The 223,622-nt window shown below is 68.9% G+C and carries 211 protein-coding genes, 6 tRNA genes and 2 pseudogenes (1 of these 219 running past the window's edge); 66 read left to right on the top strand and 153 right to left on the bottom strand.

Annotated features, from left to right (window positions below; translation table 11 throughout):
* The 10 genes from ACFVV5_RS04205 to ACFVV5_RS04160 form a co-directional block, all read right to left on the bottom strand.
* On the bottom strand, positions 1–376 hold the 5' portion of the coding sequence (locus tag ACFVV5_RS04205; protein ID WP_387239421.1) for an HdeD family acid-resistance protein. 248 nt of this gene lie to the left of the window's left edge; only the first 376 of its 624 coding nucleotides appear in the window; it begins with the start codon at positions 374–376; the stop codon falls past the left edge of the window.
* 130 nt (positions 377–506) lie between these two features.
* A complete protein-coding gene (locus tag ACFVV5_RS04200; protein WP_387239418.1) occupies positions 507–893 on the bottom strand; it encodes a VOC family protein in 387 nt (128 codons plus the stop codon).
* A gap of 100 nt (positions 894–993) precedes the next feature.
* Entirely contained in the window at positions 994–1,572 is a 579-nt protein-coding gene (locus ACFVV5_RS04195; protein ID WP_387239415.1) for a GNAT family N-acetyltransferase, read from the bottom strand.
* 789 nt (positions 1,573–2,361) lie between these two features.
* Entirely contained in the window at positions 2,362–3,327 is a 966-nt protein-coding gene (locus ACFVV5_RS04190; protein WP_387239412.1) for a hypothetical protein, read from the bottom strand.
* Positions 3,324–3,674 carry a GntR family transcriptional regulator gene (locus ACFVV5_RS04185; protein WP_387239410.1) on the bottom strand — a complete coding sequence of 117 codons (351 nt, stop codon included), beginning with the start codon at positions 3,672–3,674 and terminating at the stop codon, positions 3,324–3,326. Before ACFVV5_RS04185 ends, ACFVV5_RS04190 begins: the two co-directional genes overlap by 4 nt.
* Positions 3,675–4,030: 356 nt before the next feature.
* Positions 4,031–4,342: a putative quinol monooxygenase gene (locus ACFVV5_RS04180; RefSeq protein WP_387239406.1), complete on the bottom strand. Its 312-nt coding sequence runs from the start codon at positions 4,340–4,342 to the stop codon at positions 4,031–4,033.
* A 1,070-nt stretch (positions 4,343–5,412) separates the two neighbouring features.
* Positions 5,413–6,057, bottom strand: coding sequence for a dihydrofolate reductase family protein (locus tag ACFVV5_RS04175; RefSeq protein WP_387240105.1), 645 nt, complete (start codon positions 6,055–6,057; stop codon positions 5,413–5,415).
* Positions 6,058–6,092: 35 nt separating this feature from the next.
* Positions 6,093–6,650: a GNAT family N-acetyltransferase gene (locus ACFVV5_RS04170; RefSeq protein ID WP_387239404.1), complete on the bottom strand. Its 558-nt coding sequence runs from the start codon at positions 6,648–6,650 to the stop codon at positions 6,093–6,095.
* Positions 6,651–6,729: 79 nt separating this feature from the next.
* The gene (locus ACFVV5_RS04165; protein WP_387239402.1) at positions 6,730–7,497 is read right to left on the bottom strand and encodes an ABC transporter permease; all 768 of its coding nucleotides are present in this window, start codon (positions 7,495–7,497) and stop codon (positions 6,730–6,732) included.
* On the bottom strand, positions 7,494–8,246 hold the full coding sequence (locus tag ACFVV5_RS04160) for an ABC transporter ATP-binding protein (protein ID WP_387239399.1): 753 nt from the start codon (positions 8,244–8,246) through the stop codon (positions 7,494–7,496). Before ACFVV5_RS04160 ends, ACFVV5_RS04165 begins: the two co-directional genes overlap by 4 nt.
* 277 nt (positions 8,247–8,523) lie before the next feature.
* Here ACFVV5_RS04160 and ACFVV5_RS04155 point away from each other — a divergent pair, with 277 nt between their 5' ends.
* Complete coding sequence (locus tag ACFVV5_RS04155; protein WP_387239396.1) at positions 8,524–8,646, top strand: hypothetical protein; 123 nt, start codon at positions 8,524–8,526, stop codon at positions 8,644–8,646.
* 176 nt (positions 8,647–8,822) lie between these two features.
* Positions 8,823–9,488, top strand: a complete 666-nt coding sequence (locus tag ACFVV5_RS04150) for an SDR family oxidoreductase (RefSeq protein ID WP_387239393.1) — start codon at positions 8,823–8,825, stop codon at positions 9,486–9,488.
* On the opposite strand, the gene ACFVV5_RS04145 is transcribed toward ACFVV5_RS04150, so the two are convergent.
* On the bottom strand, positions 9,482–10,468 hold the full coding sequence (locus tag ACFVV5_RS04145) for a squalene cyclase (protein ID WP_387239390.1): 987 nt from the start codon (positions 10,466–10,468) through the stop codon (positions 9,482–9,484). The genes ACFVV5_RS04150 and ACFVV5_RS04145 overlap by 7 nt on opposite strands.
* 83 nt (positions 10,469–10,551) lie before the next feature.
* Between ACFVV5_RS04145 and ACFVV5_RS04140 the strand changes: the two genes are divergently transcribed.
* Complete coding sequence (locus ACFVV5_RS04140) at positions 10,552–11,430, top strand: alpha/beta fold hydrolase (RefSeq protein WP_387239387.1); 879 nt, start codon at positions 10,552–10,554, stop codon at positions 11,428–11,430.
* A gap of 23 nt (positions 11,431–11,453) precedes the next feature.
* Here the strand turns inward: ACFVV5_RS04140 and ACFVV5_RS04135 are convergent, their stop codons facing one another.
* The 4 genes from ACFVV5_RS04135 to ACFVV5_RS04120 all read right to left on the bottom strand — a co-directional run bounded on the left by ACFVV5_RS04135 (position 11,454) and on the right by ACFVV5_RS04120 (position 14,371).
* Positions 11,454–12,653, bottom strand: coding sequence for an RNA polymerase sigma factor (locus ACFVV5_RS04135; RefSeq protein ID WP_387240102.1), 1,200 nt, complete (start codon positions 12,651–12,653; stop codon positions 11,454–11,456).
* A 35-nt stretch (positions 12,654–12,688) separates the two neighbouring features.
* Positions 12,689–13,108: a YciI family protein gene (locus ACFVV5_RS04130; protein ID WP_387239385.1), complete on the bottom strand. Its 420-nt coding sequence runs from the start codon at positions 13,106–13,108 to the stop codon at positions 12,689–12,691.
* A gap of 111 nt (positions 13,109–13,219) precedes the next feature.
* The gene (locus tag ACFVV5_RS04125) at positions 13,220–13,774 is read right to left on the bottom strand and encodes an isochorismatase family protein (protein WP_387239382.1); all 555 of its coding nucleotides are present in this window, start codon (positions 13,772–13,774) and stop codon (positions 13,220–13,222) included.
* A gap of 84 nt (positions 13,775–13,858) precedes the next feature.
* Complete coding sequence (locus ACFVV5_RS04120) at positions 13,859–14,371, bottom strand: universal stress protein (RefSeq protein ID WP_387239379.1); 513 nt, start codon at positions 14,369–14,371, stop codon at positions 13,859–13,861.
* A gap of 175 nt (positions 14,372–14,546) precedes the next feature.
* Between ACFVV5_RS04120 and ACFVV5_RS04115 the strand changes: the two genes are divergently transcribed.
* Positions 14,547–15,284, top strand: coding sequence for a M23 family metallopeptidase (locus ACFVV5_RS04115; RefSeq protein ID WP_387239377.1), 738 nt, complete (start codon positions 14,547–14,549; stop codon positions 15,282–15,284).
* Here the strand turns inward: ACFVV5_RS04115 and ACFVV5_RS04110 are convergent, their stop codons facing one another.
* The 6 genes from ACFVV5_RS04110 to ACFVV5_RS04085 form a co-directional block, all read right to left on the bottom strand.
* Positions 15,285–15,704, bottom strand: a complete 420-nt coding sequence (locus ACFVV5_RS04110; protein ID WP_387239374.1) for a VOC family protein — start codon at positions 15,702–15,704, stop codon at positions 15,285–15,287.
* A 72-nt stretch (positions 15,705–15,776) separates the two neighbouring features.
* A complete protein-coding gene (locus tag ACFVV5_RS04105) occupies positions 15,777–16,844 on the bottom strand; it encodes a zinc-ribbon domain-containing protein (RefSeq protein ID WP_387239371.1) in 1,068 nt (355 codons plus the stop codon).
* Positions 16,845–16,947: 103 nt separating this feature from the next.
* Positions 16,948–18,117, bottom strand: coding sequence for a flavin-containing monooxygenase (locus ACFVV5_RS04100; RefSeq protein ID WP_387239368.1), 1,170 nt, complete (start codon positions 18,115–18,117; stop codon positions 16,948–16,950).
* Positions 18,118–18,207: 90 nt separating this feature from the next.
* Complete coding sequence (locus ACFVV5_RS04095; protein WP_387239365.1) at positions 18,208–19,869, bottom strand: LuxR C-terminal-related transcriptional regulator; 1,662 nt, start codon at positions 19,867–19,869, stop codon at positions 18,208–18,210.
* A 46-nt stretch (positions 19,870–19,915) separates the two neighbouring features.
* Positions 19,916–20,671 (bottom strand): DUF4386 domain-containing protein, encoded by a 756-nt coding sequence (locus tag ACFVV5_RS04090; RefSeq protein WP_387239362.1) that lies wholly within the window; start codon positions 20,669–20,671, stop codon positions 19,916–19,918.
* Positions 20,672–20,685: 14 nt separating this feature from the next.
* Positions 20,686–21,108, bottom strand: coding sequence for a DUF805 domain-containing protein (locus tag ACFVV5_RS04085; RefSeq protein WP_387239360.1), 423 nt, complete (start codon positions 21,106–21,108; stop codon positions 20,686–20,688).
* 124 nt (positions 21,109–21,232) lie between these two features.
* Between ACFVV5_RS04085 and ACFVV5_RS04080 the strand changes: the two genes are divergently transcribed.
* Complete coding sequence (locus tag ACFVV5_RS04080; RefSeq protein ID WP_387240099.1) at positions 21,233–21,970, top strand: TetR/AcrR family transcriptional regulator C-terminal domain-containing protein; 738 nt, start codon at positions 21,233–21,235, stop codon at positions 21,968–21,970.
* On the opposite strand, the gene ACFVV5_RS04075 is transcribed toward ACFVV5_RS04080, so the two are convergent.
* The 5 genes from ACFVV5_RS04075 to ACFVV5_RS04055 all read right to left on the bottom strand — a co-directional run bounded on the left by ACFVV5_RS04075 (position 21,930) and on the right by ACFVV5_RS04055 (position 25,178).
* Positions 21,930–22,002: transfer RNA gene (locus tag ACFVV5_RS04075), tRNA-Val, on the bottom strand. The genes ACFVV5_RS04080 and ACFVV5_RS04075 overlap by 41 nt on opposite strands.
* 26 nt (positions 22,003–22,028) lie before the next feature.
* The gene (locus ACFVV5_RS04070; RefSeq protein WP_387239357.1) at positions 22,029–22,700 is read right to left on the bottom strand and encodes a hypothetical protein; all 672 of its coding nucleotides are present in this window, start codon (positions 22,698–22,700) and stop codon (positions 22,029–22,031) included.
* Complete coding sequence (locus ACFVV5_RS04065) at positions 22,658–23,605, bottom strand: hypothetical protein (protein ID WP_387239354.1); 948 nt, start codon at positions 23,603–23,605, stop codon at positions 22,658–22,660. The genes ACFVV5_RS04070 and ACFVV5_RS04065 overlap by 43 nt, the downstream gene beginning before the upstream one ends.
* Positions 23,602–24,633 (bottom strand): hypothetical protein, encoded by a 1,032-nt coding sequence (locus tag ACFVV5_RS04060; RefSeq protein ID WP_387239351.1) that lies wholly within the window; start codon positions 24,631–24,633, stop codon positions 23,602–23,604. Before ACFVV5_RS04060 ends, ACFVV5_RS04065 begins: the two co-directional genes overlap by 4 nt.
* Before the next feature lie 71 nt (positions 24,634–24,704).
* Positions 24,705–25,178, bottom strand: coding sequence for a peroxiredoxin (locus ACFVV5_RS04055; protein WP_387239348.1), 474 nt, complete (start codon positions 25,176–25,178; stop codon positions 24,705–24,707).
* A 206-nt stretch (positions 25,179–25,384) separates the two neighbouring features.
* On the opposite strand from ACFVV5_RS04055, the gene aceE reads away from it, so the two are divergent.
* From aceE to ACFVV5_RS04025, 6 genes are all read left to right on the top strand, one after another.
* Positions 25,385–28,111 (top strand): pyruvate dehydrogenase (acetyl-transferring), homodimeric type, encoded by a 2,727-nt coding sequence (gene aceE / locus ACFVV5_RS04050; RefSeq protein ID WP_387239345.1) that lies wholly within the window; start codon positions 25,385–25,387, stop codon positions 28,109–28,111.
* 53 nt (positions 28,112–28,164) lie between these two features.
* Complete coding sequence (locus ACFVV5_RS04045; RefSeq protein ID WP_387239342.1) at positions 28,165–29,364, top strand: PucR family transcriptional regulator; 1,200 nt, start codon at positions 28,165–28,167, stop codon at positions 29,362–29,364.
* Positions 29,365–29,475: 111 nt separating this feature from the next.
* Entirely contained in the window at positions 29,476–30,396 is a 921-nt protein-coding gene (locus ACFVV5_RS04040; RefSeq protein ID WP_387239339.1) for an ACP S-malonyltransferase, read from the top strand.
* 12 nt (positions 30,397–30,408) lie between these two features.
* Positions 30,409–31,413 (top strand): beta-ketoacyl-ACP synthase III, encoded by a 1,005-nt coding sequence (locus ACFVV5_RS04035; protein WP_387239336.1) that lies wholly within the window; start codon positions 30,409–30,411, stop codon positions 31,411–31,413.
* 43 nt (positions 31,414–31,456) lie between these two features.
* Positions 31,457–31,705 (top strand): acyl carrier protein, encoded by a 249-nt coding sequence (locus tag ACFVV5_RS04030; protein ID WP_271178624.1) that lies wholly within the window; start codon positions 31,457–31,459, stop codon positions 31,703–31,705.
* Positions 31,706–31,822: 117 nt separating this feature from the next.
* Positions 31,823–33,058: a beta-ketoacyl-[acyl-carrier-protein] synthase family protein gene (locus tag ACFVV5_RS04025; protein WP_387239333.1), complete on the top strand. Its 1,236-nt coding sequence runs from the start codon at positions 31,823–31,825 to the stop codon at positions 33,056–33,058.
* A 157-nt stretch (positions 33,059–33,215) separates the two neighbouring features.
* On the opposite strand, the gene ACFVV5_RS04020 is transcribed toward ACFVV5_RS04025, so the two are convergent.
* Positions 33,216–33,719, bottom strand: coding sequence for a DUF3145 domain-containing protein (locus ACFVV5_RS04020; RefSeq protein ID WP_387239330.1), 504 nt, complete (start codon positions 33,717–33,719; stop codon positions 33,216–33,218).
* A 202-nt stretch (positions 33,720–33,921) separates the two neighbouring features.
* Here ACFVV5_RS04020 and ACFVV5_RS04015 point away from each other — a divergent pair, with 202 nt between their 5' ends.
* Entirely contained in the window at positions 33,922–34,482 is a 561-nt protein-coding gene (locus ACFVV5_RS04015; RefSeq protein WP_387239327.1) for a PadR family transcriptional regulator, read from the top strand.
* Positions 34,483–34,492: 10 nt separating this feature from the next.
* On the opposite strand, the gene ACFVV5_RS04010 is transcribed toward ACFVV5_RS04015, so the two are convergent.
* Positions 34,493–35,341, bottom strand: a complete 849-nt coding sequence (locus ACFVV5_RS04010) for a DUF1684 domain-containing protein (protein ID WP_387239324.1) — start codon at positions 35,339–35,341, stop codon at positions 34,493–34,495.
* A 74-nt stretch (positions 35,342–35,415) separates the two neighbouring features.
* Positions 35,416–37,098, bottom strand: a complete 1,683-nt coding sequence (locus tag ACFVV5_RS04005) for a bifunctional 3'-5' exonuclease/DNA polymerase (protein ID WP_387239321.1) — start codon at positions 37,096–37,098, stop codon at positions 35,416–35,418.
* A 111-nt stretch (positions 37,099–37,209) separates the two neighbouring features.
* On the opposite strand from ACFVV5_RS04005, the gene ACFVV5_RS04000 reads away from it, so the two are divergent.
* Positions 37,210–37,563 (top strand): hypothetical protein, encoded by a 354-nt coding sequence (locus ACFVV5_RS04000; RefSeq protein WP_387239318.1) that lies wholly within the window; start codon positions 37,210–37,212, stop codon positions 37,561–37,563.
* Between the two features lie 5 nt (positions 37,564–37,568).
* On the opposite strand, the gene ACFVV5_RS03995 is transcribed toward ACFVV5_RS04000, so the two are convergent.
* The gene (locus ACFVV5_RS03995) at positions 37,569–38,027 is read right to left on the bottom strand and encodes an NUDIX domain-containing protein (RefSeq protein ID WP_387239315.1); all 459 of its coding nucleotides are present in this window, start codon (positions 38,025–38,027) and stop codon (positions 37,569–37,571) included.
* 122 nt (positions 38,028–38,149) lie between these two features.
* Between ACFVV5_RS03995 and ACFVV5_RS03990 the strand changes: the two genes are divergently transcribed.
* Positions 38,150–38,632, top strand: coding sequence for an NUDIX domain-containing protein (locus ACFVV5_RS03990; protein WP_387239312.1), 483 nt, complete (start codon positions 38,150–38,152; stop codon positions 38,630–38,632).
* Here ACFVV5_RS03990 and ACFVV5_RS03985 read toward each other — a convergent pair.
* Together ACFVV5_RS03985 and ACFVV5_RS03980 are read right to left on the bottom strand one after the other, a co-directional pair.
* Positions 38,629–39,030, bottom strand: a complete 402-nt coding sequence (locus tag ACFVV5_RS03985; protein ID WP_387239309.1) for a hypothetical protein — start codon at positions 39,028–39,030, stop codon at positions 38,629–38,631. The genes ACFVV5_RS03990 and ACFVV5_RS03985 overlap by 4 nt on opposite strands.
* A gap of 25 nt (positions 39,031–39,055) precedes the next feature.
* Positions 39,056–39,862 carry a class I SAM-dependent methyltransferase gene (locus tag ACFVV5_RS03980; protein WP_387239306.1) on the bottom strand — a complete coding sequence of 269 codons (807 nt, stop codon included), beginning with the start codon at positions 39,860–39,862 and terminating at the stop codon, positions 39,056–39,058.
* Between the two features lie 264 nt (positions 39,863–40,126).
* On the opposite strand from ACFVV5_RS03980, the gene ACFVV5_RS03975 reads away from it, so the two are divergent.
* Positions 40,127–41,338, top strand: coding sequence for a toxic anion resistance protein (locus tag ACFVV5_RS03975; protein ID WP_387239303.1), 1,212 nt, complete (start codon positions 40,127–40,129; stop codon positions 41,336–41,338).
* 12 nt (positions 41,339–41,350) lie between these two features.
* Here ACFVV5_RS03975 and ACFVV5_RS03970 read toward each other — a convergent pair whose 3' ends face one another.
* Positions 41,351–42,193 (bottom strand): hypothetical protein, encoded by an 843-nt coding sequence (locus ACFVV5_RS03970; protein WP_387239300.1) that lies wholly within the window; start codon positions 42,191–42,193, stop codon positions 41,351–41,353.
* A 254-nt stretch (positions 42,194–42,447) separates the two neighbouring features.
* Here ACFVV5_RS03970 and ACFVV5_RS03965 point away from each other — a divergent pair, with 254 nt between their 5' ends.
* The 4 genes from ACFVV5_RS03965 (at position 42,448) to ACFVV5_RS03950 (ending at position 45,595) form a co-directional block, all read left to right on the top strand.
* Positions 42,448–42,657, top strand: a complete 210-nt coding sequence (locus ACFVV5_RS03965) for a hypothetical protein (RefSeq protein ID WP_387239297.1) — start codon at positions 42,448–42,450, stop codon at positions 42,655–42,657.
* 97 nt (positions 42,658–42,754) lie between these two features.
* On the top strand, positions 42,755–44,026 hold the full coding sequence (locus ACFVV5_RS03960; protein WP_387239294.1) for a hypothetical protein: 1,272 nt from the start codon (positions 42,755–42,757) through the stop codon (positions 44,024–44,026).
* Between the two features lie 124 nt (positions 44,027–44,150).
* A complete protein-coding gene (locus ACFVV5_RS03955; protein ID WP_387240096.1) occupies positions 44,151–44,765 on the top strand; it encodes a dihydrofolate reductase family protein in 615 nt (204 codons plus the stop codon).
* Positions 44,766–45,046: 281 nt separating this feature from the next.
* Positions 45,047–45,595 carry a M20/M25/M40 family metallo-hydrolase gene (locus tag ACFVV5_RS03950; RefSeq protein WP_387239291.1) on the top strand — a complete coding sequence of 183 codons (549 nt, stop codon included), beginning with the start codon at positions 45,047–45,049 and terminating at the stop codon, positions 45,593–45,595.
* 64 nt (positions 45,596–45,659) lie between these two features.
* Here ACFVV5_RS03950 and ACFVV5_RS03945 read toward each other — a convergent pair whose 3' ends face one another.
* Complete coding sequence (locus ACFVV5_RS03945; protein WP_387239288.1) at positions 45,660–46,187, bottom strand: hypothetical protein; 528 nt, start codon at positions 46,185–46,187, stop codon at positions 45,660–45,662.
* 163 nt (positions 46,188–46,350) lie between these two features.
* The gene (locus ACFVV5_RS03940; RefSeq protein ID WP_387239285.1) at positions 46,351–47,121 is read right to left on the bottom strand and encodes an SDR family NAD(P)-dependent oxidoreductase; all 771 of its coding nucleotides are present in this window, start codon (positions 47,119–47,121) and stop codon (positions 46,351–46,353) included.
* 61 nt (positions 47,122–47,182) lie between these two features.
* On the opposite strand from ACFVV5_RS03940, the gene ACFVV5_RS03935 reads away from it, so the two are divergent.
* Together ACFVV5_RS03935 and ACFVV5_RS03930 are read left to right on the top strand one after the other, a co-directional pair.
* Positions 47,183–47,926, top strand: coding sequence for an SDR family oxidoreductase (locus tag ACFVV5_RS03935; RefSeq protein ID WP_387239282.1), 744 nt, complete (start codon positions 47,183–47,185; stop codon positions 47,924–47,926).
* Positions 47,923–48,603, top strand: a complete 681-nt coding sequence (locus ACFVV5_RS03930; protein ID WP_387239279.1) for a FadR/GntR family transcriptional regulator — start codon at positions 47,923–47,925, stop codon at positions 48,601–48,603. The genes ACFVV5_RS03935 and ACFVV5_RS03930 overlap by 4 nt, the downstream gene beginning before the upstream one ends.
* Positions 48,604–48,687: 84 nt before the next feature.
* Here ACFVV5_RS03930 and ACFVV5_RS03925 read toward each other — a convergent pair.
* From ACFVV5_RS03925 to ACFVV5_RS03915, 3 genes are all read right to left on the bottom strand, one after another.
* A tRNA-Ile gene (locus tag ACFVV5_RS03925) sits at positions 48,688–48,761 on the bottom strand.
* Positions 48,762–48,773: 12 nt separating this feature from the next.
* A complete protein-coding gene (locus ACFVV5_RS03920) occupies positions 48,774–50,036 on the bottom strand; it encodes a glycosyltransferase (RefSeq protein ID WP_387239276.1) in 1,263 nt (420 codons plus the stop codon).
* Positions 50,037–50,127: 91 nt separating this feature from the next.
* Positions 50,128–51,108 (bottom strand): DMT family transporter, encoded by a 981-nt coding sequence (locus ACFVV5_RS03915; protein WP_387239273.1) that lies wholly within the window; start codon positions 51,106–51,108, stop codon positions 50,128–50,130.
* A 40-nt stretch (positions 51,109–51,148) separates the two neighbouring features.
* Between ACFVV5_RS03915 and def the strand changes: the two genes are divergently transcribed.
* Positions 51,149–51,715: a peptide deformylase gene (gene def / locus ACFVV5_RS03910; RefSeq protein ID WP_387239270.1), complete on the top strand. Its 567-nt coding sequence runs from the start codon at positions 51,149–51,151 to the stop codon at positions 51,713–51,715.
* Between the two features lie 36 nt (positions 51,716–51,751).
* Here the strand turns inward: def and ACFVV5_RS03905 are convergent, their stop codons facing one another.
* From ACFVV5_RS03905 to dusB, 16 genes are all read right to left on the bottom strand, one after another.
* Positions 51,752–52,663, bottom strand: a complete 912-nt coding sequence (locus ACFVV5_RS03905) for a sensor histidine kinase (RefSeq protein ID WP_387239267.1) — start codon at positions 52,661–52,663, stop codon at positions 51,752–51,754.
* Positions 52,664–52,762: 99 nt separating this feature from the next.
* Complete coding sequence (locus ACFVV5_RS03900) at positions 52,763–53,071, bottom strand: SHOCT domain-containing protein (RefSeq protein WP_387239264.1); 309 nt, start codon at positions 53,069–53,071, stop codon at positions 52,763–52,765.
* 170 nt (positions 53,072–53,241) lie between these two features.
* Entirely contained in the window at positions 53,242–53,904 is a 663-nt protein-coding gene (locus tag ACFVV5_RS03895; RefSeq protein ID WP_387239261.1) for a response regulator, read from the bottom strand.
* A complete protein-coding gene (locus ACFVV5_RS03890) occupies positions 53,901–55,145 on the bottom strand; it encodes a sensor histidine kinase (RefSeq protein ID WP_387239258.1) in 1,245 nt (414 codons plus the stop codon). Before ACFVV5_RS03890 ends, ACFVV5_RS03895 begins: the two co-directional genes overlap by 4 nt.
* Before the next feature lie 126 nt (positions 55,146–55,271).
* Positions 55,272–55,490 (bottom strand): hypothetical protein, encoded by a 219-nt coding sequence (locus ACFVV5_RS03885; RefSeq protein WP_387239256.1) that lies wholly within the window; start codon positions 55,488–55,490, stop codon positions 55,272–55,274.
* A gap of 141 nt (positions 55,491–55,631) precedes the next feature.
* Positions 55,632–55,704: transfer RNA gene (locus ACFVV5_RS03880), tRNA-Asn, on the bottom strand.
* A gap of 82 nt (positions 55,705–55,786) precedes the next feature.
* A complete protein-coding gene (locus ACFVV5_RS03875; protein ID WP_387239252.1) occupies positions 55,787–56,791 on the bottom strand; it encodes a D-isomer specific 2-hydroxyacid dehydrogenase family protein in 1,005 nt (334 codons plus the stop codon).
* 30 nt (positions 56,792–56,821) lie between these two features.
* Positions 56,822–57,673 (bottom strand): ATP-binding cassette domain-containing protein, encoded by an 852-nt coding sequence (locus tag ACFVV5_RS03870; RefSeq protein ID WP_387239249.1) that lies wholly within the window; start codon positions 57,671–57,673, stop codon positions 56,822–56,824.
* 9 nt (positions 57,674–57,682) lie between these two features.
* A complete protein-coding gene (locus tag ACFVV5_RS03865; RefSeq protein ID WP_387239246.1) occupies positions 57,683–59,374 on the bottom strand; it encodes a dipeptide ABC transporter ATP-binding protein in 1,692 nt (563 codons plus the stop codon).
* Positions 59,371–60,465 carry an ABC transporter permease gene (locus ACFVV5_RS03860; RefSeq protein WP_387239243.1) on the bottom strand — a complete coding sequence of 365 codons (1,095 nt, stop codon included), beginning with the start codon at positions 60,463–60,465 and terminating at the stop codon, positions 59,371–59,373. The genes ACFVV5_RS03865 and ACFVV5_RS03860 overlap by 4 nt, the downstream gene beginning before the upstream one ends.
* Position 60,466: 1 nt before the next feature.
* Positions 60,467–61,564, bottom strand: coding sequence for an ABC transporter permease (locus ACFVV5_RS03855; RefSeq protein WP_387239240.1), 1,098 nt, complete (start codon positions 61,562–61,564; stop codon positions 60,467–60,469).
* A 94-nt stretch (positions 61,565–61,658) separates the two neighbouring features.
* Complete coding sequence (locus tag ACFVV5_RS03850) at positions 61,659–63,293, bottom strand: ABC transporter substrate-binding protein (protein WP_387239237.1); 1,635 nt, start codon at positions 63,291–63,293, stop codon at positions 61,659–61,661.
* Between the two features lie 200 nt (positions 63,294–63,493).
* Positions 63,494–65,338, bottom strand: coding sequence for a DNA primase (gene dnaG / locus ACFVV5_RS03845; protein WP_387239234.1), 1,845 nt, complete (start codon positions 65,336–65,338; stop codon positions 63,494–63,496).
* A gap of 38 nt (positions 65,339–65,376) precedes the next feature.
* Positions 65,377–66,837: a DUF4282 domain-containing protein gene (locus tag ACFVV5_RS03840; protein WP_387239231.1), complete on the bottom strand. Its 1,461-nt coding sequence runs from the start codon at positions 66,835–66,837 to the stop codon at positions 65,377–65,379.
* A gap of 70 nt (positions 66,838–66,907) precedes the next feature.
* Entirely contained in the window at positions 66,908–68,158 is a 1,251-nt protein-coding gene (locus tag ACFVV5_RS03835; RefSeq protein ID WP_387239229.1) for a deoxyguanosinetriphosphate triphosphohydrolase, read from the bottom strand.
* Positions 68,148–69,338: a tRNA dihydrouridine synthase DusB gene (gene dusB, locus ACFVV5_RS03830; RefSeq protein WP_387239226.1), complete on the bottom strand. Its 1,191-nt coding sequence runs from the start codon at positions 69,336–69,338 to the stop codon at positions 68,148–68,150. The genes ACFVV5_RS03835 and dusB overlap by 11 nt, the downstream gene beginning before the upstream one ends.
* A gap of 33 nt (positions 69,339–69,371) precedes the next feature.
* Between dusB and ACFVV5_RS03825 the strand changes: the two genes are divergently transcribed.
* Positions 69,372–69,902: an aminoacyl-tRNA deacylase gene (locus ACFVV5_RS03825; RefSeq protein WP_387239223.1), complete on the top strand. Its 531-nt coding sequence runs from the start codon at positions 69,372–69,374 to the stop codon at positions 69,900–69,902.
* 239 nt (positions 69,903–70,141) lie between these two features.
* Here the strand turns inward: ACFVV5_RS03825 and ACFVV5_RS03820 are convergent, their stop codons facing one another.
* From ACFVV5_RS03820 to recO, 4 genes are read right to left on the bottom strand one after another with little or no spacing between them, the layout of a single operon-like run.
* Positions 70,142–70,303: a hypothetical protein gene (locus ACFVV5_RS03820; RefSeq protein ID WP_387239221.1), complete on the bottom strand. Its 162-nt coding sequence runs from the start codon at positions 70,301–70,303 to the stop codon at positions 70,142–70,144.
* On the bottom strand, positions 70,300–70,971 hold the full coding sequence (locus ACFVV5_RS03815; protein WP_387239218.1) for a DsbA family protein: 672 nt from the start codon (positions 70,969–70,971) through the stop codon (positions 70,300–70,302). Before ACFVV5_RS03815 ends, ACFVV5_RS03820 begins: the two co-directional genes overlap by 4 nt.
* A 21-nt stretch (positions 70,972–70,992) precedes the next feature.
* Positions 70,993–71,802: an isoprenyl transferase gene (locus ACFVV5_RS03810; protein ID WP_387239215.1), complete on the bottom strand. Its 810-nt coding sequence runs from the start codon at positions 71,800–71,802 to the stop codon at positions 70,993–70,995.
* The gene (gene recO, locus ACFVV5_RS03805; protein WP_387239212.1) at positions 71,799–72,539 is read right to left on the bottom strand and encodes a DNA repair protein RecO; all 741 of its coding nucleotides are present in this window, start codon (positions 72,537–72,539) and stop codon (positions 71,799–71,801) included. Before recO ends, ACFVV5_RS03810 begins: the two co-directional genes overlap by 4 nt.
* Positions 72,540–72,599: 60 nt before the next feature.
* Here recO and ACFVV5_RS03800 point away from each other — a divergent pair, with 60 nt between their 5' ends.
* From ACFVV5_RS03800 to ACFVV5_RS03790, 3 genes and pseudogenes are all read left to right on the top strand, one after another.
* The gene (locus tag ACFVV5_RS03800; protein ID WP_387239209.1) at positions 72,600–73,340 is read left to right on the top strand and encodes a trimeric intracellular cation channel family protein; all 741 of its coding nucleotides are present in this window, start codon (positions 72,600–72,602) and stop codon (positions 73,338–73,340) included.
* A gap of 13 nt (positions 73,341–73,353) precedes the next feature.
* Positions 73,354–74,331, top strand: a pseudogene (locus tag ACFVV5_RS03795) (sigma-70 family RNA polymerase sigma factor); the annotation flags it as partial.
* 129 nt (positions 74,332–74,460) lie between these two features.
* On the top strand, positions 74,461–74,874 hold the full coding sequence (locus ACFVV5_RS03790) for an SgcJ/EcaC family oxidoreductase (protein WP_387239206.1): 414 nt from the start codon (positions 74,461–74,463) through the stop codon (positions 74,872–74,874).
* 70 nt (positions 74,875–74,944) lie between these two features.
* On the opposite strand, the gene leuA is transcribed toward ACFVV5_RS03790, so the two are convergent.
* The 16 genes from leuA to hrcA form a co-directional block, all read right to left on the bottom strand.
* The gene (leuA, locus tag ACFVV5_RS03785; RefSeq protein WP_387239203.1) at positions 74,945–76,720 is read right to left on the bottom strand and encodes a 2-isopropylmalate synthase; all 1,776 of its coding nucleotides are present in this window, start codon (positions 76,718–76,720) and stop codon (positions 74,945–74,947) included.
* A gap of 157 nt (positions 76,721–76,877) precedes the next feature.
* A complete protein-coding gene (locus ACFVV5_RS03780) occupies positions 76,878–79,415 on the bottom strand; it encodes a phosphatidylglycerol lysyltransferase domain-containing protein (protein ID WP_387239200.1) in 2,538 nt (845 codons plus the stop codon).
* Positions 79,412–80,761, bottom strand: coding sequence for an alpha/beta hydrolase (locus ACFVV5_RS03775; RefSeq protein WP_387239197.1), 1,350 nt, complete (start codon positions 80,759–80,761; stop codon positions 79,412–79,414). The genes ACFVV5_RS03780 and ACFVV5_RS03775 overlap by 4 nt, the downstream gene beginning before the upstream one ends.
* Before the next feature lie 76 nt (positions 80,762–80,837).
* Positions 80,838–82,277 (bottom strand): FtsX-like permease family protein, encoded by a 1,440-nt coding sequence (locus ACFVV5_RS03770; RefSeq protein WP_387239194.1) that lies wholly within the window; start codon positions 82,275–82,277, stop codon positions 80,838–80,840.
* Positions 82,274–83,044: an ABC transporter ATP-binding protein gene (locus ACFVV5_RS03765; protein WP_387240093.1), complete on the bottom strand. Its 771-nt coding sequence runs from the start codon at positions 83,042–83,044 to the stop codon at positions 82,274–82,276. Before ACFVV5_RS03765 ends, ACFVV5_RS03770 begins: the two co-directional genes overlap by 4 nt.
* A gap of 114 nt (positions 83,045–83,158) precedes the next feature.
* Positions 83,159–83,848 (bottom strand): response regulator, encoded by a 690-nt coding sequence (locus ACFVV5_RS03760; RefSeq protein WP_387239191.1) that lies wholly within the window; start codon positions 83,846–83,848, stop codon positions 83,159–83,161.
* Positions 83,845–85,737, bottom strand: coding sequence for a sensor histidine kinase (locus ACFVV5_RS03755; protein ID WP_387239188.1), 1,893 nt, complete (start codon positions 85,735–85,737; stop codon positions 83,845–83,847). The genes ACFVV5_RS03760 and ACFVV5_RS03755 overlap by 4 nt, the downstream gene beginning before the upstream one ends.
* Before the next feature lie 85 nt (positions 85,738–85,822).
* Positions 85,823–86,722, bottom strand: coding sequence for a GTPase Era (gene era / locus ACFVV5_RS03750; protein WP_387239185.1), 900 nt, complete (start codon positions 86,720–86,722; stop codon positions 85,823–85,825).
* A complete protein-coding gene (locus ACFVV5_RS03745; RefSeq protein ID WP_387239182.1) occupies positions 86,719–88,017 on the bottom strand; it encodes a hemolysin family protein in 1,299 nt (432 codons plus the stop codon). The genes era and ACFVV5_RS03745 overlap by 4 nt, the downstream gene beginning before the upstream one ends.
* 8 nt (positions 88,018–88,025) lie before the next feature.
* Positions 88,026–88,487: an rRNA maturation RNase YbeY gene (gene ybeY / locus ACFVV5_RS03740; RefSeq protein WP_387239179.1), complete on the bottom strand. Its 462-nt coding sequence runs from the start codon at positions 88,485–88,487 to the stop codon at positions 88,026–88,028.
* A 12-nt stretch (positions 88,488–88,499) separates the two neighbouring features.
* Positions 88,500–89,585: a PhoH family protein gene (locus tag ACFVV5_RS03735; protein ID WP_387239176.1), complete on the bottom strand. Its 1,086-nt coding sequence runs from the start codon at positions 89,583–89,585 to the stop codon at positions 88,500–88,502.
* A complete protein-coding gene (locus tag ACFVV5_RS03730; protein WP_387239173.1) occupies positions 89,575–89,928 on the bottom strand; it encodes a histidine triad nucleotide-binding protein in 354 nt (117 codons plus the stop codon). The genes ACFVV5_RS03735 and ACFVV5_RS03730 overlap by 11 nt, the downstream gene beginning before the upstream one ends.
* Before the next feature lie 278 nt (positions 89,929–90,206).
* Positions 90,207–91,439, bottom strand: a complete 1,233-nt coding sequence (locus ACFVV5_RS03725; RefSeq protein WP_387239170.1) for a DUF222 domain-containing protein — start codon at positions 91,437–91,439, stop codon at positions 90,207–90,209.
* Between the two features lie 140 nt (positions 91,440–91,579).
* A complete protein-coding gene (locus ACFVV5_RS03720; RefSeq protein ID WP_387239167.1) occupies positions 91,580–92,308 on the bottom strand; it encodes a 16S rRNA (uracil(1498)-N(3))-methyltransferase in 729 nt (242 codons plus the stop codon).
* A 7-nt stretch (positions 92,309–92,315) separates the two neighbouring features.
* Positions 92,316–93,425, bottom strand: coding sequence for a molecular chaperone DnaJ (dnaJ, locus tag ACFVV5_RS03715; protein WP_387239164.1), 1,110 nt, complete (start codon positions 93,423–93,425; stop codon positions 92,316–92,318).
* A 27-nt stretch (positions 93,426–93,452) separates the two neighbouring features.
* Entirely contained in the window at positions 93,453–94,472 is a 1,020-nt protein-coding gene (gene hrcA, locus ACFVV5_RS03710; RefSeq protein ID WP_387239161.1) for a heat-inducible transcriptional repressor HrcA, read from the bottom strand.
* 209 nt (positions 94,473–94,681) lie between these two features.
* Here hrcA and ACFVV5_RS03705 point away from each other — a divergent pair, with 209 nt between their 5' ends.
* Positions 94,682–95,140 (top strand): DUF4870 domain-containing protein, encoded by a 459-nt coding sequence (locus ACFVV5_RS03705; protein WP_387239158.1) that lies wholly within the window; start codon positions 94,682–94,684, stop codon positions 95,138–95,140.
* Between the two features lie 162 nt (positions 95,141–95,302).
* Entirely contained in the window at positions 95,303–95,686 is a 384-nt protein-coding gene (locus ACFVV5_RS03700; RefSeq protein ID WP_387239154.1) for a DUF4870 domain-containing protein, read from the top strand.
* A gap of 33 nt (positions 95,687–95,719) precedes the next feature.
* Here the strand turns inward: ACFVV5_RS03700 and hemW are convergent, their stop codons facing one another.
* Entirely contained in the window at positions 95,720–96,949 is a 1,230-nt protein-coding gene (gene hemW, locus ACFVV5_RS03695) for a radical SAM family heme chaperone HemW (RefSeq protein ID WP_387239151.1), read from the bottom strand.
* Between the two features lies 1 nt (position 96,950).
* Positions 96,951–97,598 carry a DUF1990 family protein gene (locus ACFVV5_RS03690; protein ID WP_387239148.1) on the bottom strand — a complete coding sequence of 216 codons (648 nt, stop codon included), beginning with the start codon at positions 97,596–97,598 and terminating at the stop codon, positions 96,951–96,953.
* Positions 97,599–97,725: 127 nt separating this feature from the next.
* Here ACFVV5_RS03690 and ACFVV5_RS03685 point away from each other — a divergent pair, with 127 nt between their 5' ends.
* Positions 97,726–98,859, top strand: a complete 1,134-nt coding sequence (locus ACFVV5_RS03685) for a hypothetical protein (protein ID WP_387239145.1) — start codon at positions 97,726–97,728, stop codon at positions 98,857–98,859.
* A 19-nt stretch (positions 98,860–98,878) separates the two neighbouring features.
* Here ACFVV5_RS03685 and lepA read toward each other — a convergent pair whose 3' ends face one another.
* Entirely contained in the window at positions 98,879–100,732 is a 1,854-nt protein-coding gene (gene lepA, locus ACFVV5_RS03680; protein ID WP_387239142.1) for a translation elongation factor 4, read from the bottom strand.
* A 36-nt stretch (positions 100,733–100,768) separates the two neighbouring features.
* Positions 100,769–102,007 (bottom strand): amidohydrolase, encoded by a 1,239-nt coding sequence (locus tag ACFVV5_RS03675; protein ID WP_387239139.1) that lies wholly within the window; start codon positions 102,005–102,007, stop codon positions 100,769–100,771.
* 128 nt (positions 102,008–102,135) lie between these two features.
* Between ACFVV5_RS03675 and ACFVV5_RS03670 the strand changes: the two genes are divergently transcribed.
* Positions 102,136–103,023: an NAD-dependent epimerase/dehydratase family protein gene (locus tag ACFVV5_RS03670; protein ID WP_387239136.1), complete on the top strand. Its 888-nt coding sequence runs from the start codon at positions 102,136–102,138 to the stop codon at positions 103,021–103,023.
* 148 nt (positions 103,024–103,171) lie between these two features.
* A complete protein-coding gene (rpsT, locus tag ACFVV5_RS03665) occupies positions 103,172–103,432 on the top strand; it encodes a 30S ribosomal protein S20 (RefSeq protein WP_387239133.1) in 261 nt (86 codons plus the stop codon).
* Between the two features lie 195 nt (positions 103,433–103,627).
* Here rpsT and holA read toward each other — a convergent pair whose 3' ends face one another.
* The 5 genes and pseudogenes from holA to pabB all read right to left on the bottom strand — a co-directional run bounded on the left by holA (position 103,628) and on the right by pabB (position 112,146).
* The gene (gene holA, locus ACFVV5_RS03660; RefSeq protein WP_387239130.1) at positions 103,628–104,665 is read right to left on the bottom strand and encodes a DNA polymerase III subunit delta; all 1,038 of its coding nucleotides are present in this window, start codon (positions 104,663–104,665) and stop codon (positions 103,628–103,630) included.
* Between the two features lie 470 nt (positions 104,666–105,135).
* Positions 105,136–106,644 (bottom strand): annotated as a pseudogene (locus ACFVV5_RS03655) (ComEC/Rec2 family competence protein); the annotation flags it as partial.
* 506 nt (positions 106,645–107,150) lie between these two features.
* Complete coding sequence (locus ACFVV5_RS03650) at positions 107,151–107,906, bottom strand: helix-hairpin-helix domain-containing protein (protein ID WP_387239127.1); 756 nt, start codon at positions 107,904–107,906, stop codon at positions 107,151–107,153.
* 127 nt (positions 107,907–108,033) lie between these two features.
* Positions 108,034–110,622, bottom strand: a complete 2,589-nt coding sequence (leuS, locus tag ACFVV5_RS03645) for a leucine--tRNA ligase (protein ID WP_387239124.1) — start codon at positions 110,620–110,622, stop codon at positions 108,034–108,036.
* Positions 110,623–110,706: 84 nt separating this feature from the next.
* Positions 110,707–112,146 (bottom strand): aminodeoxychorismate synthase component I, encoded by a 1,440-nt coding sequence (gene pabB / locus ACFVV5_RS03640; RefSeq protein WP_387239121.1) that lies wholly within the window; start codon positions 112,144–112,146, stop codon positions 110,707–110,709.
* Positions 112,147–112,164: 18 nt separating this feature from the next.
* Between pabB and ACFVV5_RS03635 the strand changes: the two genes are divergently transcribed.
* Complete coding sequence (locus tag ACFVV5_RS03635) at positions 112,165–112,962, top strand: aminotransferase class IV (RefSeq protein WP_387239118.1); 798 nt, start codon at positions 112,165–112,167, stop codon at positions 112,960–112,962.
* A 37-nt stretch (positions 112,963–112,999) separates the two neighbouring features.
* Here the strand turns inward: ACFVV5_RS03635 and cydC are convergent, their stop codons facing one another.
* The 4 genes from cydC to ACFVV5_RS03615 are packed head-to-tail and all read right to left on the bottom strand — an operon-like array spanning position 113,000 to position 118,777.
* Positions 113,000–114,691, bottom strand: coding sequence for a thiol reductant ABC exporter subunit CydC (gene cydC, locus ACFVV5_RS03630; protein ID WP_387239115.1), 1,692 nt, complete (start codon positions 114,689–114,691; stop codon positions 113,000–113,002).
* Positions 114,681–116,330, bottom strand: coding sequence for a thiol reductant ABC exporter subunit CydD (gene cydD, locus ACFVV5_RS03625; RefSeq protein WP_387239112.1), 1,650 nt, complete (start codon positions 116,328–116,330; stop codon positions 114,681–114,683). Before cydD ends, cydC begins: the two co-directional genes overlap by 11 nt.
* A gap of 2 nt (positions 116,331–116,332) precedes the next feature.
* Positions 116,333–117,355: a cytochrome d ubiquinol oxidase subunit II gene (cydB, locus tag ACFVV5_RS03620; RefSeq protein ID WP_387239109.1), complete on the bottom strand. Its 1,023-nt coding sequence runs from the start codon at positions 117,353–117,355 to the stop codon at positions 116,333–116,335.
* 9 nt (positions 117,356–117,364) lie between these two features.
* Entirely contained in the window at positions 117,365–118,777 is a 1,413-nt protein-coding gene (locus ACFVV5_RS03615) for a cytochrome ubiquinol oxidase subunit I (protein WP_387239106.1), read from the bottom strand.
* Positions 118,778–118,873: 96 nt separating this feature from the next.
* On the opposite strand from ACFVV5_RS03615, the gene ACFVV5_RS03610 reads away from it, so the two are divergent.
* The 4 genes from ACFVV5_RS03610 (at position 118,874) to ACFVV5_RS03595 (ending at position 121,551) form a co-directional block, all read left to right on the top strand.
* Positions 118,874–119,242, top strand: a complete 369-nt coding sequence (locus ACFVV5_RS03610; RefSeq protein ID WP_387239103.1) for a BlaI/MecI/CopY family transcriptional regulator — start codon at positions 118,874–118,876, stop codon at positions 119,240–119,242.
* Between the two features lie 6 nt (positions 119,243–119,248).
* Complete coding sequence (locus ACFVV5_RS03605; protein WP_387239101.1) at positions 119,249–120,193, top strand: M56 family metallopeptidase; 945 nt, start codon at positions 119,249–119,251, stop codon at positions 120,191–120,193.
* A gap of 93 nt (positions 120,194–120,286) precedes the next feature.
* Complete coding sequence (locus ACFVV5_RS03600; RefSeq protein ID WP_387239098.1) at positions 120,287–120,880, top strand: TetR family transcriptional regulator; 594 nt, start codon at positions 120,287–120,289, stop codon at positions 120,878–120,880.
* Positions 120,877–121,551 (top strand): DedA family protein, encoded by a 675-nt coding sequence (locus ACFVV5_RS03595; protein WP_387239095.1) that lies wholly within the window; start codon positions 120,877–120,879, stop codon positions 121,549–121,551. Before ACFVV5_RS03600 ends, ACFVV5_RS03595 begins: the two co-directional genes overlap by 4 nt.
* A 6-nt stretch (positions 121,552–121,557) precedes the next feature.
* Here ACFVV5_RS03595 and ACFVV5_RS03590 read toward each other — a convergent pair whose 3' ends face one another.
* The 4 genes from ACFVV5_RS03590 to ACFVV5_RS03575 are packed head-to-tail and all read right to left on the bottom strand — an operon-like array spanning position 121,558 to position 124,845.
* Entirely contained in the window at positions 121,558–122,484 is a 927-nt protein-coding gene (locus tag ACFVV5_RS03590) for an ABC transporter substrate-binding protein (protein WP_387239092.1), read from the bottom strand.
* 50 nt (positions 122,485–122,534) lie between these two features.
* Positions 122,535–123,281, bottom strand: coding sequence for an ABC transporter permease (locus tag ACFVV5_RS03585; protein WP_387239089.1), 747 nt, complete (start codon positions 123,279–123,281; stop codon positions 122,535–122,537).
* Entirely contained in the window at positions 123,278–123,967 is a 690-nt protein-coding gene (locus ACFVV5_RS03580) for an ABC transporter permease (protein ID WP_387239086.1), read from the bottom strand. Before ACFVV5_RS03580 ends, ACFVV5_RS03585 begins: the two co-directional genes overlap by 4 nt.
* Entirely contained in the window at positions 123,964–124,845 is an 882-nt protein-coding gene (locus ACFVV5_RS03575; protein WP_387239083.1) for an ABC transporter ATP-binding protein, read from the bottom strand. The genes ACFVV5_RS03580 and ACFVV5_RS03575 overlap by 4 nt, the downstream gene beginning before the upstream one ends.
* A 192-nt stretch (positions 124,846–125,037) precedes the next feature.
* Here ACFVV5_RS03575 and ACFVV5_RS03570 point away from each other — a divergent pair, with 192 nt between their 5' ends.
* Positions 125,038–125,523: a VOC family protein gene (locus tag ACFVV5_RS03570; RefSeq protein WP_387239080.1), complete on the top strand. Its 486-nt coding sequence runs from the start codon at positions 125,038–125,040 to the stop codon at positions 125,521–125,523.
* A gap of 14 nt (positions 125,524–125,537) precedes the next feature.
* Here ACFVV5_RS03570 and ACFVV5_RS03565 read toward each other — a convergent pair whose 3' ends face one another.
* Positions 125,538–126,197 carry a TetR family transcriptional regulator gene (locus ACFVV5_RS03565; RefSeq protein WP_387239077.1) on the bottom strand — a complete coding sequence of 220 codons (660 nt, stop codon included), beginning with the start codon at positions 126,195–126,197 and terminating at the stop codon, positions 125,538–125,540.
* 207 nt (positions 126,198–126,404) lie between these two features.
* Here ACFVV5_RS03565 and ACFVV5_RS03560 point away from each other — a divergent pair, with 207 nt between their 5' ends.
* From ACFVV5_RS03560 to ACFVV5_RS03550, 3 genes are all read left to right on the top strand, one after another.
* Positions 126,405–127,478, top strand: a complete 1,074-nt coding sequence (locus tag ACFVV5_RS03560; protein WP_387239074.1) for an App1 family protein — start codon at positions 126,405–126,407, stop codon at positions 127,476–127,478.
* 106 nt (positions 127,479–127,584) lie between these two features.
* Positions 127,585–128,703: a winged helix DNA-binding domain-containing protein gene (locus ACFVV5_RS03555; RefSeq protein WP_387239071.1), complete on the top strand. Its 1,119-nt coding sequence runs from the start codon at positions 127,585–127,587 to the stop codon at positions 128,701–128,703.
* A gap of 52 nt (positions 128,704–128,755) precedes the next feature.
* Positions 128,756–129,799: an aromatic acid exporter family protein gene (locus ACFVV5_RS03550; protein WP_387240090.1), complete on the top strand. Its 1,044-nt coding sequence runs from the start codon at positions 128,756–128,758 to the stop codon at positions 129,797–129,799.
* A 77-nt stretch (positions 129,800–129,876) separates the two neighbouring features.
* Here ACFVV5_RS03550 and ACFVV5_RS03545 read toward each other — a convergent pair whose 3' ends face one another.
* From ACFVV5_RS03545 to ACFVV5_RS03515, 7 genes are all read right to left on the bottom strand, one after another.
* Complete coding sequence (locus ACFVV5_RS03545) at positions 129,877–130,431, bottom strand: YceI family protein (RefSeq protein ID WP_387239068.1); 555 nt, start codon at positions 130,429–130,431, stop codon at positions 129,877–129,879.
* Between the two features lie 131 nt (positions 130,432–130,562).
* Positions 130,563–131,753 carry a glycoside hydrolase family 3 N-terminal domain-containing protein gene (locus tag ACFVV5_RS03540; protein WP_387239065.1) on the bottom strand — a complete coding sequence of 397 codons (1,191 nt, stop codon included), beginning with the start codon at positions 131,751–131,753 and terminating at the stop codon, positions 130,563–130,565.
* 83 nt (positions 131,754–131,836) lie between these two features.
* The gene (locus ACFVV5_RS03535; RefSeq protein ID WP_387240087.1) at positions 131,837–132,820 is read right to left on the bottom strand and encodes a carbohydrate ABC transporter permease; all 984 of its coding nucleotides are present in this window, start codon (positions 132,818–132,820) and stop codon (positions 131,837–131,839) included.
* Positions 132,821–132,849: 29 nt separating this feature from the next.
* Positions 132,850–133,734: a carbohydrate ABC transporter permease gene (locus ACFVV5_RS03530; protein ID WP_387239062.1), complete on the bottom strand. Its 885-nt coding sequence runs from the start codon at positions 133,732–133,734 to the stop codon at positions 132,850–132,852.
* A gap of 174 nt (positions 133,735–133,908) precedes the next feature.
* Positions 133,909–135,288, bottom strand: a complete 1,380-nt coding sequence (locus ACFVV5_RS03525; protein WP_387239059.1) for an extracellular solute-binding protein — start codon at positions 135,286–135,288, stop codon at positions 133,909–133,911.
* A 76-nt stretch (positions 135,289–135,364) separates the two neighbouring features.
* Positions 135,365–137,020 carry an alpha-amylase family glycosyl hydrolase gene (locus tag ACFVV5_RS03520; protein ID WP_387240084.1) on the bottom strand — a complete coding sequence of 552 codons (1,656 nt, stop codon included), beginning with the start codon at positions 137,018–137,020 and terminating at the stop codon, positions 135,365–135,367.
* 303 nt (positions 137,021–137,323) lie between these two features.
* Positions 137,324–138,334, bottom strand: coding sequence for a LacI family DNA-binding transcriptional regulator (locus tag ACFVV5_RS03515; RefSeq protein WP_387239056.1), 1,011 nt, complete (start codon positions 138,332–138,334; stop codon positions 137,324–137,326).
* A 75-nt stretch (positions 138,335–138,409) separates the two neighbouring features.
* Here ACFVV5_RS03515 and ACFVV5_RS03510 point away from each other — a divergent pair, with 75 nt between their 5' ends.
* The gene (locus ACFVV5_RS03510; RefSeq protein WP_387239053.1) at positions 138,410–139,243 is read left to right on the top strand and encodes a UbiA family prenyltransferase; all 834 of its coding nucleotides are present in this window, start codon (positions 138,410–138,412) and stop codon (positions 139,241–139,243) included.
* Here the strand turns inward: ACFVV5_RS03510 and ACFVV5_RS03505 are convergent.
* The gene (locus tag ACFVV5_RS03505) at positions 139,225–140,613 is read right to left on the bottom strand and encodes an MFS transporter (protein ID WP_387239050.1); all 1,389 of its coding nucleotides are present in this window, start codon (positions 140,611–140,613) and stop codon (positions 139,225–139,227) included. The two genes, ACFVV5_RS03510 and ACFVV5_RS03505, sit on opposite strands and share 19 nt — an antisense overlap.
* An 81-nt stretch (positions 140,614–140,694) precedes the next feature.
* Between ACFVV5_RS03505 and ACFVV5_RS03500 the strand changes: the two genes are divergently transcribed.
* Entirely contained in the window at positions 140,695–141,330 is a 636-nt protein-coding gene (locus tag ACFVV5_RS03500; RefSeq protein WP_387239047.1) for a hypothetical protein, read from the top strand.
* 5 nt (positions 141,331–141,335) lie between these two features.
* Positions 141,336–141,533 (top strand): DUF6186 family protein, encoded by a 198-nt coding sequence (locus tag ACFVV5_RS03495; RefSeq protein ID WP_387239044.1) that lies wholly within the window; start codon positions 141,336–141,338, stop codon positions 141,531–141,533.
* 31 nt (positions 141,534–141,564) lie between these two features.
* On the opposite strand, the gene ACFVV5_RS03490 is transcribed toward ACFVV5_RS03495, so the two are convergent.
* From ACFVV5_RS03490 to rplU, 12 genes are all read right to left on the bottom strand, one after another.
* Positions 141,565–142,878: an LCP family protein gene (locus ACFVV5_RS03490; protein WP_387239041.1), complete on the bottom strand. Its 1,314-nt coding sequence runs from the start codon at positions 142,876–142,878 to the stop codon at positions 141,565–141,567.
* A 138-nt stretch (positions 142,879–143,016) separates the two neighbouring features.
* Positions 143,017–144,120 (bottom strand): LCP family protein, encoded by a 1,104-nt coding sequence (locus ACFVV5_RS03485; protein WP_387239038.1) that lies wholly within the window; start codon positions 144,118–144,120, stop codon positions 143,017–143,019.
* A 217-nt stretch (positions 144,121–144,337) separates the two neighbouring features.
* Positions 144,338–144,410 (bottom strand) — tRNA-Ala (locus tag ACFVV5_RS03480).
* 99 nt (positions 144,411–144,509) lie between these two features.
* Entirely contained in the window at positions 144,510–144,884 is a 375-nt protein-coding gene (gene rsfS / locus ACFVV5_RS03475; protein WP_387239035.1) for a ribosome silencing factor, read from the bottom strand.
* Between the two features lie 52 nt (positions 144,885–144,936).
* Positions 144,937–146,430, bottom strand: coding sequence for a hypothetical protein (locus ACFVV5_RS03470; RefSeq protein ID WP_387239032.1), 1,494 nt, complete (start codon positions 146,428–146,430; stop codon positions 144,937–144,939).
* Complete coding sequence (gene nadD / locus ACFVV5_RS03465) at positions 146,427–147,029, bottom strand: nicotinate-nucleotide adenylyltransferase (RefSeq protein ID WP_387239029.1); 603 nt, start codon at positions 147,027–147,029, stop codon at positions 146,427–146,429. The genes ACFVV5_RS03470 and nadD overlap by 4 nt, the downstream gene beginning before the upstream one ends.
* A gap of 12 nt (positions 147,030–147,041) precedes the next feature.
* Positions 147,042–147,278, bottom strand: a complete 237-nt coding sequence (locus ACFVV5_RS03460) for a hypothetical protein (RefSeq protein WP_387239026.1) — start codon at positions 147,276–147,278, stop codon at positions 147,042–147,044.
* 52 nt (positions 147,279–147,330) lie between these two features.
* Positions 147,331–148,599: a glutamate-5-semialdehyde dehydrogenase gene (locus tag ACFVV5_RS03455; RefSeq protein ID WP_387239023.1), complete on the bottom strand. Its 1,269-nt coding sequence runs from the start codon at positions 148,597–148,599 to the stop codon at positions 147,331–147,333.
* A gap of 9 nt (positions 148,600–148,608) precedes the next feature.
* Complete coding sequence (gene proB / locus ACFVV5_RS03450) at positions 148,609–149,409, bottom strand: glutamate 5-kinase (protein ID WP_387239020.1); 801 nt, start codon at positions 149,407–149,409, stop codon at positions 148,609–148,611.
* On the bottom strand, positions 149,406–150,968 hold the full coding sequence (gene obgE, locus ACFVV5_RS03445) for a GTPase ObgE (protein ID WP_387239017.1): 1,563 nt from the start codon (positions 150,966–150,968) through the stop codon (positions 149,406–149,408). The genes proB and obgE overlap by 4 nt, the downstream gene beginning before the upstream one ends.
* A 118-nt stretch (positions 150,969–151,086) precedes the next feature.
* Positions 151,087–151,344, bottom strand: coding sequence for a 50S ribosomal protein L27 (rpmA, locus tag ACFVV5_RS03440; RefSeq protein WP_387239014.1), 258 nt, complete (start codon positions 151,342–151,344; stop codon positions 151,087–151,089).
* A 31-nt stretch (positions 151,345–151,375) separates the two neighbouring features.
* Entirely contained in the window at positions 151,376–151,684 is a 309-nt protein-coding gene (rplU, locus tag ACFVV5_RS03435) for a 50S ribosomal protein L21 (protein ID WP_271178520.1), read from the bottom strand.
* A gap of 279 nt (positions 151,685–151,963) precedes the next feature.
* On the opposite strand from rplU, the gene ACFVV5_RS03430 reads away from it, so the two are divergent.
* Positions 151,964–152,239, top strand: a complete 276-nt coding sequence (locus ACFVV5_RS03430) for a DUF4031 domain-containing protein (RefSeq protein ID WP_387239010.1) — start codon at positions 151,964–151,966, stop codon at positions 152,237–152,239.
* Positions 152,240–152,287: 48 nt separating this feature from the next.
* On the opposite strand, the gene ACFVV5_RS03425 is transcribed toward ACFVV5_RS03430, so the two are convergent.
* On the bottom strand, positions 152,288–154,948 hold the full coding sequence (locus ACFVV5_RS03425; RefSeq protein ID WP_387239008.1) for an Rne/Rng family ribonuclease: 2,661 nt from the start codon (positions 154,946–154,948) through the stop codon (positions 152,288–152,290).
* A gap of 312 nt (positions 154,949–155,260) precedes the next feature.
* Here ACFVV5_RS03425 and ACFVV5_RS03420 point away from each other — a divergent pair, with 312 nt between their 5' ends.
* Positions 155,261–155,866 (top strand): vitamin K epoxide reductase family protein, encoded by a 606-nt coding sequence (locus ACFVV5_RS03420; protein ID WP_387239005.1) that lies wholly within the window; start codon positions 155,261–155,263, stop codon positions 155,864–155,866.
* Between the two features lie 61 nt (positions 155,867–155,927).
* Here the strand turns inward: ACFVV5_RS03420 and ndk are convergent, their stop codons facing one another.
* The 5 genes from ndk to ACFVV5_RS03395 form a co-directional block, all read right to left on the bottom strand.
* Positions 155,928–156,347, bottom strand: a complete 420-nt coding sequence (ndk, locus tag ACFVV5_RS03415; RefSeq protein WP_387239002.1) for a nucleoside-diphosphate kinase — start codon at positions 156,345–156,347, stop codon at positions 155,928–155,930.
* Entirely contained in the window at positions 156,344–156,811 is a 468-nt protein-coding gene (locus ACFVV5_RS03410) for a DUF4233 domain-containing protein (RefSeq protein ID WP_387238999.1), read from the bottom strand. Before ACFVV5_RS03410 ends, ndk begins: the two co-directional genes overlap by 4 nt.
* On the bottom strand, positions 156,808–158,172 hold the full coding sequence (locus tag ACFVV5_RS03405; protein WP_387238996.1) for a bifunctional folylpolyglutamate synthase/dihydrofolate synthase: 1,365 nt from the start codon (positions 158,170–158,172) through the stop codon (positions 156,808–156,810). The genes ACFVV5_RS03410 and ACFVV5_RS03405 overlap by 4 nt, the downstream gene beginning before the upstream one ends.
* Positions 158,169–161,513, bottom strand: a complete 3,345-nt coding sequence (gene ileS, locus ACFVV5_RS03400) for an isoleucine--tRNA ligase (RefSeq protein ID WP_387238993.1) — start codon at positions 161,511–161,513, stop codon at positions 158,169–158,171. The genes ACFVV5_RS03405 and ileS overlap by 4 nt, the downstream gene beginning before the upstream one ends.
* A gap of 220 nt (positions 161,514–161,733) precedes the next feature.
* Positions 161,734–162,378, bottom strand: coding sequence for a TetR/AcrR family transcriptional regulator (locus tag ACFVV5_RS03395; RefSeq protein ID WP_387238990.1), 645 nt, complete (start codon positions 162,376–162,378; stop codon positions 161,734–161,736).
* A 79-nt stretch (positions 162,379–162,457) separates the two neighbouring features.
* On the opposite strand from ACFVV5_RS03395, the gene ACFVV5_RS03390 reads away from it, so the two are divergent.
* The 5 genes from ACFVV5_RS03390 to ACFVV5_RS03370 all read left to right on the top strand — a co-directional run bounded on the left by ACFVV5_RS03390 (position 162,458) and on the right by ACFVV5_RS03370 (position 167,793).
* Entirely contained in the window at positions 162,458–163,792 is a 1,335-nt protein-coding gene (locus tag ACFVV5_RS03390; RefSeq protein ID WP_387238987.1) for an MFS transporter, read from the top strand.
* Between the two features lie 79 nt (positions 163,793–163,871).
* Positions 163,872–166,508 (top strand): valine--tRNA ligase, encoded by a 2,637-nt coding sequence (gene valS, locus ACFVV5_RS03385; protein ID WP_387238984.1) that lies wholly within the window; start codon positions 163,872–163,874, stop codon positions 166,506–166,508.
* Positions 166,505–166,951 (top strand): GNAT family N-acetyltransferase, encoded by a 447-nt coding sequence (locus ACFVV5_RS03380; RefSeq protein WP_387238981.1) that lies wholly within the window; start codon positions 166,505–166,507, stop codon positions 166,949–166,951. Before valS ends, ACFVV5_RS03380 begins: the two co-directional genes overlap by 4 nt.
* A gap of 114 nt (positions 166,952–167,065) precedes the next feature.
* Positions 167,066–167,524 (top strand): GNAT family N-acetyltransferase, encoded by a 459-nt coding sequence (locus ACFVV5_RS03375; protein ID WP_387238978.1) that lies wholly within the window; start codon positions 167,066–167,068, stop codon positions 167,522–167,524.
* A complete protein-coding gene (locus ACFVV5_RS03370; RefSeq protein WP_387238974.1) occupies positions 167,524–167,793 on the top strand; it encodes a hypothetical protein in 270 nt (89 codons plus the stop codon). The genes ACFVV5_RS03375 and ACFVV5_RS03370 overlap by 1 nt, the downstream gene beginning before the upstream one ends.
* 15 nt (positions 167,794–167,808) lie before the next feature.
* On the opposite strand, the gene ACFVV5_RS03365 is transcribed toward ACFVV5_RS03370, so the two are convergent.
* The 4 genes from ACFVV5_RS03365 to ACFVV5_RS03350 all read right to left on the bottom strand — a co-directional run bounded on the left by ACFVV5_RS03365 (position 167,809) and on the right by ACFVV5_RS03350 (position 170,833).
* Positions 167,809–168,003, bottom strand: a complete 195-nt coding sequence (locus ACFVV5_RS03365) for a hypothetical protein (protein WP_387238971.1) — start codon at positions 168,001–168,003, stop codon at positions 167,809–167,811.
* On the bottom strand, positions 168,000–169,289 hold the full coding sequence (locus ACFVV5_RS03360) for an MFS transporter (RefSeq protein WP_387238968.1): 1,290 nt from the start codon (positions 169,287–169,289) through the stop codon (positions 168,000–168,002). Before ACFVV5_RS03360 ends, ACFVV5_RS03365 begins: the two co-directional genes overlap by 4 nt.
* Complete coding sequence (locus tag ACFVV5_RS03355; protein WP_387238965.1) at positions 169,286–169,933, bottom strand: helix-turn-helix domain-containing protein; 648 nt, start codon at positions 169,931–169,933, stop codon at positions 169,286–169,288. The genes ACFVV5_RS03360 and ACFVV5_RS03355 overlap by 4 nt, the downstream gene beginning before the upstream one ends.
* Positions 169,934–170,026: 93 nt before the next feature.
* Complete coding sequence (locus tag ACFVV5_RS03350; RefSeq protein WP_387238962.1) at positions 170,027–170,833, bottom strand: methyltransferase domain-containing protein; 807 nt, start codon at positions 170,831–170,833, stop codon at positions 170,027–170,029.
* 94 nt (positions 170,834–170,927) lie between these two features.
* On the opposite strand from ACFVV5_RS03350, the gene ACFVV5_RS03345 reads away from it, so the two are divergent.
* Complete coding sequence (locus ACFVV5_RS03345; protein ID WP_387238959.1) at positions 170,928–172,967, top strand: M3 family metallopeptidase; 2,040 nt, start codon at positions 170,928–170,930, stop codon at positions 172,965–172,967.
* 64 nt (positions 172,968–173,031) lie between these two features.
* Positions 173,032–174,342 (top strand): ion channel protein, encoded by a 1,311-nt coding sequence (locus ACFVV5_RS03340; protein ID WP_387238956.1) that lies wholly within the window; start codon positions 173,032–173,034, stop codon positions 174,340–174,342.
* A gap of 38 nt (positions 174,343–174,380) precedes the next feature.
* Here the strand turns inward: ACFVV5_RS03340 and clpX are convergent, their stop codons facing one another.
* The 7 genes from clpX to ACFVV5_RS03305 all read right to left on the bottom strand — a co-directional run bounded on the left by clpX (position 174,381) and on the right by ACFVV5_RS03305 (position 180,037).
* A complete protein-coding gene (gene clpX / locus ACFVV5_RS03335; RefSeq protein WP_387238953.1) occupies positions 174,381–175,655 on the bottom strand; it encodes an ATP-dependent Clp protease ATP-binding subunit ClpX in 1,275 nt (424 codons plus the stop codon).
* A 113-nt stretch (positions 175,656–175,768) separates the two neighbouring features.
* A complete protein-coding gene (locus ACFVV5_RS03330; RefSeq protein WP_387238950.1) occupies positions 175,769–176,515 on the bottom strand; it encodes an AAA family ATPase in 747 nt (248 codons plus the stop codon).
* A 10-nt stretch (positions 176,516–176,525) separates the two neighbouring features.
* Positions 176,526–177,194 (bottom strand): ATP-dependent Clp protease proteolytic subunit, encoded by a 669-nt coding sequence (locus tag ACFVV5_RS03325; protein ID WP_387238947.1) that lies wholly within the window; start codon positions 177,192–177,194, stop codon positions 176,526–176,528.
* A gap of 25 nt (positions 177,195–177,219) precedes the next feature.
* Positions 177,220–177,816: an ATP-dependent Clp protease proteolytic subunit gene (locus ACFVV5_RS03320; RefSeq protein ID WP_387238944.1), complete on the bottom strand. Its 597-nt coding sequence runs from the start codon at positions 177,814–177,816 to the stop codon at positions 177,220–177,222.
* Positions 177,817–177,925: 109 nt separating this feature from the next.
* Entirely contained in the window at positions 177,926–178,408 is a 483-nt protein-coding gene (locus tag ACFVV5_RS03315; protein WP_387238941.1) for a tetratricopeptide repeat protein, read from the bottom strand.
* A gap of 82 nt (positions 178,409–178,490) precedes the next feature.
* Positions 178,491–179,906, bottom strand: coding sequence for a trigger factor (tig, locus tag ACFVV5_RS03310; RefSeq protein ID WP_387238938.1), 1,416 nt, complete (start codon positions 179,904–179,906; stop codon positions 178,491–178,493).
* A gap of 53 nt (positions 179,907–179,959) precedes the next feature.
* Positions 179,960–180,037 (bottom strand) — tRNA-Pro (locus tag ACFVV5_RS03305).
* A gap of 170 nt (positions 180,038–180,207) precedes the next feature.
* Here ACFVV5_RS03305 and ACFVV5_RS03300 point away from each other — a divergent pair.
* Positions 180,208–180,278, top strand: a tRNA-Gly gene (locus tag ACFVV5_RS03300).
* A 26-nt stretch (positions 180,279–180,304) separates the two neighbouring features.
* Here ACFVV5_RS03300 and ACFVV5_RS03295 read toward each other — a convergent pair.
* From ACFVV5_RS03295 to ACFVV5_RS03285, 3 genes are all read right to left on the bottom strand, one after another.
* Positions 180,305–181,174, bottom strand: a complete 870-nt coding sequence (locus ACFVV5_RS03295) for an NmrA/HSCARG family protein (RefSeq protein ID WP_387238935.1) — start codon at positions 181,172–181,174, stop codon at positions 180,305–180,307.
* A 24-nt stretch (positions 181,175–181,198) separates the two neighbouring features.
* Positions 181,199–183,349 carry a hypothetical protein gene (locus ACFVV5_RS03290; protein WP_387238932.1) on the bottom strand — a complete coding sequence of 717 codons (2,151 nt, stop codon included), beginning with the start codon at positions 183,347–183,349 and terminating at the stop codon, positions 181,199–181,201.
* A 707-nt stretch (positions 183,350–184,056) separates the two neighbouring features.
* Positions 184,057–184,368, bottom strand: a complete 312-nt coding sequence (locus ACFVV5_RS03285) for a hypothetical protein (protein ID WP_387238929.1) — start codon at positions 184,366–184,368, stop codon at positions 184,057–184,059.
* An 80-nt stretch (positions 184,369–184,448) separates the two neighbouring features.
* Between ACFVV5_RS03285 and ACFVV5_RS03280 the strand changes: the two genes are divergently transcribed.
* Positions 184,449–185,147, top strand: a complete 699-nt coding sequence (locus ACFVV5_RS03280) for a hypothetical protein (RefSeq protein ID WP_387238927.1) — start codon at positions 184,449–184,451, stop codon at positions 185,145–185,147.
* A gap of 51 nt (positions 185,148–185,198) precedes the next feature.
* On the opposite strand, the gene ACFVV5_RS03275 is transcribed toward ACFVV5_RS03280, so the two are convergent.
* The 7 genes from ACFVV5_RS03275 to ACFVV5_RS03245 all read right to left on the bottom strand — a co-directional run bounded on the left by ACFVV5_RS03275 (position 185,199) and on the right by ACFVV5_RS03245 (position 196,308).
* A complete protein-coding gene (locus ACFVV5_RS03275) occupies positions 185,199–187,910 on the bottom strand; it encodes a GH25 family lysozyme (RefSeq protein WP_387238924.1) in 2,712 nt (903 codons plus the stop codon).
* 250 nt (positions 187,911–188,160) lie between these two features.
* The gene (locus ACFVV5_RS03270) at positions 188,161–189,105 is read right to left on the bottom strand and encodes a helix-turn-helix transcriptional regulator (RefSeq protein WP_387238921.1); all 945 of its coding nucleotides are present in this window, start codon (positions 189,103–189,105) and stop codon (positions 188,161–188,163) included.
* A gap of 5 nt (positions 189,106–189,110) precedes the next feature.
* Positions 189,111–189,878 (bottom strand): helix-turn-helix transcriptional regulator, encoded by a 768-nt coding sequence (locus ACFVV5_RS03265; RefSeq protein WP_387238918.1) that lies wholly within the window; start codon positions 189,876–189,878, stop codon positions 189,111–189,113.
* A gap of 104 nt (positions 189,879–189,982) precedes the next feature.
* A complete protein-coding gene (locus ACFVV5_RS03260) occupies positions 189,983–192,544 on the bottom strand; it encodes an FG-GAP-like repeat-containing protein (protein WP_387238915.1) in 2,562 nt (853 codons plus the stop codon).
* 118 nt (positions 192,545–192,662) lie between these two features.
* Positions 192,663–193,325 (bottom strand): response regulator, encoded by a 663-nt coding sequence (locus ACFVV5_RS03255; protein WP_387238912.1) that lies wholly within the window; start codon positions 193,323–193,325, stop codon positions 192,663–192,665.
* Positions 193,326–193,349: 24 nt separating this feature from the next.
* A complete protein-coding gene (locus ACFVV5_RS03250; protein ID WP_387238909.1) occupies positions 193,350–194,738 on the bottom strand; it encodes a sensor histidine kinase in 1,389 nt (462 codons plus the stop codon).
* Complete coding sequence (locus ACFVV5_RS03245; protein WP_387238906.1) at positions 194,728–196,308, bottom strand: multicopper oxidase family protein; 1,581 nt, start codon at positions 196,306–196,308, stop codon at positions 194,728–194,730. Before ACFVV5_RS03245 ends, ACFVV5_RS03250 begins: the two co-directional genes overlap by 11 nt.
* A 154-nt stretch (positions 196,309–196,462) precedes the next feature.
* On the opposite strand from ACFVV5_RS03245, the gene ACFVV5_RS03240 reads away from it, so the two are divergent.
* Positions 196,463–196,945: a Dps family protein gene (locus tag ACFVV5_RS03240; RefSeq protein WP_387238903.1), complete on the top strand. Its 483-nt coding sequence runs from the start codon at positions 196,463–196,465 to the stop codon at positions 196,943–196,945.
* A 72-nt stretch (positions 196,946–197,017) separates the two neighbouring features.
* On the opposite strand, the gene ACFVV5_RS03235 is transcribed toward ACFVV5_RS03240, so the two are convergent.
* From ACFVV5_RS03235 to ACFVV5_RS03215, 5 genes are read right to left on the bottom strand one after another with little or no spacing between them, the layout of a single operon-like run.
* On the bottom strand, positions 197,018–198,472 hold the full coding sequence (locus ACFVV5_RS03235) for an amidohydrolase (protein ID WP_387238900.1): 1,455 nt from the start codon (positions 198,470–198,472) through the stop codon (positions 197,018–197,020).
* A complete protein-coding gene (locus tag ACFVV5_RS03230) occupies positions 198,469–199,107 on the bottom strand; it encodes an FMN-binding negative transcriptional regulator (protein WP_387238897.1) in 639 nt (212 codons plus the stop codon). Before ACFVV5_RS03230 ends, ACFVV5_RS03235 begins: the two co-directional genes overlap by 4 nt.
* 46 nt (positions 199,108–199,153) lie before the next feature.
* Positions 199,154–201,247, bottom strand: a complete 2,094-nt coding sequence (locus tag ACFVV5_RS03225; RefSeq protein ID WP_387238894.1) for an acyltransferase family protein — start codon at positions 201,245–201,247, stop codon at positions 199,154–199,156.
* 16 nt (positions 201,248–201,263) lie between these two features.
* Positions 201,264–202,238, bottom strand: coding sequence for an Fpg/Nei family DNA glycosylase (locus ACFVV5_RS03220; protein ID WP_387238892.1), 975 nt, complete (start codon positions 202,236–202,238; stop codon positions 201,264–201,266).
* On the bottom strand, positions 202,238–202,726 hold the full coding sequence (locus ACFVV5_RS03215; RefSeq protein WP_387238889.1) for a ribose-5-phosphate isomerase: 489 nt from the start codon (positions 202,724–202,726) through the stop codon (positions 202,238–202,240). The genes ACFVV5_RS03220 and ACFVV5_RS03215 overlap by 1 nt, the downstream gene beginning before the upstream one ends.
* 72 nt (positions 202,727–202,798) lie before the next feature.
* Here ACFVV5_RS03215 and pepN point away from each other — a divergent pair, with 72 nt between their 5' ends.
* The 7 genes from pepN to ACFVV5_RS03180 all read left to right on the top strand — a co-directional run bounded on the left by pepN (position 202,799) and on the right by ACFVV5_RS03180 (position 210,920).
* Positions 202,799–205,342 carry an aminopeptidase N gene (gene pepN / locus ACFVV5_RS03210; protein WP_387238887.1) on the top strand — a complete coding sequence of 848 codons (2,544 nt, stop codon included), beginning with the start codon at positions 202,799–202,801 and terminating at the stop codon, positions 205,340–205,342.
* A 111-nt stretch (positions 205,343–205,453) separates the two neighbouring features.
* Positions 205,454–206,365 (top strand): ATP-binding cassette domain-containing protein, encoded by a 912-nt coding sequence (locus ACFVV5_RS03205; protein ID WP_387238884.1) that lies wholly within the window; start codon positions 205,454–205,456, stop codon positions 206,363–206,365.
* Positions 206,362–207,192: an ABC transporter permease subunit gene (locus tag ACFVV5_RS03200; protein WP_387238881.1), complete on the top strand. Its 831-nt coding sequence runs from the start codon at positions 206,362–206,364 to the stop codon at positions 207,190–207,192. Before ACFVV5_RS03205 ends, ACFVV5_RS03200 begins: the two co-directional genes overlap by 4 nt.
* A 10-nt stretch (positions 207,193–207,202) precedes the next feature.
* Positions 207,203–208,510, top strand: a complete 1,308-nt coding sequence (locus ACFVV5_RS03195; RefSeq protein ID WP_387238878.1) for a sensor histidine kinase — start codon at positions 207,203–207,205, stop codon at positions 208,508–208,510.
* Entirely contained in the window at positions 208,507–209,184 is a 678-nt protein-coding gene (locus ACFVV5_RS03190; protein ID WP_387238875.1) for a response regulator, read from the top strand. The genes ACFVV5_RS03195 and ACFVV5_RS03190 overlap by 4 nt, the downstream gene beginning before the upstream one ends.
* 67 nt (positions 209,185–209,251) lie before the next feature.
* On the top strand, positions 209,252–210,454 hold the full coding sequence (locus tag ACFVV5_RS03185) for a mechanosensitive ion channel family protein (RefSeq protein ID WP_387238872.1): 1,203 nt from the start codon (positions 209,252–209,254) through the stop codon (positions 210,452–210,454).
* 58 nt (positions 210,455–210,512) lie between these two features.
* Positions 210,513–210,920, top strand: a complete 408-nt coding sequence (locus ACFVV5_RS03180; protein ID WP_387240081.1) for a globin — start codon at positions 210,513–210,515, stop codon at positions 210,918–210,920.
* Positions 210,921–210,941: 21 nt separating this feature from the next.
* On the opposite strand, the gene ACFVV5_RS03175 is transcribed toward ACFVV5_RS03180, so the two are convergent.
* Entirely contained in the window at positions 210,942–211,556 is a 615-nt protein-coding gene (locus ACFVV5_RS03175; protein WP_387238869.1) for a hypothetical protein, read from the bottom strand.
* 147 nt (positions 211,557–211,703) lie between these two features.
* Entirely contained in the window at positions 211,704–212,114 is a 411-nt protein-coding gene (locus ACFVV5_RS03170) for a VOC family protein (protein WP_387238866.1), read from the bottom strand.
* A gap of 56 nt (positions 212,115–212,170) precedes the next feature.
* Between ACFVV5_RS03170 and ACFVV5_RS03165 the strand changes: the two genes are divergently transcribed.
* Entirely contained in the window at positions 212,171–213,826 is a 1,656-nt protein-coding gene (locus ACFVV5_RS03165) for an FAD-binding dehydrogenase (protein WP_387238863.1), read from the top strand.
* 463 nt (positions 213,827–214,289) lie between these two features.
* On the opposite strand, the gene ACFVV5_RS03160 is transcribed toward ACFVV5_RS03165, so the two are convergent.
* Positions 214,290–214,976 (bottom strand): hypothetical protein, encoded by a 687-nt coding sequence (locus ACFVV5_RS03160; RefSeq protein WP_387238860.1) that lies wholly within the window; start codon positions 214,974–214,976, stop codon positions 214,290–214,292.
* Between the two features lie 41 nt (positions 214,977–215,017).
* Here ACFVV5_RS03160 and ACFVV5_RS03155 point away from each other — a divergent pair, with 41 nt between their 5' ends.
* Positions 215,018–215,908: an acyl-CoA thioesterase gene (locus ACFVV5_RS03155; RefSeq protein ID WP_387238857.1), complete on the top strand. Its 891-nt coding sequence runs from the start codon at positions 215,018–215,020 to the stop codon at positions 215,906–215,908.
* 93 nt (positions 215,909–216,001) lie between these two features.
* On the opposite strand, the gene ACFVV5_RS03150 is transcribed toward ACFVV5_RS03155, so the two are convergent.
* Positions 216,002–216,712 (bottom strand): anti-sigma factor family protein, encoded by a 711-nt coding sequence (locus tag ACFVV5_RS03150; RefSeq protein WP_387238854.1) that lies wholly within the window; start codon positions 216,710–216,712, stop codon positions 216,002–216,004.
* The gene (locus ACFVV5_RS03145; RefSeq protein WP_387238851.1) at positions 216,709–217,218 is read right to left on the bottom strand and encodes a sigma-70 family RNA polymerase sigma factor; all 510 of its coding nucleotides are present in this window, start codon (positions 217,216–217,218) and stop codon (positions 216,709–216,711) included. Before ACFVV5_RS03145 ends, ACFVV5_RS03150 begins: the two co-directional genes overlap by 4 nt.
* A 130-nt stretch (positions 217,219–217,348) precedes the next feature.
* Here ACFVV5_RS03145 and ACFVV5_RS03140 point away from each other — a divergent pair, with 130 nt between their 5' ends.
* Complete coding sequence (locus ACFVV5_RS03140; protein ID WP_387238848.1) at positions 217,349–217,771, top strand: ubiquinol-cytochrome c reductase iron-sulfur subunit; 423 nt, start codon at positions 217,349–217,351, stop codon at positions 217,769–217,771.
* 59 nt (positions 217,772–217,830) lie between these two features.
* On the opposite strand, the gene ACFVV5_RS03135 is transcribed toward ACFVV5_RS03140, so the two are convergent.
* The 4 genes from ACFVV5_RS03135 to ACFVV5_RS03120 all read right to left on the bottom strand — a co-directional run bounded on the left by ACFVV5_RS03135 (position 217,831) and on the right by ACFVV5_RS03120 (position 221,357).
* Positions 217,831–218,307, bottom strand: coding sequence for an acyl-CoA thioesterase (locus tag ACFVV5_RS03135; protein ID WP_387238845.1), 477 nt, complete (start codon positions 218,305–218,307; stop codon positions 217,831–217,833).
* A gap of 67 nt (positions 218,308–218,374) precedes the next feature.
* Complete coding sequence (gene ettA, locus ACFVV5_RS03130; RefSeq protein WP_387238842.1) at positions 218,375–220,057, bottom strand: energy-dependent translational throttle protein EttA; 1,683 nt, start codon at positions 220,055–220,057, stop codon at positions 218,375–218,377.
* 174 nt (positions 220,058–220,231) lie between these two features.
* The gene (locus ACFVV5_RS03125) at positions 220,232–220,732 is read right to left on the bottom strand and encodes a DUF6993 domain-containing protein (protein WP_387238838.1); all 501 of its coding nucleotides are present in this window, start codon (positions 220,730–220,732) and stop codon (positions 220,232–220,234) included.
* Positions 220,733–220,829: 97 nt separating this feature from the next.
* Positions 220,830–221,357, bottom strand: coding sequence for a single-stranded DNA-binding protein (locus ACFVV5_RS03120; protein WP_387238835.1), 528 nt, complete (start codon positions 221,355–221,357; stop codon positions 220,830–220,832).
* Between ACFVV5_RS03120 and ACFVV5_RS03115 the strand changes: the two genes are divergently transcribed.
* Positions 221,256–222,755 (top strand): recombinase family protein, encoded by a 1,500-nt coding sequence (locus ACFVV5_RS03115; protein ID WP_387238832.1) that lies wholly within the window; start codon positions 221,256–221,258, stop codon positions 222,753–222,755. The genes ACFVV5_RS03120 and ACFVV5_RS03115 overlap by 102 nt on opposite strands.
* Positions 222,756–223,622 lie beyond the last annotated feature (867 nt).

Raw genomic sequence — 223,622 nt, 5'->3', positions numbered from 1 at the left:
TTCCGACGAACGCGATGGCGATGATCACCAGCGTCACGGCGGCGGCGGACACATTCTTGAGAGCGACGATGCCGGCGATGACCAGCAGCACGCCGAGGATGATGTTGAGCGTGCGCATCCCGCCGTTGATGCCTCTGCCGAAGATGCCGAGAGCCACGCGCATCACTCCGGCGATGATGAAGTAGACGCCGAGGAAGACGGCGGCGACGGCGAGCGTCTTCTCGGGCCAGAAGAGCAGGACGACGCCGAGCACGAGGGCGGCGACCCCGCTGATGCCGAGAGCGATGCGCACGCCGTTGATGGCGGACCGGTCAAGGTTCTCGGCGTCGAGCGAGAACTCGTGGAACACTGAATCGACGGGACCCGGAGCTGTCATGGTGCGTCCTTCCTCTGCCGGCCGCCCGCGTGGTGGCCTGGTGCCAAGCTAATGGCGCGCCTGCGGGGAAGCGCTGTAGCCGTCGGCGTTTCCTGGGAGTCAGATGTGAGAGGTTCCGCGTCGGGCGAGCCTACTCTTCGACGACCTCGAAGCGGTTGCCGTCGGGGTCGTTGGCAGCGAACATCGGCGGCACGCCCGGCCACCGCATGAATTCGCCGACCGTCACGTCGTTTGCTGTGAGCGCGGCATAGGTGGCTTCGGCATCCGGGCTCGAGAACCGGATGCCCGTCTCGACGCCGACAAGCGCGCTGTCGGGAGTTGCGACCAACGAGATCGAGACGTCGGCGCCGGGAGGAGCCAGCATGATCCAGCGTGAACCGAGCTGCGGGACCGGCGCGTCGACGCGCACCTCGAAGCCGAGGATGTCTCGGTAGAACGCGAGTGCTCTGTGCTGATCGCTGACGGGGATGCCGACCGTGCTGATTCCGCGGATTCCGGCGTTCGTCTGTTCGGCCATGACGACCTCCTTGTCGGTGCAGCCAGTGTGCCACGGGGGGAACGGGGATCGCTATGGGGACGTCGGATCCCGAGGCAGGCATCGACGTCGGGCGCCGGCGTCAGCGGGCCAGGGGGAGTCGCATCACCGGCCGGGTCGGATAGGTGCGGGCGATCTCGGCGAATCCTGCCGCCACGTACATGGTCATCGTTCCGGTGAAGAGAGCGCTGCCGCTCACGGTGTCGGTCGTCAGACCGGCCACATCGACCGGATGCCCTTCGACAGCGCTCGCGCCGTGGTCCCGGGCGAAATCGACGGCCGCCAGGAGAAGGGCAGAGCCGACTCCCGATCGCCGGTGCCGACCATCGATCGCGAAGCAGGTCACCCACCAGGCGTCAGGATCGTCGTACAGCACCCGGGCCAATGCGCGGTTGCTGGTGACGCCGGGGAACCGGGAGCGCGGGCCGACCCGGGTCCATCCCACCGGCACACCGTCGACGGAGGCGATCAACCCGGGTGGCGTCGCAGCTTCGGCGACTTCCCGTCGTAGCGTGCTGCGATTGTCTGTGCCTGCCGGGCCGTCCGGTTGAGTGAGGAATCGTCGACACCAGCACCACGACGGATCGTCGCCGCGGATTCCGAAAACACGGACGATGTCTTCCCAGCGGTCTGCGGTCGCCGGGAGGATCGTTACCGCCATGGTGTGCGCCTCTCATCCGTGAAAAGCCTCCGGAGCCTGTTCTCTGGAACGAGTGAAACTCACGTAGACGGTACCGTCGGCAGTGATTTTACGGCCTGATTCGATGCGCTGATAATGCACATTATGTCAAGTAGTAACATAGCCATACGCAAATTCTGCAGATAGCCGAAAATCGTGTATCCCCCACTCGCATCACTGAATACTCAATCTGATCGACGATCGCGATCGGTCTTCCACTGGAATCGATCAGCTGACAGCGGTGCCCTACATTCGGCAGCGGCTCGTTCGTGCGCTGGTAGTCGGACAGGAGAGAGGTCGTTGTCGTCTTCGTGCCGGCCAGAATCGCAGCGTTCAGCTGGTCTCGCAGGGGGCCAGGAAGGGCGAACTCTGTGACCGGGAGAATCGCCGCTCGGTCGATGAATTTTGACACGTTGCAGTTCCCTTGTTTCCCTCGATGGCCTACGCCAGACGAGAACTGCGTGATCCAGCGATCGACAGGCTTTGGGCGGGAGTGGGGCTCTTGGCCACTCCCCCGCAACTCGCGGTCACCGCGGGTCGGCCAGGGTCAGCCAGGCACGAACGACGAAGCGCCCTGCAGCAGGCCGAACTGGTTCAGCTCCCGCCGCCGGGTCAGTTCGTCGAGCTCGTCGTCCGACTCGACTTCGACGTGCACCTCTACCAGCAGCCTCGGGACCCCGCGGCACCGCTCCTCCATTTGTTAGTTCGCCCACGCTGCCGCCGTGTTCAGGTCAGGCTCCAATCGCCGCTGCGGTGCGTCGCGGGCTTTCCTCATGCAGCGTTCCGCCGCTGCAGGGCTCGGAGCACGCTCACTGCTTGTTCAGCGTCCGGGGTGGTCACCGCGACTTCCGCTCCGCCGCGCAGGGTGACGACGATTGCTGGGCCGCCACGGAGGACGAGGGCTTTTCCGCGTGGGCCCACCCGGTAGCCCCAGCCGCCCCAGCGCAACGGTTCGAGATTGGTCGCGCGTGCCGATGTTGCCTGTGCCAGGCGAACCGAGACGAGTCGGATCCCGACGGTCGCAGACAGCGCCCGAAGTCCTCGCAGGTCCACGGTTACCCGGATCCGAGCGCCGGCGTAGAACATTACAGCGAGGAGCGACGTTACGATCGCGACGCTTAGATTGGACGCCTCAACGCCGGCCAAGATCAGTGGCAGGTACCCGAATATGATCGCGGCCAGAACGCAGATCACGGTAGCCCAGGCAAAGATCGGCACGACCTGCGTCCGCGACCAAGCAAGGGTCTCGCTGGGCTTCACCTCGAGTTCGTCTGGCTCCTCGGCCTCTTCGGCCGGCAAGTTTGTCGGCGCGAGCGCGAAGGGGACCAATCCGTAGAACAGGGCGGCAATCGCCAGCAGCCCGGCGGCACCGATTTCTTGGTCAGGGTTGCGTACGACGGTGGCGCTGATCAGCCACACGGCGGCGGTTATGGCCGCGACTGATCCCGAGATCAAGAACACCCGACGGTGGCGTTCGTAGCTGCGAGGGCTTAGCGCAGCATGCCAGGCGAACGCCGCGGCAGCACCAGAAATCACGACTGCGGTCCCAGCAAAGAAGAAGGTTGGCAGGCGCGAAACCACTTCGTCCCCAGACCACTGCGCGGGCAGCTCGGCGGGCAACGTGGGCCACCACGCAAGCAACGACGACACAATCGCGATCACGGGCAGAGTAACCAATACCGCGGCAACACTCATTCGCACGAAGCCGATCCGAGTAACCGGCGCGTCGCCAATCATGACATTTCCTCCAGATATCTGACCAGCTGTGGGCGCGACACTCCTCGAGTGGCTGCACCCCGAACGAGCGCGTCGATAGCGTCGACGACCTCTTTCGGGAGCCCATCCGGCGGCGGTAAAACACGAGCGCCCCGTCCCTGACGAAGCTCGATGACACCGGCAGCGCGCAAGATCGAATATGCCCGAAGCGCTGTATGAACGTTGACCCCGAGTCCAGCTGCCAACTCCCTTGCCGCTGGCAACCTCTCCCCGATCGAGAGAGCGCCCTCCCGAATGTTCTGCTGAATGGCGGCGGCAATCTGCTCCGCCAACCCGATCGATGACGCCTGATCGAGCCTAATTAACATATTTCCATTGTACTAGAACAACTAGAGAGGTTGCGGGACTTCTTCAGCCGCCGCAAGGCGGCCAGCGTGAAAGAGCTACTCAGCGATGGTGTACGCGTGTTCCGCACCGGAGGATCCGCCGAGAACGCGGGAAGCCTGGCAACGAACATGTCGGTCGGGTACAGGGTAGACGAGGAGTGGCTTACCCTGCGTCTCTAGAGCAACTTGCCGTTCGACGGTCAACCAGTTGACACCGCGTAGCGCGACGGGCTCCGCGGCGTCGGAGTTGCAATACATCCGAAAGGGGTAACCCCGTTATCCAGTCACACAGAGCTATCAGCACTTTCCGCTATTGGGTTGCTCTTGTACAGCCAGGCTCAGTCGTGTTTGTCGTGCTTGACGGCGAGCAGGTCGATGGTGCTCAGCTCAGGGTCCTTCGCCAGCAGGTTCGGACCCACCTCGCCGAGAGCCTTGGGAATGGCGCCGTTCAGGTGTGCTTGCCGCGCATCTTCTTTCGCGAAAGTGTCGAAGATGCCGAAATGCGTTTCGTCGATCTGGAAGGCATACCAGGTGCGGGTTCCCGGCTCGAGCTCGACCAGGGCTTTGCCGCCGATCAGGAACTCCTTCAGTTCCCCCGCTTTGTCGGGCTTCGCTTCGAGCAGCGCCAGTACACCGAGCTTCAGTTCCATGTGATTCTCCCTAGCGGGTCGGGACGCCCCGTCATCCGAATTCCGGAGGCGTCAGGGTGGACGGTACCCCTTGGCCGGCGGGTCTGTCATTCCTCGCTCGCCCCTGCGCTCGAGTGGACCACTCCCGCGTTCGCGATCGAACGCGTCGCTGGAGCGTGCTGGGCTCCCGCTCTCCGCGCAGAATACGCCGCTCACGAATACGCACTCTCACCACTAACAGACGTCCACCCGGACGTTGGGTGCGAATGTCGACCAGAACGACTCCCCTGTTGTAGCTGATGATTGACCAGACGCGTCGGGCGTACCAGCGCTTCGCATTGAGATGCAGCGCGTGGATCGCGGTAGACCGTATTGTGTGCTCGTGCGAGCCTGACTCTCGCGGTGTCTTGGAGGGCGGACTTGTGAGGAAGACGATTGGTCGCGCGGCGCAACCAACGCGTGCCGTAGTTCTCGTTGCAGCTCTTGGGCTCCTTGCGGGGTGTGCGACGACCGCATCAGCTCGTGATGGAGCGCCGGCTACGCCGACGCCGACGTCGCCGTCGATCCCGGCCGCCGTCACCGTCCCGATGCCGGATCTCGGACCATCTCCAGCGCCGGCACCACAGACCGCGGCCCAGACGGAGCAGCTGCGCATCGCGCGGACGGACCAGGACTGGAAAGAGGTGGTACGTCAATACCGCCTACGGTTACCCGAATGGCGCGCAGAAGCGCGACAAGCCAACGAGTGTGGGTGCGGAGGCGACCGATGAGAAGGAAGCGGTCGGGGCCTACATCTGCAACGTCGAGCACCCCTAGCGACCGTATTCTCCCCCCACCCCGCAGCAGCTGGGTTGGCTCTACGACTATCTGACGAAGTTCCTCGCCCCGTGCTACGCGGCCAACGGGATCGAAAACGATCCGGCTCCGTCGCGCGCCGAGTTCATCGCCGAGTGGCCGCACCAGAACTGGTTCCCGAGCGACGGTGGCCTCATGGATGGGCCGAAGGCGGCGGCGATCACCACAGCCTGCCCACCCACGAAATGACCGCTCCTCGCATCATGGCTCGGGCCGGCGGATACCTACAGCGGAGCTCAGCGCGCGAACGTGACGTGGATGACACCGCTCTCGGCCACCTCGGACGTGACGGTGTACCCGAGGTCGAGCGATCGCAGATCATCCCAGAGCCGCTCGCCGCGGCCGAGGACGATCGGGGTGATCGCCACATGCAGGCGATCGACGAGGCCGGCGCGCAGGAAGTCACGCGCGACACGCGCTCCCCCGCCGACCCGGATGTCGCCGCCGCTAGAAAGCTCCTGGGCGCGAGCGAGCGCCTCCTCCGGCGTGGCGACGAGGAACTCGAAGCGCGTGCCGTTGGCGAAGTCGATGGCCGGGCGCTCCCGGTGCGTCAGCACGAGCACGGTGCCCCGGAAAGGCGGCTCCTCGCCCCACCACCCGCGCCAGTCCGGGTCGTCGGGAAAGGCGTGAAGCCCGAACATCCCTGCGCCCATGATCTCGGCGCCGACCTTCTCGAAGTACGCCGTGGCGTATTTGTCGTCGACGCCGGTCGTCCCCTCCCCCGTCGTCTCGTGCAGGACGCGCTCGCGGAACGTCCTGGTGCCGACGTAGGCCTCCACGAGTCGTCCCCAGTCGTCGCCCATCGGATTCTCGGGTGTCTGGTCGGTCGTCGCGACGACGCCATCCAGTGAGAGGTTGAGGTCGATGCGTACCGCCATGATGTCCCTTCCACGAAGCCGGAATGCCCAGCGTACGATCAAAACGATTCGACGGTCCAGCCGATCGGCGACCACGCACCGAACCACTGCTCGGCGCCGTACTGCTCGAACCGCCCCACCTCGGTGAACCCCAGCTTTTCGGCGACGCGCACCGACTGGTCGTTGGCGGTCTGAGTGCTGAGCACCACGGACTCTCCGGGAAGCGCATCCGCGAACCAGCGGAGGGCGGCTGCGCACGCCTCGGTGGCGTACCCGCGTCCCCACGCCTGCGGCAGAAACAGATAGCCGAGCTCAGTTTCCCCGGCATCCGGATGCACGAGACCCGGATGCTCCGCGTCGCGCCGATCGAGCGTGACGATGCCGATCATCGTGCCGTCGAGCTCGACGACGAAAAAACCGGGCCGCCGCCCAGGCACCTCGGGCACCGTGCGCTCGAGTTCGACCCGCGGACGCGGGCCTCCGATGTGGGCGCCGACCTCGGGCGAGCTGAACAGGTCGATGACGGCTGCGCGGTCACGCGCCTCGGACCCACGGAGCACGAGGCGCTCGGTCCTGAGCGGGCCCGGTGGCCAGGAGACGGGTTCCAGTTCTGCCATGCGCTCATGCTAACGACGAGTCGAGCCGCCACCCCCGACCGGTCCCGGGATTGTCGCAGCCGCCCGCCGACGACGTTCTTCACCGATCGAGCTGGAGTCGCCCCCACGCAAAGACGGTCAGGGTCGTGGCCGCGGCGGGCAGAAGGAGACCGATGACGGTCGCGATTCCGTTCGTCGCGGTGGGCTGAAGCGCCCACAGCGCGGGAGCTGCGGGCGGATACCACGGGCCCGACCCCGCGAAGACCAGGACCTGGGCGCTGATCACGAGCCCGATGGTCACGGCAATGCCTCCGAGAAGCCCTCGGGTGAGCGAGGAGATCCAGGCGGCGGGGATCGCCATACACGCGGTCAGGACGATCAGGAGCGGGAGCCTGCCGACGACACCGATGTCCGAGGCGGTCGGCGCGCCGAGACCGGCGACCAGGCCGGCCGCGACGAGGACGGCCGTCACGGCCGCCGCGGCGAGGATCGACCACAGGAGGTAGACGAGCAGTTTCGACGCGGCGATGGCCGGACGCGACACGGGGAGGGCGAAGAGGCCGGAGACGGTGCCTTCGCTGAATTCCCGGCCGAAACTCCAGCTGAGCAGAATTCCGCAGGCGCCGGCGCTCCCGGCCGCGGTGACCTGCAGGGCTGCGCTGAGATAACCGGGCCACCCTCCCTCGGCGACCAGCGGGCCGAGTTTTGCCGCGAAGTCGGGTGAGCCCGAGGCGGCTGCGAAGGTGGTGGACAGGCAGATCGCGGCGACGCCGGCGACCAGAAGGATGGCGGTGACGATCGGCACGCGTGCCGTGAGCAGCTTGCGACCTTCCACCCAGACGGCTGCCCGGAGTCCGTGCATCCTCATCGTTCCGGTCCGTGATTCTCTGCTCGCGTCTCGTCGTCATGAAGCACGAGGGCGAAGAAGGCCTTCTCGAGTTCTGCCGTGCCCGGGTCGAGGTGTCCGATCAGACGGCCCGCGTTCATCACCGTGATCCGGTCGGCCACACGAGCGACTTCGTCCAGGTGATGGCTCGAGATCAGGACGGCCGCGCCGTCTTCCGCACGCTTGCGGAGCGCATCCCTCAGCAGGATGGTGCCGGCCGGGTCCAGCGCGTTCGTCGGCTCGTCGAGCACGACGAAGCCGGGCCGGTGCTGGAGCGCGGCCGCCACGCCGAGCCGTTGGCGGTTGCCCGAGGAGAGGACGCGCGCCCGCCGGTCGGCGTACTCACCGAGTCCGAACTCCGCGATCGCGGTGTCCACCATCGCTCGGCGCCGCCCGGGTGCGACGTCGTGCAGTGCCGCATTCATCAACAGATTCCCGGTGACGGTGAACTCGGGATACGTCAGGGGGGTCTCCACCAGCTGACCGACGCGCGACCACAGGCGTGCTCCCGCTGTCCGGATGTCCTCCCCTCCGATGCTCACGGTTCCCGAGTCCGGCCGCAGCATCCCGAGCAGCAGTTTCAGGAGTGTCGACTTTCCGGCACCGTTCAATCCGACGAGGGCGTGCACCTCAGCGCGAGCCACGACGAGTGAAAGGGTCCGTACTCCGACGGCTCCCCCGTAGGTACGACTCACCGATCGCAGCACCATCCCCTCAGCCACGCTGTTCATCCGGGGTCCCTGGCGAGGGCGAGCGAACGGTGAGAGGACGTCGGTGAGCGTCGGCGACCGGTCGCCGGCGCTGTTCCGTATGGCATGGCGACGCTCGCAATCGATCGATCAGAGCGGCCGGACAGACCGCCCGCCGACCAGACTTCCCGGCGCACCACCTCAAACGATAGACCTGTTGCGCGCGCTGCCCTCCCCCACCCCCGCCTACGGCCGCCGCCCGCGAAAGCAAGCAAGATTGACAGAATGCGCTCGCCCCCGAGCAGCCATACTGACGGTGATGAGCGAATCCGACGAAAGCGCAGCACCGCCGGCATTGCGGGTCGACGAGCTGTCGGTCAGCTATGGGCAGCGGACCGCGGTCGATGGCATCGGCCTGACGGGAAGTGAGATCCGTGACTGATCCGATCGTCGCCCGTCCGCCGGTGGGCTTGGCCCTGCGGTCACTGCTCCGAGCCGACGCCATCGTCCTTCTCCGAAGCAGGGTCGCCTTCAGGCATCCTCGGCGACACGCATCCGCTGGTTCCGCTGGGACACCCGGTAGCGGCGCCGCGATTCGGTGGCCGATAGCCTGTGGGCATGCCCCTCGCCTTGATCACCGGCACCGCCCGGGAGAACAGCATCGCCGCCGGAATCGTGAAAAGGCTGGTCGCCGACGGCTGGACGGTCGCGACCAGCGACCTCGACCACGCCGACTTCCCCGCCGACCTGTCTGACCCGTCCGCTCCGGCGACCCTCATCCGATCCGTCGGCTCCGCGCACGGCCCGATCTCGGCGCTCATCCTGAGCCACGCCTACGACGTCGAGTCCGGGATCCTCGACACGAGCGTCGAGAGCTTCGATCGGCACATCGCCGTGAACACGCGTGCGAGCCTGCTGCTCATCCGCGAGTTCGCCCGGCAGGTCCCGGCGGACGGCGGGGCGATCGTCGCGCTCACCAGCGACCACACCACCGGCAACCTGCCGTACGGCGCCTCCAAGGGCGCGCTCGACCGGATCGTCATCTCGGCCGCGCGTGAGCTGGCGCCGCTCGGGATCTCGTCGAACGCCCTCAACCCCGGGCCGATCGACACCGGGTGGATGAACGACGACGTCCGTGCCACCATTACGGCCGACCAGCCCGCGGGACGACTCGGCACACCGCAGGACGTCGCCGAGTACGTCGCCCACCTCGTCTCCCCCGCCGGCCGCTGGGTCAGCGGGCAGCTCCTCCATGCCGACGGCGGATACTCCGCCGTCTACTGACCGACCGGGTCGCGCGCATCCCACCATTCGAGCACGCGCGTTCCGTAGAACGTGAGCCACCGGGACGGCTCCCCTGCCGGCACGTCGATCTCGAACCACACGCGGCCGGGATGGCGACGCTCCTGAATCCACGTGCCGTCCGGGCGACGCGCGGCCCGGATCACCTCGATCGCCTCTTCGAGCCGCGGATCGGGAACGGCGCCGTCGAGCCGTGCGGCGTCGCGGAAGTAGTCGACCGCTTTGAGCGCGCTGTAGAACCAGCGGAACGGGTAGGCGAAGTGCGTCGCCCACGGGGCGACGAGCTCCCCGGTCGACAGAGTGCGCAGCAGCCGTCGCTCGAGCAGGTACTCCTCCCCTCCTCGACGCGCCGCGCGGAGGGCTTCGCTTCCGCCGGTCGCTGCCTCGTAAGAGGCCAGGCCCTTCAGGGAGTTGAGCGTGGAGTGGAACGATGAGCGGGTCGAGCCCTCGACCCACTCGCAGTTCCAGCCGCCGTCGGCCAGCCGGTGATCGACGAACCACTGGGCGAGCTCCGAGACATCGGCGCCGAGCCAGACCCCGTTGGCGAGCGTGTACCCGTTGATGCAGCAGTCGACCTCGCCGCCCCAGTAGGGCAGGTCGTCGTACTCCCAGCGGCTGTTCGCGGCGAGGAGGTCGGCCGTGCCGGAGAGTGCGCCGGGGTCGAGTCCCCACTCGCGGAGCGAGTTGAGCATCCACGTCGTCGCTGTGTAGGGCTGCCCAGCACCCTCGGCCGCCTCCGGGCCGTGGAAGTCGAAGTCTTTCGGGAAGTACGCACCGCCCGCCCACTGCCCGTCGGGATCCTGGAGCGCGAGCAGGCGCGCTCCGAAACCCTCGGTCGCGATCCGGGCCCTGGTCGCCTCCCACACCTCCGGCGGCGCGCCTGCGAGGTCGCGCTCGACCTGCCAGCGCAGCGCCGGATCGGCGTCGAGCATCCAGTCGAGGAGGGCGGGGTCGATGGCCATCGACGGCAGGCTACCACCGGACGACGACATGATCATCCTTTGCGGATGACGACCCCGCGTCGACCGGGGAACACACTGTGGGTGTGAGGCAGGAAAAGCGACTTCCGAGGCGCCCGGCCTCGGAACTGGCCGAACGGTGGACCACGATCGACGGCGTCGACGTCTTCTATCGCGAGTCCCCAGAGCCTCCGGATGCCCCGGCCATGATGCATCTGCACGGCTTCGGCCTGTCGGGGCGCTATCTGCTCCCGACCGATTCGCTGCTTCGGAACGAATTCCACACCCTCGTGCCCGACCTGCCCGGCTTCGGGCGGAGCGGAAAGCCGTCCGAGCCTCTCGACGTGCCCGACCTCGCGCACGCCGCGGCGCGGTTCCTCGACGACCGCGGGATCGACACGGTCACACTGGTCGGCAACTCGATGGGCTGTCCGGTCATCTGCGAGTTCGCGTACCACTATCCCGAGCGGCTCGACCGTGCGGTGCTGGTCTCTCCCGCCGGCGGAGTGAACAACCAGCCGTTGCGGCGGGCGATCGCACAGCTCACCCGCGACGGTCGCCGAGAGCCGCCGAAGCTGATGAGAGTGGCGACCCCGGACTACCTGCGCTTCGGCGTTCCCAGCACGGTCAAGATGTTCCGCGCGCTCACCCGGTACCCGTCGCTCGAACGCCTGCTCGCGTTGCAGATTCCCACCCTGGTGGTCATCGGCGACCGCGATCCGCTGATGCCGGGCCCGGCACGGGTGAAGGAGATCGCCTCGCGCACCGACAACCACGTCCTGGTGGTGATGATCGAGGGGGCGGCGCACGCGATCAACTTCAGCCATCCCGGCGAGCTCGCCCACATCATCCGGTTGTTCATGGCGGATCAGCCGATCTTCGACGACCCCGATTCGCCCGGCCATTCGCGCTTGTTCGAGGTGCACCGGGGAGCCCTCCACCCGCGCCCGAAGACCGGGACGTGACGGGAGGATCGCGGTCTGAGGGGCTAGTACTGGGCGGCCTTCGCCTCCAGGATGCCGCGCTCGGCGGCATTGCCGCACAAGGCCGCGGCACGCAGATACTCCTCGCGCGCCTCGCTCCGGCGACCGAGGCGAGCCAGCAGCTCTGCCCGCACGGCCGGTAGCAGGTGCGTCTCGGTGAGCCCGTCGCGCTCCCTGATCTCATCCACCATCTGCAATCCGGATGCCGGGCCCGAGGCCATGGCGACGGCCACGGCGCGGTTGAGGTCGACGACCGGTGACGGGGCGATCTGCCCGAGCGCCTCGTACAGCAGGACGATGCGGTCCCAGTCGGTCTCCCCCACCGACGGCGCCAGCGCGTGACATTCGGCGATCGAGGCCTGAAGCCCGTACGGGCCGAGACCGCGCCCGGCGGCGACCTCCCGTGCGAGCGCTGCGCGGCCGCGCCTGATCGCCGACCGGTCCCATCGGCGGCGGTCCTGTTCCTCCAGCAGTACGGGCCTGCCGTGTTCGTCGAGTCGTGCCGGGAACCGGGCGGCGGTCAGCTCCAGCAGTGCGAGCAGGCCGAACACCTCCGGCTCGGGGGCGAGTCGCGTGAGCACCCGTGCCAGTCGTCGAGCCTCCTGCGCGAGGTCGGACCGGATCCACTCCTCCCCGCCGGACGCCGACGACCCCTCCGTGAAGATCAGGTAGACGACGCTCAGCACCGAACCCAGGCGCTCGGCGCGCTCACGCGGCTCGGGAACGGCGAACGGCACCTGTGCGGCGGCGAGGGTCTTCTTGGCACGCGTGATCCTGGCCTGCACCGTCGAGACCGGCACGAGGAACGCCTTGGCGATCTCGTCACTGGTCAGGCCGCCCACGACCCGGAGCGTCAGCGCGATCCGCGCCTCCTTCGACAGCACCGGATGGCAGGCGGTGAACATCAGCGTCAGGACGTCGTCGTCGATGGCATCGGGATCGAAGAGGACATCCGCGCCCGGCGTCGACTCGTCGAGATCTCGCGCGAGCAGCGCGTAGCGTTCGTCCCGGCCCGACCGCCGCCGGAACGCGTCGATCGCTCGGCGCCTCCCGACCGCCAGCAACCAGGTGGTCGGATTGTCCGGAACGCCGCCGGTCTCCCACCCGACCAGCGCCTCCGCGAGGGCTTCCTGAGCCACATCCTCCGCCAGCGCGAAGTCCCGGGTGTAGCGGGCGAGCGCGCCGACGATGCGGGCGGACTCCATCCGCCACACCGCCTCGACGGCGCGTCTCGCTTCGCTCACAGCTGGCCGGTCTCCTGGCGCCAGGCGCGCTCCTTCTGGATCCACACGTTGTCCTGGGGGAATTCGTCGATGGTCGGCACCCGACGGATCTCGACTTTCGAACCGTCGGAGTACGGCATGCGCTTGGCCCACTCGACGGCCTCCTCCTGCGACGCGACGTCGAGGATGTAGTAGCCGTTGAACAGCTCCTTGGTCTCGCCGTAGGGGCCGTCCGTCACGACGGGAGCCTCGGCGGTGAAGTCGACCACCACTCCCTCGTTCGCGGGCGAGAGTCCCTCGGCGGCCAGCAGGACACCGGCGCGGATGAGTTCGTCGTTGAATCTGCCCATCGCGTCGAGGATGTCTCCGAACGAGAGGTTCTCGAACTTCGCGAACGCCTCGTCGGTCGATCGCATGATCAGCATGTACTTGGCCATGATGTGCTCCTTGGTCTGGAGGGTGCCCTTCGACCCTCTCACTCCAAGGTCGTGCGAGGGAATCGCCGATCGACATCCCGGCAGAATTTCTTCGGAGGGCGCCAGAGGATCTCAGTCGCCGAACGTCAGCTCCGTCGTCGTGGTGACCGCCGCGGTGCGGCCGGGCGCCGCGTGGTTCTGCCAGTAGAGGTTGGTGTGGGCGATGACCTTGTCTGGCGGCGGAGCGCCCCACGGGCTCAGGTCTTCCGTCGTATGGGCGTCGCCGATCAGCGTCACGTCGTAGCCGCGCACGAACGCACCGTGGATCGTCGACCGGATGCACTCATCCGTCTGCGCGCCGGCCACGATCAGCCGCCCGACGGCCGCGTCGGCCAGGGCGGCCTCGAGGTCGGTGTCCTCGAACGCGTCCGCGTAGCGCTTGTGGACCAGCGGCTCGGCGTCGCGCCGGGTCAGTTCCGGCACGTACTGCCAGGCGTCGCTCCCCTTTTCGAGCTCTTCGTCGGAGTGCTGCACCCAGACGATCGGCACGTCGTGTTCGCGCGCGCTCTCGACCAACGTGGCAACATTGGCGACGACGGCATCGCGTTCGTAGGCCTCGGCGACGACGCCGTTCTGGACGTCGAGCACCAGCAATGCGGTGTTGGGCCGGTCGGGCAGGGTGGTCATCGGGCTCTCCTCTCTGAGCAGCTTTCCGGCGACCGCGACGTTACTCCCACCCTCGCCGAGTGTCATCCTCCAGCCACGCCCGGGTCACGCGAGTGATGCGCTCCCCCGCTGCTCGTGTCCGACCGGCACGACGACCACCGGCCGCGTCAGCGTTCTGCTCAGGTGGACGGCCACCGCGCCGGACAGCCAGGCCTCGATGGCGTGAGCGGGGCCGGCGCCGTGCGTGCCGACGACCACGATCCGTGCATCCACTTCCTCCGCGGCTCGGGCCAGCGCCTGACTCGGATCACCGGCCAGGATGCGCAACGACCACCCGTGTTCCAGCTGGGCCGCGCCGTCGAGCGCCGTCGTGATCGCGCTCGCCAGCTCGAGAGACACCCGGTCGTCGGCGGCGTCGAGATCGGCGGGATGAAGCGATTCGTGGATGCGCCGATCACCGCTCTCCCACTCGGTGAGGTAGCTGTCGATGCCGACGTACGCGCAGAGCAGAGGTCTCCGCAGCTCACCCGCGAGCGCTGCGGCTTCGATCACCACCGTCGCCGACTGGCCGGGATACACCCCCACCAGTACCGGCCCGGACCACCGTGACTCCGTCATGCCTCATTGTGGGGCTCGCACTCGGTTGTGGACAAGAGTGCGCACGACGGTGAGTGGTCCCCGGATGGGCGCACACAGCATTCGCGCAAACTCGATATTTTAGAATGGAACGAGGTCGAGGCGCTGATGTCTCCCTCACTCCCCCACACCCCTCCCCCACTGACCCTGGAGAACGATGCCCTTTCGCCGCGCCTCTCGTGCAGGAGCCGTCCGGCTGCGCCGAGCGTCGAACGGCGGCAGCGACATGGGGCGCGATCGCTTCAGCGGCCTGGGCCGGCGACTGCTCGTCGGTCTCGCTGTGGGCGGTCTGCTCGCCGGCGCAGCCGGAGCGCCTGCTCAGGCCAGCGTCGTGTTCACTGCCGCTGCCGGCGAGTCGAGTGCTGCGCCCGTCACGCGACAGTCCCTCGAGGTCGACACGGCTGTGGAGACGCCGAACGTCGCGAGGGACACCGCAACGGTGCGTCACGTGCCGCTCCCGCCGCCACCGCCGCGCGTGGTCTGGCCGGTCGGCGCGGGCGCCGCGGTCTCCGACGGCTTCGGCGCCCGGGTGGCGCCCACCGCGGGAGCTTCATCGAATCACCAGGGCGTCGACTTCGATCCGGGATTAGGAACACCCGTGCACTCGGCGGCCGCCGGCGTCGTCCGCGAGACGGTGACCACGGATTCCGGTGGCTGTGGCGTGAACATCACGATCGACCACAGGCAGAACGGCGCTCCGTTCTCCACGGTCTACTGCCACCTCGCTGTCGGCTCGGTCGTCGTCGCGCCCGGGCAGCGGGTCGCCGCCGGACAGCAGATCGCTTCCGTCGGCGACACCGGGGTCTCGACCGGCGCGCACCTGCACTTCGAGGTGCACCCCGGCGGCGGTGCGGCAGTCGACCCGCTCGCGTGGCTGCACGCTCACGCGACCTGATCAGGCTGCAGGCGTGCCCGAGATGTTGACCAGCCAGGCGATTCCGAAGCGGTCGACCGTCATGCCGAAGCTGTCGCCCCATGGTGCCTTTGCGAGCGGCTCGACCACCGTGCCGCCGTCGATGAGCTTCTGCCAGTAGCCGGTGAGCTCGGCCTCGTCGTCGCCGCTGAGTGAGATGGACAGCTGGGATCCCTCCTTGAGGTCCATCTTCTTCGGCACGTCGGCGGCCATGATCACGAAGCCGCTGGGGGTGGTCAGCTGCGAGTGCATTATCTGATCGCTCTCGGACGGGTCGTCGCTGACGTTGAATTCCGCGAACGTGTTGCTCTCGAGTGAGCCACCGAACACGGACTGATAGAAGGCCATCGCCTCCCGAGCGGAACCGCGGAAATTCAGGTAAGGGTTGAGCCGTGAAACCATGATGTACTCCTCCTCGTGAGCGGATGTGGTTTCACACTACTCACGGCCACCGACGCTGCACGAGTGCAGTTTTCAGCGGCGATACGCGCCGACGATCAGCTCTCCGCGGATGTCTCCGAGACGGTCGACGATGCGCTCCACGAGAGCCGCCGACACTCCGGCCGCCGTCACGTCGAACGGCCCGATCGGCTGCAGCTTCCCGCACCGGACGCGCACCACTTCCCAGCCTGCTGCACGGAGCAGGCGATCCTTCTTGCGGTCGGTCCCCTCGCGTCGTCCGACGTGTTCGAGGCCGTCACGGCCGGTGGTGTCGTACTCGATCGCGACGCGCAGCTCCGGGACGATGATGTCGGGCCAGACCTCCAGGTGGGAGAAGAGCGGCCGCGCCACGCGGACGGCGTTCATGCCCAGTTCCACGTCGAGGGCCTCGGCCAGCCGGCGCCGGAGCTCCGGCTCCGCCGCCGAGGCCGCAGCGGGCGCCCACCGGCTGACGAACGCCTCGCCGACCGGCACGGCATCCGCCCCGGCGCTCGCGTGCCGGCACACCGGACAGCGTCGACCACTCAGGATGCGCTCGACCGTCGCCTCGTACGACGGATGTCCCCGATCGCACTGCCAGGAATGACGTGTCGTCGTGCCGGTCTCGTTCGAGACCGCGGCGCGGGAGCGCGGGGCCGCCATCGTCACCAGTTCTTCCCGTGTCAGCCGGGCCGTGTCGAGCCGCCGACACAGATAGCAGCGGTCGTCGCCGGGCTCGCTCTCGATGCGTCGCGGGTCGCGAGGGTGCCCGCAGACGTAGCTGCCGGCATCCGGTTGCGGAAGGCTCACGCGGCGGCCGGTGGCGAGCACGGCGCAGTCGGGGCACCAGGTCGACCGGCGCCGCGAGCCGCCGGGGCGGGATCGCTGCTCGGCCGGGGTGGCCACGAACCGATGCCCGGCGTCGCACTCCCACACCAGGTACACCTCGGCGGCCGGAGGGACCTGGCTGAGCACCAGCCCGTGGTTGAGGTCGGGATGGTACTGCCGGATGAGCACCGGGTACCGCTCCCATTCGCTGCGGTACTGCCCGACGGCGTACGGTACGTCGACACCTTTCGACCAGCTCCGGCGCGCCCACCACTGCTCGACGCTCTCGGCCACGCTTCCACTCCTGTCAGGGCGGGCCGCCCGCTGCGCCCGCGCCAGCCAGGTTAGGCGCGACCACCGTCATCCGGAAGCCGCGCGGCGCCCGAGCACCTCACCGTCAGCGGGCGGCGCCGAGCGGCCGGGCCTCACGACCGGTCTCGGCGGTCTCGGTCTCAGCGGGCGCAGCGGGCTCCAAGCTTGTCGGCGTCCCGGCGATCAGCGCGGCGATGCGTGCGGCATCCCGTCCCACCCCGTGCACCATCGCCGAGGACATCGACGTCAGGAAGTGCAGGCCGACGAAGTACAGCCCGGGCACGGAGGCGACGATGCCGAGCTCGTGGGCCGGCTCGCCGCGGTCGTCGAGCACGGGCATCCGGAGCCACTCGAAGCCCGGTGCGAACCCGGTGCACCAGATGACGTCGGCGACTTCGAGGGTCGCCCCGTCGACGACGGGCATTCCGTTCTCGACACCGGTGACCCGGCCTGCGCGGTGCACCCCGAGACGTGCCAGGTCGCGGGACTTCACCCGGATCAGCGGCACGCCGGCGGCCATGATCCGCGGTCGCGCCTTGCGTCCCATCGGGGTGCCGACCGACATCACGTGGTTGAAGACGATCCCGTTGAGGATGTGCACGACGATGTGGCGGCTGACGAAGCTCGTGAAGGACCCGGGGATGTCTCCGGTGCTCGGGCCGGCGACGATGACGGGATGGGTCGCGGCGAGCTCGTTCGCGATCTCGGCTCCCGAATTGCCCGCTCCGACGAGCAGCACCGGTCCGGGCGCGAGCTGGCCGGGATTGCGGTACTCCCCCGCGTGCAGCTGCCGGATGCTCTGGCTCAGGCCGGCGGCGAAGGCGGGGCGACGCGGCACCTGGTAGTTGGACATCGCGACCACGACCCGGCGAGCCCGGAAGGTCTCGTCGCCGCAGCGCGCGACGAAGCGGAAGCCGCCGCTGTCGCTCTCGGCGACGCTCAGCTCGTCCACCCGCCTGCCGCTCAGCACCGGGAGGTCGAAGCGCGCCGCATAGGCGGCGAGGTAGTCGGCCATCGCGTCCTTGGTCGGCCAGGCGCCCTTGTTACCGGGGAAGGGCAGACCGTCGAGCCCGTCGTAGCGGGCAGGAGTGAAGAGCCGGAGGCTGTCCCAGCGGTTGCGCCAGGCGTCGCCGATGTGCGGAGCCGCGTCGAGGACCAGGTGCTCGACGCCCCGTTTGCGCAGGTGATACGAGACGGAGAGGCCGGCCTGGCCGCCGCCGATGACGAGGGTGTCGATGCTCTGTTCGGTGTTCATGGTCGAACGCTACGGCGGCGGCGCCGAGCGCGCTTCGGCAGAATGCGCCGTGGGGCGGGCATCCGGAGTGGGTATTCCCACCCAGTCGGATCAGCGGCGGATGAGGTCGTGCTCGTAGGCGTACGCCGTCGCGGCGGCGCGAGAGGGGACGCCCAGCTTCGCGAGCAGGTTGCCGATGTGCCGGTCGACCGTGCGCGGGCTGAGGCCGAGGTCGGTCGCGATCTCCTTGTTGGTGCGTCCGGTGGCCGCGAGGCGGAGCACCTGCAGTTCGCGGGTGCTCAGGGCGCCGCCGGTCGGGCCGTGGTCGGCGTCGCCCCCGCTGAGGGCGACTTCGCTCGACCGGAGGGCCGCCAGGTCGGTCGCCGCTCCGAGCTCGGTGAAGACCGCGCTCGCTGCATCCCGTTGCTGCCGGGCGCCCTCGCTGTCGCCGAGCGACGCGAAGGCCTCGGCGAGTAGTGCCCGCACCCGCGCGGCGGCATAGGGAGCGCCCAGCTCCAGCCACGCTTCGAGGGCGTCGGTCAGCCGCGGCACGGCGCTCGCCGCCTCCCCCGAGCCGAGGAGCACGCGTCCCGCCGCATCCTGGGCGAGCGCGTCGAGCACGGGGGTCCCGTACGCCGCGGCGATCCGGGAGAGCTCGGCCGCCGCATCCTCCGCCTCCGCCGTCGCGCCCGCGGCGAGCAGGATCTCGACGGCCGCCGGCAGGAACCGCATGCGCCCGAGGTCGCTGCCCGACGTTCCGGATGCCCGGCGGATCGCCCCGGCCGCCCGCGCGACGTCGCCCTGGGCCAACCGCAGCAGCGCGAGGCCGGGCTGCGGGTCCACGCCGCGCCGGCTCGTGTGCTCGTAGAGGTCTTCCGCCTTCTGCAGCTCGCCCCGGAGCCGGCGGATCTCCGCCTCCTCGTACGTCGCTGCCGCCCGCTCGCGTTCGTCGGCCTTCATCCCGGCCGCCACGAGTTGCGCCTCGTCGAGGGCCGCCGCCCAGGCCCCGCCGAATCGGAGCAGCTCGGCGCGGTGCACCCGGCAGGTCCCGTTGAAGATGCCCAGCTGCGCCTGCGAGGCGCACCACGAGTCGAGCACGTCGGACCATTCGCGTGCCCGGTCGACGGCGAAGACCCGCTGACAGCATCCGATGACCGAGCAGTAGACGAGCCCCCGGCCGAGTTCCGTGACGGTGCCGGTGGTGGCGACGAGCATGGCTTCGTCGAGCAGGCGCATCCCTCCGGCGACGTCGCCCTGTTCGATGCGCGCGCGCCCGCCGAGCTGTCGCGCCAGTGCCGAGAGGTCGGCCTCCCCGAACCGGTCGCCGCAGGCTGCGGCCTCCTGGGCGAGCTCGTAGGCGGCCTCGGTGTGGTGGACGCGGAGCTCCTGGTGGATGCGCGGGACCAGGAGGTAGCCGCGCTCGGCGCAGTCGCCGAGGTGGTCGACGAGGACGGCGGAGCGTGCGAGCCACCCTCCCGCGCGTCCCTGCTCGCCGAGCGACGACATCCGGAAGCCCAGCCAGAAGGCACAACCGGCGGCACCCTTCTCGTCACCGGCGGCCAGGCACTGGTCGTAGCCGCGCTCAAGGATGGCGAAGGCCTCGTCGTCCCGCGCCGTGAGCGACGCCGACTTCCCGTAGAGCTCGAGGTCGGCGAGGTCGAGCGGGCGTTCGCGATCCGCGGCGGAGAGCAGCACGAAGGCGTCGTCCCACCGTCGATCGGCGAACGCAGTGCGTGCGTTCGCCAGAGCGTCGAGCGCCGCAATGGACGGCATAGCTGCGATTATCCCCTCCCCGTCCTGACGGCGGAAGGGACCGGTGTCAGAGTGCCGCCTGGGGCACGCGACCAGCGGCGGCCCTGGCCGCGGCCTTGGCCTCGGCTGCAGCCTCCGCCTCGCGGAGGATCGGAGACGGCCGGAAGCCCTTGACGATGAGGTACACGCCGAGCGACGCCTCCCAGGCGAACTCGAGGGCTGTCGCGAGTCCCGACCAGACGGAGACCTGGTCGTACACACCGAACAGCACCGCGATCCCGGAGAGGAAGATGATCGGGCCGCCCACGAGGCCGAGGAGGGCCATCCAGCGCGGGACCAGCCGGGAGCTGAACATCAGGTAGCCCAGCAGCACGCCGGTGCTGGCGGCGAGCAGTCCGGGACCGAGCAGGAAGGTCCAGGCGTGGAGTGCGATCAGCGCGTCTCCCGCTCCGAGGAACGAGGCGGCATCCGCCCCGTCGCCAGCGGCGAAGTCCTGTCGGAGGCTGACCACCGAGAGCAGGCTCAGGATGCCGACGGCGATGAGCGTGGATTCGACGATCCGCGACGCGACGTAACCGAGGGCGACCGCCTCGTTCTGGCGTCGGAGGATCGGGAACAGCACGACGGCGGTGCCGATGTTGGCGATGGCGACCCCGATCTCCAGGAACGCGCCGAGGGCGATCTGCGTGTCGGCGCCGGAGCCGGTGATGTAGTCCGGGTCGTTCAGGAGCGGCCCGTAGAGGAGCGCCCCGGGGATGGAGAGGACGATGGTGATGATGAACAGCACTCCGGCGATGAGCGCCGTCTTTCTGGTTGAGGTCATGTCGGATCCTCTGATCAGCGTTGCGTGGCCGGCGGTGCCGGAGGTGCCGGCGGAGCCGGAGGTGCCGGATGCTGCTGCGCGTACAGCTTGGTCGGCTGCGCGCAGAGCACGGCGAGGACGACGAGCCCGGCGATCGGGACGAGGAGCCAGAACACGTGGCCCCAGCCGAAGCCGGCGTCGCGGAGGCGCCGGACGATCAGTGCGAGCGTGGGCACGAGGATGACGATCCCCCAGATCGCGCCGAGCGTGTTGCCGATCGACGGACCGACGATCACTCCGCCGTCCGGCAGTCGGATGGTCAGCGCGGGGATCGCGTTGAGGGCTCCGCTGACGAGCGCGGTGAACAGGATCCACCACCAGAACTCCGGCCGGCCCGCTCGGCCCGGGAAGTCGGCATACCGCCGGAATCCGTTGTCGATCGCTTGAAAGAAGGTCATGGCGGAACGCTCCCGAATCGTGGGTGTACGGCGTACACTCGATACGGCAACGGTAGGTGTATAACGTACACTTGTCAACACCTGAGCACGGAAGTGCGCCGGGTCGAACAGGGAGGCCGCCACGATGACGCCGCAACACGAGGCGCCCCGCCGGGTTCGCCTCAACAAGGGCCTGGTGCTCCGCACGGCCGTCTCCCTCGCCGATCAGGCCGGGATCGAGGGCCTCACCATGCGCACGCTCTCGCACGAGTTGGGCGTGGTGCCGATGGCGCTCTACAAGCACGTGGCCAACAAGGAAGAACTGCTCGACGGCATGGTCGACATCATCTTCAGCGAGGTGGAGATGCCCACCGGCGGCCCCGACTGGAGGTCGGCCATGCGGCGGCGTGCCGTCTCCATGCGCGAAGCCCTCGCCCGGCATCGCTGGGCCGTCGGCCAGATGGAGTCCCGGATGCGACCCGGCCCGGCCAATCTGCGTCACCACAACGCCGTCATGGGGTGCCTCCGCCAGGCGGGGTTCTCGTTCCGGACGGCGATCCACACGTACACCGCGCTCGACAGCTACACGTACGGCTACGCCCTGCAGGAGAGGACGCTCCCCTTCGACACCCCGGAGGAGTCCGGGACGGTGGCGCAGCAGACCCTGGACCGGCAACCGTCGGCCGAAGTCGCCGCCGCCGAGTATCCGTTCCTCATCGAGGTCGTCACCGAGCTCGCCACGACGGGCTACGACCACGCCGCCGAGTTCGCGATCGGGCTCGACCTGCTGCTCGACGGCATCGAACGACTGCGGCCCGAATGGATCACACCGGACGCTGCAGTGGGCCCTACCGGGATCGAACCGATGACATCCACGGTGTAAACGTGGCGCTCTACCAGCTGAGCTAAAGGCCCCTCACCGCTGAAGCGGCCCATCCAGTTTAGCGGGCCGCCACGGAGGTGAGGTCGACGTTCCAGGTGGCGAGTTCGCCGGCGGCGAGCTGCCACACGTACTCGTTCTTCAGCTTGGCGCCGTCGCGGGCGAACGGACCGGCCCGGAACGGGTAGAACGCGATGGTCGGAAGCGTGCCGTCGGGCGCCGTCAGGATGGCGTTGTTGAAGTCGCCGTTCATGCGGCGCAGCTCGCGGACCACGGAGTCCTGGTACCCCACGATGTCGAGGGCGCCGACCGCGGTCGCGTGCTCGGTGAGCTGGAGCGCGATGTGCAGCTGCCGGTCGCCGCTCTGATCCTCGTAGCTGATCAGACGGTGGTTCTCGACGGCTTCGAGCAGTGCGGGGTCTGCGTAGATCACGTCGCGCAGAGCATCCGGAGCCACCACTGCGCCGTTATAGTCGACCGACAGATCCGAGCGCCCGTAGTGGAACAGCAACGGCAGGTCGAGGAACTGCTGATCGATGACCGCGCCGTGACCGAGCTCCTTCAGCACCGGCGTCAGCTCACGGAGGCGCATCACGTGACCGCGGTCGTGGATGTTGTACCGGATGCGCGGATTGATGTTCTGCTTGCGCACGATCGTCACCACCAGTTCGCCCGCGTCGTTGGTCTCGATCAGGTAGTCGTAGGGATTGAACTGGAACACCATCGGGAGCACGCCGTACTCCCCTGCCTGGTGATGCGCCGCGCCAGGCGCGGGTCCGCCGCGATCGCCCGCCGGAGCGCGACCGTGTAGTCCGTCTCGATGGCGATGTTGATCTCGAGGTCGCTCGCGCCGTAGGAGCCGAACGCGCTGTGGGCGTAGCGCAGGATGTGGCTGCGCATGTTCTCGCTGATGCCCTCGCCGCCGAACGCCGCGACGATGTCGTACTGCGACCAGTCGAGGCGGTCGTCTTCGAAGAGCGACTTCAGGAACGGCGGGTAGCTCAGGATGATGTACGTGAAGCCGGTGCCGAACTCGGTCATCGTCGCGATGATCTTGTTGCGGTCGGGGCCGATGGACTTCATCATCGTCACTTCGGTGAGCGAGGTGCTCACGTTCATCCCGGTCGCCCACGCGCCCAGCGAGAACGCGTTGAGCACGAAGGGCTGCTTGCGCAGGCTGTTCGCGGTGCGCGCGAACCCGACCTGCAGGAGCTGACGGGTCGCCAGCCGCTCGTCCTTGCCGCGCACCCAGCTGGTGGGCGTTCCGGAGCTGCCCGACGACTCGTCCACGACGACCCCGTGGCGCGGCAGCACTCCCCCGATGCTGCGCTGCGGGATGCTCCATTTCTTGATGTACGAGTCCTTGTCCATCTCCGGGATCGCGGCGAACGCAGCGGCGAGTCGTCCGCGGAACCGGAGGCGGCCCGGGATGCCGCGCTCGGCGAGGAACTCCCGGTAGGCGGGCACCCGTCGCGCCGCCAGCTCGAAGGTGCGCCAGGCGCGCCAGCGGCCGAGCAGCCAGCGGAAGGGCTCGATGCCCGGCCCGAGGAGCACTTTGTGCGTGTGGACGCTGTGCGTGAACAGGCGCACGAAGCCGTCTTGCGCCCAGACGAAGGCGAAGATCAGTGAGCGCTTCATCGTGCCGCTCCGATCAGCATCGCGGCGGCGGGTCGCCGATGGGCAACGGGCGGCCGCTTGCTGTGGCCGAAGCGGAACAGCATCCACGCCATCCGGCCCCGCCCCTCGTTCGCCCCCACCGTGTCGACGAAGGCGCGGTGGGACCCGGGGTTGGTGATCACCGTGCCGAACGGGTGAAGATACACACCCCGCGCGGTCAATGCCAGCCAGAGCCGCAGGAAGGTGCGGCCGGCCTCGATGTAGTCGGCCGGCGAGTCGAACGGGCCCTCGAGCCAGCCGAGCTGACGAACGCCGCGCATCGTGTTCAGGTACACCGACCGGATGCCCGAGCCGATCACCGGCGTCTGCCAGAGTCCGCGGTGCCCCATTGCGAACCGGAGGACGCCGCCCGGCATCAGCATGGCCTCAGCGCTGAGGCCGTCGCCCCGCTCCCGCGCCTCGTCGCGGCTGAACCGCAGCCACGTCATGATCTCGTCGTAGACGGCGTCGTTCCGGAGGTCGGAGAAGAGGGTGGACTGGTTGATCCGCACGAGGTCGCGCACCGTAGCGGGGTCGGCGGTGGTGCGGAAGGCGTGGCCGGCGGAGTCGGCGACGTGCGCGGCCTCGGTGAGCGCAGCATCCGGAACCATCGTCGCGTCGTACGGACGCCGTGAGGTCCGGCGCTCGAGGAAGAGCCGGTGCCGTGCTCGATCGGCGTCGGTGGCCGGATGCTCGCTCAGCGTCACTGTGCCGAGCGAGTGCAGCCGGTCGGCGCTCGCGAAGTCCATCTCACGGTGGTCGAGTTGCTCGGAGACGGCGAAGCCGTTGCCGGCCGCGACGGTGCGGAGGCCCTCGAGGAAGACGCCGGCGCAGACATGGCCGAACGGGATGCCGAACGATTCGGCCGGCAGGCCCAGGTCGAGGTCGTAGTAGAGCTCAGCGGTCCGATCGTCGATCGGCCGCAGCTTGATCGGCTGCGAATTGTGGGGCGAGGGGTAGTGGCGGGCATCTTCGACGATGCGGGCCCAGTCGTCCGAATGGTGAACCATGGGCGTCACGCTAGCGAGCCGGGAGGACCGCCCGCCTCCGTGGCACCACGGTTTCCCGGAGGGCGCCTGGTTCAGCCGACGTGGGCGGGCAGCAGCTCCAGGGCGGCACGGTATGCGTCGAGCGAGCGGGCCTCGCCGGGCGCGGTGATGAACGAGGCCCGGATGATGCCGGACTCGTCGATCACGAAGGTGGCGCGGTTCGCGAAGCCCTTCTCCTGCAGGAACACGCCGTACTCCTTGGCCACCTGGCCGTGCGGCCAGAAGTCGGCGAGCAGGGTGAAGTCGTACTGCTCCTGCTCGGCCCAGGCGCGCAAGGTGTACTTGGAGTCGACGGAGATGCCGATGAGCTCCACCGAGTGGTCCCTGAACAGCGAGAGGTTGTCGCGCAACGCGCAGAGCTCGCCGGTGCAGGTGCCGGAGAAGGCGAGGGGGAAGAAGACGAGGGCGACGGCGCGCTTTCCGCGGTAGTCGCTGAGACGCACGGTCTCGCCGAACTGGCTGAGGAGTTCGAAATCGGGTGCCTGGGTGTCGTTCTCCAGAGCCATGGTGTGTTCCTTTCAGCGCCGGGATGCTCGATCCTGGATCGGCGCACGAGGACACAGCTTAGACCTGCATCCGGAGATGGCCAAGAGAGCGGTCAACGACGCCCTCGGAGTGAGGCTAGGCTTGCAGATGGTGCCTTCGCGGTTGTCGTGACCCGACAGTGAAAAGCGCCGAACACGATCTATCCGACACAAGAAAGAGGTCGAGGGTGACTGTAAACGACCAGGACCCGTACTCGATGAATCACATCGATTCGGACCCGGAGGAGACCGCCGAATGGCAGGAATCCCTCGACGCACTGGTTGCGGCCCATGGACACGAGCGAGCTCGTGAGATCATGCTGAGCCTGCTGAAGCGCTCCAAAGAACTGCACCTCGGTGTGCCGATGGTTCCGACCACCGACTACATCAACACCATCTCCCCCGAGAACGAGCCGGAGTTCCCCGGCGACGAGGAGATCGAGCGCCGTTACCGCGCCTGGATCCGCTGGAACGCGGCCGTGCTCGTGCACCGTGCGCAGCGTCCCGGCATCGCCGTCGGCGGCCACATCTCGACCTATGCGTCGAGCGCCGCACTGTACGAGGTCGGCTTCAACCACTTCTTCCGCGGCCAGGACCACCCGGGCGGCGGAGACCAGATCTTCATCCAGGGTCACGCCTCCCCCGGCACCTACGCCCGTGCGTTCCTCGAGGGCCGGCTGAGCGCCGACCAGCTCGACGGCTTCCGCCAGGAGAAGTCGCACGCCGGCGGCGGGCTCTCCAGCTACCCGCACCCGCGGCTGATGCCCGAGTTCTGGCAGTTCCCGACGGTGTCGATGGGGCTCGGCCCCATCAACGCGATCTATCAGGCGCAGCTCAACAAGTACCTCACCAACCGCGGGATCAAAGACGCGAGCGACCAGCACGTCTGGGCGTTCCTCGGCGACGGCGAGATGGACGAGGTCGAGAGCCGCGGTCAGCTGCAGGTCGCGGCCAACGAGAACCTCGACAACCTCACCTTCGTCATCAACGCCAACCTCCAGCGGCTCGACGGCCCGGTGCGCGGCAACGGCAAGATCATCCAGGAGCTCGAGAGCTACTTCCGCGGCGCCGGCTGGAACGTCATCAAGGTGGTCTGGGGCCGCGAGTGGGACGAGCTGCTCGCCCGCGACACCGACGGCGCCCTCGTCAACCTGATGAACCAGACGCCGGATGGCGACTACCAGACGTACAAGACCGAGAGCGGCGCCTACGTGCGCGAGAACTTCTTCGGTCGCGACCCGCGCACCCTCGAGATGGTCTCGGGCTACACGGACGACCAGATCTGGAACCTCAAGCGCGGCGGCCACGACTACCGCAAGGTCTACGCGGCCTTCAAGGCGGCCGTCGAGCACACGGGCCAGCCCACCGTCATCATCGCCAAGACCATCAAGGGCTACGGCCTGGGTCCGAGCTTCGAGGGCCGCAACGCGACCCACCAGATGAAGAAGATGACGCTGGACAACCTCAAGACGTTCCGCGACGCCATGCGCATCCCGGTGTCCGACGCCCAGCTCGAAGAGAACCCGTACCTGCCGCCGTACTACAACCCCGGCGCCGACGACGAGGCGATCCAGTACCTGCACGAGCGCCGCCGTGCGCTCGGCGGCTACGTCCCCGAGCGTCGCACCAAGTACACGCAGCTCAACCTGCCGGACGACTCGGCCTACGCGATCGCGAAGAAGGGCTCCGGCACGCAGGAGATCGCCACCACGATGGCGTTCGTTCGGCTGCTCAAAGACCTGCTGCGCTCCAAGGACTTCGGTCACCGCATCGTGCCGATCATCCCCGACGAGGCGCGCACCTTCGGAATGGACGCGTTCTTCCCGAACGCCAAGATCTACAACCCGAACGGCCAGCACTACACGTCGGTCGACCGCGAGCTGCTCCTGGCCTACAAGGAGAGCCCGCAGGGACAGATCATCCACGTCGGCATCAACGAGGCGGGCGCGCTGGCCGCGTTCACCAACGTCGGAACGTCGTACGCCACCCAGGGCGAGCCCCTCATCCCGGTGTACGTCTTCTACTCGATGTTCGGCTTCCAGCGCACCGGCGACGCCATCTGGGCCGCCGGCGACCAGATGGCCCGTGGCTTCATGATCGGCGCGACGGCCGGCCGCACCACCCTCACGGGTGAAGGCCTGCAGCACGCCGACGGCCACTCGCTCGTCCTCTCGTCGACGAACCCCGCCGTCGTGTCCTACGACCCGGCCTACGGCTACGAGATCGGGCACATCGTTCGTCACGGACTCGACCGGATGTACGGCGACTCGCACCCCGACCCCAACGTCATCTACTACCTGACGGTCTACAACGAGCCGATCGTCCAGCCGGCGGAGCCGGAAGACGTCGACGTCGACGGGATCGTGCGCGGCATCCACCGCCTGCGCCCGTCCGACGTGGCCGGTCCCAAGGCCCAGCTGCTCGCATCCGGCGTCTCGGTGCCGTGGGCGCTCGAAGCCCAGCACCTGCTCGCCCAGGACTGGGGCGTGTCGGCCGATGTCTGGTCGGTCACCTCGTGGTCGGAGCTGCGCCGCGACGGCCTGGCGGCGGAGGAGCACAACTTCCTCTACCCACAGCAGGACCGTCAGGTCCCGTACGTCACGCGCAAGCTGCAGGATGCCGACGGCCCGTTCGTCGCGGTCACCGACTACATGCACGCGGTCCCCGACCAGATCCGCCAGTTCGTCCCCGGAGAGTTCGCGACGCTCGGCGCCGACGGATTCGGCTTCTCCGACACGCGTGCCGCCGCGCGGCGCTTCTTCAAGATCGACGGTCCGTCGCTCGTCGTCCGCACCCTCGAGCTGCTCGCGGCTCGCGGTCAGGTCGACCCGAGCGCTCCCGGCCGCGCGATCGAGAAGTACCTGCTGCACGACGTGAACGCGGGCACCACCGGCAGCGCCGGCGGCGAGAGCTGACGCGCGAACGCACCACCGTGCCGAAGACGCCCGTGCCGAAGAAGCCTGCGGATATGACGAAGGGCGAGACCCTCGTCTGGCTCCGCAAGATCTCGGGCGAACTCGCCACGGCGACGCTCAAGCGGCTGGAGGACACCCTGCCGTGGTACCGCGACATGCCCCCGGGGCGGCGGTCTGCGGTGGGACTGGTCGCGCAGGCGGGCATCTCGTCGTTCATCTCGTGGTTCGACGACCCGCGTTCGACGCCCTGGATCGCCGCCGATGTGTTCGGGGCTGCTCCCCGTGAGCTGCTCCGTTCGGTGAGTCTGCAGCAGACGCTCCAGCTCATCAAGGTGACGGTGGAGGTCGTCGAGGAGCGCGTCAAGAACGGCAGCGAGCCGTTGCGTGAGGCGATCCTGCTCTACTCGCGGGAGATCGCGTTCGGCGCGGCCGACGTATACGCCCGCGCTGCCGAGGCCCGCGGGCTGTGGGATGCCCGGCTGGAGGCCCTCGTGGTCGACAGCATCCTCACCGGCGAGTACGACGACGAGCTGCCCAGTCGCATCGCCGCCCTCGGCTGGCACGGTCACGGCGAGGTCAGCGTGCTGGTCGGCACCGCGCCGAAGATGCTCGACGTCGACCAGCTGCGCCGCACGGCGCGGCACATGTCGGCGGATGTGCTGATCGGTGTGCAGGGCAGCCGCCTGGTGCTCGTGATCGGCCGCGCCTGGCCCAGCAACGCGACGCCGGAGGAGCAGTTCGGCGAGACGGTCGGCGCCTCCCCCACGGTCAGCTTCCTCGAACTCGCCGCGCAGCTCGAGCCCGGCTTCGGCCCGGGTCATCTGGTGCTCGGCCACGAGGTCCCGAGCCTGGTGGATGCGTCGAAGAGCGCGAAGGCGGCCCTCGCCGGCTTCGCGGTCGCCAAGGCGTGGCGCAACTGCCCGCGCCCGGTGCACGCCGACGACCTGCTCCCCGAGCGGGCGCTCGCGGGCGACGGCCTCGCCCGCGCCACGCTCATCAACCGCATCTACCGGCCGCTGCAGGCGCACTCCACCGAGCTCCTGACGACACTCTGGTGCTACCTCGACAACGGTCGCTCGCTCGAGGCCACGGCACGGGAACTGTTCGTGCATCCGAACACCGTGCGCTACCGTCTCAAGCGTGTCTCCGAGGTGATCGGCTGGGACGCCACCGGCGCCCGCGAGGCCCTGATCCTTCAGGCGGCGTTGATCGTCGGCTCGATCAACGAGCCGGACGCCCCCCGGCGCGGCTGACGCGACGGACGCGGCCGTCGCCACTCGTTAGTAGATACTCACAAAGCATTCCGGAATACTTCGTATCCGATCGACACATCCGCTCGGCGGAGGATTGGCAGACTAGAACTCGTGATTGTCATCGTGTGCCCGGGTCAGGGCTCCCAGACCCCCGGCTTCCTCGACCCCTGGCTCACCGAATCGACGTTCCGCGACCAGCTCGCCGGCATCTCGGATGCTGTAGGCATCGACCTGGTCGCCCACGGCACGGTCAGCGACGCCGACATCATCAAGGACACGGCCGTCGCCCAGCCCCTCATCGTCTCCGCCGGCCTGCTCACGCTGTCGGCGCTGTTCGCCGACGGCCGTCGTGACCGCATCGGCGGCATCGCGGGCCACTCGGTGGGCGAGCTGACCGCTGCGGCCGGCGCCGGCATCCTGAGCGAGACCGACGCTGTCGCCTTCGTGCGCGAGCGCGGCGCTGCGATGGCCCGTGCGGCCGCCGAGACGCCGACCGGCATGAGCGCCGTGATCGGCGCAGACGAGGGCGAGCTGCTCGCGAAGCTCGAGGAGTACGGCCTCTCCCCCGCCAACTACAACGGCGGCGGGCAGATCGTGGTCGCCGGTTCCCTGGGGGCGCTCGCGAAGCTCAGCGAGAACCCGCCGACGCGTGCACGCGTGATCCCACTGCAGGTCGCCGGCGCCTTCCACACCCGCTACATGCAGCCCGCGGTGGCGCACCTGCGCGAATTCGCGTCGACCCTCACCGCCTCCGACCCCACGCTGCCGATCTGGACCAACAAGGACGGCTCGCGCGTCACCAGCGGCCCGGCCTACGTCGACCTGCTGGTCGGACAGGTCTCGTCGCCCGTGCGCTGGGACCTCACGATGGAGTCGTTCCAGGCCGCGGGCGTGACCGGCATCATCGAGGTCGCTCCGGCCGGCGCCCTCGTCGGCCTCGCCAAACGCGGGCTCAAAGGCGTTCCCGCTGTCGCCATCAAGACGCCGGACGACCTGCCCGCCGCCTTCGACCTCATCGACCAGTCCGCCTAGAAGGAGACGCCGTTGACCCACCCCACCCTGCAGCAGGCCCACGGACCACAGTACACGCGCATCCTCTCCATCGGCGCCGCCCGCGGCGACCTGATCGTCCCGAACGACGACCTCGTCGGCCCGATCAACTCGTCGGACGAGTGGATCCGCCAGCGAACCGGCATCATCACGCGCACCCGAGCGAGCCACGACGTGCTCGCCGTCGACCTCGCGACCGAGGCCTCCATCGAGGCCATCGCCAAGTCGGGCGTCGACCCGAAGCTCATCGACGCGGTGATCGTCGCGACCATCAGCAACGGCCGGCAGACCCCGTCGCTGGCCGCCGTGCTCGCCGACCGCGTGGGCGCGAACCCGGCTGCCGCGTACGACATGAACGCGGCCTGCGCCGGCTACACCTACGCGATCGCCCAGGCGGATGCCCTCATCCGCACCGGGGTCGCCCACTTCGCGCTCGTCGTCGGCGCCGAGAAGCTGTCCGACGTCGTCGACCCCACCGACCGCAGCATCTCGTTCCTCCTCGGCGACGGGGCGGGCGCGGTGGTCATCGGGCCGAGCGAGTACCCCGGGATCTCCAAGACCATCTGGGGTTCCGACGGCTCCAAAGCCGACGCGGTCGGCATGAACGGCACCCTCACCGAGTACCGCGACGGCGAGGCCGAGTGGCCGACGCTCCGCCAGGAGGGCCAGACGGTCTTCCGCTGGGCGGTCTGGGAGATGGCGAAGGTCGCCAAACAGGCCCTGGATGCGGCAGGCGTGACGAGCGACCAGCTCGCCGCGTTCATCCCTCACCAGGCCAACATGCGCATCGTCGACGAGTTCGCGAAGCAGCTCAAGCTCCCGGACACGGTCGCGATCGCACGTGACATCGAGACGACCGGCAACACCTCGGCGGCCTCGATCCCGCTGGCGACGCATCGCCTGCTGGAAGAGAATCCCGAGCTCAGCGGTGGCCTCGCCCTCCAGATCGGCTTCGGCGCCGGACTGGTGTTCGGCGCGCAGGTCGTCGTGCTGCCCTAAACTAAACAACGGTCAAACGACACCCCCTCAAGGAGAAAACACCATGGCATTGTCCACCGAAGAAGTTCTTGCCGGCCTGGCCGAGCTCATCAACGACGAGACCGGCATCGCGACCGACACGGTTGAGCTGGACAAGTCGTTCACCGACGACCTCGACATCGACTCCATCTCGATGATGACCATCGTGGTCAACGCCGAGGACAAGTTCGACGTGAAGATCCCCGACGAAGAGGTCAAGAACCTCAAGACCGTCGGCGACGCCGTCGAGTTCATCGTCAAGGCACAGGCGTAGTACCGCAAGACGAATCTTCACTCGCGGATGGCCGGCCCGGCCCGCCGGGCCGGCACTCCCCGCGATCGGATGCGCCCGAGGCGCAGCCACGTTCCTCACTAACGGAGAGTTGTCGTTATGACCAAGAAAATCGTCGTCACCGGCGTGGGCGCAGCGTCCCCGCTCGGTGGCACCGCCGCAGACACCTGGAAGGCGCTGCTCGCCGGCGAATCCGGCGCGTCGACCATCGACAAGGACTGGGTCACCGAGCTCGAGCTTCCGGTGACGTTCGCCGCCCAGGCCCGGGTGGACGCGGCCTCGGTGTTGCAGCGTCACGAGGTGAAGCGCCTCGACCCCTCCAGCCAGTTCGCACTGATCGCCGGTCGTGAGGCCTATGCTGACGCCGGCTCCCCCGAGGTCGAGCCCGAGCGGCTCGCCGTCGACTGGGCCACCGGCATCGGCGGCGTCTGGACCCTCATCGACGCCTGGGACACGCTGCGCGAGCGCGGTCCCCGTCGCGTCATGCCGATGACCGTCCCGATGCTCATGCCGAACGGCCCGGGCGCCGCCATCGGCATGGACCTGCACGCCCGTGCGGGCATCCGGACCGTGGTGTCCGCGTGCGCGTCGAGCACGGAGTCGATCGCCAACGCGTACGACCACCTGCAGCAGGGCCTCGCCGACGTCGTGATCGCCGGAGGCTCCGAGGCGGCCATCCACCCGCTGCCCATCGCCTCCTTCGCCGCCATGCAGGCGCTGTCCAAGCGCAACGACTCGCCGGCCACGGCATCCCGTCCCTACGACGTGAGCCGCGACGGCTTCGTGCTCGGCGAGGGCGCTGCCGCGCTCGTGCTCGAGACCGAGGAGCACGCCAAGGCCCGCGGCGCGAAGATCTACGCCGAGCTCGTGGGCGGCTCGGTCACGAGCGACGCGTACCACATCACCGCTCCCGACCCCGAGGGCTCGGCCGCCGCGCGAGCGATGAAGGCCGCCGTCGAGGGCTCGGGCGCCTCGCTGTCCGACATCAGCCACATCAACGCCCACGCCACGAGCACTCCGGTCGGCGACATCGCCGAGTACAACGCGCTCCGCCGGGTCTTCGGCGACGCTCTGGACGGCATCCCGGTGTCCGCCACCAAGGCGTCGACCGGTCACCTTCTCGGTGGCGCCGGAGCCATCGAGGCGTTCTTCACGGTGATGGCCCTGCACGAGCGCACCGCCCCGCCGACCATCAACATCACGGAGATGGACCCGGAGATCCCGCTCGACGTCGTCCGGGAGCCGCGACCGCTCGGCGACGGCGAGCTGCTGGCGATCAGCAATTCGTTCGGGTTCGGCGGCCACAACGCCGTCGTCGCGTTCCGCAGCGTCTAGCACGCGTCGGCGCTCAGCGCGCCAGCGCCTCAGCGCACGAGAAGAGACCCCGACCGGGAAGCCACCGGTCGGGGTCTTTTCGTTTCACCGTGTGCGGGCGGCAGCGCGTGATGCCTGGGCCGGCCCGCCACGGGAGTCTGTTGTCCAGCGGGCGGTGTCAGCCGACCTTGTGGAGCCAGACGACGGAGGTCTCGTCGCTGGCGTGCCGGAACGGCTCGAGCTCGTCGTCCCATGCCTGGCCGAGTGCGAGTCGCAGTTCGCGGTGCATCTCCATCGCGCTGCCGCCGGCGATCTCCATCGCGTACCGCACGCGGTCTTCGGGGATGACCATGTTGCCGGCCGTGTCGGTCTGCGCGAAGAAGATCCCGAGGTCGGGGGTGTGCATCCAGCGGCCGCCGTCGGTGCCGAGACCGGCGTCTTCGGTCACCTCGAAGCGCAGATGCTCCCAGCCGCGCAGGGCGGAGGCGATCGCCGCACCGGTCCCCTGGGGTCCGTCCCAGTAGAACTCCGTGCGCTGGGCGCCCTTGAGGACGGGTTGCGCCTCCCAGGTGAAGTTCACGGCGCGACCCATCGCACGACCAGCCGCCCACTCGATGTGGGGGCAGAGCGCGCCAGGTGAGGAGTGTACGTAAAGCACTCCCCGAGCTGCGTGTGCCGCCATGGTTTCCTCCGTTCGATTCGGTACGTCTTCCCCAACGACCAATCGACGGATGCCCGGCTGTGCGTTAGCACCGGCACGTATTCAGTTTGAGCAACCTTGCGGCTGATGCTCTGAATTATGCCGTACAACCAGCCGAAGTTACAAGATTGTGATTCGGCGGTTCGCTGTCGCGCCCCTCCCCTGAGGTAATACCATACTGAGTATGTCCGTTCAGAACGGTTTTCTCGCCCTCCTCACGCTCGGCCCCGCGTACGGTTCGCAGTTGCAGGGCGACTTCCTCGCCCGTGCGGTGCACCGCCGGCAGCTGAACGCGGGCCAGGTCTACTCGACGCTCGACCGCATGGTCGACCAGGGTCTCGTGGAGCCGGCCGGCACCACGGAGGACGGCCTCCCCCTCTACGCACTCACAGCCGACGGCCGCGTGCTGGCCGAGACCTGGCTCAGCTCTGGTCCTCAGGACGCCCGGCCGGATTGGGACGAGATGCAGGACCAGGTGCTCGTAGCGGCCTCACTGGCCGAGGCGGACCCCTCGGCCGTGCTCGACGGCTACCGGCAGGCGTTCACCGAGAAGATCCGCGAGCTCGCGCACGACGCGGACTGCACGGCCGAGCTGGTCGCCAACCGTGCGGCGGAGCTGGGTGCGAAGGCCGCGATCGCCTGGATCGACGAGGTGACGGCGACGCTCGCCGCGCATCCGGATGCTCTGGTGCAGCATCGTTCTGCGGACCGGCCGCGCCGCGGACGACGCCCGGCCGTTCAGTGATGCCCGCCGGTCAGTGAAGCAGCTGGCCGGCCTTGTCGAGCACGTTCTTCTCGCCGGCCTCGATCGGGACACCGAAGCGGTTCTGTGCGGGCGGCAGCGGGCAGTTGAAGTTGTAGCTGAACGCGCACGGCGGCAGCACGGCGAGGTTGAAGTCGAGCGTGACCGTCCCATCCGGGTTGGGTGCGACGAACAGGAACCGGCCGACCGAGTAGGTGGAGACGCCGCTGGTGCTGTCGGAGAAGACCAGCTGAAGGGCGCGCCCCGCCTTGAAGGCGGCCAGGCTGTAGTCCACCCCGTCTTTGGCGAACGTGATCTCGCCCGGAATGACCAGGTCGCGGGTCTTGCCCTCGTCTTTCAGGTGCTCGAAGCCGACCGCTTTGCCGCCTTCGATCGGGGTGAAGGTCGCGTTGATGATCCACTCCGGGTTGAAGTCGAAGGCGTCGATGGAGCCGAACCGCTGGATGACCTCGGAGTGCGAGTCCCAGACGCGGAGCGCGTAGTCGCCTTCATCGCTGGCGATGACGAAGCCCGTGACGGTCGGGCTGAACACGACCTCGCTCGGAGCGGCGTCGTCTTTGCCCCGCACGATGGCCTCGCCGTCGACGAGCTGCCCGTCGACCACGATGTCGTCCTCCGGCGTCGCGGTGACCTTGAGGCCGGACTGGCCGTCGGGCAGCGGCGACCACAGGCCCGGGATGCCCCAGATGGGCTGCGCGGGCGCGTCCGGGTCACCGGTGATCCACTGCGTGTTGACGAGGGCCAGGCTGCCTTTCGGGGCCGTGACGGCCTGTTCACGTCGCTGGCGGTAGCGGGCCAGGACGTCGCGGGGGTCGGCGGGGGCGGTGGCGGTGTCGGTCATGGTCTCCATCTTCGGTCAGGTCTGCAGGTTGAACAAACATCGACACAGGTTTATGCCGGGGATCGCGGTCCCGCTCATTTCGCGTGGGCGTAGCTGTCGACGATCGCCGCCGTCACGGGGAACTCCACGGGGAACCCTCCGAACAGCAGGCGCCCGGCTTCCGCCGCCGCCGCGGTCACCGCCTCGGCGGTCTGCTCCGCGAGGCCCGCCGGCGTGTGGACGATCACTTCGTCGTGCAGGAAGTAGACGAGGTGCGGGCCGTCCTCGAGCCGGTCGGACGGTGCGAGCGCGACGAGCCGTTTGCGCAGTTCCGCCATCCAGCACAGCGCCCACTCGGCGGCGCTCGCCTGCACCACGAAGTTGCGGGTGAAGCGGCCCCAGTCGCGAGCCTGGCTGCGCGCACGCCGCTCGTCGGCATCCGTGGACTCGGCGCCGGAGGCGGCGGACTGCGTGGCGAGCCAGGACGATCCGGGCCGAGGCGAGCTGCGCCCGAGACGGGAGGTGACGATCTCGCCGCGCTCCCCCGCTCGCGCCGCCTCTTCGACCAGCCGGATGGCGCGCGGGAACGCACGGGTCAGCCGCGGCATCAGCCGGCCGCTCTCCCCCGTGGTGGCGCCGTACATCGCGCCGAGCATCGCGACCTTCGCGTGGGCGCGCTCATCGACGGCGCCCGAGGCCACGATGCCCTCGTAGAGGTCTTTGCCGCGCCCGGCCGCGGCCATAGCCGTGTCTCCCGACAGCCCGGTGAGGATGCGCGGCTCGAGCTGTGCGGCGTCCGCGACCACGAGCTTCCAGCCGTCGTCGGCGACCACCGCCCCCCGCACCTGGCGTGGCAGCTGAAGCGCCCCGCCTCCGCGTGTCGCCCAGCGGCCGGTGACGACGCCGCCCGGCACGTAGTCGGGGCGGAAGCGGCCGTCGCGGATCCACGCGTCGAGCCAGCCCCAGCCGTTCGCGCTGAGCAGCCGCGAGAGCTTCTTGTAGCGCAGCAGCGGGTCGATGACCGGATGCTCGAGCTTGCGCAGCTCCCACGACCGCGTCGACGTCACGATCAGGCCGGCGCGTTGCAGGGCGCGCATGAGGTCGGGCGCGCTGTCGGGGTTGAGTGAAGGGCTCTCGAGGACGTCCCGGATCTCGCCGATCAGCTGCTCCAGCACGACCGGACGGCTGCCCGGGCGGGGCCGCGGACCGAGCAGCTCGGTCAGGAGCGCGTCGTGCCGCTCGGCGCTGTAGGGCAGGCCGGCGGACCGCATCTCGGCGGCGATGAGCGCTCCGGCCGACTCGGCGGCGAGGAGGAGTCGCAGCCGGCCGGGGCTCGTGCTGCCGTCGACCGCCTCTCGCTGCGCGGTGAATTCGTCGAGCGCGGAGATCGTCTCCCCCGGCTCGGCGGGCTCCTCGTCGAGGTCGAAGAGCGCCACATGACTGACGGCGGGCTCCTCACTGATGTCGGGCGCAGCATCCCACGGTCCGGGCGGGGCGAGCGCCAGCGTGGACGACGCGCTGAGCGCTGACAGCCGCAGGATCGTGTGCGAGAGCTGCAGATCGACGCACCGCTCGACGCGGACCCCAGCGGCGAGAAGCGCCGGATACCAGGCCCGGGTGTCGCTCCACACCCAGCGCGGCGCCTCGGGCTCTGCGGCGCGCGCGAAGGCGGGAAGGTCGGCGCGCTCCATGGTCTCGTCGCCGAGGATGGTGCCGTCGTCGTCCAGCCGGATGGCCCGGATCGCCGACGCACCCGACCGGTCCAGAACGATGTGCACTCCCCTATTGTCGCGGCAACCGACGACATTCCGGTCGCACCCATTGCAGCCGATCCATAAGATGAGGATAATTCAGTCAACGACGAGACCCGACCCGAAAGGCGATCGACGATGACCGTATATCTGCGCGACAGCCAAGGAACGTGGATCGCGTTCCGCACGGAGGCGAACGGGCGCTACCTGTTCAATCCCGACGGATCCTGGATCGGCTGGTTCCCCTGGGGCGACGACGAAGCCGTCTCACAGGACGGCGCCTACCTGGGCACGATCGTCGGCGATCGGCTGCTCCTGCGCGATGCGCCCCCGTACCGCGGGACTCCGAGCTACCCCGGCGCGCCCCCGTACCCGGGCCAGGTCAGCTACCCGGGCGCGGCCGCCTACGAGAGCCTCCCGGTCGGCTTCGCCGACGTGCCGGGCTCAGCGCTCTGGCCGGCGCAGCACTGGGGCGAGAGCGTGGCGTCCTGACGTCCTCAGTCGTCGAGGCCGGCCAGCCGGGCGCGCAGCTCCGGCCACGCGCTCGCGAAGCCCGGATGCAGCGGCAGCGCGGTCACATCGCCGATCTGCACCCACCGCAGCTCGATGCTCTCGACGTCGGCCATGTGCGCCTCGAACGGACGGAGCGCCTCGGCCACGACGGTCGTGTACGACCAGAACCCCAGGTCGAGCACGCTGGTGAACAGCACGTCGAGCGCGTCGGCAGGAACATCCGCCTCCTCGCTCGCCTCGCGCAGCGCGCCCTCGACAGCGGTCTCGCCTTCGTGGCGCGCACCGCCCGGCAGACCCCAGGTGCCGCCGAAGTGACTCCAGTCGGCGCGATGCTGCAGCAGGATGCCGCGCAGGCGGTCGTGCACGAGGAGCCCGGCTGCGCCGAACCGCCCCCAGAATCGTTCGCCGTTCGGGCCCTCGACCCACGCATCGCCGGAGTTCACGCCTCCAACGTTAGTCGCGTCGGCCGAGCTCACGATCGCCTGCCGACATGCTGCGACACGTTCTAAGGTGATGCCATGCGGACCCTCAGCCGGAGCACACGACGCATCAAGAAGGCGGCCTGATGTCCGCCGTGCGCAGTGCCGGCCTGCTCCTCTACCGGCGCTCCCCCGACCTCGAGGTCTGGATCGCCCACATGGGCGGCCCGTACTGGGCGCGCAAGGACGAGGCCGCCTGGTCGATCCCGAAAGGGGTCGTCGACGACAGCGACCTCGGTGACGAGCTCGTGACCGCTCGGCGCGAGTTCGCCGAGGAGATCGGCTCGCCGGCGCCGGACGCGCCCTACCGTCCGCTCGGCGAATTCCCGCAGCCGTCGGGGAAGACGGTCGTGGTGTTCGCGGCCGAGGCCGACTTCGCGCCCGACGCGCTGCTCAGCAACACGTTCGCACTCGAATGGCCGCCCGGGTCCGGACGCGTGCAGCAGTTCCCGGAGATCGACGACGCCCGGTGGTTCGGGCTCGACGAGGCGCGGGTCAAGCTGGTGAAAGGCCAGCGGGCGATCCTCGATGTGCTGGAGACGAGCATCCGGAACCTGGCCGGCGGCTAACGCCGGAAGAAGTCGCCCGCGCGCCCCGACCACAGCATGATGATGATGATCAGGGAGATGGCCGCGCTGAGCGCAGCGTTCACGAGCTGAGCGGGGATCACCGCGGCTGCATAGATGACCGACGCGATCGAGAGCAGCTGCACGACCGTCACGATCGCGCGCGCCGTGCTGCTCCCGCGCAGCAGGCCGCGGGCGATCGCGAACACGATCAGGGCGAGCGCGATGAGCACGATCCCGGTCACGACCACACCGGTCGTTCCGCCGAACTGGGCCCGCATGTCCGGGTCGTTCTGGAGCACCAGCAGCGAGATCCCGCCGATGAGGTCGAAGAGCGCCTGGATCCAGACGATGACGGCGATGAACGTGACCCGGGCGGGGCGGCCGTTGGAGGCGGTCATGGGGCTCCTCTCGATGTGTGCGAGCCTAGCGGCTCACTCCGGCGACGGATGCCCGCACGGCCCACGCCCGCGCGATCAGCGGGATCGACCCGTCACCCCGGATCGGGAGCCGTGCACGCAGGCGCTCCCGCAGCTGCGCCCGCGCGTCGCCGTCGAGCGACATGGCGTACGCCGGGCCGGGGCCCTGACCGCCGAGGAACGGCTCCCAGTAGTCGTCGAAGCTCGCGAACGGCGTGGGGACGTCGAGGGAGCTCACGCCGACGGCGGCGAATCGCGGTCCCGCGAAGAGGTCTTCGAGGGCGAGCGGATCGCACAGCGGGAAGCGCGCGCCCTCGTCCGGGGCGTCGGGGTCGAGCTCGGCGGCGGCGTCCCAGAAGTACCGCATCAGCTCCATCCGGCCGGCGTAGTCCCACACGTAGGCCGCGATGGTTCCGCCCGGGGCGGTCACTCTGAGCAGGTCGGCGACGGCTGCGCGAGCATCCGGCACGAAGTTCAGCACCAGCCCCGACACCACGACGTCCGCGGACGCGTCGTCCTGCGGGATCACCTCCGCGCTCCCTGTCAGGAGCACGGCCCGCTCCCCCAGACGCTCGCGGGCCGTCGTCAGGAACCCGTCGGACGGCTCGACGCCGACCACCGACGCCGGCGCGCACCCGTCGAGGATCGCCTCGGTCAGCGCGCCGGTGCCGCAGCCGACGTCGAGCCACCGCAGCCCGGGTGCCGCGTCGAGCCAGCGGAGGAACGCCGGTGCCACGCGGCGGCTCCAGCGCCCGACGTATCGCTCGTAGGCGTCTCCCTGCTGCCAGGTGTCGGATGCGCGCTCTGCGTTCATACCGCCTCGTCTCGACGTGCACCGCCGTGTCGCACGATCCCATCATCGTCGTCAGAGCCGCGCGCATCCAGTGCGGGGTCCGCCGCGCGCCCGCGGTGCGCCCGCCGTTTGCCAGTAGATGTCGGCGACACGCCCGGGATGACCGCAACTACCGGCAAAAGGCGGGCGGGGACGCTCCGGCTGGGAGAAATCGTCGGGCAGCTCGCAGGGCGATCGTTCTACTCTTAGCTCGAGGGTACTGCCGCCCGCCGAGAGGAGTTGCGGATGTCCGAGCTCGATGTGAACCAGCCGCCGACGCCGCCCGAACCGGTCGAGAACGCGGAGGTCGTGCTCACGCCGCCACCCGCCGTTCCGGAGGTCCGGGACGACCAGGCGATCGGGATGGTGGCCGTCGCACCGGACAAGCGCGCCGAACTGGAGGCCAAGGCCCAGGCCTTCGTCGCCGACCTCGCGACCCTGGAGCCCGGCAGCCCGGAGTTCACGCGCACGATCGCCGACATCACCCGCCTGGGCGAGCAGGAGATCCGGTCGTCGGCCGACGTCTCGAACCGGATGCTCGAGCGGCCGTCGTCGTCGCTGGCCGCCGCCCGCGGACGAGGATCGTCGACCGACCCGCAGACGCAGGTCGCTCGGGCGCTTCAGGACCTCCGCACGACCATCACGGAGCTCGACCCGGGACGCGCGGACCTGACCGGACCGAAGCGAGCGCTGGGGCGCATCCCGGGCGGTCGCAAGCTGATGCGCTACTTCGAGCGCTACCAGTCGGCGCAGAAGCAGCTCGACGCGATCATCAGGGCCCTGATCTCCGGTCAGGACGAACTTCTGAAAGACAACGCGTCGATCGAGCACGAACGCGCCAACCTGTGGGCGACGCTGGGCAAGCTCGCCGAGTACAACACGCTGGCCGCCGCGCTCGACGACGCCACCGCCACTCGTATCGCGGAGTTGCGCACGACCGACCCCACGCGCGCCGACGCGATGACGGCGGATGCCCTGTTCCCCATCCGGCAGCGCCGGCAGGACCTGACCACCCAGATCGCCGTCTCTGTGCAGGGGTATCTGGCGCTCGACGTCATCCGCAAGAACAACGTGGAGCTGATCAAGGGCGTCGAACGGGCGCGGACGACGACCGTCTCGGCGCTCCGCACCGCCGTCGTGGTCGCTCAGGCGCTCGAGAACCAACGACTGGTGCTCGACCAGATCGGCGCGCTCAACGACGCGACCAACGCGATGATCGACCGCACGAGCGAGCTCCTCAAACAGCAGACGGGCATGATCCACGAGCAGGCGTCGTCGTCGGGCGTCAGCGTCGACACACTCCAGCACGCGTTCGACAACGTGTTCGCGACGATGGACGCGATCGACGGGTACCGGGCGAAAGCGGTCGAGAGCATGACGGTCACGGTCGACGCGCTCGAGCAGCAGGTGGCGCGTTCGCGCGGCTATCTGGACCGGTCGCGCTCGGGGTCGAGCTGAGCGCATCCGGGGTCAGGGCAGGTCGAGGTCGAGTCTCGACCCGGCGAACCTGTCGGCCAGGAAACGGCCGTTGATCAGCAGAGCGGACGCGTCCTGCTCGACCGCCGCGTCCCGCATCTTGCGTGCGGCGGACTCGAGGGCCTCCAGCTGCGAGATGAGCGCCTGGGCGGGCGTGAGTCCGCCCGCGAGCACATGCTCGGCCGCCCACTCGGCGGGGAGGGCGAGGTAGGCGCGCAGCGTGTCGGGAAGGTAGACCGTCGCCGCCACCCGCACGATCACCTCCGGTTCGCCCGAACCGGTCACTCGAGGAAGCGTCTCCGCGAGCAGTTCGCCGATCCGGCCGACGGATGCGACGGCCGCTTCGGGCACCCGGCGGCCGAGACGCGCGGCGAGGGTCAGAAGGTCACCGGCGAGGTTGGTGTCGCGGAGGTGGATCTCGGAGCCGGGCGGCAGGATCCCGAGCGTCTGCAGTGCCCGCGCGGAATCGGCCGAATCGCCCGCGGCATCCGCTGCCAAGGCCGCGACGAGCTGCGCGAACGCGGTCAGCCATCGGCCGAGCGTCATCGTGCGGCTCGACAGGGTGACGGTTCCGTAGATCTGCTCGACCTCGGCCGTCCATCGCGGACCCGGTTCGTACTGCAGTGACAGCGCCTCGGTCTGACCGGCGAGCCTCAGGCGGGTGATCGCTCCGGGACGATGGGCCATCCGGTCGGCCAGTGAGCGCCGCCGCTCGACGGACAGCGAACTGGAGGCGACATCGCCTGGAAGCGACCGCATGACACTGTCGATGAGCTCGTTCAGCAAGGACTGCGGGTCGGAGTCCGCCCCCGCCGTGCCCTGCTCGTCCCGCTCCATGTCCGTGCTCCCGCGGCGCGCCTGGGTCCCGGCCTGGCACCCATCGATCGCCCTACCCGCTCATCCAACCACTTCTCCCCCGGTTGCAGTACACGCTCGCGGGAGCTTCTCGGTGGCCGCCCAGCCCGGATGGCCGCAGCCGAGAGGTACGAAAAGCGCTTCAACGCTCCGGATGACCCAGCTTTCGCACCCGGACCGCGAGGAGGCGCGTGTCGCCCTCGACTCGGACGCCTCGTGTCGCGTTGAATGTGCGCATGACCGATCGGTGGGTGACCCCAGCGGGGACCGCGCTCCATGGCGGCGAACGGGTGACCCTGGTCCGGTGGGCGCAGTCGAAGGACGGGTGGACGTCGGAGACCGTCCACGGCCGGTTCCTCCGGACGGACGGCGACGATTGGATCCTCGACGTGCTCGGCGACGAGCGCCGGCTGGCGCGCGCCGAGTGGTCGCTCTGCCACGCGTGAGGACCGCGTGACGGTGCGGTGTGCTCGGCCGGCGCCACGGCATCCACCCCCGTAGTGGGTGGGGGCGCCCGACGGCCTCCGCTGACAGACTGGCCCGATGCCTGCCGTTCTGCGTCTGCCGACGCGCGCCATTGTCGTGGTCACCTCGCTCCTCCTGGTCGGTGGTGCCGCCGGCTTCGGCGCAGCGCCGGCGTCAGCGATCCCGACGCTGCCGAGTCCGGGAGCCGCCGCACTCAGCCCGGGACTCTACGTGAAGGTCATCGACGGCGCCATCTCGCTGAGCAATTCGAGCGGGTTCGCAGGGTTCTCTGCCGGTCAGTTCGGCTACATGCCGTCCACGCTGACTCCCCCGGTCGTGGTTCCGCGCTCGCCGGCGCTGTCGTTCTCGCCTCCGCCCGTGTTCCAGTCTCCGGCCACGCAATCCGCGGCTCAGAAGGCTGCGCAGCCAGCCGCCGACGCCTCCGCCCATGCAACCGCCCTCGCCTCCGCTGCGAGCACGGCCAAGGCGGACGCTGACGCCCAGGCGCAGAGCGCTCAGGCGGCTGCCGCCCACGTGACGACCGCCGGAGTGCAGAAAGAAGCCGCCTGGGCAGCGAACCTTCTTGCCCAGCAGAAGGCGGCCGACGCGCAGCGGGCGCTCGCGGATGCGCAAGCCGCCGTCGAGGCTGCAGCGGAGACCGATCAGGAAGCGGCAGCGGTCGAGGCTGCTCGAGTCGCGACCGCCGCACTCGCCGCGGCGGCTGAGGCGGCGGAGGCCGCAGCCCAGCAGCTGGCCGAGGCGAGTCTGGCCACGGATGCCGCGCACGCGGCAGAAGCAATAGCCGCCCAGCTGGCGGAGACCGCGAAGACTCAGGCCGACCAGGCGGCTCAGGCCGCAGCAGACGCTGCGCGCACCGCGGGTGTCCTGCTGGCCGGCATTGTCCCCGCCATTCCCGCGAGGCTTCCGGCTCCCACCGTTCCCTCGTTCGGCGCTCCGCCGCTGATCCCTGCCGGTCAGCACCTGATCCTCGCCGGAGCAGGGTTCGCGCCGTCGACCCAGGTCGCCTTCGGCGTCTATTCGACGCCGCTCTCGGTGGTGCCGGTCACCGTGGACGCGCAGGGCTTCGCAGTGGCCTCGTTCCAGGTTCCGAGCACGTTCACGGGCAACCACAGCCTGGTCGCGGTGGGCACCGGCGTGAACGGTCTCCAGCGCATCCTCCGCATCGACATCGTCGTGCAGGCGCCGGTGGTCGCCGCGCCGGCCGCCGACGACGCCGCAACCCTCGCCGACACCGGCGCCGACCTGGTGATTCCCCTCAGTGCAGCCATGGTCGCCCTGCTGTTCGGCACAGTGCTGCTCACACTGGTGCGCCGCCGTCGAGCCGCCTAGCGCGTTCGTGCTCCGCGACTGAGTGCTCGACCCGTCGATGGCGGTTGCCTCGCACCGTGATCGCGTGGCAGGCTCGGAGCATCCCGTCGCCGGGGTGACGACGGGCGACAGGACGGAGCACGGCATGGGACTCATCCACATCGACCTGTTCACCACGGTCGACGGCGTCGCGCAGGCGCCGGGCGGGCCGAACGAGGACACCGATAGCGGGTTCGCGTTCGGCGGCTGGCAGGCTCCTCTCATCGACGAGGTCGTCGGCGAGCAGGTCGAGGCGGGGATGGTGGGGATGGACGCGCTGCTGCTCGGGCGCCGGACCTACGACATCTTCGCCTCCTACTGGCCGTACGCGGAAGGGAGCATCGCGCGGCTGTTCAACAGCATCCCGAAGTACGTGGCGTCGCGCCAGGCGCTGGACCTCGAGTGGGCCGACTCCACGCTGCTCGGTCCGGATCTCCCTGCCGCGGTCCGCGAGCTTCGCGACCGGCACGCGGCCGTCCACGTCATCGGCAGCCTCGACCTCGCGCAGACCCTGTTCGCCGAGCGGCTCTTCGATCGGCTCACGCTCTGGGTGTATCCGATCCTCCTCGGCGCCGGCAAGAAGGTCTTCGCCGGCGGGGTGGTTCCGAGCAACCTGAGACTCATCGAGCCGGCCGTCTCCTCGCCGAACGGCGCGGTGTTACAGCGCTATGAGCTCATCGACGGGACGCCCGCCGTCGGCGACATGGGCGCCATCGACTAGGAGCGGCTCGGCACTGGCGCGGATTGCGGCGCGGTTTACGGCGCGGCTTCTGCCGCTGCCGCTCCACGCCGATCGCGTGTGCGTTTCCACAGCAGATCGACGAGGACGGACAACCCCACGACCACGAGGAGCGCGATCGCGGTCGCCGGTTCGTTGACGAGCGTCGTGAAGCAGAACACGACGAGGGTGCCGAGGTCGCCACGAGGGCGATCACGAGCACGATGATGCTGGCCCCGGTCGTCTTGTACAACCGGAAGTGACCGATCGTCACCGTCGAGAAGATGAGGATCCTGCCCGGCGTGGCGTTCCTCGGCACCGGTTCGCTCTCCGACCGCATCTGGATGAAGCCGTCGGTGACGGTGCTGGGGATGGACCTGCCGAACACGGCAGAGGCATCCAACGTGCTCCTGCCCGAGGTGACGGCGAAGCTGTCGATGCGGATCATCCCCGGCTCGGATGCGGACGCCCAGCTCGAGGCGCTGATGGCCCACCTGCGGGCGCAGCGGCCCTGGAAGTGCGAGGTCGTCGTCGAGAAGATCAAGACGGGTCATCCGTTCGCGGTGGACGAGTCGCATCCGGCGATCGTCGCGGCGAAGGATGCGCTGATGGACGCCTACGGCTCGCCCGTCGAGTCGATCGGCAGCGGAGCATCCATCCCCCTCGTCGCATCGCTGCAGAAGGTCGCGCCCGGAGCCGCCATCGTGCTGTGGGGAGTCGAAGACACGGAGAAGTCGCGCATCCACGCGTCGGACGAGTCGGTCGACCCTCAGGAGATCGAGCGCATGATCGTCGCGCAGACGGAGTTCATCCAGAAGTTCGCCGCGTCGTGACCGGACGCTGAGAAGGGCGGGGCCGTCATTCGACAGCCCCGCCTTCTCGTTCGGGTTGCGCTTGCTATTCCTTGGCGTCCTGGACTTCGTTCTCCAGCTGCTCGTCGTCGACGGCGATCTCCTTCTTGGTCACGCTGGTGGCGTGCGTCAGGAGCTTCTCGACTTCGGCGACGTCGTCGGGAGCGGCGACGATCACGATCCCGGCGCTCCCGGCATCCAGCGTCTCGCTGATCGTCTTGAGGTCCTCCGCCGACGCCTTGTTGGAGATGTGGCCGGCGATGGCACCGATGCCCGCGCCGGCGCCACCTGCGACGAGGAGGGCACCCCCCAGGGCGACGGCCGGGAAGAGTGCGACGACGATTCCGCTCGCGAGCCCGATGGCCAGGCCTTTCCTGCCACCGTGGTGCTTGTCGCCGTCATCGCGTTTCGGGATGGAGACTTTGCCTTCCTTGTCGCGTACGACCACCGCAGCGTCGAAAGCCGCGTGCTTTCCCGCATCCTTGTAGTGCGCATGTATCTGGTCGAAATCGGCGACTGCTTCGTCTTCGCTCCCATACTGCGCAGCAATCGCTACATACGGCTGATCAGCCATGTCACAGCTCCTGTCTCCATCCGCCGGCCTCGGAGGCCGGCCACGACCCTTCGCCGCATGCGGTGCGGCACCCATACGAAGCTTCGGACCGAGCGGCACCGCCGGGCATCACCCTGACCGGGTGATCCGGCGCTGTCGTCGGTGTCGGCGGCGGAAGCGACCGTCAATTCGCGCCGCTTGCCCCTTCGTAGGCACGACTGGGGAGCTGGGTCGCGAACTTGCCGCCGCTCACATCGATCAGCGCACCCGTGATATATCCCGCGCCATCGCTGGCAAGGAAGCACAGCAGATCAGCAACATCCTCCGGCCGCCCCCATCGGCGGAGCGAGAGAGTATCGAGAAGTCGCCGCTGACCTGACTCCGGCAGGTCGGCGAATCCGTTCATTGCCGTTGGGATCATTCCGGGTGCGTAGGCGTTGACCGTGATTCCCCACGGGCCGAGTTCACTGGCGAGCACTCGCGTGAACTGCACGACTGCCGCTTTGGATGCACCGTATGCTGCGGCGCCGACGCTGGGGATGATCGCCGCGAACGACGCGGCGTTGATGATCCGACCGCGCCCCGCCTCCTTCATGAGCGGAATCACGGCTTGCGAAAGAAGGAAGACGCCGAACACGTTGACGTCGAAACAGGCGCGCCAACGCTGGGGATCAAGGTCTTCGACGTTGCCTTCGACATTGATCCCGGCGTTGTTGATCAACACATCGATCCGACCGAACGTGGATGTGACCTGGCTGATCGCTGCGGCGACCGAGTCGGGGTCGGTGACATCGCAGGCGATTCCGATCGCGTCGCCGGGGAGCGGCTCCGGGAAGGCGAGATCCAGTGCCACCACGGTGGCGTTCTCCGTGGTGAATCGTTCGGCGATGGACCGACCGATGCCTCGCCCGGCGCCACTGACTACGACGACCTGATCCGTGAAGTCTATGAGCACGATTCCTCCATTAGGCATACTATTCAGGTGACCCTACCACCCGCGAATAGCGAGGAGCGGCATGACGATAGATGCGAAACCGGGCGACGAGCCGAGAGTCCTCTGGATAACAGGGGCGGGATCGGGAATCGGCCGGGCCGCCGCGCTGTCGGCCGCGGACGCAGGGTGGCGGGTTGCGCTGTCCGGGCGCCGGCAGAACACTCTCGAAGCGACCGCCGACGCGGTCAGGGCGCATTCCGGCGACGCGTTCGTTGTGCCGGTCGATGTTCGCGATCCTGCAGCGGTGACGGCGTCGGCCGATGTCGTCCGGTCGCGCTGGGGCCGCATCGACGGCCTCGTACTTGCCGCCGGCCTCAATGCGCCCGACCGCAGGTGGGCAGATCAGGCGACGGAGACGTTCGACCAGATCGTCCAGACCAACCTCGTCGCACCGGCCCACCTCATCGCGGCTGCCCTTCCTCATCTTCGGGAACGACACGGAGTCGCGGTCATTGTGTCCTCGTATTCGGCATGGACGTTCAGCCCTGGCGCAGGAGTCGCCTACAGCGCAAGCAAGTCGGCATTGTCGTCGTTGGCGCGCACCGTGAATTCAGAGGAGGCGAGCTCAGGTGTTCGCGCCTGCCATCTGTGTCCGGGAGACGTCAACACGGACTTTCTCGAGTTACGGCCGAATGTTCCTGACGCAGAAGCGCGCGGCGTCATGCTCGAACCATCCGACGTCGCACGGTCGATCCAATTCGTCCTGGACAGCCCCCCACACGTTCGATTCGACGAAATCGTCATTTCGCCGCTCTCACAACGATGACCGCCGGGCCCGCCGCACAGGGCACCTTCGACCTCGTCCTCGAATCTGTGGGTCTCGCTATCGTTCGGGGCGACCTCCCCGCGGGCCATTCCGACACGATCGACGGACTGATCGCGAGAACCGGCGCTTCGCGCAGCATCGTTCGCGAAGCGACCCGAGTACTCGTCTCGCTGGGCATGCTCACCGCCGCCCGGCGGGTGGGTCTCCGGGTCACGCCGGAGTCGGCGTGGGACACCCTCGACGTGCACGTCGTGCGATGGCGCCTGGCATCCCCCGAACGCGACCAGCAGCTTCGCGAACTCGTTGAGCTCCGCCTCGCGATCGAACCGGAAGCAGCACGGATCGCAGCAGATCGGCACACGACGGACCACGTAGTCGCGCTGACACGCGCCGTCGCAGAACTGCGCGACGCCTCGGCCGCCCGCGACAGCGCCGCCTTCCTGGACGCTGACCGCCGGCTGCACACGTCCATCCTGGAAGCGTCCGGTAACGCCATGCTGTACCGCCTTCAGTCGGTCGTCTCCGAGGCTCTTCGTGAACGTACGCCGTCCGAGTCGATCGCCTGGGCCACAGCTCCTGCCGACGTACAGCTGCACGCTGCCCTCGTGGAGGCGATCAGCAGCGCAGACGGGCTCACGGCCGCGGAGACCATGCGCCGAATCGCCCGTGGCCAGTGACCCGTATCGGGCATGTGCTCGACGAACCCGCCGCGAATGTGACATCCGTGCTCGAAGACACGCGGGATCGCGGGCCGTTTCGCGTAGGGCGGACGGGACTTGAACCCGTGACCGGCGGATTATGAGTCCGATGCTCTAACCAGCTGAGCTACCGCCCCGTGTGCCCAGACCTACTCGGAGGTGGGCACGGAGGGGGCCGCTTCCGTCACCGGGTCGGCCACCGGCTCACCACGATACAGGCTTTCGAACGTCGAGATGGTGGTCTGGATGTCGTGTGCGGCGACGATGCGCAGCGAGCCCTGCTTGAGCACGTCGAGCTCCTCTTTCGGGAGCGTGAGCACGTGCGTGAGGCGCTCGGCGAGGTTCTCGGCGTTGCCCGGCTCGAAGAGGTACCCGTTCTCGTTGTCGCGCACGAGGTGCGGCAGCGCCATCGCGTTGGCGGCGACGACCGGCAGCGCCGACGCCATCGCCTCCATCGTCGCGATCGACTGCAGTTCGGCGATGGACGGCATGGCGAAGACCGACGCGCGCGTGTACGCCTGGCGCAGCTCCTCGTCGGTCACATATCCCGTGAAGGTGACGCGGTCGGCGATGCCGAGGGTGTCGGCGAGGTTCTGCAGGTTCTTCAGCTGGTCGCCGCCGCCCACGATCTCGACCTTGGCGTCGAGCGAGGCCGGCAGCAGCGTGACGGCTTTGAGGAGCACGTCGATCTGCTTCTCACCGGTCACCCGACCGACGAACAGGATGCGGTTCTCGGTGCGTTCCGAGAAGTCGGGGGTGTAGTTGTGGGCGTCGATGCCGCAGGAGACCGCGTGGACACCGCGGAGCCCCGTGAACTTCTCGAGGAAGTCGGCGGCCTTGCGGGTCGGAGTCGTGACCGCCTCGGCGCGGCCGAACGTACGTCGCGCGGCTTTCCAGGCGAGTCCGATGGCCCACTCCTGGATGCCCTTCGGGATCATCGTGAACTCGAGCATGTTCTCGGGCATGAAGTGGTTGGTGCCGATGATCCGGATGCCCCGCTTCTCCGCCTCGACGGAGAGACCGCGACCGACCACGATGTGCGACTGGAAGTGCACCACATCCGGCTTGACCTCGTCGATGATGCGGGCGCTGTTCTGCTTGATGCGCCACGGGATCGCGAAGCGCAGCCAGTCGTGCGGGTACCAGCGCCAGCTGTAGAGGCGGTGGGCCGTCATCTTCTGGCCCTCGTGCTCCTCGACCCAGGTGCCGTGCTTGCGCGAGGCGGCCGGCGCCACGATGTGCACGTCGTGGCCGCGGGCGACCAGGCCGGCAGCCAGGCGCTCGGCGAACCGGGCGGCGCCGTTGACGTCGGGCGCGAACGTGTCGGCACCGATGAGCACGGTCAGGGGTCTCTTCGCCGCGCCGGCGGGCTGGGCGGGCGTGGAGCTATGCGGTCCGCTCGAATCGGGCACGTGATTGGTTCCCTACGTTTGTGGGCCGGCGTCTGAATCCGGCGGTGGTGTTTCGCGCAGCCGGACGGAACCGACCGGCTGATTCAGTCGTTCAGTCTAGGCCGGAATCGCTGGGGATGTCGGAAATAGCGGCTGCGACCGGCGTGCCTTCGACGCCGGGCTCGGCCGCCTGGGGGTGGTGTCGGGCGAGCATGAACACGCCGTAGATCGCCACGGCGCCGGTCACGACGAAGCCGATCATCGCCCACCAGGGCGCCTGGGCGGCCTCGTCGAGGATCAGGATCCCGATCGTGACGGCCACCAGCGGGTCGATCACAGTGAGGCCCGCGATGACGAGGTCGGGCGGCCCGGACGAGTACGCGTTCTGCACGAAATACGCGCCGAGGGCGCCGGCGACGAGCAGCGCGACGAGGCAGAGCACGAGCAGCCAGTCCCAGTCGCCCGCGCCGATCCGGGCGATGAGCACCTTGGCCAGCGTGGCCACGAACCCGTAGAGCACGCCCGCGCCGACGATGTACATCAGCGCCTTGAACCGGGACCGCAGGAAGTAGAACAGCACTCCGAACACGACGAGCACGATCACGAGGATGATGAGGATCTCGAGGAGCGCGCGATCGGTCACCGGAACGTCGCGGGCGGTGAACGCGGCGAGGATCGCGAACGCCCCGACTCCGCCCACGCACAGCGTGATCGCCACGATCGACTGGCGGTTGAGCTTGACGTGCGTCACCCGCGCATTGAGGATCGCCGTGACGACGAGGGCGACGGCGCCGAGCGGCTGCACGACGATGATCGGCGCGAGCGTCAGGCTGACCAGCTGGAAGACGATGGCGAGCCCGAGCATGAGCGTGCCGATCACCCAGGACGGGCGGGCCAGGAGGCGGCCGATCTGGGCCATGTCGAGGCCGCCCTTGGCGTCGTGCGTCATGGCTTCGACTTTGGCGACGCCGTGATGCTGGAGCTGAGCGCCGATGGAGAGGAAGCAGGCTCCGATGAGGGCGATGGGGATGCCGAGGAATGCGCTCGGTTTCAGCGCGATGTCCGTCGTCACTTCCATCAGCACCTGGTCCACCCCACGACCCTACCCAGTTTCATCCCGATATTCTTGCTGAATGGCCGTCCTTCCCATCCGGATCTCCGGAGATCCCGTGCTCCACTCCCCCGCCGCCCCCGTCACCGCGTTCGACGACGAGCTGCGGGCACTCGCCGGCGACATGTTCGAGACGATGGATGCTGCTCCGGGCGTCGGTCTCGCCGCTCCGCAGGTGGGTGTGCCCCTTCGTCTCTTCGTCTACGGCTGGACGGACGACGACGACGTGCTGCACCGCGGCGTCGCGATCAATCCGGTGCTCTGGATCAGTCCGGCCTCCATCGACGAGCTGGACGAGGACGAGGAGTCGGAGGGCTGCCTCTCGTTCCCCGGCGAGCGTTTCCCGCTCCGCCGCTCGCAGAGCGCGATCCTGCAGGCGGTCGACCTCGACGGCGAGCCGTTCGAGGTTCGTGCCGAGGGCTGGCTCGCCCGCATCTTCCAGCACGAGTTCGATCATCTCGACGGCGTGCTCTACGTCGACCGGCTGCGTCACCCCTACGGCAAGGCGTCGGCCAAGGCGTCGCGCAAGAACGGCTGGGGCGTTCCCGGCCTCAGCTGGCTGCCGGGCCGCGACCACCTCGAGGACTAGCGGGCGGCGGCGTCCCCGCCGCCGGCGTCTCCGCGGCTAGCGTCCCAGGTCGACCCCGTGCACGCCGTTGTGGAAGCGGAGCGCCGGGAACACCGCCGACACCGAGAACCCGACGCCCGGGACGGTGTTCGCGTTCAGGATGCCGCCGAAGAGTGCCGCGCGCTCGCGCATCTCGGTCAGGCCGGCGCCCTCGAACCGTTCGGTGAGGGCGCGCAGGTCGTCGTCGATCGTGTACTGGGTGGCCTGATCGACCTCGGCCGGGCTGAGACCGGCCTGGCGGGCGGCGGACCGGATGCCGTCGTCGTCGACACTGACCTGGAGACCCTCGTCGGTCCACGCGAAGGCTACGCTCACAGCCGTTCCGGCGCCGCCGTGCTTCAGGGCGTTCTCCAGGGTCCCCTGCAGGATGCGGAACACGGCCAGCTCGGCGCCGGGCCGCAACTCGAACCGCTCGCCGGACTCCGAGAAGGTGACGTCGAGGCCCGCGTCCCGCATCACCCGGAACAGGTCGCGCGCGGAGTGCAGGCTGGGCTGGGGCATCGCCGCCGACTCGCCCTCACGCACGACGGTCTGCACGCGACGGAGGTCGGCGAGAGCATCCCGAGCCGTCGTCTCGAGTGCGCCGGCTGAGCGGGCGGCCGCCTGCGGGTCGCTCCCCGCCGAGTACCGGATGCCCTCGGCCTGCGACACGAGCCGCGAGACGGCCTGGACGGCGACGTCCTGCAGTTCGCGGATGATGCGGAACCGTCCGGCATGCTCGGCGAGCTCGAGCTCGCGGTCGATGCGGTCCCATTCGGACTCGGTGCGGTCGTCGCTGCGGCGGCGCAGAGCCGAACGGGCGCGGAGCCAGAGGATCAGGAGGACGATGGCCGCCAGCAACAGCACGCCGGCCAGGATGCTCGCTCCGAGCAGCAGGGCGCGCAGTTCGTTCGAGGACAGACCGTCCATGGGATTCCCTTCGGGCCGTCTGGGGGAAACGGCCCGGACGAGTTTACCCGGCGGACGGGACGGCTGCCGCGCCACGGTGACGCGGCAGCCGTTTCAGGGTCAGGCGCTGTCGCCGCGGTTGGCTCGCAGGACCTCCAGGCGGGCGCGGTACTCGACCTCGTCGATGTCCCCTTGGGCGAAGCGCTCGGAGAGGGTCTGTTCGGCGGAGCGGGTGCCGGATCGGGGGCCGTAGCCGTATCCGCCGTTGGCGGCGGCCGCGCGGCGCCAGCGGCGGCCGGCGAACACGAAGATGAGGACGAAGACGGTGATCCAGAACAACGGGATCAGGAGGAACAGCCAGCCGAAGCCGGCAAACCAGGGTCCGCCCCAGTGGGCGGCGACAGTCGCAGCGGCAAGTGTGCTGAGCATGATGGGCTTCCAATCGGTGAGTGCGGTCCGCACCGTTCGCGAACCGTCCCCTTCAGCTTCGCCGGATGCCCGCAGCGCCGAATCCGCCGGGCGGAGTGAATCGCCCTACTCCGCCGGGAGCACGGCTCCGCCGGGAGCACGGCTCCGCCGGGAGCACGCGCCTCAGCCGCTTACTGCCACCCCGGCTGCACGAGACCGCTCTCGTACGCGACCACGACCAGGTGCACCCGGTCGCGGGCGTCCAGCTTCGTCATGATGCGCGACACGTGGGTCTTGGCGGTGAGCGGGCTCAGGAACAGCCGCTCCCCGATCTCGCCGTTGGTGAGCCCGAGCCCCACCAGCGTCAGCACCTCGCGCTCCCGTTCGGTCAGCGCGTCGAGCGCCGCGGTGGGCGGAGCCGGCTTCAGACCGCCGGCCACGCGCTCCAGCAGTCGCCTCGTCACTCCGGGTGAGAGGAGCGCGTCGCCTGCGCTGGCCACGCGTACGGCCCGCAGGAGGTCCACAGGCTCGGTGTCCTTGACGAGGAACCCGCTCGCGCCGGCCGCGATGGCCTGCGCCACGTACTCGTCGAGCTCGAACGTGGTGACGATCACGATGTGGACACCGGCGAGTTCCGGGTCTCCGACGATCTGCTCCGTGGCCCAGAGACCGTCTCCGTCGGGCATCCGGATGTCCATGAGCACCACGTCGGGTCGCGTCGCCTTCACGAGCTCGACGGCTTCGACGCCCGTGGCGGCCTCGCCCACCACGTCGAGGTCGGGCTCGGCCTCGAGGAGGGCGCGGAACCCCGCACGGACGAGGTGCTGGTCGTCGGCCAGCAGAACGCGGATCACGGCGTGTTCCGGGTCCGGATCGGGCCGGTGGTGGCGGCGGTGCGATGCGGGAAGTGCGCGGTGACGGTGACTCCGCCCGGCTCCCCCGCCTCGGTGGGGGTGCTGACCACCTCGAAACGGCCGCCGAGGAGCTCGGCCCGTTCGCGCATCCCGAGCATGCCTCTGCCGGTCTGCAGGTCGTCGGGGACTCCGCGCGGGCTCTCGGGGAGTCCGCGCCCGTCGTCGGCGATGCTCACGACGTAGTCGCCCGCCTGTTCGGTCAGGGTGATGCGCACGCTGCTCGCCTGGGCGTGGCGGCCGATGTTGGTGAGCGACTCCTGCACGATGCGGTAGATCGCGAGCTGGATGGCCGGGGCCGGGACGCTCGCCAGCGCGCGGTCGTAGACCACCTCGAGACCGGCGCGGCGGTAGGTGTCGACCAGCACCGGGATGCGTTGCAGGTCGGGTTCGGGCGTGCGCGACGCGGGCGACTCGTCGGAACGCAGGAAGCCGAGCACACCGCGCACCTCTTCGAGGGCCTGGCTGCTGGTGGTCTTGATGGCGGCGAGGCTCTCGCGGGCCTTCTCGGGACGGGTGTCGAAGAGGTGCAGTCCGACGCCGGCCTGCACGCTGATCTGCGACAGGGAGTGCGCGAGCACGTCGTGCAGCTCGCGGGCGATGCGCAGGCGCTCTGCCTCGGCGACGGCCTCCCGTCGGGCCGCGAGGGTGCGGGAGACGTTCCGGTAGCGCTCCCGGCGATTGCGGATGGCCTCGCCGACCCCGACCAGGAGGCACATCACCAGCGCGATGATGAGCGGCCGGATGATGGCGGTGGGATGCCCGATCACCAGGTAGGCGGCGAGCGGCCCCAGGACCGCGAGCCCGGCGAGCGTGGCCCAGGCCCACACCCGGGCGCCGCGCACCACCGCGCTGACGACGGCGAGAGCGAGCGGGATGGCACTGAACGGCGGCCCGGCCGTGACGGCGATCGCGGGCGCGCACATCACGGCGACCGCCGCGACCACGACTCCCGGATGCTCGCGAGCCGCGACCAGCACGAACGACGACGCGAACGCGAGCAGCACGAACACCAGCGTGAGCGGATGCGCCTGCGCCTCATGCGCCGCGATGAACACGCCCGGGAGCTGCAGAACGGCGGCGACGATGACCGGGAACCACCGGGCTCCCGGGGGCCGGCGGCGCCTCCCCCAGCCGTTCTCGGCGCGCGCGAACCAGGCTTCATCGTTCGCGTTCAGGGGCATCTGTCCATGCTAACGAGCGCGGCTGGGCTACCCATCCGCCCCCGGTCGCTTCCGGGCTACTCCCGAGGGAGTACGCAGTGGGCGTGCATCACACATTCAGCCGGCGCGGCTCACGGATTGTGCTCCTCACGGATTGTGCTCGGCGTCGAATCCGCCGTCGTCGAATCCGTTCTCTCCGAACACGATCCCTCCGGGTGCCGCGAGCGCGATGTTCGCGGCCTCGTCCTGGCGTTCGGCGAGCCCCTCGGCTTCGCCGTCCTCGAAATCGTGCGCGATCTCATCCGGGTCGATGCCGGGCTCGGACTCTTCGCCGCGCCACAGGCCGCCACCGTTGTCCATTGTCATGGCGTGAGCGTACGCGCCTCGCGCGGCGTCGGCCAGAGGCCGCGGGTGAACATCCGGTGACTCGGGCGTATACCCGGGCGGACATATGAGGAGCGAATGGAGAGAGCCCCCGAACTTCTTGCGAAGTTCGGGGGCTCAGTGCTCCCCGACTTGGACTCGAACCAAGAACCTGCCGGTTAACAGCCGGCTGCTCTGCCAATTGAGCTATCGAGGAATGCTTGAATCAGCGTAGCTACTTTATCAACATTTCCCGCACCGCCAAATCGGGCCCGATTCTCGCGCGCGTCGAGCCGGGATCAGTACCCTTCGGAGGGGTCGACGACACCTACGAAGCGCCCGTCGCCGAGGAACGCCTGCACGTTGAGGCGGATACGCTCGGCCAGAAGCGGTGCTGTCATCTCCGGCGTATCGGCCTGGTGCGGCGTGATGAGGCAGCGCGGCTCATCCCACAGCGGATGCCCGTCCGGCAGCGGTTCGGGGTCGGTGACGTCGATGCCGGCGCCCGCGATGACGCCGTTCGCGAGCGCATCCTGGAGGGCTTCTGTGTCGACCAGACCGCCGCGGGCGATGTTCACCAGGTAGGCGGTCTCCTTCATGGCGGCGAACTCGGCGGCGCCTAACAGGTGGCGGGTGCCACCGGTCAGGGCAGCGGCGACCACGACGACGTCTGCTTCGGGCAACACGGATGCGAGCCGGTCGGCGGTCACCGTCCGGGACGCTCCTGCCACCGGCTCCTCGGAGCGGCGCACGATCGTGATGTCGGCGTCGAACGGCTCGAGCAGCCGCATCAGTTCGAGGGCGATCCCGCCGGCTCCGACGATCACGACGTTGAGCCCGTAGAGGGAGCGGCCCTCCTGCTCCGTGGCCCAGCTGCGGGCGACCACGCGCTTCGGCAGCACGCGCAGCAGAGCGAGCGTGAGCGCCAGGGCGTGCTCGGCGACCGGCTGCGCGTAGGCGCCTTTGGCGCTGGTCCAGAGCAGGCCGGGGCGGGCCTCCGAGGCGAGGATGCCCGCGAACGCATCGACGCCCGCATACGGAAGCTGCACCCAGCCGATCTGCGGATTCGACTCGAGCACCTCGGCGAAGCCGCCCGCGTCCCTGTACGACAGCCAGACGATCCCGCGCGTCTCGGGCGAGAGCTCGGCGACGGTCCCGCCGCCGGCGTGGACGGCGTCGACGAACGTCTGCTCCGGTTGCGGGAGCACGGCGATCGGACCGGGCTGCGGTCGCTCGCCGGCCGGGATCGGCGTCGCCGCGACCGCCAGAACGGCTCGGTGCTGGGCGCGGGAGTCAGAGGTCATGGTCGTCTCCTGAAGCGGGTGAAGGGATGGTCAGTCGGCCGACGAGCGCTGCGGGCGCCGTTCGGAGCGTCGGGAGGGCGGCTTGAGCGCTGTGGCGAGGCCCGCGACGAACGGATGCTCGGGATTGGCGAGCACATCTTCGATCGGGCCGTAGCCGACCACGCGACCGGCCTGCAGCACCAGCGAGTTGGTGGTGGCCCGGCGCAGCACGGAAAGGTCGTGGCTGACGATCACGGCGGAGAATCCGGCGTGATCCGCGAGCTGGCCGAGGAGGTCGATCACGGCATCCCGGACCGTCGCGTCGATGCCGGCGGTCGGCTCGTCCGCCACCAGCACGGACGGGCCGAGCACCAGAGCGCGCGCGAGTGCGACGCGCTGCCGCTGGCCCGCGCTCAGCTCGTAGGGGTACTTGCTCAGCACGCTCAGCGGCAGATGCACCGTGTCGAGCATCGTCGCGGCCCGCTCGCCGGCCGAACGACGGTTGTAGCGGGCGTCGCGCTCGAAGATCGGGAGCGCGACGTTCTCGCCGACCGTCAGCGACGGCTCGAGAGTGCTCGACGCCTCCTGAGCCAGGTAGCCCACGTGAAAGGTCACCTCGGCGATGTCGCGCTTGCGCGCCTTGCGCATCGAGTGACCCAGCACGTGGGCGTCTCCCCCGCTGACCCGCGGCCCTGGCTCGGATGCACGCAGCGGCAGTCCGCGCCCGGCGAGGATCGCGGCCAGTGTCGACTTGCCCGACCCCGTCTCGCCCAGGACCCCGAGCACCTCCCCCGCCTCGACGCGGAAGCTCACCCCTCGCAGCGCGACGCAGGAGGCGCTCGGGCCCCGCGCCGGGTATTCGACGGACAGGTCGCTGACGACGATGGCGGGGTCGGAACTCACATATCGACCCTAGGCGCTCTGAGCCCGGAGTGCGCGCAACGCCTCCCGCCGGGCGGCTTGTTCCACCGGATCCGGGACCGGCAGCGATGCGAGCAGGCGCTGGGTGTACGGTTCGCGGGGGTTCCCGAGCACCTCGGCCCCTGTCCCCTCCTCGACGAGGATCCCGCGGTGCAGCACGGCGATCCGGTCGGCGAGCACATCGACGACGGCGAGGTCGTGGCTGATGAAGAGCGACGCGAACCCGAACTCCTTCTGCAGCTCGGCGAAGAGCTCCAGCACGCGGGCCTGCACCGAGACGTCGAGGGCCGAGGTGGGCTCGTCGGCGATCAGCAGGGTCGGCTCCAGCGCGAGTGCACGCGCGAGGCTCGCGCGCTGGCGCTGTCCGCCGGAGAGCTCGTGCGGGAAGCGGTCGCCGTAGGCGCGCGGCAGCTGGACGGCCTCGAGCAGGTCGTTCACCCGATCGCGGGCCTCGTGCGGGTTCGCCGCGCGGCCGTGCACTACCAAGGGCTCGGCGACGGCGTCCGCGATCGTGAGCAACGGGTTGAAGCTCGACGCCGGGTCCTGGAAGACGAACCCGATGTCGGCGCGGACCCGCTTGAACTGACGCTCCCGCATCCCGTTCATCTCCACGCCGAGCACCTTCAGCGACCCGCCGGTGACCCGGTTGAGACCGCCGATGGCGCGCCCGATCGTCGTCTTGCCCGAGCCGCTCTCGCCGACGAGGCCGAGGACCTCACCGGGCCGGATCTCGAAGTCGACGCCGTCGACCGCGACGAATCCCGGCCGGCCCAGACGACCGGGGTATTGGATGCGCAGCCCCTCCGCCTTGACCACGGGCACGACGTCGTCCCACTCGCTGCCGCGGGCGGCGGCGCGATCCTGCGTGGACGCGAGCCCCTGACCGATTTTCGGGACCGACGCGAGCAGCTTGCGCGTGTAGTCGGCCTGCGGCGCCGCGAAGAGCGTCTTGACGTCCGCCTCCTCGACGACCTTGCCCTGGTACATCACGGCGACCCGGTCGGCGAGATCGGCGACGACGCCCATGTTGTGGGTGATCAGCACGATCGACGCGCCGAACTCGTCGCGGCAGCGGCGCAGCAGGTCGAGGATCTCGGCCTGCACCGTCACGTCGAGGGCGGTCGTCGGCTCGTCCGCGACGATGAGCCCCGGGTTCAGCACCAGCGCCATCGCGATGATGATGCGCTGCTTCTGGCCGCCCGAGAACTGGTGCGGGTAGTACTTGACCCGCGTCTCCGGGTCGGGGATGCCGACGCGTCCGAGGATCTCGACCGCCTTCGTGCGGGCCTCGGTCTTCGACAGCTTGCCGTGGGCGCGCAGCCCCTCGGCGATCTGCCAGCCGACCGTGTACACCGGGTTCAGCGCCGTCGACGGCTCCTGGAAGACCATCGCGACATCGCTGCCGCGCACCTCCTGGAGCTGCCGCTTGGAGAGGCTGATCACATCCGCCTCGCTCGCGCCGTCCTTGCTCCGCAGGATGACCGCACCGGATGCCGTGGCCGTCTCCGGCAGCAGGCCCAGGATGGTCTTGGCCGTGACGGTCTTGCCGCTGCCGGACTCGCCCACGATCGCGAGCACCTCGCCCGGCGAGACGTGCAGGCTCACGTCGTCGACGGCCTTGACGGCGCCCGCGTCGGTTGAGAACGACACCGCCAGGTTCTTGATCTGTACGACGTCGCTCATGGCTTGACCTCGATTCCGTGTTCGTCGAATGATTCCCCGCCCTCGAGGCCGTCGAGGCCACCGGGGCCCGCGGTCAGGGTGCCGCCGGGGACGACCGAGGTCTCGGCGACCTCGCCTGCCGCCTTGGCGACGGAACGGCGCCCGCGCAGTCGCGGGTCGGCCAGGTCGTTGAGGCTCTCGCCGACGAGGGTGATGCCCAGCACGGCCAGCACGATCGCGAGACCGGGGAACAGCGCGGTCCACCAGATGCCGCTGGTCACATCCGCCAGCGACTTGTTGAGGTCGTAGCCCCACTCCGCCGCGGCGGACGGCTCGATGCCGAACCCGAGGAAGCCGAGCCCGGCGAGGGTCAGGATGGCCTCCGACGCGTTCAACGTGAAGATGAGCGGCAGGGTGCGGGTCGAGTTGCGCAGCACGTGACGGAACATGATGCGTCCGCTGCTCGCGCCGATCACTTTCGCCGACTCGACGTACGCCTCGGACTTGATCCGCACGGCCTCCGCGCGGATGACGCGGAAGTACTGCGGGATGAACACAACGGTGATCGAGATCGCCGCCGCCATGATTCCGCCCCACAGGTTCGACTGGCCGCCGCTGATCGCGATCGCGACCACGATGGCCAGCAACAGGGACGGGAATGCGAAGACCGCGTCCAGGATCACGACGAGCACCCGGTCGAGCCAGCCGCCGAAGTAGCCGGACAGCAGCCCGAGGAAGATGCCCGCGAAGATGGACAGCACGACCGCGACGATGATGACCAGGATCGCGGTCTGGGCTCCCCAGAGCACGCGCGAGAACACGTCGTACCCTCCGACGGTCGTCCCCCAGATGTGCGCAGGGCTGGGCGGCTGCTGGGAGCCGAACGCCCCGCTGGCGTCCCGCAACTGGGCGAACCCGTATGGCGCGAGCACCGGAGCGAAGATCGCCACGAACACGAAGACGCCCGTGATGATGAGGCCCGCGATGAGCATCCCGCGCTGGAGGCCGACGCTCTGGCGCAGCTGGTGGATCACCGGCAGGCGGTCCACGATGCGGCGCTTGGGAGGCCGGGTGGAGACGGGTGATTCGGTCTGAACGGAATCAGTGGACATCTCAGTACCTCACTCTCGGGTCGATCAAAGCCGCGATGATGTCGACGATGAAGTTCGTCAGCGCGACGATGACCGCCAGCAGGGCGACCATCCCCTGGACCGCGACGAAATCGCGGGCCTGGAGGTAGTGGACGAGCTGGAAGCCGAGTCCCTTCCATTCGAACGTGGTCTCCGTCAGCACGGCTCCGCCGAGCAGGATCGCGATCTGCAGTCCGATGACGGTGATGATCGGGATCAGGGCGGGCTTGTAGGCGTGCCGCCGGACGAGCCGGTACTCGCTGACTCCACGGGACCGCGCGGCGTCGACGTAGTCGGTCGAGAGTGTCCCGATGACGTTCGTGCGCACGAGTCGCAGGAAGATGCCGGCCGTCAGCAGTCCGAGCGTGATCGCCGGGAGTACTGCGTGGATGAGGACGTCGCCTAGCACCGCGGGGTCGCCGGTCTGGATCGCGTCGATCAGATAGATCCCCGTCTTGTTGGGCAGCGTCTGCATCTCCAGCTCCGAGCTGGTGGATGCGCGACCCGCCACCGGGAGCCAGTCGAGCCAGATCGAGAACACCAGCTTCAGGAGGAGCCCGGCGAAGAACACGGGCGTCGCGTAGCAGAGGATCGCGAAGACGCGGAGCCCGGCATCCTGACCCTTGTCGCGGAAGTACGCGGCGACCATCCCGAGCGGGATGCCCACGATGAAGGCCACGATCAGGGCGTAGAAGGCGAGCTCGAGAGTGGCGGCGCCGTAGGTGAGCAGCACCTGGCTCACCGGCTGGTTGTCGCTCAGCGTGGTGCCGAAGTTGCCGGTGAAGATCTGCCCGAGGTACTCGAGGTACTGGACGATCAGCGGCCGGTCGTAGCCGGCCTGGTGGACGCGCTCGGCGAGCTGGTCGGGGGTGAGCTTGCCGCCGAGCGCCGCACTGATCGGGTCTCCGGTCGCGCGCATGATGAAGAACACCATCGTGACCAGGATGAAGATCGTCGGGATGATGAGCAGCGCGCGAACGACGATGTAGCGCGCGAGACCACCTCCCGATCCGCGGCTCTTCGGTGCGGAGGTGGGGCTGGCCGACGCCGAAGCGGCGGGGCCGGTGACAGTCGCTGTCATTTCTACCAATCGTGAGTCGGCCTAGTGCGAAGGGGCGACCCGCTTTCGCGAGCCGCCCCCAGCTTTCGGTTAGGAGATTCTAACCGTCATCCTGCTAGCCCTTCGACAGAGCGCCGTACTTGAACTTGAACGAACCGTCGAGCGTCTTGTCCGCGCCGGTCACCGTCTTGCCGGTGATGGCGACCTGAGCGCCCTGCAGCAGCGGCAGCGTGGACAGGTCCGCCGCCACCTTCGCCTGGATCTCCTCGATCAGCTTGGTGCGAGCAGCCTTGTCGGTCTCACCCAGCTGCTGGTCGATCAGCTTCTGGACCGCGGGGTTGTCGTAGTGGTTGACGAGGAAGTTGTCCTTCACGAAGAACGGCGTCAGGTAGTTGTCGGCGTCCGAGTAGTCGGGGAACCATCCGAGCTGGTACACCGGGTAGGTGTCCTTGACGCGCTCCTTGTTATAGGTGACGTACTCGGTCGACTGCAGGTTGACCTTGAACAGCCCGCCCTGCTCCAGCTGATCCTTGACCTGGGCGTACTCGTCGGACGACGAGGGGCCGTAGTGGTCGGTGTTGTACTGGAGGTTCATCGCGATCGGCGTGGTGACGCCGGCCGCCTTCAGGACCGCCTTCGCCTTGTCGAGGCTGGGGCCGCCGTTTCCGTCACCGTACAGGTCCTTCAGGACCGTGGTCGCACCCGTCAGGCCGCTCGGCACGTAGGAGTAGAGCGGCGTGTAGGTGTCCTTGTAGACCTGCTTGGCGATCGCCTCGCGGTCGACCAGGTCGGCAGCGGCCTGGCGCACGGCCAGGGCCTTCTTGGCGTCGGCTTCCGGCGTCTTCGCACCGAACGGCATCGTGTTGAAGTTGAACACGATGTAGCGGATCTCTCCACCGGGGCCGTCGACGACCTTGACGTTCTTGTCCGCGCGCAGGCTGGCGATGTCCGTGGCAGACAGGCTGCGGAACGCGACGTCGATGCCGCCCTTCTGGATGTCGAGCTTCATGTTCGACGCTTCGGCGTAGTACTTGACGTTGATCTTGTCGGTCGCGGGCTTGCCGAGCAGGCCCTTGTAGCCGGGGAACGCCTTGTAGGCCACGAGGTTGTTGAAGTCGTAGCTGGTGATCTCGTACTGTCCGGCGAAGGCCTTGCCCTTGACGATGGTGTTGTCAGGGGTGACCTTGTCGGCCGAGAAGACCTGCTCGTCGACGATCGGACCGGCCGGGCTCGAGAGCACCTGGGCGAACGTCTGGTCGTTCGGCACCTTCAGGTGGAAGACGACCGTGGTCGGGTCCGGGGTGTCGATCGTGTCGATGTTCGCGAGCAGGTAGGCCGGGCCCACCGGGTCGTTGATCTTCTTCTGGCGGTCGAACGTGAACTTGACGTCGGACGACGTCAGGTCGTGGCCGTTCGCGAACTTGAGTCCCGGCTTGAGCGTGACCGTGTACTCGGTCGGCGACGTGAATTTGGCGGACGCTGCGATGTCCGGCTTCACGTCGGAGGTGCCGTACGGGGAGTTCATGAGGAACGGGTAGACCTGGTTCATCACGGCGAACGAGCCGTTGTCGTACGAGCCGGCGGGGTCGATCGAAGTGATCTTGTCGGTGGTGCCGACGGTCAGCGAGCCGGAACTGCCGGAGCCCGAGTTGTTGCCGCTCCCGGAGCAACCGGCGAGCACCAAGGCCGTCGCCGCGAGTGCGGCGGATACGGCCAGCAGGCGCTTGCCGCTGATTTTTGCGGATCTCATATCCGGATACCTCTTCCTGGTGTGGGATAGCCGATCGGGCAGGCGCAACGGTGCCACGCTGCCGGATCACGTAGCCATAGTCCTAACATGAAACGCCTCCCCCGCATGCATCCGGATGGAGTTTGTAGCGAGATCTTTACGTGCGCGCAATTTTTCTGCGCGCATTCGCGCAGTTTGAAGCGTTTCGGCGGCGAATTCGGCTATTCTTCGCGCAAACGGCGTCGTTCGGCCTCGATCTGCACCATTGCCTGCGCGAGGGTCCTGGCCGCTTCGGGGTCGTCGGTGCGCCGCAGCCGCAACTGCAGTTCGGCCTTCTCCCGCAACAGGTCGCGCTCGATCAGAGCGCCGGCGACGGAGCGCGCGTAGGCCGCGAGGTTGCCTGTCTGGGCCTGGGGCACGGATGCGACGCTCAGCTCGTTCACGAGCGGCGCGAACGGCGCGGGCACCTCGGCGGCGACACGGTCGACCCAGCCCGGGTCGGTGAGTGTCGCCAGCTGGCTGGCGATCGCGTCTTTCACGACGCCCAGGGACGCATTGGAGAAGGGCACCTGGATTACTCGGGCGGCGCGTTCCTGGCCGATCTCGGTCGGAAGCTGGAGCAGCACCATGAGCGTCTCCCGCTCCGTTCGCGAGACGGGGTCGTTGGGCAGTTCGGCGAGGCCGGCGGCGGCGCGCACCTCCGGCGTCTGTCCCGGACGTGCGGGGCCGGAGGTGGAGGTGCGTTCGCCCCGCCGCGCGGCCTGCACGGCCCGCAGGGTGTCTTGGAGGTCGGCTCCAGAGAGCCGGGCCAGCTCGCGGGCGTAGCCGTTCTGCGACGCCGGGTCGCGGATGGTGGCGACGATGGGTGCTCCGCCGCGCATCGCGGAGGTGCGGCCTTCGACGGTGTTGAGGTCGTAGCGGTCGACGATCTGCCGGATCATGAATTCGAACATCGGCTTCTTCGCGTCGATCATCCGGCGGACGGCGTCGTCGCCTTTGGTGAGTCTCAGGTCGCACGGGTCGAGCCCGTCGGGGCCGACGGCGACGTACGTCTGGGCCGAAAAGCGCTGTTCTTCGCCGAATGCGCGTGTGGCCGCCTTCTGGCCGGCCGCATCAGGGTCGAACGTGAAGATGACCGAGCCTTGGCTGTTGTCGTCGCCCATCACCCGGCGGATCACCTTGATGTGGTCGACGCCGAAGGCGGTGCCGCAGGTGGCGACGGCGGTGGTGATGCCGGCCAGATGGCAGGCCATGACGTCGGTGTACCCTTCGACGACCACGACCTGGTCGAGTTTGGAGACGTCGCGTTTGGCGAGGTCGAGTCCGTAGAGCACCTGGGCCTTCTTGTAGACCGGCGTCTCGGGGGTGTTCAGGTATTTGGGGCCTTTGTCGTCGTCGAGGAGCCGGCGGGCGCCGAAGCCGATGGTCTGGCCGGTGAGGTCGCGGATGGGCCAGATGAGTCGCCCCCGGAACCGGTCGTACACTCCGCGGTCGCCTTGCGACACGAGGCCTGCGGTGCTGAGCTCTTCGGTCGTGAAGCCTTTCGTGCGCAGGTGTTTGGTGAGTTCGTCCCAGCTCTTGGGCGCGAATCCGACGCCGAAGTGGTTGGCGGCCGCGGCGTCGAAGCCGCGCTCCCCCAGGAACCGCCGGCCGATTTCGGCATCGGGCGCCGCGAGTCTGTCGCGGAAGAATTCTTCTGCGGCGCCGTTGGCGGCGAGGATGCGCGCCCGGTTGCCGTGCTCGGAGGGGCCTCCGCCTCCGTCTTCGTAGTGGAGCGGGAACCCGAGACGGGCGGCCAGGCGTTCGACGGCTTCGGTGAAGGAGACGTGGTCGAGTTTCTGCAGGAACTCGTAGACGTCGCCGCCTTCTCCGCAGCCGAAGCAGTGGTAGCGGCCGACGCCGGGCCTCACTTGGAAGCTGGGGCTCTTCTCGTCGTGGAACGGGCAGAGGCCTTTGAGCGCACCGACGCCTGCCGTTTTGAGGCTGACGTAGTCTCCGACGATGTCGGCGATGTTGGTACGGGCTTTGACCTCTTCGATGTCGCTCTGTCGAATCCGGCCGGCCATATCTCGATTCTAGTGAGCGCGGCCGACCTCGAAGTCCGTCACGGCCGTTCCTTCTTGCCTCCGCGTGTGTTCTGCGCGATTTCGATGATCGCGACGAACACTTCGATGGCGACCCGCAGGAGGAGGATCGCGAGGACGGTGCCGACGAGCGTGATGATCACGCCGAACAGGAACACGAACGCGCCGAGGAACGAGTGCGTCTGGACGGCGAGCGTGAGACTGTACATCAGGGACAGCAGTGTGCTCAACCCGATCAGCACGAGGCCGACGACGTAGACCGGTCCCGCCAGCTTGCGCGTGACGTAGCCGGTGAACGAGAAGTCGAACAGCGTCGAGAAGAACCGCGTGTCGTCGAGTCGTTCGGCGTAATCGTTGACCGAGCGCGGGTGCCCGGCGCCGGGCGGCACCGTGCCGTCGGACGTCGTGTACCCCGTGCCGGCGACCGGCGGGGGCGGCGGAACGGTGCCCGCCGATCCGGCCCGCGCGCCGGCGGCCGCAGCTGCCGGCTCGCGTGAGGTGGCTGCTGCAGTGTCGGCTGCAGTGCCGGCTGCCCTGTCGGGTGCGGTCTCGGGAAGAACAGCCGTCGGCATGTCGTCGGCGGAAGAGGCGGCCGAGACCTTCTCGGTGCTCGCACCGCCCCGGGCGACCGCACCGGTCTGTGTTGCCGCAGTCGGTGTTGCCGCAGTCGGTGTTGCCGCAGTCGGTGTCGCCGCGGTCGCTGCAGCCCGGGTCGGGGTCGCAGTCGAGCGCGCCTTGCCGGCGGTCGCCGTTCCCGCTGCCGGCGATGCCGCAGCGCGTTCCGACGCGGCTGTGGCTGACGCAGACGTGGGCTCCGGTTCGCCTGCGAGGAAGGCGTTGTGCCCGGCAAGCGCGGCATCCAGGATTTCGGGAGCATCACCCTGCACGGCACCCTCGTCGGCCGCCTGCTTCGTCGCGGACGCGCGCCGTGTGCTCGATCGGCCGCCTGCTGCTGAGCCGGCGGACTTCGCTGTCGCGGACGCACCAGTCGCGGACCCTGCTGCTTTGGGTGCGGCCGGCTTGGACACAGCGGAACCCGCTGCAGCCGGCTTGGACGCAGCCGTCTTGGCGTCGGAGGCAACCCGGGCGGCGGTCGCCTTGGCTGCTCCCGCCTTGGCCGCGGCGGACAGCGCTGCTGTCGCGTTCGCGTCGCTCGTGGCGCCCGCGGTCGCCCTCGCCGCCGGCGTCTTCGCCGTCGCGGGCTTCGCTCCCGGACCCTTGTCTGCCGGAGCCTTGTCTGCCGGAGCCTTCGCTGCCGGAGCCTTCGCTGCCGGAGCCTTCGCCGCCGCTGGCGTCGCTGCCGCAGGCTTGGCGGCGGCCGGGGTGCGTGCCGCGCGCGGTGTTTCGCCGGCGGGCTGGTCGGCAGCTCCACCGGACGTCTTCGCCGCGGGGCGGGCCGGGGTGCGCTTCGCGGGCGCGGTGGCCGGTGCCTCGTCGGGCGTCGGCTGTTCGCCGTTCGCCGGTGGTTGTGGGGTGCTCATCTTTTCCTCCCGATAGCGAGACTCCCAGCATTCTGCACTGGGCGCGGTGTTTCAACCCTGCTGGGTCAACTCAGTGCTGAACCAGTCGTTCGTACCAGCTGAGCGCCGATTGGTCGGTGAGGCTGGCGACTTGATCGACGATGACCCGTTTGCGTGCGGCATCGTCGTCTGCTGCCTCCCAGTCTTCTCCGAAGCCCGCGTCGAGCTCTTGCGGCCCGCGCTCGTACAGGATGTCGGCGAGCGTCGTGAGGATCTGGCGCTGCTGCGTGTAGATCGGCTGACGGGTGTTCTTCGACATGACGAAGGTGGCGACGATCCCTTTGAGTACCGCGATCTCGGCCTGGATCCCGGCCGGGACCACCACGTCGGCGCCGAACCGGATCAGGCTGCGTTCTGGAGCCGCTTCGTGCGTCGCGCGGATCGCCGCTCCCGCGAACCGGCCGATCAGCTGGCTGGTGAGGTTCTTGAGTCGTGCCTGGGCTCGACGGCTGCCGTCCCACCCGTCGAGCCAGACGTCGAGGCTGTCGAGCCGGTCGAACGCTGCGATGAGCTCATCGTGGGTGAACTCGCCGCCGATCCATTCGTACATCGAGCGGACGAGGTCGTCGTGGTCGACCCGGCTGCCCAGAGCAGCCACGTCGATGTAGCCGTTGACGACGGCGTCTTCGAAGTCGTGCACCGAGTACGCGATGTCGTCGGAGAGGTCCATCACCTGGGCTTCGATGCACCGCACCCGCTCGGGCGCTCCCGCGCGCAGCCAGTCGAACACGGCCGTGTCGTCGGCGTAGAAGCCGAACTTGGCCCGTCCGCTCGGGTCGGCCACCGAGGAGGCCGACGGCCACGGGTATTTGCAGCTGGCGTCGAGGCTCGCGCGGGTGAGGTTGAGCCCGTAGGCGCGGCCGTCGGGTCCGAAAACCTTCGGCTCGAGGCGGGCCAGCAGGCGCAGGGTCTGCGCATTGCCTTCGAAGCCGCCGATGTCGTGCGCCCAGCCGTTGAGCGCTCGCTCTCCGTTGTGGCCGAATGGCGGATGCCCGATGTCGTGGGCAAGGCAGGCGGTGTCGACGATGTCGGGGTCGAGGCCCAGGCTGGTGGCCAGTTCGCGGCCGACCTGCGCCACCTCGAGCGAGTGCGTGAGCCGGTTTCGCGCGAAGTCGAGCCCTGCAGTCGGACTGAGCACCTGGGTTTTCGCGGCGAGCCGGCGAAGCGCGCTCGAGTGGAGCAGCCGGGCTCGGTCGCGCGCGAAATCGCTGCGTCGACGATTGGAATGCTCTTCGGGCAGCCAGCGCTCCGTGTCGTGGGCGCTGTACGCGCTATCCGCCACTGTTGTGCACCTCCGCCTCGGCGACCTCGGCGCGCTGATAGCCGTCGAGCTCGCGGCTCGCCAGCCAGCCGTCGGGAAGCGCCGGACGTTTCGGGGAGCCGGCACGACCGCGCTGGCCTTCAGCCGCCTCGCCCGGGTACTCCTGCTCCCAGTCGAGCGTCGCCAGCAGATCGTCGAGGTGCGCGAGCGTGTCGACCGTGGCAAGGCTGGCACGGAGGTCTCCACCGACCGGGTAGCCCTTGAAGTACCACGCCACGTGCTTGCGGATGTCGCGGCAGCCGCGCTCTTCGCTGTCGAAGAACTCGACGAGCAGCTCGGCGTGACGCCGGAACGTCGCAGCGACCTGCCCGAGACTCGGATGTGCCTGAGCGGCAGCGGCCTCCTCGGCGTCGATCTCACCGGCGCGTGCACGGAACGCGGCCGCGAGATCGCCGAACAGCCACGGGCGCCCGAGGCAACCTCGCCCGACGACTACACCGTCGCAGCCCGTCTCGTCGACCATGCGGATCGCGTCGGCGGCCGACCAGATGTCGCCGTTGCCGAGCACCGGCGTGCCCGTGATGGTCTCTTTGAGCTTGGCGATCGCCGACCAGTCGGCGTGGCCCGAGTAGAACTCGGCGGCGGTGCGCGCGTGGAGGGCGATGGATGCGACTCCCGCCCCTTCGGCGGCCTTCGCCGCTTCGAGGTAGGTGAGGTGATCGCTGTCGATGCCCTTGCGCATCTTCACCGTGAGCGGAATGCTGCCGGCTGCTTGCACGGCGCCTTCGACGATCTCACGGAACAGGCCGAGCTTCCACGGCAGGGCAGCCCCGCCGCCCTTACGGGTGACCTTGGGAACCGGGCAGCCGAAGTTGAGATCGATGTGGTCGGCCCGATCTTCGGCGACGAGCATCGTCACGGCTTCGGAGACCGTCTTCGGATCGACTCCGTAGAGCTGGATGGACCGAGGCGTCTCAGACGCATGATGAGTGATGAGGCGGAGCGACTCCGGTGTGCGTTCGACCAGCGCACGGGAGGTGATCATCTCGCTCACATAGAGGCCCGCACCGAACTCACGGCAGAGCCGGCGGAACGCGGTGTTGGTGATCCCCGCCATCGGCGCCAGCACGACGGGCACGTCGAGCTCCAGCGGACCGATGGTCAGCTGGGGTGCGTGGCTTATCGTTGCTGTGGTAGACATTTCACCCAATTCTCCCAGAAAGCGCGGTGGACCATGACCCAGGGGCAGGATGCTGTGGAGACTCCGAGCAACGACTCGCCTGTGGAGGGGGCTCGGGAGAGCGGACGGGCCCGAGTGGAGGCCGACGCCGAGGCGCGTGGGGTGAGCATCCGGATCATCGAACGACCGGCAGCGCGCAGCCTGCACGAGGCGGCCGAGTTGCTCGGCATCCAGCCGTCCGACATCGTCAAGACCCTGGTCGTCAAGCGCAGCGACGGCACGTTCGTCTTCGCCCTCGTGCCCGGCGGCCGCAAGATCTCCTGGCCCAAGCTGCGCGGCCTGCTCGGCGTCAACAAGCTCAAACTGCCGGAGGCGCACGTGGCCTTCGAGGCCACCGGCTACGAACGCGGCACCATCACCCCGTTCGGCAGCACCACCGCGTGGCCCGTCGTGGCCGACGAGACGGTCGCCGGGCGCACGATCTCGATGGGCGCGGGAGAGCACGGCTTCTCCCTTTTCGCCGACGCCGACGCCGTCATCGCCGCCTTCGACGCGACCGTCGCCGACATCACCGACCCCGAGTAGCCCCGCCCCTCCCGCCCCTCGGCGCCAAAGGGGTCCCGTTCTACAGTCCCGCAGCGGTGCCGTGGTCGATCGGGACCCCTTGTCGTCGAACCTGCGGAGAACGTCGGCGAGGCACCGTCGATTCGGCGTGGACTGCGCCCGGCTGCGGCGAGCCGACCTCGCGCGCCCGTCTCACGACGAGAAAGGGTCCCGATCTACTGCTCGTGACGAGCAACACCCGTAGATCGGGGGCAGTGAGGCTAGTCGGCGGCGCCGGGGACGTAGCAGACGTCGCCCTCGCAGACGACGGCGTTCGCGTCGCCCAGCGGGATCAGTGCGACGGGCGCGACGGGCGCGCTGGGCGCCACAGCCGCGACGCGCCCAGCGGGCGCACCCGCCAACCCCGCCGCGTCGCCCGTCACGCCGTCACCTCGGCGCGCTCGGTCCAGACCTGCTCCAGCACCTGCACGAAGGTCGCCGCGTCCTGCGCGCCCGACACACCGTAGCGTCCGTCGATCACGAAGAACGGGACGCCCTGGATGCCGTACTCCTGCGCGAGCGACTGGTCGGCGCGCACATCCGAGAGGAACTCTTCCGAGTTCAGGGCGGACAGCGCAGCGGCGCGGTCGAGGCCGATCTCCGCGGCCAGGTCGGCCAGGTCTTCCACGCGGCCGACGTGGCGGCCTTCCGTGAAGTAGGCCTTGAACAGGCGCTCCGCCATCTCGAGCTGCTTGCCCTGCGCTTTGGCGAAGTGCAGCAGCTCGTGCGCCTTAACCGTGTTGGTGTGCTTCAGCACATCGAAGTCGTAGTCGAGGCCGACCGACGAGGCGATCCCCGAGACGCGCTCCAGCATCTGAGAGACCTGGCCGGCGGGCATCCCCTTGTGGCCGGCGAGGAAGTCGATCTCGCTGCCGTCGAAGTCGACGGGCGTGTCGGGCGACAGCTCGAACGAGTGGTACTCGACCTCGACCGCGCGATCGTCGCCGGTGCCGGCGAACAGCCCGCTTCCCGCCTCGAACTTGCGCTTGCCGATGTAGCACCAGGGGCACGCGATGTCTGACCAGATGTCGATCTTGATAGGTTCACTCACGCAAATTTGCAACGACAAAGGTCAGCGTGGCATTCCCGGGGTGTCCACCGCTCCCCCGAACCGCCGGTTGCGGCCCGCGTACAGTTCGATCGCCTGCCAGAGGTCGACGCGCGAGAAGTCCGGCCACAGCCTGTCGAGGAACACCATCTCGGCGTACGCGCTCTGCCAGAGCATGAAGTTGCTGGTGCGCTGCTCCCCCGAACTGCGCACGAACAGATCGACATCCGGCAGCTCCGGCGTGTAGAGATGGCGCTGGATGCTCTTCTCAGTCACGGCGGACGGCTTCATCCTGCCCGCCGCCACCTCGTCGGCGATCGCGCGCACCGCATCCGCGATCTCGGTGCGCCCGCCGTAGTTGACGCACATCGTCAGCGTGAGGACGTCGTTGCCCGCCGTGAGCTTCTCGGCGTATTGCAGTTCCTTGATCACCGACGACCAGAGCCGCGGCTTGCGCCCGGCCCAGCGCACCCGCACGCCCCACTCGTTCAGCTGGTCGCGGCGCCGGTGCAGCACGTCGCGGTTGAACCCCATCAGGAAGCGCACCTCTTCGGGCGACCGCTTCCAGTTCTCGGTCGAGAAGGCGTAGACGCTGAGGTGTTTGACCCCGATCTGCACGGCGCCGGCCACGACGTCGAGCAGCGCTGCCTCCCCGGCGCGATGGCCTTCGATGCGGGTGAGCCCCCGCTGGTTCGCCCAGCGCCCGTTGCCGTCCATGACCAGAGCGACGTGCTCGGGAACCGCCGTCGCCGGCACCGGAGGCGGGTACAGGCCCGTCCAGTCGAGGGGGCGGAACTCCACCGCGTCTTTGTGGGTGTACGGCTTGGGGCTCATCCGCTCGCTTTCCGTTCGTGCTGCACGTGCTGGAGCGAGCGCAGACCGCGCTCCAGGTGCCACTGCGTGTAGGCGGCCACGACGCCGCTCGCCTTCGATCGCGTCGCGTCGTCGGCGTCTTCCGCGGCCACCCAGTCACCGGTGAGCAGCGAGCCGAGCAGCCCGACCGTCTCGGTGTCGAGCCGGGGGGCGCCCTGCGGCGCGCAGTCGGAGCAGACCACCCCGCCGAGCTGGACGACGAGCGACAAGTGGGGTCCGGATGCTCCGCAGCGCGCACAGTCGAGGAAGCTGGGCGCCCAGCCGGCGAGCGACAGTGCCCGGAGAAGGTAGGAGTCGAGGGTGAGTGAGGCGCCGTGCTCGTGCTTCGAGAGGGAGCGCAGGGCGCCGACCAGCAGGAGGTACTGCTGCAGCGACGACTCCGCCTCGGTCACGCGGTCGGCGGTCTCCACCATGGCGTTGGCCGCCGTGTAGCTGGCGTAGTCCGCTGCGATCTCGGCGCCGTACGCTCCCAGGGACTCGGCCTGGGTGACGACGTCGAGGCTGCGGCCCTCGTACAGCTGGACATCCGCGACCATGAAGGGCTCGAGACGCGAGCCGAACTTCGAGCCCGTGCGCCGTACCCCTTTGGCCACCGCCCGCACTTTGCCGTGCTGGCGGGTGAGCATGGTGACGATGCGGTCGGCTTCACCCAACTTATGGGTGCGCAGCACGACGGCTTCATCACGGTAGACAGGCACACTCAAGTATCCCGCGTCACACCGACAGTCCGGGTCAGCCGCGCATGGTACAAGTGACGTATGAGCACCACCGCGCTGACGATTCCGATCTGGGTGGACCTGGTGGCGGTGGGTGTCGGCAGTCTGCAGGGCGCGATGTTCGCCTCCGGTTTCCGCGACCGCCGCCTCGATCTGCTCGGCATCGCGATCATCGGCGTGGCCACGGGCGTGGGCGGCGGCCTTCTGCGCGACATCCTGCTGGTCACGCGCCCGGTGGCCCTCCAGTCCAACTGGTATCTGCCGATCACGGTCGTCGCCGCTCTGCTCGGGATGCTCCTGGTTCGGCTGTTCCGTCGCCTCGACCCGATCATCACCCTGCTCGACGCCTTGACCATCGGGCTGTTCGGCGCCATCGGTGCGACCAAGGCTCTCTCGCTGGGCCTGCCGGAGGTACCGGCCGTGTTCGTCGGCGTCGTCTCGGCGGTCGGCGGCTCGATCCTGCGGGACATGCTGCTCAACCTGCCGATCGCCCTCATGCACGTGGGGTCGCTCTACGCGGTGGCGGCGGGCGCGGGCACGATCGTGCTCGTCGTGCTCGTCGACCTCGGGGTGCCGATCCCGGTGGCGGCCATCGTGTGCTTGGCGGTCACGACGACCATCCGGTTGCTGGCGGTGCGGTTCGGCTGGAGTCTGCCGGAGCAGCGCGAACTGAGTCGCATCCCGCGCCCGCGCTGGCCCCGGATGACGCGCCGCGCGACGCGCACCGAAGTGCGCACCGAGACCGGCTCCCTCCCCCGTTACAAGCTCGACAAGCCCGAGTGATCGCTCACGAGCAGAAGGGGGCGCACGGGTGACCACCACAGGAGATGGCTTCGATCGCCGGCTCGAACCGTTCCGTTCGGAGCTTCTGGCGTACTGCTACCGGATGCTCGGCTCGTCCCACGACGCTGAGGACGTGGTCCAGGACACGTACCTGAGGGCGTGGCGCGCGCGCGAGCAGTACGACGAGTCCCGCAGCTCCCTGCGCACCTGGCTCTACCGAATCGCGTCGAACGCCTGCCTGACCGCCGTGGAGGTCCGCGGCCGTCGCCCGCTGCCGTCCGGACTGGTGGCGGCGTCAGACCCGCTCGGTCCGCTCGTGCCGGGAGAGAACGCCTCCTGGCTCCAGCCCCTGCCCGACTCGCTGCTGGAGGCGGGCGATCCGGCCAGAACCGTGAGCGACCGCAGCAGCCTGCGACTGGCGTTCGTCGCCGCCTTGCAGCACCTGTCGGCGCGTCAGCGTGGCGCCCTGATCCTGCGCGACGTGCTCGGGTTCTCCGCGTCCGAGGCGGCGGAGATCCTCGGCACCACCGTGGTCTCGGTGAACAGCTCCTTGCAGCGGGCGCGCAGCCGCGTGAAGCTGGCCGGGGTGCGGCAGGAGCGTCTCAGTGAGCCGTCGGCGGCCGAGCAGCGTGCCTGGGTGGATCGCTACATGACGGCGTTCGAGAACGCCGACGTCGAGGGTCTGAAGCGGCTGCTCACGGAAGACGTGCTCATGGAGATGCCGCCGATGCTCAACTGGTTCGTGGGCCCGGACAACTACGGCGTGTTCATGGAGTGGGTCTTCGAGAAGGCCGGGACGGACTGGCGCCTGAAACCGGTCGCGGCCAACGGGCAGCCCGGTTTCGCTGCCTATCGACGCGTCGGGGACGGCTACGCGCTGCACACGCTCCAGCTCTTCACCGTCACCGCTGAGGGCATCAGCCGGAATTCGGTGTTCCAGGATGGTGAGGTCTTCGCATCCTTCGGTCTGGCGGCGGGTCTCGACGCCTAGGTGCGCGTCCCCGGCGAATCGGGTGCGAGGCGATCTGTCGCCGGCGCGATGAGTTCCGGCCGCTCCGCCGGTATGTATTGGCGAGTTCGCCGGAACACCCCGGGCGAACCGCTCACAAGGGAGAATCCGATGTCAGACATTCGTTCAGAGGATGAGGCCGCCATCCAGGCTGTGCTGGTCGAGTCCTACAAGGCGTGGGAGGCCGGTGACGCCGACGGCATGGTCGCCGACTACACCGCGGACGCGACCGCCATCATGACGGGCTCGCTGCGCGACGGCCGCGATGTGGTCCGCGACAGCATGGCCGCGAGCTTCGCGGGTCCGCTCAAGGGCAGCTCGACCGATGACAAGCAACTCAGTCTCCGCTTCGTCGGCAGGGACGCCGCAGTCGTCGTCAGCGAGTCCGGCATCCTGTTCTCGGGCGAGGCCGAGGTTCCGGATGCGCGCAAAGTGAACGCGACCTGGGTCTTCGAGAAGCGGGACGGCCAGTGGCTGATCGCCGCCTATCACAACAGCCCCGTGCTGGCGCCGCCTGCGCGGTGAGCGTCCCATTGAGGAAGCCCCGGGCCACGGGCCCGGGGCTTCCCTGTCGCTGTGTGGTGCCGACGGCCCCCTACGCGCTGACGAGCTGCCCTTCGGACGTCGCCGCCGTGGTGCCGCGCACGGCGCGGTTCACCGCCGAGACGACCGCCTTGAAGGATGCCGTGGTCGTGTCGGCGTCGATGCCGACGCCCCACAGCCGCGTTCCGTCGACGTCGAGCTCGACGTAGGCCGCGGCCATCGCCGACTCGCTCGCCGACAGCGTGTGCTGCGAGTAGTCGTACAGGTGCACGGCGACGCCGTGGTGGTTGAGGATGTCGAGGAACGCCGCGATCGGGCCGTTGCCGTTCCCGCTGGCCTTCGAGACGGTGTTGCCGTCGCGCAGAGTCACCGTGAGCGCCACGTCGCCGCCGGTCTCGTTCGACGTGGTCGTGCTGCCCAGCTCGAACCGGCCCCACTTGCTGCCGGGCTCGTGGGCGGGGGCGGGCAGGTACTCGTCCTGGAAGATAGCCCAGATGTCGTCGCTCGAGACCTCGCCGCCTTCGGCATCCGTCTTGGCCTGCACGACGCCGGAGAACTCGATCTGCAGTTTGCGCGGCAGGTCGAGCGCGTGGTCGGTCTTCAGCAGGTAGGCGACGCCGCCCTTGCCCGACTGCGAGTTGACGCGGATGACCGCCTCGTAGCTGCGGCCCAGGTCTTTCGGGTCGACCGGCAGGTATGGAACGGCCCAGAGCAGGTCGTCGACGCTCTTGCCCTGCGCCTCGGCGTCGGCCGCCATCGCCTCGAAGCCTTTCTTGATGGCGTCCTGGTGGGATCCGCTGAACGCCGTGAACACCAGGTCGCCTCCCCAGGGGCTCCGCTCGTGCACGGGCAGCTGGTTGCAGTGCTCGACCGTGCGCTTGACCGAGTCGATGTCGCTGAAGTCGATCTGCGGGTCGATCCCCTGGGTGAACAGGTTGATACCCAGCGTGACGAGGTCGACGTTTCCGGTGCGCTCGCCGTTGCCGAACAGGCAGCCCTCGATGCGGTCGGCGCCGGCCAGGTAGCCGAGCTCGGCCGCGGCCACCGCCGTTCCGCGGTCGTTGTGCGGGTGCAGCGACAGGATGATGTTCTCGCGGTGGTTCAGGTGCCGCGACATCCACTCGATCGAGTCGGCGTAGACGTTGGGCGTGGCCATCTCGACGGTGGCCGGCAGGTTGATGATCACCTTGCGCTCGGGCGTCGGCTCGAACACCTCGATCACCTGGTTGCAGATGTCGACGGCGAATTCGAGTTCGGTGCCCGTGTAGCTCTCGGGCGAGTACTCGTAGAAGACGGTCGTTCCGGGAACCATCGCCTCCGCCTCGCGGCAGAGCCGGGCGCCCTGCAGAGCGATGTCGACGATGCCCTGCTTGTCGGTGCGGAACACGACGTCGCGCTGCAGGATGCTCGTCGAGTTGTACAGATGCACGATGGCCTGCTTGGCTCCCGCGATCGACTCGTAGGTGCGCTTGATCAGGTGCTCGCGCGCCTGCGTCAGGACCTGGATGGTGACGTCGGCGGGAATCGCGTCCTCGTCGATGAGGCTGCGGACGAAGTCGAAGTCGGTCTGGCTCGCGCTCGGGAAGCCGACCTCGATCTCCTTGTAGCCCATGGAGACCAGCAGGTCGAACATGATGCGCTTGCGTTCGGGGCTCATCGGGTCGATGAGCGCCTGGTTTCCGTCACGCAGGTCGACGGCGCACCAGCGCGGTGCGACCGTGATGCGCTGGTCGGGCCAGGTGCGGTCGGGCAGGTCGACGTGGATCTGCTCGTGGAAAGGCCGGTATTTGTGGATCGGCATGGCGCTCGGCGCCTGGGTGTTCTTCATGGTCTGAAATCTCCTCGCGAGGTGTGGTGGAGAGCCGACGACGAACTCCGCGACGAGGGAGGCCCAGAACTAGGACTCGTCGCGGCAGCTAAGAAGGAGCAGACCGAACACAGTGACCAGCCTAACACGCAGGGCTCGGACGGGCATCCGGCGCCTGTCAGCCGCGCCCACGCGCGAGGGTCGCTGCCTGCCGCACCGACAGCTGCGGGAGGTAGGCGCGCACCAGGGCCACGCCGATCGCGGGGAGGGCGACCGGGTCCGGGTAGGCCATGATCAGCGGGCGCTGCTCGGGCTGGAACTTGCGCTTGAACCGCAGGAGCGAGCGGAAGCCGTAGAACGGCTCCAGCGACGAGCTGAGGAACCCGAGCGTGCGGTGCACGCCGGAGCGGTCGGGCTCCCCCGACGCCCCCGACGCCTCCGCCGTGTGTGCGAGCGGGGCCGCGGAGAGGCTCATGAACTCGATTCCGTCAGCGCGCATCCGGATCGCCGACTCCGCGATGAGGAACTCCATCACGCCGTTGATGCTGCCGGGACGACGGCGCATGAAGTCGAGGGTCCAGCCGATCACCTGACCGTCGCGATAGGTCGGCAGCCAGCTGGTGACGCCCTCGATGCGGCTGTCCCCGTCCACAGCGAGCATCAGCCGGACGGCCGGGTCGTGCAGCTCGTCGAGGCCGCCGAGGGTGAAGCCCATCTCGGGGAGGTCCTTCTCTGCCATCCACTGCTCCGAGAGGTCGGAGAGCTGGACGGCCGCGCTGAGGGACAGGTCCGCGAACGTCGTCCATTCGGCCCGGATGCCCGCACGCTCGGCCCTGTTGATGGAGGAGCGCACGTCCTGCCACTTCTTGCCGGTGGTCGACCACTCCTGCGGGTGGACGACAGCCTCCTCCGCCACCACCATCGTCGACCAGCCCATCTCGCGGAAGAGCCCCTCGAATCCGGCATCCACGCTGTAGAACACCGGCACCCACCCGTTGTCGTCGCAGAACCGGGCGAAGCGGCCGACCGCGCGATCGTGCGGGGGTGGAGCGCCGAACGGCCCGCCGGTGGTGATCGCGATCCGGCCGACCACCCGATACGCGATCGCACGGCCGTCGACCGGGTCGAACCAGTAGCTCTGGCCCGGCCAGGTGGCCATGAACGCGAACGCGTCCCCGCCGCCCCGCTTCAGGAGCCGTCGGACCCGAGCCGCGTCGGTGTCGCCGCGCCGGGAGTGGCCGCCGCGCAGCACCGGGACGGCCGCGACGACGGCGACCAGCCAGAACACCGTCCCCACGTTGTCGTACACGAAGCCGGCGAACGGCGTGGTCGGCAGATACTGCACCGGTTCCCGCCGCAGGAAGGTGACGGGGATGAACCGCTCCAGCACGTCGTTGAGGAGGTCGCCGAGATCGAGCGGACGGGTGAACCCGGTGTCGCGCTGGAGGTAGCCGACGGCGATGTAGAACCCGGCCAGGGCGATCGCCGTGACGACGACGGTGACGACGTAGCGACGGACGGAACGGGCATCCGGGCGCACCGGGAAGTGACGCCGCAGCACGACGAGGACGATCGCGATCCCCAGTGGGAGAACCGCCGACAGCAGGAGGACCACCGTCACCTCCCAGTAGCGCGAGGTGGCGTTCGCGGGAGCCGTGACGCCGGCCAGGGGAAGCACGCCGAAGTAGAAGGCCGACAGCACGGCGAGCAGCCCGTTCACCGCGACGGCCAGCCACAGCGCGAAGCGGCTGCCGCGAAGCAGTCCGTAGGCGGCGACGAGGAGCACGAGCAGCGGGAGCACCGAAACCAGCACGGGTCCGACCCCGCTGATCCGCTCGAGCGTGAGATCGTGCACGCATTGCCGGGTCACCGCGAACGCCTGGCACCGTTCGATCAGCGTTCCGCGGTCGGGCGACTCACTCGTGAAGAGGAGCCCGATGGGCGCCAGCATCCCGTACCGCGACTGCGAGAGCAGGCCGATCACCGGCCCGACGGCGGTGACCGCGACGGCGGACGCGAGGAGGACCCGGATCTCGTGATGAGAGCTGCGCACCCAGCCGACGCGCTTGGCGCTGTGGCGCAACAGCACTCCCAGCCCGAGCCCGGCGAACACCGCGATCAGCCGGTAGACGTCCGAGGGCAGCCCCGAGTACAGCACGAACACCACAGCGGCCAGCACGGTGATCACTCGGATGCGCCGTCGCCACAGGGCCCCTGCGAACGCGCTGGCCGTCATGATGGTGCCGGCGATGCCGGTGAACACGTCGAGCCCGACGAGGTGACGGACATTCATCGCCCACATCTCACCTGTGCGGCTCGCGAGCAGCTGAAGGCCGATCCCGGCCAGGATCCCCGCTGCCGATGTCGCGAAGAACGCCACAGCTGTCCGCCGGGTTCCCATCAGCCTCTCGGCTCCCCCCACGAGCACGATCGTGAGCGCGAGGGCGATGATCAGCTGGGCGAGGTCGCTGGTGAAGAGCACCGAGGTGACCGGCGTCCACCAGTGTCCGTCGACGACGGGCAGTGGTCCTGTGCCGAGCCAGAGCCGCAGCGGGCGATGCGGTCCGCTCATCGGGCCGGTCGCCAGCGCGAGCACGAGGATCGTCAGCGTGATGAACGTCGTGAACGGATGCGCGGCGACGAGTCGTCCGGCGCGCGCGGCGATCACGGCCGGCTGCGTCGGGACCGCGCGCTCCAGGGCCTGTCCGCCGCTCATCGGGACAGCCCCAGGTGCGCAGCGATGAGCGGGAAGCCGTGCGCGAGCGTGTACCGCACGGTGTTCCAGTCGTGGGCCGTGCCCGGCGAGACGAGCAGCCGGGTCGAGATCCCGGCCCGCACGGCCTGCGCCTCGAGCGTGTGCGCGTAGGCCATGTACTTCCGGTCGTTCTGCCCGACGCCGAACACGATGAGCGTCCGCCGGTAGGGCTCATGCGCACTCATCAGCGCGGCCGGCTGGGCCGCCTGATACGCACGAAGCGAACCGGAGAAGCCTCGCGCGACCGTCGAGGCGCGATCTCCCAGTCTCGGGCCCAGCTCGCTCGACGACGCGAGCGCCGAACCGAACAGCTCCGGATGCCCGGAGGCGAACTGCACTGCGCACGTGCCGCCTTGCGAGTACCCGAAGACACCCCACGCCGCCGGATCGCTGCTGACCCGGAAATGCGCCCGGATCCAGTCCGGCACGTCTTTCAGCAGGTAGGTCGCCGAATGGCCGAGCGCGGCCGAGTCGACGCACATCGGGTTGCGTCCGGGTCCGCCGAGCTGGTCGGGGGCGACGACGATCGGCGCGAACCCGTCGTGCTTCGCGGCGTAGGCGTCCATCAGGGAGCCGATCCGTCCGGCGGTGAACACGTCGGCCGGCGTTCCGGGCTGCCCGGCGAACGCGTACAGGACCGGCAGCACCGGCGGGGAAGCGGTCAGCGCCGCGGGCGGCAGGTAGATCGCGGCGAGGCGCGCGTCGAAGCCGGACCGGGTCGCGGGGATGCGCACCATCCCGATGCGGCCTTTCACCGGGATCGTCGCCGGCTTCGTCCAGGTGGAGGCGTAGTCGGTGCCGATGGCGGCGACCTGCCCGTGCTCGCCGTGCAGTTGAAGAGCCGTGTACGGCACGATCCCGAGGGCGTCTTTCAGCGTTCGGTAGGCGCCGAAGTCCACATTGATGCCCGCGCCGACCGCGATCAGCACGACCGGGATGCTCACCACCGCGACGACCTTCCGCCACCAGCGCGAGCGGACGAGGTTGACGGCGGCGAGTGCGACGCCCGCGGCGCCGATCGCCACCCACAGCCCGGTCGCGGCTGTCAGTTCCACTCCGAAGATGTCGAACACGTCACCGACGAGCCAGGTCACGAGCCACCCGAGCGCCGCGCCTCCCACGACCGCGATCAGGCCGGCGAGGGTTCGCCGTGCCGTCGGACGGATGACGAGGTACAGCGCCAGCGCCGCGACCACAACATCGACTCCGATGAGGAACGGGCGCTGATCGATGCGCAGGGTCGTGAGCCAGTTCAGGGTGGTTCCTCTCGGGGGCGTCGGGCGGGCCGACGCACAATTATTGAACACTCAGCCGTTGCCGGGCCGAGGTGACGGGTGCGTTCAGGAACCTCCGAGCAACCCGTCGGCTTCGCGGAAGATTCCGCTACTCCACCGCCAGTGCGGCCACCGGGGTCAGCGACGTCGCCCGGCGTGTCGGGGCGATCGACGCCACGACGGCCAGCAGAGCGGAGCCGAGCACCACGAGCGCGATGTACGGCCACGGCATCGCCGGGACGAGAAGCCCACCACCCGGGATGCTCCCCAGCAGCGCCTGCGCGCCGATCCAGCCGTACGCGGTGCCCAGCACCAGTCCGGTGACCACCGCGGCCACGGTGAGCTGCGCGCTCTCGGCGAGGATCATCCGGCGCACCTGCTGAGCGCTGAAGCCCAGTGCGCGCAGCAGGCCGAGCTCTCGGCGGCGCTGCAGCACGCTCAGCGAGAGGCTGTTGATCACGCCGACGGCGGCGATGCTCGCCGAGAATCCGATCAGCGCCGAGAACACGATCATCGTGACCGTGAGAACGCTCGTGACGCCGGCGTACAGCTGCGGTTCGTTGCGCTGCGCCTCCTGGATCAGCTGCAGATACGACTGCGAGGCGACGACGAACATCGTGATCAGGGTCACCCCGATGACGAGACCGATGGTGGTGCGCGAGCTGCGCTCCGGGTTGCGGACGGCGTTGGCCGCCGCGAGCCTGGTCGCGGTGCCGCGCCCGAAGAGCAGACCGACCCCTCGCAGCACGGCCGGCATGAACAGGGGCGCCGCCAGGATGATCCCGGTGAACGAGAGCACTCCGCCGGGCAGAGCCACCAGCACGCCGAACGGGCCGTAGTCGGCCAGGCCCGACGTGGCGAAGAGGCCGAGGCCGAGGAAGAGCCCGAACAGCAGCAGGGCGGCGCCGACGACGATCAGCGAGACGGCCACGACCACTCGCCCGCGACTCGCCCGGCCCCCCGCCGCCGGGCGTTCCTCGGCCGCTCCCAGCGCTTCGACGGGAGTGACGGTGAGCACCCGGCGGCTCCCGACCCAGGAGGCGAGCCAGGTGGTGAGTACCACGACGACGACAGGCGCGAACAGCACCGGGGTGATCACGGGATAGAGCAGATCGGGAAGGACGTGCAGGGCGACGAAGAGGCGGACGGCGATCAGCGCGAGCGTGGCGGCGATCGCACCGCCGATGAGGGCACCGAGCAGTCCGACGGCCAAGCCTTCGCCGGCAACCGAGCGGCGCTGTGCGCGAGCGCTCGAGCCGATCAGCCGCAGCAGGGCGATCGTGCGGGTGCGCCCTGCGATGATCGTGGCGAACGTGTTGGTGGTGACGATCGCGCCCACATAGACGGCGATGACGAAGAAGATCACGGCGACGATGCCGAGAGCGATGAGCACGGACGCGTGCGAACCCATGTCGTGGGAGATGTAGGCGCCGAGAACACCGGTCGCCGACAGCAGCGCGACCCCGAAGGCGGCGCTGAGGGCGGCGACCAGGATGCTCGCGCGGTGGTCGCGGGCGTTCGCCCGGAACGCCGAGAACGGCCGGCTCATGCGCTCTCCTCCATCCCGAGCATGTAGCCGGAGATCGCCTCGGCAGTGGATCGCTCGTGCTCGTCGACGACGACGCCGTCCGCGAGGAAGACGATGCGGTCGGCGTAGCTGGCGGCGATCGGGTCGTGCGTGACCATGGCGATGCTCTGGCCGTAGGTGCGGCTCGCGTCCGCGAGGAGAGTGAGCACCTCGCGGCCGGTGCGCGAGTCGAGGTTGCCGGTGGGCTCGTCGGCGAAGATCAGGTCGGGACGGGTGGCGAGCGCACGGGCGATCGCGACGCGCTGCTGCTGGCCGCCGGACAGCTCGTGCGGACGGTGGGTGAGGCGGTCGCCGAGCCCCAGCGAGTCGACGAGGTGGTCGATCCACTCCCCCTGAGTCCGGGTGGGGCGGCGTCCGTCGAGCTCGAACGGCAACCGGATGTTCGCCGCGACGTCGAGCGTCGGCACCAGGTTGAACGACTGGAACACGAAGCCGACGCGACGCCGCCGCAGAACGGTGAGCTCCGCATCCCCGAGGTGCGTGATCTCGGTGTCGCCGAGCCACACCTGGCCCGTGGTGACGGTGTCGAGCCCGGCCATCACGTGCATCAGAGTCGACTTGCCCGAACCGCTCGGCCCCATGATCGCCGTGAACTGCCCGGCCCGGATCCCCTGGGAGGCGCCGTCGAGGGCGTTGACCCTGCCTGCGCCCGTGCCGTACGACTTGGTGGCGTCGACGACGCGAGCGACCAGTGTCCCGGCGGGAGGGACGGTCGGCTCGGCGGTCATGGTCGTTCGGCCGGTGACGTTGTCTTCCATGCTCTCGACGCTAGGGACGCGCCGGTTCCGGCGAATCGGGCGAGAGGGCTACCCGCCGTCAGCCTGGAGGATGATTCCGCCGCGCTATTCCGCCGCGGTGAGTCCGTGCTCGAACGCGTAGACCACCATCTGCACGCGGTCGCGCAGACCGAGCTTGCTCAGGATCCGGCTGATGTGCGTCTTCACGGTCGCCTCGCTGAGGAACTCCGTCGTCGCGATCTCCGCGTTGCTGAGTCCGCGCGCGGCGAGCACGAAGATCTCCCGTTCGCGCGTGGTGAGCGTGGCGAACTCCGGCGGCTGTGGTTTCACGGGATCGCTCGCCGAGAAGTACTGGAACAGCTCGCGGGTGGCGCCGGCGGCGATCACGGCGCTTCCGGCGTGCACGGTGCGGATGGCCGCGAGGAGGAACTCCGGCTCCGCGTCCTTCAGCACGAACCCGCTGGCGCCTCCCCGGATCGCACGAGCGGCCGCCTCGTCGAGATCGAAGGTGGTCAGCACCACGATCCGCGGCGGGGTCCGCCCGTCGCGCACGGCGCCCTCGACGATCTCCGTCGTGGCGGCGATACCGTCCATCACGGGCATCCGGATGTCCATGAGCACGACATCCGGCGCGGTCTCCACCGCCAGCCGCACACCTTCCTGCCCGTTGGCCGCCTCCCCGACGAACTCGAGGTCGGGCTGCGAGCCGACGAGCATCCGGATGCCCGCGCGGAACAGCGCCTGGTCGTCGACCAGCAGCACACGGATGCGGTCCCCGGCGACAACGCCGCTCACGCGGTGGCCCCGGCCGGGAGGAAGGCGCTGACGACGAAGGTGTCCCCGGCGGGACCGGCCGTGAGCGAACCGCCGGCGAGCGAGGCGCGCTCGCGCATCCCGGGCAGGCCGTGGCCGATGCGGGGCAGCGCACCCGTTCCGGACGCGGGGGTGTCGAGGGTGATGGGCTTCATGGTGTTCCTCACGGTGATGACGACGCCGGACAGACCGTTCTCGCCTGCCGACTCGGCGAGCACGACGGATGCCGGGTCGGCTGTGCTGCCGTGCCGGAGGGCGTTGGTGAGCGCCTCCTGCACGATACGGTACGCGGCGAGCTGCTGGGCAGAGCCGAGGAGGTCGAGGTCTCCGGTGCGTTCGACGGTCACGTCGAGGCCGGCCGCGCGCACCTGGTCGACGGTCTTCTCCAGGTCGTCGAGCGAGGGCTGCGGGCCCCCCGGCTGCGCGTGGCGGAGCTCGGCGAGCAGCACGCGCACGTCGCCGAGAGCGGAGCGCGCCGTGGACGCGATGGTCGTCAGGGCCTCGTCGACCGCATCCGGAGCCGTTTCGGGACCGCTCGCTCCGACGCCGGCGTGGCGGGCGTAGCGGGCCCCGTCGGCCTGGGCGATGACGACGGCCAGCGAGTGGGCGACGACGTCGTGCATGTCGCGGGCGATGCGGGTGCGCTCCTGCTCCACGACCACGTCCTCGACTGCCCGTGCTCGGTCGAACTCGGCGGCCACCTGCGCACGGTGTGAGAAGCGCGCGTTGCGCCAGGTTCGCATCAGCAGGCCGAGCACCCACGAGAGGCCGAGAACCGTGAGGCTCACCACGAGCAGGAACACGAACTGCAGGGCGAGCCGCGAGATGGCGCCGGAGAGGAGGTCGAGGTAGTTCTGGCTGAGCGCCGCGGTGAGCGACAGGTAGAGGGAGGCCACGACCGCGCCCACGCCCGCCGAGATGAGGCCCGACCAGCGCACGATCCGATCCCCGTACGCCGCCGTAGCGTACAGCACGATCAGCACGCCGATGTCGCTGAACTGGATGTTCTGGCCCGAGATCATCTGGAGCACGGCCGCCAGCCAGGCGATCGAGAGCGCGATCGCGGGAGACATCCGCCGCACGGCCACCGCGACCGCGAACCCGATCATCACGACGAACCCGCTGCGCGCGCCCGAGGTGTCCGACCCGAACACGTTCAGCGTCTCGAGCACCAGGCAGATGATCGCGAACGCGGCGGCGCCGGCGATGTCGAAGGTCAGCTGCGGACGCGTGAGCCGGCGCACGAGTCCGGCCCGATCGGGCTCGGCCTCCGTCACCGGGGTGCCACCGGACGACGCGAGCCACACCAGCACCGAGCGTCCGTGCGGCGTGGAGAGCGCCCGCTGACGCGCGACGAGGTAGCCGACCAGCCAGCCTGCGATGAACAGCACGACCAGCATCAGGCTCATCAGCAGCAGGCCGACGCCCTGGCTCGTGTAATAGCCGCCGATCACCGGACCGAACTGCGGGAACTTCAGATCCCCGCGAACCGTGAAGAGGTAGGCGACCGCAGGGCCGAGCAGCACGGCGGTCACGAAGTCCAGCCAGCGCACCAGCACCCCCGAGTGCGCTGCGACGCCGAACACCGTCAGCAGCACAGCGATCGCCGCAACGACGCGGAACGGCGTGCTCAGCCGTTCCGGCGCGGTGAGCTCCAGGAGCACGGCGGCCCAGACGAGTCCGAGCGAGACGGGCGGGATCACCCGGGACAGCGCGACCGCGGCGCAGTAGAAGACGAGGGCGAGCGCCGACTGGATGTTCGACGGAAGGCCGGTGAAGATCCAGGCGGCGAAGAGCACCAGGCCGAGCGCAGGCTCGAGCACCCAGCGGAACGGCACGAGCCGGTCCTCGAGTCGAGTGCGCTGCAGCATTCCTCTACGGTACGGGTCGGCACGGCTCCGGATGCACCGCAACGGCGGATTTCATCCGCTGGATGTAGCCGCGGACGTCTACCGGTCAGAACCCGAGGCGGCCCAGCTGTTTGGGGTCGCGCTGCCAGTCTTTGGCCACCTTGACCCGGATCGACAGGAAGACGTGCTTGCCCAGCAGCGCTTCGATCGGCTTGCGCGCGGTCGCGCCCACCTCGCGGATGCGGCTGCCGCCCTTGCCGATCACGATCGCCTTCTGGCTGTCGCGCTCGACGAACACGTTCGCGTACACCTCGATGAGGTCTTTGTCGTCGCGCTCGATGATGTCGTCGATGGTCACCGCCAGCGAGTGGGGCAGCTCGTCTTCGACGCCTTCGAGCATCGCCTCCCGGATGTACTCGGAGATACGATCCTCCAGGCCCTCGTCCGTGACCGCGTCGGCCGGGTACAGCGGCGCCGGCGACGATGGGAGCAGCCGGATCAGCTCGCTGAGCAGGATGTCCAGCTGCACGTTGCTGGTGGCGGAGATCGGCACGATCGCCTCCCAGTCCCTCAGCTCCGAGACCGCGAGCAGCTGCTCGGCGACGGCCTGACGGGTCGCGGCGTCGGTCTTGGTGACGATCGCCACCTTCTTTGCACGCGGGTAGGCGTCGAGCTGCTCGTTGATGAACCGGTCGCCCGGGCCGACCTTCTCGTCGGCCGGTACGCAGAAGCCGATCACGTCCACGTCGCCCAGCGTCGACTGCACCAGGGAGTTGAGGCGTTCCCCCAGGAGGGTGCGCGGACGGTGCATCCCCGGGGTGTCGACCAGGATCAGCTGGCCGTTCTTCTGGTGCACGATGCCCCGGATGGCGCGCCTCGTCGTCTGCGGTTTGGAGCTGGTGATGGCCACCTTCTCGCCGACCAGTGCGTTCGTGAGCGTCGACTTGCCGACGTTCGGGCGGCCGACGAACGAGACGAAGCCGGCGTGGAAATCGGTGTCGGTCACGAGTGGTTCTCCTCCATCGACGCGTCCGGCGCCGAGATCAATGCGGTGTCGCGCTCGACGAGCACGGTGCTGACGTGTTTGCGGCGGCCTTCGGTGCGGTCGACGGTGAACCGCAGGCCGTGGGCGGATGCGGTGGAGCCGACCTCGGGCAGCCGGCCGAGCGCCTTGGACACCAGTCCGCCGACGCTGTCGACGTCGTCGTCTTCGAGTTCGAGGCCGAACAGCTCGCCCAGTTCGTCGATCGGCAGCCGGGTGCTCACCCGGTAGCGGCCTTCGGCGACCTGCTGCACGAGCTCGACCTCGTGATCGTACTCGTCGGAGATGTCGCCGACGAGCTCCTCGATCAGGTCTTCGAGCGTGACGAGGCCCGCGATGCCGCCGTATTCGTCGACGACCATGGCGAGATGGTTGGACTCGAGCTGCATCTGGCGCAGCAGCTGGTCGGCCTTCTTCGATTCCGGCACGAACAGGGCCGGGCGGGCCAGCTCCCCCATCGTCACCTGGTCGGCGCCGAGCGGGCTCTCGAAGCTGAGCTTCGCGACGTCGCGCAGGTAGAGGATGCCGACCACGTCATCCGGATCGCCGTCGATCACGGGCATCCGGGACACGCCTTTGCTGAGGAACAGCCCCATCGCGGTGCCGAGGCCCGCGCTGCGGTCGATCGTGACCATGTCGGTGCGCGGGATCATCACTTCGCGCACGACCGTGTCGTTGAATTCGAAGATCGAGTGGATGAGCTCCCGGTCGTCTTCCTCGAGCACGTCGAACTCGGTGGCCTCGTCGACGATGCTGAGCAGCTGCTCCTCGCTCGCGACCGGCGCGGAGCGTGCCCGCGACGGCGTCACCCGGTTGCCGAGTGCGACCAGCCCGTCGGCGATCGGCCCCAGCAGCACGCGCACGAACCGGATGAGCGGAGCGGTCAGCCGCAGCAGCAGAGTCGAGTTGGCCCGGCCCACACTGCGCGGACTCGCCCCGACCAGCACAAACGACGCGCCGGTCATGATCAGCGCCGACAGGATCAGCGAGATCCACCACTGCTCGAAGAGCATCTCGAAGGCGAGCGTCACGAGCACGGCGGCCGTCGTCTCCGCGGTGATGCGGATGAAGTTGATGGCGTTGATGTGCGCGCCGGGGTCGGCGGCGATCGCGAGCAGCGATTTCTTGGCCCTCGACGTCTCGGCGAGTTCCGCGATGTCGGCACGGGACTGCACCGAGATCGCCGCGTCGACGGCGGCCATCAGGCCTGCGAACGCCACGAGGAGGAATGCGACGACGAAGAAGAGCGTGACGAGCATCGGCGCCCCTAGCGCTGTCGGTCGTAGCGCGAGAACCCGATGAGGATGTCGCGCTGGATGCCGAACATCTCCCGCTCTTCGGCGGGCTCGGCGTGATCGAAGCCGAGCAGGTGCAGGATGCCGTGCGTGGTGAGCAGCAGCAGTTCCTCCATCAGGCTGTGCCCGGCGGTCTCGGCCTGGGCCTGGGCGACCTGCGGGCAGAGCACGACGTCGCCGAGCAGACCGGCGGGCGACGGCTCGTCTTCGGTGCCGGGGCGGAGTTCGTCCATCGGGAAGCTGAGCACGTCGGTCGGGCCGGGCTCGTCCATCCACTGCACGTGCAGCTGTTCCATGGCGGCTTCGTCGACCAGGACGATCGCGAGTTCGGCATCCGGATGCACGTGCATGATGTCGAACGCGTAGGTGGCGAGACGCTGCAGGGCGGACTCGTCGACCTCGATGGCCGACTCGTTGTTGACTTCGATGCTCATGAGGCTCGGCCTTTACCGTCGTTTGGGATAGCGGTCGCGCGGGATGGCGGAACGGCGTTCGGCGCGGTTGGCGAATTCGGCCGCCTGTTCGCGCTCGTAGTGGAGGGCCTGCTTCTGGGCGTCGTACTCCGTGTAGGCGTCGACGATGCGGCCGACGAGTGTGTGGCGCACCACGTCGTCGCTGGTGAGGCGGGCGAAGTAGATGTCGTCGATGTCTTTGAGCACCCGGGTGACCAGGCGCAGACCGCTGGACGCGGTGGGCAGATCGACCTGCGTGATGTCGCCCGTGACGACCATGCGCGAGCCGAAGCCGAGGCGGGTGAGGAACATCTTCATCTGCTCGGGCGTCGTGTTCTGCGCCTCGTCGAGCACGATGAACGAGTCGTTCAGCGTGCGACCGCGCATGTACGCGAGCGGGGCCACCTCGATGGTGCCGGCCGCGAGAAGCTTGGGCACGATGTCGGGGTCCATCATCTCGTTGAGCGCGTCGTAGAGCGGCCGCAGGTAGGGGTCGATCTTGTCGGTCAGGGTGCCGGGCAGGTAGCCGAGCCGCTCCCCCGCCTCCACCGCCGGCCGGGTCAGGATGATGCGGTTGACCTCTTTGCGCTGCAGAGCCTGCACGGCCTTGGCCATCGCGAGGTAGGTCTTTCCGGTGCCGGCGGGGCCGATGCCGAACACGATCGTGTTGTGGTCGATGGCGTCGACGTACTGCTTCTGGCCGAGCGTCTTGGGACGGATGCTCTTGCCGCGCGCCGTCAGGATGGCCTGGCTGAGCACGTCTGACGGGCTCAGGTTGAGGTCGGTGTCGAGCATCCGTGCCGAGCTGGTGACCTCGGCCGGGCTGATCTCCTGGCCGTTGCGCACCATCTGCAGCAGTTCCTCGATGAGGCGGCGTGCGGCCTCCACCTGGGCGGGGTCGCCGATGAGGGAGATCTCGTTGCCGCGGACGTGCACGTTCACCAGCGGGTACTGGCGCTCCAGCGTCGTGAGCAGCCGGTCTTGCGGGCCGAGGAGCCGCACCATGGCGACGCCGTCGACGTCGAACCGCGCTTCGGCTTGCCCCTCGCTGCGCTGGGGCGTTGATTCGCTAGTCGGCAAGGCTTCCTTCCTCGAGCTGTCCGCTCAGAACGTGGGCGTGGACGTGGAACACGGTCTGTCCCGCTCCCGCCCCGGTGTTGAAGATCAGGCGGAAATCGCCGTCGGCGTGCTCGTCGGCGAGCCGGTCGGCGACCGCGACCAGTTCGGCGAGCAGCGCCGGATCGCCGGCAGCCAGCTCGACCACATCTCGGTACTGCTCCGTCTTGGGCACCACGAGCAGGTGCAACGGTGCTTTGGGCGCGACGTCGCGGAACGCGATGATGTGCTCGTCGTCGTAGACGATGTCGGCAGGGATCTCCCCGGCGATGATCCGCGCGAAGATGGAGCGCTGGTCGGTTTCCATACCCTCTATCTTAGAGTTCGGCTCCGTGAGTGGGGGTCGCTCGGCGAACTGCCTCGGCGAAGTCACATCTCCACCCTGCCGCGTCACGCGATCCTGCGCAGCCGGATTCTGCCTCCTGCTCGCGGCCGTCGCCGCGGGTCGATGTGCGCAGGCGGGACGAAATAGGGCACCGCGTCGCGCACCGCGAGATCCCAGCCGTCGTCATGGACCCGGTGATGATGGCTCGAGCACAGGAGCACCCCGTTCGACAGATCGGTCGGACCGGCGTGCGCCTCCCACTATCGGATGTGATGGGCTTCGGTGTAGCGCGGAGGATGCGGGCATCCCGGCCACGCACATCCGTCGTCGCGTTCGGCGAGTGCCAGACGCTGAGCCCTGCTGAAGAGTCTGCAGCTGCGGCCGAGGTCCAGGACTTCGCTGGCACCGCCGAGAACGACCGGGATCACCCGCGCGTCCGCTGCGAGCCGGCGTGCGGCGCCTGCGCTGACCGGCGACGCAACGCCGTCTAGCTGTGCCGTGCCAGTGCCGTGTCGGAGCGTCTCGAGGTCGACGCGGACGACCATCGTGACAGCCGGACCACCCAGTGCGTCACGCTCGGCGCACCCCGCGAAATGCCGGAACACCTCGGCGCCGGCATCCGATCGGTGCTGCGCGATCGTGCGAGGGTCCGGCACGTCAGCGGCCGCGTCTGGCCCCTCCTCGTGGAAGGCGACCGCCTGCGAACCGACCGATTGAAAGCGGACGGAGCGCAGACCGTGCCCGACGACGGCGTCGATCGCCGCGACGACGTAGCCCGCCGACTCCGGATCGAGATACCAGTCGACGTGCGTCATTCCGTCTGCCATCGTTCGGATCGTGAGAGAGCGGCGACGCTTCTGTCGCTCTTCGCGCGGCTCGATGCCGTCTTGATCCAGACGATCCCTGACATGAACGGCGAGGAGACGAAGCTCGGCCACGCTCAGCTCGGCGGCATGGTCGACCAAGAGCCGTTCGCCCTCACCGAGTTCGTCAACGCCGCAATTCGGTGCCGCCCTGTTCAGTTCGCGCACGATGACCGCGGCCTCCTCCACGCTGAGTCGAGGGGCTTCGGCGCGTAACGCGCTCTGCGGCGCCTCGGCTCCGAGCACGTCAGCCCCGAGCACGTCAGTCCCGAGCGCCTCGGAGACGGCGGGAAACCGCGCAGGGAGCCTTTCGCCGACCAGGGAGATCCGCGACGCGACCGCCTCGCCGACCGCACACAGCTGCCGGGCCGCGGGAAGACTGACGCGCCACCGCTCGGCGAGCAGCGACGCGACGCCGGCGTACCCGGCGCGCGTGACAGGGTTCTGCTCTCCGACGACGACCGAGCGCAACGACACCTCGCCGCTCATTCGGACCTTCACCGCATCGAGCTCGGCCTGGAGCTCGCCGAGGGCGCTCAGCGCGCCCAGCAGCTGGTCGCGATCGAGCGCTGCCGGTGCCGCGAATTCGGCAAGCAGCTCCCGCATGCGGGCCGCACGATCGGTAGTCATAGATCGAGTCAATCACAGACCACCGACATTTCGGCGATGAGAAACAGCGCCTGACCAGCACTTAACCCTGTGGATAACTCCAGCCGGAGCGCGCCTGTGGAGGAGGCGACCACCGGCCCAGCCTCACCACCGACCCACCCTCACCACCGACCGAGCGCACCGTTCAGCACGGCCAGCGCCGCCGGACCGGCCGTCGACGTCCGCAGCACGGTCTCACCCAGTCGCACCAGCTCCGCTCCGCCGGCCGTCAGCGCCTCGAGCTCCGCCGGCGCGATTCCGCCTTCGGGTCCGACGACGAGGACGATCGGGCGAGCATCCGGAACCAGCGCGGTGAGCGGCGTGGACGCATCCGGTTCGAGCACCAGCACCCGGGAGTCCGCCCCCAGTGCAGCGACCTGCTTGGTCGAGGCCAGCTCACCGACCTCGGGCACCCAGGCGCGGATCGACTGCTTCGCCGCCTCGCGCACGATCGCCGACCAGCGCTCGCGGCCCTTGGCGACCTTGGCACCCTCCCAGCGGGAGACCGAGCGTGATGCGGCCCATGGAACCACGCGGTCGACGCCCAGCTCGGTCGACGCCTGGATCGCGAGCTCGTCGCGGTCGCCCTTGGCCAGCGCCTGGACCAGCGTGATCGACGGCTGCGGCCGGTCGACCCGCAGGACGGTCTCGACGTCGATGGTGAGTTCCGCCGCTGTCGCGTCGATGACCTCGCCCGTCGCAACCAGGCCGCGGCCGTTGCCGATCATCACCGTCTGCCCGGGCCGGGTGCGGTTGACGGTCGCCGCATGCTTGGCCTCGGCGCCGGTGATGGACAGGCGGGCGCCCACCTCGACGGCTTCGAGGTCTTCGCGGAGGTACAGCGAGCTCACGAGACGCTCAGACGTTGAGGAAGCGGTCGCGCAGCTTGGCGAACAGGCCCTGCTGGAAATGCGCCAGGCTGGGGTCGGCGTGCTTGTGGGTCGCCGCGAACTGCTTGATGAGCTCACGTTCCTTGTGGTCGAGCTTGGTCGGCGTCACGACCTGGATGCCCACGCGCAGGTCTCCCCGCCCGCTGCCGCGGAGGTGCGTGATCCCGCGATCCTTGACGGTGAGGATGTCCGCGCTCTGAACGCCGGCCTTGAGGTCGAGGGAGATGTCGCCGTCGAGGGCCTTGACGGTCGCCGTGGTGCCGAGGATCGCATCCGTCATCGAGACCTCCAGCGTGCACAGGAGGTCGTCGCCGTCGCGGCTGAAGACGTCGTGGTGCTTCACCTTGATCTCGAGGTAGAGGTCGCCGTTCGGGCCGCCCGCGGGGCCCGCCTCGCCGCTGCCCGGCATCTGCAGACGCAGACCGGTGTCGACGCCGGCCGGGATGTCGACCGGCACCGTGCGGCGGGCGCGAACTCGGCCCTGGCCCTGGCAGGTGACGCACGGGGTCGCGATGACGGTGCCGTAGCCGCGGCACGTGCCGCAGGGGCTCGACGTCATGACGTTGCCGAGCAGCGAGCGGACCGAGCGCTGGATGCTGCCGGTGCCGTGGCAGATATCGCAGGTGACGGGAGCCGTGCCCGGCTGGCAGCAGGAGCCATTGCACGTCTCGCAGACGATGGCGGTGTCGACTTCGAGGTCGCGGTGGGTGCCGAAGATGACCTCGTCGAGCTCGACCTCGACGCGGAGCAGCGCATCCTGGCCGCGTTCGCGACGCGACTTGGGTCCGCGGGTGGCGCCGCCGCCTCCGAAGAACGTCTCGAAGATGTCGCCGAAGCCGCCGAAGTTGGCGCCACCGGCCCCGCCGAAGCCGGGCTGCGGACCGAGGTCGTACTGCTCGCGCTGATTGGGGTCGCTCAGCACGTCGTAGGCGTGGGTGACCTGCTTGAACCGCTCGGACGCCTCCGGGCTCGGATTCACATCGGGATGCAGTTCCCGGGCCAGACGGCGGTACGCCTTCTTGATCTCGTCGGGGGTGGCGTTGCGCTCAACGCCCAGGACTTCATAGTGGTCGGCCACGTACGGCTTTTCCTTCTCGTTCGTTTCTTATTCGCCCAGCAGGCGGGAGAGGTAACGGGCGACCGCGCGAACGGCGGCCATGTTGTTGGAGTAGTCCATGCGAAGCGGTCCGAGCACTCCGAGGCGGGCGATGTCCGTGCCGGACGACGTGTACCCGCTCGACAGGATCGAGGTCTCCGCCAGCCCGAAGGCGGCGTTCTCCCGGCCGATGCTCACGGCCACGCCGTGTTGATCCGTGGCCATCTCGCCGAAGAGCCTCAGCAGCACGACCTGCTCCTCGATGGCCTCCAGCACCGGGTAGATGCTCCCGGTGAAATCGTGCTCGGTGCGCACCAGGTTGGCGGCGCCCGCCATGACGAGCTTGTCCTGGCGGTTGGCGGCGATCTGGTCGATGAGCGCGGTCGCAACGGGGTGGACCATCGCACGGGTGCGATCGGTGAGAGCATCCGGGAGGTCGCGGAGCCGGCTCGCGGCGTCCCCGAGCGAGAGCCCCGCTGAGGCGCCGTTGATCGCCCCGCGGATCTCGGCCACGTCTTCGTCGCTCAGGTCGGCGCCGAGCTCGATGGTCCGCTGCTCCACCGCGCCCGAGTCGGTGATGAGCACGCTCAGCAGGCGGCGAGGCGCCAGCATCACGAGCTCGATGTGCCGGATGCGCGAGCGGGTCATCGACGGATACTGGACCAGTGCCACCTGGTTGGTCAGCTGCGAGAGCAGTCTCACCGTGCGGGCGAGCACATCGTCGAGGTCGATGGACTGACCGAGGAACATCTCGATCGCCTGACGCTGCGCCGGACTCAGCGGCCGGACCTCCGCCAGGTGGTCGACGAACAGGCGATAGCCCTTGTCGGTGGGCACCCGTCCGGACGACGTGTGCGGTGCGACGATCAGCTCTTCCTCTTCGAGCGCGGCCATGTCGTTGCGGATGGTCGCGGCCGAGACGCCGAACGCGTGCCGCTCGACGATGCTCTTGGAGCCGACCGGCTCACGGGACGCGACGTAGTCCTGCACGATGACGCGAAGCACTTCGAGGCTCCGATCAGACACCATCCGACTCGCCTCCCGAAAACGTGTTAGCACTCGCTGATCCTGAGTGCTAATCATAACGCGCCGACACGCAGTCACATTCATTGCACCTGCGAGATTCCCGGCAGTACCGTATGCATGCGATGCCACAACAGCGCGGCTCGCACTGATCGGCAGGTCGCGGCCGGCCGAGCGGTTTCGCTTCGAACCATCTCGAACGAAAGGCACCGATCATGAGCGACCAGAACCAGCCTCCGATCGATCCGAACTCCGGCGGAGTCCCCCCGCAACAGCCTCCGCAACCGCCGCAGCAGCCGCAGCAGCCCTACGCGGCGCCGGCCGCTCCGCTCGACCCGGCCCAGGACAAGCAGTGGGCCTCGTTCGCGCACCTGGGCGGCATCCTCTGGATCCTCCCCTCGCTGATCATCTTCCTCGTGTTCAAGGACCGCGGTCAGCTGACCCGTCAGGAGTCAAAGGAAGCCCTCAACTGGCAGATCACCTGGCTCATCGTGTGGCTCGTGTCGTACATCCTCGGCATCGCCCTCATCCTGACGCCGGTCGGCTGGGTGTTCCTCACGCTCATCCCGTGGATCCTGTACGTCGTGAACCTGGTGTTCTCGATTCTCGGTTTCGTGCGCGTCAACAGCGGCGGAACCTACCGCTACCCCGTCAACTTCCGTTTCATCAAGTGACGCGAAGCACTGACCGCACAGCGCGCTGACGCGCTGATCCGGCGAGGTGCCGAGAGGGCCCGATCCTCTCGGCACCTTCTCAGTTTCGACGCTGTGGGCCTACAGTTGGGGACGACACAGGTCCACGACCCGCCCGTTCACGGGCGCAGCCTAGGAGTGAAAATGTCCGCAACGCCCCCGCCTCCCCCGCCCGGCGCCCCGTACGGCGGCGCCCCGCAGCAGCTCAGTCCCTCCGACGAGAAGCTCTGGGCGACCCTCGTGCACATCGGCGGCATCCTGTTCAACTGGATTCCGGCGCTGATCGGATATCTCGTGCTCAAAGACAAGGGCCCGTTCGTGCGCACGCACACCGCGACCGCGCTCAACTTCCAGATCACGATCTTCATCGCGTACGTCGTCGGCTGGATCCTGTCGATCGTCTTCGTCGGCCTGTTCATCCTGCTCGCCGCCTGGGTGATCAACATCGTCTTCAGCATCATCGCGGCGGTCAAGGCGAACCAGGGACAGTTCTACACCTACCCGGTCGCCATCAAGTTCGTCAGCTAGCCGCCGGCCGGCGACGACCTCGTCGAAGACGCGTCAGTCGTCGGCCAGCAGGCGTCGCACCACGGCGTCCGCCAGAAGCCGCCCGCGCAGGGTCAGCTCCACCGATCCGCGCAGGGCGGCTCTCGCGTCTACCAGACCGTCGGCGATGAGACCCGCGACGGCGGTGCGCCCGCGCCCGTCGAGCTCGCCCGTCGACAGGCCGTCCCGGATGCGCGTGAGCAGCAGCACGCGCTCCACCCGCTGCGTCTCGGCGTCGAGCGTCTCGCGTCCGGCCGCGGGAGACTCTCCCGCGAGGATGCGCCCGGCGTAGGCCGCCGGATGCTTGACGTTCCACCAGCGCACGCCGCCCACATGGCTGTGCGCACCGGGCCCGACGCCCCACCAGTCGTGGCCCTGCCAGTACGCGAGGTTGTGACGGGAGCGGTGCGCGTCGTCGGTCGCCCAGTTGCTCACCTCGTACCAGCCGTAGCCGGCGTCGGCGAGGCGCGCATCCGCCAGTTCGTACATGTCGGCCTGCAGGTCTTCGTCGGGCTCGGGCACGACGCCGGACTTGATCTGCCGCGCCAGCTTGGTCCCGGGTTCGACGATCAGCGAGTAGGCCGAGAGGTGGTCGGGAGCGCACGCGATCGCGGCAGCGAGCGAGCGTGACCAGTCGTCGAGCGACTCCCCCGGCGTCCCGTAGATGAGGTCGAGGCTGACCTGCAGACCGGCGTCACGCGCCCACTGCACGACGAGCGGCACGCGCTCGGGGTCGTGAGTGCGCTCGAGGGTCGCGAGCACGTGCGGCACGGCCGACTGCATCCCGAACGAGACCCGCGTGAAACCGGCGTCGGCGAGCCGGAGGAGGTACTCCGCGTCGACCGAGTCGGGATTGGCCTCAGTGGTGACCTCGGCCCCGGGGGCCAGACCCCAGGCGTCGACGACCGCTCCGAGCATCCGGGTCAGGTCGGTCGAGGGCAGCATGGTCGGGGTCCCGCCCCCGAAGAAGACGGTGGAGACGGGACGTTGCGGCAGTCCGCTGGCCGTCAGTGCGCCGGCGGCGAACCCCACCTCATGGATGGCGTGGCTCGCGTAGTCGCTCTGCGAGACGCCGCGCAGTTCGGTGGAGGTGTACGTGTTGAAGTCGCAGTATCCGCAGCGCACGCGGCAGAACGGCACGTGCAGGTAGACGCCGAAGTTGCGCCTGCTCGCATCGTCGAGCGTGGAGGCCGGGAGGAGGCCGTCGGCGGGTGCCGGATCGCCCAGCGGCAGAGCACCGGGCACGTCAGACCGACCGCACGGGAAGGAGCGAGCGCAGGTATTTGGCGGTGTAATGGCGCTGCACCAGCCGCAGGATCGGCGACGTCGCCCGGAAGAAGCCGTTCGCCGGCTGCGAGAACGCCCGCAGCACGAACCACACGGAACCGTCGTCGCGCCGCTCGACGATGAACGCCTCTTCGCCGCTCTCCGGATGCCCGTGAAGAGTCCCGTATGCGAACCCGACCCGATTCTGCTCGTCGATCACGTAGACGACCCGGATGGGCGCCGACACCTTCAGCGGCCAGAACGGGATTTTCAGCACAGCGGTCATCCCGTTGACGATGTAGGGCGAGCCGTCGTCCGCGAACACCGCCTCGGCCTGCCGGTGCTCCTGCAGCTTGGCCGGAGTGCCGTCGGGATTGAAGATCACGCCCTCGTACTGGACGCCCGTCCCCTCCTGCGCCTCGGTGACCCGGATGCCGCTGCCGCGCTGCACCCCCCACGTCATCAGCGCGCTCACCGCGGTCTTGAACCGCTCGTCGCCGCTGCCGAGCCGCGCCTGCCGTTCGATCGGCCGGTAGCCCTTCGGCGGGTAGTAGAGGAGGTCGGCCGCCTGGGTGCCGCCCACCGCGCCGTACGTGACGGGCTGATCGGTGAACGTGGAGCGTCGCATGCCTCAACTTTACGAGAGTCTGATGCAGCTCACCTCACTTTGGGGGGCGCCCGCTCTCTGTGCCGGGCCCTCCGGCTCGGATACTGTGTGCCCAGACCCGCGCGAGCGGCGCGGGAAAGGGGTGGTGATGGGCGTTCGGAGACGAACAGCGGTTGCGGTCTCGTCGCTGTGCGCCGTGCTCGCGCTCACCGGATGCACGCCACAGGCGTCCGCTTCGGCCCCAGCGGCCCAGGCGACGCAGCAGGCACCGGCTGCGCCCGTGGCGTCGACCCCGTCCCCTGAACCGAGCTATCCCACCTGCGCCTCGCTCGTCCCGTCCTCGACGCTCGCCCGCGTCGATCCGGCTCTCGTTCTCCAGGCGCCCATCGGCTACACGATCGCGCCACCTGCGGACGGCGCCCTGCCGAACACGCGAGCGGTCTTCCTGTCCGCGGTGAACCCGCCATCGGCGACGACCGTGCTCGCTGCGCTGCGGGCCGGCTATTTCGACTGCGAGTGGGGGGATCCGCCCTCGTACCTCCACTACCTGCGCGTCGCTGTGCTGCCGGATGCTGCAGCGTCCTTCGATTCCGCGACGAGGTCGAAGGTGTACGACATCGCCACCTTCGACGAGCTCGCTGAGGGAACGCGCTCGGTCGGAGGCTGCTCGAACGGGGACGGCCGGTCCTGCGACATCGAGACGCTGTCCGGCACCACGTGGATCTCGGCCCACGAGTCCAGCAGTGACGTCTCCGCTGGGACCTCCTCGTTGTTCAGGGCGAGGCTCGAGTCGATCATCCACTCGTCGATCGCTGTGGTGGCCGCTGCCGGGCCGCTCGTGTCGGCACAGCACCAGCCGACGTCGCGCTGGCAGTCTCCGGGAGACTGTTCCGTGATCGATGACGCGGTTCGCACGATCGTTCCGTCCACCCGGTCCGACCACGTGAAGCAACGCCTCGAATCGACGGACGCCTACGATCCGGTGTTCCGCGCTGCCGTGGTGCAGTCCGGAGGGTTCGCCTGCAGCAGCGGGACGGTGAACGTCGTCCCCGGCGCAGACGCCTCAGCGCCGGTGGTCTACACGTCGGACGCGACCACGCCGGTCGCCGTGACCATCCCGGGCGTCGTCTCGGCCCGCGACAGCTGCGTCGCAGCCGATGCCGCCCAGTGCTGGACCGAGGGCTACATCGATCACGCGCTGGTCACGGTCTCGAATCGTCCCTCCGCACCGGAGCGCCATGCGATCCTCGCGGCCATCGCGGCAGCCGGCGCGGCCGGCTGACGCAGCCTCGGTACCGCGGCTACTTCTTGTCCTTCTTCTCCGTGTCGCCGGAGAGCGCCGCGATGAACGCCTCCTGGGGGACCTCGACACGCCCGACCATCTTCATGCGCTTCTTGCCCTCCTTCTGCTTCTCGAGGAGCTTGCGCTTGCGGGTGATGTCGCCGCCGTAACACTTGGCGAGCACGTCCTTGCGCATGGCCCGGATGCTCTCGCGAGCGATGATCCGCGCCCCGATGGCGGCCTGGATCGGCACCTCGAACTGCTGGCGCGGGATCAGCTCGCGCAGGCGGCCGGTCATCAGCACACCGTAGGCGTACGCCTTGTCGCGATGCACGATCGCGCTGAAGGCGTCGACCTGCTCCCCCTGCAGCAGGATGTCGACCTTGACCAGGTCGGCCTCCTGCTCGCCGGCGGGCTCGTAGTCGAGCGACGCGTAACCGGCGGTACGGCTCTTCAGCTGGTCGAAGAAGTCGAACACGATCTCGCCGAGCGGCATCGTGTAGCGGATCTCGACACGGTCCTCACCGAGGTACTCCATGCCTAGCAGTGCGCCGCGACGGCTCTGGCAGAGCTCCATGATCACGCCGACATAGTCCTTCGGCGCGAGGATGGCGGCCTTCACCATCGGCTCCTCCACCTTGGCGATCTTGCCGCCCGGGAACTCGCTCGGGTTGGTGACCGTGATGGACTTCTTGTCCTCAGTGGTGACCTCGTAGATCACGCTGGGCGCGGTCGTGATGAGGTCGAGACCGAACTCGCGCTCCAGTCGCTCGGTCACGATCTCAAGGTGGAGCAGGCCGAGGAAGCCGCAGCGGAAACCGAAGCCGAGGGCGACCGAGGTCTCCGGTTCGTAGACGAGCGCAGCATCCGAGAGCTTGAGCTTGTCGAGCGCTTCGCGCAGTTCCGGATAGTCGCTGCCGTCGATCGGGTACAGCCCCGAGAAGACCATCGGCTTAGGCTCGGTGTAGCCGGGGAGGGCTTCGGTCGCGGGCTTGGCCGCGGTGGTGATCGTGTCACCGACCTTCGACTGGCGCACATCCTTCACGCCGGTGATCAGGTAGCCGACCTCACCGACACCGAGGCCCTTGGACGGGGTCGGCTCGGGCGAGCTCACACCGATCTCGAGGATCTCGTGGGTCGCCCTGGTCGACATCATCTGGATGCGCTCCCGCGGCGACAGTTTGCCGTCGATCATTCGCACGTAGGTGACGACGCCGCGGTAGCTGTCGTACACCGAGTCGAAGATCATCGCTCGCGCCGGGGCGTCTTTCGCGCCGACGGGCGCGGGGATGAGTTCGACGACGCGGTCGAGGAGCGCTTCGACCCCCATGCCGGTCTTGCCCGAGACGCGCAGGACGTCCTCCGGCCGGCCGCCGATGAGGCTGGCGAGCTCGGCGGCGTACTTGTCCGGGTCCGCCGCCGGCAGGTCGATCTTGTTGAGCACCGGGATGATCGTCAGATCGTTCTCGAGCGCCAGGTACAGGTTGGCGAGCGTCTGCGCCTCGATGCCCTGGGCGGCGTCGACCAGCAGGATGGCACCCTCGCACGCGGCGAGCGAGCGCGACACCTCATAGGTGAAGTCGACGTGCCCCGGCGTGTCGATCATGTTCAGGACGTACGGCTGGGCGGCGTCGTCCGCCCACGGCATCCGGACCGCCTGGCTCTTGATCGTGATGCCCCGCTCACGCTCGATGTCCATGCGGTCGAGGTACTGCGCGCGCATGTCGCGGTCGGAGACGACGCCGGTGATCTGCAGCATCCGGTCGGCCAGCGTCGATTTGCCGTGGTCGATGTGGGCGATGATGCAGAAATTTCGGATGAACGCCGGATCGGTCGCGGCGGGCTCGAGGGCCTTCAGAGCTCGTGGTGACATTGTGGGGCAATTCTCCCATGCGGGAGGGGTGCTTCCCTACTCGGCGTCGGAGAGGTCCCGTTCGAAACGCTCGGAGCGCTCCACGACCTCGCCGTGGTCGCCGACCCAGCGGTACACCTCGGCTCCTTCGATGAAGACGCGCTCCGCCCGCGAGTTCACGTCGAGCGGGTCGCCCGACCAGACGACGACGTCTCCGTCGAGGCCCGGGGTGAGCGAGCCGACGCGGTCGTCGAGCCTGAGGAAGGCGGCGGGGTTCACCGTGAGGGCCTCGAGTGCGGTCTCGCGCGGCAGCCCTTCCTTCACGGCGAGCGAGGCCTGGTGCACCAGGAAGTTGACCGGAACGACGGGGTGATCGGTGGTGATCGCGACGCGGACGCCCGCAGCGGCGAGCTTGCCGAGGTTGGCGATGGCGCGGTCCCGCAGCTCCACCTTCGAACGCGAGGTGAACATCGGGCCGAAGATGACCGGGATGTCGCGCTCGGCGAGCACATCGGCGATCTTGTGCGCCTCGGTGCCGTGGTTGATGACCAGGCGGTAGCCGAACTCGTCGGCGAGGCGGATGGCCGTGGCGATGTCGTCGTGGCGGTGGGTGTGCTGGTCCCAGGCGAGCTCGCCGTCGAGGACGCGCACCAGGGTCTCCTTTCCCAGGTCACAGGCGAACGGCTTGCCCTCGGAGATCGCGTCGTCGCGCAGCGCGCGGTAGTTCTGCGCCTCGACGAACGCCTCGCGGATGATCATGGCGACACCGAGGCGGGTGCTCGGGGTCACGTTCTTCGCGCCGTAGACGCGCTTCGGGTTCTCGCCGAGGGCCGATTTCACGCTCACGGCCTCGCGGATGACCTGCTCGTCGATGGTCCGGCCGCCCCACGACTTGATCGCGACCGTCTGCCCGCCGATGGGGTTGCCGGAGCCGGGCTTGACCACGATGGAGGTGACGCCCCCGGAGAGCGCGTCCCGGAATCCTTCGTCGTCGATGTTGACGGCGTCGATCGCGCGGACGGCGGCGGTGTTCGGAACGGTCATCTCGTTGGTGTCGTCGCCGGCGGGACCGTTGGCCTCTTCGTGGATGCCCACGTGACCGTGCGACTCGATGAAGCCGGGCAGCACCCACTTGCCGGTGGCGTCGACGCTCTCGACCCCCGCCGGAACCTGCACATCCGTGCCGACCGCGGTGATCCGGCCGTTCTGGATGAGGACCGTTCCGTTCTCGATGGGATCCCCGGCGACGGGGACGATGTAGGCGTTGACGATGGCGACGGCTGCAGTGGTCTTCATGCATTCGAGCCTACGCCCGGGAAGTTCACACGGAGCAACCACCTGGGCGGAACGGGGCGGGAGGTGGAATCGGCTGTCCGGGGCGGCAGGTCGGGAATGGAGCGCGATCGTTCGCGTTGGATGACAGCATGAGCATTCTCCTGACCGGCGCGACCGGATTCATCGGATCTTCCGTCCTCTCCCGTCTCCTCGACGAGGGCTACAGCGTGACGGCCCTCGTGCGCGACCGCGCCAAGGCGGACACTGTGGAAGACGCTGGAGCCACCGCCCTGATCGGCGATGCCACCGACAGCGATCTCATCGCCCGGGCGGCACGCGAGAGCGACGGCGTGATCCACCTGGCCTCGGCCGAGGACCTGGACCCCGTCTTCATCGAGGCGGTCCTCCGGGGCCTGGAAGGCAGCGGCAAGCCGTTCGTGCACACCGGCGGCATCTGGAGCTACGGCTCGAACGCCGACATCACTGGCGACTCCCCCGCCGACCCGCCCGCGATCACGGCATGGCGCGGCGCGACCGAGGCCCGCGTGCTCGCGGTCGACGGCATCCGGACTGCCGTGGTCGTGCCGTCCATCGTCTACGGCCGGGGGACCGGGATTCCGAACGTCATCGTGGATGCCCCGCGCGGCGAGGGAGCGCGTGCAGCGCTCCGGACGATCGGCGACGGTTCGCAGCACTGGGCGACCGTGCACGTGGACGACCTGGCCGCACTCTACGTGCTCGCCTTCGAGAACGGGGACGCCGGTGCGGTCTACATCGGTGCGAACGGAACCAACCCGACGGTACGCGAGCTCAGCGAAGCGGCGGCCGAGGCGGCCGGCATCGCGGCTGTCGAGGCGGAGTCGGACGACGAGTCGCGCAAGCGCCTCGGCGGAGCCTTCGCCGACGCCCTGCTGCTCGACCAGGAGGCGAGCGGTTCGAAGGCACGGATCGACCTCGGCTGGGAGCCGAACGGCCCGTCGCTGGTGGAGGAGCTCACGTCCGGCTCGTACGCGTCGCGCGAGGGCGCGGCCGCCTGATCGCGGGCGCGTTTGGTCTGAGGGTCCCGCGCTGGTAAAGTTGTTTGTTGGCTTGCGTGTGGGTTCCGTTTCCGCACGACTGCCGCAAGGCGCCCTCTCTCGCTGAGCGGCACATCCGAAACTCACTTACGAACGAAAGTACCCACACGTGGCAAACATCAAGTCGCAGATCAAGCGCATCGGCACCAACAAGAAGGCGACCGAGCGCAACAAGGCCGTCAAGAGCGAGGTCAAGACCGCCGTTCGCGCCACCCGCGAGGCCGTCGTCGCCGGCGACAAGGACAAGGCGACCGCCGCACTGAAGGTCGCGGCCAAGAAGCTCGACAAGGCCGCCAGCAAGGGCGTGCTGCACAAGAACCAGGCAGCGAACCGCAAGTCGGCCATCGCCAAGCAGGTCGCGAGCCTCTAAGCGTCACGCTTCCACGGGCCGAGCCCCGTGAGTCGAAGAGCCCCCGTCATGACGACGGGGGCTCTTCGCGTTCGCGGGGCTCTGGCGAGCCGGCGGCCGGCGGCCGGATGGCCGGCGGGCTGCCAGGCCCGGCGGCGGGCGGCGTCCTGCCGACGGGCCGGCGGGATGGTGGGGGCCTGCGGGATGGCGGAGAACTCAGTCGCGACCGCGGGCGCTGACGATGCGGATCATGCGCTCAAGGGCGAAGACGGGGTCGCGGCCGCCGCCCTTGACGTTGGCGTCGGTCTCGGCGAGGACTTCGATGCAGCGCCCGAGGCCGTCTTCGGTCCAGCCGCGCAGGTCGCGCTGTGCGCGCTCGACCTGCCAGGGCGCCAGCCCGAACTTCTGGGCGAGCTGCCCGGAGCCGCCACGCGCACCGGAGACCTTGGCCATCGTGCGGATCTTGCTCGCGAAAGCGGCCACCATCGGCACGGGGTCGGCGCCTGACGAGAGAGCGTGACGCAGGCTGACGAGGGCTTCGCCGTGCCGGCCGGCGATCGCGGCGTCGGCCACCTGGAACGCGTTGGTCTCCATGCGGCCGCCGTAATACTTGTCGACCGTCGCTTCGGTGATCTCGGCCGCGGTGTCGGAGATGAGCTGCTGGCAAGCCGCCGCGAGTTCGGCCAGGTCGTCGGCGAACGCCGACGTGATGGCCCGGAGCGCGGCCGGCGCGATCTTCTTGCCCGCTGCTTTGAACTCGGCTTGGGCGAAGTCGTACTTGTCGGAGTCCTTCTTGAGCTCGGTGCAGATGACTTCGATACCGCCGCCGGTTCCCGCGCGGATCGCGTCGAGGAGCTTCTTGCCGCGCACGCCGCCACCATGACGCAGCACGACGACGGTGCCGTCGGCCGGGTCGTTCAGGTAGTCGAGCATGTCGCTCAAGAAGACGTCGTTGCACTTCTCGACGTTCTCGACCCGGATCAGCCGCGGCTCGCCGAACAGCGACGGGCTCGCGAGGGTGAGCAGCTCCCCCGGTGCGTAGTCGTTGGCAGCGAGATCGCTGATCTCGAGGCTGGGGTCTTCGGCCTTGAGGCTGTCGCGCAGCGAGCGGATCGACCGGTCGGCGAGAAAGCCTTCGGGCCCCGACACCAGCACCACCGGTGCCGACCGGATCTGGTGCCACGCGAGCTGCGGAATGGCGACCGCCGTGCGCCCTGTGCTCGCGCTCGCCCTGCTGCTGCCTCGTGCTGCCACGTTCCTCCTCGGTCTCGTCCAGCATACGGGGAGCCCCTGTCATCGCGCGGGACGGCAGCGCCGTCCGCGGCCCCGGCATCCGGGTGCTCGGACCACAGCGCAACACGCCCCGGCGCCGACCCGGGCGAGACCAGGAGGAGCCCCTGGCTATCGGTGCGCGCGGACGCCGTGCCGGCCGCCGCCAGCAGCTCGAACGCCCGCTTTGTCGGATGCCCGTAGCCGTTCTTCTCCCCGACCGACAAGAGACCGAGCGTCGCGCGAAGCCGTCGATAGAGCGCGCCGCTCTGGTCGGCGGAACCGTGGTGCGCGACTTTGACGACATCGACCGCGCCGAGCGCGCCGGACGCGAGAAGCGCGTCCTGAGAGCCCTCGCCGAGATCGCCGAGGAACGCAGAGGTGAGCCCACGGCCCTCGACGACGAGAGTCACGCTTCCCGCGTTCCCGCTCAGAGCAGACGCGGCCGGTGCGACGGCGGGCGGCCACACCACGCGCCACGCGAGCCCGCCCAGTGCGCCGTGCAGCCCGGCGGTGCCCTGGACGATCCGGGCACCGCCGGCCCGGAGGCCCGCGAGCGTCCGCTCATCCGCCGCGTCATCCGTCTCTCCGACGACCGCGGTCGTCACGCGTCCGACGACCGCGGACACCCCTCCCACGTGGTCCGCGTCGTAGTGCGTGAGCACGAGGAGGTCGAGGTGCGCGATGCCGAGCCGATCGAGGCAGGCCGAAGCCGGCTCGGGCGTGCGTCCGACGTCGATCATGGCGAAGCGGGCACCGTCTCGCAGCACGAGAGCGTCGCCCTGACCCACATCGCAGGCGGCGATCTGCCAATCCGATGGCATCGCCAACCTGCGGCCGAGCGCCTCTCCCCCGAGCGAGCCGGCGTAGCCACCGGCACCGGCGATCAGGCTTCCCGTCGCAACGACGACGATGATCCCCCGGCCTCGCGGGCGTCGTGCGAGCGCGACGATCGCGACGGCGATCACCGCCGCCGCGCACAGCACCACGCCGAGCGGACCATCCAGCCACGGCAGGGCGGTCCCGGGCAGTGAGGAGGCCGTGCGGGCGACTGCCGCGATCCACGCGGACGGCGCCCACGCCGCCCAGACCAGAGCCTGTCCGAGGACGGGCGCGACCGGGAGGACGAGGCAGGCCGCGAGGCCCACGATCGTCGCGAACGGCGCCGCCGGTTCTGCGAGGAGGTTGGCCCCGACGCCGTAGAGGGGCAGAGTCGGAGACAGCAGGATCAGGACCGGCTGACAGGCGAGCTGGGCAGCCGACGGGATCGAGACCACGATGGCCAGGCTCCGGGGCATCCACCGGGACAGGACGTCAGCGAGCGGCCGTGCGAGCACGAGGAGCCCGGCCGTCGCCAGCACCGACAGCGCAAAGCCGTAGTCACGAGCCAGCCAGGGATCATGTGCGAGCAGGAAGATCACGGCGAGCGACAGGACGGGGACGCCCTGAGCGGGTCGTCCGCGGGCGAGGGCGATGAGGACGACGACCGCCATCGTCGCCGCGCGGATGACGCTCGCTCCCGGCGTCACGAGCACCACGAATGCGATCAGGGCAGCGAGTGACGTCATCACGCGCATCCCGCGCCCGAGACCGGCGAAGCCGCAGACGACGAAGACGATTCCGGTGACGAGTGCGCAATTGGCTCCGGAGACGGCCGTCAGATGACTGAGGGCACTCAGCTTCATCGCCTCGTCGAGTTCGGGACCGACCGCGGCGACATCCCCGATCGAGAGCCCGGGCAGGAGGGTTCCGCCTTCGCCCGGGGTCAGCGCGGCCGCCGCGGAGAACCCGGACCGCAGCACCGTGGTCCACTGAAGCCAGGGCGGCGGTTCGCGGGACACGACGGGCGCATCGCGCGCGGACAGCGTGAAGGCCGTCGACTCCCCCGGCTCGTTGGGACGCACGCTGCCGGAGACCCGCACCGACGAGCCGAACGCGATGCCGCGCGCCTGTGCGGCCGACATCGAGGCGATCACCGAGACCGGAGCGGCCGACGCGGAGGTCACGCCGCTCGTGGTGACAGACACGGCTGTGCCCTTCCACATCCAGCGCAGCGAATCGTCGAACCCGCCGCCGACGCGATGCGGCGTCGTGTCCGCACGCAGCTCGAGCTGGACCTCGCCGCCCGTCCGCGCCGCTTCCTGCAGCACCGACGGGACTCGTCGTGGCGCGTCTGCGGCGATCGAGGTGAGGGCCAGCGCCACGGAGACGAGGGATAATGCCGACGCCGTCCACGAGGCGCGGACAGCGGCCCGGGCGAACCGTCGGCGGCGGGGAGGAGCCGAGGTCGGGGTGACGGAGGGTCGTCCGACGGCGCGACGCACCGCCATCGTGCCGACCATCGCGGCGCCGGCCGCGGCGGTGCCCCACGCGACGGCCGCGGTGATCCCCGCGACCTCCGGAGCAGCGATCACGAGAACGCAGACCACCCACATCGCTGCGGCGGGGACCGCCAGCCGAAGATCGACCCTCATACGGTGATCCGATCGGACAAGCCGTCGAAGAGCTTCTGCCCGATGCCCGTGACCTTCAGGAGATCCGCCGGCGCAGAGAAGCGGCCGTTCGCGGCTCGCCAATCGATGATGCGTTGCGCCAGCGCGGGACCGATCCGAGGCAGCGTCTCGAACTCGACCTGCGTGGCCGTGTTGAGGTTCACGAGCGCACCACGTGCCGCACCGCCGGCACCGGCCCCGCCAGCACCGGCCGCGCCACCCGTGGCTGTGCCGCCCGGTGCGGGCGGGGGCACCTCTCCGACCTTCGGCACCACCAGCTGTTCACCGTCGGCGACCGGCCGGGCGAGATTGATGCCCGCCACCTCCGCGTCGTCAGCCAGGCCGCCCGCCGACGCGACGGCATCCACCACGCGCGATCCGGTCGCCAACGACACCAGCCCGGGGCGCTTCACCGCGCCGAGCACGTGCACGAGCAACTCGGTGCGTGGGCCGTCCACGCCTTTCGCACCGTCCGTCTCGGGGACCGAGGACGGCCGGGCGAGTTCCGTGGCGCTTCCCCGCTGGCCGAAGGCATTGAACAGCACCGCTGCGACGAGCGCCACGATCACGAGCACGACCCCGGCGCCCAGCCCGATCCGCACCCGAGCGGAGCGCGCCCTCGGCTCGAGCGTCAGGCCGGCGTCCGCGTCCCGTCGCGGCCCGGCGACGGCATCCGGCGCCGCTCCCACCGCCGACGCAGCCGAGCCGGCACCTGCATCCACCCCATGTCGCATCCCCTCACGCTACGAAGGTCCGGACGTCCTGACCCGGCTTCGACGCGACCGGTGGAAAAGCGGCGGCGGCCCTCCGCTGTGGAGGACCGCCGCCGCATCGCCGAATCCGCGGACCGACCGGGCGCGACTATGCCCGGGGCCTCGTCGCGATGTTCACCAGACGGGGCGCACGCACGATCACGTTGACGATCTCCCGATCGCCGACCGAGCGCTTCACCGCGTCCGAGACGCGGGCCAGCGCCTCCAGCTCGTCACCCGAGACCTTCGGCGACACCTCGAGCCGGTCGCGCACCTTGCCGTCGACCTGGACGACCGCCGTCACGGACTCCTCGATCAGCAGCGTCGGGTCGGGTTTGCGCCACTGCGCCAGGGCGACCGACGGCTCGTAGCCGAGAATCGACCACATCTCTTCGGCCGTGTACGGCGCGAACAGGTTCAGCGCCATCGCGGTGACCTCGGCGGCCTCGCGCACGGCGGGGTCGGCCGGACCGGCACCGGTGTCGATCGCCTTGCGGGTGGTGTTCACCAGCTCCATCAGGCGCGCGACCACGACATTGAACTTGAACGCCTCGATCAGCCCGGGCGCATCTGCGAGGAACCGATGGGTCGCGCGGCGCAGCCGCTGGTCGCCGTTCTTCCAGACCGCGTCGGGCGCGCTGGTGACATCGTTGGCCACCCGCCAGGCGCGGGCCAGGAACTTCGCACTGCCCGAAGGCGACACGTCGGCCCAGTCGATGTCGTCCTCCGGCGGACCGGCGAACGCCATCGTCAGGCGCACCGCGTCGACGCCGTGCTCATCGAGCTGGTCGGACAGCTTCACCAGGTTGCCGCGGGACTTGCTCATGGCCGAGCCGTCCATCAGCACCAAGCCCTGATTGAGCAGGGCGGTGAAGGGCTCGGTGAAGCTCAGGTAGCCCTGGTCGAACAGCACCTTGGTCATGAACCGGGAGTAGAGCAAGTGCAGGATGGCGTGCGTCACGCCGCCGATGTACTGGTCGACGGGCGCCCACTTCTCGGCCTCGGCGGGGTCGAACGCCTTCGTGCTGTCGTTCACCGACAGGAAGCGCAGGAAGTACCACGAGCTGTCGACGAAGGTGTCCATCGTGTCCGTGTCGCGCTTGGCCGGCCCGCCGCACGTCGGGCACGTCACATTCACCCAGTCGGATGCCGCGCCCAGCGGGCTGGTGCCCTTGGGCTGCAAGTCGAGCCCCTCCGCGGGCGGCAGCTGCACCGGCAGGTCCGCCTCCGGCACCGGCACCTCTCCGTCGACCTCGCAGTGGATGATCGGGATGGGCGTTCCCCAGTAGCGCTGGCGTGAGATCAGCCAGTCGCGCAGGCGGAAGTTCTTGGCCGGTGCGCCCAGCGAGCTGCCTTGAAGCGCCTCGGTGACGCGGCGGATCGCGTTGGACTTGCTCAGTCCGTCGAATGGGCCCGAGTTGATCAGACGGCCTTCGCCGGCGAGGGCGACGCCGGTCTCCGACGGGTTCTGCAGCGGCAGGTCGTCCGGCAGGATCGGCTCGCCGCTCTCCGGGTCGGTGTGGATGACCGGGATGGCCCCCGTGACGGGCTGATTGGTGTCGACCACCACACGCACAGGCAGGTCGAAGGCTCGCGCGAAGTCGAGGTCGCGCTGGTCGTGCGCGGGCACGGCCATGATCGCGCCGGTGCCGTAGTCGCTCAGCACGTAGTCGGCCGCCCAGATGGGCAGCTCCTCGCCGGTCAGCGGGTTGGTCGCGTGGCGCTCCAGGAACACCCCGGTCTTCTCACGATCGCTGCTCAGGCGGTCCAGCTCCGTGGTGCCGCGGACGGCCTCCAGATATTCGTCGAAGCGGGCTCTGACCTCGGGTCGGGCATCCTGGACCAGCTCGGACGCCAGGTCGGAGTCGGGCGCCACTACCATGAACGTCGCGCCGTAGAGCGTGTCGGGGCGGGTCGTGTAGACCGTGATCGGCTCGTCGCGCCCCTCGATCGCGAACTGCACGTCGGCGCCGGTGGAACGGCCGATCCAGTTGCGCTGCATGCTGATGACCTTGGACGGCCACGCGCCCTCCAGCTGGTTCAGGTCGTCGAGCAGACGGTCGGCGTAGTCGGTGATGCGGAAGTACCACTGGGTCAGCTTCTTCTTGGTGACCAGGTGGTCGCAGCGCTCACAGCGCCCGTTGACGACCTGCTCGTTGGCCAGGACCGTCTGGTCGAAGGGGCACCAGTTGACCGAGCTCGCCTTGCGGTACGCGAGGCCCTTCTTGTACAGCTGCAGGAACAGCCACTGGTTCCAGCGGTAGTACTCGGGGTCGCTCGTCTGCAGCACGCGGTCCCAGTCGAAGCTGGGGGCGTAGCGGCGCATGCTCGCCTTCTGCTGGGCGATGTTGTCGTTGGTCCACCCGTTGGGGTCGAGGCCGCGCTTGATGGCGGCGTTCTCGGCGGGCAGCCCGAAGGAGTCCCAGCCGATCGGATGCAGCACGTTGAAGCCCTGCTGACGCCAGTAGCGGGCGATCACGTCGCCCAGCGCGTACGCCTCGGCGTGGCCCATGTGGAGGTCGCCCGAGGGGTACGGGAACATGTCGAGCACGTATTTGCGCGGACGCTTGTCGGCCGGGTCGTCCGTCGCGAACGGCTTCAGGTCTTCCCAGACCGGAAGCCATCTGTCTTGGATGGCGGCGAAGTCGTATTGCGCGCCGTCGGCCGGCGCGGTCGCTGAATCGTGCTCGTGTGCCACGTGACTCTCATTCATAGGTTCTTTGCCTCTCGCCTGGGAGACGGCCGAAGACGATGAGCGCCGGGCGCTCAAGCATCCAGACTACTAAACGTTCGCGGAGGCCGATCCGTTCCCGAGTGCCACGAGGCCGGCAGCCGAGAACAGCGCACGGGCCTTGATCGCGACCTCCTCGAGCTCCTCCTCGGGCACCGACAGCGCAGTGATGCCGCCGCCTGCGCCGATCGTGACGCGGCCGGGTCGCACGGTGATGCTCCGGATGACCATGGCGAGGTCGGCCGCACCGTCGAGCCCGAGGTACCCGAAGCACCCGGAGTAGATGCCGCGCTCCCCCTGTTCGAGACCGTGCAGGATGCGCATCGCGCTCAGTTTCGGAGCCCCCGTCATCGACCCGGCCGGGAAGCACGCGGCGATCGCGTCCACCGCCCCGAGCCCGTCGAGCAGCCGCCCTTCGACCGTGCTGACGAGCTGATGCACCTGCGCGTAGCTCTCGACCGCGAGCAGGTGGTGGACCTCCACGGAGCCGACCTGGCACACGCGCCCGAGGTCGTTGCGCATCAGGTCGACGATCATCACGTTCTCGGCGCGCTCCTTCTCGCTCGCCTCCAGCTCGGCGCGCAGCTCGACGTCCCGGGCGACGGTCGCGCCTCGCGGCCGAGTGCCTTTGATCGGCTTGGTGCGCATCCGGCCGTCGGCGCGTACGGCGAGGAACTGCTCCGGCGACGAGCTGACGAGCGACACCCCGGCGATACGCAGCATCCCGCCGTGGTGCGCCGGACTCGCCTCACGAAGGCGCAGCTGCAGGGCGAGGTCGTCGACCTCGAGCTCCGCGCGCGCCTGGTTGGTGAGGCAGAGCTGGTACGCGTCGCCGCGCCGGATGGCCTCCTGGCAGTCCGCGATCATCCGGAGATAGTCGGCGTCGTCGTGCCGCCAGGTCGCGAGCCCCGGTGTGGCACTCGGCGGGTGCGCCTCGCGGTACGCCGCGGCGGCTCCGGATGCGGTGCTCAGCACCGCGCGCACGCGCGCAGCCCAGTCCTCCACCCCGGCCCCGTCGAGGGCCAGCAGCTCGACCGTGCGGCGCTCGTGGTCGAACGCCAGGGCGCGCTCCGCGAACAGCATCGCCGCATCCGGACCCTCGGTCGCCGCGACGGGCACCCCGCAGGCGGCCGCGCCGCTCTCGTAGCCGAGCCAGCCCAGCCAGCCGAGGGCGAACGACGGCTCCGCCGTGCGGGGTTCGAGGCGCCCGTGGCCGTCGAGGTCGGCGCGCAGGAAGTCGAGCATGCTGCCGGGAACGCGCACCGTCGAACCACCCCGGTGCACCGTGACCGCGCGCTCGGCCGACGCGGCTTCATCCGGCAGCGAATAGGTGGCCACCCGCTCGCCGGACGCCAGATAGCTCGAGCCGCTCACCGCATCCGGTCCGGCATCGAGCCAGACCGCGTGCGGCACGTCGGCGAACAGCGCGACGAAGGCGTCGGCAGGGTCGACCCAGCCCTCGAGCGGGAACGTGCGGAGTCGGGGAACCACCTGCATTAGCCTAGGCGAATGGCTGCGAGCACGACCCTTCTCGACTGGCGCGACGGCGAACTGGTCGCGCTCGACGACTGCGACGTGGCCGAGACCGGCGTCGAAGCGGCCGATTCGTTCCTCGTGGCAGGCGGCTCGGTGCTCGCGATCGGGCTGCATCGCACGCGCTTCATCGAGTCGGCGATCGAGCGAGGATTCGACGGACGTGCCGAGCTGGAGGCGTTCTGGGAGGCGGGCCTCGCGGCGATTCCGCGCGGAGGCGACTGGTTCCCCCGGTTCGAGTCCGTGACGGTCCGGGATGCTCCGCGGCTGCGCTTCCGCCTGCGCACCGCCCCCGAACGCACAGGCCCGATCGTGGTCGCGACGGCCGCCACCGATCCTCGGCGGGCGCCGCACGTCAAGGGACCCGACCTCGAGGCTCTGAGCAGGCTCCGGCAGGAGGCTCAGCACGCCGGTGCGCAGGAGGCGGTCATCCTCGACAGCGGTCGTGTGAGCGACGGCTCGACGACGGCGCTCCTCTGGTGGCGCGGCAACACCCTCTACGCTCCCCCGCTGGTCCTCCCGCGGGTGGACAGCGTCGCTGCACGCACCGTGCGCGGGGTCGCGGCGGCGCTCGGCGTGCCGGTGGACGAGGAGGCGGTCGCTCCGGCCGAACTCGAGGGATGCGTCCTCTGGGCGGTCAACGCGCTGCACGGCATCCGGGCGGTCACCGCGTGGGTGGACGGGCCCTCGCTCGCTCAGGACCCGGCCCGGACGGCCGCGTGGCGCAGCCGTCTGCAAGCGCTGGCGCGCCCCCTCCAGCCCCGCGTGCGCTAGGCCGCGCGCTCTAGGCCCGCCCGCTCGAGCGCCGCCGTCAGGAGACCAGGTGTCCGTCCTCCAGCCGGAGACGACGGGTGATCAGCTCAGCCGGCACCGGCGTGTGCGAGATGAGCAGTACCGTGCGCCCGTCCTCCGCGGCCGTCGTCAGGATGTCGCGCACGACCCGCTCGGCGACACCGGCGTCGACGTTCGCGGCCGGCTCGTCCACGACCAGCACGGGGAAGCCGGCCAGGATCGCTCGCGCCAACGCGATCCGCTGGGCCTGCCCACCGGACACCAGGGCGCCGTGCTCCCCGACCGGAGCGTCGAGACCGCCTCGCTCGGCCGCCCACTCGCCGAGGCCGACACGATCGAGCACGGCGAGCAGGTCCGCGTCCGTGGCGGTGTCGCAGGCGAAGAGCAGGTTCTGCCTCAGGTCGGAGTGGAACAGGTAGGGACTCTGCTCGCAGAGGCCGATCACGCTGCGCACGTCGTCCTGCCGGGCATCCCGTGCCTCGACCCCGTCGAGCGTGAACGACCCGTCGTAGTCGATGAAACGGGTCAGCACGTGCGCGAGCGCGGTCTTGCCGGCCCCGGTCGGCCCGCTGAGCACCACTCGTTCACCCGGCTCCAGACGCGCTGACACTCCGTGGAGCACGGGTTCCGGTTGACCCGGCCAGGTAGCGGAGACGTCACGGAGCTCGACCACCGGGACACGGCGGAGGTCGAGGGCCGCCGGCGCGGCCCGGTCGACGGGAATGCCTGCGGGCACCGTCGCCGGTGCGGTCGCGGCGATGCGCTGAGCGCTCGCGACCACCTGGCGACGCGCGCCCAGTGCGAGCGGAACCATCCCGAACACCTCGAACACCGCCAGCGGAAGCAACGCGACGACGGCGAGCGTCGGCGCGTCCAGCCGGCCGGACTGGAGGGCCGGGATGCCCGCCACCAGTGCCAGCGCCGTCGCGGCCCCCGCGAGCACGGACACCACAGCGTTGGTCAGTCCGGCTCCGGCGGCCCGGGAGCGCACGGCCGCCGTCAGCCGGCCACTCACCTCCGCCACGCGGCGTTCGGCGCCGGGGAGCGCCCCGAACGCGGTCAGCACGTCGAGGTTGCTGACCAGATCGTGGATGCTGTCGCCGACCGCGGCCCGCAGCGGAGCGATCCCACGCTCTGCGCGGCCCGAGACCCACCGGTTCACGAGGGTGCCCACCCCGAACGCGAGGAGGAGGGCGACGAGCAGCGCGATCCCCGCCTCCGGCAACAGTACGAACGCGGCGACGACGGCGACCAGCGCGACGACCGTCGACGTCACCAGCGGCTGGACGACCCGGAGCGAGTGGTTCTGCAGTTCGTCGACGTCGTCGGCGAATCCGGAGAGCAGATCGCCGCGGCGGGTGTCGCCGAGCCCGTCCGGCGCCAGAGGCACCAACCGGGCGAACAGCTCAGCGCGGATGACGGCCAGCCGGCGGAAGGCCGCGTCGTGCCCGGCCAGTCGCTCCAGGTAGCGGAAGAAGGCGCGGCCGAGGGCGAAGGCCCGAACGCCGACCACCGCCATCGACACATAGATCAACGACGGCTGCTCGGAGGCCCGCGTGATCAGCCAGGCGGAGACGGCGAGCAGAGCCACGGCACAGCCCGCGCTGAGCACGCCGAAGGCGACGCCACGCCAGAGGAGGCGGAACGGCGGGAGTGCCAGGCGCAGGATGCGACGGGTCTCGGACGCGTCGGCGATCGTCTCAGGGGACACGGCTCAGCACCTCCAGCGTCAGCACGGTGTCGGCGGCAGCGACCACGGCCTCTCGGTGGCTCACGACGAGTACGGTCCGCCCCTCGGCCGTTACACCGCGCAGCAGCTCGATCAGCCGGGACTCGGTCGCGTCATCGAGCGCCGAGGTCGGTTCGTCGAGCACGAGCACGGGACAGTCCTCGGCGCGCATCCGGTAGAGGGCGCGGGCGACCGCCACCCGCTGGGCCTGCCCACCGGAGAGACCGCTGCCGCCGACGCCGAGCGGAGTCTCCGGGTCGAGCTCGGCGGCGGCGGCGAGGCGGAGGGAGGCGTTGACGAGGTCGGCATCGGGATCGGCAGCTCCGAGGGCGACGTTGGAGGCGACTGTGCCGGCGACCAGACCGGGACGCTGCCCGGCCCAGGCGATCAGGCCCCGGCGACCCGCGGCGTCTGTCGCCCGGCCGATCGCGATGCGACCCGCGAACGGCACGAACCCGAGGGCGGCGGCGACGAGACTCGACTTGCCCGTGCCGCTCGGAGCGCTCAGCACGGTCAGCTCCCCCGGCACGACCTCGGCCGAGAAGTGCTCGGCGACCGGACGCGTGTCGTACTCGATCGTCACATCGTCGAAGGTCAGCCCGACCGGGGCCGTGTCGCGTCTGGAGCCGGGCGGAGACGCGGGCGGCATAGGCGGCACGGCCGTCGCGCGGTCCGCATCCAGGATCTCGAACGCGCTCTGCGCTGCCTCCATGCCCTCGGTCGCCGCGTGGTACGAGGCGCCGACATTGCGGAGGGGCAGGAACGCCTCGGGCGCGAGCAGCAGCACGAACAGCCCGACCGACAGGTCGAGCTGGCCGTTCAGCAGTCGGAGCCCGATGGCCACGGCGACGAGCGCCACCGACAGGCTCGCGGCCAGTTCGAGCACGAAGCCCGACAGGAACGACATGCGGAGCACCTTCATCGTGTGGGAGCGATAGTCCTCGCTGACCGACCGGATGCGCGCCGACTGCCGGTGCTGCCGCCCGAAGATCTTCAGGGTCGAGAGCCCGTCGACCACATCGAGGAACCCGCGCGACAGCGTCGACAGAGCGGCCCACTGGCGTTGCTGCGCCGCCTGGGTCGCCCAGCCGACCAGCACCATGAACACCGGGATGAGCGGCAGCGTCGCCAGCACGATGATGCCGCTCGTGACGTCCTGCCAGAAGATCGTGCCGAGCAGCAGCGGGGTCGCCAGCACGGTCAGGACGAGTTGCGGGAGATACTTCGTGAAGTATCCGTCGAGAGCGTCGAGCCCGCGACCGACGGTCAGGGTGACCTCCGCCGTGCTGCGGGCGCTCAGCCAGCGCGGCCCGAGCCGCCCGAGTGCGCCGACCAGGGCCTCCCGGAGCTGCCCGATGACCGTCGCCCCGCCGCGCGCGGCAGTGGTGTCGGCGAGCCAGCCGAGGACACCGCGCAAGAGGATCACCAGCACGAGCATCGCGAACAGGCCGCTGGTGGCGGCGAGTCCGTCTCCCGCGATCGCCCGCACGACCAGCTGGGTGACCAGCCAGGCGAAGGCGATGACGCATCCGGTCTGCAGCAGTGCGAGCAGCCCGCCGGCGGCGAGGGTGCCGCGCACCGCGGTGGCGTAGCGCAGGAGACGGGGGTCGAACGGGCGCACGGTCAGGTGGCGGCCGCGGTGGCGGGCGCTTCCTCCGGGATCTGGTCGCGGGTGATGCGCTTGCGGAAGATCCAGTAGGTGAAGGCCTGATAGAGCAGGATGAGCGGCAGGAAGATCAGCGCCACCCAGCTCATCACGCTCAGCGTCACCGGGGTGCTCGACGCGTTGGCGATCGTGAGGCTGTTCTCCGGGTTCGGCGACGACGGCATCACATTCGGGAACAGGGCCGCGAACAGGGACACCACGGCGAGGGCGATGGTGGCGGCCATGAAGGCGAACGACCAGCCCTCGGAGCCGCGCAGGTTCGCGAGCCAGGACACGATGAGCGCGACGGCCGCCAGCGCCGCGAGGATCACGAACACGACCGAGAAGTGCGCGATCGCGGTCCAGAGGAGGAAGGCCGCCGCGACGAGGATGGCGGCGGCACCCGAATTCGTCGCGAGCCGGCGGGCGCGCTGCCGGATGGGTCCGTCGGTCTTGAGCGAGACGAACACCACGCCGTGCGTGAAGAAGAGGAGCAGGGTGGTCAGACCGCCCAGCAGTGCGTAGCCGTTGAGCAGATCGAAGAGCGTGCCGACGTAGTTGTGCTGTGCATCCAATGCCACCCCCTGCACGATGTTCGCGAAGGCGACGCCCCACAAGAACGCGGGGACCGCCGAGCCGACGATGATCATCCCGTCGAACCACTTCTTCCACCGTGAGTCCGGCCGCTGGTGCCGGTACTCGAACGACACACCGCGCGCGATGAGCGCGAGCAGGATGAGCAGGAGCGCCAGGTAGAACCCGCTGAAGAGCGTCGCGTACCACTCGGGGAAGGCGGCGAACAGCGCGGCGCCGGCGACGATCAGCCAGGTCTCGTTGAGATCCCAGACCGGGCCGATCGTGTTGATCAGCACGCGACGGTCGACTTCGTCCCTGCCGAGGAACGGGAGGGACATCCCGACCCCGAAGTCGAAGCCGTCGAGGACGAAGTAGCCGACGAAGAAGAAGGCGATGATGCCGAACCAGAGAATTGCCAGATCCATCAGTGCCTCCTAGTAGACCGTCGCGACCGGGACATGCTCGCCCTCTTCGTCGAGGTGCTCCTCGGCAGGGGCGGGGCCCTTCTGGGCAGCACGTTTGATGAGCCGGAACTCGACGACGGCGAGCACACCGTAGATGGCGGTGAACGCGACCAGCGAGAGCAGCACGGTGAGTCCGGTGACCTCCGGCGAGACACCGTCGGCCGTCTTCATCAGGCTGAAGACGATCCAGGGCTGCCGGCCCATCTCGGTGAAGATCCAGCCGACGGTCATCGCGAGCAGCGACAGCGGGAACGCCCAGATCGGGATCTTCCAGATCCAGGCCCGCGCGGGGCTCCGGCCCTTGCGGGTGATCCAGAGGCCGACCACAGCGATGAGCACGTGCAGCAGGCCGAGCCCGATCATCCAGCGGAACGCCCAGTAGGTCACCCAGATGATGGGCGTGTAGTCACCGGGGCCGTACAGCTGCACGTAGTGCGCCTGGAGGTCGTTGATGCCCTCGACCGTGCCGTCGAGCGTGTGCGTCGACAGGAAGGAGAGGAGGTACGGGATGCGGATGCTGAACAGCTCGTGCACGCCGTCCGGCGTTCCGAGGGTGAAGATCGAGAACGAAGCGTCCGCCCCCGTCGACGTCTTGTAGAGCGCCTCCGCCGCGGCCATCTTCATCGGCTGGGTCTGGACCATCGCGAGACCCAGCTGGTCTCCGCTGAGCACGGTGAGGGCGCCGGCGCCGACCATCAGCCACAGTCCGAACTTCAGAGCGGGGCGCATGGTCTCGAGGTTCTGCCGGCGCGAGAGATGCCAGGCGGCCACTGAGATGATCAGCCCGGCCGACACCATGAAGCACGCGAAGATCGTATGCGGGAACGCCGCCAGCGCGACCTTGTTGGTGAGCACCGCCCCGATGTCGGTCAGTTCAGCACGCCCGCGTGCCTCGTTGAGCTTGAAGCCGACCGGGTTCTGCATGAACGCGTTGGCCGCGATGATGAAGTAGGCCGACAGGATCGACCCCACCGCGGTGATCCAGATGGTGGCGAGGTGCAGCCCTCGCGGCAGTTTGTCCCAGCCGAAGATCCACAGCCCGATGAACGTCGCCTCCAGGAAGAACGCCAAGAGGCCTTCGAGGGCGAGCGGGACGCCGAAGACGTCGCCGACGAACCGCGAGTAGTTGGACCAGTTCATTCCGAACTGGAACTCCTGCACGATGCCGGTGACCACGCCCATCGCGAAGTTGATCAGGAAGATCTTGCCGAAGAAGTGGGTGAGCTGGAGGTAGTGGACTTTGCCCGTGCGGTACCAGGCCGTCTGGAAGATCGCGACCGAGGTGACAACGCCGATCGTCAGCGGGACGAACAGGAAGTGATAGATCGTCGTCAGCCCGAACTGCCAGCGCGACAGCAGGAGCGGATCCAACCATTCGTTCACAGCATGTCCACCAATCCCCATCGGTTCTACGCTCTGTAGAAGTCAATTTCTACACAGTGTAGAACATTCTCAGCGAAGCCGCGCTACCCTGGAACCATGGCGAATCTCGGTGAACTGGAACGAGCGGTGATGGACGCTCTGTGGAACAGTGGCGCCCCGATCTCCGCCAACGAACTACGCGACAAGCTAGCTTCATCGCGAGGCGACGGCAAGGGTCCGGCGCTCACCACGGTGCTCACGGTGCTCTCCCGGCTCGAGCAGAAGCACTTCGTCGAACGCGACCGCGACGCGCGCCCGCACGTCTACTTCGCGGCGCTCTCCCGCGCCAGCCACGTCGCCGACCTCATGAACGAAGTGCTCGAGACCTCCTCCGACCGCACGGCGGCGCTGGCGTACTTCGTCGGCTCGGTCGACGAGTCGGAGGCCGAGACCCTGCGCCGCCTGCTCGCTGCGCGCTCGCAGTAGCATCCGGTGACTCCCGTCAACGACATCGCGCTGGCCCTCGGGGCGCTCGCCCTCGCCCTCGCCTGGCCGGTGCCCGTCCTGCTCGCGCGGGCCGCCTGGCCGTCCTCCGCCCCGGCGCTCGCACTGGCCCTCTGGCAGTCGATCGCGCTCGCCGGCGGCATCTCGATGATCGGCTCCCTGCTGCTCTTCGGCCTCCAGCCCTTCGGACACGACCTCTGGAGCCGGATCGGAGGCGCTCTCGGCACCGTGTTCTCCGGGCCGCTTCCTCCCGGCGCATCGCTGCTCGACACGTTCGCCCTCAGCGCTGCGGTGCTCCTCACGGTGCACCTCCTGCTCAACCTGGCGCTGACCTCCGTGCGCAGCCGCAACCAGCGCCACCGTCACCGCGAGCTGCTCAGCCTGCTCAGCTCTCCCCTGCCCGACGTGCCCAGCACCCGCGTGATCGACCATCCGGCGCCGGCCGCGTACTGCCTGCCCGGCGCACGCAGCGTCACGGTGCTGTCCGAGGGGATGATCGAGCTGCTCACTCCCGATCAGCTCGACGCCGTCATCGCCCACGAACAGGCGCACCTGCGCCAGAAGCACCACCTGCTGCTCGACGCCTTCCGTTCCTGGAAGCGCGCCCTCCCCTGGTTCCCCATCGCGACCCGGGCTCAGGATGCGGTGGCCCTGCTGGTCGAGATGCTCGCCGACGACCACGCACGGCAGCTCGCCGGCGACGCCGTGCTCGCCGAGGCCATCGCGCTCGTCGACTCGACCGGATCCGCCGGAACCGCCCTCGGCGCCCCGAAGGACAAGCGCACACCCGAGCAGCGTCGCACGGCGATCGCGGCACGAGAGGCGCGACTCCTCGAACCATTGCGCCCGGTCGACCCGCTCGTGCGGGTCATCGTCACGCTCGTCAGCGCCGCACTGGTGCTCGTTCCGCCGATCCTCATCCTCGCCAGCTGATGCGGCACGATCCGTCGATGCGGCACGATCCGTCGACCGTGCACCGCCTGCCGATGGGCGGACGTCCATCCCGCACCCAGTAGCATTCTCAGCATGCCGAAGAAGGGGTCGTACGCCAAAGGGATCGCCAAGCGCGAGGAGATTCTGACGAAAGCGCTCGACGTCTTCGCCCAGCGAGGCTACCGCCGCGCCTCGCTGCGGGAGATCGCCGAGTCCGTCGGCCTCAGTCAGGCGGGCCTGCTTCATCACTTCTCGTCGAAGGAAGAACTCTTCGCCGAGGTGCTCCGCAAGCGCGACGAGGTCGACGTGACGGAGACGCATCCGGAGGCGGCGGGCTTCGACGCGTTCGAGGGGCTGGTCGGCGCGGTGCGCCACAACGCCGAGGTGCCCGGGCTGGTGCAGCTCTATGCGACCATCTCGGCCGAGGCCGCCGACGACGATCACCCCGGCCACGCCTACTTCGTCGAACGGTACCGCGCCTTCATCGGCCAGCTCGAGGAGCACGTGCGCGCGGAGCAGGCCGCAGGACGCATCGACCCCGCACTCGATGCGCGGCAGATCGCTCGCCTGAGCATCGCCGTCGCCGACGGGATGCAGGTGCAGTGGATGCTCGACAGCAGCGCTGACATGGCCGAGACGCTGACGGCGTTCTGGTCGCTCGTCCGCCGCACCGGGGACGTCCGGTGAACGAGGCGCTCACCTGGGTGCTCGACCTCGTCCAGAGTGTGGACCCCGTCGTGCGCACGGCGCTCGCGGGGGTCGGCATCCTGCTGGAGACGTCGATCCTGATCGGCCTCATCGTCCCGGGTGACACCATCGTGCTCGTCGCGAGCACGGCCGTCGCCGGTCCGGTCGAGTACTTCGCCCTGGTCCTGGTGGTCGTCGTCGGCGCGTTGTGCGGCGAGAGCATCGGCTTCGGTCTCGGCCGCTACTTCGGGCCGAAGATCCGCGCCGGCCGGCTGGGACGCAGGATCGGCACGTCCAACTGGGACCGCGCGGAGGCGTACCTGGCCAAGCGCGGCGGCATCGCGGTGTTCCTGTCGCGCTTCCTGCCGGTGCTGCACTCGCTCATCCCGCTCACCGTGGGCATGAGCCCGATGCGCTATCGCACGTTCATGCGCTGGACGGTGCCCGCATGCATCATCTGGGCGTTCGCCTACGTGAGTGTCGGCTCGGCGGCCGCGGGCGGCTACCGCGAGCTGTCGCGGGAGCTCCACTGGGCCGGCTACGTGTTCGTCGCCGTCATGGCGGCGTTCGTCGTCGTGGTTCTCGTGGTCAAGACGGTGCTGCAGAATCGCGAGGCCCGGCACATGGCGGCGGCCCGGTCACCCGAGCCGCCGCGTGTCGACGAGACCTGAGCCCCGCTAGTTGATCGGGTGCTTCGCCAGCCACTCCTTGGCGAGAGCGTCGGGCTGAGCCTTGGCCGCACCCTGGTTCTCACCGTTCAGCTGGATCAGGTCGTCCGTCGTCAGCTGCTTCGAGATCTGGTTCAGCACATCCTTGACCGTGTTCGACGCTTTCTTGGTGTTGATCAGCGGAACGATGTTCTGTGCGGCGATGAGGTTCTTCGGGTCCTTGAGGGTCACGAAGTTGTTGTCCTTGATCGCCGGCGTCGTCGTGTAGATGTCGGCCAGCTGCACGTCGCCGTTCTTGAGGGCGGCCACGGTGAGCGGTCCGCCGCTGTCGCTGATCGGCTTCAGTGTCGCCGTGACGCCGTAGGCGCTCTTGAGTCCCGGGATGCCGTACGGACGGGTCGCGAACTCGGGGTTCGCTCCCACGACGAGCGGGATGGTCACCTTGGACAGGTCGGACAGGCTGGTCACGCCGTACTTGTCGGAGAAGGCCTTGGTGACGTTGTACGAGTCGGCATCCTGAGCCTCCGACTGGTCGAGCACCTCGAAGCCCTTGGGCAGGGCGTCGTTCAGGGCGGCGTAGACGTCGTCGCTGGAGGTCGCCGTGCTGTCCTTCGAGTAGAACTGCAGCAGGTTGCCGCTGTACTCCGGGATCAGATCGATCGAGCCGTCCTGCAGCGCCTTGAGGTAGACGTCGCGCTGGCCGATGCTCAGCTTGGTGTTGACCTTGACGCCTTTGGACTCCAGAGCCTGGGCGTAGATCTGCGCGATGATCTCCGACTCGCCGAATGCGGCGGAGCCGACCGTGACCGTGTCGCTGGACGAGCTGGAGGTGCTTCCGCCGAGCGCGTTGCCGCCGGACGAGCAGGCGCTGAGTGCCAGGACGGCGCCCGCCGCCAGCACTCCGGCCGCGATGCGGACTCTCTTCGATGCGAACATTTGTTTCTCTCTCTTTCCGTGGGTGCTGTGCTGTGGTCGGTGAAGTCTGGTCAGTTGAGCGAGCTCGGCCGGGGAACGGCGGTGGGGCCGAGTGGACGGGTGACATCTTTGGTGCGCACGTCCTTCACCTGGCCGGCGATGACGCCGCGCGGCACGACGAACCGCTGGACGAGGGCGAACAGCCCGTCGACGACGAGCGCGAGGGCGACCACGAGGATCGAGCCGCCGAGCATCTCGGGATAGTCCTGCACCGCCAGGCCGTCGATCAGGTAGCGTCCGAGCCCTCCGACCGGGAGGATGGCCGCGACCGTCCAGGTCGCGATCACCTGCAGCCCGGCCGAGCGCACGCCACCGATGAGCAGCGGCAGCGCGAGCGGCAGTTCGACCTTGGTGAGGATCTGGAACTCGGTCATCCCCATCGCGCGTGCGGCGTCGACCGTGCGAGGGTCGACGGACTCGACTCCCGAGTACGCTCCGGCCAGCACCGGCGGGATCGCCAGTATGGTGAGGGCGATCAGCGGCGGGAGGATCGTGAAGTTCGCCAGCGCCACCGCCAGGTAGATCACCAGACCGAGGGTCGGGATGGCGCGGAACGCCCCCGAGACGCCGACGGCGAAACCGCGGAAGCGGCCGGTGTGCCCGATGGCGAGCCCGATGGGGATCGCGATCACGACGGCGAGCAGCAGCGTCAGCACGGAATAGCCGACGTGCTCGCCGAGGCGGACGGGGATTCCGCTCGGGCCGCTCCAGTTCGCGGGTGTGAACAGCCAGCCGAACGCGGCGAAGATGTCGGTCATACGTCGCTCACCGCCGTCAGCGCGGCACGGCGGCCGGCGCGCTTGCTCCGCTTGTCCACCCGCGTCCACGGCATCAGCACCCGGCCGAGCAGCACCAGGATCGTGTCGAAGACCAGTGCGATGATCATGATCGCCACGATGCCGATGACGATCTCATCGTTGAACGAGCGGTTGAGGCCGTCGGTGAAGAGGTTTCCGAGGCTCGTGACCCCCAGCAGGGATCCGATGCTGACCAGGCTCACAGTGCTCACCGACACCACCCGGATTCCCGCCAGCAGCACGGGACCCGCGAGCGGCAGCTCGACCGTCCAGAACCGCTTCCAGGTGGAGAAGCCCACTGCCGTGGCGGACTGCAGCACGTCGCCCGAGACCGAGCCGAGGGCATCCGCAGCGGTGCGCACCATCAGCGCGAGCGCATAGATGCTGAGCGCGACCACCACGTTGATCGGATCGAGGATCTGTGTGCCGATGAGCGCGGGCATCGCCGAGAAGAGCGGAAGCGACGGGATGGCGTACAGGATGCCGACCACTGTGAGCACCGTCCCGCGGCTCGCGTGGTACCGGTTCGCCACCCACCCGAACGGCAGGGCCAGCACGAAGCCGATGATGATCGGCGGGATGCTCAGCGCGACGTGAGCGACTGTGAGGTCCCAGACCAGGCCGAAGTTCGACCACAGCCAGCTCACGACGCTTCCTCACCCTGCGCCGGAGCACCCGCGACCGAAGCGGTCGCGGCCTTTGCCTCAGCGGACGCACCGGCCAGAACTCCGGCCGGGCGCCCTTCACTGTCGACCAGCACGTCGCCGGCCGGGGTCTTCTCGATGTGAAGCGCACGCTTTCCGCGGTCGGCGCCGACGAAGGTGGCGACGAAGTCGTCGGCCGGGTTCGCCAGGATCTCGACCGGGGTCCCCTTCTGGGCGACGATGCCGCCCTTGCGGAAGATCACGACCTGCTCGCCGAGCCGGAACGCCTCGTCGATGTCGTGCGTCACGAACACCACCGTCTTGTCGAGCTCGCGCTGCAGGTGGAGGAGCTCGTTCTGCAGTTCGTCGCGCACGATCGGGTCGACCGCGCCGAACGGCTCGTCCATCAGCAGGATGTTCGGGTCGACGGCCAGCCCCCGGGCGACGCCGACGCGCTGCTGCTGTCCGCCAGAAAGCTGACTCGGGTACCGGTCGGCCAGCGACCGCTCGAGTCCGACCGAGTCCATCAGCTCCAGCGCCCGGGCACGGGCATCCTTCTTCTTGACGCCGCGCAGCAGCGGGACGGTCGCGATGTTGTCCACGACCTTGCGGTGCGGCAGCAGGCCGGAGTTCTGCATCACGTAGCCGATGCTGCGCCGGAGCGGGACCGGCTTGAGGGTCATGACGTCTTCACCGTCGATCTCGACGCTTCCGCTCGTGGGGTCGACCATGCGGTTGATCATGCGCAGGATGGTCGTCTTGCCGCTGCCCGACGAGCCGACCAGAACCGTGATGGTGCGCGACGGGATGACGAGGGAGAAGTCTTTTACCGCGACCGTGCCGTCGGGGAACTGCTTCGTTACCGAGCGGAACTCGATCATAGGTGCGGCTCATTCCTCGAAGGTGGCATCGGATCAACACAGGCCTGTTCCCCAACCCAAACACCATTCCGGACGTTTGGCAAAGCATTGAGTCTATTTGTGGCAACGCGGGTCGGGCGCATGCAGGGCCCCCTTTCGTTGTCGGTGGGACTGCCTACTGTGTTCGGTATGGAAGCCGCTTCGGATGTCAACATGCCATCGCCCACCGACATTCCCAGCTCACGTGCAGGGTCGGGCACGCGCCCGAGCGCTCCCGGCGCCGCCGGACTCGACCTGGTCGTGCTCGACTGCCCGCACCCCGCGGAGCTCGCCCGCTTCTACGCCGGGGTTCTCGGGTGGGTCGTCGAGACGGAGGACGACGACAGCTGGGCCGAAGCCCGGCCGTCGCCCGGTGCGACCGGGATCGGCTTCCAGTCCGCGCCGGGCTACCGTGCGCCGACGTGGCCCGACGAGACCGTTCCGCAGCAATCGCATCTCGACGTCTCGGTCGACGACCTCGAGGCCGCGGAGGCCAACGCGCTCCGGCTCGGTGCGCGCAAGACCGGTCAGCCCTCGCCGGAGACTCCCGCCGGGCGGCGGGACTCGTTCCGGGTGTACTTCGACCCCGTGGGCCACCCGTTCTGCCTGGTCAGGCGCCGACGATCAGGCGCTGACGATCAGGCGCTGACGATCAGCTGACGGCGCCGTGCGGACTACTCGCTGTCGCCGTAGCGTTTCTCGAGGTACTCGCGCGCCACCACCCGCGCCTCGGCGATGAAACGCTCGTCGCCGTTCGGGTCGATGAGGAAGGCGCGGTTGATCAGCGAGTCGGAGATCTCGACCACGATCTCGAGCCGGAACTTGAGCTCGTCGCCCGCGGGAAGACCGAACTCGTCCGAGAGGATCTCGGCGAAACGGTGCGCGAAGAAGTCGTCGTCGTCGCTCGGCGTCTCGCCGGGCATCCCGGAGCGCTCGGCGTCGGTGAAGCGGATGATGCGGAACCCGGGCTCGCTGCGGAACATCTGCACGAACGCGTCGATCGCGCATTCCACCGCGTTCCACCAGTGCTCCGGCTCGGCGTCGTGGATCGCGGCGACGACGGCGACGCGGTACCGCTGCACGGCCCGGTCGCGCAACGCCTGGAGGAGCACGATGCGATCCGGGAAGTACCGGTAGACGGTGCCGATGGAGGCGCCGGCGCGTTCTGCGACCATTGCCGTGGTCAGGCGGTCGAAACCGATCTCGTCGACCACCTCGGCCGCCGCGTCGAGCAGAGCGTCGATCCGCGCAGCACTGCGCTCCTGGATCGGCTCCGTGCGAACAAGCGGTGCGCTGGTGGGATTCTGACCGGTCACGAGGTCATTGATGGGCACGAGGGCTACTCCTTCTTTCCTGCAGGTCAACAATACGTTGGTCCGGGTCCCCAGCCCCGCAGAGGCTGCATTCTCTGCGATATTCGGATCATATTCGTGGAAAGCTCATTTCCGCCTCCGAATTGTGTACGACGCGCCGTTATCGTCTCCCCCATATCTGGGGGCTGCGCGCGAACGCCGCTGCAGTTCGTGAGAAACTGAACACATATGCCCCCATTTCCCGAGAGCCGCGGCGCGAGCGTCGAGCCCATGATGCACCGCGCGGCGCGCGTCGAGGATGCGTTCCACGCCTTCCGTGCGCGGCGGGCTCGCAAGCGCGGCTACCTGCCGACGGTCGTGCCGTACACCGGGTACGGGTCTCCCACCTGGGCGCGCATCCTGGGGCGGGTCGTGCTGGCGAAGGACCCGAAGCCGGGCAGCAGAGCGGAGCGCCTCCACCGCAAACGCGAGGAGAGCATCCGGGGCTGGCGGTCGTTCACCAGCGTGCCGGTTGGAGACGTTCCGGTCACGATCGAGATCGAGGGCGACACGCACACCGTCATGCCCGACCGCGGCGGCGTCTTCGACACCGTGATCCCGGTGCAGCTCTCCCCCGGGTGGCACACGGTCCGGATGTCCACCGACGGATCGTCCAATGTGTTCGAGTCCCCCGTCTTCATCGTCGACCCGAAGGCCACCTTCGGGATCATCTCCGACATCGACGACACCGTCATGGTGACCGCGCTGCCGCGTCCCCTGCTCGCGGCCTGGAACACGTTCGTCCTCGACGAGCACGCCCGGGTGCCGACGCCGGGCATGGCCGTGCTGCTCGAGCGGCTCGCAGCGACGCATTCCGCGACACCGGTGATCTACCTCTCGACGGGGGCGTGGAACGTCGCTCCGACGCTCACCCGCTTCCTCTCCCGCAACCTCTTCCCCGCCGGTCCTCTGCTGCTGACCGACTGGGGTCCGACGCACGACCGCTGGTTCCGAAGCGGGCGCGAGCACAAGCGCAGCAGCCTCATCCGTCTCGCCGAGGAGTTCCCTGGCCTCAAATGGCTGCTGATCGGCGACGACGGGCAGCACGACGAAACGCTCTACAGCGAGTTCGCGCGCGCGCACCCGGACAACGTCGCCGCCGTGGCCATCCGCCAACTCTCGACCGGTGAGGCCGTGCTGGCCGGTGGGCGTTCGAAGGCCGACAAGCACAGCGAGATCAGTGGGGCGCCCTGGGTGTACGCACCCGACGGCGCCGGGCTCGCCGAACAGCTGACCGAGCTCGGCATCCTGCCCTCGAACTGACGACCTGCGCGCGGAGGGCCGCGCCTGAGCGCGTCGGCCGCGTACGCCGGGTCGGCCGCGCCTGAGCGCGTCGGCCGTGTCGGTCGTCTGCGCCATACTGGGGCGCATGCCTGCCAGCACAGCCGACCTGCTCCGGATGCGCCTGCTCGCGCACGCCCTCGACGGCCTGGCCGAGAGCGACCCCGCCTCGGTCGTGCGGCGTCTCCTCGCGGTGCAGGCACAGGATTTCGGCGCGGCGTGCTGGGCGCTGGGCCTCCGCGCACCGGGCTCGGTGCGGGCCGACGTCATCGCCGCCCTCGACGCCGGCACGATCATCCGGTCGTGGCCGATGCGGGGCACGTTGCATTTCGTGCCTCCCGCCGACCTGGGCTGGATGCTCGAGATCACGACGCACCGCATGATCACGGGCCTCACGCTGCGGCACCGCCAGCTCGAACTCGAGAACGACGACCTCGGGCGCGCCCGCGACCTGGTCACCGGCACGCTCGCCGGCGGCGGAAGCATCTCCCGTGCCGAACTGATGGAGCTCTGGGAGACGAACGGCATCGCCACCGCCGGGCAGCGGGGCTACCACCTCATCTACTACCTGGCCCAGACGGGCGTGCTGTGCTGGGGACCGGCGCACAAGACCCAGCAGTCGCTCGTGCTGCTCGACGAGTGGGTGCCGAACCCCCGGCGACTCGAGCACGATGAGGCACTCGGCGAGTTCATCGTGCGGTATCTCGCCGGGCACGGTCCGGCCACGATCAAGGACTTCGTCTGGTGGACCAAGGGCACGATGGCCGACGCCAGAGCCGGCATCGCCGTCGCCGGAGACCGCCTCACCTCCCTGGAGGTGGACGGCACCGAATACTGGGTGACCAGCGAACTCGCCGACCGCGATGCGGCCCGCGCCGCGGCCCGCACGCCCGCCGAGAAGCGCGCCGTCGCGCTCACCCCGGCGTTCGACGAATATGTGATCGGCTACCAGAACCGTGACCTGGTGCTCGATCCTGCCTTCGCGAACCGCGTCGTGCCCGGCGGCAACGGCGTGTTCGCTCCGGTGATCGTCTCGCGCGGGCGGGCCGCCGGCCTCTGGAAGCGCAGGGCGACGGCCACGAAGGTCGCCGTGCATCCGGAGCCGTTCGGCCGCTTCGCCCAGACGGAGCTGGCGGGGGTCGCGCGGGGCGCGAAGGCCTACGGGCGATTCCTCGGAGTCACGGCCTCGGTGGACTCTGTGGACTGACCGCAGCGGACTGACCGCAGCGGACCGACCCCGGTAGCCTTGACGGGTGGCATTGCGACTTCCTGCGAGCATCAGAGCGCCCAACCGCGTCCCCTTCCTCCAAGTCGCCAAAACCGCCATCGCGATGATCCTGGCGTGGGTGATCGCCGGACTCTTCCTACCGGCCGAGTTGCCGATCTTCGCGACGATCGCAGCCCTGCTGGTCGTGCAGCCGAGCGTCAACCAGTCGGTGGGCCGGGCGATCGAGCGCAGCATCGGCGTGATCGTGGGCGTGCTGGTCGCCTACGCGATCGGATTGGCCTTCGGCACGACCAGCTGGATCGTCCTGGTGGCGGTCGTGGTGTCACTGCTGGTCGCCTGGGCGCTCAAGCTCACGCCGGGAACGACGAATCAGGTCCCGATCACCGCCATGCTGGTGCTCTCGATCGGAGCGACGTCACCGGACTACGCCTTCGCGCGTGTGATCGAGACCATCATCGGCGCGATCATCGGAGTCGTCGTCAACATCACGATCGTGCCCCCGGTGCTGATCGCGCCGGCCCACGCCTCCGTACTGAGGCTCGGCAACGAGCTCGCCGCCACCCTCGACCGTCTCGCCGATGCGCTCGGGCGCACACAGACACCTGCTCAACTGGGCGAGCTCCTGCTGCAGGCCCGCCTCCTGCGCCCGATGGAGACGAAGGCCGACACGACGCTCGTCCAGGCCGGCGAGAGTCTCACCCTCAATCCCCGGCAAGCCAAGCACCGGCGCCTCCTCGAACGCGACCAGCAGCTGTACGCCCGGCTGCGCCCTATCGTCAATCAGGCCCTCGGCATGACGCGTGCCTACCACGATCGTTACGACGACAGTCTCGCCGGTGAGCCCGCGCTTGAGGCCGTGGCCGAGGAGCTCCGGCGCGCGGCGCATGATCTCCGCCTGCTCTCGCGTGAGCCGGATGCTCCGCCCTCCGAGCCTGCGGCCGAGACCGCCGGCATCCCGGCCCTCACCGCTCCGCTCGTGATCAGCACGCCGGATCCCCGCCACTGGGTGCTGCTCGGGTCGCTCGTGGAGGACCTGCGCCGCATCCACGACGAGATCGCCGGGGACGACGCCTGAGACCTGGAACAACTCAGGGACCCCGCCGGAGGCGGAGTCCCTGAGGGGTGGTGCGTGCTGCGCAGTGCGGCTGGCGCCTACGCGGCGAGGACGGCCTGCAGCTCGAGCGTGATGGTGACCTCGTCGCCGAGGAGCATTCCGCCGGTCTCGAGCGCTGCGTTGTAGGTGAGGCCGAAGTCCTCGCGGTTGATCTTGGCCTTCGCGGTCGCGCCGGCCTTGTAGTTGCCGTACGGGTCCTGCCCGAAGCCGCCGAAGTCGAAGTCGAACGTTACCGGCTTGGTGACACCCTTGATGGTGAGGTCGCCGTCGACGAGGAAGTCGCCACCCTCGGTGCGAACGCCGGTGGAGACGAACTCGATGTGCGGGTGCTCCTCGGCGAGGAAGAAGTCGCCGGTGGCCAGGTGCGCGTCGCGGTTCTTGTCCTTGGTGTTCACCGAGGCGACCTCAGCCTTGGCCGTGACGGTCGACTCGAGCGGGTTCTCTGCGGTGACGAAGGTGGCGTCGAAGTTCTCGAAGACGCCCTTCACCTTGCTGATCATGAGGTGACGAATGCTGAAGCCGACCTCGCTGTGCGAGGGGTCGATGGTCCAGGTGCCGGCCTTGTACCCGGGGATGTCGATGGTCGTGGTCATGTGTGTTCTCCTCGAAGTGTCGGATGGTCGAGGCGGTATTCGCCCCCGACGGGACGGTTTCGCGCCCCTACGGTTCATGCAAGCGCATGGATAGGTCATCTATTCCGAAAATCGAGAAAATAGTTGACACGTCACCGTTCTTCGGCGAGCGATCGGCGCAGTTCGAGGAGTTCGAGGGCATCCGCGTCGATCTGGGCCGCTGTGATCCTGCCCGAGCCGACGGCCGCGACCACCGCGTCGATCAGCGTGTCGGGGTCCATCCCTGCCGCCTCCGGATCGGCCGGGAGCACGAACAGGAGCATCGTGTTCCCCGCCGCCAGCGCGCGCACGGCGTTCTCGGCCGGGTCGCGGTATTCGGGCAGCCCTGTGTCTTGGAGCATCCGCATGTCGTCGGTGATCGTCACCCCGTCGAAGCCGAGCTGCTGCCTCAGGATGCGGTGCCACGCCGCCGAGAGCGACGCTGGCTCGCGGTCGACGGCACTGTAGGCGAGGTGCCCGAACATGACCACCTGCGCGCCGCTTCGGATGCCGGCGGCGAACGTCGGAGCATCCCGGGTCTTCCAGGTCGCGAGCGGGGTCTGCGTGGCCGGCACGGTCAGGTGGGAGTCCGCCTCGGTCTCGCCGTGACCCGGAAAATGCTTCAGCGTGGAGAGCGTCTCCCCCGCCTCGCCCGCCACCGAGGCGGCGACGCGCGCCGAAGCGTCGGCGGTCGTGCTGCCGAGCACGCGATCGTAGATGAATGATTCCGGATCGGCGGTGACATCGGCGACGGTCCCGAAGTTCACGTTCACCCCGGCCTGCTTCAGCAGAGCCCCGCGCTGGGCGAAGGCGGCTCGCGTCTCGGCAGCCGGCCGCGACTTGAGCACATCGGCGCCCGGGAGCCGGTCCCAGGGCAGCCGGACGACCTCGCCGCCCTCCTCGTCGATGGCGATCAGCGGCGGAAGCGCCGTGTCCGAGGTCATCGCAGCGGTCTGGTTCGTCAGAGCGGCGGGCGTCGCGGGGATGTTGTCGCCCATCAGGATCATTCCGCCCAGCCCGTAGCGGTCGATGAAGGCGCGAAGCGCGACACCGTCGGTGCCGGGCTGGTGGAGCATGAACAGGCTCGCGACCTTCTGACGCAGTGTCATCGTCGAAAGGCGTTCCCGGGCGAAGGCCGTCACCGGGTCGGCAGGCGCTGTCGGGGTGGCGCTGGCGGTCGCTGGGGGCGGGGTCGAGCGGACGCCGCTGGGCGCGCATCCGGAGACCAGCAGCACCGCCGCCAGGGCGATCGCGACCACGGTCGCCGCCCTCGCGCGAACCCGCGCATCCGGCAGCCGCTTCATCCTTCGATGCTAACCGCCCTACCTGAACGGCGTTCCGGGACGCCCCTGTCCGGCCACCCGCCGCCTCACCCCTTGACGCCGCGTCACCCCTTGACGGCGCCTCCTAGCCCGGCACTGCGCAGGAAGAGCCCCTGGAACACCAGGAACAGCACGATCGGGATGAGCGTCGAGATCGCGAGCGCGGCGAGATAGACGTCGAGCTGGATCGCCGCCTGAAGCGTCGGAAGGCGCACCGACAGCGGCTGGATGCCCGGGTCGCGCAGCACCAGAAGCGGCCACAGGTAGTCCTTCCAGGCCGCGATGATCGCGAAGACCGAGACCACGCCGAGGATCGGCTTCGACATCGGCAGCACGATCGACCAGAACAGCCGGAACGGCCCCGCGCCGTCGGTGCGCGCGGCTTCGAACACCTCCCGGGGCAGGTTGTCGAAGAAGCGCTTGATCAGCACGACGTTGAAGGCGCTCGCGCCGGCAGGCAGCCAGACCGCCCAGAACGTGTTGATCAGCGAGGTGCCGAGCAGCGGCGGGTTCAGGATCGTCAGATAGAGCGGAACCAGCAGCACCACCGACGGCACGAACAGGGTGCCGAGCACCAGCCCGTAGATGACTTTGCCGTATTTCGGTCGCAGCACACTCAGCGCGTAGCCCGCCGTGGTGGCGACGATGATCTGCATGATCCACGAGCCGAGCGCGACCCAGATGGTGTTGATGAACTGCACGTCGATGTGCACGGTCGACCAGGCGGTCGAGAGGTTGGCCCAGTCGACCCCGTTCGGGAACAACGCCATCGGCGTGCGGAGCGTGTCCTGCGTCGGAGTGATCGCCGACTTCGCCAGCCAGAGCAGCGGCCCCAGACCGACCACGATGAGCGCGACGAGCAGCGCGGCGTGCGTGATGCGCGTGCCCCACCGGATGCCGGGCCGGCGCAGATCCGAGGGAGAGAGGATCCCGCGATCCGCCGAGTCGGCGTTCGGTCTCGTCTTGCCTTTGCGCCGCCGGCGTCGACGGCCGTTCGGGTCGCCCGGCGCGATGCCGGTGTCCTCGAGTTCGTCGGTCATGACGTTCATGACCTCGGGCGTGTAATCGGTCGAGGTCGTCAATTCTGGCTCCAGGACTTGGTGAGGCGGAAGTAGAGGAGGGAGAGCGCGGCCAGGAACAGCGCCAGCAGCAGGCTGAGCGCGGTCGCCGCGCCGTAGTCGCCGCCCAGGCTGTTCTCGAACGCGTAGCGGTAGATCAGCAGCAGGACCGTCACGGTCGCGTTCACCGGCCCGCCGCTGGTGAACAGGAACGGCTCGAGGAAGACCTGGGCCGTGCCGATGATCTGCAGGATGAGCGTGATGAGCAGGATGCCTCGCAGCTGCGGCATCGTGACGTGCCAGATCTTCTGCCAGATGTTCGCGCCGTCGACTTCGGCCGCGTCGTACAGTTCGGGTGCGACCCCGGTGATCGCCGCGAGGTAGATGATGATCGTGCCGCCGGCTGCGGCCCAGGTCGCTTCGACGACCAGCGACGGCATGGCTTGCGTCGCATCCTGGATCCACGGCTGGGGCGGGATGCCCACCCAGCCGAGCACCGTGTTGAAGACGCCTGTCGGGCTGGCGTCGTAGAAGAACTTCCACAGCAGCACCGCCACGACGGGCGGCACCACCACGGGCAGGTAGGCGAGGGCGCTGTACAGCCCTTTCGCGCGCTTGACCTCGCTCATCAGGACCGCCGCGATCAGGGGGATCGGGTAGCCGAGGATGAGCGCGAGCAGTGCGAACCATCCGGTGTTGCCGACAGCGGTCCAGAACAGCGGATCGTTGACGACCTGCACGAAGTTGTCCCAGCCGACGAAGGTGGGCGGCGACACCAGGTTCGTGTGCTGGAAGCTCATCACGACCGCGCGCACGATCGGCCACCAGGAGAATACGCCGAAGATGACGAGCATGGGGACGAGGAACAGGAGGTTGCTGAGACCGCCGCCGCGGAGCCAGGTCATCGGCGTATGTCTGACGACTCTGCGCGAGGTCGTTCTCGGCCGGTCGATCGCTGTCATGGGCTGTGCTTTCTGGTTGTCTGATGCGGTACTGCCGTGCGATTTCCGGCCGCGGTTGCGGCCGAGGGCTGGTGGAGCGCTGCACGCTCCACCAGCCCGGCTGTCACCTCGTGGGCGCTACTTGTCGGCGTCGACGAGCTTCTGAATGTTGGTGTCGACCGTCGTCAGGAGCTGATCGACGTTCGCATTCTTCTGCGTGAGCACGGCCTGCACGACGGTGTCGAGAGCTCCGTAGAGCTCCTGCGTGTGCTTGTTCGGCTCCGGCACCAGGTTGGCGTCGAAGATCTTGTCCGTGAACGGCGCGACGTTCTCGAGCGGGATGTTCACCTGCGGCTGGATCCAGGACATGTTCTGGTCGTAGGTGGCCTTGTCGAAGACCGGCAGCGTGGGGACGCCGACCGGCTGGTTCGACTTGACGAGCACCTTCGCGTCCGCGATCGCCTGTGTCTTGTCGAGCAGCTTCTGCATGTAGTAGAAGTCGATCCACTTGACGGCGGCGGTCCGCTGGGCGGCGCTCGACTTGGGGCTGACGGCCGCGACGTTACCGCCGACGAGCACGCCGGCGTCCGCCGAGTCGGTCAGCGGCAGGGTGGTCAGACCGTAGTTCTTCGGGTCGACGTTGTTCTGCTGCACCAGAGCGGTGAGCACGTCGGATCCACTCGGATACATGGCCACCTGACCCGCGCCGAACGCCTGGTTGATGCCGCTCCAGTCGAGCAGGAAGTTGCTGCCGGCCGCGTTGTCCTCCCAGCGCACGTCGTGCAGGAACTGCAGCGCCTCCTTGGTCACCGGGTTGTTGGTGGTGACCTTGGTCTTGCCGCCGTCCGTGGTCTCCATCCGGCCGCCGCGGGCGTACACCGACGTGGTCAGCTCCCAGCCACCGGTGTTGCCCTTGGTCATCTGCATGTAGCCGGCGACTCCCGGGACCTTCTCCGAGATGGTCTTGGCGTCGGCACGGACTTCGTCCCAGGTCGTCGGGGGCTTGTTCGGGTCGAGCCCCGCCTTGGTGAAGATCTCACGGTTGTACGACAGGCCCATGGCGTACGGGCCGTACGGGATGCCGTAGATCTTGTCGCCGGATTTGGCGACGGCGAGCACGTTGTCGTTGAACTTGCCTGCGTACGACAGCGCCTTGACCTCGGTGGTGATGTCAGCGAGCTGTCCGGCCTGCAGCAGGGACTGCGAGTCGGTGAACGGCACGTTGAACACGTCGGGCAGGGTTCCGCCGGCGAGCTGGGTGGAGAAGGTCGGACCGGTCCACTGGTACTCCTCCGACTTGACCACGATGTTGGGGTTCGCTTTCTCGAACTCCTTGACGCGGTCGTCGAAGGCCTTGAACGCGGCCTTGTCGCTGCCCGGGATCAGGCTGGCCACGGTGATGTGCACCTTGCCGTCGCTGCTGCCCGAGCCGCTGCCGGAGCCAGAGCATCCGGCGAGCAGGCCGACACCGGCGATCGTGATCGCTGCGATCGCAGCAACCGTTCTTGGTGACCTCATTGTCGGTTCCTTTCGATGGTGGTGAGGTGCGGGTCGTTCTGTGTCGCGTCGGCGCGGCCGACACGACCTCCGGCGGCTAGTGCTGTGTTCGTAGCCACGCCGTGGAGTCCGGGGGCAGCAGACCGTGGTCGAGCGGGCTGCTGCTGAGCAGGATGGCGAGGTGCTCGGGGAGCGCGATCGCCTCGTGCGAGAGGTTGGTGACGTTGAGGAAGCGGTCGCCGCGGGCGAAGACGAGCGTGCCGTCCTGACTGTCGTGCCAGGTGAGCGGGCCGTCGCCGAGAGCCTCTTCGGATCGCCGGATGCGCAGGGCCTGCCGGTAGAGCCAGAGCATCGACGTCGAGTCGCTCTGCTCCGACTCGACGGTCAGTCGCGCCCAGCTCTCGGGCTGCGGAAGCCAGGGACCCTGGATGGCGCCCGCCGGGCTGAAGCCGAACGGCGGGTGGATGCCGCGCCACGGGAGCGGCACGCGGCAGCCGTCGCGCCCGGGGTCGACTCCCCCGGAGCGGAAGTGCATGGGGTCTTCGAGCCGATCGGCGGGCAGGTCCTCGACTTCCGGCAGGCCGAGTTCGTCGCCCTGGTAGACGTAGAGGGAGCCGGGCAGCGCCGCAGTGAGCAGAGCGGCCGCACGGGCCCGCCTCCGGCCGAGCTCGAGATCGGTGGGAGTCCCCACCCGCTTCTTGACGAACGCGAACGAGGTGTCGTCGCGGCCGTAGCGTGTCACGGGCCTGGTCACGTCGTGGTTCGAGAGCACCCAGGTGCTCGGCGCGTTCACCGGTGCGTGGGCGGCGAGCGTCGCGTCGATGGAGGTCCGGAACTCCTTCGCGTCCCAGGACCGCGCCAGGAAGTCGAAGTTGAACGCGGTGTGGAGCTCATCGGGACGCAGGTACATGGCGAACCGCTCGATGTCCTGCAGCCAGATCTCGCCGACGAGCACGCGGGTTCCCTGGTACGAGTCCGCGATCGCGCGCCATCCGCGGTAGATGTCGTGCAGTTCGTCGCGGTCTTCGTTCGGATGCTCGCCGGGGCCGGGGTTTTCCGGCACCTCCGGCAGCTCGCCGTCTTTGACGAGCAGGGCGGCCGAGTCGATGCGCACTCCCGCGACGCCGCGGTCGAACCAGAACCGCAGGATCGCCTCGTGCTCGGCCCGCACCTCCGGATGGTTCCAGTTGAGGTCGGGCTGCTGCGGCGTGAACAGGTGCAGATACCACTCGCCGGGGGTCCCGTCGGGATTCGTCGTACGCGTCCAGGTCTCCCCCGAGAAGTTGGACACCCAGTTCGTCGGCATCCGCTCGCCGTTCTCGCCGCGTCCGGGCCGGAACCAGAATCGCTCGCGCTCCGGGGAGCCGGGACCGGCGGCCAGCGCCTCCTGGAACCACGGGTGGCGGTCGGAGATGTGGTTCGGCACCACGTCGATGATGGTCCGGATGCCCAGGGCGAGCGCCTCGCGGATGAGGGCCTCCGCCTCGGCCAGGTCGCCGAACGCGGGGTTGATCGTCCGGTAGTCGGACACGTCGTACCCGCCGTCGGCGAGCGGGGACTCGTACCAGGGCGTGAACCAGATCGCGTCCACGCCGAGTTCGCGCAGGTAGCCGAGGTGCTGTCGGACTCCGGCGAGGTCGCCGATGCCGTCGCCGTTCCCGTCGGCGAAGCTGCGGATGTAGATCTGGTAGATGACCGCACTCCGCCACCACAGCGGATCGTTCTGCGACGGCGCGAGCGATGACGTCGCGATCCCAGGGTTCGGCGCCGGCTGCGTGCCGGAGCCGGCAGTCGGCTCTTCTGTCGGCTGGGCGGCGAGAAGGGGGAGGTCCACGGAGGAGCCCTTCGGTCGGGCGACCCTCCGGTGTGCCTCACGCGTCCGCTACTGCCTGCCGCGTTCGGCCCACCGTCCGGGTCGACGGTTCGGTCGTCGAGCGACGTCATGAACCATCGACGCCGTCGTCATCAGGGCAAATGTAACGTTGGCGACAGATTTACGCAAGAACTCAACAATGAGTAATTAGTTTGCGTACTTTTGCGCTGAATTGCATAACAATTACGACACGCTCGCCGGTCCGGTGGACCCGCGCACCACGAGCTCGGGCTCGAAGAACAGCTCGTCGGAGATGGCCGAGTCGCTCGAGATCTGGCGCAGCAGCAGCTCGATGACCGTGCGGCCCATCGGCTCGATCGGCTGGCGGACCGTCGTCAGTGGCGGCTCCGTGCAGTTCATCAGGGCGGAGTCGTCGTAGCCGACGATGGAGATGTCCTGGGGCACCGACAGTCCCGCCCGGCGCACGGCACGGATCGCGCCGAGCGCCATCGGGTCGCTCGCGCAGACGATCGCCGTCACCCCGGCCTTGAGGAGTCGGGTGGCGGCCGCCTGGCCGGCCTCCAGGGAGTAGAGCGAGTGCACGACGAGCTCGTCGCGGAAGGGCAGCCCCCACCCGTCGAAGATGCGCTTGGCCGCGGCGAGCTTGCGCTGCGACGGAACGTGGTCGCGCGGGCCGAGCAGCAGCCCGATCCGCTCATGGCCCAGCGAGCGCAGGTGATTGAGGGCCTGTGCGGTGGCCACGGAGTCGTCGCACGACACGGTCGCGAAGTCGAGTTCGTCGACCGGGGCGTTGACGAGCACGGTCGGCAGGTGCAGGTCGGTGAGTCGCGAATAGTGCTCGTGCGAGGCATCCTGCTGCGCATACGCACCGCCCACGAACACCACGCCGGAGACCTGTTGCTGCAGCAGGAGCTCGACGTAGTCCGCCTCGGAGATGCCGCCGGCCGTCTGCGTGCAGAGCACCGGCGTGTAGCCGTTCTGCGCGAGCGCTCCCCCGATCACCTCTGCGAAGGCGGGGAAGATCGGGTTCTGCAGCTCGGGGAGCACGAGTCCGACCAGCCGTGCGCGTTCACCGCGCAGCTTGCTGGGACGCTCGTAGCCGAGCACGTCGAGCGCTGTGAGCACGGCCTGGCGCGTGGCCTCCGAGACTCCCGGCTTCTCGTTGAGCACCCGGCTCACCGTAGCTTCACTGACCCCGACCTTGCGGGCGACCTCTGCCAGACGTTGCGACATGCGCTCAGTGTACGCAATTCCTTGCAAGAGCGCGCAAGTCTTTTACATTTGGACCGTAGCGCCTACCATGGCGACATGGCGAACAAGGTGACCGCGCTGCTGCTCGCCAGCCACCCGGGCCCGACCGCCGTGGTCACGGTCGTCGCGATCGTGCTGGGAGTCGGCCTCGGCTACTCCCCCGGCCGCCTGGCGGTCCTCGCCGTCGCGATCCTTCTCGGCCAGCTGTCGATCGGCTGGTCGAACGACTGGCTCGACGCCGCCCGCGACGCCGCAGTGCATCGTCGGGACAAACCTGCCGCCCGCGGGGCCATCGGCGTGGCGACCGTGCGCACCGCCGCCTTCGCCGCGCTCATCGCCGCCATCCTCCTCACGCTCGTGCTCGGCCCCCTCGCCGCGCTCGCCCACACGATCGCCATCGCCGGCGGCTGGGCCTACAACCTCGGGCTCAAATCGACGGTGATCTCGTTCCTCCCCTTCGCCGTCAGCTTCGGACTCCTCCCTGCGATCGCCACGCTCGGCCTGGAGCCTCCGCAGTTCGCCGCGCCCTGGGTCCTCGCCGCCGGCGCGCTGCTCGGCGTCGCGGCCCACGTCACGAATGTGCTGCCCGACCTCGCGGACGACGACAGCACGGGCATCCGGGGCCTGCCCCACCGTCTGGGAGCGATCCCCAGCGGCCTGCTCGCGTTCGCCTGCCTGGCTCTCGCCACCATCCTGATCACCTTCGGTCCCGGATGGCCGCCTCGGCCGCTGCTCGTCGCCGGCCTCGTCATCGGGCTGGCGATCACCGTCGCCGGAGTCGTCCTCCTGCTGCGCAGCAGTCCGACCCGCCGGCTCATGCAGCTCATCATGACGTGCGCGATCGTCGACGTCGTGATGCTGGCGCTCGCCGGTCAGTCCGTCGCGACCTGAATGGGAGCGGCCGCGGGCTCGTGATTGCGGATGCCGATCGCGGAGACGACACCGCCCGCCAGCAGGAGGAACGCCACGCAGATGAGTGCACGGTCGAGCCCAGCCCGGTCGAGCTGCTCCCCGACGATCAGCCCCGCCATCGCGACGGTGATCAGTCCCGCGATCCTCGAGACGGCATTGTTCACCGCCGACCCGATGCCCGCCTGCTGCGGGTGGATCGAGCCGAGGATGGCCGACGTGAGCGGCGCGACCGTGACCGAGAGCCCCACGCCGAACAGCAGCACGCCCGGCAGCACGTTCAGCCAGAAGTTCACGTCGGTGCCCATCATGAGCAGCCAGAGGAAGCCGCAGGCTGCGATGATCGGGCCGACGCCCATGAAGAGACGCGGCCCGTACTTGCCCGCCAGCCCGCCGAAGTAGCTGGAGAGCAGCAGCATGCAGAGCGTCGACGGAACGAACACGAAGCCAGCGGCGGTCGCCGAGAAGCCGGCGACCTGCTGCAGGTAGAGGGTGACCATCAGCGGTCCGAAGGCGATGGCGCCGTAGACGAACGCCGTGGAGATGTTCCCCACCCAGAAGTTGTGCACCCGGAACAGCCCGAGCGGGAGCATCGGCTGCTTGGCGCGCGTCTCCCAGTAGAAGAACCCCGCCAGCAGCAGCAGGCCCAGGATCAGCGGGATGTACACCCGGGGGCTGCTCCAGCCGTAGGGCCCCTGCTCGATCAGCCCGTACACCGTGCCGGCCAGACCCACCGAGCCGAGCACGGCGCCGAGCACGTCGATCCGTCCGCCCATCCCGTGGTCGGCTTGCTTGAGGGTCAGCATCATCAGGAGCGTGATCGTGATCGGGACCACGTTGATCACGAACACCCAGCGCCAGGACAGCGTGTCGACGAAGATGCCTCCGATCACCGGCCCGGCGATCATCGCGACACCGGTCCACGCCGTCCAGCGCCCGATCGCCTTCGCCTGCGCCGCCCCCGAGAACGTCGAGATGATGATCGCCAGCGAGCTCGGCACCAGCAGCGCTGCGGCGACGCCCTGCAGCGCGCGGGCGACCACGAGGAACACGCCGCTGGGCGCGAACGCGCAGAGCAGCGAGGTGATGCCGAACCCGATCAGCCCGACGTACAGGATGCGCTTGCGGCCGAACACATCGGACAGGGACCCTGCGATCAGGATGAGCGACCCGAGCGTCACCAGGTAGGCGTCGACCACCCACTGCTGCAGCGGCAGCCCGCCGCCGAACTCCTTCGAGATCGCGGGGAGCGCCACGTTGATCACCGCTCCGTCGAGAAAGGCCACGAAGCTCGCGAGGATCGCGACGATCAGAACGCGCCGCTGAACGGAAGTCATACTCTGCGTCGTCATGCTCTCAGTTAACGGGCAGCCGATCGGAAAGGCAACTACAGCATGATCTCCGCGCGGAGGGAGCGTACTCTGAATGGCGCCATGTCGGAGGATCCGCGCAGCACCGCTGAGCATCCGGGGCGTCGCGAAGCCCGGGTCGCCGCCGTCGCGCGCGCCTGCTGGATCGCCGTGCTCGTCTTCACCGGCATCTTCCACTTCATCCGCGGTGCACCGGTCGACACCTCGATCTTCCTGGCGGGAGCGGCCGTCATCACGCTCGACGCCCTCGGCTGGCTCCAGGTGCCGCTCATCGCGCGGATCGATCGGTTGACCCGTTCGCGCCGGCTGCTCGCGTTCGTGCTCATCGCGGTCGCATCCGCCGTGCTCGCACTCTCCCCGCTCTACGGCGGCGCCGACACCGCGATCGTCGTCGGCATCGGCCTGCTCGTGCTTCCGGTCGCGTGGGCAGGTCCGCAGGCGGGCGCGCATCCGGATGCTCCGCCTCGCGCCGCCGTCCGCCGGGCCGCGATCGCCTGGTCGGTGCTCGTGGTGGCCGGTTGCGCCTGGGAGATCGCGGTGTACTTCCTCGGCCGTGCGTCACCGGTCGGATCGGCCGAGTTCCCCGCCCTGTCCGACCTGCTCGACCCCCTGATCTTCTGGCCTCCGACGCGACTCGTGCTGGTCGCCGTGTGGCTGCTCGGCGGCTACGTCCTCATCCGGAGGGGGCACCGCTCTTGAGGATCGTGACCGAGGCCGGGTTCATCGTGATCGCGATCGCGATCCTCGCCCTCGTCGTGCAGTCCCGCCGCAGGCCGGAGGTCCTGGCGCCGTTCTCGTCACTGCTCGACGTGGTGATGGCCGACCGCGCCGCGCGCTTCACCATCCTGCTCTTCTGGTGGTGGCTCGGCTGGCATTTCCTGGTGACGCCGCCCATGCACTAGGGGCGTCGTTCCGGCCGTCGCGCGATCGCGCCTAGTTGTTGCCTTTGGTGCAGGTCTGCTGCAGCCCCGTCTGGCCGGTGATGTCGCTCGGCAGTGGAACCGTGGTCTGGCCGGGCGTCGGCGTGACCGACGGCACCGGAGTCGCCGGCGAGGTCGGCGCGATCGGCGTCGTCGTGGGTGTGGCGGAGGGCGACGGACTCAAGGTCGGGCTCGGCGTGGTCTCCGCTGCCCGGCCGGTGGTCCCCGTGATCTGCACGGGCTGGTCGTTCACGAGCGCCTTGTCGAGCACGTCGGCGGCATCCTGATTCACGACCACGCGGTTCGCATTGTCGGGGTCGGAGTAGACCGGATACTGGACGAACGCCATGTTGCCCAGGCCCGTGTCCTTCATGGCCAAGCCGATCTGCACCAGGGTCGTCGGGTTCGCGAGCGACTCGGACGGGGTGATGTTCTTGACGGCCGCCTTCGCCAGGCCGTACAGCTGCACCGGGTTCGACAGCACACCGCCGCTGACCACCTTGCGGGCGAGGGCCGACAGGAACACCTGCTGGTTGCTGATGCGGCCGAGGTCGCTGCCGTCGCCGACGCCGTGGCGGGACCGGAGGAACGAGAGGGCCTGATCGCCGACGAGCGTGTTCTGACCGGCGGGGAGGTCGAGCGGCGGGTTGGTGTACTCGTCGGTGACCGGCGTGGCCAGACAGACCGTCACGCCGCCGATCGCGCTCGACATGGCGCTGACGCCGTTGAAGTCGACCGCGGCCGCGAACGGGATCTGCACGCCGGTGAGCTTCTCGACCGTCAGCACGACGCAGCCGAGCCCGCCGCGCGACAGGGCCGAGTTGAACATCCCCAGGTCCGTCCCGCTGATCGTGCCATGACCGCTCGGGTCCGGGCAGTCGGGGATGGAGACCATGAGGTCGCGCGGAAAGCTGATCACCATCATGCTCTGATGGTTCTGCGCGATGTGCAGCAGCATCGTGACATCGTTGTTCCCGGCACCCGAGCTGGCGTCCTGCTCTTCGGGGGTGTTGTAGATGCCGCCCAGGTTGCTGCGTGTGTCCGTTCCCGCCAGCAGCAGGTTCACGCCGCCGTCGATGGCGCCGACGCTCGGGATGGCCTGCTGGGTCTGACCCGGAAGGGTCGGAAGTTTCACTCCCGGCTGGATCGAACGACTCACATCCCACACGGCGTATGCGGCCACGGACACACCGCTCACCGCGATCACGGCGATGACGGCAGCGAGGATCTTCGCGATCGTGCCGACAGCGCGACGACGGGGCAGGCGGCCGTGGCGCACGGCGGCCGTCCGCTGGTCACGCTCGTGATGGCGTGGCGCTTGGCTCATCTTGCGGTATCCCTGAGGTCTGGACTGGCTGTGCCTGGAATCCTATGCCACCGAAGCCATAGGCCTCCTGCGAGACGCGCTCCCTTTCTGGCGGGCCTCTCACGAAGCACCCGCCCCGCACGACGTGGCAGCGCCGGGTCAGTGGGACGCGACGAAAGCTCCGACCGCATCATGCGCCAGCGCCGCCCGCAGCGCCGGGAGTGATGACTGATCGAGATCGACGATCGATTGTCCGTCGGCCGAGGTCCCGGTGCCGGCCGTCGGCATCGTGAAGGCGTGGATGCTCGAGGCGCCCGCCAACCGCATGCTCGCCGCGAGCTCGAGGATCGCCGGCAAATCGAACTGCCGGTCCACGCTGAGGTAGGAACCCATCGCCCCGGCGAAGGAGGTGACCGCTCCCGGGTCGGCGAGGGTCGAACGACTCATCAGCTTGTCGACGATGCCCCTCACGAGGGCCTGCTGGTTCGCCACCCGCTGGTAGTCGGCCGTGGGGAACGCGTAGCGCTCGCGGGCGAAGGCCAGCGCCTGGTCCCCGTCGAGATGGTTGAGCCCTTTACGGAAGGTGTAGTGCGGGGACTTGACCGTCGTGAACGCCACCGGACTGTCCACATCCACACCCCCGAGCGCAGCCGTCATGGCCTTGAGCCCCCTGAAGTCGATGATGGCGACGTGGTCGATCCTGGTGCCCAGGAGGTGCTCGACGGTCTGAATGGCCAGCGGAGTCCCGCCCCAGGCGAGCGCGGCGTTGATCTTCGCGGAACCGTGGCCGGGGATCGGCACCCACAGATCGCGCATGATCGACATCACGTAGACGTCTTTCCGATCGGCATCGATGTGCACGAGCATCATCGTGTCGGATCGCTGATCGGACTCACCGGATGCTCCCACGGTCGTCGGATCGCCGCGGGAGTCGGAACCCAGCACCAGGATGTTCATCGCGTTCGTGTGCAGCGGGACCGGTCGCGTCGTCGCCGGAGGAAAGGCACGCTGGATGTGCGTCACCGTGGAGTCGAACCGCGAGGCGACGCTCCCCGCATAGAACAGGCCGGTCCCGACGATCACACTGGCGGTCAGCACGATGACCCCGATGAGCAAGGCGATCACGACGAGCAGCAGCCGACGCCGGCGGTGCGCCCGGTCGGCAGGGAGGCGAGTAGCGGCTGCCGACTCGTCCTGCACCCGGCGGGATCCGTGTCCGGCACCGCCCCAGTGGGGATGCGCGTGTCCAGCGTGTGCAGTCATGATGGCCGTTTCCAGCACCCCGCAACGAGTGCCTTGTCCGGCTCCATCGAAGGTGGAGCGTTAGTGAGAATTTCTCACCTATAGAGACGGTACGCTCAATTTCGCCAAATGTCCTCATTAATGAGGACACATTTTGTACCCCGATTTGCGTTCACTTCGCGCCGCAATGACAAACGCCCCGGCCAGGCAAGGAAATCCTTGCCGACCGGGGCGAACGTGGATCTGAGGGGACTCGAACCCCTGACCCCCTGCATGCCATGCAGGTGCGCTACCAGCTGCGCCACAGACCCTGAAACTGTTTCGGATCGCTCCGAAACAACTCGTTCAGCCTACTACATGATCGCGCACAGAAAAAAACGAGCGACCCTCGAGTGGACCCGAGTGGCGAGCTATTCGGCCGCGTGGACCGGGAGCTCGAGCGGGACCACAGGGCAGTCCTTCCAGAGGCGCTCCAGCGCGTAGTACATGCGGTCCTCCTCGTGGAAGACGTGCACGACCAGGTCGCCGAAGTCGAGCAGCACCCAGCGTCCTTCGGACTTGCCCTCACGACGCAGGGTCTTGACGCCGGCCTCGTTGAGCTGGTCTTCGACCTCGCCGGCGATAGCGACGACGTTGCGCTCGACGCGGCCGGTGACGAGGAGGAACACGTCGGTCAGCGGCAGAGGCCCCGAGACGTCGAGCGCCACCAGGTCTTCCCCGCCTTTGGAGTCGGCGGCCCTCGCGGCGATCTGGAGGACCTCACGGGCGTGCGCGGTTGCGGTCACAGGTGGTACTCCCTGAAGGGTTGGTGATCGGTGATCTGAGCGGAACGGATGATCAGAACACATTCAGAACGTAGGCGGCGATGAGCAGGCCGATCACCCCGACGGCGAGGACCGCGGCGGTGATCGACAGCACGACCGGTAGCCGGCCGCCGCGCTTCTTGGGCGGGGTGATCACGCCACGCGTGGAAGTGTGTGTGCTCACAGCGCGAGAGGCGCGGATGGGCGCGACCTCGGACGTGTTGAACTCGTTCTCGTCGCTCTCGAGCAGACGGTCGAGATCGGACGAGTCGATCCGGTTCGGATGCGCACCGGTGGAACCGAGTCCGCGCGGCAGGTCGATCGACCCGGTCACCAGGATCTCACCGGTGCTGGTGAGAGGACCGGTGGCGTCGGGCGTGGGCAGCGTCGGCAGGATGAGCGCGTTCGTGGTGGTGGCCGCGCCCGACGGGCCGACCCCGCGGGAGATGATCTGATCGAACGGCTGGTTCTTGTCGTCGAGTTCGGCGGCGGTCGTCCAGTGACCGACCGGCGGCGTGTACGGCGCGCGCTCGGTCTCGGGAGCGTCCGGCGCCGCAGGCGCAGCCTGAGCCGCAGACTGACCGTGAGCGTCGGGCACAGCCGGAGTCGCGGCCGGAGCCTCGAACGACTGCGGCGCGGGCGGGACGGTGCCGAAGATCGGCGGCGTGAAGACCGGAGGAGCGGGAGTCGCGGGAGTCTCGGCGACCGGGGCCGCGGTCGGCGAGTCGCCGGCCGCTGACGGCGTCAGCGCCACGAAGGGCCACGGGGTGGGCACGGACGACTCCGGCGTGTCGGACTGGCCGGTCGTGACCGACTGCGCCTCGCCGCGCTCGTCGTCCGCGTATTCCGGGGAGGTGAACGTGATGGGAATGGTCGGCTCGATGTGGCCGACCTGGTTGTTGGCCTCCTGGGCCTGAAGCATCGCGCGGAGCTCGCGGCGCGTGAGGGTGCGCTCCTGAGCGGAGTCGAGCCCGGTCTCGGCTGGGGAGGCGGGAATCGAGGTGCCGGAGGGTGCGGGCGGCGCTGCGACGGCGTCCGGAGCCTTGTCGGCGGGACGCACGGCTCCGGGCACGAGCGCGACCGGCGTGGTCACGGGCTCGGGCACCGAGGCCTGCGGCGACTGACGGTAGTAGGCGGGGTCGCCGGGCTGCGAGGCGGCGTCCGCGGAGCCGCCGCTCTGCTGCGGTGCCAGCAATTCGTCGAACGAGGTGCCGTAGCTCGGCAGATTGGGACGCGACGGCGCGGAGACGCCGGGCTCCTCGAAAGCGGTGGCGGGGATAGCGGGCTTCTCTGCCTGCTCCGCTGCGCCACCGTTGTCGGAGTTCTGTGTATTCTTAGCCTGCTCAGCGTCGTTGCGAGTGGTGGCGAAGGTGTACGGAGTGGTCACAATGGGGATCTCTCCCCCGGGCGTCGGCTCTGAGGTACCCGCGCGGCGGGACGGCTGCGCAGCAGCCTTCTCGGCCGCGGAACGCTCGTTCTCGCGCGCCTGTCGCCGCGTCTGTGGCGGCGGGTCTTGCCACAAAGTCATGCCACGCTCCGATACAGATGGTGTTTGGAGATGTACTGAACAACACCGTCAGGCACCAAGTACCAGACGGGAAATCCCCTGCTCACCCGGCTCCGGCAGTCGGTTGACGAGATAGCCAGGGCCGGAACTTCCAACAAGCTTACGTCCTGCTTCGGCAATCCAGAAATACTCAAGTCATGTCCCGGACGACTCACAGCAACGAAATGCGCGAGCTCCCAGAGCTCGTGAACATCGCGCCAGCTGAGGATCTGAGCGATGGCGTCGGCCCCGGTGATGAAGAAGAGCTCGGCCTCCGGACGGGCCTCATGCAGGTCGCGGAGCGTGTCGATGGTGAAGGTCGGGCCCTCGCGGTCGATGTCGACCCGGCTGACCGTGAACCTCGGATTGGAGGCGGTCGCGATGACCGTCATGAGGTAGCGGTGCTCACCGGCGCTCACGTCCCCCTTCTGCCAGGGGTGCCCCGTCGGCACGAAGACGACCTCATCGAGGTCGAACGACTGCGCGACTTCGCTTGCGGCGACGAGGTGACCGTGATGGATGGGATCGAATGTGCCGCCCATCACACCGACGCGCGGCCGGCGCTTCTCCGTGAGCTCCATGCGCCCTGAGGGTCAGTGTCCCTGGGTGGGGTGGCCGGTGCCGTGGTGGGTGGCGCCGGGGCCGGCGGCATGCGCGGCGGCTCCGGGTCCGGCCTTGTGGGCGTGCCGGTTCGCGACGTCGCGGTAGGACCAGATGACGATGGCGAGGGTCGCGAATATCGCCAGCGCGATGGCGCCGTACGCCCACGTCGGCATCGGGAGCTCCACATGGGTCTCGGTTGCGGCCAGCAGAGCCATCAGATGTGACATCGAGTTCGTCCTTTCCCGGGCGCGAACGCCCGCCGATCAGTCTAGCGGGGCGCTACGGCCGGATCTGCCCTGACCCGCGGACGATCCATTTCGTGCTGGTCAGCTCCGGAAGCCCCATCGGGCCGCGCGCGTGCAGCTTCTGGGTCGAGATGCCCACCTCCGCGCCGAACCCGAACTCGCCGCCGTCGGTGAACCGGGTGGACGCGTTGACCATCACCACGGCCGAGTCCACCTCGGCGAGGAACCGCTCGGCATTCGCCAGATCGTTGGTGATGATCGACTCCGTGTGCTGGGTCGAGTAGCGCCGGATGTGCGTGATGGCCTCATCGAGTGAATCGACGATCTTCACCGAGATGTCGAGGCTCATGTGCTCGGTCGCCCAGTCCTCCTCGGTCGCCGCCTCCGCTCCGGGGGCGAACCGGAGGGCGCGCTCATCGGCGTGCACCGTGACGCCGGCCTCCGTCAGCGCGCTGAGGACCGGGGGTAGCAGCCGGTCGGCCGCCGCCGCGTGCACGAGCAGCGTCTCGACCGCGTTGCAGACGCTCGGTCTCTGCACCTTGGCGTTGCGCACGATGTCGACCGCCCAGTCTTCGCGCGCCGTCTCGTCGAGGACGATGTGGACGACTCCCGCGCCGGTCTCGATCACCGGGACGGTCGACTCCGTGACGACCGCGCGGATGAGCTCGGCGCTCCCCCGCGGGATCAGCACGTCGACGTATCCGCGCGCCTTCATGAGCTGGGCGGCGCCGTCGCGGCCGAACTCGTCGATGGTCTGAACGGACTCGACGGGGAGCTCCGCGACTCCCAGAGCCTCACGGATCACCTCGACCAGCACCCGGTTGGTGTTGATCGCGGCGCTCCCGCCCCGCAGTACAGCGGCGTTTCCGCTCTTGAGTGCCAGTGCGGCGATGTCGATGGTGACGTTGGGCCGGGCCTCGTAGATGGCGCCGACCACGCCGAAGGGAACGCGCACCTGGGTGATCTTGATGCCGTTGGGGAGCGCACTCCCCCGCACAGCCTCGCCGACCGGGTCGGTGAGCGCCGCGACCTGGAGCACCGCATCCGCGAGCCCCGCGAGCCGCGCGTCGTTCAGCGTGAGCCGGTCGAGCAGCCCGGACGACAGCCCGTTGTCGCGCCCATTGGCGAGGTCGAGTTCGTTCGCCTCCAGGATGCGCGCGGCCGAGCTCTCGAGACGCGCCGCGATCGCCTGGAGCGCGCGGTTCTTCTGATCGGTGGTCGCGGTCGCGAGGGCGACGGACGCGCCTTTGGCGGCGGCGAGTCTGTCGATGAGAGCGACCGACCCGAGCGTGGTCTGGGGCATGCTCCGAGTTTAGGCCGTGCGGATGGAATCCTGAGCGGGAGCGAACCAGGTGCCCACCTGCTCGCCGCGCAGGGCCTCCGACACGAGCGTCGTCGCGGTGAAGATCACGGCCGTGCCCTGCTCGGCCGCCTGACGCGCGGCGGACACTTTGGTGAGCGCTCCGCCCGTTCCGACGCCCGAGAGTCCCGTCGAGCCGATCTCGACGTTCTCGAGACCGTCGTCGTACGCCACGTGCTCGATCTTCTGCGCGCCCGGTTCCTGCGGCGGCTTCGTGTAGAGGGCGTCGACGTCGGAGAGCAGCACCAGGAGGTCGGCGTCGACGAGGAGGGCGACCAGCGCTGCCAGCCGGTCGTTGTCTCCGAAGCGGATCTCGTGCGTGGCGACGGTGTCGTTCTCGTTCACGATGGGCAGGATGCGCAGCGCCAGCAACCGCTCCATGGCGCGCTTCGCGTTGGTGCGGTGCGTCGGGTTCTCCATGTCCCCCGCCGTCAACAGCACCTGGCCGGCGACGATGCCGTACCGATCGAGGCTGTCCTGGTACCGGTAGATGAGAACGTTCTGACCCACCGCCGCCGCGGCCTGCTGCGTGGCCAGGTCGGTCGGACGACCGTCGAGAGCCAGATACGGGATGCCCGTGGCGATCGCACCCGATGACACCAGGATGACCTGCGTGTCGCGACCGTGAGCCTCGGCGAGAGCGTCGACCAGCGGAGCGATCTGTCCCGCGTTGTCGCCGCTGATGGACGACGATCCCACCTTGACGACCACGCGTCGGGCGGACGGAACCTGGCTGCGGTCGTCGATCGTCATTCCGCGTCGGTCTCCTCGTTCTGGGCCGGCGGGGTCGGGCCCCCGTGATCGTTCTCGTAGTCTTCGCGCCAGAGGCCGGCCTCGCGCTCACGCAGGAGTTCGGCGCGGGCTTCGGCCTTCGCATCCATGCGCTCGAAGTACTCTTCGCGCCGCTGGTGACGGGTCGGACGGTTGAGCGCGTCGAGCCGCGGATCGGAGCCGCGGGGCGAGGTCAGCAGCTCGGCCGTGGACGTGAGGGTCGGCTCCCAGTCGAAGACGACGGCGTTGTTGTGGCCGATCACCACGGTGGAGCCGGCGGTGGCGCCCGCCCGGAACAGCTGGTCCTCCACGCCGAGCTTGGCGAGCCGGTCGGCGAGGAACCCGACGGCCTCGTCGTTGGCGAAGTCGGTCTGGGCGACCCAGCGCTCGGGCTTGGCGCCGAGGATGCGGTAGACGTTGCCGTCGGAGCCGCCTTCCACCTTGACCACGAACTTCGCGTCGTCGACGGCCTGAGGCCGGATCACGATGCGCGGGCGGGCCGCCTCGGTCGCGGCCTGCTCGGCGCGAGAGGTCTCGACGAGTTCCGCGAGGGCGAACGACAGCTGGCGCAGACCCTCGTGGCTCACGGTGGAGATCTCGAAGACGCGGTAGCCGCGGGCCTCGAGGTCGGAGCGGACGAAGTCGGCCAGCTCGCGAGCCTCCGGCACGTCGATCTTGTTCAGCGCGATCAGCTGCGGACGCTCCAGAAGGGGCGTCTGGCCGTCGGGCACCGGATACGCGGCCAGTTCGCCGAGGATCACGTCGAGGTCGCTCAGCGGGTCGCGGCCGGGCTCGAGGGTCGCGCAGTCGAGCACGTGCAGCAGCGCGCTGCAGCGCTCGACATGGCGGAGGAACTCGAGACCGAGCCCCTTGCCCTCGCTCGCGCCCTCGATGAGGCCGGGGACGTCGGCGACGGTGTAGCGAACCTCGCCCGCCTGCACGACACCGAGGTTCGGGTGCAGCGTCGTGAACGGGTAGTCGGCGATCTTCGGCTTGGCGGCGGAGAGCGCGGCGATCAGGCTGGACTTGCCGGCGGACGGGTAGCCGACCAGCGCGACATCTGCGACGGTCTTGAGCTCGAGGAGGACATCGCCCTCCCAGCCGGGCGTGCCGAGGAGCGCGAAGCCGGGAGCCTTGCGCTTGGGGTTGGCCAGGGCCGCGTTGCCCAGGCCGCCGATGCCTCCGGGCGCGACGACATAGCGCATCCCGGGCTCGGTCATGTCGATGAGCTCGTTGCCGCCGGTGTCCTTGACGAGGGTGCCGACGGGCACGGCGAGCTCGAGCTCTTCGCCGGCGTAGCCGCTGCGGTGGTCGCCCATGCCGAATCCGCCGTTGTCGGACGAGCGGTGCGGGTGCCGGTGGAAGCCGAGCAGGGTCGTGACCTGCGGGTCGGAGACGAGCACGATGTCGCCACCGTTTCCGCCGTTGCCGCCGTCGGGGCCGGCGAGCGGCTTGAACTTCTCACGTCGTACTGAGACGCACCCGTTGCCGCCGTTGCCGGCGCGCAGGTGCAACGTCACGTGATCCACGAACGTCGCCATGGTGCTCCTTCAGTTGGGGTGTCCCGGAGGACGGGGTCTCGCTGGGGCAGTTCTGCCCGGGAAATGCGGATGGGCGGGCCGAAGCCCGCCCATCCGAAGAGTGCTCGTCGAGGAAGGCTTACGCCTGTGCCGCCACGATGTTGACGACCTTGCGGCCGCCCTTGGTGCCGAACTCGACCGAACCGGCGGCGAGGGCGAACAGGGTGTCGTCGCCACCACGGCCGACGTTGACGCCCGGGTGGAAGTGGGTGCCGCGCTGGCGGACGATGATCTCGCCCGCGCCGACGACCTGGCCACCGAAGCGCTTCACGCCGAGGCGCTGAGCGTTCGAGTCACGACCGTTGCGAGTGGAACTCGCTCCCTTTTTGTGTGCCATCTGCTTCTTCTCCTAAGCCTGTGCTCGTCGGCTACTTGATTCCGGTGACCTTGACGCGCGTGAGCTCCTGACGGTGGCCCTGGCGCTTCTTGTAGCCGGTCTTGTTCTTGAACTTCTGGATGACGATCTTCGGGCCGCGGAGGTCGCCCAGGACCTCGGCGGTGACCTTCACCTTGGCGAGCGACTTCGCGTCGGAGGTGATGGTGTCACCGTCAACAAGCAGCACAGCAGCCAGCTCGACGTTGCCATCCTTGTCGGCCTTGATGCGGTCCATCGTCACGATGGTGCCGACCTCGACCTTTTCTTGCCGGCCACCGGCGCGCACAACTGCGTAAACCACTTTTACGTACCTTTTCGTTGGGGAACAGCTCCCCTCGGCTCAGAGCGAGCCGCGGACCTGGTCCTACTTATCTTCAGGAAGTTACTGGCGAGTCCTGTCCGTCGCAGTTCGCGATGGTCCGGCTCTCAGAAAACCACGGTGGTCAGCGAGCAACGCCCGACACACACCAACGGTCAACTTTACCCGATGCCGCTTCCATGGTCAATTCGCGCTGGGCGTATCGGGTTGGGGGCTACGGGGTGCGGCGCCTTCGGCGGCGCCGCTTCCTACAATCATTGTATGACGGTCCTGATCGATCCCCCTGCATGGCCCGCACACGGCATGTTGTGGTCTCATCTGATCAGCGATCTCTCTCTCGACGAACTCCATTCGTTCGCCGAGGCGAACGGCATCGCGCGCCGCGCCTTCGACCTCGACCACTACGACGTGCCGGACCAGCGCTACGACGAGCTCGTGGCGGCGGGGGCGTCTGCGGTGACCGGCAAGGAGCTGGTGCTGAGGCTGCGGGCGAGCGGTCTGCGCATCAAGGCGCGGGACCGGGTGCGCAAGCACTGATCCCGCGCCTCGGACGCGGTGGGGTTCCGGATGCCCGGAGCCCGACGGTTACTCGGAGCCTTCCGAACGGGTGATCTCGGGTGCGACCGAGCCGCCGGCGATCGCTGCAGTGCTCACCCGCCTGCTGCGTCCGCGGCCCTGACCGGGCTGCTTCGGCTGCGGGAGGGAATCGAGCACGGAGTCGAGCAGCAGCTCGGTCTCCTTGGAGGGCGCGCGACGTGATGCCGGCGGCGCGACGACCACCGGGATGTCCAGCAGCGTGACGGGAGCGGACTCGGCGGTCGAGGCCGCTGCCTCCGCCGGCTCGGCCCGGGGCACGTCGGCGCGAGGCGTCTCGGAGACGGCCGCTACGGCATCCGGAGCGCTGTCGTCCTGCTTCGTGGCGCCTCCCCTCTTGGCAGGCGACTTGCGGCGGCCCTTCTTGGGCGCTTCGACGTCCGCGCCGGCCTCAGGTGCGACGTGCTTGCCGTGGACCTCCGCCGTGCCGGCTGCGTCCACCGCGACGGTCTCGTCGACCTCGCCGGCTTCGGTGTGCTCACCGTGCTCGGCCGACTCGTGACCGTGGGCGGCGAGAGTGCTGGCGGCGATCTGCGCGAGGGCGTTCTTGGCGTCGTCGGTGATGGCGTGGGTGACGCCGCCCGCGTGACCGTTGCCGTTGCCGTTCGACGAGCCGGCGGCCACGGACGAACCGTTGCCGGCGCTGCCGTTCGACCCGGCGCCCTGCGACTGCTGGCCGCCACGTCCGCGGCGGCGCTCGCCCTGCTGCTGCTGCTGCTGCGGCTGACGGTGCTTCACGACCGGGTCGTGGTGCACGATGACGCCGCGTCCCGCACAGACCTCACACGCCTCGCTGAACGTCTCGAGCAGGCCGAGGCCGAGCTTCTTGCGTGTCATCTGGACGAGACCGAGCGACGTGACCTCGGCCACCTGGTGCTTCGTGCGGTCGCGGCTGAGGCACTCGATCAGACGGCGGAGCACCAGATCGCGGTTGGTCTCGAGCACCATGTCGATGAAGTCGACGACGATGATGCCGCCGATGTCGCGCAGGCGGAGCTGGCGGACGATCTCCTCCGCGGCCTCGAGGTTGTTCTTGGTGACCGTCTCTTCGAGGTTTCCGCCCGAGCCGACGAACTTGCCGGTGTTGACGTCGACGACCGTCATGGCCTCGGTGCGGTCGATCACGAGCGAACCACCGGACGGCAGCCACACCTTGCGGTCGAGGGCCTTCTCGATCTGCTCCGTGATGCGGAACTCGTCGAACGCGTCGCGGTCGCCGGCGTACGGCTCCACCCGGTCGAGGAGGTCGGGGGCGACCTGACGGAGGTACATCTCGATCGTCTGGCGCGCCTCGTCGCCGGAGATGATCAGCTTCTGGAAGTCCTCGTTGAAGACGTCGCGCACGATCTTGATGAGCAGGTCGGGCTCGCTGTGCAGCAGAGCGGGGGCCTGGACGGACTCGACCTGCTTGCTGATGTCGGCCCACTGAGCGGTGAGACGGGTGACGTCGAGCGTCAGCTGCTCCTCCGTCGCGCCCTCGGCCGCCGTGCGCACGATCACGCCGACGTTGTCGGGGAGGACCTCTTTGAGGATCTTCTTGAGACGCGCGCGCTCGGTGTCGGGCAGCTTGCGGCTGATCCCGTTCATGGAGCCGTTCGGCACGTAGACGAGGTAGCGGCCGGGCAGCGAGACCTGGCTGGTCAGGCGCGCGCCCTTGTGGCCGACGGGGTCTTTGGTGACCTGGACCAGCACGCGGTCGCCCGGCTTGAGGGCGAGCTCGATGCGGCGGGGCTGATTGCCGGTCTCGGCGGCGTCCCAGTCGACCTCGCCCGAGTAGAGCACAGCATTGCGGCCGCGGCCGATGTCGACGAACGCCGCCTCCATGCTGGGCAGCACGTTCTGCACGCGACCGAGGTACACGTTGCCGATGAGCGAGGCCTCCTGCGACTTGGCGACGTAGTGCTCGACGAGAACCTTGTCTTCGAGCACGCCGATCTGGATGCGGCCGCCCTTCTCGCGCACGATCATCTGCCGGTCGACCGACTCGCGCCGGGCCAGGAACTCCGCCTCCGTGATGACCGGACGGCGGCGACCGGCGTCCCGTCCGTCGCGGCGTCGCTGCTTCTTGGCCTCGAGGCGCGTGGACCCCTTCACCTTCTGCGGCTCGGTGATGAGCTCGGGCTCGCGCTCGCGCTCGCGTTCGCGCGGCGCGCGCACCTTGACCACGGTGTTCGCGGGGTCGTTCGACGTCCCGCGGTTCTCCTCGCCGGCGCGGCGGCGCGAGCGACGACGGACCGTGCTCTGCTCATCGGCGTAGCCGTCGCTGTAGCCGTCGTCATCCAGCGGAAGCGGGGGAAGCGGCACGATGTCGGGCGCCTGGAACAGCAGCGTCGTCGGGGGAAGGCCCGGCAGCGCGGTCTGGCCGGCGGTGGGTTCTTCGGTGGGCAGGGCAGCAGGCGTCGCCTCTGCCGTCTGAGGCTCGTCGGCCACGGGGGTCTCCTCAACCGGCTGCTCTGCAGCAGCCGGGGGCTGATCGGCCGCCGGGGCGGGCGGGATCGCCGGCGCCTCCTGGGCGGGACTGGTCACGGCCGCGGCAGCCTTCTTGGCACTCTTGCGCGAGCCGAAGAGACGCGAGCGCCTCTTCCCTCCGCCTTCCGTGCCTGCTCCCGTTCCGTTGACCTGTGTGTTCTCGGTATTGTCGTTTTCCACCATCGCTGGTGCACTCCTCGACCGGAGCGCGGTTCCCCGCACACCGGGTACTCTCCGTAAGCGGATCCGGCACTCCCGCGCCGTGTCCGCTAATCCTTGGTCTGTGCGACCGGCTCGTGGCTCTGGTCACACCGTCTCGATGTCTACGCCGGCCACCTCGGCCGACCGGTACTGGGCGTTGCACGCCCTCAAGCCTTCTTTGGCGCCTCCCCGGCAGCATGGCCGAAAAGACTTCACAGACGATTATCGCATGGCCCGCGCCCAAACGCGGTTGCGTCCCGGTCGACACGCGTAACCCCATGCCATAATCCGACTGTGTCTCCCTCTACGTCTGCCCGCCGTCCGACGGCTCTCGCCATCTTCCTCATCGTCGCCGGAGCCATCGGCTTCTGGGCAGCGTTCCAGCTGACGCTGGACAAGCTCGCCGTGCTGGCCAACCCTAATGCGCAGCTGTCCTGCAACTTCAGTCTCCTGGTCGGATGCTCCAAGAATCTGAACTCGCCGCAGGGAGCGATCTTCGGCTTTCCCAACCCATTGCTGGGGATCGCAGGCTGGACGGCCGTGATCGCGGTCGGCGTGGGCATCCTGGCCGGAGGCCGATTCGCGAAATGGTACTGGATGCTCTTCAACCTCGGCGTCGTCGGCGCGATCGTGCTCGTCGGCTACCTCATCACGCAGTCGGTCACTGTGCTGAACGTGCTGTGCCCGTGGTGCATGGTGACCTGGGTCGTGACCATCCCGACGTTTTGGGCCGTGACGCTCTACAACCTCAAAGAGGGGAACATTCCCGTTCCGGCATCCGCTCGCCGCTTCTTCTCGACGCTCTACGGCTGGGTGCCCCTGATCACGGTCGTCTGCTACGCGATCGTGGCGATCTGGGCGCAGCTGCGGCTGGACTGGATCCACAACGTCTTCGTGTGAGCCTCGGCCGACGGGAAGAGGGGCGGGTCGCCGACGCGACCCGCCCCTCACTTTTCGAGAACTAGAACCAGAGCGCCAGCTCGCGCTCGGCCGACTCGGGCGAGTCGGAGCCGTGCACCAGGTTCTGCTGCACCTTGAGTCCCCAGTCGCGTGCCAGGTCGCCGCGGATGGTGCCCGGCGCCGCCATGGTCGGATCGGTCGCGCCGGCGAGCGAACGGAAGCCCTCGATCACCCGGTTGCCCGCCACGCGGATCGCGACGACGGGGCCGCTCTCCATGAACTCGACGAGCGGCTCGTAGAAGGGCTTGCCCTCGTGCTCGGCGTAGTGCTTCGCGAGCAGATCGCGATCCGCCTGCAGCATCCGGAGGTCGACGAGGGAGTAGCCCTTCGCCTCGATGCGGCGCAGGATCTCGCCCGTGAGGTTTCGGGCGACTCCGTCCGGCTTGACGAGGACGAGGGTTTCTTCGACGGCGGTGGTCATGGATTCTCCGTTCCGGTGGCGGCCGCTCGCGCGGCCTGGTTGTTGCGGTCGATTCGGGCGCCCATGATCATGCAGTAGGTCCACATGGCCGTGAAGATCGCCCCGACGATGAAGAAGGCGGGCACGAGGAAGCCGGCTGCGACGACGACGAGCTGGATGAACCAGCCGAGCCAGATGCCCACCGGGTAGCGCAGCAGCCCGAGTGCGACGATCATCAGCACGACGACCACTGCTCCCCCGCCGAGCGCGACGGGCGCCGGCAGTGCCTTGAGGCCGAAGAGCACGAGAGCGCCGAGGAAGACGACGATCAGCTCGAAGCCCAGCACGATCGAGGCGAGCATCTCGCGCACGGTCCGCACGCGGCGTGCCTTCGCCGGACGCGCGGGTCGGTCGCCCCCGGTCGCCGACCGCTCGCCGTCGGTGCCGTTCGCGTCGTCAGGCCCCGCATCGGGGATGCCGCTCACGAGGCCGCCTTCCAGCCGCCGGCCTCCGAGATCGCCATCGCATCGCCGACGAGCACGATCGAGCCGGTCACGACGACGGCACGGCGCGGCGCTTCGGCAGCCCAGTCGCGGGCTGCGACGAGCGCCTCTTCCGCATCGGCGTAGACGAAGGTCGCGTCCTCGTCCGTCTCCTCGCGCACGAGGTCGCCGAGCTCCAGGTAGTCGAGCGCACGGTCGGAGCGCACCTGGGTCACGTAGAACTGGTTCGCGATGGGAACGAGGGCGCGCACGATCCCGCGCACATCTTTGTCGCCCAGAGCGCCGAACACCACGGTGATCTCGTCGAAGTCGAAGTAGGTGCCCAGCGCCTGCGCCAGCGACTCCGCGCCGGCCGGGTTGTGCGCCGCGTCGACCAGGATGCTCGGCTCGATGCCGATCAGCTGCAGCCGCCCCGGCGAGGTCGCGGTCGCGAAACCCTCCTCGAGGAGGTCGCGGTTGAGCGGCTGCGTCCCCCGCCCGAGGAACGTCTCCACCGCGGCGACGGCGACGGCGGCGTTCTGCGCCTGGTGGTCGCCGTAGAGCGGGAGGAACAGCTCGTCGTAGGTCGCAGCGCGGCCCCGGATGCTCACCAGCTGTCCGCCGACGGCCACCGCAGTCGTCGCCACGTCGAACGCCTCCGGCTGTGCGGCGAAGGTCGACTCGGTGAGCTCCGCTGCGGCGATCAGCTCGCTGAGCGCATCCGACGGCTGGGCGGAACTGACGACATCCGCGGCCGGCTTGATGATCCCCGACTTGGTGCGGGCGATCGCCGCGACGGTGTCGCCGAGCGCCTTGGTGTGGTCGAGCGAGATCGGCGTGAACACGGCCACCTGACCGTCGCCGACGTTGGTGGAGTCCCATTCGCCGCCCATCCCGACCTCGATCACGGCGACGTCGACGGGAGCGTCGGCGAAGGCCGCGAAGGCGAGGACGGTCAGCGCTTCGAAGAACGTCAGCGGTGCTTTGCCGGCTTCGACCAGCTCGCTGTCGACGATCTCGAGGTACGGCTGCACGTCCTCCCAGTTGCGCACCAGCTCCTCGTCGCTGATCGGGACGCCGTCGATCACGATGCGCTCGTTGAAGCGCACGAGGTGGGGGCTGGTCAGCAGGCCGGTGCGCAGACCGTAGGCGCGCAGGATGCTCTCCGCGATCCGGCTCGTGCTGGTCTTGCCGTTCGTCCCGGTGATGTGGATGATCGGGTAGGCGCGCTGCGGATCGCCCAGCAGTTCGACGGCGCGGCGGGTGGCGTCGAGCCGGTGCTCGGGCGCTCCCTCCCCGACACGGGCGAGCAGCGCCTGATAGACGCCGTCGGCGGCAGCGCGGAAGTCGTCGTCGTCGCTCATCGGGATCCTTCCGTCGTGGTCGCCTCGTCCAGTCTGGTCACACCCACCGTGAACGCGCCCGCGTTGGCGAACTGCCCGGCCGCGAACGTCTTCTGGTAGGCCGTCTCGGCTGCCGCGAACTCGACCACCAGGGCGAGCGTCTCGGCGGCGATGTCGACGTCCTGCGCCAGTCCGAGAGCGCGGGCGTCGTCGTCGTGGGCGAACGCCAGGTTCAGCTGGATGCGGTCGCTCACATCGAGCCCTGCCGCCTTCCGCGTGTCCTGAACGGCCCGGATGATGTCGCGCACGAGCCCCTCGGCCTCGAGTTCCGGGGTGGTGACCGTGTCGAGCAGCACGAACCCGCCCCCCGGCAGGAGTGCGAGGGCCGAGGTCGACTCGCCGTCCGCCTGGGCGGTCTCGAGCACGAGGTCGTACTCGCCGGCGGCCAGCTCGATCCCGCCGGCGGTCACGATGCCGTCCAGCTCCGACCAGTCGCCGGCGCGCGCGGCCTGGATGACCTTCTGCACCTCTTTACCGAGACGCGGGCCCGCCGCGCGGGCGTTCACCGTGAGCTTGCTCGTGATGCCGTACCGGACGGCGCTGTCGTCGTGGAGCTCGACGAACTCGACCGCCTTGACGTTGAGCTCGTCGCGCAGGATCGCCTCGAACGGGCGCAGTGCGTCGGCCTTGCCGGCCACGACGGTCAGTCCCGCCAGCGGAAGACGCACGCGCAGCCCCGCCTGCTTGCGCAGGGAGAGCACGGTGGAGCTGATGGCGCGGATGCGGTCCATCGCGTCGACCAGGCTGTCGTCGGCCGGGAACTCCCCCGCCTCCGGCCAGTCGGTCAGGTGCACGCTGCGGCCGCCGGTGAGTCCCTGCCAGATGCGCTCGCTGACGAGCGGCAGCAGTGGCGCGGCCGCCCTGGTCACCGTCTCGAGGACGGTGTAGAGCGTGTCGAACGCCTCGCTGCCCGTGCCGTCGTCGCCGACGCCCTCCCAGAACCGGTCGCGCGAACGCCGTACGTACCAGTTCGTGAGCAGGTCGGCGAAGTCGCGCAGCTTGGCAGCCGCGAGCGTGCTGTCGAGCGCATCGAGATCGGCCGTGACGTCTTCGACCAGGTCGCGGGTCTTGGCGAGCAGATAGCGGTCGAGCACATCGGTCGAGTCGGTGCGACGCCTGGCCTCGTAGCCGGAGGCGTTGGCGTACAGCGAGAAGAAATACCACGTGCTCCACAGCGGGAGCAGCACCTGGCGCACGCCCTCGCGGATGCCCTCTTCGGTGACGATGAGGTTGCCGCCGCGCAGCACCGGGCTCGACATGAGGAACCAGCGCATCGCATCCGAGCCGTCGCGGTCGAAGACCTCGTTCACGTCCGGATAGTTGCGCAGCGACTTCGACATCTTCTGTCCGTCGCTGCCGAGGACGATCCCGTGACTGATCACGTTCTTGAACGCGGGCCGGTCGAACAGCGCGGTCGAGAGGACGTGCAGCATGTAGAACCAGCCGCGGGTCTGCCCGATGTACTCGACGATGAAGTCGGCCGGGTTGTGGCCCTCGAACCAGTCGTCGTTGTCGAACGGGTAGTGCACCTGGGCGAACGGCATCGAGCCCGAGTCGAACCACACGTCGAGCACGTCGGGGATGCGCCGCATCGTCGACCGGCCCGTGGGGTCGTCGGGGTTCGGCCGGGTGAGCTCGTCGATGTACGGCCGGTGCAGGTCGACCTCGCCGTCCTCGTTCACCGGCAGCCGTCCGAAGTCGGCCCCCAGGTCGGCGATCGACCCGTAGACGTCTGTGCGCGGGAAGGCCGCGTCGTCGCTCTTCCAGACCGGGATCGGGGATCCGAAGTACCGGTTGCGCGAGATCGACCAGTCGCGGGCGTTGCCGATCCACTTGCCGAACTGGCCGTGCTTCACGTTCTCGGGGACCCAGTTGATCTCCTCGTTCAGCTCGACCATGCGCTCGCGGAACTCGGTGACGCTGACGAACCAGCTGGACACCGCCTTGTAGATCAGCGGGTTGCGGCACCGCCAGCAGTGCGGGTACGAGTGCTCGTAGCTCGCCTGACGGAGCAGCCGGCCGTCTTCGCGCAGCAGCTTGGTGAGCGGCTTGTTCGCTTCGAAGACCTGCAGGCCGGCCACGTCTTCGATGATCGGCAGGAAGCGCGCGCCGTCGTCGACGGAGATGATCACCGGGATGCCGGCGGCCTCGCAGATGCGCTGGTCGTCCTCGCCGTAGGCCGGGGCCTGGTGGACGATGCCGGTGCCGTCCTCGGTCGTGACGTAGTCGTCGACCAGGATCCGCCAGGCGTTCTCGGTGCCGTAGACGGCCGTGTCGGCGTAGTAGTCCCAGAGCCGGTCGTACGTGACGTCTTCGAGTTCTGAGCCCCGGATGCGACGGGTGACGGCTCCCAGAGCATCCGCCGCCGTCTCGTAGCCGAGGTCTTTGGCGTAGTTGCCGACCAGGTCGACCGCGAGGAGGAACTCGGCGCCGAAATCGTCGTGGGCCGGGCCTCCGTGTCCGTCGGCGGCGCCGTTCGGGCCTGCGGGGACGACGGCGTACTCGATCTCGGGGCCGACGACGAGCGCGAGGTTCGTCGGCAGCGTCCACGGCGTGGTCGTCCAGGCGAGGGCGCGCACGGCGGTGAGGCCGAGCGACTCGGCCTTCGGGCCGGTCAGCGGGAAGGTGACCGTCACCGTCTGGTCCTGACGCATCTTGTAGACGTCGTCGTCCATCCGGAGCTCGTGGTTCGACAGCGGCGTCTGATCGCGCCAGCAGTAGGGCAGCACGCGATAGCCCTCGTAGGCCAGGCCCTTCTCGTGCAACTGCTTGAACGCCCACACGACCGACTCCATATAGGTGGGGTCGAGCGTCTTGTAGTCGTTGTCGAAGTCGACCCAGCGCGCCTGGCGGGTGACGTACTCGCGCCACTCCTTGGTGTAACGCAGCACCGACTCCTTGGCTGCGGCGTTGAACGCCGCGATGCCCATCTCCTCGATCTGGCTCTTGTCGGTGATCCCGAGCTGCCGTTCGGCTTCGAGCTCGGCGGGCAGGCCGTGGGTGTCCCAGCCGAACCGGCGCTCCACCTTCTTGCCGCGCATCGTCTGGAAGCGCGGGAACACGTCTTTGGCGTAGCCGGTCAGCAGGTGGCCGTAGTGCGGCAGGCCGTTCGCGAACGGCGGGCCGTCGTAGAACACCCACTCGGGCGCGCCGTCGCGGTTCTCGATGGATGCCCGGAAGGTGCCGTCCTTCTCCCAGAACGCGAGCACCTCGGTCTCGATCTCCGGGAAGCTCGGGCTCGGTGACACGCCGGATGGCTGGTCGTCCGGCGACGCGTTGTTCGGGGCCTTGGGGTACGGCATCTCTCTCCTGGCAGGTCGTTCATCTGCACGAGGACGCCGGGCGCCTGAAGCGCTCGTCGCGGTACCACCCCGCTTGCCGCATCCGCCCGTTCGAGGATGCGACCGCTCATTCACCGGCTGTGACGGGCCAGTCCCGTTCGGTTCTACTGGGCCGCCCGCGGGCCGCCGTTCTTCCGAAGACTCACCGGTGATGGCCGGGTCGACGTCTGTGCTCTCGATTCTAGCCGGTCGCGGCCGCTTCATCGAGGACGGCCTGGTAGCCGGCGCACACCGGGCCGATCGCGGCCTCCACGTAGGGGCCGAGCGGGCCGCGTCCGATCCCCGATCGAGCCCACACCCCGGCGGATGCGACAGCCGCGCCGATGACGGCGGTGGCGATGCTGCGCGGCAGGAGGGCATCCGGATCGTCGCCGGTCCGCAGGGCGACGAAGTCGCTGAGCAGCCGCACAAGCGCGAGGAAGCGCGACAGCCCGGACGCCTCGAGTTCGGCGTTCGTGCCCATCAGCTCGTACTGGGTGACGGCGAGAGGCACGCGCCCGGGGCCGAACTCGGTGGCGAGCGCGACGACCGAATCGTGCACCGCCTCCAGGACGGGTGCGGTTCCGGATGCTCTTCCGAGCACTCCCCCGAAATGCGCCAGGCTCTCGTCGACCTCGACCCAGAGGAGGTCGCTCTTGGCGTCGAAGTAGTTGAAGAAGGTCGCCCTGCTCACCCCGGCGCGGCGGGAGATGTCCTCGATCGTGGTCCCGGCGTACGTGCGCTCGAGGAAGAGCTCGGCGGCGGCCTCGGCGAGGGTGCCGCGGGAGGACGCCCGGGGCCGGCCCGAAGCGGGCTGACCCGGTCCGGAATGGATCGGCGCGTTCATGCGTTCCCCTGACTGCCTATTATTGGACCCGATCCAATTATGGATCGTACGTGAGCATCAACCAGACAAGGACCCGGTCGTGAGTTCCACTGACACCATCACCTACAGCCCGACGGACCGCCCGGGCATCACGCCGGGCACCGCCCGCAAGGTCACCATCGCATCGTTCGTCGGCACCTCGCTGGAGTCCTACGACTTCTATCTGTTCGCCTATTTCAGCGCGTTCTTCGTCGGTCCGCTCTTCTTCCAGCCCCTCGGCACGTTCGGCGGAGTGCTCGCCGGCTTCCTCACGATCGCGGCCGGATTCGTCGTCCGGCCGCTCGGCGCCGTGATCTTCGGACACCTCGGCGATCGCATCGGCCGTCGCCCCACGCTGCTCATCACGATCCTGATGATGGGGATCGGCACCGGCCTGGTCGGCCTGCTCCCCACCTACGCGGCGGCCGGCTGGTTCGGCGCCATCGCGCTCGTCATCCTGCGGCTCGTGCAGGGCTTGTCGCTCGGCGGCGAGTGGGGTGGCTCGATCCTCCTGGCGACGGAATACGCCAACCCCAAGCGCCGCGGCTTCTATGCGTCGCTCCCCCAGCTCGGGTCGCCGGTCGGCTCCATCCTGAGCGCTGTGGTCTTCATCGTCATGTCGTTCGCCCTCTCGCCGACCCAGATCGCCGAGTGGGGCTGGCGCATCCCGTTCCTGACGGCCATCCCGCTGCTGCTGGTCTCGCTCTACCTGCGCTGGTCGATCGACGAGACGCCCGTCTTCAAGCAGCTGCTCGCGACCGGCAAGCGCGACAAGTTCCCGGTGCTCGAGGTGTTCCGCAAGGCTCCCTCCGGCTTCTTCATCGCGATCGGCGCCGCAGTGCTCGGAATCGGTTCGTACTCGCTGATGAACACGTACATGGTCGACTACGGCACGGCGGTGCTGAAGTTCAGCTTCACCGACCTGCTCGTAGCGACGACGATCGGCGGTCTGCTGCAGCTGATCACCATCCCCCTGTTCGGCGTGTGGGCGACCCGCATCGGCTCCGCGCGCGTCGTCGCCATCGGCGCGATCGGCACGCTGCTGATCGCCTTCCCGATGTACTTCCTCCTCCAGTACGCGACGTTCCCGATCCTCGTCGGGAGCATGATCATCGGCGGCATCCTCCCCACCCTCTCGTGGGCAGGACTCGGCGGTCTGATGTCCGACCTCTTCCCGAGCGATGTGCGCTACAGCGGCCTGTCCGTCGCCTACAGCCTCGCGGCCCTGCTCACCGCGTTCGTGCCCAGCATCACGCTGGTGCTCGGTCAGGCGACCGGCAACGTCTGGTGGCACCCGGGCGTCGTACTCGTGATCATGAGCGCGATCACGCTGGTCTCCGCCGTCCTCGCCGCCCGCCGCAAGCCGATCATCGACGAGGTCGACCTGGCCGCCTGACGCTCGGGTACCCTGGAAGGACTGCACACTCAGGCACCTTTCCATTGACACGGTGCCGCACATATCGATACGGAGAACCATGAGCGCCGCCATTGTGCCCACCCGCAACGTGCCCGACAAGCCCGCCCTCGAAGGGCTCGAAGCGAAGTGGGGCGGCCACTGGCAGGCCGAGGGGACCTTCGTCTTCGACCGTGCGGCCGCCCTCGCTGCCGAGCGCCGGTGCCTCTACTCCATCGACACACCTCCGCCCACCGCGAGCGGATCGCTCCACATCGGCCACGTGTTCAGCTACACGCACACCGACGTGATCGCCCGCTACCAGCGGATGCTCGGAAAGCACGTGTTCTACCCGATGGGCTGGGACGACAACGGCCTCCCCACTGAGCGCCGTGTGCAGAACTACTACGGCGTGCGCTGCGACCCCTCCCTCCCGTACGACGCGGACTTCACCCCGCCGTTCGAGGGCGGAGACAACAAGAGCAGCAAGGCCGCCGACCAGAAGCCCATCTCGCGACGCAACTTCATCGAGCTGTGCGAGCGCCTGACCGTCGAGGACGAGAAGCAGTTCGAGGCGCTCTGGCGCTCGCTCGGCCTCTCCGTCGACTGGAGCCAGACCTATCGCACGATCGGGCACGAGGCGCTGTTCACCTCGCAGCTCGCGTTCCTCCGCAACATCGAGCGCGGCGAGGCCTACCAGGCGATGGCGCCGACCCTGTGGGACATCACGTTCCGCACGGCCGTCGCCCAGGCCGAGCTCGAAGACCGGGAGCAGCCGGGCACGTACCACCGCGTCGCGTTCCACGGAGAAGACGGCCCCGTCTACATCGAGACGACCCGGCCCGAGCTGCTGCCGGCGTGTGTGGCGCTGGTCGCGCATCCGGATGACGAGCGGTACCAGCCGCTCTTCGGCACGACCGTGAAGACGCCGGTGTTCGGCGTCGAGGTGCCGGTGCTCGCGCACCACCTCGCCCAGCCCGACAAGGGAAGCGGCATCGCCATGATCTGCACGTTCGGCGACATCACCGACGTGGTCTGGTGGCGTGAGCTCGACCTGCCCAACCGCGCGATCATCGGCTTCGACGGTCGCATCGTCAGCGAGGCTCCGCTCGCGATCACGACCGACGCCGGCAAGGCGGCCTACGCCGAGCTGGCCGGAAAGACGGTGTTCTCGGCCAAGCAGGCGGTCGTCGAGCAGCTCCGCGAGTCCGGCGACCTGATCGGCGACCCGAAGCCCATCCAGCACCCGGTCAAGTTCTTCGAGAAGGGCGACAAGCCCCTCGAGATCGTGTCGACGCGGCAGTGGTACGTCAAGAACGGCGCCCGCGACGAGAAGCTGCGCGCCCGGCTCATCGAGCTCGGACAGCAGCTCGACTGGCACCCCGAATTCATGCGGGTCCGCTACGAGAACTGGGTCAACGGCCTCACCGGCGACTGGCTGATCTCGCGCCAGCGCTTCTTCGGCGTGCCGATCCCCATCTGGTACCCGCTCGACGGCGACGGCAACCCGCGCTTCGACGAGCCGATCCTCCCGACGGAGGGCCAGCTCCCGGTCGACCCGTCCTCGGATGCCGCCCCCGGCTTCGACGAGAGCGCGCGCAACCAGCCGAACGGCTTCGTCGGCGAGCACGACGTGATGGACACCTGGATGACCTCCTCGCTCACGCCGCAGCTGGCCGGCGGCTGGCGGCGTGGTCCGGCAGGGCGCGACGACGACCTGTTCGCCGCCGTCTTCCCCTTCGATCTGCGTCCGCAGGGCCAGGACATCATCCGCACCTGGCTGTTCTCCACGATGCTGCGTTCGCAGCTCGAGTTCGGTGTCGCCCCGTGGTCACATGCCGCGCTCTCCGGCTTCATCGTCGACCCCGACCGCAAGAAGATGTCGAAGTCGAAGGGCAATGTCGTGACGCCCGCCGACATCCTCGAGCAGCACGGCTCGGATGCGGTGCGCTACTGGGCCGCCTCGTCGCGCCTCGGCACCGACGCGTCCTTCGACCCGCAGAACCCGACGCAGATCAAGATCGGCCGCCGACTGGCGATCAAGATCCTGAACGCGGCCAAGTTCATCCTCACGTTCGAAGCGCCGCCCTCCGACGAGCTGGACCTCGTCACCGAGCCGCTCGACCAGAGCATGCTGCAGAACCTGGCGAAGGTCGTCGCCGACGCGACGACAGCCCTCGACGGGTACGACCACGCCCGGGCGCTGGAGGTGACCGAGACCTTCTTCTGGACGTTCTGCGACGACTACCTCGAGCTCGCCAAGGAGCGCGCCTACAGTGAGGTCTCGCCCCAGCAGACCTCCGCGGTCGTGGCGCTGCGCGTCGCCCTCTCGGCCATGCTCCGGCTGTTCGCTCCGGTCGTGCCGTTCGCCACCGAAGAGGCCTGGTCATGGTTCAACACGGGTTCGGTGCACGTCGCCTCCTGGCCCGCCGCCGACACGCTGACGGCCGACTGGGGCGACCGCACCGCCGTGCTCGGCCACGTCGGAAAGGCCCTCACGGGCATCCGGGGCGCCAAGACGGCGGCGAAGGCCTCCCAGAAGACGCTGGTCGATTCGGCGGTGATCGCCGGCCCCGACGCCGAGATCGCCGCGATCCGGCTGGCCGCCGACGACCTGCGCTCGGTCGGGAGAATCGCCGAACTGCGGTTCGAATCCGCCGATGAGCTGGCTGTGACCGATATCCTTCTGGCCCAGGCCCTGAGCGAGGAGGAACGATGAGCGCAACGGTTCGTCAGGTCGAAGGAAACGAGTTCTTCACCTGGCTCGAGCTCTACGCGGGATACGGCGAGTTCTACTCCGAGCCGCTCACCGACGAGAAGGCGCTGCTCGTGTGGAGCTGGCTGACCGACTCGTCGCACGAGCTCGAAGCGTACTTCGCGGTCAACGACGAGGGCGAGCCGGTCGGCATCGCCCACGTCCGCGAGTTCGCCCGTCCCCTCGACGGCACCCGCGGACTGTACCTCGACGATCTCTTCGTCGCACCGGATGCCCGCGGCGAGGGCGCCGCCACGGCCCTCCTCGAAGCATTGCGCGACCGGGCTCGCCAGCAGGGTCTTTCCGTGGTTCGCTGGATAACGGCGAAAGACAACGAAACCGCGCGGCGGGTCTACGACCGAGTCGCCGAGAAGACGAAATGGGTCACCTACGACCTCGTACCCTGAGGTCGGGCGCACACTCGTATCCCTCCGATGGCATCGACCGTCGTGAGTGTGCGCGATAGGGTCGAACAAGCACCAACTCTCAGCCGTGCGGGGTATGGCAAACGGAGGCAGCACATGTCGATTGACGTCCGACCGGTCGCGGATGGCGATTTCTTCGCCTGGCTCGATCTCTACGAGAAGTACGCGGAGTTCTACGAGACACCGCTGACCGACCAGAAGGCGCTACTCCTGTGGTCGTGGCTGACCGCGCCCGACCACGAAGAAGACGGCCTGGTGGCCATCGAGGGCGAGCGTCTGGTCGGCCTGGCCCACTTCCGCGAGTTCGCCCGTCCGCTCGAAGGCGACCGCGGGCTGTTCCTCGACGACCTCTACGTGGCCGATGAGAACCGGGGCAAGGGTGTCGGGCATGCGCTGATCGAGGCCGTCCGCCAGCGCGCCGTCGAGCGCGGCCTCGGCGTCGTGCAGTGGATCACCGCGCACGACAACCGCACGGCCCAGAACGTCTACGACTCCGTCGCCTCGCGCACCTCGTGGGTCACCTACGAGATCGACCTGCCGAAGGCGGGCGTCTGATGCAGCTCGGAACCCGCTGGGCGGTCGGAGCGGAAGCCCCGTCCACGCTCCCCGAAGTCGTCGGCTATGCCGTGAAGACCGTCGAAGAAGAACTGGTGGCCACCGACGTCGACACGGCGGACTGGCGCTGGACCCTGACCTGGCTGGAGGGCAAGCCCGTCGTCGAGCTCGACGACGGCACGGTCATCCGGTTCAACCCGACCGAGGACTCGGCCACGATCACGCAGCCGGTCGCCCAGGAGCCCGACGAGTTCGACCTCGAGCCCTGAGCCTGAGCTCGCCGCTCAACGCGGCAGCTGTGGGAGTGTGCGGGCGGCTGCGGCGTCGCGGGCGGAGGTGATCCGCTCGCTCTGCTCGGCGTACGACGGCGCGGTGCGGAGGGCGGCGTGCCGCGTTCCCCACTGGGTGAGCGCCTCGCCGACGGTGACAGCCGTGCGGTCGATCCAGCCGGCGCGACGGTCGATACTGAGTGCAGTCATGATCCGGTTCCTTCCGGGAGAGTTTCGGCGGCCGGTTCCTGCGAACCGGCCGAGAGCAGCAGCCGCACGGCGACGAGAGTCAGTGCGACGACGACGGCGCCTCCGATGACGAAGGGCAGCCTGAGGTCGATGCGGGCGACGAACCCGCCCAGGACGGTGGCGATCGGGGTGAGGCCCCAGCCGATGGTGCGGACGATGCCCATCGCGCGACCCAGCATGTCGGAGGGGACGATCGCCTGGCGGAGCGCACCCCAGGGGACATTCCAGACCGAGACGCCGAACGCGCCGACCGCGTAGGCGGCGATCGCCACGCAGACATTGCCCGTCAGCCCGACTCCGAGCAGCCCCACGCCGCCCACCAGCATCGACGAGAACATGATCGGCCCGCGGCCGAACCGCTCGACCAGGCGGCTCGAGATGAGCGCGCCGACGAGCGCGCCGACGCCGACGCCCGCCGTGACCACGCCGATCAGCGCGGCCGGAACGGCTAGGGTCTGCAGCAGCAGCAGCACGACGCTGCCTTGCGCGAACGCCAGCGCGGAGGCGGTGATCGAGGTCAGCACGATCATCGCGCGCAGGAACCGGTGATGGACCAGGAAGGACACGACGGCGCCGAACGAGGGTCGCGGTGCGACCGCGGCAGAGGGATCGGCAGCGGCATCCGCCCGCTCACCGGCTCGCAGGCCGCGTGCGGCGGCCGCCGGGATGCTCAGAGCGAGCAGGCCCGCGACCAGGAACCCGGCACCCGTCAGCCAGACGGGCAGCACGATCGCAGCGGCGAAGAGGAAGCCGGCGACCGGGGTGGCGATGAAGTTCTGCACCACGATCTCGGCCGACTGCATGCGCCCGTTGGCCCGGTCGAGCTGGTCACGGGTGACGAGACTCGGCACCACGGTCGTGGTGGCGTTGTCGAAGACCGTCTCACCGAGCCCGAACAGCAGCACCACCGCGTACAACCACCAGATGGTGAGGGCGCCGGAGGCGATGAGCACGGCGAGGAGCGCGGCGACGGCGAATCGGAGGCTGTTGGCGACGGCCATGGCGATCCGCCGGTCGACGCGGTCGAGCAGGATGCCCGCCGGGATGCCGAACAGCAGCCACGGGAGGAAGGTCACCGCTGTGAGGCCGGCGATGAGGGCCGGGTCGCGGGTGAGCGTGGTGGCGATCAGCGGGACGGCCGTGCGGCCGATGCCGTCGGCGAGGTTGCTGGTGACCGCGGCGATCCAGAGGCGGTTGAAGCCGGCGCTGAGAGGCGCGCGGCGCACCGGGGCGAGCGTCGTGCTCATTGCTCGTTCCCGTCGATCAGGGGGAAGGCGTTGAACTGGACCTGCACACGACGCTCGCCGGGGGCCAGCTCGCGATCGCCCTCCGTCTTGCCCCACTTGGCGCGGAGCCGCTCGCCGAGCAGGTGGTATTCACGGCCGAACTCGGCCAGCTGCTCCTGGTTCAGTTGCAGGTGCGCGGTGGAGAGTGTGGAGGCCTCCGACCACTCCGTGCCCAGCACGTCGAGGCCGTAGCGCAGGAATGCATTGAGCCGGCGCTCGTTGTTCTGGGCCCACTCGCGGGAGATCAATTCGGTGGCCTCCCGGCCGGCCGGTGTCGCCAGCGTCTCGGGCGATCCGATGGTCACTCCGCCCGGGGCCATCTTCCACCACCGCTCGCGAGCGGAGCCTTTGCCCTCCTCCTCGACGATGAGGTTGTGCTTGGCGAGCTGACGGAGGTGGTAGCTGGTGGCTCCGCTCGACTCCCCCAGTCGCTCGGCGAGGCCACTGGCGGTCAGCGGCCCGAAGTCGCTGAGCTCGTTCATGATCTGGATGCGCATCGGGTGCGCGAGTCCGCGAAGGGCCTCGAGACTGAGCGCATTGTCGTACGGGTGCGATCGTGCCGGCGTCTGGGCCGGCGTCGCGTCGGGGGTCTCTTCGGGTGCCATGCCCTCAGATTACAGTTGCAAAGACTTCTTTGCAACTACTTCTTTGCAATCGATCATTTGCAACCGGCTCTTTGCATCCGCTCTTCGCACCCGTCAGACGTGCGCGATGATCTCTCCGTGCGGCATGGCGTACCAGCCCTGAGGCGACGTCGCCCACTCCAGCCAGGCAGCGGACACCGCCTGCAGGCCGCCCTCGTCCGTCAGCCCGGCCTCGAGCGCGTACGTCGCGAAATCCGACTCCCGGGCACGGACGCTCCACGAGTCGCCCCACCACGCACGCTCCTCGTCCGAGGCGAAGCACCAGATGGAGGCACTGCCGTCGACGCGCTCGAAGCCCGCCTCCAGCGCCCACGCCTTCAGCAGGCGCCCGGCGAACGGCTCGCCGCCGTTGTAGCGCTGCACCGCCTGGTTGATGCGCATCCACTCGCCCAGTCCTGGCAGCAGCGGCGCCCAGATCGTGCCCCCCCAGTCGACATCCCGCGCGGCGACGACGCCTCCGGGCTTCGTCACGCGCCGGAATTCGGCGAGAACGGCGACGGGGTCGGACATGTGCTGCAGCACCTGGTGCGCATGGACCACGTCGAAGGTGTCGTCGTCAGCGTCGATGCGGTAGGCGTCACCGACCTCGAACCGCACGTTGCGCACCCCGCGCTCTGCCGCGTAGGAGCTCGCCCGCGCGACGATGTCCGGCGACGCGTCGATGCCGACCGCCTGCCCCGGCGAGACCCGCTCGGCCACGTCGACGGTGATCGTTCCCGGGCCGCTTCCCACGTCGAGCACAGAGGCGCCCGGCACGAGGTAGGGCACCAGATAGGCGGCCGAGTTGGCGACGGTGCGCCAGGTGTGGGAGCGGAGGACACTCTCGTGATGGCCGTGGGTATAGCGCTCATGCAGGTCCATGGGCACATCCTATGCAGCCGAGGTTGCGCCCGACCGGCGTGTTACGGAACGGCGGGTGACATGCTCCGGCACCCTCGCGTCCTAGGCTGGGGAAATGGCAGAATCTTCGAATCCGTTCTTCGCTCCGAGCACTCTCCCCTACCAGTTGCCGCCGTTCGCAGACATCCGCGACGAGCATTACCGCCCCGCCTTCGCTCAGGGTTTCGAGGAGCAGCTGGCCGAGATCCGAGCCATCACCGCCGACTCCGACGCGCCGACGTTCGAGAACACGATGATCCCGCTCGAGACCTCCGGGCAGACGCTCCTCCGCGTCGCCGAGGTGTTCTTCAACAAGAGCTCCTCCGACAGCAGCGACTTCACCAATGCGCTCGAAGAGGAGATCGCGCCTCTGCTCGCGGCGCACCAGGACGCCATTCGTCTCGACCCGCGGCTCTACTCACGGATCAAGACCCTGCATGACCAGCTCGGCAGTCTCGACCTCGACGCGGAGTCGCGCTATCTGGTCGAGCGATACCACGCCGAGTTCACCCTCGCCGGCGCGGGTCTCAGCGACGAGGACAAGGAGACGCTCAAGGACTACAACCAGCGCCTCTCCACTCTGACCACCCGGTTCGAGAAGAACCTTCTCGCCGACACCAACGAACTCGCAGTGGTCTTCGACGACGCGTCCGAGCTCGAGGGCCTCGGTGAGGGCGAGATCTCTGCGGCGGCCGAGGCGGCGAAGGAGCGCGGGCTCGACGGGAAGTTCGTCGTCACCCTCGTGCTGCCCACCGGTCACCCCTATCTGGCCGCCCTCACCGAACGTGACGTGCGCGAGCGACTGATGACCGCATCCCGCGCCCGGGGCATCCACGGCGGAGACAACGACAACCGCCAGCTCGTGCTGGACATCACGCGGTTGCGGGCCGAGCGGGCACGGCTCCTCGGCTTCGACACCCACGCTGCCTACGTGACCGCCGATCAGACCGCGAAGAACCCGCAGGCGGTCGCCGACATGCTGGGCCGCCTCGCGACCCCGGCCGCGCGCAACGCCCGCGCCGAACAGGCCGACCTGCAGGAGCAGATCGGCGACGCGTTCGAACTGGCGGCGTGGGACTGGGCGTATTACACCGAGAAGGTCCGTCAAGCGACGTACGACGTCGACGTCGCGGCGATGCGTCCGTACTTCGAGGCCGAGCGCGTCCTGCGCGACGGCGTCTTCTACGCCGCGACCCGCCTCTACGGGATCACGTTCACCGAGCGTCCCGACCTGGACGCGTACCACCCCGAGGCCCGCGTCTTCGAGGTGCACAACGAGGACGGCTCGCCCCTGGGGCTCTACATCCTCGACCTCTACACCCGCGACTCGAAGCGCGGCGGCGCGTGGATGAACCCCCTCATCTCGCAGTCGGAGCTGCTCGGCAACCCGACAGTCGTCGTCAACAACCTCAACGTGCCGAAGCCTGCCGCCGGTGAGCCGACACTGCTCAGCTACGACGAGACCAACACGCTCTTCCACGAGTTCGGGCACGCCCTGCACGGCCTGTTCGCCCGGGTCACCTACCCGAAGTTCGCCGGCACCAACGTCTTCCGCGACTTCGTCGAGTTCCCCAGCCAGGTCAATGAGATGTGGATGCTCTGGCCCGAGATCCTCGCGAACTATGCCGTGCACTATCAGACGGGCGAAAGGATGCCCCAGGAGCTCGTCGACAAGCTGCACGCGTCGGAGGCCTTCAACGAGGGCTTCCACACGAGCGAGTACCTTGCCGCCGCGCTGCTCGACCAGGCCTGGCACGCGCTCACCGCCGGTGAGACCGTCACCGACGTCGCAGCGTTCGAGGCGGACGCCCTTCAGGCGGTCGGGCTCGACAACCCCGCTGTCCCGACCCGGTACGCCAGCACGTATTTCGCCCACACCTTCTCGGGCGGCTACGACGCCGGCTACTACTCCTACATCTGGAGCGAGGTGCTCGACGCCGACACTGTCGAATGGTTCAAGGAGAACGGCGGCCTGCTGCGCGAGAACGGCGACCGTTTCCGCCTGCGCCTCCTCGGCGTCGGTGGTTCGAAGGACCCGCTGGAGGCGTACCGCGATTTCCGGGGCCGGGATGCGGTGATCGAGCCGCTTCTGAAGCGTCGCGGCCTCGACAGCTGATTCCGGTGCTGGACCCCTGCCCGCGCTTGGCCCTACGCTGAGGCCAACGCGGGGAGGGTTCACGATGGCTTCGGCGACGGACGACACCGGCACACCGACGATCCGGACGCTCGTGCGACTGTCGATCCCGGCGGTGATCGTCGGCGTGGTGTCCGCCCTGGTCCTCTGGGGCCTGGACGAGCTCGCCGGCGTCCTCGAGGACGGCATCTGGAAAGCCCTCCCGGGCGCGATCGGCGTCGACCCCTCGTCGGGCTGGTGGATCTTCGCCGTGCTGAGCGTGACGGGCTTCGCGGTCGGTCTCTCCGTGTGGCTGGTTCCCGGCCACGCCGGACCCGACTCCGCGACTACGGAGCTCATCGGCACCCCGCTCCGGCTCGCCGTGATCCCGTCGCTGCTCCTGGTCACCGTGCTCGCACTGGCCGGCGGGGTGAGCCTCGGGCCGGAGAACCCGATCATCGCCATCAACACGGGTCTCCTGGTCGCCCTTGTCGCCCGCCTCTGGCCGAAAGTGCCCTCGAACCTGATCGTGCTGATCACCGCTGCCGGGACGATCGGGGCGCTCTTCGGCACGCCGGTCGCAGCCGCCCTCGTGTTCACCGGCGTCGTTGCCGCTCTCAAGACCGGCGGGGCTCTGTGGGATCGCCTCTTCCTCCCGCTGGTGTCCGCGGCGGCCGGCGCGCTGACGATGACGTTGCTCGCGCATCCGTCGTTCACGATCCCGATGCCCGCCTACACCTCGCCGCAAGCCGTCGATGTGGTGTCCGCCATCGTCATCGGGGTCGTCGCGACGCTGCTCGGGCTGGCCGGCGTCTACGCCTTCCCGTTCGTCCACCGCGCCTTCCACAGTCTCGGGCATCCGCTGATCTACATCACCCTCGGCGGAATCGTGCTGGGCGTCCTCGGCGCCCTCGGCGGCCCGATCACGCTGTTCAAGGGGTTGGAGCAGATGGGCGAGCTCGTGCAGTCGCGTGCCGACTACACCGCGTGGCAGCTGGTCGGCATCGTCGGCGTGAAGCTGGTCGCCCTGGTGGTGGCCGCGTCGGCGGGGTTCCGTGGCGGCCGCATCTTTCCGGCCGTGTTCATCGGAGCGGCCGTGGGGGTGCTCGCGAACGCGCTCGTGCCGTCGATACCGCTGGCCGTCGCGGTCGGCGCGGGCGTGCTCGGCCTCACCCTGGCCATCGCGCGCGACGGCTGGATCGCGTTGTTCATCGCCGCGGCCGTCACAGGCTCTGCGGCGGTCATCCCTCTGCTCATCCTGGTGATCCTGCCGACCTGGCTGATGGTGTCGCGCGCCCCGCTGATGCTCATCACTGCTCCCGCGCCGGAGGCCGGACCACCGGCCGTTCCCGCGCAGAAAGCAGCGCCCGACAGCTGATCGCTGTCGAGCGCTGCTCGGACGTCGGGCTCTGGGCCCTACGCCGACTTCTCTTCGCGGCGTGGACGATGAGGCACGATCGTCGGCGCGGCGTTCTCGAGCACGGCCTCGCGCGTCACGACGACGCGGGCGACCTCGGAGCTCGATGGCACTTCGAACATGATCGGGCCGAGCACTTCTTCCATGATCGCCCGGAGGCCACGGGCGCCTGTCTTGCGCAGCACCGCGAGGTCGGCGATGGCCTCGAGCGCCGGCGGCTCGAAGTCGAGTTGCACGCCGTCGAGCTCGAACATGCGCTGGTACTGCCGCACGAGCGCGTTCTTCGGCTCGGTCAGGATCTGCATGAGCGCCACCTGGTCGAGCTGCGTGACGGTCGTGACGACAGGCAGGCGGCCGATGAACTCGGGGATCAGACCGAACTTGTGCAGGTCTTCCGGCAGCACCTCGCTGAACAGGTTGACGTCGTCGCCCTTGCTGTGGAGCGGGGCGCCGAAGCCGATGCCCTTCTTGCCCGCACGCTGGGAGATGATGTCTTCGAGCCCGGCGAACGCGCCGGCCACGATGAACAGCACGTTGGTCGTGTCGATCTGGATGAACTCCTGGTGCGGATGCTTGCGGCCGCCCTGCGGAGGAACCGAGGCGACCGTGCCTTCCAGGATCTTCAGCAGTGCCTGCTGCACGCCCTCACCCGACACATCGCGCGTGATCGACGGGTTCTCGGCCTTGCGGGCGATCTTGTCGACCTCGTCGATGTAGATGATGCCCGTCTCAGCGCGCTTGACGTCGTAGTCGGCGGCCTGGATGAGCTTGAGAAGTATGTTCTCGACGTCTTCTCCGACGTAGCCCGCCTCGGTGAGCGCGGTGGCGTCGGCGACGGCGAACGGCACGTTCAGCCGCTTGGCGAGCGTCTGCGCGAGATACGTCTTGCCACAGCCCGTCGGGCCGATCAGCAGGATGTTGCTCTTGGCGATCTCGACGTCGTCCATGGCGTCGGCCGCGGTGATCGTCGCACGGGCGCGAACCCGCTTGTAGTGGTTGTACACGGCGACGGCGAGTGCACGCTTGGCCGCTTCCTGCCCGATGACGTACTCCTCGAGGAAGCCGAAGATCTCCTTCGGCTTGGGGAGGTCGAACTCACTCGACGTCTCCTCGCCCGCTTCCGCGAGGCGCTCCTCGATGATCTCGTTGCACAACTCGACGCATTCGTCGCAGATGTACACGCCCGGACCGGCGATGAGTTGCTGAACCTGCTTCTGGCTTTTGCCACAGAAGGAACATTTGAGCAGATCGGCGCTTTCCCCGATACGAGCCATCCGTCACCCTCCTCCTTCGGGTATCTTCTGATGAGCCTAACCTGTGCGAGCGACAAAGATGCGCACCCGTGCCGCAAATGCTTTTACGGCGCGTTCGCCGTGAGCGATGCGCCTCACAGGAGGTGTCGCAGGTACCGTTGCGGGTCGGCGAGGTAGAGCCGCCAGTGCTGCACGATCTCCAGGTCCTCCCACGTGCTCTCCCGGATGCCCCACTCCCCCGTCTCGAGCAGCCGTGCGCCCGGCAGCGAGGCGAGGATGGGCGAATGCGTCGCGCAGAGCACCTGCGTGCCGCGTCTCACCATCTCGTCGAGGTTGGCCAGCCAGCGCAAGGTCGACTCGAACGACAGCGCAGCCTCGGGCTCGTCGAGCACGACGAGGCCGGCGACGAACTGCGGATGGTTCAGCTTGGTCTCGAGCAGCTCGTTGAACGACTCGCCGTGACTGAGGGAGTGCAGCACGGCATCCGGACCGCCCAGCTCTTCGAGATAGGTGTAGTAGCCGTGCATCGTCTCCGCACGCAGGAAGAAGCCCCAGCGCGCCGCCGACGGGCTCCGTTCGACGCGCAGCCATTCGCCCAGCGGCGACTCCGAGGGGCGCGTGATGTGCGAGCCCTGGTTGCTGCCGCCCTCCGGGGGCAGTCCGTATGCGGTCGCGATGCCTTCGACCAGCGTGGATTTGCCGCTGCCGTTCTCGCCGACGAGGAAGGTCACCCCGCTGCCCAGCTCCAGCCCCTCGCGCATCACCTGCGCCACCGCAGGGATCGTGCCGGGCCAGACCTCCGGATCCCACGGCGCGTCCTGATAGGCGACGACACGGCGAACGGGGCGGTCGTCAGCTAGACGATCGCCCCGTTCGGTCATGCCGGTGACTCTACTTGACGAGAGCCGGAAGCGTCTTTCGGCTGGTCAGCACCTGGTCGATCAGTCCGTATTCGAGGGCCTCGGCCGCCGACAGGATCTTGTCGCGGTCGATGTCCTTGTTCACCTGCTCCTGCGAGCGGTTCGAGTGGTGCGCGAGCGTCTCCTCGAGCCAGGTGCGCATGCGCATGATCTCGTTCGCCTGGATCTCGATGTCGGACGCCTGGCCCTGTCCGGCCTCGCCGACGGCGGGCTGGTGGATGAGGATACGGGCGTTCGGCAGTGCGAGCCGCTTGCCGGGGGTGCCGGCGGCGGTGAGCACGGCGGCAGCCGAGGCGGCCTGGCCGAGCACAACCGTCTGGATGTGCGGGCGGATGTACTGCATCGTGTCGTAGATCGCCGTCATCGCGGTGAACGAGCCACCGGGTGAGTTGATGTACATGACGATGTCGCGGTCGGGGTCCTGGCTTTCGAGCACGAGGAGCTGCGCCATGATGTCGTCGGCCGAAGCGTCGTCCACCTGCACGCCGAGGAAGATGATGCGGTCTTCGAAGAGCTTCGCATACGGGTCCTGGCGCTTGTAGCCGTAGGCCGTGCGCTCCTCGAAGCTCGGCAGGATGTAGCGCGCGCCCGGGGCCTGGACCCCGTTGAACGCTTGACCACCGAAGTTGGGGATGTTCATTTTCGTCTGTTTCCTTCCGTGGTCTCTACTTGACGGCGTCCGCGTCGGTTCCGCCGCCGCCGACCACGTCGGTGGCCGTCTCGCGGATGTGGTCGACGAAGCCGTACTCGAGGGCCTCCTGCGCGGTGAACCAGCGGTCGCGGTCACCGTCGGCGTTGATCTGCTCGACCGACTTGCCGGTCTGGGCGGCAGTGATCTCGGCGAGGCGCTTCTTCATGTCGAGGATGAGAGCGGCCTGAGTCTGGATGTCGCTGGCGGTTCCGCCGAAGCCACCGTGCGGCTGGTGCAGCAGCACCCGGGCGTTCGGGGTGATGTAGCGCTTGCCCTTGGTGCCGGCGGTGAGCAGCAGCTGCCCCATGGAGGCCGCCATGCCGATGCCGACGGTCACGATGTCGTTCGGGACGAACTGCATGGTGTCGTAGATCGCCATGCCCGCGGTGATCGAGCCACCGGGAGAGTTGATGTAGAGGTAGATGTCGCGCTTGGCGTCCTCGGCTGCGAGGAGCAGCAGTTTCGCGGCGATCTCGTTCGCGTTGTCATCCCGCACCTCGGAGCCGAGCCAGATGATGCGGTCCTTCAGCAGTCGGTCAAAAACACTGGGTTGCATGCCCATGTCGGCCATGTGTCGCTCCATTTCCTTGTCGCTTCGGAAACGAATCTATCGGAGCGGCCACCGCATTACCGGCCTGTTCGCCCTGGGCAGAGCGGCGAGGCGCGCTGCGAGGCGCGAGCTACGGCGCGCCGAGCTCGGACGCGTACGCCGAAACGGCCCGTCCGTACTGCGGCAGGTGTGCCGCCAGCGCCCTGAGCGCGAGCTGCAGGGCGTCTGTGTGCCGGCCTGTGTCGTGCTGAGCGAGCGCGAGGAACGCGCGGGCCGCATCCGCCAGGTCATGCTCCGGATGCTCGCGCAGCTCCGCCTCGAGCAGCGCCGCGCTCTGCTCGGCCTGACCGAGGTTGCGGAGCGTGCTCGCCAGCTGGATCACCGCCTGCGCCCGCTGCGGCTCGGGCAGGCCCACCTGGAGCGCCCGGCGGTAGAGCGGCTCGGCCTCCGCCTCCCGGCCGGCGTGGTCACGGGCCCCGGCGGCCTCGAACAGGGCGACGGCATCGGTCGCGGGTCGCTCGGCGACGAGCGCGTCGATCGCCTCGACCATTTCGTCGTTGGTGAGGTCGTCCGCGCCTGCCCAGACGGCGTCGATACGTTCCTGCCAGCTCATGGAATCCTTTTGGTTCGAAGCGAACAGCGCCGGGTACGCGAGAGGCCGGGAGCCATTCGACTCCCGGCCTCTCGGCGTGTTGCTACTTCTTCTTGGCAGCAGCCTTCTTCTTGGGCTTCGCTTCGGCGGCGGGGGCCTCCTCGGCCGCGGCCTCGGCGGCCTCTTCGGCGTCGGCCGTCTCGACGACCTCTTCGAAGACGTTCTCCGCGTCTTCCTCGTCGTCGGGCAGCGCGGTGAACTCGGTGAGGTCGACCTTGTTGCCGTTCGAGTCGGTGACCTCGGCCTTGCCGAGGATGATCGCGAGCGCCTTGTTGCGGGCGACCTCGCCGACCATCGACGGGATCTGGCCGTTCTCGCTGATGATCTTGACGAACTCGTTCGGGTCCATGCCGTACTGGGCGGCACCCTGCACGAGGTACTGGGTCAGCTCGTCCTGGCTCACCTTGACGTTCTCGGCCTGAGCGACCTCGTCGAGGAGGATCTGAGTGCGGAAGGTCTTCTCGCTCGACTCGGCGACCTCGGCACGGTGCACGTCGTCTTCGAGCCGGTTCTCCTGCTCGAGGTGACGGTGGACCTCGTCTTCGACGAGCTGGGCCGGCACCGGGATCTCGACGAGCTCGAGGAGCTTGTCGACGAGCTGGTCGCGGGCGCTGGTGCCCTGACCGAAGGTCTTGGCGCGCTCGACCTGGGTGCGAACGCTGTCCCGCAGTTCGCCGATGGTGTCGAACTCGCTGGCGATCTGCGCGAAGTCGTCGTCGGCATCCGGAAGCTCGCGCTCCTTGACGGCGAGGAGGGTGACCGTGATCTCGGCGTTCTCACCCTCGTGGTCGCCGCCCATGAGCGGCGCCTCGAACGTGGTGGTCTCGCCGGCGGTCAGGGTGTCGAGCGCTTCGTCGATGCCCTCGATGAGCTCGCCGGAGCCGATCTCGTAGGAGATGCTGCTGGCGGTGTCGACCTCGTCGCCACCGATCATCGCGACCAGGTCGATCTGGGCGAAGTCGCCCGACTTGGCGGGGCGATCGACGGTGACCAGCGTGCCGAAGCGGCTGCGCAGGTTGTCGAGCTCGGCGTCGACGTCGGCGTCGGTGACCTCGGCGGCGTCGACCGTGATCTTCACGTCGTCGTACTTCGGCAGCTTCACCTCGGGGCGGACATCCACCTCGATGGTCAGGAGCAGGTCGCCCGAGAAGTCCTTCTCATTCGGCCACTCGGTGATGTCTGCCTCGGGACGGCCCAGCGGGCGCACGTCGTTCTCGTCGACGGCCTGACGGTAGAACCCGTCGAGACCCTCGTTGACCGCGTGCTCGAGGACGGCGGCCTTGCCGACGCGCTGGTCGATGATCGCCGGCGGAACCTTGCCCTTGCGGAAGCCCGGGATGCTCACCTGCTCGGCGATGTGCTCATACGCGTGGTTGATGGACGGCTTCAGCTCCTCCGGCGTCACCGAGATGGTGAGCTTGGCGCGAGTGGGGCTCAGCTTTTCGACCGTGGTCTTCACGTTGTTGGGTTCTCCTGTAGTTGAACGATGGTCTTGTCGTACGGCACGAGGTCTGGTCGGGGCGACAGGATTCGAACCTGCGACCTCCCGCTCCCAAAGCGGGCGCTCTAGCCAAGCTGAGCTACGCCCCGGGTTCGTCGACCTCAACCCGCCAGGTCCGTTACCACGACGCGAGCGAACCCGTCGGGGGCGAAAGACCACGCACGAGTCTACTGCACGCGCGAGTACGGCGGTGTCCCGGTCAAGCCGGCGGCGAAACCTGTACTACGATGTCCAGGGTGCCCCGCTCATGGGCGGGTCCGGGGATGTAGCTCAATGGTAGAGCCTCAGTCTTCCAAACTGATTACGCGGGTTCGATTCCCGTCATCCCCTCTCTTCTGGCGTCCGATCCGCGCCCCTCACTCCCCCGGCTTCCACGCCGTGGCGGCCAGCCATCCGGGAAGGTCGAGGACATCCGGGTCGAGCCCTCGCGTGGCGGCGAAGTCGGCCTGATACGACGGCGGCTTCGCGAACCATTCGAACATGGCCGTCGCGTCGAAACTGCCGCCGAGCACCCCGATCGGCAGCGCTTCGTAGCGGGCGGGAAGGCCGAGGTGCAAGCCGAAGGCGGCTGCGATCTCGTTGCCGGCGCGCTCATCGCCGGCGATCTCGATTGCGCCACCCGTCACGTCGGCGCCCTGAAGGACGGCGGCCGCGACCAGGCCGATGTCTCGCACGGCGACCATCTGCATCGGAACCTCTTCCGGCACCACCTGCCGGACGACGACCTGCCCGTCTTCGACGCTGACGCCCCTGAGCCCGAAGTTGTCCATGAACAGTACCGGCCGAACGAACGTGGCACGCAGGTCCAGCGTCTCCAGGTGCTCTTCGACCCGGCGCTTGCTCTCGAAGTGCGGGATCCCCGTGTGGCGTTCGGCGCCGCCCACGGAGCTGTAGACGACGTGTCCGACGCCCGCCAGCGCTGCCGCATCCGCGAGCGCGATGCCCATCTCGGTCTCGCCCTCGATGCCGTGCGGGTTGGCCGGAGTGGTAATGAAGAAGAACGCGTCGGCTCCGGTGAGTGCAGGAGCAAGGGATGCGGGATCCTCGACATCCGCGTACACGACCTCCGCGCCGCGTTCGGCGAGGGCTTCCGCACGCTCCGAGCCGAGTGTGCGGACCAGCGCTCGAACGCGTGCCCCGGTGGGCAGCAGGGCGTCGATGACAGCACCGCCCTGCTTGCCGGTTGCGCCAAACACGGCGATCGTCGGTGTCTCGATTGTCGTCACGAGTGACTCCTTCGCGAACGGAGCCTACGCCTCGTCGCTGATCGGGACCTGCTCGTTCTCCGGTTCGCCCTCCTCGTACAGCGGCGGAGCCCAGAACCGGAAGTACAGGTAGACGGCCAGGCAGAGAGCGCCGAAGACGAGGAACACGGCCATCCAGAGCCAGAACGCCGTTCCCAGCACCTCCCAGTTGCCGTCCCACGAGACCACGGCCACCAGGAACGCGGTCAGTGCGAAGAGGTACACCCCCGCCCACAGGATCTTGGAGCGCTGGTAGATCCGCTCGCCCTCGAGGAAGCGGAACGGCAGCAGCACGACGACGAGCGCCACCAGACTCTCGGTCGTGACCGCGACCAGCGTCTCGGCCAGCAGCGCCGACCCGAACGACTCCTCTGTCTGGTGCTCCGTCGCCAGCAGGCTGAACGCGCCCCACGCCGCGATGCCCATCGTCAGCAGGATCGCCGTGCGGGTGAGCACGACCTTCCACGCGGACGCCTGAACCGACTTGCCGCTGGCGATCGTCAGGCCGAGGATCAAGCCGACAAGGAACCCGGGCGAGAAGTGCAGGAACCGCGACAGGATGACACCGATCACGGTCAGGATGAGCCCGAGCGGCCGGACGGAGATCGCCACGTCGACATCCCACCGACGGTGTGCGATGACCACCGTGACGGCGTTGGCGACGTAGCCGACGAAGAAGAGCGCGACGGCGCACGCGAGGAACAGGCGGAGCGAGGCGAGGGTGAAGCCGAACGACGGGTCGGCGAATCCGAACAGAAGCGCCGTGGTGACGACGATCGTCAGCACGCCCACCACCGGCTCACGGTTGAGCCACGCGGTGACCGCCTCCAGCCAGTGCGGTGGCTTCTTCGGCTTCGGCAGGCGCCGGGCGAACCGCTCGTACTGTTCGGAGAGCGTCGCGTTCAGCAGGTGCGCCGGGAGTGTCGCGAAGATGATGAGCACCAGACCGATCGCGATCGAGGCCGACACCTTCTGCGGGTGGGCCAGGATGTCCTGGATCGTGCGGATGGCGTTCGTGAGGATGTTGGGGGCGACTCCTGCGGCTCTCGGCTCAGCGGGCGCCGCCCCGGGCTCGGTCGCCGTCGGCGCCTCGCCCTCGCTCGGGGCGGGCGCCGTCTCGTGCGCGGTTCCGTGCGCGGCGACGAACGGGACGGCGGCGATGGGCACGTCGGCGAGCGGGACCGGTACCGGCGGCACGAACGGGATGCCCGCAGCGGTCGGAACGGGCACGACGTCGGGAGCCTGCGTCGGCACCGGGGGCTGCGGAGGCACCGGGACGGCATCCGGAGGGAGCACTGTCACCTGGATGCTCTTGGCGGCCGGAACGACGCCGGCTCCGCTGACCGACACGATGACGTCATGTGCGCCCGGCACCGTGTCGGCAGGGACTGAGGCATCCAGTGTGAACGAGCCGTCCGTCGCGACCGTCGTTGCACCGAGCACGACCGGCGTCGAATGCAGTTCGATCGAGATCGACAGTCCGGCCGGCAGTCCTGTGCCGCTGATCGTGAAGTGGTCGCCCAGGCGCAGATGGCTGAGGTCGACTCCGAAGATCCCGAACGACCAGCTGTTCGGGTCGATCGTGATCGGTCCAGGCGGCGCGACCGTCACCTGCGCAGGATCGGACCGCGGGGAGACTCCGCCCGGCACGTAGGTCGCACAATCGACGCCGGCCGAGCGGCCGGACGAACCATCCACCTGGACGGCGGTGAAGGAGTAGTCCCCCGGCCTCATCGTGTCGCTCGCGCAGGACCACCGGCCTTCGCCGTCGACCGTCGCCGAGCACACGCGCTCGTTATCCGCCCCCTTCACGATCACGCGATCACCGGAGACCCCTGTTCCGTCGAAGGTCACCGTGCGGTCGCCGTTGTCGACGGCGGTGAACGTCGGGGCCGCAGGGACGACGAAGAAGGCGGCCCTTCCGATTCTGAAGTACTCGTCGAAGCCGTTCAGCGCATAGTGCGGCTTGAGCTCCCAGGTTCCGGGCGCGAGCGAGCCGAAGGTGCAGACCGGCTTCGCCCAGTTCCAGGTGCACGCGCTGCTGAATGCCGCATAGCCGCCGCTCACCGAGTACAGGTCGATTCCGTTCGCGCCGCGCTGGAGGGTGCCGAAGGTCGAGACGGCACCGGGCGAGAAGGAGTAGCTGATCGCGGGCACCTGGTCATGATCGTCCTCGTCGTGGTGGTGTGGTCGCGGCTCAGGGGTCGGGGCCGGGGTGGAAGTCGAGGTGGGTTCCGGCGTAGGAGTCGGGGTCGGCGCCGGCGTGTGAGTCGAGGAGTCTTCAGACGTGGGGGTCGGGGTGGCCGCGGGTGTGGGCGCGGAGGACGGCTGACTCCCCGTCGTGTGCTCGTGGTCGGGTGTCGGCGCCGGAGCGGGAGCAGGCGCCCGGATGGCCACCGGAGCCGGAGCCGGAGGGGGTGTCGGTGACGGTTCAGGCGCCGGAGTCGGCGCCGGAGTCGGAGAGGGAGCGGGCGTCGGCGTGGGCGCGGGGGCCACAGGCGCAGGGGTGGGAGTGGGCGCCGGATGGCGTGCCCACGTATGCGATCCCGATCCGTGGCCGTCGCCGTGCGACTCCACTGCTGACGCCGGAACGGCGAGGAAGATCGCCGCACCCAGCGCGAGCGCAAGCGAGAAGAAGGCTGCCAGCACGCGGCGCACGCGGGCTCCCTTCAAACAGCGACGACTGTCGAATGGCTGAGACCGGTGATCGAGAAGACGGGAGGATCTGAAATCGCATTACAGGGTACGGATGTGCCGATGGTAGACGCCTCGGTCGCTACTCCGCTACCACAATTTGATTATTACTCATCTATAATCCCGAATCCAGCCGCGAAGGGTTGGACGTGATTCGAGGTCCGTGGCCCCTAGGACGTGGCGAGCGACTGCGCGATCCACCAGGACAGCAGGCTCAGCACGATGCCTGCGAGCGGGTAGATGAAGGCGAGTCGGCGCCGCACGAGCGCGATGATCCCGCCGATCACGCCGATAACCGTGAGCACCGGCGGGACGAAGACGCCGAGGAAGAAGCCGAGCGCGTGGGTTCCGCCGGTGGTGTCCCACAAGAACACGCCGAAGAAGAGACCTATGGCCAGACCGATCGAGCCGATGATGAGCAGCACGGTGACGACGACATCGCCGAGATGGGCGCTCTGCGGCTTCACTGGTTCGGTGGACACGGTGAAACCGTAGCGCCCGAGCCCGCGGCGCGTCCACCATCCGGCTAGCCGTCGCTCCCGGTCGGGAGCACAATGGACGCATGTCGGACCACGCGGTCCCCTCGCCCGACGATCCCGGGCAGGTTCCCCCGTCGGTGCGCGCACAGCTGCTCGCAACCGAGCACTGGAGCCTGCTCGCCTCGCGCAGCACAACGCAGGCCGAAGTGCTCACCCGGATCAGCCTCTTCCTCACCCTCACCTCGGCCGGGCTGGTCAGTCTCGCTCTCGCCGGACAGGCGATGGACTTCGACGGGATGTTCCCCGTCCTGGCGATGATCGTGCTGGCCGTCGTGCTGGGAATCGGCATCCTCACCCAGATCCGGGTGTTCAATGTCGGGTTCGAGGACCTCGCGTATGTACTCGCGATGAATCGGCTGCGAGCCGCGTACGCCGAACTCGACCCGGGCATCCGGCCCTACCTCATGACGTCCGCGTACGACGACCGTGAGGGAAGCCGGGACACGTACGTCATGTTCGGCAAGCGGTCCGGCCCCGGTCATTTCGCGGGAAGCAGCATGATGCTGATCACGACGGTCAACGCCGCCCTGGTCGGGCTGTTCGTCGCCGGAATCGTGGCGAGCTTCAGCGTCCCGTCGACCATCGCACTGATCTCCGGGCTCGTCGGCGGGGCCGCCTACCTGGTGATCGTGCTCCAGCTGACGTTCCGGCGGTTCATCCGCTCATGGAGCAGCTACGAACCGCGGTTCCCGTCACCGCCCGAGAGCACGGACCCGCACTAGCATCCGGAGCCCGCCCTGAACCCGGGCACGGGCACGGGCGCTGCACGGGCGTCACTTGAAGATCTGCCAGCCGATGCCGATCGCGACCGTTGCGGTGAAGGATCCGGTGCTGTTTCCCGTCGTGCCGGTGCCGGGGTAGAGCAGCGCCGAGCCGTCGGCACGGATGCCGACCAGGTCGGGGATGCGGTCGCCGTTCGCGTCCTGGCCGGCGACGATCGTCTGGAACTTGCTCCACCCCTGGCCGATCTGCGTGCCGGGCGCGTAGCCGGGACTGGTGGCTCCGGGCTTGCCGGTTCCGGCGAAGAAGACGAGCGAGCCGTCGGGCTTGCGAGCGAGGATGTCGCGCTTGCCGTCGCCGTTCGCGTCCCCTGCCGCGATGATCCGGTCGTAGGCCTGCCAGCCCCCGCCGAGCTGCACGGCACGCAGATAGCCCTCGTTCGTCGCGTTGGCGACACCGGTGCCTGCGTAGTACCAAAGCGATCCGTCAGCTCGCCGACCGAGAAGGTCCGCCTTGCCGTCGCCGTTGAAATCGCCGGCTCCGAGGACCGCGTTGTAGACGTTCCAGCCGTGCCCGATCTGGACTCCGGCCACGAAGCCGGCGGTCGTGCCGCTCCCCCGGCCCGCGTACAGCCAGAGGGTTCCGTCGGCACGCATGCCCAGCAGATCCGGTTTGCGGTCGCCGTTGAAGTCGCCCGGCGCGATCAGCCGGGAGAAGACGTTCCAGCCGTTCCCGATCTTGATCGCCGAACCGTAGACGGCACCGGTTGACGTTCTGGAGCCGAGGCCGGGGTAGAGCCACAGCGTTCCGTCGGCGCGAATGGCCAGAACATCCTGCTTGCCGTCGCCGTTGTAGTCGCCATACGCGAATTCTGCGGTATTCGCATTCCATCCGCCAGGGGTCGCCAGCGAGGACGAGTAGCCGACCTCTTTGACGGGCGAACCGGCGATGAATGTCAGGACGCCGTCGGCGGAGCGGGACACCAGATCGGGGACGGTGTCGCCGTTCAGGTCGCCCGCCGAGGCGAGGGTCGACGTTGCCGCGACGCCGGACACGCTCAGCACGCGACCCGGTACGAACCACCCGGAGGCGGCGGTCGTGTGCGCGTTCGCGTAGTACGAGATGCTGCCGTCCGAACGCAGCCCGACCAGGTCGGGCCTCTTGTCGCCGTTGAGGTCGCCCACCGAGAGCACCTGCTGAAAGACGTTCCAGCCGGTGCTGATCTGAATGCCGGATGCGAACCTGCCACTTCCTGTGCCCGCGTAGAGGAACAGGACGCCGGCGGGTGTGCGCCCGATCAGATCGGTCTTGCCGTCGCCGTTGAGATCGCCGGCTGAGAAGACGTCGGTGAAAACGTTCCAGCCGCTGCCGATCTGCGCGCCACCCGCGAACGTCGGCGAGCTGCTCGCGGCGTTGGTCGAGGCGTAGCGCCAGAGGGACCCGTCGGGCCTGCGGGCGACCAGGTCGGGATTTCCATCGCCGTTGATGTCACCGGGCCCGAGGATCGTGTCGAAGATGTTCCAGCCCGAGCCGATCTGGATGCCCGGAGTGTAGCCGGGCGTGGCGCCTGCGGTGCTCGGAGCGGAGCCGCCGTAGAACCACAGCGTGCCGTCCGGCTTGCGCCCGATCAGGTCGGGACGGCCGTCTCGGTTGAGGTCGCCGACGCCGACGACCGGCACCTTCAGCGGCGTGACGACGGGGACGGGAGGCACCGGGGTGCCGCCGGTCACCGTGCCACGCGCATACGCGGTGAGCTGGGCCTGCGTGCCGTTGAAGACGTCCTGGTCGCCCGGGAAGATGCCCGCGTCAGCGTACTGCCACATCGTGTAGCGGCTCCAGCCCGCCGGCAGGGTGCCGGCGCCCGACGAGATGCTGCTCGGGTAGCGGGCGATGAAGAGCGGGTTCGCACCGAAGCTCGCGGTGTTGCCGGTGCAGCGGGTCCACCAGTCGGTCGTCGAGTAGATGGCGGGGAGCCGACCCGTGCGGGCGACGACGGTGTTGGAGAAGTCGCGGATCCACGACACCATCTGCGCCGCACTCAGTCCGTAGCAGGTGGCGCCGTACGGGTTGTATTCGATGTCGAGCAGGGGCGGGAGCGTGCGGCCGTCATTGCTCCAGCCTCCGCCGTTGCTGACGAAGAAGTTGGCCTGGGTAGCGCCCGACGAGGTGTTGGGCGCTGCGAAGTGGTAGGCGCCGTGCGCGAGGCCGGCGGCGTAGGAGTCGGCGTACTGCTCGCCGAACTGGCTGCTGCGGTAGTCGGTGCTCTCGGTCGCCTTCGTGTAGACGAACCGTGCGCCGTTGGCGTAGATCGTCCGCCAGTTGGCCAGGGTGAGCACCTGCCAGCCGCTGACGTCGAGACCCTGCACTCCGCCGGGCTGGGCGGCGGCCTGCGCCTGGAAGAGCGACTTCGCTCCCACCGGAGCCTGGTCGCGCGGGATGGTCGATCCCATGGTGTGGTTGCGGGCGGCGTTCATCTCGGCGAGCGTCGGATCGGCCGCCACCGGTACAGCGGTCGCGGCGGCGGTGGCCGACGGCGTCGGGGCCGGCGCTGGAGCCGCGGTGGGCGCCGGAGCCGGCGCGGTCGTCCGGCTCGAGCTCGGGCTGGAGCTCGGGGTCGAGACCGAGGTCGGGGTCGACGTGGGCGCGGCATCCGGTGCTGCGACCTCGGCGGACGCAGGCTGGAGCGCGGGTCCGGCGAGAACGGACCCGGCGACCATCGCGGCAGCGACTGCTGCCGTGAGGGCGAGACGGGAAACGGTGGGCATCGGACGGGCTCCTCAGCGTGTGGACGGATCCCTCGGGAAAGAACGCAACGGTGTCCACCGTCGACGAGCGGGATTACAAGTAAGTGGTGCGGGACCAGGGTCGGATGCCCACTGTCGAGGTCGGTCGAAAGCGGACGGTTCGAAGCTTAACGCTTCGGTGGAAGCTTAAGGGCATACCGCCCGAGATGGAACCTACCCGTTCGGGGGCTTCCGCAACCCGGATGCTCATGCGCGGCACCGGTCGCGCTGCTCACCGCTCCAGCGTCCAGCGCGGACTCACTCCGTAGTGCTCACGATAGCGGCGGGCGAAGCTCCCGGCGTGCGCGAAGCCCCAGCGCGTCGCGATCGCACCGACGGTGTCGCCCCGGGTGGAATCGGCCGCGGTCAGATCCTGGTGCGCCGCCGCCAGTCGCACGCGCTGCAGGAAAGCGGCTGGCGACAGCGATCCGAGCGCCAGGAAGGCGGTCACCAGCTGGTGCGTCGACACCCCGGCGTGCTGAGCCGCGTCGTCGACCGTGATCGGCAGCGACGCGTTGTCTTCCAGAAAACGTGAGCCGAGCGTGAACGCGCGTCGCTGCGCCCGGAACGACGCCGACCGCTGCACCCGGTCGCCGGCGAGGCGGAATCCCTCCAGCGCGGCGACGGCGAGCCCGCGGTTCAGCGAGGCGCGGACCAGCGGACTGTCGTACGCGGCGGACACCGCGACGTCGCGCGCGAACGATTGAGCGGCCATCCATCGTCGTGCGTCGGTGGGCGAAGCCGGAAGCGGCGAGTCGAAGTCGAGCCGGATCGTGTCGTCGACGTACAGACGCCGGGCGGTCGCCGCCAGCGAGGCGCGGTCGAAATTGACGACGTCGATCACGCAGTCGTCGATCCGGGCGCCGATCGGATGCCCGAACTGGAAGAGCGCGGGCTGGTCGGCCAATGCCCCGCGCTCGTCGCCCACCTCCCAGAGATAGCCGCTGACGGCGGATGCGATGGTGATGTACTGGACGTCGGCGAGCGTCTGGACCTCCCCGGCGAATCCGAGGCGGCTGATGAGCACGTGCTCGTCGCCGTGGGTCTCCTCGAGGTAACGGAAACCGGCGAGCGCGCCCGATGCGAGCTCGGCGCTTCCGTAGGTCGCGCGCAGGATCTCCCGGGCGACGTCGATGTCGTCCGTCTCGACCGCGTGATGATGAACAGCGTCGGGCATCGTCTTCAGCTCCGCAGCGTCGCCCCGGGCGGCTCGCCGAACGCCTGACGGTATGCGGCCGCGAACCGTGCCGCATTCGCGTAACCCCACCGCTTCGCGATCGCGCCGACCGTCTCGCCGCGGTCTCCCCGCACCAGATCCGCGCGGGCACGCTGCAGGCGCACCTTGCGCAGGTAGGCCATCGGGGTCATGCCGAGCTCGCGCCGGAACGCGTACTGGAGTCCGCGCAGGGACATCCTCGCCTCGCGTGCCACATCGTCGACCGACAGACTCGATCCGGCGTTCGCGTCCATGAACGCGGTGGCGCGCCGGATGCTGCGCGGCAGTGTCGCCGCACGCGCATCCTGGAGCTGGAAGGCGGCGACCGCGGCCGACACCAGCGTGCGGAAGGCGCTGTCGCGCACCAACGGATTCGCGAAGGCCTCGCGGTTCTGGCTGATGTCGTGATAGACATGCCGGCACACCGCCACCCAGTACGCCTGCAGCTCGGCGCTCCGCGGAGCAGCAGACCGGGTGGGCAGCGTCACGGGCTCGCTTCCGGTGAGCATGAGAGCCGCCCGGGAGAACTCGGCACGGTCGACGCTCAGCGCGATCAGCGGCGCTGCTCGCCCGCCGCCGTCGTGCGCGCGGAACAGCGTCAGGCAGTCGTCCCCCGCCGCCTCCGCCGAATCGACCTCCACGAAGCGGAAACGGTCATCCGCCTGCTCCGGCGCGAGAACGGGAGACGCGGGCGTGCCGGACTCGTCGAGATCCCACTCGCTCAGGAGCCGCATCGACGCCTCCCTCGAAGCTGTGTCGTTCCGCCTCTCGCACCGTACAACCACACGATGGGAACTGCCAGGGCAGGCAGTCCCCCGGCGTGTCGTCGAGCAGACCCTTACTGGAAGACGCTCCATCCGGTGCCGACGCGCAGCGCAGACGAGTAGGCGAACAGCAGGTCACCGGTGAGACCGTTGCCGGCGTAATACCAGGCGGATCCGTCCGGTCGCACGCCGAGAACGTCCATGCGGCCGTCCGCATTGGTGTCATGGGCGCCGAGAAGCGAGCGGAAAATGCCCCAGCCGGTGCCGATGCGGAGGGCGGCCTTGAAGCCGACGCCGCCCGAGCTGAGCGCTCCGATCCCGTGGTAGAACCACAGCGTCCCGTCCGGTCTGCGTGCGACCAGGTCGGGCCGCTTGTCCCCGTCGAGGTCACTGGGGCTCACGATCGCGTTGAAGATGTTCCACCCGACGCCGATCAGCACTGCGCTGCCGAGCACCGGCTTTCCCGCCACCGGCGCTCGTCCGGTGCTGAACCAGACCCGGCCGTCCGTCCCGACACTGAGCAGGTCGGCACGCCCGTCACCGTTGAAGTCGCCGGCGAGGAGGCGGCCGCCCTTCGGCCATCCCACTCCGACCTTTACGCCCGCCCGGAGGCTGAACGCGCCTCCCGACGAGGTCGCCCCCGGGTAGAACCAGATCGATCCGTCCGCTGTCAGGCCGAGCACGTCGGGGGCGCCGTCGCCGTTGAGGTCGCCCGGTGCGGCCAGCGCGGCGAAGGAGTTCCAGCCGATGCCGATCCTCGTGGGCGTGCCATAGAGCGCCGCGCCCACCCGGGTGCCCGGGCGTAGCCACAGTGTGCCATCGGTGCGACGCGTGACGACGTCGGGCTTGCCGTCCTTGTTCGCGTCTCCGATGTCCAGCGCCACCGTGTCGGTCGTCCATCCGGTGCCCGCCGAGACCGCCGCCTGCAGGCCGCTGTTGCCGAGCGGGTACCCCGGGATGAACTTCAGCGTGCCGTCGAACGCGCGTGCGTACAGGTCGGGAAGGCCGTCGCCGCTGACGTCACCGGGAGCGGTGAGGGTGTCGCTGTCGCTGAGGCCCGCGATGGTCATCCGCTGGCCCGCTTTGAACCAGCTTCCGGATGCTCCGCCGGTTCCGGCATAGACCCAGACCGTGCCGTCGTTGCGGAAGCCGGCCAGGTCCGGGATGCCGTCCTTGTTCTGGTCGCCGATCCCGAGGACCTGCGTGAACACCTGCCAGCCGGAGCCGATCTGCACGCCCGGCTTGTGGCCGGTGTTCGACGCCTCGACTGTGCCGGTACCTCCGAAGAACCACAGCGTCCCGTCCGGTTTGCGGGCGAGGAGGTCCGGTCGGCCGTCGCCGTCCAGATCGCCCGGTGCGGTGAGCTGCGCGTACGCGTTCCAGCCGGTGTCGATCTTGACGCCCGCGCCGAAGCCGGACGATGTCGAGTTGATGACGCCTGTTCCCGGATAGAACCAGAGCGAGCCGTCCGGCTGACGACCGAGGAGGTCGGGCTTGCCGTCGTGGTTGTAGTCGCCGACGCCGATCAGCGCGTCGAAGGCGTTCCAGCCGAGTCCGATCCGGACGCCGGAAGCCATGCCCGCGTTCTGCGTCCCCGCCTTGCCGTTGCCGGCATAGCACCAGAGCGACCCGTCGCCGCGGCGCGCGATCAGGTCGCGCTTGCCGTCGCCGTTGAGGTCCCCGACGCCGACGATCGGCGAGTCGAGCGCGATCGCCGTCGATCCGCTGCGGGTGAGCGCGAGCAGCTGGGCGACGTTGCCGTTGAAGACGTCCTGGTCGCCCGGGTACACGCCGTGGTTGTTCCACTGCCACATCGTGTAGCGGCTCCAGCCCGCCGGGAGGGTGCCTGCGCCCGACGCGATGTCGTTCGGGTAGCGGGCGATGACGAGCGGGTTCGCGCCGAAGCCGCCGTTGTTGCCCGTGCAGCGCGTCCACCAGTCGGTGGTCGAGTAGATCGCGGGAAGTCGTCCCACGCGGGCCCGGACGGTGTTCGAGAAGTCCCGGATCCAGGAGACCATCTGGGCGGCGCTCAACCCGTAGCAGGTCGCGCCGTAGGGGTTGTACTCGATGTCGAGCAGCGGCGGGAGGGTGCGGCCGTCGTTGATCCAGTGCCCGCCGTGGTCGACGAAGAAGTTCGCCTGCGCGGCGCCGGACGACGTGTTCGGCGTCGCGAAATGGTACGCACCGCGCACGAGACCGGCTCGGTACGAGTCCGTGTACTGCTCGCTGAACTGGCTGCTGGTGAAGTCGGTGCTCTCGGTGGCCTTCACATAAGCGAATCGTCCTCCGTTGGCCCAGACCCGGGTCCAGTCGGCCATGCCGAGGACCTGCCAGCCGCTCACGTCGAGCCCCTGCACGCCCGACGGCTGGCCCGCCGCCTGGGCCAGCAGGCGCGACCCCGAGGCGGACGACAGGCCGGGGTCGGCGCCCGCGATGGTCGATCCCATCGTGTGGTTGCGCGCGGCGTTCATCTGCTGCAGGGTCGGCTGGCCGTCCGTCGCCACCGGGGCCGACGGCGCCGCGGCCGACGGCGTCGGCGTCGGGGCCGGTGTCTCCGCCACGGCCGCGAGAGTGCCGGTGGCGAGCAAGGCGATGGTCACGGTCATGGCCGTGAGCGAACGGTTGAGGATGCTCAAAGCGATCCCCCGGACTGGGTGGAGGGCATTGCGCCCCTTCGCTGGTCGGTGGTCGGTGGGCGTGCTGGCAGCCTAACCCCGTCCCGGCGGAAACGCTCCGATTTTCGTACCGGACTGTCTACCGCTGCAAGAACGCCAGGACGGCGAGCACCCGGCGGTGGTCGTCGCCCGAGTCCTCCAGCCCGAGCTTCTGGAAGATCGACGTCACGTTCTTCTCCACCGCGCCGACGCCGATGACCAGGCGCTGCGCGATGCCGGCGTTGGTGCGGCCCTCGGCCATCAATTGCAGCACCTCCGTCTCGCGCGGCGTGAGCGCCCCCAGCGGATCGGTGCGGCGCACGAGCAGCTCGCGCACCACCTGCGGGTCGAGGACCGTGCCTCCGTCGGCGACGCGGGTGATCGCATCCTTCAGCTCGTCGAGCGACGCGATCCGGTCTTTCAGCAGGTAGCCGGTGCTCCCACTCCCCGCCGAGAGCAGCTCCTGGGCGTACGTCCCCTCGACGTACTGGCTGAGCAGCAGAACGGCAGTGTCCGGATGCTCGGAGCGCACTCGTATCGCCGCGCGGACCCCCTCGTCCCGGTACGTCGGCGGCATCCGCACATCGAGCACCGCCACATCGGGCGCCAGCTCGCCGATCTCCGCGAGGAGACTGTCCGCGTCGCCGAAGGCGCCGACCGTGTCGAAACCGGCCTCGTCGAACAGCCGGATCAGTCCCTCGCGCAGGAGGACGGAATCGTCGGCGACGACGACGCGGAGGCGGGAGGGGTCACTCGCTGGCACCCCTCCAGCCTAGGGCCGGGGTCGTCAGCCTGCCGGCGGCACCGGGATACGCGCCCCCACTCGCGTCGGACCGCCCTCCGGGCTGTCGACCACGAGCTCACCGCGGAGCCCGCGCACCCGTTCGTCGAGACCGCGCAGGCCGTGGCCGTCGACCAGCGACGCCCCGCCCCGCCCGTTGTCGGTGAGCCACACGTCGAGCCAGGCGACTCCGGTCTGCGGGTCGGTGCGGAGGTCGAGGAACAGCCGCGCGGCCGTCGCCTCGGAGTGTTTGGCCAGATTGCTCGCCAGCTCGGCCGCGACGAAGTAGACGCTCCGCTCCAACTCCGGCGAGAACCGGGTGCCCGCCGCGATGTCGGTCTCGAGCGTGATCGGGATCGGGCTGCGCGCCGCCAGGCTCTCGACCGCGGAGACGAGACCGCGGTCCTGCAGGATGGGCGGGGCGAAGCCCCGGGACAGGGCGCGGAGCTCCTCGAGGGTGTCGCGGGCCTGCTGACCGGCTTCGGCGAGGATGGCGCGGGCGCCGTCCGGGTCGGCGTCGAGTTTGCGCTCGGCGCTGGCGATGTCCATCTGCAGCCGGATCAGCCGCTGCTGAGGTCCGTCGTGCAGGTCGCGCTCGAGACGGCGCAGCGCCTGGTCTTCTGCGACGACGGCCGCACCCCGCGAGGCGGACAGGTCGGCCACCTCGCGCTGCAGCGCCTCGGAACGCCACGCTCCGAGCATCCCGGCCGCGATCGCCTGGTGCATCAGGGTGAGGCCGCGCGTGACGAACGGGAGGGTGGCTGCGAAGAGCATGCCGAGGATGATGTAGAGGACCTGATCGCCGACCACCGGATCGAACGTCGACTGCGTGTTGAACGCCCAATCCACGATCACCTTCGACAAGAACACGCTCTGCCCCTGCTGCGGGATGAAGCGGTCCCAGATCCAGCCGGTGAGGCCGCCGAGCGCGGTCGCCGTCCACGCGATCGTGATCGACCACGACACGATGCTGACGATGGGGTTCACGATCATCGTGTGCAGCAGGTAGAGCCAATAGTGCCCGTTGATGAACGGCCCGAAGGCGGCGCGCCAGAACGTACGCGGCTTGTCGGCCGCCTCCCACTGCGGGCGGGTGATCGACGGTCGTCCGGCCCAGCGCAGCCGCACCAGCTCCAGCGTTCCGAAGCCGCGCGCGGTGTAGAACGCGCCGATCAGGATGAACAACCCGACGTAGATGACGATCGTGCCGACGCCCGTCCAGAACAGGGACTGCAGAACGGAGAGCCCGACGATCGCTATGGGCATCGTCAGCACCAGGAAGCCGAGCTCACGGGGCACGCCCCGCCAGAGCGAGCCGTAGTTGCTGCCGGCGCGGGCCGGGATGTGCTGGATGCTCGTCACGCCATCCAGCGTGGCAGAGGTTTCAGTGCTCATGGTCGTTCTCCTGTCGGGGTCCGCTGCCGGACCCGGCCGCGGTGGTGTCTTCGGGAACGGTGCCGGCCCGCTGCCCGGGCTTCACGACCACGAACTGACCCATCATGCCGTGGTCTTCGTGGGTGAGCAGGTGGCAGTGATACATGTACGGCACGTTCCGGTCGGTGTAGTCGGTGAAGCGCATCAGCAGTCGGAACTCGGTGTGCGGCGGGAGGTAGATCGTGTCCTTCCAGCCGGCCAGCTCGGGCGGCGGTGCGGCGCCCGCCACGCTCGCGACCTGGAACTGGACGTCGTGCACGTGGAAGTTGTGCGGAGCGTCCATCGTGTTGGTCACCACCCACTGCTCGAGCGAGCCGACCTCGACGGTCTCGTCGATCCGTCCCATCTCGAGCTGGCGGCCGTTGATCTCGTGGCCGTCGAGCCGGAAGGTGCGCGTGACCTCGGCATGCGACGTCCTCCAGCGGTCGATGGGCACGAGGGTCGCCGGCGCCGCGCCAACCGGCTTCAGCGTGGAGGCTCCCCGCAGCTGGAGGATGTCGAGGGTGTCGTCGCCCGCGTTCATCCCCGCGATCGCGGCGTCGACGCCGAGTTCGGGCGGTGTGGAGCGCAGCGTCACGCGCTCCCCGGGCGCCACGCGCACCAGCACCTCGGCCCGCTCGCCCGGCGACAACCGGATGTGCGTCAGCGGCGCCGGCGCGCGCAGCAGTCCCCCGTCGGTCGCGATCAGCTCGAAGGAGCGCTTGTCGCTCAACCCGAAGTCGTACGTCCGTGCGGGGGACGCATTGAGGAGACGCAATCGCACGACGTCCGTGGTCACGTCGAGGAATGGGCCGACGGCGCCGTTCACCACGACGGTGTCCCCGATCGCCCCGATGAACCCGCTGACCTCGTCGGTGAACGCGCCCTGGCCGTCGAACCGCTTGTCCTGAACGATCACCGGTATGTCGTCGACGCCGTACTGCCGGGGCAGGTCGAGCGCCGCCTCGAGCGGATCCTTCAGGATGACCATTCCAGCCATCCCCAGCTGCACCTGGCGCTCCGTCTCGCCGTGGAGATGCGGGTGGTACCAGAGGGTCGCAGCGGGCTGGTCGATGCGCCAGTGCGGCTCCCACACCTCGCCGGGCGAGACCATCTGGTGCGGGCCTCCGTCCATGCGCGCCGGCAGGTGCATCCCGTGCCAGTGCACCGTGGTCTCCTCGGCGAGGTGGTTGGTGACGTGCATGCGGACCAGGTCGCCGCGATCGGCCACGATCGTCGGGCCGAGGTAGGCGCCGTCGAAGCCCCACGTCGGAGTTTTCGTGCCGGGGAGGAACTCGGTGGTTCCGGTGCGGGCGTCGAGCGCGAAGACCTTCTCCCCCGCTGCATTCACCGTCGGCTCAGCCAGCGGCGGGATCGGGAGCGCGGTGTCGAAGGCCACCTTGCCCACCGTGTCGATCGTGCCGCCGCCGAAGCCGGATCCGCAGCCCGCCAGGCCGATGCCGACGGACGCGGCCGCGACGACGGCGAGACCCGCGCTGATCAGCGTGGCGCGGGGCCGGCGAAGGGCGGAGGTGCGGTCGGTGGAGGACATGAGTCCAGCCTCGCGATCCCGCCGGCGCCCCGGTATCAGGAGGGCATCCGAACCGGCGCGGGGGTTACCCCCACCGACTTAGCGCAGCCTCAGCTTCGTTGCGGAATTCCCCCAGCCGCGTAGCGTTGAGGAAGGCAAGAGAAAGGACGCCCACATGACGGACATCGCCGTATCGCAGAGTGTTTCCAACCCGGACGTCGCCGCCGGGGTCGCACAGTTCCTCAGCCCGGTCGTGATCGACCTCACCGCCCTCGTCGTCAACGGCAAGCAGGCGCACTGGCACGTGCGCGGCGCCAACTTCATCGGCGTCCATGAGCTGCTCGACGTCATCGTCGCCCACGCGCAGGAGTGGGCCGACCTGGCCGCGGAGCGCATCGTGGCCCTCGGCCTCCCGGTCGACGCCCGCCTGGGCACGGTGGCCGCCAAGACCACCACCGGCGAGCTCACCGCCGGCTTCCGCCAGTCGAAGGACACGATCGCCGAGGTCATCGGCCAGCTCGACGCCGCCCTCGTCGCCGTGAACACCGCGGTGAAGGAGCTCGAGGAGCTCGACCAGACCAGCCAGGATGTCGCGATCGAGATCGCCCGCGGGCTCGACAAAGACCGCTGGTTCCTCTTCGCGCACATCAGCGAGTAGCACTCACGCTGTTCGCACGGGTCGTCCTCCGGGGCGGCCCGTGCGGCGTTTCCGACCCCCGAGCGAGAGCCCTCAGCGCAGAGCGTCGTGCGTGAAATCGCCGGCGAGCAGCGTCGCCGCTACGGGCATCCGGCGCAGTTCGGCGATCGTGCACGCGAACGGGTCGTACTCCAGAACGGCCAGATCGGCCGGCTCCCCCACGGCGACCCGGCTGCGCACCGAGGCGGCGAGGCCCACCCGGCGCGAGATCGACTGCTCCGGATGCCACGGCTCGCGTCCGCCACGAGAGCGCGCGACGGCGGCGGCCAACGCGACCCAGGGGTCGAGCGGCGCCACCGGCGCGTCGGACCCGAGCGCGAGACGCACCCCCGCGCGCTGCAGGGCGGCCAGCGGGAACGCCCTGCCGGTGCGTCCCGCCCAGAGCACGTCGGCGACATCGCGGTCGTCCATGGCGTGCTCCGGCTGCACGCTGGCCGTGACCCCGAGCTCGGCGAAACGCGCGATGTCGCCGTTCGTGATCAGCTGTGCGTGCTCGATGCGTCCCCGGCAGCCGACTTCCGCGAAGGCGTCGAGGGCGAGCCGGTTCGCGTGGTCGCCGATGGCGTGCACGGCGGGCTCCAGCCCGTGGGACGCGGCGAAGTACATCGAGGCCACCAGTTCGGCGAAAGACAGGTTCTCGGCGCCGAAACCGCCGTCGGGGTACGGGTCGAAGCAGAACGCCGTGCGCGTGTTCAGCGAGCCGTCGGTGATGACCTTGTACGGCCCGACGGTGAGCAGTCCGCCCGTGCCTTCGATCACCGAGCCGGTCCTCAGTCCCAGCGCGGCGGCGCGTTCCAGGTGCTCGCCGTAGACGCCGAACTCCACGCGGAGCTCGTCGGCTCCCGCCTGCATCCGCCGCTGCCAGACGTCGAGGTTCCAGCCGTACTCCAGGTCCACGATCCCGACGACTCCGCGGGCGGCGGCCGCCTTCGCCGCGTCGCGGGCCCAGCGGTCGAGCGTCCCGTCGTCGGCCGCGGCCAGCTGCATCGTGACGGCGAAACTCGCGTCCTCCCGCAGAACGGCGGCATCGGGGTCGCCGGCGGTCGCCGGCGCGAGCATCCGGGCCGCCGTGGTGTTCAGCCAGCAGCAGTGCAGGTCGCCTGCGATCAGCACGACGGGCCGGTCCCCTGACGCGCGGTCGAGCAGTGCGCGCGTGGGCCGGTCGGGCCAGAGAGCGTCATGGAAGCCGAAGCCGACGATCGGGTCGCTCCCGGCATCCGCCAGCGCGCGCCCGCTCACGAGCTCTGCGGCCTCGGCAGCGGATGCGGCGCCCGACACGTCGAGACGGCGCGCGGTCTGCGCCCACTGCGTGAAGTGCACGTGGTTGTCCCAGAGTCCCGGGATCACCCAGCGTCCGTCGAGCGACACCGTCTCGTCGCCGTGCAGCCGGCCCGCGGGGGCGATCTCGGCGATGCGGCCCTGCGCGATCAGGACATCGACCGTGCCGTCGGCGGTCGGGATGCGGCCGCCGCGCAGCACCGTCGTCATCGAGCGGCGCGCATCCGGTCGCGGACCCGGCGCATCTCGGCCGCCAGAGCCGGGCTGGCGTACGGCCCGTCGCCCTCGAGCTCGGAGACGATGCGGTCGACGGTCTCGGCCGGCTTGTTCTGGCTCATCTTGCTCTTGGCCACCACACGCGTCGGGGTGAGGCGCAGGCCGACAGTGCCCGACGAGATCCGCTGGGCGTACGCGGCGTTCACCGGAGTGCCCTCCATGCGGCGCGGGTTCGGCAGCACACCCTCGAAATGGTCGACCAACCGGCCGAGCACCTCGAAGTTCTCTTCGACGCTGAGGATCTCGGGCACGCCGCTCAGGTGCACGGCGACGAAGTTCCACGTGGGCACGGCCGGTGCGGCGTCGTACCAGCCCGGAGAGATGTAGCCGTGCGGGCCCTGGAAGATCACGATGATCTCGTGCGCTCCGAGTTCGTGCAGCTGCTCATCCGGTCGTCCCACGTGCGTGACGATCGAGAGCTCCTCCCGCGTCTCGTCGACCAGCACAGGATAGTGCGATGCCACGAGCCCCTCGGACGTCTGGCTCACGATGGTGGCCCACGGGTTCTCCCGGATGAGCCGCTTGATCTCCGCCGGGTCCGCCAGCGTGAAACTCGGATTCTGCCGCATCCACCAAGAATCCCACACGCGCGGGGGCGACGGCAGCACGGAGGCGTCAGCGTTCCGCGATCGCCCGCCGCAGTTGCGCGGCGAGGTACGGCCCGAGCGTGCGGTCGTACGTCGCCGTCAGGTGGGTCGGGTCGTAGTAGACGACGACATTGCCGACGACCATCGGGCACTCGGTCGGCGTGCAGTAGCGCGAGCTCAGATCGATCGACGAGACCCCCGGCGTCCGGGCGGCAGCCCGGGCCGGGGCATCGCTGAGCCGGAAGCCCGTCGAGCGGGACATCGTGCAGCCGTGCGCTCGGCTCGCATCCGTCGCTGCGTCGAGGCAGACGAGAGCGGACGGGGTCGGCGAGGGGTTGTCCTCGATCACCACGATCTTCGTGCCTCGGGCGGCGACGGGCGCCCACGCCCTCGTGTACCCGTCGACCCGCGGATCGGGAGCGCTCGCCGCGTGCCGCCGGTGGCCTGCCCCCTCCGCATACCGGCTGGCTGTCACGATCACCACGTCGTAGTCGGTGCTCTCGAGGATCCTCTGAAGGCTCTCGCGGTTCGCGCAGCGGGAGCTTCCCTCGAAGTTCCCCCAGACGCACCCGCTGCCCAGATAGGTGTCGAGGCTCCAGCCCAGGGACGGCAGCTGACTCAGGATCGCCGGCATGATGGCAGCGGCGTGCGAATCCCCCACCAAGGCGACCGAGAGCGCGGATGCACGCCGGGAGCCGAAGTGGCACGTCGTCAGCGGCGCACCGCTCGCGGCGTTGCAGGCGAAGCCCGGACCACGATCCTGGGTCATCGAGCCGGGATCGGGCGCGATGACCTCCCCGAGAGACGTGTTGTCGCAGGTGCGGGCAGGATCCAGAGCAGCCGCTCCGACGCAGGCACTCGGTCCGGCGTGGGCGATCGCCTGCTGCGCCAGTGCGTCCCTCATGCCGAGCGCGCCGAAGCCGGAGAGGACGATCACCGTGATCGTGAGCATGGCGACCCCGGCAGCGAGCAGAGACCGACGCGGCCGCCTCCGCGCCAAGAATCCCGCCCGCCCCTCGGACGAGCGGAAGGGAACCTCGATGTATCTCCTGGTCAGCCAGGCCAGGCCGACAGCGATGCCGACGAGTGCGAGCTTGCCGACGGTGGAGCTGGGGCCGGCCAAGGCATACCCTGCCGCGATGATCAACGGCCAATGCCAGAGATAGAGGGAGTACGACATGTCGCCGATGGCTTGGACCGGACGGAGTCGGTAGAGCACCGCCGGTGAGAGCCGTCCGCGCGGGCTGCCCGCCCAGATCACGATCGCGGTTCCGACCGTGGGAAGGAGCGCGGCATAGCCCGGGAACGGCGTCGCGTCTCCGAATCCGAAGACCGCGACCGCGATCGCCAGCATTCCCAGCAGGGAGAGCGCGGCGCGCATCCGGATGCCCGCGTAGCCGGCGAGACGACCGGCGCCGATGGCGAGCAGTGCGCCGAGCCCGAACTCCCACACGCGCGTGCCGGTGAGGAAGTAGGCGCCCGGCGACGCGGGAGTCGCGATGATCGACCAGACGAGGCTCACCGCGATCACGACGGCGACCACCGCGCCGAGGAGGCGTCGTGGTGCGATCCGCAGACGGACCGCGAGAAGAGCGGCCGCGCCCAGGAGGAGCGGCCAGATCAGATAGAACTGCTCCTCCACGGACAGGGACCAATAGTGCTGCGAGAGGGACGGCACGTTCGACGCGGCGAAGTAGTCGACCGCGTTGCCCGCGAGCGTCCAATTCTCGACGTACACCGCGGACGACAGGATCTCAGTGAGGAATTGCCGCCGAAGCGCGAGCGGGACGATCGCGAACACCATCACCGCAGAGACGACGAGGACGAGCATTGCCGCCGGAAGCAGCCGGCGCACGCGGCGCGCCCAGAAGGACGCGAGAGGCACCCGGCCCTCCCGCTCCGTCTCCCGGAGGAGGTGGCCGGTGATCAGGTAGCCCGAGATGACGAAGAAGACGTCGACGCCGACGTACCCGCCCGGAAAGCGGAGCGGCCAGACATGGAACAGCACCACGCTGAGCACGGCGACGGCACGAAGTGCCTGGATCTCCGGACGCACCGCCGACGCCCCCACCACGCTCACCGGCGTCGTGGAGAACCGTGCGGTCGAGGCGGGAGCGGTCACATCGTCGCGGGCTCCGTCAGGCCTGGTCGACCGGGCACCAGTACAGCTTGCGCCCGCCCATCACCTCGAGGAGGATGTTCGTCCCGCACACCCGGCACGGCAGACCCTCGCGCTTGTAGACCCAGTGCCGTTCGTCGCGCGAGGCCATCGCCTTGCGATATGACTCGTCGTCGAGGTCGTCCATGGTCATCATCTGTCCGGTCTCGACGCCGATCCTCAGCAGGTGGACCCAATCGCGCCAGAGTCCGCGCACGGTCTCCTCAGGGACCTGCTTGCCGGGACTGTGCGGGTTCTGCCGGGCGCGGAACAGCAGCTCGGCGCGGTAGACATTGCCGATCCCGCTGACCACGGACTGGTCCATCAGGAGCAGGCCGATGGGCGTCGGCTTCTTGCGCACCGCGGTGACGAACCGCTCTTCGGCATCCGGACCGTCGTCGACGATGGGGTCGGGACCCAGTTTCGCGATCACGGCGTCGACCTGCGCCGGGTCGAGCACCTCGCAGGCGGTCGGGCCGCGGAGGTCGGCCACCGCCGTGTCGCTCAGCAGGCGCACTCGCACCTGCCCGATCGGCTCGGGCGGGAACTCGGTGATCTCCTCCTGCAGCTTCTCCGACTCGGCCATCCGCAGGCGCGTGCGCCGTGGAGCGCCGATGCTGTGCACCGAGTTCTCCCCGGCGTCGTCGAAGACCGTGCCGCGCTGGTTCGTCTGCCCCATGCGGCCGTTGGCGGAGGCGATCGTCGGGTCGACGCTGATGTCGCCGGCGAAGTCCCACGCTCCGTACATGCCGAGGTGAACGCGCAGCCACAATTCGTTGTCGAACTCGAGGAACATCTGCTTGCCCACCGCGCGCGCCTCGATCATCCGGTGGCCGTCGATCAGCCGGGCGTCGTCGGCGAACCGCCCCTGCGGCGACGACACGGCGATCGTGTGACCGACGAAGTTCTGCGCGAACTGCCGGGCGATGCGGTGGACGGAGTGGCCTTCTGGCATCAGTGGTCCACGTTCTTGCCTGCGATGTCGCCGGTGGCCTCGAACTCCGCGAGCTGCGCGATGCGGCGCACGTGCCTCTCTTCGAGGGAGAACGGTTCGGCGATGAAGGCGTCGATGAAGCCGGTCGCCTCTTCGACGGTGTGCTGCCGGGCGCCGATCGAGATCACGTTGGCGTCGTTGTGCTGCCGCGCGAGCACCGCCGTGCTGTGGTTCCAGACGAGGGCGGCGCGTGCCCCCGTCACCTTGTTCGCGGCGATGGCCTCGCCGTTGCCGGAGCCGCCGAACACGACGCCGAGGGCCTCGACACCGGCCTGCTGGTCGGCGATGACCGCCTTGGCCGCATTGATGCAGAACGCCGGATAGTCGTCGAGAGGGTCGTAGCTCGAGGGTCCGTGGTCGACCACTTCGTGCCCCGCGGCGGCGAGGTGCTCCTGAAGGTGGGTGCTGAAATCGAGACCGGCGTGATCGGTGGCGATGTGGATGCGCATGGAGACCAGTTTAGAGATGCGTCTAGGGTTGTCTGTTGGACACGATCCACAGACCAGCCGAAGGAGTCAGCGTTGCCCGGAGAAAACCTCACCCGCGTCGAAGCCCAGGAGCGTGCCGCGCTCGTCAGCACCCGCAGTTATGACGTCGCCCTCGATCTGACGACCTCGCCGGAGACCTTCCTCAGCACGACGACCGTGCGATTCTCGGCGCAGGAGGGCGCGTCCACCTTCATCGACGCGATCACGCGCACCGTCCACTCGGTCACGCTCAACGGCGTCGAGCTCGACCCCGCAGCGGTGAGCGACGGCGTGCGCATCCAGCTCGACGGTCTCGCCGCCGAGAACGAGCTCACCGTCGTCGCCGACGCGATCTACACCAACACCGGCGAGGGACTGCACCGTTTCGTCGACCCGGTCGACGGCGAGGTGTACCTCTACAGCCAGTTCGAGGTCCCGGATTCGCGTCGCGTGTTCGCCGCGTTCGAGCAGCCCGACCTCAAGGCCGAGTTCACCTTCACGGTGACCGCCCCCGCCCACTGGGTCGTGGTGAGCAACTCCCCCACTCCGGAGCCGACGGATGCCGGCGACGACAAGAAGACCTGGGCGTTCCCCGCGACCAGCCGCATCTCGTCGTACATCACCGCGCTCATCGCTGGGCCGTACGACTCCGTGCACAGCGAGCTGACCAGCCGCGACGGCCGGGTCATCCCGCTCGGCGTCTACGCCCGCAAGAGCCTGGCCGAGTACCTCGACGCCGACTACATCTTCGAGAAGACGCGCGAAGGCTTCGCGTTCTACGAGGAGAAGTTCGACTACGCGTACCCGTTCGAGAAGTACGACCAGCTGTTCGTCCCCGAGTTCAACGCGGGCGCGATGGAGAACGCCGGCGCCGTGACCTTCACCGAGACGTACGTCTTCCGCTCGAAGGTGACCGACGCCATCAAGGAGCGTCGCGTCGTCACGATCCTGCACGAGCTCGCCCACATGTGGTTCGGCGACCTGGTAACGATGAAGTGGTGGAACGACCTCTGGCTGAACGAATCGTTCGCGGAGTACGCCTCCACGCTGGCCACGGCCGAGGCCACCGAGTGGAAAGAGGCGTGGACCACCTTCGCCGCCATGGAGAAGAGCTGGGCCTACAAGCAGGACCAGCTGCCGTCGACCCACCCGATCGTCGCGACGATCAACGACCTCGAAGACGTGCAGGTCAACTTCGACGGCATCACCTACGCCAAGGGCGCGTCCGTGCTGAAGCAGCTCGTCGCGTGGGTCGGCCAGGACGACTTCCTCGCCGGCGTCGCCGAGTACTTCAAGAAGCACGCCCACTCGAACACCGAGCTGCGCGACCTGCTGGTCGAGCTGGAGGCCACGAGCGGCCGCGACCTCACCGACTGGTCGGAGAAGTGGCTGGAGACCGCGGGAGTCAACACGCTGCGTCCCGAGATCGCCGTGGACGCCGACGGCGTCATCACCTCGTTCGCCGTCCTCCAGAGCGCTGCGTCCGATCACCCCACGATCCGCCCGCACCGTCTGGCGATCGGCTTCTACGACCTCACCGACGGCAAGCTCGTCCGCGGCCACCGGCTGGAGCTCGACGTCGACGGTGAGCGCACCGAGGTCGCCGAGCTGGTCGGACTGGCGCGCCCCGCTCTCGTGCTGCTCAACGACGACGATCTGGCCTACGCCAAGATCCGGCTTGACGAGGAGTCGCTCGCCGTCGCCATCGAGCACCTCTCCGACATCGAGAGCCCGCTCGCACGCTCGCTCGTCTGGGGTGCTGCGTGGGATGCGACGCGCGACGCCGAGACCGCCGCAAGCGACTACGTGCGCCTGGTCCTCGGGAACATCGCCCCGGAGACCGAGTCGACGACGATCCGCACCACGTTGAGCCAGCTCGTCCTCGCGGCCGGCTCCTACGTGGCCCCGGAGCGCCAGAAGGCGACCACCGAGGACGCGGCGTCCGCACTGTGGACCCTCGCCCAGCAGGCCGCGGCCGGCAGCGACGCGCAGTTCCAGTTCGTTAAGTTCTTCGCGGCACTGGCGTCGACGGATGAGCAGCTCGCCACCATCGCGGCCCTCCGCGACGGCTCGACCGGCCTTCCCGGCCTCGAGATCGACACCGACCTCGCCTGGGAGCTCCTGATCGCGCTCGTCGCCGGCGGGAAGGCCGGTCACGATGAGATCGACGCGGCGCTCGCAGCGGACAACACCGCGAACGGCGCCCAGTTCGCGGCCCAGGCGGCCGCCTCCATCCCCACCCTCGACGGCAAGCAGGCGGCGTGGGACTCGGTGTTCGCCACCGACACCGCGCCCAACGCGATCGTGCGCTACACCGGTCTCGGCTTCCAGCGCGCGGCCGACAAGAGCGTGCTCGCCGCGTTCGTGAAGCCGTACTTCGACGCCTTGCAGGGCGTGTGGGAGTCGCGCAGCTACAAGATCGCCGAATACCTCGTCGCCGGAATGTACCCGGCGCCGCTGGCGAACGCGGAGCTGCGGGACGCGACCCGCGCGTGGCTCGACGCCAACCAGGAGCCGGCAGCATTGCGCCGCCTCGTCGTCGAGAACCTCGCCGGCGTGGAGCGCGCCATCGCCGCGCAGGAGCGCGACGCCCGGTAGTCCCCCTCGCGAGACGACGGATGGCATGGTACTTCGGTACCATGCCATCCGTTTTCGAGACCGCACCGCGAGCCGATGACGCCGGATGCCCGGCTCAATAGAGTCGTACCCATGATCCAACTCGACCGTCTCACGAAGACGTACGGCAGCAAGACTGCCGTCAACGACATCTCGGCGACCATCCAGCCCGGCAAGGTCACCGGCTTCCTCGGCCCGAACGGCGCCGGCAAGTCCACCACCATGCGCATGATCATGGGCCTCGACCGGCCGACCCACGGCAGTGCGATCGTCAACGGAAAGCGCTACGTCGAGCACACGTCGCCGCTCACCGAAGTGGGCGCGCTGCTCGACGCCAAAGCGGTTCACACCGGACGCACCGCCTACAACCACCTGCTCGCGATGGCGGCCACCCACGGCATCCCCAAGAGCCGGGTGCACGAGGTGATCGGCCTCACCGGACTCGAGTCCGTCGCCGGCAGGCGTGTCGGCGGCTTCTCCCTCGGAATGGGCCAGCGGCTCGGCATCGCCGCAGCGATGCTCGGCGACCCGGCCACGCTCATCCTGGACGAGCCCGTCAACGGACTCGACCCGGAAGGCGTCCTGTGGGTGCGGCAGTTCGCACGGCACCTGGCGAGCGAGGGCCGCACGGTGTTCCTCTCGTCGCACCTGATGAGCGAGATGGCGCAGACCGCCGACCACATCATCGTGCTCGGGCGCGGCCGCATCCTCGCCGACGCCCCGGTCGGCGACATCCTCGCCGCAGCCACCCGCGGCGCGGTCCGCGTGCGCACCCCGCAGCCCGACGAGCTCGTCCGCGCTGTCGGCGGTCCGGATGTGACCATCACCGGCGTGGAGAACCAGCTGCTCGAGGTCGCGGGCATCAGCGCCGCACAGATCGGCGAAGCCGCGGCTCAATTCGGAATCGTGCTCCACGAGCTCACCCCCATCAACGCCTCCCTCGAAGAGGCATACCTCGAACTGACGCAAGACGACGTCGAATACCGCACGGAGGTCTCCCGATGAGCACAGCAGTCGCAAGTCCCACCCGCCACACCTCGCTCGGGCACCTCACGTTCCCGCGCGTCGTGCGCTCCGAATGGATCAAGTTCCGCACCCTCCGCTCGACCTTCTGGTCGTACGCGATCGTGCTGGTGCTCGGCATCGGCCTGACCGCGCTGGTGGCCTTCAGCTTCCCCGAGTCCCAGGTCTCGCAGATGCCGGATGCCGCGAAGGCGAGCTTCGTCTCCAGCACCGCGCTGTTCGGCGTCTACTTCGGCCAGCTGATCGTGGCCGTGCTCGGGGTGCTCGCGATCTCCGGCGAGTACTCCACGGGCATGATCCGCTCGTCGTTCGCGGCCGTCCCGCGCCGCACCCCGGTGTTCGTCGCGAAATCGATCGTGCTGTTCGTCTCCTCGTTCGTGGTCGGGATAGTGACCACCGTCGCCGGCTATGCGATCGCAGGGCCGGTCCTCTCCGGCAAGGGCTTCCCTGTCGACATCACCCAGTCGGACACGGTCTGGGCCATCCTCGGCGCGGGCGCGTACCTCGGTCTCGTGTCGGTCTTCGCTCTGGGCCTCGGCACGTTGCTGCGCTCCGCGGCCGGCGGGATCGCAGCAGCGCTCGGCGTCGTGTTCCTCCTGCCGATCATCGTGAACATCCTGCACAGCCTGCTGAGCACGGTCGACTGGATCGGCGACGTGCCGAAGTATCTCATCAGCGACGCCGGTCAGGCGATGGCCGGGAGCGGCGGCACGACCCTCGACCCGTGGCAGAACGTGCTCGTGGTGCTGGTCTGGACCGCTGTGTCGTTCATCGCGGGCGCGATCGTCATGAAGCGCCGCGACGCGTAGCGTTCCCTCTATGAGCACCGACCAGATCTCCCCCGGCCGGGCGGCTTCCCCGGCCGAGGGAGATCTGCTGCTGCCGCGGCCACCGGGAGCGATCCGCCGCTTCTGGGGCGCGCATCCGGTGTTCTTCGACGCCCTGATCGCCGGCGTCTACCTGGTGCCGACGCTGACCGCGGGCATCGTGAGAATGGTCACGGAGCCCAGCTGGCAGCTCGCCGTCGGGCTGGTGCTCTCCGCCATCGCCGGAGCGGCGCTGTTCCTGCGGCGGCAGCAGCCGTGGGCGGTCTTCGCGGTGGCGCTGGCGCTGCTGGTCGTCACCGTGTCGATCTCGCATGACATCGACTTCGTCCCGGCCCTCTTCGCGCTCTACGCCCTCGCGGTGTACCGATCGGCGCGCGCGGCCTGGCTCGGGTTCGCGATCTTCTCCGCCGCGACGGCGGCAGCGCTCGCCATCGGATCCCTGCTCGCACGAGTGGTCATCTACACGCCGCTCGACAACAACCCCATCGTCTCGGGCATCATCGTGATCCTCGCGGGCCTGTTCTGGGTGCTGATCGGCAACAACATCGGCAACAGGCGGCGCTACCTGGTCGCGCTCATCGACCGTGCCCAGCAGCTCGCCCGCGAACGCGACCAGCAGGCCGTGATCGCCGCCGCGGCCGAGCGGAGCCGGATCGCGCGCGAGATGCACGACATCGTCTCGCACAGCCTGACGGTGATGATCACTCTGGCCGACGGGTCCGCGAGCGTCGCGGCCACATCGCCCGAGCGCTCCGCCGAGGCCATGCGGATGGTCGCCGAGACCGGCCGCTCCGCCCTCGGCGACATGCGCAGACTGCTCGGCGTACTCCGGGCATCCGAGGGGAACGGCGCGGACCACGCGCCTCAGCCCGGCCTCAGCGAACTCGGCGAGCTGGTCGAGCGGTTCCGTGCGGCGGACCTGCCCGTGCGGATCACTGTCAGCGGCGAGCCGCCCACCGACACCGGGCAGCAGCTCACCGTCTTCCGGGTCGTGCAGGAGGCACTCACGAACGCCCTCCGCTACGCCGCCATCGCGACCGTGGTCGACGTGACCATCGCGTTCACGGCCGAGTCGATCACGATCACCGTCGACGACGACGCCGCCCTGCACGGTGCGCCCGGCCAGGGCTCGGGACGCGGCCTGCTCGGGCTGCGCGAGCGCGTCGGACTGTACGGCGGCACCCTCGAAGCCGGCCCGAAGCCTGGCGGCGGATGGCGGCTGCGCGCGAAGTTCGATACGATCGCCGGCTCCGCGCCGGTGAGCGACACCACCGACCACGCCCCACAGGAGACCATGTGACCGACCACTCCCCCATCCGCGTGCTCCTCGTCGACGATCAGGCCCTCGTGCGCCTCGGGTTCCGCATGGTGCTCGAAGCCGAGAGCGACCTGACCGTCGTGGGCGAGGCGGCAGACGGCGGCGAGGCGGTGCGTCTGGCCGTCGAGTCCCGGCCCGACGTGATCCTGATGGACGTCCGGATGCCCACCCTCGACGGAATCGAGGCCACGCGGCGCATCGTCGCGGCCAACCCGCAGGCGCGCATCATCATCCTCACGACCTTCGACCTCGACGAGTACGCGTTCGGCGGCCTCCGCGCGGGCGCCAGCGGCTTCCTGCTCAAGGATGCGCGTCCCGCCGAGCTCACCGCGGCCATCCGGACGGTCGCCGCAGGAGACGCGGCGGTGTCCGGACGGGTGACCCGCTCGATGCTCGAGCTGTTCGCCGAGCGCCTCCCCGCCGACCCGACCGCCGGAGCCGGCGCCGCCGACCCGACCGCCGCGCTCACGCCGCGCGAGCGCGAGATCCTGCTCGCGATCGCCGAGGGGCTCTCCAACGGCGAGATCGGCGCCAAGTTCTACCTCACGGAGTCCACGGTGAAGACCCATGTCGGCCGGGTGCTCGCCAAACTGCACCTGCGCGACCGGGTGCACGCCGTGATCTTCGCGTACGACAACGGGCTGATCGACCGCTGAGCCGGTGCTCGGCTCGACCCCCGGACCCAGCACCCGCCAAGGCGCGGCTCGCTAGGCTCGTAGTCATATGTTGAAAGCGCAGACGAACTTCTGGACGAACCTCGGCGAATGGGCGGTCGAGAGCGGCTGGCTGCTCGCGCGGATCGCGGCGATCATCGTCGGCGCGTTCGTACTGAGCTGGATCCTCCGCGTGGTGATCAGGCACGTCGTGCGGCAGATCGTCAGCGGCGTGAAGAAGAACCAGAACGTCGCCGACACGCAGGCGCTCGTCGCGTCGCCCCTCGCGGCGGTGCGCGTCGTGCAGCGCACCCGCACGCTCGGGACGGTGCTCACGAACATCGTCAACGTGACCATCGGGATCGTGGCGATCATCCTGGTGATCAACCAGATCGCGCCCAACGCGCTCGCCTCGCTCGCACTGCTCACCGCCGCGATCGGCGCGGGTCTCGGTTTCGGCGCCCAGAACATCGTCAAAGACGTGCTCAACGGTCTCTTCATGGTCATGGAGGACCAGCTGGGAGTCGGCGATGTGGTCGACCTCGGCGCGGCGACCGGCGTCGTGGAGGCGGTCGGCATCCGGATCACACAGGTGCGCGACGTGAACGGCGTGCTGTGGTTCGTGCGCAACGGCGAGATCCTGCGCGTCGGCAACATGTCGCAAGGCTGGTCGCGCGTGGTCGTCGACCTGGCCGTCCCCTACGACGCCGATGTCGACGCGGTCGAGTCGGCTTTGATGGAGGCGGCGACGGCGCTCGCAACGAGCCCGAAATGGCGGTCGCGCATCCTGGAGAAGCCCGAGCTCTGGGGCCTCGAGTCGATCTCGGACGACGCCATGGTCATCCGGCTCGTGCTCAAGACACGCACGACGGCCAAAGACGACGTGTCGCGCGAGCTCCGGATGCGCCTCAAGAGTGCGGTCGACGAGCTGGGGGTCAAGCTGCCGTCGCTCAATACGATCGTGCTCACCGGATTCGACGGCGCCGCCAGCGTGAGCGGCGCCAAGCCGCCTCGCACCCGGCCGACACCGGTCGTTCCGGAGGCGCCGAAGGGCCGCAAGGCTCGCGCGGCGGCCAAGCGGGCGGGTGCGGTCCCCGCCGACCCGCGTGCGCTGACGCTGAAGACACCGACCGTCGAGACGCCGCCGGCGAAGACGGAGACCGACAAAACGCAGACGGACAAGACGCCGGCCGACAAGTCAGCTGCCGACAAGACGCCGACCGACAAGACGCCGACGCGGAAACCGCCGATCACCAAGCCCTCCGAGGAGTGACGTGAGCATCCCCACGAGTCCCGAGATCCCCAGCGCTGTGCCGCCGGGCCGTGTCGTGCTGCGGTCGGGCGAGAACGGCGCCGGAGTCGAGAACACGTTGTACGACCAGATCGGCGGGCACGAGACGTTCCGGCGCCTGGTCGACACGTTCTACCGGGGTGTCGCCGACGACCCGGTGCTCAAGCCGATGTACCCCGAAGAAGACCTCGGGCCCGCCGCCGAGCGCCTCACGATGTTCCTCGAGCAGTACTGGGGCGGCCCCGGCACCTACAGCGAGCAGCGCGGGCACCCTCGGCTCCGAATGCGCCACAACCCGTTCAAGGTCAACCCGGACGCACGCGACCGCTGGCTCGCGCACATGCGTGCCGCCGTCGACGAGCTCGGCCTTCCCCCGCTGCAGGAGGAGACGCTCTGGACCTACCTCGAGCGCGCGGCCTTCGCGATGGTCAACACGTTCGAGGAGTGACGCCCGGCGCTGCGAGGGCGCCTACCGCCGCGATTCGCCGGCGAGCGTGCGGATCGTGCGGTAGCAGCCGAGCGTTGCGAACGCCAGGGCCAGCAGGATCTGCGGGAGGTACGCGCTCCACAGGTCCGGATTCGTGAAGACGTTGCTCCAGTACTCGTTCCAGAAGCGCGGCTCCGTGAGCGCCTGCATCAGCGGGATGCCGACGAATCGGACCGCATCCGTGAAGATCCCGGCCAGCAGGCTGAGCACCACGGTGACCACGATGATCGCCAGGATGGCCCAGAACGACGCCCGCGTGACGCGTGCCCTCGAACCCAGCCGGTACAGCCGCACCGCTGCGAACGCGACGCCGTACGACACGATCGACGCGATGAACCCGACGTTCCAGAGCAGAGTCCAGGCCACGACGCCGACCGGGACCACCAGCAGCGCGAGCGCGATCCCCCGCGCGACGCGCTCCGACTCGTGGAGGACCGGTGCGGCAGCGAGCTCGGCAGCGTCGTCGCCGGCCCCCGCATGCTCGGTCGCGACCTCCTCGGCGAGCACCGGCGTCGCCGGCGCGGCCTCCGGTGCTTCGCGCTGCGGTGACAGCTCCCCGTAACGCGGCACTTCCTGGTCGTTCCGGGCGTCGGTCATGGCGTGGTCTCCCCCTCATCGAGCGGGCACCGAACCGCCGCGCGAATCACAGCTTGGCACGGGCATCCGGCGCAGGCGAGACGCTCCGTGCACCCAATACGAGGGATGGCGGCGCCGGATGGCGGCGCCGGATGGCGGCGCCGGATGCTACGAGGGATGCGCCGCCAGCTCCGCAGCGTCGCGCTCGGCCTGGCCGCGCTCCACACAGAACTCGTTGCCTTCCGGGTCCTGCAGCACCACCCAGCCCCGCCCATCCGGTAGCCGATGGTCGGCGAAGAGGGTCGCGCCGAGAGCGAGGATGCGTTCGACCTCCTCGTCGCGCGTGGCGTCCGTGGGGGCGACGTCGAGATGCACCCGGTTCTTGACCGATTTGCCCTCGGGGACGTCGATGAAGAGCAGTCTCGTCGCGCCATCCGGGCTCACGATCAGGTTCTCCGTGTCGCCCGGACGATTGGGGTCGTCCGGAGCCTCGGCGAAGCCGGTGACCGCCGCCCAGAACCGCGACTGCTCGTACGCGTTCGCGCTGTCGAAAGTGATGTGAGTGATTCGAACCGCCATGATGCAAAGATAGGCCCAGCCCGAAACAGAAGTCCCGTGCCGAAGGAGACACAAGGATGACGACCAACCCGACCGACTCAGACGCCATCATCGTGGGAGCCGGCCTCGCCGGGCTCGTCGCCGCCGGCGAACTCGTCGACGCCGGCAAGCGGGTGACCATCGTGGAGCAGGAGCCCGCCGCATCATTCGGCGGCCAGGCCTGGTGGTCGTTCGGCGGCCTCTTCCTGATCGACTCCCCGGAACAGCGCCGGATGGGCGTCAACGACTCGCTCGCCCTCGCGCGCCAGGACTGGCTCGGAAGTGCGGCCTTCGATCGCGTCGAGGACCACTGGCCGCGACGCTGGGCCGAGGCCTACTTGCAGTTCGCGGCCGGCGAGAAGCGTGCCTGGCTGCACGAGAAGGGCGTCCGGTTCTTCCCGATCGTCGGCTGGGCCGAGCGCGGCGGCTACACGGCCGGCGGCCACGGGAACTCGGTGCCGCGGTTCCACATCACCTGGGGAACCGGCCCCGGGGTGCTCGAGCCGTTCATCCGGCGCGTGAAGGAGGGGGTCGCATCCGGTCTCGTCACGGTCCTGCACCGGCACCGGGTCGACGAGCTGATCGTCGAAGACGGCCGGGTCACCGGCGTGCGCGGCGCGATCCTCGCCGACGACCGGGCGCTGCGCGGCGCGCCCAGCAACCGCGACCAGGTCGGCGACTTCGAGCTGCGGGCCGGCGCGGTCGCCGTCACCAGCGGCGGCATCGGCGGCAACCACGAACTCGTCCGCGCCGCGTGGCCCGAGCGGCTCGGAACGCCACCGGCGCACATGCTCTCGGGCGTCCCCGCCCACGTCGACGGCCGGATGCTCGGCATCAGCGAGGCCGCCGGAGCGCACCTCATCAACGGCGACCGGATGTGGCACTACACCGAGGGCATCGAGAACTGGAACCCGGTGTGGGAGCAGCACGGCATCCGGATCCTTCCCGGGCCGTCGTCACTGTGGCTGGACGCCTCGGGCGACCGCCTGCCGGTGCCGCTCTTCCCCGGGTTCGACACGCTCGGCACCCTCGAACACCTGCGCACGACCGGCGCCGACTACAGCTGGTTCGTCCTCACGCAGAAGATCATCGAGAAGGAGTTCGCCCTCTCCGGGAGCGAGCAGAACCCCGACCTGACCAACAAGGACCTGCGGCTGCTGTCGAAGCGCATCGGCCCGGGCGCCCCCGGACCGGTCGAAGCCTTCAAAGCCAAGGGCGCGGACTTCGTGGTCGCCGACACGCTCGACGAACTGCTGGCGGGGATGCAGCGCCTGTCGGAGGTGCCGCTCGACCCGGAGCTGGTGACGCGCCACATCCAGGAGCGCGATCGCGAGCTCGACAACGACTTCGGCAAGGACGCGCAGATCACGGCCATCCGTGGCGCCCGCGCCTACCGTGGCGACAAGCTCATCCGGGTCGCGAGCCCGCACAAGCTGCTCGACCCGAAGGCCGGCCCGCTCATCGCGGTCAAACTGCACATCCTGACGCGCAAGAGCCTCGGCGGGATCGAGACCGACCTCGACGGACGGGCCCTCGACAGCGCGGGCGAGCCGATCCCGGGGCTGTACGCGGCCGGCGAGGCGAGCGGATTCGGCGGCGGCGGCGTGCACGGGTACCGCTCGCTCGAGGGGACGTTCCTCGGCGGCTGTCTGTTCTCGGGTCGGCAGGCCGGTCGGGCGATCGCACAGGGGTGAGTGGGACGGCGGGGTGCTGCGGCTGCGGCGCTCTCCGCCGGCTCGCTGCGCCGCGCCGCGCCCGTTTGCTGCGCCGAGCCCCGCCGGCTCGCTGCGGCGAGCTCCGGATGCCCGCAGCAGCGTTTTCCACAGGCAGGCGCCGCCCTCTAGCGCTGAGTTGCCCCAAAGTGTCGTTATGACGGCGATTCAGCGCCCCATAACGACACTTTGAGACAAGTGACGGCGCTGGCTGGCGTTGGTGGGGTGGAAGGACGTGGGAGGGCGCGGGAGGAACTGCGCCGAGCCCCGCCGGTTCGCAGCGCCGTGCTCCGGATGCCCGCAGCAGCGTTTTCCACAGGCAGCCGCCGCCCTCTGGCGTTGAGTTGCCCCAAAGTGTCGTTATGACGGCGATTCAGCGCCCCATAACGACACTTTGCGACAACTCACGGCGCTGGCGCGTGGGCGCGTGGGCGCGCGCGCGGGCTCAGGCGCGCAGCGTCCAGGCCTGCCGGCGCACCAGCGTGTGACCGCGCTTCGTCGTGAGGCGCGTCCACGGACCGGTCTCGAGGATGCTCACCGGCTCGCCTGCAGCGAGGAAGCCGAGGCTCTCCGCGGCGAAAGCCGCACCCGCTGGCACGTACTCGAGCCCCTCGATGGGACGCCCCCACACCTCGGCCCGCACCCGCTGCACGAGCTGCTCGCCCGTCCCGGACGGAATCGCCTCCGCAACTTCTGCGATGCCACCCGCCGCCGTGCGTTGCAGCAGGTCGACCTCCGTCTCGCCGACCGGGCGCCACCCTCCGCGCGGCGGCGAGATCCCCGCCCAGGTCACCGTCGACACCTCGAGCGGCATACGCACCTCGACCGGGCCGGCCGGAGCATCCCCTTCCGGGAATGCCTCCGCGATCCGCGCCAGACGGTCGAGCAGCGAACGGATCGGCACCACCGCGTCGAACGCCTCATCGGGCTGGATCGCGAACGTGCGCAACCCCAGAACCGTCGGCGTCTGGTCGAGCAGTCCGCGTGGATACAGGATCGCCGAATAGACGGCGAGGACGCCCGATCCGCCGATCAGGCGCACCGAGCCTTCCTCAACTCGTGCCGCCCGGGACAGGTATGTCTGCAGGTCGGAGACGGAGAGGGAATCCGTGAGAGAAAATGACTGGCTCATCTGCTGTCTAAACTACCAAGAGACATCATGATGGAGGCACCGTGACCGAGCCCCTGGCATCCCTTCTGACCGTGCTCGATCTGACCGACACCGGCGCCCGCACGAGTGAAGACATCTTCACCGGGCCCTCGCAGTGGATGCCCCTCGGGCGTGTCTACGGCGGCCAGGTGCTCGCGCAGTCGATCGTCGCAGCCCAGCGCACGGTTCCGGATGATCGTTCCGTGCACTCGATGCACGGCTATTTCCTGCGTCCGGGCGATGTGAACCTGCCGATCACCTTCTCGGTGGACCGCATCCACGACGGTCGTTCCTTCTCCACGCGCCGCACGCAGGCGTACCAGGGCGGCAAGCCGATCCTGTCGATGATCGCCTCGTTCCAGGACGAGGACGAAGGCGTCACCCACCAGGTGGACATGCCGGAGGGCCTTCCCGAGCCGGAGTCACTGCCCAGCTCGGCTTCTGCGCTCGCCCAGGTCGAGCATCCGGTGGCCCAGTACTGGGCGAGCGACCGGCCATTCGACATGAGGCACGTGACGTCGCCGATCTACCTGACCGTCGAGGGCGAGCACGTCCCCCACCAGGCGGTCTGGTTCCGTGCGATCGGCAGCCTCCCCGACGACCCCGACCTGCATCGCGCCGCCCTCGCCTATGCGAGCGACTACACGATCATGGAGCCCGTCATGCGCGGACACGGGATCGCCTGGGCGACCCCCGGGCTCAAGGCGGCCAGCCTCGACCACGCGATGTGGTGGCACCGTTTCGCGCGGGTGGACGAGTGGCTGCTCTACGTGCAGGAGTCGCCGAGCGCCAGCGGTGGTCGCGGGCTCTCGCTGGGGCGCATCTACAGCCGTGACGGGCGTCTCATCGCGAGCGTCGCGCAGGAGGCGATGGTGCGGGTTCCGCAGACCCCGGCCCCCGGACGCACGCCCTAGCGTCCGTCCAGGCACATCGGCCGGAGGCATCCCGCGAAGGCCTCCCGCGGAACGCGCCCCGCAGGACGCACCCGAGCGCCCTGCGGGACACCGTCACCCGAAACTGCTGCGGAGCAGCACCATGCCGTCGACGGCCGACCGGATGTCGATGGTCGCGATCTGGTCGAGCGGCACGCTGGTCGTCGCCGTCGGCTCCACCGTGCTGCCGGCCTTCGCCGACCAGGTCGAGATCTGCGTCTGCTTGCCGCTGCGGTCGGTGACGACCATCGCGTAGGTCCAGGCACGACCCGACTCGGCGCCCTCCCAGGTGGCGTAGCGGCAGGTCGTGTCGATGCGTGTGCCCCACGGCATCGGCGCGAGCTTCATCTCGGCGCTCAGTGCGCTCGGCTCCACCTGCGTCATCACCTTGCTGACGCCGGCCTGCTGGCTGGGCGCGGGTGCTAACACCGACGGAAGCACGAACGCGGACACGGCCACGATCACGGCGGCCGCGGCAGCGAGGGAACCGGCCGCCCACCAGCGCCGACGCGAACGCCGCTTGCGCACCTCGCCGAGCAGCGCCGGCAGGATCTCGGGGCTCGGCTCCGGGCTCGGGATGCCCGACCCGGCACTCTCCACGAGTGCGAACGCCTCCTCGGCGGGGACCCGGCTCAGGATGCCCGGCAGACCCGCGAGCTCCGACAGCGACCTGATGCATTGGTCGCAATCGCGCAGGTGCTCTTCGTAGGCACGCCGTTCTGTCGGCGAGAGTGCGCCGAGCACGTACGCCCCGTCCCATGAGGCGAATTCGTCGTGTGTGGTCATCGCTCGGTCACTCCTTTCTCCTGCAATGCGAGCCGCAGTGCTCGCAGTCCGTAGTGGATGCGCGACTTCACGGTTCCCTCTGGTACGTCGAGCTCTCGAGAGATCTCGGCGATCGACCGGCCTCCGTAGTAGGCGTGCACGATGACCGCCCGGTGCTCCTCGGAGAGCTCGGCGAGAGCATCCGAGACCAGCCACGCGTCGAGCACGGCATCCGATTCGCTCGGAGCGCCGCGCTCGGGGAGCACGTCGGTGCCGATCTCGTGGATGCTGTGGGCGCTGCGCTTGTCGTCGATCACGAGGTTGCGCGCCACCGTGAACATCCAGGCGCGTGCCGAGGTCTGGGTCTGGTCGAGAACGGCAGGCCGCTTCCAGGCACGCAACAGGGTCTCCTGCACGATGTCGTCGGCCATCGCGCGATCGCCGGTGAGGTGCACCACGTAACGCCAGACCGCCTGGGCGTGCTGGTCGTGAAGTTCGCGCAGCAGTCGCGCGTCCTCGTCGGGCATGGGTACCTCCACCACATAACACGCAGGGGCCGCTGAAAAGGTTCACCGTTTCGTCGACCGGTGAACCGTCGGCACGGCAGACTCGTGGATACCGGTAAGACAACGCTACGCCGACCTGTGAGGACTCAGCATGACCGACGCGTCTCCGCTCACCCGCCGCACCCTCGTCTCGATCGGCAGCGCATCCGCGCTGGGGGCCGGGGTGCTGCTGCTGACCGCCTGCACTCCCGCCGGCGCCGACCCTGGTTCGGGCGGAGATTCGACGTTGACGGTGCCGTTGTCGTCGATCCCCGTCGGCGGCGCTATGTCTGCCCAGCTCGGCTCGGAGCCCGTGGTGGTGTCCCAGCCGACCGCGGGGAAGGTGGTCGCTTTCAGCGCGGTGTGCACGCATCTGGGGTGCACGGTCGCGCCGTCGGGCAACGAGTTCGACTGCCCGTGCCACGGTTCACGCTACGACGGGACCACCGGGGACGTCATCCGGGGTCCGGCGCAGGAGCCGCTGGCCAAGCTGACCGCGACCGTGTCGGGCGACACCGTGAAAGTGTCGAAGTAGCGCGCTCGCCGCTGCGGCGCTGAGCGCGATGGGTGGCGCTCAGCCGCGACGGGCGGCGCTCAGCCGCGTTTGGTGAACTGGACGGGCTCGTCGAGGTAGGGGGTCCAGGCGGCGCGCTCTCGATCGTTGATGCGCCGGGGCTTCTCGGTCGCCGCGTCGACCAGGACGATCGTGGTGGCCGCGCGCGAGTACAGGATCTCGGGCTCGGTGCCTTGCGGTGACCGGACCTCGTAGCAGACCTCCAGGCTGGCGCCGCCGAGGCGTCCGAGCCAGAGCTGCACGTCGAGCGGCTGGCGCAGGTACGGGATGGGCGCGAGGTATTCGATCTCCTGCCGCGCGATCAGCGTGAGGGTGTCCGCTCCGGGCCGGCCGTCGAGCACTGCCGTGCTCCCGCCGACCGGCTCTTCGGCGTCGTCGGTGACCCAGAACGCGATGATGCGCGCCTCCTCGAGGAGGCGCAGCATCTCGGCGTTGTTGACGTGCCCGTAGGCATCGAGGTCGCTCCAGCGCAGCCGGATCGGCACGTGCAGTCTCATGTCCTGCCCTTCTCGTTCAGGGGGCCGGTCGTGCTCGGCACGACGGCCCTCCCCGGTCGGCTACCGCTCAGTCGCGGGTCAGCTTGCGGTACGCGGAACGGTGCGGTTTGGCCGCGTCCGCTCCGAGGCGCTCGACCTTGTTCTCTTCGTAGGCCTCGAAGTTTCCCTCGAACCAGTACCAGTTGGCCGGGTTGTCGTCGGTGCCTTCGTAGGCGAGGATGTGCGTCGCGATGCGGTCGAGGAACCACCGGTCGTGTGTGATGACCACAGCGCAGCCGGGGAACTCGAGAAGCGCGTTCTCCAGGCTGGAGAGCGTTTCGACGTCGAGGTCGTTGGTCGGCTCGTCGAGCAGCAGGAGGTTTCCGCCCTGCTTGAGCGTGAGCGCGAGGTTGAGGCGGTTGCGTTCACCGCCGGAGAGCACGCCGGCCTTCTTCTGCTGGTCTGGACCCTTGAACCCGAAGGTGGAGACGTAGGCGCGGCTCGGAACCTCCATCTTGCCGACCTGGATGTAGTCGAGCCCGTCGGACACGACCTCCCAGAGCGTCTTGTTGGGGTCGATGCCGCCACGCGACTGGTCCACGTAGGAGATCTGGACCGTCTCGCCGATCTTCAGGTCTCCGCCGTCGAGCGGCTCCAGGCCCACGATGGTCTTGAAGAGGGTCGTCTTTCCGACACCGTTGGGGCCGATCACGCCGACGATCCCGTTGCGGGGCAACGTGAAGGTGAGTCCGTCGATCAGGGGGCGGTCGCCGAAACCCTTCTCGAGGTCTTTCGCGTCGAGCACGATCTGGCCGAGCCGTGGTCCCGGCGGGATCTGGATCTCCTCGAAGTCGAGCTTTCTGGTGCGCTCGGCCTCCGACGCCATCTCTTCGTAGCGGGCGAGGCGCGCCTTCGATTTCGCCTGGCGACCTTTCGCATTGCTGCGGACCCAGTCGAGCTCGTCGGAGAGGCGCTTTGCGAGTTTCGCGTCCTTCTTGCCCTGGACGGCGAGCCGCTCGCGCTTCTTCTCGAGGTAGGTCGAGTAGTTGCCCTCGTACGGGTAGAGGTGACCGCGGTCGACCTCGGCGATCCACTCGGCGACGTGGTCGAGGAAGTACCGGTCGTGGGTGACGGCGAGGACGGCGCCGTGATACTGGGCCAGGTGCTGTTCGAGCCAGAGCACGCTCTCGGCGTCGAGGTGGTTGGTGGGCTCGTCGAGGAGCAGGAGGTCGGGCTTCTGGAGCAGGAGTTTGCAGAGGGCGACGCGGCGCTTCTCACCACCGGAGAGAGTGTTGACCGGCCAGTCCCCCGGCGGGCAGCGCAGGGCGTCCATCGCCTGCTCGAGCTGGGAGTCGAGGTCCCAGGCGTCCGCGGCATCGATCTGTTCCTGCAGGGTGCCCATCTCGGCGAGCAGGGTGTCGAAGTCGGCGTCGGGGTCGGCCAGCGCGGCCGAGATCTCGTTGAACCGGTCGATCTTGCCCTTGATCTCGCCGACGCCCTCCTGCACGTTCTCCAGGACGGTCTTGGTCTCGTCGAGCACGGGCTCCTGCATCAGGATGCCGACCGTGTACCCGGGAGACAGCTTCGCTTCGCCGTTGCTCGGGGTGTCGAGGCCGGCCATGATCTTGAGAATGGTCGACTTTCCGGCGCCGTTCGGCCCGACGACACCGATCTTCGCTCCCGGCAGGAACGCCATGGTCACGTCGTCCAGAATCAGTTTGTCGCCAACCGCCTTGCGGGCGCGCACCATCGAGTAAATGTATTCGGCCATGGGGTCCAGTCTAAGTGGGCTGACGGGCGGCACCGCCCATGAGCGTTCTACGTGGTCGTCGCAACGTGAGTTGTCGCAAAGTGTCGTTATCGGGCCCGTTTTGCCGCGCATAACGACAATTCGGGACAACTCGGCACTCGAAAGGGCTCTCGGGTTGTGGATAACTGGGCGTCGCTACCAGTCGATAGGACGGGTCTGGCCGATCAGGCAGGCGCCGGTGGACAGCACCGGGACGACCTGGCTGTGATAGCCGCCCGCGTCTGCTCCGTTCTGGCCGATGAGACACTCTGTGCCCATCCGCACCGAGAACTGGATCGAGTTGGCCTTCAGGCCGATCGTCGTCGTATCGACGGTGACCTGCATGTCGGTCTTCGCGAAGCCGGCGGCGACGAGGCCGTCGATGAAGTCGCGGCCCAGTGCATCCGGTTTGGCCGCCAGCGTGGCGTGGTTGACCTTGTCGAAGAACGGAAGGTTCTGCTGGGCGGTTCCGCCGGGGTGGAAGACGATCGCTGCCGGGGCGGAGCTCGTCGCTGAGGGCGTGGGGGTCGCCGTCGCACTCGGCGGAGGCGTGTGCGAGCCGCCGCCCACGCAACCGCTCAGCAGCACCGCGGTCACGACAGCTACGACGACCCCGCAAGAGACAGTCCCGCCGGACGCCACGCCGCCGGACGCCACGCCGCCGAGCCTCCGCGGTCGCCGAACGGCCAGAGGTCGGGGCAGCTGAGGCATCTCATCTCCGGGGATGTCGCGGGGGTGAACAACGCGTTCGATTCTAGACGGGCACTCCCTGGGAATCCTCGGCGGCCGACTCCACGAGCCACCCATCGGCCGACGCGTCCGGCGACGCATCGGCGTCCGACGCGGCCGATCGCTCGTCGACTCTGCCGAACTCTCCTGTGCCGGGCGACGACGACCCGGCCTCCTCGCCCGACGCCTCCCCGCTCGACGGCCTGATCGTCCGCGTGAACGCCGAGCTCCCCCAGCCGAGGTCGTGACCGACCGAATCGGCGTCGATCTCGACCACGATCCCCGAGCGGTCCTCGTTCTCCCACTCGCGCACGCTGAGACGGCCGGACACCATCACGGGGTCGCCTTTCGAGACGCAGGCCGCCACGTTGATGGCGAGCTGCCGGAAGGCCGTGACCGTGAACCAGTTGGTGTCCCCGAAAGCTACTAGTAGCGCTGTACGATCGAAGTTATGAGCTCCCAGCCCCGCGCCGTACTGTATCTGCGCCTCAGTGTCGCCGCTGACGAGGTATCGACCTCTCTCTCGCGCCAAGAGGACGACCTCCGCAACCACGCCGTCCGTGAAGGCTGGGAGGTCGTTCGCGTCCTGACTGACGACGGCATCAGTGGGCGCAAAGCGCGTGCGAAGGCTGAGGAAGCACTCCGCATGATCCGCGACGGCGAAGCCGACGTCCTAGCGGTGTGGAAGCTCGACAGATGGACCCGAGGCGGCCTGAGCGAGATCGGCAAGCTGAAGGACGCTCTCCGAAGCACGCCTGGCGCTCTGTTCTTCGCTCTGCAAGACGGCCTTCGCTCGGACCAAGCTGCGTTCGGAATCATCGCCGCCGTTCTCTCAGAGGTCGCGGAGACGGAAGCGACTAATACCGGTCTGCGCGTGCGGTCCTCAATCGACCGGCTCCGGCGCTCTGGCCGCTTCCCAGGCGGCCGCGTCCCGTTTGGATACCGCACAGCACCCTCTCCGGACGGCCCGGGGCGAATCCTGGAGCCCGACCCTCGGGAGGCGCGCATCGTGCGCGAGGTGGCCGACCGAATCATCGCGGGAGAGTCCCGTACAAAGCTGTCTCTCTGGCTCAACGACGAGAAGGTTCCGACTGCATCTAGCCCCTACCGAACCGCGGTCGCGGCAGGCCGTGACCCCGAAGGCCTCTCTCGTGGAAATTGGCATGTCTCCACTGTCGCCGTCGTCTGGACGGGCGACGCCTTGCTCGGCCGCGTCACACATCGGGACAGGCTTCTCACAGACGACGACGGCCTCCCGGCGCAGGTCTGGGAGCCGATCCTCGATCAGGCGACACTTTCGAAGCTTCGCGCCCGAATGCGTAATCCGCGCGTCAAGGGCACGACTCCGCCGAAGCGCGTCCGGGCTGCGCGCCTCCTCAGCGGACTAGTCTTCTGCGACTATTGCGGCAAGAAGATGCGCACCCATTCCAGCAACGGCGCACCTATCTATGCTTGCCAGACTCTCGCCACAGGCATCTTCTGCGAGAACCCTCGAATCCATGCGATCCCGTTCGAGAGCTACGTGGAAAAGGTCTACCTCTCAGTAGTAGGTAACCACCCCGAACTAGAAATCGTCGAGACCGTCACTGATCCGAGCACACTCGAAGAGCTGGCAGCGGTCGAAGTTGCAATCCGCGACGCTCAACTCGCGTTCCAGCCCGGAGCAGACTACGCGGCGCTCGGCGCTCGGATGGAGCGACTGACGTTTCGACGAGAGCAGCTACTGGCCGTCCCCGCCTCCATCACTGAGTCGGCCCGCGAAACAGGGCGCACCTATCGCGAAGCATGGTTCGCTGACGAGGACGTCGATCGCCGCCGACAGCTCCTCTCCTCTTCTCTGGATCAAATCTCGGTGCGCCGCTCTGTGAAGCGCGGAAGGGCATTCGACCACGCCCGGATAACGCTGCACTGGGACGACGAAGCCGATCTCGCGATGCAGGCATGGACGTAGACGGCAATACGGAAAGCTCGCTCCTCGCCGGGTCGCATTAGTGCCGTCACCGGCCCCCGACCGGCGAAAAGTGAGCAGCTCTGGAGTCCCCGGCCCTCTCAACAGGTGTCACACACCGAGAGGACCCTTCGCCATGCCCGCCGCCGCCCGATCCGCCCCGACCGCCGAGGAGCTCGTCTCCGCCGTCGCGGCTGAATACTCCCCCGAGCTCGTCGACTCCGCCGTCCGGCGTCTCCACCGCTACCAGGAAGGCAGCGGGCGGAGCTGCGAGCGATGCCGGGAGCGTAAGCCACTGGCGGGCTACTCGCGCGACTCTCGCGACCCGAGCGGACTTCGGCGCTACTGCCGCGAATGCCAGGCGAAAAGCAACCGCGAGGCGTACGCCCGACGCATTCAGGCGTAACCCTGGCCCTCTCTACTAGTGAGGGCCTCAGGCCTTCTTGTCGGGTGCGCGCTATCTGCGCACACTCCTTCGGCGTATGTCCACGCCGTGACTTCGTCCTCTGTGTGACGAAGCGGGCGCGCACTCTCCGGGGTGGTTGCGCGCCCCTCTCCTCTTGATGCTCGTCCGCTGGCGAGCGTCCCTTTTTTTGCGAACTAATCGAACGTTCGACTATCGAAAGGAGGCCCGCCTGTGGCCGTCTTCACCCGCACTTGCTCGCGTTGCGGCGAGCTCTACGAGGCATCGCGCTCCGACTCGCGCTTTTGCTCAAACGCGCACCGCGCCGCCGCGACCCGCGCCGCCGACGCCGAGCTGCGCCGAGTTGGCGCTGAGCTCCTCGCCCGCCTCACGACCGCCGTCCAGACCGGCGCACCCGAGGCCGAGCTCGACGCGATCATCGCCGAAGCGCACCGGGTACTCCCCGC

The organism is Leifsonia sp. NPDC058248 (genome assembly GCF_042881905.1).
In the GTDB taxonomy this organism is placed as follows: domain Bacteria; phylum Actinomycetota; class Actinomycetes; order Actinomycetales; family Microbacteriaceae; genus Leifsonia.
Note: the sequence above shows the minus strand (reverse complement) of the source record. Positions and strands in the feature narration are given on the sequence as shown.

What these genes read in the sequence shown, in the direction of transcription:
- ACFVV5_RS04200 (WP_387239418.1), bottom strand. Translation starts at nt 893, where the DNA reads ATGGCCGAACAGACGAACGCCGGAATCCGCGGAATCAGCACGGTCGGC.
- ACFVV5_RS04195 (WP_387239415.1), bottom strand. Translation starts at nt 1,572, where the DNA reads ATGGCGGTAACGATCCTCCCGGCGACCGCAGACCGCTGGGAAGACATC.
- ACFVV5_RS04190 (WP_387239412.1), bottom strand. Translation starts at nt 3,327, where the DNA reads ATGATTGGCGACGCGCCGGTTACTCGGATCGGCTTCGTGCGAATGAGT.
- ACFVV5_RS04185 (WP_387239410.1), bottom strand. Translation starts at nt 3,674, where the DNA reads ATGTTAATTAGGCTCGATCAGGCGTCATCGATCGGGTTGGCGGAGCAG.
- ACFVV5_RS04180 (WP_387239406.1), bottom strand. Translation starts at nt 4,342, where the DNA reads ATGGAACTGAAGCTCGGTGTACTGGCGCTGCTCGAAGCGAAGCCCGAC.
- ACFVV5_RS04170 (WP_387239404.1), bottom strand. Translation starts at nt 6,650, where the DNA reads ATGGCAGAACTGGAACCCGTCTCCTGGCCACCGGGCCCGCTCAGGACC.
- ACFVV5_RS04165 (WP_387239402.1), bottom strand. Translation starts at nt 7,497, where the DNA reads ATGAGGATGCACGGACTCCGGGCAGCCGTCTGGGTGGAAGGTCGCAAG.
- ACFVV5_RS04160 (WP_387239399.1), bottom strand. Translation starts at nt 8,246, where the DNA reads ATGAACAGCGTGGCTGAGGGGATGGTGCTGCGATCGGTGAGTCGTACC.
- ACFVV5_RS04155 (WP_387239396.1), top strand. Translation starts at nt 8,524, where the DNA reads ATGAGCGAATCCGACGAAAGCGCAGCACCGCCGGCATTGCGGGTCGAC.
- ACFVV5_RS04150 (WP_387239393.1), top strand. Translation starts at nt 8,823, where the DNA reads ATGCCCCTCGCCTTGATCACCGGCACCGCCCGGGAGAACAGCATCGCC.
- ACFVV5_RS04145 (WP_387239390.1), bottom strand. Translation starts at nt 10,468, where the DNA reads ATGGCCATCGACCCCGCCCTCCTCGACTGGATGCTCGACGCCGATCCG.
- ACFVV5_RS04135 (WP_387240102.1), bottom strand. Translation starts at nt 12,653, where the DNA reads ATGGAGTCCGCCCGCATCGTCGGCGCGCTCGCCCGCTACACCCGGGAC.
- ACFVV5_RS04130 (WP_387239385.1), bottom strand. Translation starts at nt 13,108, where the DNA reads ATGGCCAAGTACATGCTGATCATGCGATCGACCGACGAGGCGTTCGCG.
- ACFVV5_RS04125 (WP_387239382.1), bottom strand. Translation starts at nt 13,774, where the DNA reads ATGACCACCCTGCCCGACCGGCCCAACACCGCATTGCTGGTGCTCGAC.
- ACFVV5_RS04120 (WP_387239379.1), bottom strand. Translation starts at nt 14,371, where the DNA reads ATGACGGAGTCACGGTGGTCCGGGCCGGTACTGGTGGGGGTGTATCCC.
- ACFVV5_RS04115 (WP_387239377.1), top strand. Translation starts at nt 14,547, where the DNA reads ATGCCCTTTCGCCGCGCCTCTCGTGCAGGAGCCGTCCGGCTGCGCCGA.
- ACFVV5_RS04110 (WP_387239374.1), bottom strand. Translation starts at nt 15,704, where the DNA reads ATGGTTTCACGGCTCAACCCTTACCTGAATTTCCGCGGTTCCGCTCGG.
- ACFVV5_RS04100 (WP_387239368.1), bottom strand. Translation starts at nt 18,117, where the DNA reads ATGAACACCGAACAGAGCATCGACACCCTCGTCATCGGCGGCGGCCAG.
- ACFVV5_RS04095 (WP_387239365.1), bottom strand. Translation starts at nt 19,869, where the DNA reads ATGCCGTCCATTGCGGCGCTCGACGCTCTGGCGAACGCACGCACTGCG.
- ACFVV5_RS04090 (WP_387239362.1), bottom strand. Translation starts at nt 20,671, where the DNA reads ATGACCTCAACCAGAAAGACGGCGCTCATCGCCGGAGTGCTGTTCATC.
- ACFVV5_RS04085 (WP_387239360.1), bottom strand. Translation starts at nt 21,108, where the DNA reads ATGACCTTCTTTCAAGCGATCGACAACGGATTCCGGCGGTATGCCGAC.
- ACFVV5_RS04080 (WP_387240099.1), top strand. Translation starts at nt 21,233, where the DNA reads ATGACGCCGCAACACGAGGCGCCCCGCCGGGTTCGCCTCAACAAGGGC.
- ACFVV5_RS04065 (WP_387239354.1), bottom strand. Translation starts at nt 23,605, where the DNA reads ATGAAGCGCTCACTGATCTTCGCCTTCGTCTGGGCGCAAGACGGCTTC.
- ACFVV5_RS04060 (WP_387239351.1), bottom strand. Translation starts at nt 24,633, where the DNA reads ATGGTTCACCATTCGGACGACTGGGCCCGCATCGTCGAAGATGCCCGC.
- ACFVV5_RS04055 (WP_387239348.1), bottom strand. Translation starts at nt 25,178, where the DNA reads ATGGCTCTGGAGAACGACACCCAGGCACCCGATTTCGAACTCCTCAGC.
- ACFVV5_RS04045 (WP_387239342.1), top strand. Translation starts at nt 28,165, where the DNA reads ATGACGAAGGGCGAGACCCTCGTCTGGCTCCGCAAGATCTCGGGCGAA.
- ACFVV5_RS04030 (WP_271178624.1), top strand. Translation starts at nt 31,457, where the DNA reads ATGGCATTGTCCACCGAAGAAGTTCTTGCCGGCCTGGCCGAGCTCATC.
- ACFVV5_RS04025 (WP_387239333.1), top strand. Translation starts at nt 31,823, where the DNA reads ATGACCAAGAAAATCGTCGTCACCGGCGTGGGCGCAGCGTCCCCGCTC.
- ACFVV5_RS04020 (WP_387239330.1), bottom strand. Translation starts at nt 33,719, where the DNA reads ATGGCGGCACACGCAGCTCGGGGAGTGCTTTACGTACACTCCTCACCT.
- ACFVV5_RS04015 (WP_387239327.1), top strand. Translation starts at nt 33,922, where the DNA reads ATGTCCGTTCAGAACGGTTTTCTCGCCCTCCTCACGCTCGGCCCCGCG.
- ACFVV5_RS04010 (WP_387239324.1), bottom strand. Translation starts at nt 35,341, where the DNA reads ATGACCGACACCGCCACCGCCCCCGCCGACCCCCGCGACGTCCTGGCC.
- ACFVV5_RS04000 (WP_387239318.1), top strand. Translation starts at nt 37,210, where the DNA reads ATGACCGTATATCTGCGCGACAGCCAAGGAACGTGGATCGCGTTCCGC.
- ACFVV5_RS03990 (WP_387239312.1), top strand. Translation starts at nt 38,150, where the DNA reads ATGTCCGCCGTGCGCAGTGCCGGCCTGCTCCTCTACCGGCGCTCCCCC.
- ACFVV5_RS03985 (WP_387239309.1), bottom strand. Translation starts at nt 39,030, where the DNA reads ATGACCGCCTCCAACGGCCGCCCCGCCCGGGTCACGTTCATCGCCGTC.
- ACFVV5_RS03980 (WP_387239306.1), bottom strand. Translation starts at nt 39,862, where the DNA reads ATGAACGCAGAGCGCGCATCCGACACCTGGCAGCAGGGAGACGCCTAC.
- ACFVV5_RS03975 (WP_387239303.1), top strand. Translation starts at nt 40,127, where the DNA reads ATGTCCGAGCTCGATGTGAACCAGCCGCCGACGCCGCCCGAACCGGTC.
- ACFVV5_RS03970 (WP_387239300.1), bottom strand. Translation starts at nt 42,193, where the DNA reads ATGGAGCGGGACGAGCAGGGCACGGCGGGGGCGGACTCCGACCCGCAG.
- ACFVV5_RS03965 (WP_387239297.1), top strand. Translation starts at nt 42,448, where the DNA reads ATGACCGATCGGTGGGTGACCCCAGCGGGGACCGCGCTCCATGGCGGC.
- ACFVV5_RS03960 (WP_387239294.1), top strand. Translation starts at nt 42,755, where the DNA reads ATGCCTGCCGTTCTGCGTCTGCCGACGCGCGCCATTGTCGTGGTCACC.
- ACFVV5_RS03955 (WP_387240096.1), top strand. Translation starts at nt 44,151, where the DNA reads ATGGGACTCATCCACATCGACCTGTTCACCACGGTCGACGGCGTCGCG.
- ACFVV5_RS03950 (WP_387239291.1), top strand. Translation starts at nt 45,047, where the DNA reads ATGAGGATCCTGCCCGGCGTGGCGTTCCTCGGCACCGGTTCGCTCTCC.
- ACFVV5_RS03945 (WP_387239288.1), bottom strand. Translation starts at nt 46,187, where the DNA reads ATGGCTGATCAGCCGTATGTAGCGATTGCTGCGCAGTATGGGAGCGAA.
- ACFVV5_RS03935 (WP_387239282.1), top strand. Translation starts at nt 47,183, where the DNA reads ATGACGATAGATGCGAAACCGGGCGACGAGCCGAGAGTCCTCTGGATA.
- ACFVV5_RS03930 (WP_387239279.1), top strand. Translation starts at nt 47,923, where the DNA reads ATGACCGCCGGGCCCGCCGCACAGGGCACCTTCGACCTCGTCCTCGAA.
- def (WP_387239270.1), top strand. Translation starts at nt 51,149, where the DNA reads ATGGCCGTCCTTCCCATCCGGATCTCCGGAGATCCCGTGCTCCACTCC.
- ACFVV5_RS03905 (WP_387239267.1), bottom strand. Translation starts at nt 52,663, where the DNA reads ATGGACGGTCTGTCCTCGAACGAACTGCGCGCCCTGCTGCTCGGAGCG.
- ACFVV5_RS03900 (WP_387239264.1), bottom strand. Translation starts at nt 53,071, where the DNA reads ATGCTCAGCACACTTGCCGCTGCGACTGTCGCCGCCCACTGGGGCGGA.
- ACFVV5_RS03890 (WP_387239258.1), bottom strand. Translation starts at nt 55,145, where the DNA reads ATGCCCCTGAACGCGAACGATGAAGCCTGGTTCGCGCGCGCCGAGAAC.
- ACFVV5_RS03885 (WP_387239256.1), bottom strand. Translation starts at nt 55,490, where the DNA reads ATGACAATGGACAACGGTGGCGGCCTGTGGCGCGGCGAAGAGTCCGAG.
- ACFVV5_RS03875 (WP_387239252.1), bottom strand. Translation starts at nt 56,791, where the DNA reads ATGACCTCTGACTCCCGCGCCCAGCACCGAGCCGTTCTGGCGGTCGCG.
- ACFVV5_RS03865 (WP_387239246.1), bottom strand. Translation starts at nt 59,374, where the DNA reads ATGAGCGACGTCGTACAGATCAAGAACCTGGCGGTGTCGTTCTCAACC.
- ACFVV5_RS03860 (WP_387239243.1), bottom strand. Translation starts at nt 60,465, where the DNA reads ATGTCCACTGATTCCGTTCAGACCGAATCACCCGTCTCCACCCGGCCT.
- ACFVV5_RS03855 (WP_387239240.1), bottom strand. Translation starts at nt 61,564, where the DNA reads ATGACAGCGACTGTCACCGGCCCCGCCGCTTCGGCGTCGGCCAGCCCC.
- ACFVV5_RS03850 (WP_387239237.1), bottom strand. Translation starts at nt 63,293, where the DNA reads ATGAGATCCGCAAAAATCAGCGGCAAGCGCCTGCTGGCCGTATCCGCC.
- dnaG (WP_387239234.1), bottom strand. Translation starts at nt 65,338, where the DNA reads ATGGCCGGCCGGATTCGACAGAGCGACATCGAAGAGGTCAAAGCCCGT.
- ACFVV5_RS03840 (WP_387239231.1), bottom strand. Translation starts at nt 66,837, where the DNA reads ATGAGCACCCCACAACCACCGGCGAACGGCGAACAGCCGACGCCCGAC.
- dusB (WP_387239226.1), bottom strand. Translation starts at nt 69,338, where the DNA reads ATGTCTACCACAGCAACGATAAGCCACGCACCCCAGCTGACCATCGGT.
- ACFVV5_RS03825 (WP_387239223.1), top strand. Translation starts at nt 69,372, where the DNA reads ATGACCCAGGGGCAGGATGCTGTGGAGACTCCGAGCAACGACTCGCCT.
- ACFVV5_RS03810 (WP_387239215.1), bottom strand. Translation starts at nt 71,802, where the DNA reads ATGAGCCCCAAGCCGTACACCCACAAAGACGCGGTGGAGTTCCGCCCC.
- ACFVV5_RS03800 (WP_387239209.1), top strand. Translation starts at nt 72,600, where the DNA reads ATGAGCACCACCGCGCTGACGATTCCGATCTGGGTGGACCTGGTGGCG.
- ACFVV5_RS03790 (WP_387239206.1), top strand. Translation starts at nt 74,461, where the DNA reads ATGTCAGACATTCGTTCAGAGGATGAGGCCGCCATCCAGGCTGTGCTG.
- leuA (WP_387239203.1), bottom strand. Translation starts at nt 76,720, where the DNA reads ATGAAGAACACCCAGGCGCCGAGCGCCATGCCGATCCACAAATACCGG.
- ACFVV5_RS03780 (WP_387239200.1), bottom strand. Translation starts at nt 79,415, where the DNA reads ATGAGCGGCGGACAGGCCCTGGAGCGCGCGGTCCCGACGCAGCCGGCC.
- ACFVV5_RS03770 (WP_387239194.1), bottom strand. Translation starts at nt 82,277, where the DNA reads ATGAGCCGGCCGTTCTCGGCGTTCCGGGCGAACGCCCGCGACCACCGC.
- ACFVV5_RS03765 (WP_387240093.1), bottom strand. Translation starts at nt 83,044, where the DNA reads ATGACCGCCGAGCCGACCGTCCCTCCCGCCGGGACACTGGTCGCTCGC.
- ACFVV5_RS03755 (WP_387239188.1), bottom strand. Translation starts at nt 85,737, where the DNA reads ATGCTGCAGCGCACTCGACTCGAGGACCGGCTCGTGCCGTTCCGCTGG.
- ACFVV5_RS03745 (WP_387239182.1), bottom strand. Translation starts at nt 88,017, where the DNA reads ATGCTCGTCACGCTCTTCTTCGTCGTCGCATTCCTCCTCGTGGCGTTC.
- ybeY (WP_387239179.1), bottom strand. Translation starts at nt 88,487, where the DNA reads ATGAGCATCGAAGTCAACAACGAGTCGGCCATCGAGGTCGACGAGTCC.
- ACFVV5_RS03730 (WP_387239173.1), bottom strand. Translation starts at nt 89,928, where the DNA reads ATGGAAACCGACCAGCGCTCCATCTTCGCGCGGATCATCGCCGGGGAG.
- ACFVV5_RS03725 (WP_387239170.1), bottom strand. Translation starts at nt 91,439, where the DNA reads ATGACTACCGATCGTGCGGCCCGCATGCGGGAGCTGCTTGCCGAATTC.
- hrcA (WP_387239161.1), bottom strand. Translation starts at nt 94,472, where the DNA reads ATGGTGTCTGATCGGAGCCTCGAAGTGCTTCGCGTCATCGTGCAGGAC.
- ACFVV5_RS03705 (WP_387239158.1), top strand. Translation starts at nt 94,682, where the DNA reads ATGAGCGACCAGAACCAGCCTCCGATCGATCCGAACTCCGGCGGAGTC.
- ACFVV5_RS03700 (WP_387239154.1), top strand. Translation starts at nt 95,303, where the DNA reads ATGTCCGCAACGCCCCCGCCTCCCCCGCCCGGCGCCCCGTACGGCGGC.
- ACFVV5_RS03690 (WP_387239148.1), bottom strand. Translation starts at nt 97,598, where the DNA reads ATGCGACGCTCCACGTTCACCGATCAGCCCGTCACGTACGGCGCGGTG.
- ACFVV5_RS03685 (WP_387239145.1), top strand. Translation starts at nt 97,726, where the DNA reads ATGGGCGTTCGGAGACGAACAGCGGTTGCGGTCTCGTCGCTGTGCGCC.
- lepA (WP_387239142.1), bottom strand. Translation starts at nt 100,732, where the DNA reads ATGTCACCACGAGCTCTGAAGGCCCTCGAGCCCGCCGCGACCGATCCG.
- ACFVV5_RS03675 (WP_387239139.1), bottom strand. Translation starts at nt 102,007, where the DNA reads ATGAAGACCACTGCAGCCGTCGCCATCGTCAACGCCTACATCGTCCCC.
- ACFVV5_RS03670 (WP_387239136.1), top strand. Translation starts at nt 102,136, where the DNA reads ATGAGCATTCTCCTGACCGGCGCGACCGGATTCATCGGATCTTCCGTC.
- ACFVV5_RS03650 (WP_387239127.1), bottom strand. Translation starts at nt 107,906, where the DNA reads ATGCGACATGGGGTGGATGCAGGTGCCGGCTCGGCTGCGTCGGCGGTG.
- ACFVV5_RS03635 (WP_387239118.1), top strand. Translation starts at nt 112,165, where the DNA reads ATGGCTGCGAGCACGACCCTTCTCGACTGGCGCGACGGCGAACTGGTC.
- cydB (WP_387239109.1), bottom strand. Translation starts at nt 117,355, where the DNA reads ATGGATCTGGCAATTCTCTGGTTCGGCATCATCGCCTTCTTCTTCGTC.
- ACFVV5_RS03610 (WP_387239103.1), top strand. Translation starts at nt 118,874, where the DNA reads ATGGCGAATCTCGGTGAACTGGAACGAGCGGTGATGGACGCTCTGTGG.
- ACFVV5_RS03600 (WP_387239098.1), top strand. Translation starts at nt 120,287, where the DNA reads ATGCCGAAGAAGGGGTCGTACGCCAAAGGGATCGCCAAGCGCGAGGAG.
- ACFVV5_RS03590 (WP_387239092.1), bottom strand. Translation starts at nt 122,484, where the DNA reads ATGTTCGCATCGAAGAGAGTCCGCATCGCGGCCGGAGTGCTGGCGGCG.
- ACFVV5_RS03585 (WP_387239089.1), bottom strand. Translation starts at nt 123,281, where the DNA reads ATGACCGACATCTTCGCCGCGTTCGGCTGGCTGTTCACACCCGCGAAC.
- ACFVV5_RS03575 (WP_387239083.1), bottom strand. Translation starts at nt 124,845, where the DNA reads ATGATCGAGTTCCGCTCGGTAACGAAGCAGTTCCCCGACGGCACGGTC.
- ACFVV5_RS03570 (WP_387239080.1), top strand. Translation starts at nt 125,038, where the DNA reads ATGCCATCGCCCACCGACATTCCCAGCTCACGTGCAGGGTCGGGCACG.
- ACFVV5_RS03560 (WP_387239074.1), top strand. Translation starts at nt 126,405, where the DNA reads ATGCCCCCATTTCCCGAGAGCCGCGGCGCGAGCGTCGAGCCCATGATG.
- ACFVV5_RS03555 (WP_387239071.1), top strand. Translation starts at nt 127,585, where the DNA reads ATGCCTGCCAGCACAGCCGACCTGCTCCGGATGCGCCTGCTCGCGCAC.
- ACFVV5_RS03545 (WP_387239068.1), bottom strand. Translation starts at nt 130,431, where the DNA reads ATGACCACGACCATCGACATCCCCGGGTACAAGGCCGGCACCTGGACC.
- ACFVV5_RS03540 (WP_387239065.1), bottom strand. Translation starts at nt 131,753, where the DNA reads ATGAAGCGGCTGCCGGATGCGCGGGTTCGCGCGAGGGCGGCGACCGTG.
- ACFVV5_RS03535 (WP_387240087.1), bottom strand. Translation starts at nt 132,820, where the DNA reads ATGAACGTCATGACCGACGAACTCGAGGACACCGGCATCGCGCCGGGC.
- ACFVV5_RS03530 (WP_387239062.1), bottom strand. Translation starts at nt 133,734, where the DNA reads ATGACCTGGCTCCGCGGCGGCGGTCTCAGCAACCTCCTGTTCCTCGTC.
- ACFVV5_RS03525 (WP_387239059.1), bottom strand. Translation starts at nt 135,288, where the DNA reads ATGAGGTCACCAAGAACGGTTGCTGCGATCGCAGCGATCACGATCGCC.
- ACFVV5_RS03515 (WP_387239056.1), bottom strand. Translation starts at nt 138,334, where the DNA reads ATGTCGCAACGTCTGGCAGAGGTCGCCCGCAAGGTCGGGGTCAGTGAA.
- ACFVV5_RS03510 (WP_387239053.1), top strand. Translation starts at nt 138,410, where the DNA reads ATGGCGAACAAGGTGACCGCGCTGCTGCTCGCCAGCCACCCGGGCCCG.
- ACFVV5_RS03505 (WP_387239050.1), bottom strand. Translation starts at nt 140,613, where the DNA reads ATGACGACGCAGAGTATGACTTCCGTTCAGCGGCGCGTTCTGATCGTC.
- ACFVV5_RS03500 (WP_387239047.1), top strand. Translation starts at nt 140,695, where the DNA reads ATGTCGGAGGATCCGCGCAGCACCGCTGAGCATCCGGGGCGTCGCGAA.
- ACFVV5_RS03490 (WP_387239041.1), bottom strand. Translation starts at nt 142,878, where the DNA reads ATGAGCCAAGCGCCACGCCATCACGAGCGTGACCAGCGGACGGCCGCC.
- ACFVV5_RS03485 (WP_387239038.1), bottom strand. Translation starts at nt 144,120, where the DNA reads ATGACTGCACACGCTGGACACGCGCATCCCCACTGGGGCGGTGCCGGA.
- ACFVV5_RS03470 (WP_387239032.1), bottom strand. Translation starts at nt 146,430, where the DNA reads ATGACTTTGTGGCAAGACCCGCCGCCACAGACGCGGCGACAGGCGCGC.
- nadD (WP_387239029.1), bottom strand. Translation starts at nt 147,029, where the DNA reads ATGGAGCTCACGGAGAAGCGCCGGCCGCGCGTCGGTGTGATGGGCGGC.
- ACFVV5_RS03460 (WP_387239026.1), bottom strand. Translation starts at nt 147,278, where the DNA reads ATGTCACATCTGATGGCTCTGCTGGCCGCAACCGAGACCCATGTGGAG.
- ACFVV5_RS03455 (WP_387239023.1), bottom strand. Translation starts at nt 148,599, where the DNA reads ATGCCCCAGACCACGCTCGGGTCGGTCGCTCTCATCGACAGACTCGCC.
- proB (WP_387239020.1), bottom strand. Translation starts at nt 149,409, where the DNA reads ATGACGATCGACGACCGCAGCCAGGTTCCGTCCGCCCGACGCGTGGTC.
- obgE (WP_387239017.1), bottom strand. Translation starts at nt 150,968, where the DNA reads ATGGCGACGTTCGTGGATCACGTGACGTTGCACCTGCGCGCCGGCAAC.
- rpmA (WP_387239014.1), bottom strand. Translation starts at nt 151,344, where the DNA reads ATGGCACACAAAAAGGGAGCGAGTTCCACTCGCAACGGTCGTGACTCG.
- ACFVV5_RS03430 (WP_387239010.1), top strand. Translation starts at nt 151,964, where the DNA reads ATGACGGTCCTGATCGATCCCCCTGCATGGCCCGCACACGGCATGTTG.
- ACFVV5_RS03425 (WP_387239008.1), bottom strand. Translation starts at nt 154,948, where the DNA reads ATGGTGGAAAACGACAATACCGAGAACACACAGGTCAACGGAACGGGA.
- ndk (WP_387239002.1), bottom strand. Translation starts at nt 156,347, where the DNA reads ATGACCACCGCCGTCGAAGAAACCCTCGTCCTCGTCAAGCCGGACGGA.
- ACFVV5_RS03405 (WP_387238996.1), bottom strand. Translation starts at nt 158,172, where the DNA reads ATGAGCGACGACGACGACTTCCGCGCTGCCGCCGACGGCGTCTATCAG.
- ileS (WP_387238993.1), bottom strand. Translation starts at nt 161,513, where the DNA reads ATGCCGTACCCCAAGGCCCCGAACAACGCGTCGCCGGACGACCAGCCA.
- ACFVV5_RS03395 (WP_387238990.1), bottom strand. Translation starts at nt 162,378, where the DNA reads ATGAACGCGCCGATCCATTCCGGACCGGGTCAGCCCGCTTCGGGCCGG.
- valS (WP_387238984.1), top strand. Translation starts at nt 163,872, where the DNA reads ATGAGCGCCGCCATTGTGCCCACCCGCAACGTGCCCGACAAGCCCGCC.
- ACFVV5_RS03380 (WP_387238981.1), top strand. Translation starts at nt 166,505, where the DNA reads ATGAGCGCAACGGTTCGTCAGGTCGAAGGAAACGAGTTCTTCACCTGG.
- ACFVV5_RS03375 (WP_387238978.1), top strand. Translation starts at nt 167,066, where the DNA reads ATGTCGATTGACGTCCGACCGGTCGCGGATGGCGATTTCTTCGCCTGG.
- ACFVV5_RS03370 (WP_387238974.1), top strand. Translation starts at nt 167,524, where the DNA reads ATGCAGCTCGGAACCCGCTGGGCGGTCGGAGCGGAAGCCCCGTCCACG.
- ACFVV5_RS03365 (WP_387238971.1), bottom strand. Translation starts at nt 168,003, where the DNA reads ATGACTGCACTCAGTATCGACCGTCGCGCCGGCTGGATCGACCGCACG.
- ACFVV5_RS03360 (WP_387238968.1), bottom strand. Translation starts at nt 169,289, where the DNA reads ATGAGCACGACGCTCGCCCCGGTGCGCCGCGCGCCTCTCAGCGCCGGC.
- ACFVV5_RS03355 (WP_387238965.1), bottom strand. Translation starts at nt 169,933, where the DNA reads ATGGCACCCGAAGAGACCCCCGACGCGACGCCGGCCCAGACGCCGGCA.
- ACFVV5_RS03350 (WP_387238962.1), bottom strand. Translation starts at nt 170,833, where the DNA reads ATGGACCTGCATGAGCGCTATACCCACGGCCATCACGAGAGTGTCCTC.
- ACFVV5_RS03345 (WP_387238959.1), top strand. Translation starts at nt 170,928, where the DNA reads ATGGCAGAATCTTCGAATCCGTTCTTCGCTCCGAGCACTCTCCCCTAC.
- ACFVV5_RS03340 (WP_387238956.1), top strand. Translation starts at nt 173,032, where the DNA reads ATGGCTTCGGCGACGGACGACACCGGCACACCGACGATCCGGACGCTC.
- clpX (WP_387238953.1), bottom strand. Translation starts at nt 175,655, where the DNA reads ATGGCTCGTATCGGGGAAAGCGCCGATCTGCTCAAATGTTCCTTCTGT.
- ACFVV5_RS03330 (WP_387238950.1), bottom strand. Translation starts at nt 176,515, where the DNA reads ATGACCGAACGGGGCGATCGTCTAGCTGACGACCGCCCCGTTCGCCGT.
- ACFVV5_RS03325 (WP_387238947.1), bottom strand. Translation starts at nt 177,194, where the DNA reads ATGAACATCCCCAACTTCGGTGGTCAAGCGTTCAACGGGGTCCAGGCC.
- ACFVV5_RS03320 (WP_387238944.1), bottom strand. Translation starts at nt 177,816, where the DNA reads ATGGCCGACATGGGCATGCAACCCAGTGTTTTTGACCGACTGCTGAAG.
- ACFVV5_RS03315 (WP_387238941.1), bottom strand. Translation starts at nt 178,408, where the DNA reads ATGAGCTGGCAGGAACGTATCGACGCCGTCTGGGCAGGCGCGGACGAC.
- ACFVV5_RS03280 (WP_387238927.1), top strand. Translation starts at nt 184,449, where the DNA reads ATGTCGGACCACGCGGTCCCCTCGCCCGACGATCCCGGGCAGGTTCCC.
- ACFVV5_RS03275 (WP_387238924.1), bottom strand. Translation starts at nt 187,910, where the DNA reads ATGCCCACCGTTTCCCGTCTCGCCCTCACGGCAGCAGTCGCTGCCGCG.
- ACFVV5_RS03270 (WP_387238921.1), bottom strand. Translation starts at nt 189,105, where the DNA reads ATGCCCGACGCTGTTCATCATCACGCGGTCGAGACGGACGACATCGAC.
- ACFVV5_RS03265 (WP_387238918.1), bottom strand. Translation starts at nt 189,878, where the DNA reads ATGCGGCTCCTGAGCGAGTGGGATCTCGACGAGTCCGGCACGCCCGCG.
- ACFVV5_RS03250 (WP_387238909.1), bottom strand. Translation starts at nt 194,738, where the DNA reads ATGAGCACTGAAACCTCTGCCACGCTGGATGGCGTGACGAGCATCCAG.
- ACFVV5_RS03245 (WP_387238906.1), bottom strand. Translation starts at nt 196,308, where the DNA reads ATGTCCTCCACCGACCGCACCTCCGCCCTTCGCCGGCCCCGCGCCACG.
- ACFVV5_RS03240 (WP_387238903.1), top strand. Translation starts at nt 196,463, where the DNA reads ATGACGGACATCGCCGTATCGCAGAGTGTTTCCAACCCGGACGTCGCC.
- ACFVV5_RS03235 (WP_387238900.1), bottom strand. Translation starts at nt 198,472, where the DNA reads ATGACGACGGTGCTGCGCGGCGGCCGCATCCCGACCGCCGACGGCACG.
- ACFVV5_RS03230 (WP_387238897.1), bottom strand. Translation starts at nt 199,107, where the DNA reads ATGCGGCAGAATCCGAGTTTCACGCTGGCGGACCCGGCGGAGATCAAG.
- ACFVV5_RS03220 (WP_387238892.1), bottom strand. Translation starts at nt 202,238, where the DNA reads ATGCCAGAAGGCCACTCCGTCCACCGCATCGCCCGGCAGTTCGCGCAG.
- ACFVV5_RS03215 (WP_387238889.1), bottom strand. Translation starts at nt 202,726, where the DNA reads ATGCGCATCCACATCGCCACCGATCACGCCGGTCTCGATTTCAGCACC.
- ACFVV5_RS03205 (WP_387238884.1), top strand. Translation starts at nt 205,454, where the DNA reads ATGATCCAACTCGACCGTCTCACGAAGACGTACGGCAGCAAGACTGCC.
- ACFVV5_RS03200 (WP_387238881.1), top strand. Translation starts at nt 206,362, where the DNA reads ATGAGCACAGCAGTCGCAAGTCCCACCCGCCACACCTCGCTCGGGCAC.
- ACFVV5_RS03195 (WP_387238878.1), top strand. Translation starts at nt 207,203, where the DNA reads ATGAGCACCGACCAGATCTCCCCCGGCCGGGCGGCTTCCCCGGCCGAG.
- ACFVV5_RS03185 (WP_387238872.1), top strand. Translation starts at nt 209,252, where the DNA reads ATGTTGAAAGCGCAGACGAACTTCTGGACGAACCTCGGCGAATGGGCG.
- ACFVV5_RS03175 (WP_387238869.1), bottom strand. Translation starts at nt 211,556, where the DNA reads ATGACCGACGCCCGGAACGACCAGGAAGTGCCGCGTTACGGGGAGCTG.
- ACFVV5_RS03170 (WP_387238866.1), bottom strand. Translation starts at nt 212,114, where the DNA reads ATGGCGGTTCGAATCACTCACATCACTTTCGACAGCGCGAACGCGTAC.
- ACFVV5_RS03165 (WP_387238863.1), top strand. Translation starts at nt 212,171, where the DNA reads ATGACGACCAACCCGACCGACTCAGACGCCATCATCGTGGGAGCCGGC.
- ACFVV5_RS03160 (WP_387238860.1), bottom strand. Translation starts at nt 214,976, where the DNA reads ATGAGCCAGTCATTTTCTCTCACGGATTCCCTCTCCGTCTCCGACCTG.
- ACFVV5_RS03150 (WP_387238854.1), bottom strand. Translation starts at nt 216,712, where the DNA reads ATGACCACACACGACGAATTCGCCTCATGGGACGGGGCGTACGTGCTC.
- ACFVV5_RS03145 (WP_387238851.1), bottom strand. Translation starts at nt 217,218, where the DNA reads ATGCCCGACGAGGACGCGCGACTGCTGCGCGAACTTCACGACCAGCAC.
- ACFVV5_RS03140 (WP_387238848.1), top strand. Translation starts at nt 217,349, where the DNA reads ATGACCGACGCGTCTCCGCTCACCCGCCGCACCCTCGTCTCGATCGGC.
- ACFVV5_RS03135 (WP_387238845.1), bottom strand. Translation starts at nt 218,307, where the DNA reads ATGAGACTGCACGTGCCGATCCGGCTGCGCTGGAGCGACCTCGATGCC.
- ettA (WP_387238842.1), bottom strand. Translation starts at nt 220,057, where the DNA reads ATGGCCGAATACATTTACTCGATGGTGCGCGCCCGCAAGGCGGTTGGC.
- ACFVV5_RS03115 (WP_387238832.1), top strand. Translation starts at nt 221,256, where the DNA reads ATGAGCTCCCAGCCCCGCGCCGTACTGTATCTGCGCCTCAGTGTCGCC.